This is a genomic window from Bradyrhizobium sp. Ses1, assembly GCF_059512365.1.
This window is the reverse complement of record NZ_JCAMOQ010000004.1, coordinates 113,522-327,054: the sequence shown is the minus strand read 5'-3', so window position 1 is coordinate 327,054 and position 213,533 is coordinate 113,522. Positions and strand designations below refer to the sequence as shown.

General features: G+C 63.6%; 192 protein-coding genes, 2 tRNA genes, 1 other RNA gene and 1 riboswitch (1 of these 196 cut by a window edge). Of the genes, 103 read left to right on the top strand and 92 right to left on the bottom strand.

What is annotated here, in order from left to right; genetic code table 11:
• Positions 1-106 precede the first annotated feature (106 nt).
• The 3 genes from AC5ZG5_RS08310 to AC5ZG5_RS08300 are packed head-to-tail and all read left to right on the top strand — an operon-like array spanning position 107 to position 1,794.
• Positions 107-481, top strand: coding sequence for a helix-turn-helix transcriptional regulator (locus AC5ZG5_RS08310; protein ID WP_496165436.1), 375 nt, complete (start codon positions 107-109; stop codon positions 479-481).
• A 43-nt stretch (positions 482-524) separates the two neighbouring features.
• Positions 525-722, top strand: coding sequence for a KH domain-containing protein (locus AC5ZG5_RS08305; RefSeq protein WP_456646621.1), 198 nt, complete (start codon positions 525-527; stop codon positions 720-722).
• On the top strand, positions 709-1,794 hold the full coding sequence (locus AC5ZG5_RS08300; RefSeq protein ID WP_456646622.1) for a tyrosine-type recombinase/integrase: 1,086 nt from the start codon (positions 709-711) through the stop codon (positions 1,792-1,794). Before AC5ZG5_RS08305 ends, AC5ZG5_RS08300 begins: the two co-directional genes overlap by 14 nt.
• Positions 1,795-1,804: 10 nt before the next feature.
• On the opposite strand, the gene AC5ZG5_RS08295 is transcribed toward AC5ZG5_RS08300, so the two are convergent.
• Positions 1,805-1,881: transfer RNA gene (locus tag AC5ZG5_RS08295), tRNA-Arg, on the bottom strand.
• A 153-nt stretch (positions 1,882-2,034) separates the two neighbouring features.
• Entirely contained in the window at positions 2,035-3,513 is a 1,479-nt protein-coding gene (locus tag AC5ZG5_RS08290) for a sensor histidine kinase (RefSeq protein ID WP_130226089.1), read from the bottom strand.
• A gap of 372 nt (positions 3,514-3,885) precedes the next feature.
• Between AC5ZG5_RS08290 and rpmH the strand changes: the two genes are divergently transcribed.
• The 11 genes from rpmH to dapE all read left to right on the top strand — a co-directional run bounded on the left by rpmH (position 3,886) and on the right by dapE (position 14,090).
• Positions 3,886-4,020, top strand: a complete 135-nt coding sequence (gene rpmH, locus AC5ZG5_RS08285) for a 50S ribosomal protein L34 (protein ID WP_008542748.1) — start codon at positions 3,886-3,888, stop codon at positions 4,018-4,020.
• A 26-nt stretch (positions 4,021-4,046) separates the two neighbouring features.
• The gene (rnpA, locus tag AC5ZG5_RS08280; RefSeq protein ID WP_051397093.1) at positions 4,047-4,427 is read left to right on the top strand and encodes a ribonuclease P protein component; all 381 of its coding nucleotides are present in this window, start codon (positions 4,047-4,049) and stop codon (positions 4,425-4,427) included.
• A 19-nt stretch (positions 4,428-4,446) separates the two neighbouring features.
• Positions 4,447-6,294, top strand: coding sequence for a membrane protein insertase YidC (yidC, locus tag AC5ZG5_RS08275; RefSeq protein ID WP_456646623.1), 1,848 nt, complete (start codon positions 4,447-4,449; stop codon positions 6,292-6,294).
• A 140-nt stretch (positions 6,295-6,434) separates the two neighbouring features.
• The gene (gene yihA / locus AC5ZG5_RS08270; protein WP_456646624.1) at positions 6,435-7,088 is read left to right on the top strand and encodes a ribosome biogenesis GTP-binding protein YihA/YsxC; all 654 of its coding nucleotides are present in this window, start codon (positions 6,435-6,437) and stop codon (positions 7,086-7,088) included.
• A complete protein-coding gene (locus tag AC5ZG5_RS08265) occupies positions 7,085-7,456 on the top strand; it encodes a DUF423 domain-containing protein (protein ID WP_130226085.1) in 372 nt (123 codons plus the stop codon). The genes yihA and AC5ZG5_RS08265 overlap by 4 nt, the downstream gene beginning before the upstream one ends.
• Positions 7,457-7,669: 213 nt before the next feature.
• Positions 7,670-8,563 (top strand): acetylglutamate kinase, encoded by an 894-nt coding sequence (gene argB, locus AC5ZG5_RS08260; RefSeq protein WP_028167331.1) that lies wholly within the window; start codon positions 7,670-7,672, stop codon positions 8,561-8,563.
• A gap of 152 nt (positions 8,564-8,715) precedes the next feature.
• Positions 8,716-9,708, top strand: coding sequence for a DUF1036 domain-containing protein (locus AC5ZG5_RS08255; protein WP_456646638.1), 993 nt, complete (start codon positions 8,716-8,718; stop codon positions 9,706-9,708).
• Positions 9,709-9,871: 163 nt separating this feature from the next.
• Positions 9,872-10,570, top strand: coding sequence for a pyrimidine 5'-nucleotidase (locus AC5ZG5_RS08250; RefSeq protein ID WP_456646625.1), 699 nt, complete (start codon positions 9,872-9,874; stop codon positions 10,568-10,570).
• Positions 10,571-10,740: 170 nt separating this feature from the next.
• The gene (gene dapD, locus AC5ZG5_RS08245; RefSeq protein WP_456646626.1) at positions 10,741-11,586 is read left to right on the top strand and encodes a 2,3,4,5-tetrahydropyridine-2,6-dicarboxylate N-succinyltransferase; all 846 of its coding nucleotides are present in this window, start codon (positions 10,741-10,743) and stop codon (positions 11,584-11,586) included.
• A 51-nt stretch (positions 11,587-11,637) separates the two neighbouring features.
• Positions 11,638-12,846, top strand: a complete 1,209-nt coding sequence (locus AC5ZG5_RS08240) for an MFS transporter (RefSeq protein WP_456646627.1) — start codon at positions 11,638-11,640, stop codon at positions 12,844-12,846.
• Between the two features lie 89 nt (positions 12,847-12,935).
• Positions 12,936-14,090, top strand: coding sequence for a succinyl-diaminopimelate desuccinylase (gene dapE / locus AC5ZG5_RS08235; protein ID WP_130229720.1), 1,155 nt, complete (start codon positions 12,936-12,938; stop codon positions 14,088-14,090).
• Between the two features lie 229 nt (positions 14,091-14,319).
• Here the strand turns inward: dapE and AC5ZG5_RS08230 are convergent, their stop codons facing one another.
• From AC5ZG5_RS08230 to def, 4 genes are all read right to left on the bottom strand, one after another.
• Positions 14,320-14,655 carry a GIY-YIG nuclease family protein gene (locus tag AC5ZG5_RS08230; protein WP_456646628.1) on the bottom strand — a complete coding sequence of 112 codons (336 nt, stop codon included), beginning with the start codon at positions 14,653-14,655 and terminating at the stop codon, positions 14,320-14,322.
• A gap of 21 nt (positions 14,656-14,676) precedes the next feature.
• Positions 14,677-15,414, bottom strand: a complete 738-nt coding sequence (gene truA / locus AC5ZG5_RS08225; protein ID WP_456646629.1) for a tRNA pseudouridine(38-40) synthase TruA — start codon at positions 15,412-15,414, stop codon at positions 14,677-14,679.
• Positions 15,415-15,420: 6 nt separating this feature from the next.
• Positions 15,421-16,356, bottom strand: a complete 936-nt coding sequence (gene fmt / locus AC5ZG5_RS08220) for a methionyl-tRNA formyltransferase (RefSeq protein ID WP_456646630.1) — start codon at positions 16,354-16,356, stop codon at positions 15,421-15,423.
• A gap of 140 nt (positions 16,357-16,496) precedes the next feature.
• Positions 16,497-17,024, bottom strand: coding sequence for a peptide deformylase (def, locus tag AC5ZG5_RS08215; RefSeq protein ID WP_456646631.1), 528 nt, complete (start codon positions 17,022-17,024; stop codon positions 16,497-16,499).
• Positions 17,025-17,194: 170 nt separating this feature from the next.
• On the opposite strand from def, the gene AC5ZG5_RS08210 reads away from it, so the two are divergent.
• From AC5ZG5_RS08210 to AC5ZG5_RS08200, 3 genes are all read left to right on the top strand, one after another.
• Positions 17,195-18,403 carry a DNA recombination protein RmuC gene (locus AC5ZG5_RS08210; RefSeq protein ID WP_456646632.1) on the top strand — a complete coding sequence of 403 codons (1,209 nt, stop codon included), beginning with the start codon at positions 17,195-17,197 and terminating at the stop codon, positions 18,401-18,403.
• Between the two features lie 56 nt (positions 18,404-18,459).
• Positions 18,460-18,759: a GIY-YIG nuclease family protein gene (locus AC5ZG5_RS08205; protein WP_456646633.1), complete on the top strand. Its 300-nt coding sequence runs from the start codon at positions 18,460-18,462 to the stop codon at positions 18,757-18,759.
• 91 nt (positions 18,760-18,850) lie between these two features.
• Entirely contained in the window at positions 18,851-20,221 is a 1,371-nt protein-coding gene (locus AC5ZG5_RS08200; protein WP_456646634.1) for an AmpG family muropeptide MFS transporter, read from the top strand.
• Positions 20,222-20,373: 152 nt separating this feature from the next.
• Here AC5ZG5_RS08200 and AC5ZG5_RS08195 read toward each other — a convergent pair whose 3' ends face one another.
• The 5 genes from AC5ZG5_RS08195 to ffs form a co-directional block, all read right to left on the bottom strand.
• The gene (locus AC5ZG5_RS08195; RefSeq protein ID WP_208828078.1) at positions 20,374-20,808 is read right to left on the bottom strand and encodes a hypothetical protein; all 435 of its coding nucleotides are present in this window, start codon (positions 20,806-20,808) and stop codon (positions 20,374-20,376) included.
• Positions 20,809-20,832: 24 nt separating this feature from the next.
• Entirely contained in the window at positions 20,833-21,438 is a 606-nt protein-coding gene (gene recR, locus AC5ZG5_RS08190; protein ID WP_028169301.1) for a recombination mediator RecR, read from the bottom strand.
• Positions 21,439-21,759, bottom strand: coding sequence for a YbaB/EbfC family nucleoid-associated protein (locus tag AC5ZG5_RS08185; protein ID WP_028169302.1), 321 nt, complete (start codon positions 21,757-21,759; stop codon positions 21,439-21,441).
• A gap of 92 nt (positions 21,760-21,851) precedes the next feature.
• The gene (locus tag AC5ZG5_RS08180) at positions 21,852-23,669 is read right to left on the bottom strand and encodes a DNA polymerase III subunit gamma/tau (protein WP_456646635.1); all 1,818 of its coding nucleotides are present in this window, start codon (positions 23,667-23,669) and stop codon (positions 21,852-21,854) included.
• Positions 23,670-23,778: 109 nt separating this feature from the next.
• Positions 23,779-23,875: signal recognition particle sRNA small type (gene ffs / locus AC5ZG5_RS08175), an RNA gene on the bottom strand.
• Positions 23,876-24,067: 192 nt separating this feature from the next.
• Here ffs and AC5ZG5_RS08170 point away from each other — a divergent pair.
• From AC5ZG5_RS08170 to AC5ZG5_RS08160, 3 genes are all read left to right on the top strand, one after another.
• Positions 24,068-24,487, top strand: coding sequence for an HIT domain-containing protein (locus AC5ZG5_RS08170; protein WP_456646636.1), 420 nt, complete (start codon positions 24,068-24,070; stop codon positions 24,485-24,487).
• A gap of 7 nt (positions 24,488-24,494) precedes the next feature.
• The gene (gene nudC, locus AC5ZG5_RS08165; protein WP_456646637.1) at positions 24,495-25,445 is read left to right on the top strand and encodes an NAD(+) diphosphatase; all 951 of its coding nucleotides are present in this window, start codon (positions 24,495-24,497) and stop codon (positions 25,443-25,445) included.
• Positions 25,446-25,586: 141 nt separating this feature from the next.
• Positions 25,587-26,090, top strand: a complete 504-nt coding sequence (locus AC5ZG5_RS08160) for an Lrp/AsnC family transcriptional regulator (RefSeq protein ID WP_028169306.1) — start codon at positions 25,587-25,589, stop codon at positions 26,088-26,090.
• A 134-nt stretch (positions 26,091-26,224) separates the two neighbouring features.
• On the opposite strand, the gene AC5ZG5_RS08155 is transcribed toward AC5ZG5_RS08160, so the two are convergent.
• From AC5ZG5_RS08155 to AC5ZG5_RS08135, 5 genes are all read right to left on the bottom strand, one after another.
• Positions 26,225-27,724, bottom strand: coding sequence for a phosphomannomutase/phosphoglucomutase (locus tag AC5ZG5_RS08155; protein ID WP_496165437.1), 1,500 nt, complete (start codon positions 27,722-27,724; stop codon positions 26,225-26,227).
• 195 nt (positions 27,725-27,919) lie between these two features.
• Entirely contained in the window at positions 27,920-28,435 is a 516-nt protein-coding gene (locus AC5ZG5_RS08150) for a TIGR02281 family clan AA aspartic protease (RefSeq protein ID WP_130228542.1), read from the bottom strand.
• A complete protein-coding gene (locus AC5ZG5_RS08145) occupies positions 28,428-28,589 on the bottom strand; it encodes a hypothetical protein (protein WP_456641331.1) in 162 nt (53 codons plus the stop codon). The genes AC5ZG5_RS08150 and AC5ZG5_RS08145 overlap by 8 nt, the downstream gene beginning before the upstream one ends.
• Positions 28,590-28,653: 64 nt before the next feature.
• Positions 28,654-31,128 (bottom strand): ATP-dependent helicase HrpB, encoded by a 2,475-nt coding sequence (gene hrpB / locus AC5ZG5_RS08140; protein ID WP_456641332.1) that lies wholly within the window; start codon positions 31,126-31,128, stop codon positions 28,654-28,656.
• A gap of 120 nt (positions 31,129-31,248) precedes the next feature.
• Entirely contained in the window at positions 31,249-32,565 is a 1,317-nt protein-coding gene (locus tag AC5ZG5_RS08135) for a UDP-glucose dehydrogenase family protein (protein ID WP_456641333.1), read from the bottom strand.
• A gap of 179 nt (positions 32,566-32,744) precedes the next feature.
• Between AC5ZG5_RS08135 and AC5ZG5_RS08130 the strand changes: the two genes are divergently transcribed.
• From AC5ZG5_RS08130 to AC5ZG5_RS08120, 3 genes are all read left to right on the top strand, one after another.
• Entirely contained in the window at positions 32,745-33,809 is a 1,065-nt protein-coding gene (locus AC5ZG5_RS08130) for an acyltransferase family protein (RefSeq protein ID WP_456641334.1), read from the top strand.
• A gap of 107 nt (positions 33,810-33,916) precedes the next feature.
• Positions 33,917-36,958, top strand: coding sequence for a DNA polymerase I (gene polA, locus AC5ZG5_RS08125; protein ID WP_456641335.1), 3,042 nt, complete (start codon positions 33,917-33,919; stop codon positions 36,956-36,958).
• A 116-nt stretch (positions 36,959-37,074) separates the two neighbouring features.
• Positions 37,075-37,707: a LysE family translocator gene (locus AC5ZG5_RS08120; protein WP_456641336.1), complete on the top strand. Its 633-nt coding sequence runs from the start codon at positions 37,075-37,077 to the stop codon at positions 37,705-37,707.
• A 117-nt stretch (positions 37,708-37,824) separates the two neighbouring features.
• On the opposite strand, the gene AC5ZG5_RS08115 is transcribed toward AC5ZG5_RS08120, so the two are convergent.
• On the bottom strand, positions 37,825-38,451 hold the full coding sequence (locus AC5ZG5_RS08115; protein WP_208830523.1) for a glutathione S-transferase family protein: 627 nt from the start codon (positions 38,449-38,451) through the stop codon (positions 37,825-37,827).
• A 189-nt stretch (positions 38,452-38,640) separates the two neighbouring features.
• Between AC5ZG5_RS08115 and pyrE the strand changes: the two genes are divergently transcribed.
• Positions 38,641-39,204, top strand: a complete 564-nt coding sequence (gene pyrE / locus AC5ZG5_RS08110) for an orotate phosphoribosyltransferase (protein WP_028168036.1) — start codon at positions 38,641-38,643, stop codon at positions 39,202-39,204.
• Positions 39,205-39,468: 264 nt separating this feature from the next.
• Positions 39,469-40,272: a DUF2865 domain-containing protein gene (locus AC5ZG5_RS08105; protein ID WP_456641337.1), complete on the top strand. Its 804-nt coding sequence runs from the start codon at positions 39,469-39,471 to the stop codon at positions 40,270-40,272.
• An 80-nt stretch (positions 40,273-40,352) separates the two neighbouring features.
• Here the strand turns inward: AC5ZG5_RS08105 and AC5ZG5_RS08100 are convergent, their stop codons facing one another.
• On the bottom strand, positions 40,353-40,784 hold the full coding sequence (locus AC5ZG5_RS08100) for a hypothetical protein (protein ID WP_028168034.1): 432 nt from the start codon (positions 40,782-40,784) through the stop codon (positions 40,353-40,355).
• Positions 40,785-40,979: 195 nt separating this feature from the next.
• Between AC5ZG5_RS08100 and AC5ZG5_RS08095 the strand changes: the two genes are divergently transcribed.
• Positions 40,980-41,258 (top strand): GIY-YIG nuclease family protein, encoded by a 279-nt coding sequence (locus AC5ZG5_RS08095; RefSeq protein WP_456641503.1) that lies wholly within the window; start codon positions 40,980-40,982, stop codon positions 41,256-41,258.
• 47 nt (positions 41,259-41,305) lie between these two features.
• On the opposite strand, the gene AC5ZG5_RS08090 is transcribed toward AC5ZG5_RS08095, so the two are convergent.
• Positions 41,306-41,536 (bottom strand): hypothetical protein, encoded by a 231-nt coding sequence (locus tag AC5ZG5_RS08090; protein WP_028168032.1) that lies wholly within the window; start codon positions 41,534-41,536, stop codon positions 41,306-41,308.
• 282 nt (positions 41,537-41,818) lie between these two features.
• On the opposite strand from AC5ZG5_RS08090, the gene AC5ZG5_RS08085 reads away from it, so the two are divergent.
• The 3 genes from AC5ZG5_RS08085 (at position 41,819) to rocF (ending at position 46,378) form a co-directional block, all read left to right on the top strand.
• Positions 41,819-44,344, top strand: a complete 2,526-nt coding sequence (locus tag AC5ZG5_RS08085; RefSeq protein ID WP_496165435.1) for a glycogen/starch/alpha-glucan phosphorylase — start codon at positions 41,819-41,821, stop codon at positions 44,342-44,344.
• 184 nt (positions 44,345-44,528) lie between these two features.
• Positions 44,529-45,344, top strand: a complete 816-nt coding sequence (locus AC5ZG5_RS08080; protein ID WP_028168030.1) for an acyl-CoA thioesterase — start codon at positions 44,529-44,531, stop codon at positions 45,342-45,344.
• Between the two features lie 65 nt (positions 45,345-45,409).
• Positions 45,410-46,378: an arginase gene (rocF, locus tag AC5ZG5_RS08075; RefSeq protein WP_456641339.1), complete on the top strand. Its 969-nt coding sequence runs from the start codon at positions 45,410-45,412 to the stop codon at positions 46,376-46,378.
• A gap of 96 nt (positions 46,379-46,474) precedes the next feature.
• Here the strand turns inward: rocF and AC5ZG5_RS08070 are convergent, their stop codons facing one another.
• Both AC5ZG5_RS08070 and AC5ZG5_RS08065 read right to left on the bottom strand, forming a co-directional pair.
• On the bottom strand, positions 46,475-48,091 hold the full coding sequence (locus AC5ZG5_RS08070; protein ID WP_028168028.1) for a phosphoenolpyruvate carboxykinase: 1,617 nt from the start codon (positions 48,089-48,091) through the stop codon (positions 46,475-46,477).
• Between the two features lie 598 nt (positions 48,092-48,689).
• Entirely contained in the window at positions 48,690-49,424 is a 735-nt protein-coding gene (locus AC5ZG5_RS08065; RefSeq protein WP_456641340.1) for a HugZ family pyridoxamine 5'-phosphate oxidase, read from the bottom strand.
• 229 nt (positions 49,425-49,653) lie between these two features.
• Here AC5ZG5_RS08065 and AC5ZG5_RS08060 point away from each other — a divergent pair, with 229 nt between their 5' ends.
• The 6 genes from AC5ZG5_RS08060 to AC5ZG5_RS08035 all read left to right on the top strand — a co-directional run bounded on the left by AC5ZG5_RS08060 (position 49,654) and on the right by AC5ZG5_RS08035 (position 56,228).
• Positions 49,654-50,355, top strand: a complete 702-nt coding sequence (locus tag AC5ZG5_RS08060; protein ID WP_027579989.1) for a response regulator transcription factor — start codon at positions 49,654-49,656, stop codon at positions 50,353-50,355.
• Positions 50,356-50,469: 114 nt separating this feature from the next.
• Entirely contained in the window at positions 50,470-52,275 is a 1,806-nt protein-coding gene (locus AC5ZG5_RS08055) for a sensor histidine kinase (RefSeq protein WP_165435432.1), read from the top strand.
• Positions 52,272-52,787, top strand: coding sequence for an HPr kinase/phosphorylase (locus AC5ZG5_RS08050; RefSeq protein ID WP_456641341.1), 516 nt, complete (start codon positions 52,272-52,274; stop codon positions 52,785-52,787). The genes AC5ZG5_RS08055 and AC5ZG5_RS08050 overlap by 4 nt, the downstream gene beginning before the upstream one ends.
• Before the next feature lie 133 nt (positions 52,788-52,920).
• Positions 52,921-53,322 (top strand): PTS sugar transporter subunit IIA, encoded by a 402-nt coding sequence (locus AC5ZG5_RS08045; RefSeq protein ID WP_027579987.1) that lies wholly within the window; start codon positions 52,921-52,923, stop codon positions 53,320-53,322.
• Positions 53,319-53,645, top strand: coding sequence for an HPr family phosphocarrier protein (locus AC5ZG5_RS08040; protein WP_028168023.1), 327 nt, complete (start codon positions 53,319-53,321; stop codon positions 53,643-53,645). Before AC5ZG5_RS08045 ends, AC5ZG5_RS08040 begins: the two co-directional genes overlap by 4 nt.
• Before the next feature lie 513 nt (positions 53,646-54,158).
• Positions 54,159-56,228: a prolyl oligopeptidase family serine peptidase gene (locus AC5ZG5_RS08035; RefSeq protein WP_456641342.1), complete on the top strand. Its 2,070-nt coding sequence runs from the start codon at positions 54,159-54,161 to the stop codon at positions 56,226-56,228.
• Positions 56,229-56,357: 129 nt separating this feature from the next.
• Here the strand turns inward: AC5ZG5_RS08035 and AC5ZG5_RS08030 are convergent, their stop codons facing one another.
• From AC5ZG5_RS08030 to AC5ZG5_RS08015, 4 genes are all read right to left on the bottom strand, one after another.
• A complete protein-coding gene (locus tag AC5ZG5_RS08030) occupies positions 56,358-57,032 on the bottom strand; it encodes a DUF938 domain-containing protein (RefSeq protein ID WP_456641343.1) in 675 nt (224 codons plus the stop codon).
• A 479-nt stretch (positions 57,033-57,511) separates the two neighbouring features.
• Positions 57,512-58,342 carry an ABC transporter substrate-binding protein gene (locus AC5ZG5_RS08025; RefSeq protein WP_456641344.1) on the bottom strand — a complete coding sequence of 277 codons (831 nt, stop codon included), beginning with the start codon at positions 58,340-58,342 and terminating at the stop codon, positions 57,512-57,514.
• On the bottom strand, positions 58,342-59,115 hold the full coding sequence (locus tag AC5ZG5_RS08020) for an ABC transporter ATP-binding protein (protein WP_456641345.1): 774 nt from the start codon (positions 59,113-59,115) through the stop codon (positions 58,342-58,344). The genes AC5ZG5_RS08025 and AC5ZG5_RS08020 overlap by 1 nt, the downstream gene beginning before the upstream one ends.
• Complete coding sequence (locus AC5ZG5_RS08015) at positions 59,112-60,086, bottom strand: FecCD family ABC transporter permease (protein WP_433994562.1); 975 nt, start codon at positions 60,084-60,086, stop codon at positions 59,112-59,114. The genes AC5ZG5_RS08020 and AC5ZG5_RS08015 overlap by 4 nt, the downstream gene beginning before the upstream one ends.
• Before the next feature lie 182 nt (positions 60,087-60,268).
• Positions 60,269-60,466: riboswitch (cobalamin riboswitch) on the top strand.
• Between the two features lie 112 nt (positions 60,467-60,578).
• Between AC5ZG5_RS08015 and AC5ZG5_RS08010 the strand changes: the two genes are divergently transcribed.
• Both AC5ZG5_RS08010 and AC5ZG5_RS08005 read left to right on the top strand, forming a co-directional pair.
• Positions 60,579-62,843, top strand: coding sequence for a TonB-dependent receptor (locus AC5ZG5_RS08010; protein ID WP_456641346.1), 2,265 nt, complete (start codon positions 60,579-60,581; stop codon positions 62,841-62,843).
• 84 nt (positions 62,844-62,927) lie between these two features.
• Complete coding sequence (locus AC5ZG5_RS08005; protein ID WP_456641347.1) at positions 62,928-63,089, top strand: hypothetical protein; 162 nt, start codon at positions 62,928-62,930, stop codon at positions 63,087-63,089.
• Positions 63,090-63,202: 113 nt separating this feature from the next.
• Here AC5ZG5_RS08005 and AC5ZG5_RS08000 read toward each other — a convergent pair whose 3' ends face one another.
• A complete protein-coding gene (locus AC5ZG5_RS08000; protein ID WP_456641348.1) occupies positions 63,203-64,465 on the bottom strand; it encodes a hypothetical protein in 1,263 nt (420 codons plus the stop codon).
• 172 nt (positions 64,466-64,637) lie between these two features.
• Here AC5ZG5_RS08000 and AC5ZG5_RS07995 point away from each other — a divergent pair, with 172 nt between their 5' ends.
• The gene (locus tag AC5ZG5_RS07995) at positions 64,638-65,861 is read left to right on the top strand and encodes an MFS transporter (RefSeq protein WP_456641349.1); all 1,224 of its coding nucleotides are present in this window, start codon (positions 64,638-64,640) and stop codon (positions 65,859-65,861) included.
• A gap of 11 nt (positions 65,862-65,872) precedes the next feature.
• Here AC5ZG5_RS07995 and AC5ZG5_RS07990 read toward each other — a convergent pair whose 3' ends face one another.
• Complete coding sequence (locus AC5ZG5_RS07990) at positions 65,873-66,079, bottom strand: hypothetical protein (protein WP_456641350.1); 207 nt, start codon at positions 66,077-66,079, stop codon at positions 65,873-65,875.
• A gap of 170 nt (positions 66,080-66,249) precedes the next feature.
• On the opposite strand from AC5ZG5_RS07990, the gene AC5ZG5_RS07985 reads away from it, so the two are divergent.
• Together AC5ZG5_RS07985 and AC5ZG5_RS07980 are read left to right on the top strand one after the other, a co-directional pair.
• Positions 66,250-66,444, top strand: coding sequence for a hypothetical protein (locus AC5ZG5_RS07985; protein WP_028167238.1), 195 nt, complete (start codon positions 66,250-66,252; stop codon positions 66,442-66,444).
• Between the two features lie 130 nt (positions 66,445-66,574).
• Complete coding sequence (locus AC5ZG5_RS07980) at positions 66,575-68,293, top strand: N-acyl-D-amino-acid deacylase family protein (RefSeq protein WP_456641351.1); 1,719 nt, start codon at positions 66,575-66,577, stop codon at positions 68,291-68,293.
• 195 nt (positions 68,294-68,488) lie between these two features.
• Here the strand turns inward: AC5ZG5_RS07980 and AC5ZG5_RS07975 are convergent, their stop codons facing one another.
• Both AC5ZG5_RS07975 and AC5ZG5_RS07970 read right to left on the bottom strand, forming a co-directional pair.
• Positions 68,489-69,013 (bottom strand): DUF992 domain-containing protein, encoded by a 525-nt coding sequence (locus AC5ZG5_RS07975; RefSeq protein ID WP_456641352.1) that lies wholly within the window; start codon positions 69,011-69,013, stop codon positions 68,489-68,491.
• Between the two features lie 384 nt (positions 69,014-69,397).
• Positions 69,398-70,690 carry an MFS transporter gene (locus AC5ZG5_RS07970; RefSeq protein ID WP_456641353.1) on the bottom strand — a complete coding sequence of 431 codons (1,293 nt, stop codon included), beginning with the start codon at positions 70,688-70,690 and terminating at the stop codon, positions 69,398-69,400.
• Positions 70,691-70,835: 145 nt separating this feature from the next.
• Here AC5ZG5_RS07970 and AC5ZG5_RS07965 point away from each other — a divergent pair, with 145 nt between their 5' ends.
• Genes AC5ZG5_RS07965 through AC5ZG5_RS07955 form a run of 3 tightly spaced genes read left to right on the top strand, consistent with a single transcriptional unit; the run spans position 70,836 to position 75,041 of the window.
• Positions 70,836-71,510, top strand: a complete 675-nt coding sequence (locus tag AC5ZG5_RS07965; RefSeq protein WP_456641354.1) for an ABC transporter ATP-binding protein — start codon at positions 70,836-70,838, stop codon at positions 71,508-71,510.
• Entirely contained in the window at positions 71,507-73,969 is a 2,463-nt protein-coding gene (locus AC5ZG5_RS07960) for an ABC transporter permease (protein ID WP_456641355.1), read from the top strand. Before AC5ZG5_RS07965 ends, AC5ZG5_RS07960 begins: the two co-directional genes overlap by 4 nt.
• A complete protein-coding gene (locus AC5ZG5_RS07955) occupies positions 73,959-75,041 on the top strand; it encodes a lipocalin-like domain-containing protein (protein ID WP_456641356.1) in 1,083 nt (360 codons plus the stop codon). Before AC5ZG5_RS07960 ends, AC5ZG5_RS07955 begins: the two co-directional genes overlap by 11 nt.
• A gap of 286 nt (positions 75,042-75,327) precedes the next feature.
• On the opposite strand, the gene AC5ZG5_RS07950 is transcribed toward AC5ZG5_RS07955, so the two are convergent.
• The 3 genes from AC5ZG5_RS07950 to AC5ZG5_RS07940 all read right to left on the bottom strand — a co-directional run bounded on the left by AC5ZG5_RS07950 (position 75,328) and on the right by AC5ZG5_RS07940 (position 80,982).
• Positions 75,328-76,518: an ABC transporter substrate-binding protein gene (locus AC5ZG5_RS07950; protein ID WP_028167246.1), complete on the bottom strand. Its 1,191-nt coding sequence runs from the start codon at positions 76,516-76,518 to the stop codon at positions 75,328-75,330.
• Positions 76,519-76,693: 175 nt separating this feature from the next.
• Entirely contained in the window at positions 76,694-79,849 is a 3,156-nt protein-coding gene (locus tag AC5ZG5_RS07945; protein ID WP_456641357.1) for an efflux RND transporter permease subunit, read from the bottom strand.
• Entirely contained in the window at positions 79,846-80,982 is a 1,137-nt protein-coding gene (locus AC5ZG5_RS07940) for an efflux RND transporter periplasmic adaptor subunit (RefSeq protein ID WP_456641504.1), read from the bottom strand. Before AC5ZG5_RS07940 ends, AC5ZG5_RS07945 begins: the two co-directional genes overlap by 4 nt.
• 357 nt (positions 80,983-81,339) lie before the next feature.
• Between AC5ZG5_RS07940 and AC5ZG5_RS07935 the strand changes: the two genes are divergently transcribed.
• The 9 genes from AC5ZG5_RS07935 (at position 81,340) to AC5ZG5_RS07895 (ending at position 91,667) form a co-directional block, all read left to right on the top strand.
• Positions 81,340-82,494, top strand: a complete 1,155-nt coding sequence (locus AC5ZG5_RS07935; RefSeq protein WP_456641358.1) for an iron-containing alcohol dehydrogenase — start codon at positions 81,340-81,342, stop codon at positions 82,492-82,494.
• A gap of 16 nt (positions 82,495-82,510) precedes the next feature.
• Positions 82,511-84,061: an AMP-binding protein gene (locus AC5ZG5_RS07930; protein ID WP_456641359.1), complete on the top strand. Its 1,551-nt coding sequence runs from the start codon at positions 82,511-82,513 to the stop codon at positions 84,059-84,061.
• 124 nt (positions 84,062-84,185) lie between these two features.
• Positions 84,186-84,884, top strand: coding sequence for a DUF2270 domain-containing protein (locus tag AC5ZG5_RS07925; RefSeq protein ID WP_456641360.1), 699 nt, complete (start codon positions 84,186-84,188; stop codon positions 84,882-84,884).
• A 73-nt stretch (positions 84,885-84,957) separates the two neighbouring features.
• On the top strand, positions 84,958-85,845 hold the full coding sequence (locus tag AC5ZG5_RS07920) for a TauD/TfdA dioxygenase family protein (RefSeq protein ID WP_456641361.1): 888 nt from the start codon (positions 84,958-84,960) through the stop codon (positions 85,843-85,845).
• Between the two features lie 148 nt (positions 85,846-85,993).
• Positions 85,994-87,589, top strand: a complete 1,596-nt coding sequence (locus AC5ZG5_RS07915; RefSeq protein ID WP_456641362.1) for an ABC transporter substrate-binding protein — start codon at positions 85,994-85,996, stop codon at positions 87,587-87,589.
• 225 nt (positions 87,590-87,814) lie between these two features.
• On the top strand, positions 87,815-88,762 hold the full coding sequence (locus AC5ZG5_RS07910) for an ABC transporter permease (RefSeq protein WP_456641363.1): 948 nt from the start codon (positions 87,815-87,817) through the stop codon (positions 88,760-88,762).
• Between the two features lie 3 nt (positions 88,763-88,765).
• Entirely contained in the window at positions 88,766-89,659 is an 894-nt protein-coding gene (locus AC5ZG5_RS07905; RefSeq protein ID WP_028167254.1) for an ABC transporter permease, read from the top strand.
• Positions 89,659-90,672, top strand: a complete 1,014-nt coding sequence (locus AC5ZG5_RS07900; protein ID WP_456641364.1) for an ABC transporter ATP-binding protein — start codon at positions 89,659-89,661, stop codon at positions 90,670-90,672. Before AC5ZG5_RS07905 ends, AC5ZG5_RS07900 begins: the two co-directional genes overlap by 1 nt.
• A complete protein-coding gene (locus AC5ZG5_RS07895) occupies positions 90,669-91,667 on the top strand; it encodes an ABC transporter ATP-binding protein (protein ID WP_456641365.1) in 999 nt (332 codons plus the stop codon). The genes AC5ZG5_RS07900 and AC5ZG5_RS07895 overlap by 4 nt, the downstream gene beginning before the upstream one ends.
• A gap of 86 nt (positions 91,668-91,753) precedes the next feature.
• On the opposite strand, the gene AC5ZG5_RS07890 is transcribed toward AC5ZG5_RS07895, so the two are convergent.
• The 4 genes from AC5ZG5_RS07890 to AC5ZG5_RS07875 all read right to left on the bottom strand — a co-directional run bounded on the left by AC5ZG5_RS07890 (position 91,754) and on the right by AC5ZG5_RS07875 (position 98,118).
• Positions 91,754-93,706, bottom strand: coding sequence for an acetyl/propionyl/methylcrotonyl-CoA carboxylase subunit alpha (locus AC5ZG5_RS07890; protein ID WP_496165434.1), 1,953 nt, complete (start codon positions 93,704-93,706; stop codon positions 91,754-91,756).
• Positions 93,707-93,723: 17 nt separating this feature from the next.
• The gene (locus tag AC5ZG5_RS07885; protein WP_456641367.1) at positions 93,724-95,340 is read right to left on the bottom strand and encodes an acyl-CoA carboxylase subunit beta; all 1,617 of its coding nucleotides are present in this window, start codon (positions 95,338-95,340) and stop codon (positions 93,724-93,726) included.
• Between the two features lie 159 nt (positions 95,341-95,499).
• Positions 95,500-97,104 (bottom strand): AMP-binding protein, encoded by a 1,605-nt coding sequence (locus AC5ZG5_RS07880; RefSeq protein WP_456641368.1) that lies wholly within the window; start codon positions 97,102-97,104, stop codon positions 95,500-95,502.
• A 147-nt stretch (positions 97,105-97,251) separates the two neighbouring features.
• Entirely contained in the window at positions 97,252-98,118 is an 867-nt protein-coding gene (locus AC5ZG5_RS07875) for a beta-keto acid cleavage family enzyme (RefSeq protein WP_456641369.1), read from the bottom strand.
• Between the two features lie 197 nt (positions 98,119-98,315).
• Between AC5ZG5_RS07875 and AC5ZG5_RS07870 the strand changes: the two genes are divergently transcribed.
• A complete protein-coding gene (locus tag AC5ZG5_RS07870; protein WP_456641370.1) occupies positions 98,316-99,158 on the top strand; it encodes a universal stress protein in 843 nt (280 codons plus the stop codon).
• A 144-nt stretch (positions 99,159-99,302) separates the two neighbouring features.
• Here the strand turns inward: AC5ZG5_RS07870 and AC5ZG5_RS07865 are convergent, their stop codons facing one another.
• From AC5ZG5_RS07865 to AC5ZG5_RS07850, 4 genes are all read right to left on the bottom strand, one after another.
• Positions 99,303-100,109 (bottom strand): helix-turn-helix domain-containing protein, encoded by an 807-nt coding sequence (locus AC5ZG5_RS07865; RefSeq protein ID WP_130228109.1) that lies wholly within the window; start codon positions 100,107-100,109, stop codon positions 99,303-99,305.
• Between the two features lie 203 nt (positions 100,110-100,312).
• Complete coding sequence (locus AC5ZG5_RS07860) at positions 100,313-100,969, bottom strand: glutathione S-transferase family protein (RefSeq protein ID WP_456641371.1); 657 nt, start codon at positions 100,967-100,969, stop codon at positions 100,313-100,315.
• Positions 100,969-102,132, bottom strand: coding sequence for an acyl-CoA dehydrogenase family protein (locus tag AC5ZG5_RS07855; RefSeq protein WP_456641372.1), 1,164 nt, complete (start codon positions 102,130-102,132; stop codon positions 100,969-100,971). The genes AC5ZG5_RS07860 and AC5ZG5_RS07855 overlap by 1 nt, the downstream gene beginning before the upstream one ends.
• Positions 102,133-102,270: 138 nt before the next feature.
• Positions 102,271-103,407: an acyl-CoA dehydrogenase family protein gene (locus AC5ZG5_RS07850; RefSeq protein WP_456641373.1), complete on the bottom strand. Its 1,137-nt coding sequence runs from the start codon at positions 103,405-103,407 to the stop codon at positions 102,271-102,273.
• A gap of 209 nt (positions 103,408-103,616) precedes the next feature.
• Between AC5ZG5_RS07850 and AC5ZG5_RS07845 the strand changes: the two genes are divergently transcribed.
• From AC5ZG5_RS07845 to AC5ZG5_RS07835, 3 genes are all read left to right on the top strand, one after another.
• Positions 103,617-105,164, top strand: coding sequence for an acyl-CoA synthetase (locus AC5ZG5_RS07845; RefSeq protein WP_456641374.1), 1,548 nt, complete (start codon positions 103,617-103,619; stop codon positions 105,162-105,164).
• 172 nt (positions 105,165-105,336) lie between these two features.
• Positions 105,337-106,560, top strand: coding sequence for an ABC transporter substrate-binding protein (locus tag AC5ZG5_RS07840; RefSeq protein WP_456641375.1), 1,224 nt, complete (start codon positions 105,337-105,339; stop codon positions 106,558-106,560).
• A 253-nt stretch (positions 106,561-106,813) separates the two neighbouring features.
• A complete protein-coding gene (locus AC5ZG5_RS07835; protein WP_130228115.1) occupies positions 106,814-107,527 on the top strand; it encodes a DUF1614 domain-containing protein in 714 nt (237 codons plus the stop codon).
• Positions 107,528-107,534: 7 nt separating this feature from the next.
• On the opposite strand, the gene AC5ZG5_RS07830 is transcribed toward AC5ZG5_RS07835, so the two are convergent.
• Complete coding sequence (locus AC5ZG5_RS07830) at positions 107,535-108,296, bottom strand: helix-turn-helix domain-containing protein (RefSeq protein ID WP_456641505.1); 762 nt, start codon at positions 108,294-108,296, stop codon at positions 107,535-107,537.
• 237 nt (positions 108,297-108,533) lie between these two features.
• On the opposite strand from AC5ZG5_RS07830, the gene AC5ZG5_RS07825 reads away from it, so the two are divergent.
• The 3 genes from AC5ZG5_RS07825 to AC5ZG5_RS07815 all read left to right on the top strand — a co-directional run bounded on the left by AC5ZG5_RS07825 (position 108,534) and on the right by AC5ZG5_RS07815 (position 113,900).
• Positions 108,534-110,750 carry a marine proteobacterial sortase target protein gene (locus tag AC5ZG5_RS07825; RefSeq protein WP_456641506.1) on the top strand — a complete coding sequence of 739 codons (2,217 nt, stop codon included), beginning with the start codon at positions 108,534-108,536 and terminating at the stop codon, positions 110,748-110,750.
• A 189-nt stretch (positions 110,751-110,939) separates the two neighbouring features.
• On the top strand, positions 110,940-111,527 hold the full coding sequence (locus AC5ZG5_RS07820; protein ID WP_456641376.1) for a class GN sortase: 588 nt from the start codon (positions 110,940-110,942) through the stop codon (positions 111,525-111,527).
• A 150-nt stretch (positions 111,528-111,677) separates the two neighbouring features.
• Positions 111,678-113,900 (top strand): acetate--CoA ligase family protein, encoded by a 2,223-nt coding sequence (locus tag AC5ZG5_RS07815; RefSeq protein WP_456641377.1) that lies wholly within the window; start codon positions 111,678-111,680, stop codon positions 113,898-113,900.
• Between the two features lie 101 nt (positions 113,901-114,001).
• Here AC5ZG5_RS07815 and AC5ZG5_RS07810 read toward each other — a convergent pair whose 3' ends face one another.
• A complete protein-coding gene (locus AC5ZG5_RS07810; RefSeq protein WP_456641378.1) occupies positions 114,002-114,760 on the bottom strand; it encodes a S1 family peptidase in 759 nt (252 codons plus the stop codon).
• Between the two features lie 218 nt (positions 114,761-114,978).
• Here AC5ZG5_RS07810 and AC5ZG5_RS07805 point away from each other — a divergent pair, with 218 nt between their 5' ends.
• Positions 114,979-115,611 (top strand): HAD-IA family hydrolase, encoded by a 633-nt coding sequence (locus AC5ZG5_RS07805; protein ID WP_456641507.1) that lies wholly within the window; start codon positions 114,979-114,981, stop codon positions 115,609-115,611.
• Between the two features lie 190 nt (positions 115,612-115,801).
• Here the strand turns inward: AC5ZG5_RS07805 and AC5ZG5_RS07800 are convergent, their stop codons facing one another.
• Positions 115,802-116,668 (bottom strand): tripartite tricarboxylate transporter substrate binding protein, encoded by an 867-nt coding sequence (locus tag AC5ZG5_RS07800; RefSeq protein ID WP_456641379.1) that lies wholly within the window; start codon positions 116,666-116,668, stop codon positions 115,802-115,804.
• 397 nt (positions 116,669-117,065) lie between these two features.
• Here AC5ZG5_RS07800 and AC5ZG5_RS07795 point away from each other — a divergent pair, with 397 nt between their 5' ends.
• On the top strand, positions 117,066-117,401 hold the full coding sequence (locus AC5ZG5_RS07795; protein ID WP_456641380.1) for an alpha/beta hydrolase family protein: 336 nt from the start codon (positions 117,066-117,068) through the stop codon (positions 117,399-117,401).
• A 66-nt stretch (positions 117,402-117,467) separates the two neighbouring features.
• On the opposite strand, the gene AC5ZG5_RS07790 is transcribed toward AC5ZG5_RS07795, so the two are convergent.
• Entirely contained in the window at positions 117,468-117,941 is a 474-nt protein-coding gene (locus AC5ZG5_RS07790) for a hypothetical protein (protein ID WP_028168482.1), read from the bottom strand.
• A 47-nt stretch (positions 117,942-117,988) separates the two neighbouring features.
• Positions 117,989-119,755: a YbaL family putative K(+) efflux transporter gene (ybaL, locus tag AC5ZG5_RS07785; protein WP_456641381.1), complete on the bottom strand. Its 1,767-nt coding sequence runs from the start codon at positions 119,753-119,755 to the stop codon at positions 117,989-117,991.
• A 267-nt stretch (positions 119,756-120,022) separates the two neighbouring features.
• Between ybaL and AC5ZG5_RS07780 the strand changes: the two genes are divergently transcribed.
• Positions 120,023-120,700, top strand: coding sequence for an alpha/beta hydrolase family protein (locus AC5ZG5_RS07780; protein WP_456641382.1), 678 nt, complete (start codon positions 120,023-120,025; stop codon positions 120,698-120,700).
• A gap of 29 nt (positions 120,701-120,729) precedes the next feature.
• Here the strand turns inward: AC5ZG5_RS07780 and AC5ZG5_RS07775 are convergent, their stop codons facing one another.
• On the bottom strand, positions 120,730-121,392 hold the full coding sequence (locus AC5ZG5_RS07775) for a response regulator (protein WP_456641383.1): 663 nt from the start codon (positions 121,390-121,392) through the stop codon (positions 120,730-120,732).
• Positions 121,389-122,801: a HAMP domain-containing sensor histidine kinase gene (locus AC5ZG5_RS07770; protein ID WP_456641384.1), complete on the bottom strand. Its 1,413-nt coding sequence runs from the start codon at positions 122,799-122,801 to the stop codon at positions 121,389-121,391. Before AC5ZG5_RS07770 ends, AC5ZG5_RS07775 begins: the two co-directional genes overlap by 4 nt.
• Positions 122,802-123,014: 213 nt before the next feature.
• Here AC5ZG5_RS07770 and AC5ZG5_RS07765 point away from each other — a divergent pair, with 213 nt between their 5' ends.
• On the top strand, positions 123,015-123,992 hold the full coding sequence (locus AC5ZG5_RS07765; protein ID WP_456641385.1) for a DUF3280 domain-containing protein: 978 nt from the start codon (positions 123,015-123,017) through the stop codon (positions 123,990-123,992).
• Between the two features lie 77 nt (positions 123,993-124,069).
• On the opposite strand, the gene AC5ZG5_RS07760 is transcribed toward AC5ZG5_RS07765, so the two are convergent.
• Positions 124,070-124,363: a GYD domain-containing protein gene (locus AC5ZG5_RS07760; protein WP_028168477.1), complete on the bottom strand. Its 294-nt coding sequence runs from the start codon at positions 124,361-124,363 to the stop codon at positions 124,070-124,072.
• Between the two features lie 156 nt (positions 124,364-124,519).
• Between AC5ZG5_RS07760 and AC5ZG5_RS07755 the strand changes: the two genes are divergently transcribed.
• A complete protein-coding gene (locus AC5ZG5_RS07755; protein WP_456641386.1) occupies positions 124,520-125,257 on the top strand; it encodes an aspartate/glutamate racemase family protein in 738 nt (245 codons plus the stop codon).
• A 98-nt stretch (positions 125,258-125,355) separates the two neighbouring features.
• Here AC5ZG5_RS07755 and AC5ZG5_RS07750 read toward each other — a convergent pair whose 3' ends face one another.
• Positions 125,356-126,138, bottom strand: coding sequence for an SDR family oxidoreductase (locus tag AC5ZG5_RS07750; RefSeq protein ID WP_456641387.1), 783 nt, complete (start codon positions 126,136-126,138; stop codon positions 125,356-125,358).
• Between the two features lie 294 nt (positions 126,139-126,432).
• Between AC5ZG5_RS07750 and AC5ZG5_RS07745 the strand changes: the two genes are divergently transcribed.
• The 4 genes from AC5ZG5_RS07745 to AC5ZG5_RS07730 all read left to right on the top strand — a co-directional run bounded on the left by AC5ZG5_RS07745 (position 126,433) and on the right by AC5ZG5_RS07730 (position 130,165).
• The gene (locus AC5ZG5_RS07745; RefSeq protein ID WP_456641388.1) at positions 126,433-127,260 is read left to right on the top strand and encodes a phytanoyl-CoA dioxygenase family protein; all 828 of its coding nucleotides are present in this window, start codon (positions 126,433-126,435) and stop codon (positions 127,258-127,260) included.
• Between the two features lie 28 nt (positions 127,261-127,288).
• The gene (locus AC5ZG5_RS07740; protein WP_207231086.1) at positions 127,289-128,095 is read left to right on the top strand and encodes an acetoacetate decarboxylase family protein; all 807 of its coding nucleotides are present in this window, start codon (positions 127,289-127,291) and stop codon (positions 128,093-128,095) included.
• A gap of 85 nt (positions 128,096-128,180) precedes the next feature.
• Positions 128,181-129,422 carry an ABC transporter substrate-binding protein gene (locus AC5ZG5_RS07735; protein ID WP_409334827.1) on the top strand — a complete coding sequence of 414 codons (1,242 nt, stop codon included), beginning with the start codon at positions 128,181-128,183 and terminating at the stop codon, positions 129,420-129,422.
• Positions 129,419-130,165, top strand: coding sequence for an SDR family NAD(P)-dependent oxidoreductase (locus AC5ZG5_RS07730; protein WP_456641389.1), 747 nt, complete (start codon positions 129,419-129,421; stop codon positions 130,163-130,165). Before AC5ZG5_RS07735 ends, AC5ZG5_RS07730 begins: the two co-directional genes overlap by 4 nt.
• Positions 130,166-130,340: 175 nt before the next feature.
• On the opposite strand, the gene AC5ZG5_RS07725 is transcribed toward AC5ZG5_RS07730, so the two are convergent.
• From AC5ZG5_RS07725 to AC5ZG5_RS07675, 11 genes are all read right to left on the bottom strand, one after another.
• Entirely contained in the window at positions 130,341-131,111 is a 771-nt protein-coding gene (locus AC5ZG5_RS07725; protein WP_051397226.1) for an IclR family transcriptional regulator, read from the bottom strand.
• Positions 131,112-131,256: 145 nt separating this feature from the next.
• Positions 131,257-132,033 carry a maleate cis-trans isomerase family protein gene (locus AC5ZG5_RS07720; RefSeq protein ID WP_456641390.1) on the bottom strand — a complete coding sequence of 259 codons (777 nt, stop codon included), beginning with the start codon at positions 132,031-132,033 and terminating at the stop codon, positions 131,257-131,259.
• An 11-nt stretch (positions 132,034-132,044) separates the two neighbouring features.
• Positions 132,045-132,956 carry an ABC transporter substrate-binding protein gene (locus AC5ZG5_RS07715; RefSeq protein WP_456641391.1) on the bottom strand — a complete coding sequence of 304 codons (912 nt, stop codon included), beginning with the start codon at positions 132,954-132,956 and terminating at the stop codon, positions 132,045-132,047.
• Between the two features lie 11 nt (positions 132,957-132,967).
• The gene (locus AC5ZG5_RS07710) at positions 132,968-134,278 is read right to left on the bottom strand and encodes an MFS transporter (RefSeq protein WP_456641392.1); all 1,311 of its coding nucleotides are present in this window, start codon (positions 134,276-134,278) and stop codon (positions 132,968-132,970) included.
• A 174-nt stretch (positions 134,279-134,452) separates the two neighbouring features.
• The gene (locus AC5ZG5_RS07705; RefSeq protein ID WP_456641393.1) at positions 134,453-135,346 is read right to left on the bottom strand and encodes a LysR family transcriptional regulator; all 894 of its coding nucleotides are present in this window, start codon (positions 135,344-135,346) and stop codon (positions 134,453-134,455) included.
• Between the two features lie 99 nt (positions 135,347-135,445).
• Positions 135,446-135,661 (bottom strand): hypothetical protein, encoded by a 216-nt coding sequence (locus AC5ZG5_RS07700; RefSeq protein ID WP_456641394.1) that lies wholly within the window; start codon positions 135,659-135,661, stop codon positions 135,446-135,448.
• A gap of 72 nt (positions 135,662-135,733) precedes the next feature.
• The gene (locus tag AC5ZG5_RS07695) at positions 135,734-135,859 is read right to left on the bottom strand and encodes a hypothetical protein (protein WP_283807046.1); all 126 of its coding nucleotides are present in this window, start codon (positions 135,857-135,859) and stop codon (positions 135,734-135,736) included.
• 76 nt (positions 135,860-135,935) lie between these two features.
• Positions 135,936-136,547 (bottom strand): TorD/DmsD family molecular chaperone, encoded by a 612-nt coding sequence (locus AC5ZG5_RS07690; RefSeq protein ID WP_456641395.1) that lies wholly within the window; start codon positions 136,545-136,547, stop codon positions 135,936-135,938.
• A gap of 36 nt (positions 136,548-136,583) precedes the next feature.
• On the bottom strand, positions 136,584-137,225 hold the full coding sequence (locus tag AC5ZG5_RS07685; RefSeq protein ID WP_456641396.1) for a DUF3306 domain-containing protein: 642 nt from the start codon (positions 137,223-137,225) through the stop codon (positions 136,584-136,586).
• Between the two features lie 18 nt (positions 137,226-137,243).
• Positions 137,244-137,720, bottom strand: a complete 477-nt coding sequence (locus tag AC5ZG5_RS07680; protein ID WP_456641397.1) for a DUF3305 domain-containing protein — start codon at positions 137,718-137,720, stop codon at positions 137,244-137,246.
• Positions 137,717-138,730 (bottom strand): DUF6352 family protein, encoded by a 1,014-nt coding sequence (locus AC5ZG5_RS07675; protein ID WP_456641398.1) that lies wholly within the window; start codon positions 138,728-138,730, stop codon positions 137,717-137,719. Before AC5ZG5_RS07675 ends, AC5ZG5_RS07680 begins: the two co-directional genes overlap by 4 nt.
• Before the next feature lie 171 nt (positions 138,731-138,901).
• Here AC5ZG5_RS07675 and AC5ZG5_RS07670 point away from each other — a divergent pair, with 171 nt between their 5' ends.
• On the top strand, positions 138,902-140,893 hold the full coding sequence (locus AC5ZG5_RS07670; protein ID WP_456641399.1) for a 4Fe-4S binding protein: 1,992 nt from the start codon (positions 138,902-138,904) through the stop codon (positions 140,891-140,893).
• 10 nt (positions 140,894-140,903) lie between these two features.
• Here AC5ZG5_RS07670 and AC5ZG5_RS07665 read toward each other — a convergent pair whose 3' ends face one another.
• The 6 genes from AC5ZG5_RS07665 to AC5ZG5_RS07640 all read right to left on the bottom strand — a co-directional run bounded on the left by AC5ZG5_RS07665 (position 140,904) and on the right by AC5ZG5_RS07640 (position 148,135).
• On the bottom strand, positions 140,904-141,908 hold the full coding sequence (locus tag AC5ZG5_RS07665; RefSeq protein WP_456641400.1) for a formate dehydrogenase subunit gamma: 1,005 nt from the start codon (positions 141,906-141,908) through the stop codon (positions 140,904-140,906).
• A 55-nt stretch (positions 141,909-141,963) separates the two neighbouring features.
• Entirely contained in the window at positions 141,964-142,566 is a 603-nt protein-coding gene (fdh3B, locus tag AC5ZG5_RS07660; RefSeq protein ID WP_028164302.1) for a formate dehydrogenase FDH3 subunit beta, read from the bottom strand.
• Positions 142,567-142,578: 12 nt separating this feature from the next.
• Positions 142,579-145,530: a formate dehydrogenase subunit alpha gene (locus AC5ZG5_RS07655; protein ID WP_456641401.1), complete on the bottom strand. Its 2,952-nt coding sequence runs from the start codon at positions 145,528-145,530 to the stop codon at positions 142,579-142,581.
• Positions 145,531-145,542: 12 nt separating this feature from the next.
• Positions 145,543-145,731: a formate dehydrogenase gene (locus AC5ZG5_RS07650; RefSeq protein WP_456641402.1), complete on the bottom strand. Its 189-nt coding sequence runs from the start codon at positions 145,729-145,731 to the stop codon at positions 145,543-145,545.
• A gap of 289 nt (positions 145,732-146,020) precedes the next feature.
• Positions 146,021-147,187, bottom strand: coding sequence for a cytochrome P450 (locus AC5ZG5_RS07645; protein WP_456641403.1), 1,167 nt, complete (start codon positions 147,185-147,187; stop codon positions 146,021-146,023).
• A gap of 156 nt (positions 147,188-147,343) precedes the next feature.
• A complete protein-coding gene (locus AC5ZG5_RS07640; protein WP_456641404.1) occupies positions 147,344-148,135 on the bottom strand; it encodes a helix-turn-helix transcriptional regulator in 792 nt (263 codons plus the stop codon).
• 217 nt (positions 148,136-148,352) lie between these two features.
• Here AC5ZG5_RS07640 and AC5ZG5_RS07635 point away from each other — a divergent pair, with 217 nt between their 5' ends.
• The 3 genes from AC5ZG5_RS07635 to AC5ZG5_RS07625 are packed head-to-tail and all read left to right on the top strand — an operon-like array spanning position 148,353 to position 151,077.
• Positions 148,353-149,501 (top strand): ABC transporter substrate-binding protein, encoded by a 1,149-nt coding sequence (locus AC5ZG5_RS07635; protein ID WP_456641405.1) that lies wholly within the window; start codon positions 148,353-148,355, stop codon positions 149,499-149,501.
• A gap of 26 nt (positions 149,502-149,527) precedes the next feature.
• The gene (locus tag AC5ZG5_RS07630) at positions 149,528-150,742 is read left to right on the top strand and encodes a cytochrome P450 (protein ID WP_456641406.1); all 1,215 of its coding nucleotides are present in this window, start codon (positions 149,528-149,530) and stop codon (positions 150,740-150,742) included.
• Between the two features lie 11 nt (positions 150,743-150,753).
• Complete coding sequence (locus AC5ZG5_RS07625) at positions 150,754-151,077, top strand: 2Fe-2S iron-sulfur cluster-binding protein (RefSeq protein ID WP_456641407.1); 324 nt, start codon at positions 150,754-150,756, stop codon at positions 151,075-151,077.
• A 133-nt stretch (positions 151,078-151,210) separates the two neighbouring features.
• On the opposite strand, the gene AC5ZG5_RS07620 is transcribed toward AC5ZG5_RS07625, so the two are convergent.
• The 7 genes from AC5ZG5_RS07620 to AC5ZG5_RS07590 are packed head-to-tail and all read right to left on the bottom strand — an operon-like array spanning position 151,211 to position 157,826.
• Positions 151,211-152,791, bottom strand: coding sequence for a class I adenylate-forming enzyme family protein (locus tag AC5ZG5_RS07620; protein ID WP_456641408.1), 1,581 nt, complete (start codon positions 152,789-152,791; stop codon positions 151,211-151,213).
• A gap of 9 nt (positions 152,792-152,800) precedes the next feature.
• Positions 152,801-153,217 carry a Zn-ribbon domain-containing OB-fold protein gene (locus AC5ZG5_RS07615; RefSeq protein WP_130225963.1) on the bottom strand — a complete coding sequence of 139 codons (417 nt, stop codon included), beginning with the start codon at positions 153,215-153,217 and terminating at the stop codon, positions 152,801-152,803.
• Between the two features lie 2 nt (positions 153,218-153,219).
• On the bottom strand, positions 153,220-154,392 hold the full coding sequence (locus AC5ZG5_RS07610; protein WP_456641409.1) for a thiolase family protein: 1,173 nt from the start codon (positions 154,390-154,392) through the stop codon (positions 153,220-153,222).
• A 2-nt stretch (positions 154,393-154,394) separates the two neighbouring features.
• Positions 154,395-155,189, bottom strand: coding sequence for an enoyl-CoA hydratase/isomerase family protein (locus AC5ZG5_RS07605; RefSeq protein ID WP_028164292.1), 795 nt, complete (start codon positions 155,187-155,189; stop codon positions 154,395-154,397).
• A 17-nt stretch (positions 155,190-155,206) separates the two neighbouring features.
• Positions 155,207-155,968 carry an ABC transporter ATP-binding protein gene (locus tag AC5ZG5_RS07600; protein WP_456641410.1) on the bottom strand — a complete coding sequence of 254 codons (762 nt, stop codon included), beginning with the start codon at positions 155,966-155,968 and terminating at the stop codon, positions 155,207-155,209.
• The gene (locus AC5ZG5_RS07595) at positions 155,965-156,819 is read right to left on the bottom strand and encodes an ABC transporter permease (RefSeq protein ID WP_456641411.1); all 855 of its coding nucleotides are present in this window, start codon (positions 156,817-156,819) and stop codon (positions 155,965-155,967) included. The genes AC5ZG5_RS07600 and AC5ZG5_RS07595 overlap by 4 nt, the downstream gene beginning before the upstream one ends.
• A gap of 20 nt (positions 156,820-156,839) precedes the next feature.
• The gene (locus AC5ZG5_RS07590; protein WP_130225967.1) at positions 156,840-157,826 is read right to left on the bottom strand and encodes an ABC transporter substrate-binding protein; all 987 of its coding nucleotides are present in this window, start codon (positions 157,824-157,826) and stop codon (positions 156,840-156,842) included.
• A 185-nt stretch (positions 157,827-158,011) separates the two neighbouring features.
• On the opposite strand from AC5ZG5_RS07590, the gene AC5ZG5_RS07585 reads away from it, so the two are divergent.
• A complete protein-coding gene (locus AC5ZG5_RS07585; RefSeq protein ID WP_028164288.1) occupies positions 158,012-158,941 on the top strand; it encodes a LysR family transcriptional regulator in 930 nt (309 codons plus the stop codon).
• Positions 158,942-159,112: 171 nt separating this feature from the next.
• On the opposite strand, the gene AC5ZG5_RS07580 is transcribed toward AC5ZG5_RS07585, so the two are convergent.
• Positions 159,113-159,189, bottom strand: a tRNA-Arg gene (locus AC5ZG5_RS07580).
• Between the two features lie 299 nt (positions 159,190-159,488).
• Here AC5ZG5_RS07580 and AC5ZG5_RS07575 point away from each other — a divergent pair.
• A complete protein-coding gene (locus AC5ZG5_RS07575; protein WP_456641412.1) occupies positions 159,489-160,838 on the top strand; it encodes a protoglobin domain-containing protein in 1,350 nt (449 codons plus the stop codon).
• Between the two features lie 372 nt (positions 160,839-161,210).
• Positions 161,211-161,831, top strand: a complete 621-nt coding sequence (locus AC5ZG5_RS07570) for a hypothetical protein (protein WP_456641508.1) — start codon at positions 161,211-161,213, stop codon at positions 161,829-161,831.
• 104 nt (positions 161,832-161,935) lie between these two features.
• On the opposite strand, the gene AC5ZG5_RS07565 is transcribed toward AC5ZG5_RS07570, so the two are convergent.
• Both AC5ZG5_RS07565 and AC5ZG5_RS07560 read right to left on the bottom strand, forming a co-directional pair.
• The gene (locus AC5ZG5_RS07565) at positions 161,936-162,154 is read right to left on the bottom strand and encodes a hypothetical protein (RefSeq protein ID WP_456641413.1); all 219 of its coding nucleotides are present in this window, start codon (positions 162,152-162,154) and stop codon (positions 161,936-161,938) included.
• 60 nt (positions 162,155-162,214) lie between these two features.
• Entirely contained in the window at positions 162,215-163,219 is a 1,005-nt protein-coding gene (locus AC5ZG5_RS07560) for a 2-dehydropantoate 2-reductase (protein WP_456641414.1), read from the bottom strand.
• 146 nt (positions 163,220-163,365) lie between these two features.
• On the opposite strand from AC5ZG5_RS07560, the gene AC5ZG5_RS07555 reads away from it, so the two are divergent.
• Positions 163,366-163,971 carry a YidB family protein gene (locus AC5ZG5_RS07555; protein ID WP_028164283.1) on the top strand — a complete coding sequence of 202 codons (606 nt, stop codon included), beginning with the start codon at positions 163,366-163,368 and terminating at the stop codon, positions 163,969-163,971.
• A gap of 51 nt (positions 163,972-164,022) precedes the next feature.
• On the top strand, positions 164,023-164,301 hold the full coding sequence (locus AC5ZG5_RS07550) for a GlsB/YeaQ/YmgE family stress response membrane protein (RefSeq protein WP_028164282.1): 279 nt from the start codon (positions 164,023-164,025) through the stop codon (positions 164,299-164,301).
• Positions 164,302-164,406: 105 nt separating this feature from the next.
• Here the strand turns inward: AC5ZG5_RS07550 and AC5ZG5_RS07545 are convergent, their stop codons facing one another.
• On the bottom strand, positions 164,407-165,189 hold the full coding sequence (locus tag AC5ZG5_RS07545) for an SDR family NAD(P)-dependent oxidoreductase (RefSeq protein ID WP_456641415.1): 783 nt from the start codon (positions 165,187-165,189) through the stop codon (positions 164,407-164,409).
• A gap of 270 nt (positions 165,190-165,459) precedes the next feature.
• Here AC5ZG5_RS07545 and AC5ZG5_RS07540 point away from each other — a divergent pair, with 270 nt between their 5' ends.
• The 3 genes from AC5ZG5_RS07540 (at position 165,460) to AC5ZG5_RS07530 (ending at position 168,703) form a co-directional block, all read left to right on the top strand.
• The gene (locus AC5ZG5_RS07540; protein ID WP_456641416.1) at positions 165,460-166,524 is read left to right on the top strand and encodes an acyl-CoA dehydrogenase family protein; all 1,065 of its coding nucleotides are present in this window, start codon (positions 165,460-165,462) and stop codon (positions 166,522-166,524) included.
• A 15-nt stretch (positions 166,525-166,539) separates the two neighbouring features.
• Positions 166,540-167,700: an acyl-CoA dehydrogenase family protein gene (locus tag AC5ZG5_RS07535; protein ID WP_456641417.1), complete on the top strand. Its 1,161-nt coding sequence runs from the start codon at positions 166,540-166,542 to the stop codon at positions 167,698-167,700.
• 202 nt (positions 167,701-167,902) lie between these two features.
• Positions 167,903-168,703: an enoyl-CoA hydratase/isomerase family protein gene (locus AC5ZG5_RS07530; RefSeq protein WP_130225973.1), complete on the top strand. Its 801-nt coding sequence runs from the start codon at positions 167,903-167,905 to the stop codon at positions 168,701-168,703.
• 121 nt (positions 168,704-168,824) lie between these two features.
• Here the strand turns inward: AC5ZG5_RS07530 and AC5ZG5_RS07525 are convergent, their stop codons facing one another.
• The 3 genes from AC5ZG5_RS07525 to AC5ZG5_RS07515 form a co-directional block, all read right to left on the bottom strand.
• Positions 168,825-169,574: a VOC family protein gene (locus AC5ZG5_RS07525; RefSeq protein ID WP_456641418.1), complete on the bottom strand. Its 750-nt coding sequence runs from the start codon at positions 169,572-169,574 to the stop codon at positions 168,825-168,827.
• A 2-nt stretch (positions 169,575-169,576) separates the two neighbouring features.
• Positions 169,577-170,371 carry an enoyl-CoA hydratase gene (locus AC5ZG5_RS07520; RefSeq protein ID WP_456641419.1) on the bottom strand — a complete coding sequence of 265 codons (795 nt, stop codon included), beginning with the start codon at positions 170,369-170,371 and terminating at the stop codon, positions 169,577-169,579.
• 139 nt (positions 170,372-170,510) lie between these two features.
• A complete protein-coding gene (locus tag AC5ZG5_RS07515) occupies positions 170,511-171,719 on the bottom strand; it encodes an ABC transporter substrate-binding protein (protein ID WP_456641420.1) in 1,209 nt (402 codons plus the stop codon).
• A gap of 511 nt (positions 171,720-172,230) precedes the next feature.
• Between AC5ZG5_RS07515 and AC5ZG5_RS07510 the strand changes: the two genes are divergently transcribed.
• Positions 172,231-172,974: a hypothetical protein gene (locus tag AC5ZG5_RS07510; protein WP_051396755.1), complete on the top strand. Its 744-nt coding sequence runs from the start codon at positions 172,231-172,233 to the stop codon at positions 172,972-172,974.
• A 323-nt stretch (positions 172,975-173,297) separates the two neighbouring features.
• Positions 173,298-174,155: a LysM domain-containing protein gene (locus AC5ZG5_RS07505; protein WP_349645076.1), complete on the top strand. Its 858-nt coding sequence runs from the start codon at positions 173,298-173,300 to the stop codon at positions 174,153-174,155.
• A gap of 133 nt (positions 174,156-174,288) precedes the next feature.
• Here AC5ZG5_RS07505 and AC5ZG5_RS07500 read toward each other — a convergent pair whose 3' ends face one another.
• Genes AC5ZG5_RS07500 through AC5ZG5_RS07490 form a run of 3 tightly spaced genes read right to left on the bottom strand, consistent with a single transcriptional unit; the run spans position 174,289 to position 176,534 of the window.
• A complete protein-coding gene (locus AC5ZG5_RS07500; RefSeq protein WP_028164273.1) occupies positions 174,289-174,915 on the bottom strand; it encodes a methyltransferase family protein in 627 nt (208 codons plus the stop codon).
• A gap of 25 nt (positions 174,916-174,940) precedes the next feature.
• A complete protein-coding gene (locus tag AC5ZG5_RS07495; RefSeq protein ID WP_456641421.1) occupies positions 174,941-175,990 on the bottom strand; it encodes an NAD-dependent epimerase/dehydratase family protein in 1,050 nt (349 codons plus the stop codon).
• A gap of 25 nt (positions 175,991-176,015) precedes the next feature.
• The gene (locus AC5ZG5_RS07490; protein WP_130225979.1) at positions 176,016-176,534 is read right to left on the bottom strand and encodes an Mpo1 family 2-hydroxy fatty acid dioxygenase; all 519 of its coding nucleotides are present in this window, start codon (positions 176,532-176,534) and stop codon (positions 176,016-176,018) included.
• A gap of 211 nt (positions 176,535-176,745) precedes the next feature.
• On the opposite strand from AC5ZG5_RS07490, the gene AC5ZG5_RS07485 reads away from it, so the two are divergent.
• Positions 176,746-177,540: a thermonuclease family protein gene (locus AC5ZG5_RS07485; protein WP_456641422.1), complete on the top strand. Its 795-nt coding sequence runs from the start codon at positions 176,746-176,748 to the stop codon at positions 177,538-177,540.
• A 178-nt stretch (positions 177,541-177,718) separates the two neighbouring features.
• Positions 177,719-179,215 (top strand): M48 family metalloprotease, encoded by a 1,497-nt coding sequence (locus AC5ZG5_RS07480; RefSeq protein ID WP_456671158.1) that lies wholly within the window; start codon positions 177,719-177,721, stop codon positions 179,213-179,215.
• A 121-nt stretch (positions 179,216-179,336) separates the two neighbouring features.
• On the opposite strand, the gene AC5ZG5_RS07475 is transcribed toward AC5ZG5_RS07480, so the two are convergent.
• Positions 179,337-180,653, bottom strand: coding sequence for an MFS transporter (locus tag AC5ZG5_RS07475; RefSeq protein WP_456641424.1), 1,317 nt, complete (start codon positions 180,651-180,653; stop codon positions 179,337-179,339).
• A 186-nt stretch (positions 180,654-180,839) separates the two neighbouring features.
• Here AC5ZG5_RS07475 and cyoA point away from each other — a divergent pair, with 186 nt between their 5' ends.
• The 12 genes from cyoA to AC5ZG5_RS07415 all read left to right on the top strand — a co-directional run bounded on the left by cyoA (position 180,840) and on the right by AC5ZG5_RS07415 (position 196,117).
• Entirely contained in the window at positions 180,840-182,006 is a 1,167-nt protein-coding gene (gene cyoA / locus AC5ZG5_RS07470) for a ubiquinol oxidase subunit II (RefSeq protein WP_130225982.1), read from the top strand.
• Between the two features lie 10 nt (positions 182,007-182,016).
• Positions 182,017-184,026: a cytochrome o ubiquinol oxidase subunit I gene (gene cyoB, locus AC5ZG5_RS07465; protein WP_456641425.1), complete on the top strand. Its 2,010-nt coding sequence runs from the start codon at positions 182,017-182,019 to the stop codon at positions 184,024-184,026.
• Entirely contained in the window at positions 184,023-184,652 is a 630-nt protein-coding gene (gene cyoC, locus AC5ZG5_RS07460) for a cytochrome o ubiquinol oxidase subunit III (protein ID WP_130225984.1), read from the top strand. The genes cyoB and cyoC overlap by 4 nt, the downstream gene beginning before the upstream one ends.
• On the top strand, positions 184,649-185,044 hold the full coding sequence (cyoD, locus tag AC5ZG5_RS07455; protein WP_130225985.1) for a cytochrome o ubiquinol oxidase subunit IV: 396 nt from the start codon (positions 184,649-184,651) through the stop codon (positions 185,042-185,044). Before cyoC ends, cyoD begins: the two co-directional genes overlap by 4 nt.
• Complete coding sequence (locus AC5ZG5_RS07450; protein WP_456641426.1) at positions 185,041-185,865, top strand: SURF1 family protein; 825 nt, start codon at positions 185,041-185,043, stop codon at positions 185,863-185,865. Before cyoD ends, AC5ZG5_RS07450 begins: the two co-directional genes overlap by 4 nt.
• Before the next feature lie 25 nt (positions 185,866-185,890).
• The gene (locus tag AC5ZG5_RS07445) at positions 185,891-187,228 is read left to right on the top strand and encodes an ATP-binding protein (protein ID WP_456641427.1); all 1,338 of its coding nucleotides are present in this window, start codon (positions 185,891-185,893) and stop codon (positions 187,226-187,228) included.
• Complete coding sequence (locus AC5ZG5_RS07440; protein WP_028164262.1) at positions 187,218-187,751, top strand: response regulator transcription factor; 534 nt, start codon at positions 187,218-187,220, stop codon at positions 187,749-187,751. The genes AC5ZG5_RS07445 and AC5ZG5_RS07440 overlap by 11 nt, the downstream gene beginning before the upstream one ends.
• A gap of 147 nt (positions 187,752-187,898) precedes the next feature.
• Positions 187,899-190,946: a GAF domain-containing protein gene (locus AC5ZG5_RS07435; protein WP_456641428.1), complete on the top strand. Its 3,048-nt coding sequence runs from the start codon at positions 187,899-187,901 to the stop codon at positions 190,944-190,946.
• Between the two features lie 2 nt (positions 190,947-190,948).
• Positions 190,949-191,338 (top strand): response regulator, encoded by a 390-nt coding sequence (locus tag AC5ZG5_RS07430; RefSeq protein ID WP_028164261.1) that lies wholly within the window; start codon positions 190,949-190,951, stop codon positions 191,336-191,338.
• Positions 191,335-192,585, top strand: coding sequence for an adenylate/guanylate cyclase domain-containing protein (locus AC5ZG5_RS07425; protein ID WP_456641429.1), 1,251 nt, complete (start codon positions 191,335-191,337; stop codon positions 192,583-192,585). Before AC5ZG5_RS07430 ends, AC5ZG5_RS07425 begins: the two co-directional genes overlap by 4 nt.
• Before the next feature lie 169 nt (positions 192,586-192,754).
• A complete protein-coding gene (locus AC5ZG5_RS07420) occupies positions 192,755-194,383 on the top strand; it encodes a GMC family oxidoreductase (RefSeq protein WP_456641430.1) in 1,629 nt (542 codons plus the stop codon).
• A gap of 396 nt (positions 194,384-194,779) precedes the next feature.
• On the top strand, positions 194,780-196,117 hold the full coding sequence (locus tag AC5ZG5_RS07415) for an ABC transporter substrate-binding protein (RefSeq protein WP_456641431.1): 1,338 nt from the start codon (positions 194,780-194,782) through the stop codon (positions 196,115-196,117).
• 51 nt (positions 196,118-196,168) lie between these two features.
• Here the strand turns inward: AC5ZG5_RS07415 and AC5ZG5_RS07410 are convergent, their stop codons facing one another.
• The 3 genes from AC5ZG5_RS07410 to AC5ZG5_RS07400 all read right to left on the bottom strand — a co-directional run bounded on the left by AC5ZG5_RS07410 (position 196,169) and on the right by AC5ZG5_RS07400 (position 199,594).
• Positions 196,169-197,503 (bottom strand): TAXI family TRAP transporter solute-binding subunit, encoded by a 1,335-nt coding sequence (locus AC5ZG5_RS07410; RefSeq protein WP_456641432.1) that lies wholly within the window; start codon positions 197,501-197,503, stop codon positions 196,169-196,171.
• Positions 197,504-197,617: 114 nt separating this feature from the next.
• Positions 197,618-198,277, bottom strand: coding sequence for a hypothetical protein (locus AC5ZG5_RS07405; RefSeq protein WP_456641433.1), 660 nt, complete (start codon positions 198,275-198,277; stop codon positions 197,618-197,620).
• Positions 198,278-198,838: 561 nt separating this feature from the next.
• Positions 198,839-199,594 carry an outer membrane protein gene (locus AC5ZG5_RS07400; protein WP_456641434.1) on the bottom strand — a complete coding sequence of 252 codons (756 nt, stop codon included), beginning with the start codon at positions 199,592-199,594 and terminating at the stop codon, positions 198,839-198,841.
• A gap of 632 nt (positions 199,595-200,226) precedes the next feature.
• Here AC5ZG5_RS07400 and AC5ZG5_RS07395 point away from each other — a divergent pair.
• Positions 200,227-201,669, top strand: a complete 1,443-nt coding sequence (locus tag AC5ZG5_RS07395; protein ID WP_456641435.1) for an FAD-binding oxidoreductase — start codon at positions 200,227-200,229, stop codon at positions 201,667-201,669.
• A gap of 68 nt (positions 201,670-201,737) precedes the next feature.
• Here the strand turns inward: AC5ZG5_RS07395 and AC5ZG5_RS07390 are convergent, their stop codons facing one another.
• The 5 genes from AC5ZG5_RS07390 to AC5ZG5_RS07370 all read right to left on the bottom strand — a co-directional run bounded on the left by AC5ZG5_RS07390 (position 201,738) and on the right by AC5ZG5_RS07370 (position 208,395).
• Positions 201,738-202,523, bottom strand: a complete 786-nt coding sequence (locus AC5ZG5_RS07390; RefSeq protein WP_245287293.1) for a CarD family transcriptional regulator — start codon at positions 202,521-202,523, stop codon at positions 201,738-201,740.
• A gap of 404 nt (positions 202,524-202,927) precedes the next feature.
• Positions 202,928-203,266, bottom strand: a complete 339-nt coding sequence (fdxA, locus tag AC5ZG5_RS07385; protein ID WP_028164252.1) for a ferredoxin FdxA — start codon at positions 203,264-203,266, stop codon at positions 202,928-202,930.
• Positions 203,267-203,419: 153 nt separating this feature from the next.
• A complete protein-coding gene (locus AC5ZG5_RS07380; RefSeq protein ID WP_456641436.1) occupies positions 203,420-203,689 on the bottom strand; it encodes an RNA-binding S4 domain-containing protein in 270 nt (89 codons plus the stop codon).
• Positions 203,690-203,716: 27 nt separating this feature from the next.
• Positions 203,717-207,187, bottom strand: coding sequence for a helicase-related protein (locus AC5ZG5_RS07375; RefSeq protein WP_456641437.1), 3,471 nt, complete (start codon positions 207,185-207,187; stop codon positions 203,717-203,719).
• Between the two features lie 428 nt (positions 207,188-207,615).
• Positions 207,616-208,395, bottom strand: a complete 780-nt coding sequence (locus AC5ZG5_RS07370; RefSeq protein WP_456641509.1) for a DUF3108 domain-containing protein — start codon at positions 208,393-208,395, stop codon at positions 207,616-207,618.
• 438 nt (positions 208,396-208,833) lie between these two features.
• Here AC5ZG5_RS07370 and rpmB point away from each other — a divergent pair, with 438 nt between their 5' ends.
• From rpmB to AC5ZG5_RS07340, 6 genes are all read left to right on the top strand, one after another.
• A complete protein-coding gene (gene rpmB / locus AC5ZG5_RS07365; RefSeq protein ID WP_028164248.1) occupies positions 208,834-209,139 on the top strand; it encodes a 50S ribosomal protein L28 in 306 nt (101 codons plus the stop codon).
• Between the two features lie 240 nt (positions 209,140-209,379).
• The gene (locus AC5ZG5_RS07360; RefSeq protein ID WP_456641438.1) at positions 209,380-210,534 is read left to right on the top strand and encodes a DUF262 domain-containing protein; all 1,155 of its coding nucleotides are present in this window, start codon (positions 209,380-209,382) and stop codon (positions 210,532-210,534) included.
• A complete protein-coding gene (locus tag AC5ZG5_RS07355) occupies positions 210,531-210,983 on the top strand; it encodes an AAA family ATPase (RefSeq protein WP_456641439.1) in 453 nt (150 codons plus the stop codon). The genes AC5ZG5_RS07360 and AC5ZG5_RS07355 overlap by 4 nt, the downstream gene beginning before the upstream one ends.
• Positions 210,984-211,022: 39 nt before the next feature.
• Positions 211,023-211,700 carry an AAA family ATPase gene (locus AC5ZG5_RS07350; RefSeq protein ID WP_456641440.1) on the top strand — a complete coding sequence of 226 codons (678 nt, stop codon included), beginning with the start codon at positions 211,023-211,025 and terminating at the stop codon, positions 211,698-211,700.
• 4 nt (positions 211,701-211,704) lie between these two features.
• A complete protein-coding gene (locus tag AC5ZG5_RS07345) occupies positions 211,705-212,679 on the top strand; it encodes a hypothetical protein (protein WP_456641441.1) in 975 nt (324 codons plus the stop codon).
• 121 nt (positions 212,680-212,800) lie between these two features.
• Positions 212,801-213,533: the 5' portion of a T6SS phospholipase effector Tle1-like catalytic domain-containing protein gene (locus AC5ZG5_RS07340; protein WP_456641442.1), read on the top strand. Its footprint extends 551 nt past the window's final position; the window shows 733 of its 1,284 coding nt (coding positions 1-733); its start codon is at positions 212,801-212,803; its stop codon lies off the right edge, out of view.

Here is a 213,533-nt window from a genome sequence, read left to right as displayed (position 1 = left end):
AACTCGCCAGAAACTTCTTGGCTGCCGTCCACATCGCCGCAGTCGTCGCCTATTGGATCAATTGAGTCTGAACCCTAATATGGAATAACCGCTCACTTTCTGTGGAATGCTGATAGCGAATATCGCCAAATCAAAGCGAATAACGCTATCAACACGAAGCCAGTCAGTTGCCAAGTCCGGAAAACCGGACGGTCGGGTCCGAAAAAACATCGAAAATGTTCGCGATTTAATCGCGAGTATTGGGTTTTTAAGGAGTGTCCCGATGACTGAACTGCGAGGTCCCTTTTGCGAAAGGGACGAAGTCGACAGCCTAGTACCGCTGTGCGACCTGACGCGGCGGCGTCTTGAGAAGAAGGGCCGTTTTCCGAGGCGGATACGGATCACTTCGAAGAAGTGTGTACATCGCAGGACCGAAATTGAGGCGTGGATCGCGGATCCCGAAGGCTGGCGCCCGGCGGCCAAACCCGAGGTCGCGGCATGACGCGATTCGAGATTGCGCGCTGCGACCACCGCGAGGGCGAGTGATGTCACGCGCGAGCCGCTCCGCGACCATCCGCAAGGCCGAGATCGAACGTACCGTTAAGGGTGTGATCGCGACTGGCTTGTCCATCAGCCGGATTGAGGTCGAGGGCGGGAAGCTTGTTATCTACACCAGCGATGGCGGCGCGCATCAGGAAGAGAGCCCACTAGAGGCGTGGAGGCGAGCGAATGGTAAGGGCTAGGCTCCAGGGCATTAACACGGTGCGCAAGCGTCTCGCCGACGGCACGGTGCGCACCTACTACTACCACCGCGCCACCGGCCTGCCGTTGAGCGGCAATCCCGGCTCACCCGAGTTCATCAGGGACTATGCCGCGGCCGAGAAGACGATGCTCGATCGGAGGGCCGGCACCTTTGAGGGCCTGGTGCGCGATTACACGCTGTCGCCAGAGTTCGGGAAATTGGCCGACAGCACGCAAAAAGAATATCGGCGCATGCTCACCAAGGCCGAGGGGAAGTTCAGCAACTTGCCGCTCGCTGCGCTGGAGGATCCTCGCGTGCGGCAGGATTTCATGTCCTGGCGCGCCGACGTGGCCAAGGCTTCCGGCGAGCGCGAGGCCGACAACCGGCTGAGTGTGATTTCCGCCATGCTCTCCTGGGCGAAGGAAAACGGTCAGCTTTTCAGCAATCACCTCGCTGGCTTTCGGCGCCTGCATAGCGTTGACCGCTCCGACATGATCTGGCTGCCAGAACACATCAAGTCTTTCATGAATGCCGCACCCGTCGAGCTGCAGCGCGCGCTCATCCTCGCGCTTCACACTGGCCAGCGGCAAGGCGACCTGCTGCGCCTGACGTGGGGCAATTACGATGGCCTGCTGATCTCGCTGCGGCAGGGAAAGACGGGACGCAAGGTCGAGATACCCTGCACCAGAGCATTGAAGGCGATGCTGGATGGCCTCGGACGCGATTCGGCTGTGGTGCTGGCCACCAAGACCGGCCGTCCGTGGAAGCCACGCTACTTCAAGGCGCAGTGGGAGGCGGCATCAAAGGCGGCCGACATCACCGAGCTGCACTTCCATGACCTTCGCGGAACCGCCGTTACGATGCTGGCGGAGGCCGGGTGCACCACGCCGCAGATTGCTGCCATCACTGGCCACTCGCTCAAGACCGTGACGGCCATCCTCGACAAGTATCTTGCTCGCACACGCGTTCTGGCGGGTGAGGCAGTGACGTTGTTCCAGAACGCAAAGAGCACAAAGTTTGCAAACCGCCTGCAAACCAGAGCCCCAAAACCGACGAAGGGAAATCCTAAGTGATTGATAATGCTGGCGCGCCCGGAACGATTCGAACGTCCGACCCTCAGATTCGTAGTCTGATGCTCTATCCAGCTGAGCTACGGGCGCGTTTTCGCGTGAGGGGCTTTGAGAGCCCGGGGTCTGTCCGAGAGGCTCGGACGCACCAGCGAAAGAGCGCTCTAGCTACAGGCTCCGGGTCCGGTTGGCAAGGTCTGGAATAGCGGTTCTAGGGTTGATTTGCGCCGAAAGCGCTGCCCCGCCTCAGGCCCGTGCGCGCTCGGTGCGGACGATCTGGAGTTCCACCGGGCGGTCGGGGATGGCGATGCGGAAGGTGGCGCCGATGGTGCCTTCGACGAGGTTAATCTCGCCGTCATGGGCACGGATCAGCTCGGCGGCGATCGCGAGGCCGAGCCCGCTGCCGCCGGGGCGGCCGGACGTCTGGAACGCCTCGAACAGGTGATCGCGGGTCTTCTGGGGAACGCCGGGCCCGGTGTCGGAGACCTCGATGATCGCGACCGTCCCCTCGCGGCGGCCGGTGATGCGGATTTGCTGGGCGCCGCCGTCGGTCGCCGGACGGCTCTCCAACGCCTGCGCCGCGTTGCGCACGAGGTTGAGCAGCACCCGGAACAGCTGGTCCGGATCGGCATCGATCGCGAGCCCGCGCTCGATGGCGCTGATCCAGGTGATCGAGGCGTCCGAGGCAAGCCCTGCCGATTCGCGCACCTCGACGACGACGGGCTCGACCAGGATCATGCGGCGGTCGGGCGCGGCCTCTTGGGCGCGGCCGTAGGACAATGTCGACTGGCAGAAGGCGATGGCGCGTTCGAGTGAGCGCAACAGTTTCGGCGCGAAGCGCTGCACCCTGGGATCAGGGACGCTTGCGAGCTGATCGGACAGAAGCTGCGAGGAGGCAAGCAGGTTGCGCAGATCGTGATTGATCTTGGAGACGGCGAGCCCCAGCGCCGCCAGCCGGCTCTTCTGATGCAGCATCGAGACCAGGTCGCGCTGCATGTCGGAAAGCTCGCGCTCGGCGACGCCGATCTCGTCGCCGCGCTGGCTCGGGACGATGATCCGCGCCGAACTTTCGGGGTTTTCGTGGAAACCGATCAGGCTCGCGGTCAGCCGCCGCATCGGGCGCACGAACAAATAATGCAGGGCGAGATAGACCAGGCCCGCGGTGAGGCCCCCGATCAAGAGCGCGACGATCAAGACGTTGCGGGAGAAGCGGTACATCGCCTGCCGCAGCGGCTTCTCGTCGATCACGACCTCGATGAACTGCGCCTGGCCCGGCGCCGGCCCGACCACGCGGATGGTCTGGTCGCCGTGCTCCAGCATGATCTGGAACGCATCGACGATCGCCGACCATACCGACATCTCGCGCATGTCGACGTCATGGTCGATCGCAGCCGGCAGGTCGGCGCTGGCGAGCAGCCGCCGCTGCTGGCCCATCTTGATCGCCACCGCACGGGCGCCGATGCTGGTCAGGATCTGGCGCGCCAACGATTCCGGGACATAGCCGGACGGCGCGGCATCGAGCACCAGCGCCGCGGTGTTGGCAGCGGCCAGCCGGTCGTTCAGCCTGTTCATCCGGAAGTTGGCGATCGCGGGCACATAGATCAGCATCCCGGCGATCATCACCAGGGGGATCGTGAGCAGCAGAAGCTTGCCGGACAGGCCAAGCCGGTACACCGGCTGCGCCCGAGACTTCTCCGTCGTCGGCTGATCGTCGGTCACTGACACGATATAGGCCTTCTTTGGCGCATGTTCAGCATGCTGCCGTGCACCATCGCCGGTCAAATTACGGATCGCTAATGTAAGCCGGTTCCATGTGCCCCGGATGCAGCCGGCTAACGCCGGGCCACATAGACAACAACCCCACAGAATCAGGACTATTTCCGCGAATTACGACCTTTCGAAGAACCGCTTTTGCCGTGCTGGCCGACATTGACGAAAAGGAGGCGCTCCCGTATAAGCCGCGCAAATTGTCCGCGATGGCCCGGTTTTACCGGGGGCGGCTCATTTGGGGCCGCGAATGGCCCATTCTGGGCCAGCCAGCATCATCGGACCTATCTCAATTCATCGGCAGATTGCCTGTTCAGCGGAGAACGACCCGTGAAGCGGACTTATCAACCCAGCAAACTGGTGCGCAAGCGCCGCCACGGCTTCCGCGCCCGTCTCGCCACGGCCGGTGGCCGCAAGGTCCTCGCCGCGCGCCGCGCGCGTGGCCGCAAGCGTCTGAGCGCCTGAGCCCGGGCGTCTTCCGGAGATTCTAAATGGATCGGCTAAGGCAGCGGGCGGACTTCGTCGCCGTTGCCAATGGCGCGCGGGCGACCAGCCCGGCCTTTGTGCTGCAAGGCCGCGCCCGTGATGATGACGGCCCGATCCGCGTCGGCTTCACCGTCACCAAAAAGAACGGCACCGCTACCGAGCGCAACCGCATCCGGCGCAGGCTTCGCGCGCTGATACAGCGGCTCGACGTCATACCGATGCGGCCACATCATGATTATGTGTTAGTCGGCCGCCGGGATGCACTAACCCGCGACTTCGCGGCCATGCTCGACGACCTCCGCACAGCGCTCCGCCGCCTCGACCGGCAACCGGCCAAAAGCGGCCGCAGCCAGAATAATATAAAGAGCGGCGGCAACCGGAATTGAATGACGAGACCTTGAAGAGATGACCGACAACCGCAACACCATCATCGCCGTCATTCTATCCGGCCTGGTGCTGATCGCCTGGCAATATTTCTACAACGTGCCGCAGATGGAGAAGCAGCGCGCGCAGCAGCAGGCGCAGACTGAACTGCAGAAGCAGCAGACGCCGCCGGCGCAGCAGACAACCCCGGGCACCGCGCCGCAGCCGGGATCGGCGCCTTCGCCTTCGAGCGCGCAACCGGCCTCCGGCGCGCCGGTCGTCAGCCGCGAAGCCGCGATCGAGGCCAGCCCGCGCGTCAAGATCGACACGCCCACATTGTCAGGCAGCATCTCGCTGAAGGGCGCGCGTATCGACGATTTGTCGCTGGAGAAATTCCGCGACACCGTCGACCCGAAATCACCACCGATCGTGCTGTTCTCGCCGTCGCAGACCGCCGCACCCTATTACGCGGAATTCGGCTGGGTGCCGGCGACCGGCGCCACGGTGCGGATGCCTGACGCGACCACGGTGTGGCAGCAGGAGGGTTCCGGCGCGCTGACGCCGACTAATCCGGTCACGCTGAAATACGACAACGGCGAAGGCCTGACCTTCCGCCGCACGATTGCGATCGATGACCGCTATCTCTTCACCATCAAGGATGACGTCACCAATGCCGGCAGCGCCCCGGTCACGCTCTATCCCTACGCGCTGATCTCGCGCCACGGCACGCCGCAGGTTTCCGGCTATTACATCCTTCATGAAGGCCTGATCGGCTATCTCGGCGATCATGGCCTGCAGGAATTCGGCTACAAGAAGATCGACGACGCCAAGCGGGTGAACTTCAGCGCCACCGACGGCTGGCTCGGCATCACCGACAAATACTGGGCTTCCGCACTGCTGCCGGACACCTCGGCCAAGCTGCAGGCGAGCTTTTCCTCCGATCTGGTCAACAACAACAGAAGGTACCAGACCGATTATCTGCTGGAGCCGCAGACCGTCGCGGCCGGCGCCACCGTCACCGCCAATGCGCGGCTGTTCGCCGGCGCCAAGGAAGCCGGCGTCGTCGGCATCAACTTCCCGCTTGGGCCGGGCGGCTACAACCGGCAGCTCGGTCTCAATCATTTCGATCTGCTGATCGACTGGGGCTGGTTCTACTTCATCACCAAGCCGATGTTCCTGGCGCTCGACTGGTTCTACCGCCTGTTCGGCAATTTCGGCGTCTCGATCCTGCTGGTGACGGTGATCGTGAAGCTGTTGTTCTTCCCGCTCGCCAACAAGTCCTACGCCTCGATGGCGAAGATGAAGTCGATCCAGCCGCAGCTTGCCGCGCTGAAGGAGCGCTATCCGGACGACCGGGTGAAGCAGCAGCAGGAGATGATGGAGATCTACAAGAAGGAGAAGATCAACCCGATCGCGGGCTGTCTTCCTATCGCGCTGCAGATCCCGGTGTTCTTCTCGCTCTACAAGGTGCTGTTCGTCACCATCGAGATGCGGCACGCGCCGTTCTTCGGCTGGATCAAGGACCTGTCGGCGCCGGATCCCACCAACCTGTTCACCCTGTTCGGCCTGATCCCGTTCGACCCCACCACGATCCCGGTGTTCGGCCATTATCTCTGGCTCGGCATCTGGCCCATCATCATGGGCATCACGATGTGGTTCCAGATGAAGCTCAATCCGACGCCGCCGGATCCGACGCAGAAGATGATCTTCGACTGGATGCCCTTGATCTTCACCTTCATGCTAGCCGGTTTCCCGGCAGGCCTGGTGATCTACTGGGCCTGGAACAACCTGCTTTCGGTGGCGCAGCAGAGCTACATCATGCACCGGAACGGGGTGAAGGTAGAATTGTTCGACAATCTCAAGGCCACCTTCGCGAAGAAGGCGACATAGCGCCGTCATTGCGAGCCACCGGGTCGCGCGAACGCGCGCCCGATGACAGGCTCCGCGAAGCAATCCATGCCTCAGCAAGTGGCGCTATGGATTGCTTCGTCGCTTCGCTCCTCGCAATGACGGAATGAGATCTTTCCCACATGACCGCCGAAACCGATGCGGAGCTGATCGAAGCGGGGCGAAAACTGTTCGCCGGCGACTGGCACTTCATCTGGGCCGCGCCGTCGATCGAGACGCTGCCGCCTATGGCGGGGCTCGAGGTTGCCTTTGCCGGTCGCTCCAATGTCGGCAAGTCGAGCCTGATCAACGCGCTCACCGGCCGCAGCTCGCTCGCACGCACCTCGCACACACCCGGACGCACACAGGAACTGATCTTCTTCGAAGGCCCTGAGAAAGCGGGCTTCCGTTTGGTCGACATGCCCGGCTATGGCTATGCCTCCGCACCCAAAGCCAAGGTCGCGTCCTGGACCGCGCTGATCCATAAATTCCTGCAGGGCCGCGCCACTCTGGCGCGGGTCTATGTCCTGATCGATGCCCGCCATGGCATCAAGGATGTCGATCTCGATGTCCTGAAGACGCTCGACAAATCGGCCGTCAGCTACCAGGTGGTGCTGACCAAGGCGGACCAGGTGAAAGCCTCCGAACTCGCCGCCCGCATCGAAGAGACCGCGGCCGCGCTGGCGAAACACCCGGCCGCCTTTCCGGATGTCTTGGCGACCTCCTCGCGCACCGGCACCGGCATGCCGGAATTGCGTGCCGCGATGGTGCGCCTGCTCGAAGAGCGCCGCGGATGAACAGCCTGCATCGAATCCTGCTCGTCCTCGCCGGCATCATGGGCGCCTGCGGCGTGATGCTGGCGGCCGGATCCGCCCATCTCGCCGATGCGACGCGGCTTGCAGCCGCCTCGTCGATGCTGCTGTTTCATGCCAGTGCCGTGCTCGGGGCAATCGCCCTCGTCGGGCGCGGCCTGCTGAACCGCGCGATCGGGACTGTTTCAGCGATCGGCTTCGTCATCGCCGCGTCATTGTTCGCCGGCGATCTCTGCCTGCGCCAATATGCCGGTCACGGCCTGTTTCCAATGGCCGCGCCGACCGGCGGGACGCTGTTGATCGTGAGCTGGCTGGTGCTGGCGCTTGCGGCAGCATGGCCGCATCGGACTTAACCCTTCTCCCCTTGTGGGAGAAGGTGGCGTGGACGCAGTCCACGCCGGATGAGGGGTCTCTATCCGCGGAGACCCCTCACCCGGCTTCGATGCTTCCGCATCGAAGCCCCCCTCTCCCACAAGGGGAGAGGGTGAACAGCGCTTTGCGCCTCGCGCGCCAATCGGATAGAACCGCGCCCGACGCCGCTTTCTGGGAATAGCGAGACCCGCTCCATGACCGACACGAAGATCAGCCCGCTCGACCAGGCCCGCATCCTGTCCGAGGCGCTGCCGCATATGCAAGAATATGACGAGGAAACCATCGTCATCAAATATGGCGGCCATGCTATGGGCGCGGAGGACACCGCCAAGGCGTTTGCGCGCGACATCGTGCTCCTGGAGCAGACCGCGATCAATCCGGTAGTCGTGCATGGCGGCGGGCCGCAGATCGCGACCATGCTCAAGCGCCTCGGCATCCAGTCCGAGTTCGCGGCGGGCCTGCGCATCACCGATGCGGCGACGATCGAGATCGTCGAGATGGTGCTGGCCGGCTCCGTCAACAAGCAGCTCGTCGGCTATATTAACGAGGCCGGCGGCAAGGCGGTCGGCCTCTCCGGCAAGGACGGCAACATGGTGAAGGCGTCGAAGACGACGCGCACCATGATCGATCCGGGTTCCAACATCGAGAAGGCGATCGATCTCGGCTTTGTCGGCGAACCGGAGAAGGTCGACCTGACGCTGCTCAACCAGCTCATCGGCTATGAGCTGATCCCGGTGCTGGCGCCGCTGGCGACATCAAAGGACGGCCAGACGCTGAACATCAATGCCGACACCTTCGCCGGCGCTGTGGCCGGCGCCTTGAAGGCTAAGCGCCTGCTGCTGCTCACCGACGTGCCGGGCGTGCTCGACAAGTCCAAGAAGCTGATCCCGGAACTATCGGTAAAGGATGCGCGCAAATTGATCGCGGACGGCACCATTTCCGGCGGCATGATCCCGAAGGTCGAAACCTGCATCTACGCCCTGGAGCAGGGCGTGCAGGGCGTCGTCATCATCGACGGCAAGACGCAGCATGCGGTCTTGCTGGAGCTGTTCACCGATCAGGGGACCGGCACGCTGATCCATAAGTGACCAGGTCCTACTATTCACCGTCATGGCCGGGCTCGTCCCGGCCATCCACGTCTTTTCAGCAGCAACCGCGTGCGAAAGGCGTGGATGCCCAGGTCAAGCCCGGGCATGACGAGGCGAGGGTGAGGAGATCGCCCCGGTCCCTTCTAGCTCAAGTGCTGACGGCGGTGCCGGCCGCGGCGCTTTCGTTCTTGCTTTCCTCCGCGCCGGCGCGCGCCGACCTGAAACTCTGCAACCGCATGAGTTACGTGGTCGAAGCCGCGATCGGGATCGATGAGAAATCGGCGACCGCGACGCGCGGCTGGTTCCGCATCGATCCCGCCGCCTGCCGCGTCGTGGTGCAGGGCGCGCTTACCGCCGACCGCGTGCTTCTGAATGCGCGCGCGCTCGGCGTCTACGGCGCCTCGCCAATCCCGCAAAACGGCACCGACACGCTCTGCGTCGCGCAGGACAATTTTGTCATCGCCGCCGCCCGCCAGTGCCGCAGCGGCCAGACGCCGGCGCAATTCACGCAGATAACGCCGACCCAGTCCGAGGACGGCAACCTCGTCGCCTATCTTGCCGAAGGCTCCGAATATGACGAGGAGCAGGCGCGGCTTGCCGGCATCCAGCGTTTGCTCGTGATCGCCGGCTATGATGCCGCGCCGATCGACGGCGTCGACGGGCCGAAGACGCAAGGAGCGCTGTCGGCATTCCTCAAGAGCCGCGGCCTCTCCAGCGACGTCGTGCAATCGCCGAATTTCTTCACCACCATGATCGATGCCGTGCAGAAGCCATCCGCGACCGGACTGACCTGGTGCAACGACACACCGCACAAGGTCATGGCGGCGGTGGCGACCGACGACGGCAAGGCCGTCACCAGCCGCGGCTGGTATCGGATCGATCCCGGCAAGTGCCTGCATCCCGACGTCACCGGCCAGCCGAAGCAGATCTTCTCCTTCGCCGAAGCCGTCGATGCCGAGAACCGCACCATCCGCTTGAAGGACAAGCCGCTAAACTGGGGCGGCGCGACGCAGCTCTGCACCCGCGAGAGCAAGTTCGAGATCGCCGAGCAGGGCGATTGCGCCACCCGCGGGCTGGCCGCGGTAGGCTTTGCGCCGGTCGACATGACCAGCGGCGGCAAGACGCTGCGCTTTGCGATGCCGTGATAACATCAGCCGTCGTCCCGGCGAAGGCCGGGGCCCATAACCATAGGGTTTAGTGATATGCGAAGCTGTAACTGCTTGCTCGCGCCACAACACTTCCCTGTGGTTATGGGTCCCCGCGCCCCGGGCGCAATTGCGCCCTAGGCAGGGACGACGCGTTGAGAGAGTGGTGAAAATGTCCCGCGCCTTCGACCATATCGACACCTGGGTGTTCGACCTCGACAACACGCTGTATCCGCATCACGTCAACCTGTGGCAGCAGGTCGATGCGCGGATCGGCGAGTTCGTCAGCAACTGGCTGGGCGTCACGGCGGAAGAAGCCCGGCGCATCCAGAAGGACTATTATCTCCGCTACGGCACCACGATGCGCGGCATGATGACCGAGCACGGCGTCCGCGCCGACGACTACCTCGCTTATGTCCACCAGATCGATCACTCGCCGCTGGAGCCGAACCCGGCGATGGGCGCCGCGATTGCAAGGCTGCCCGGCCGCAAGCTGATCCTGACCAACGGCTCGACCGACCATGTCGGCGCGGTGCTCGCGCGTCTCGGCATCGGCGCACATTTCGAGGCGGTGTTCGACATCATCGCCGCCGAGCTTGAGCCGAAACCGGCGCCGCAGACCTATCAGCGCTTCCTGGCGCTGCACGACGTCGATCCCGCCAACGCCGCGATGTTCGAGGACCTCGCGCGCAACCTGGTCGTGCCGCATCAGCTCGGCATGACCACGGTGCTGGTGGTGCCCGACGGGACGCAGGAAGTCGTGCGCGAGGACTGGGAGCTCGAGGGCCGCGACGCCGCTCATGTCGACCATGTCACGGACGATCTGACGGGGTTTTTGCAGAGGCTACGCGCCACAGGCTGAAAATGTAGCCCGGATGGAGCGAAGCGCAATCCGGGGTTCTCGCAAGCGGAAACCAGTCCCGGATTGCGCTTCGCTCCATCTCGGCTACGGCAGAACCAGCCTTGACTCCGCCGCGCCAAATCCCGAAAAAGCTCCAAATACCCTCCCCGCCCGCCTCAAGGAATCGCCCGATGTCGCTGTCCGCCCTCGAGTCCATCGTCAACGCCGCGTTCGAAGCCCGCGACGGCATTTCGACCTCGACCACGGGCGAGGTGCGCGAGGCCGTGGATTACGCGCTCGAACTGCTCGACAAGGGCGAGACGCGCGTCGCCGAGCGCCAGACCAGCGGCAAATGGAAGGTCAACCAATGGCTGAAGAAGGCGGTGCTGCTGTCGTTCCGCCTCAACGACATGGGACAGATTCCCGGCGGTCCCGGCAAGGCGTCGTGGTGGGACAAGGTGCCCTCGAAATTCGATGGCTGGGGTGAGAACCGCTTTCGTGACGCCGGCTTTCGCGCGGTGCCGGGCGCGATCGTGCGCCGTTCCGCCTTCATCGCCCGCAACGTCGTGCTGATGCCCTCCTTCGTCAATCTCGGCGCCTATGTCGATGAAGCGACGATGGTCGACACCTGGTCGACCGTCGGCTCCTGCGCGCAGATCGGCAAGCGCGTGCACATCTCCGGCGGTGTCGGCATCGGCGGCGTGCTCGAGCCGCTGCAGGCCGAGCCCGTGATCATCGAGGACGATTGCTTCATCGGTGCCCGCAGCGAGGTCGCCGAAGGCGTGATCGTGCGCAAGGGCGCGGTGCTCTCGATGGGCGTGTTCCTCGGCGCGTCCACCAAGATCGTCGATCGCGAGACCGGCGAGACCTTTGTCGGCGAAGTGCCGGAATATGCCGTCGTCGTGCCCGGCACCTTGCCGCCCAAGCCGATGAAGAATGGACAGCCGGGCCCGGCCACCGCCTGCGCCGTCATCGTCAAGCGCGTCGACGAGCGCACCCGCGCCAAGACCAGCATCAACGAATTGCTGCGGGACTAAAGACGCAGCCAAGGTCGCCCATGGGGTATGATCGCTCGAAAGGTCATCCCTATGGCTGAGGCGAGCCCCCGACCAGCCCTTCGCGACATCCCGCCGGGTATCTGGGCGCTCGGTTTCGTCTCGATGCTGATGGATATCTCTTCGGAGATGATCCATGCATTGTTGCCGGTCTATCTGGTGACAGTGCTCGGCACCTCGATGGTCACCGTCGGCGTCATCGAAGGCATCGCCGAAGCGACGGCATCGATCACCAGGATATTTTCCGGCGCGCTGTCCGATTGGCTCGGCAAGCGAAAATGGCTGGCGGCGCTCGGCTATGGCCTTGCAGCGCTGACCAAGCCGATCTTTCCACTGGCGTCGACGGTCGGCTGGCTGATGGCCGCGCGCTTCATCGACCGGATCGGAAAAGGCATTCGCGGCGCTCCGCGCGACGCGCTGGTGGCGGACATTGCTCCAGCCCATCTGCGTGGCGCCAGCATTGGCCTGCGGCAATCGCTGGATACGGTCGGCGCCTTCATCGGACCATTGATCGCCATCGGCCTGATGTGGCTGACGTCAGACCATTTCAAAGCCGTGTTCTGGTTTGCAGTGATTCCTGGCTTGCTGTCGTTCGCACTTATCGCGTTTGCCGTGCGTGAACCCGCGCGGGCGAAAGGGTTGCGCGAGGTGCGCAATCCAATCAGCCTCAGCGAAATCAGAAATCTGGGCGCGGCCTATTGGTGGGTGGTGGCGATTGCGAGCGTGTTCACGCTGGCCCGCTTCAGCGAGGCGTTTCTGATCCTCCGCGCGCAGAATGTTGGCCTGCCGGTTACGCTCGCACCGGCCGTGCTGGTCCTGATGAATGTCGTCTATGCCGGCGCGGCATATCCGGCCGGCGTGGTGTCCGATCGCATGGACCGCACAACCGTGCTGGCGTTCGGCATCGTGCTTTTGATCGTCGCCGATCTTGCGCTCGCGCTGCTGCCCAGCATGACCGGTGCCGCGGTCGGCATCGCGCTGTGGGGACTGCACATGGGCTTCACGCAAGGACTGCTGGCGGCGCTTGTCGCGGATACCTCGCCCGCCGAGCTGCGCGGCACGGCTTACGGCTTCTTCAACCTGCTCTGCGGGATCGCAATGCTCGTGGCCAGCGTGATCGCAGGCGCATTGTGGGACAGTGCCGGACCGCAAGGCACCTTCTTCGCGGGTGCCGGCTTTGCGCTGCTTGCACTGGCAGGTCTGCTCACCGTGCGGGGCCGCGCCAAGGTCGCGGCAGGCTGATCGGCTGCGTCGCAGAGCCGCAACACGAAGTCGGGAGCATGCCGCGCAAGGCTGGCCCGCCGCCGCGGTGACGTGTTAAGTCCGGAAGCATGACCGATGCCATCTCCATCACGCGCGACCTTGTCCGCTGCCCTTCCGTCACGCCCGCCGACGCCGGTGCGCTCGGCGTGCTCGAGAACATCCTGAACGCCGCCGGCTTCGAGGTGCACCGCGTCACCTTCAGCGAGCCCGGCACCGCCGACATCGACAATCTCTATGCACGTATCGGCGATCAGGCGCCGCACATTACCTTTGCCGGCCATACCGATGTGGTGCCGCCGGGCGACGAGTCTGCCTGGACGCATGGCCCGTTCTCCGGCGAGGTGAAGGACGGCTTCCTCTATGGCCGCGGCGCCGTCGACATGAAGGGCGGCATCGCCTGCAGCGTCGCCGCGGCGCTCGAATATCTCAGGGACAATGGCGGCAGGCCAAGGGGTTCAATCTCATTCCTGATCACAGGCGACGAGGAGGACGTTTCCATCAACGGCACGATCAAGCTGTTGAAGTGGGCGGCCGAGCGCGGCGAAAAGTTCGATCATTGCGTGCTCGGCGAGCCATCCAATGTCGAGGTGCTCGGAGACACCATCAAGGTCGGCCGCCGTGGCTCGCAATCCGGCACGCTCCACGTCGAGGGCGTGCAGGGCCATGTCGCCTATCCGCACCGCGCCTCCAATCCGGTGCCGGACATCTCGAGGTTGATCGTGGCGCTGAGCGACGAGCCGCTTGATAACGGCAGCGCACAATTCCAGGCCTCCAACCTCGAATTCACCTCCGTCGACGTTGGCAATGCCGCGAGCAACGTCATCCCCGGCCAGGCGCGGGCGAAATTCAACATCCGCTATAACGACAATCACACCCAGGAGAGCCTGCGCAAGCTGGTGGAGGAACGCCTCGTCAAAGCCTGCGGCAACCGGATCCGCGCCCGCATCGTGTGGGAGCCATCGAACTCGAACGTGTTCGTCACCAAGCCCGGCCCGTTCACCGACCTTGCGGTGGCAGCGATCGAAGCAGTGACGGGACACAAGCCGGAGCTTTCGACCTCAGGCGGCACGTCGGATGCCCGCTTCATCTCGAGCTATTGCCCGGTGATCGAATTCGGCCTGGTCGGCCAGACCATGCACCAGATCAACGAACGCACGCCGGTCGCCGATCTGGAAAAGCTGACGCAAGTCTATCGCGGCGTGCTGGACAGGTATTTTGGGTAGCGCTGGGGCTTTCCTCGGCCTTAGCTCCCTAGTCCGCCGTCATGGCCGGGCTTGTCCCGGCCATCCACGCCTCTCCGTCTGGTAACCTCTCCATCGTCATGCCCGGCCTTGTGCCGGGCATCCACGCCCTTCTCCAGCCTCCCACAAAGAAAGACGTGGATGGCCGGGACAAGCCCGGCCATGACGCGGGTGGAAGCAGTTCACCAACAATGGGAAGCAACAAGCCCCGCTACTGGGTGATCGTCTCGTACAGATCATTCCACTCGGGATTGCCGGCCAGGATCAGCCTAACCTTCCACTTGCGCGGCCAGTGCTTCATATTGTGCTCGCGTTGGATGGCAGTTTGGATGTCTTCGTACCGTTCGAAATACACCAAGCGCTTCACCGAATATTTCTTGGTGAATCCAGGGACCAAGCCGTTTCGGTGCTCGTAGATGCGGCGAACGAGATCGTTCGTCACGCCGACATACAGGATGCCGTTCGCTGCACTTGCCAGAATGTAGACGTAGCCCCCACGCATGGTCGCATGTTGACGCACGTGGATGGCCGGGACAAGCCCGGCCATGACGGCGGAGTAGCGTCGGCCCTAATACTCCACCCGCACCAGATAGAGCCCCTCCGGCGGTGCCACCGGGCCGCAGGCGGCGCGGTTGCGGGCGGCGAGTGCTGCGGCGAGATCGTCGGCGGTCCAGCGGCCTTCGCCGACCCAGACCAGCGAGCCGACCATCGAGCGCACCTGGCTGTGCAGGAACGAGCGCGCCGAGGTGACGATGCTGACCGCATCGCCGCTGCGCGTAACGTCAAGCTGGTCGAGCGTTTTCACCGGCGATTTGGCCTGGCATTCGGTGTCGCGGAAGGTCGTGAAATCGTGCTTGCCGATAAGGCGCTGCGCGGCTTCATGCATCGCGTCGGTGTCGAGGCGGCGCGGCACGCGCCAGACGCGGCCGATGTCGAGCGCGAGGTTCGCGCGGGTGCTCCGGATACGATAAAGATAATGACGCTTCTTCGCGGAGAAGCGCGCCTCGAAATCATCCGGCACGATCTCGGCTGCGAGCACCGCAACCGGATGCGGGCGCAGATGCGCGTTGAGACCATCGCGCAGGCGGTCCGGCGGAAACGGCTTTGCGATGTCGCAATGGGCGACCTGTCCGAGCGCATGCACGCCGGCATCGGTGCGGCCGGAGCCATGGACGCGCACGTCCTCACCGCACATCGCCTTCACCGCGGCCTCCAGCGCGCCCTGCACTGTCGGCGCCGTCTCCTGGATTTGCCAGCCGGAGAACGGTGTGCCGTCATATTCGATGGTGAGCTTGTAGCGGGGCATGACGGCTTAAGTGAACCGCGCGCCGGCCTTCAGCGGCGTGCCGCGCAGGAAGTCGACCGACTTCATCCGTGCCTTGCCTTCGCGTTGCAGTTCGAGGACGCGGATGGCGCCCCCGCCGCAGGCGATCGCAAGGTTATCGTCCAGCACTGTGCCTGATGCGCCCGAGCCGTTCGCCAGTTCGCAGCGGAGAATCTTGATACGCACCGTTTCGCCATCGTGAGGCAATTCAGTCCAGGCGCCGGGAAATGGCGATAGGCCGTGAATGTGGCGCAGCACGGCTCGCGCCGCGCCATTCCAGTCGATCCGCGCTTCCGCCTTCTCGATCTTGGCGGCATAGGTGACGCCGTCCTCGCTCTGCCTGGTGAGTTGCAGCGCGCCGCGTTGCAGCGCGGCCATCGCCCGCACCATCAGGTCGGCACCGAGCGGCGCCAGCGCATCGTGCAGATCGGCCGCCGTCATCCGGTCGGTGATCGCAAGCCGCTCGGCCATCGCGACATCGCCGGTGTCGAGGCCGACATCCATCTTCATCACCATCACGCCGGTCTCGGCATCGCCGGCCATGATGGCGCGGTTGATCGGCGCAGCGCCGCGCCAGCGCGGCAGCAGCGAACCGTGCAGGTTGTAGCAGCCAAGCCTTGGCGCATCGAGGACCGCCTGCGGCAGGATCATGCCATAGGCAACCACGACGGCCGCATCGGCCTGATGCGCGCGAAATTCCTCCAGCGCTTCCGGTGTCTTCAACGTCTTCGGCGTCAGCACGGGAATGCCGAGCCGCCGCGCCTCCTGCTCAACCGGCGTCGGTTGCAGTTGCAGGCCGCGGCGCCCGCCCGGCTTCGGCGCACGGGTATAGACGGCAGCGATCTCGTGGCCGTAGCCGGCCAGCTCGAGCAGCGTCGGCACGGCGAAATTGGGCGTGCCCATGAAGATCAGGCGGAGAGTCATGGAGCGGGTTACCTTGGCTGAAGGTAAAAATACTCGTCATGGCCGGGCTTGTCCCGGCCATCCACGTCTTCGTGCTCGCGACGCGGAAGGACGTGGATGCCCGGCACAAGGCCGGGCATGACGGCGGAAATGGTGGCGCCTTACTCCACCGCGCGCTTGGCGGCCTTGGCGAACTTCTTCAGTACGCGGTCGCGTTTCAGCTTCGACAGATAGTCCACGAACAGGATGCCGTTCAAATGGTCGATCTCGTGCTGGATGCAGGTGGCGTAGAGGCCCTCGGCGTCCTCTTCATGCACCTTGCCGTCGATGTCGGTGAAGCGCACGCGCACCCGCGCCGGCCGCTCGACCTCCTCGTAATATTCGGGGATCGACAGGCAGCCCTCTTCGTAAACCGACGTCTCCTCGGACGCCGAGATGATCTCCGGGTTGATGAACACGCGCGGCTTCGGCGTGGTCTCGCCGTTCTCGTCCTTTTTCGCGAGATCCATGGTGACCAGCCGTAGCGGCTGCGCGACCTGGATCGCGGCCAGCCCGATGCCGGGCGCCTCGTACATGGTTTCGAACATGTCGTCGACCAGCTTGCGGATCTCAGGCGTGATCTTTTCGACGCGTTTGGAAACCAGCCGCAACTGCTTGTCCGGCAGGATGATGATTTCTCTCAAGGCCATGGCGGGCGATTTAAGCGCTTGATATGCCGCGGTCAATGCGATCCGGAACCGGTTAAGACGGCCTTAACCATGATTCTTCTGCTTTTCTTAACCACGAATCTTCACGGCTTGTTAACCATAAATGTTCCACTTTCGTTCGCAGTCGCCTGCGAATCGGCTATAGCGCTTGCATGAACGAGATTCTCTTCATAGTCGGCGACTGGCCGGTCCGCGTCGCGGACGCCTTGGTTGCGTTCGGCGTGCTCGTGCTCATCCTGCTCCTGACGATCGCCATCGTGATCGCGCGGTCCTCCCGGCGCGGCGCGGAACTGGCTGTCGCGCAGACCATCCGCGCCGATGAGCTGGAAGAGCGGCTGAGCGAGGTGCTGCGCGCCCAGAGCGAGGCGAGCGGCCGGGTCGATGCGATGACGCAGGCGCTCGCCGGCCGCCAGGCCGAGATGGCGCGCGCCGTCAATGAGCGGCTGGATTCGGTCACCCACCGCGTCGGCCAATCCATGGAACAGACCACGCGCCACACGATGGACAGCCTGCGCCATCTGCATGAACGGCTCGGCATCATCGACAACGCGCACAAAAACCTCACCGACCTGACGACGCAGGTGACGACGCTGCGCGACGTGCTCGCCAACAAGCAGTCGCGCGGTGCCTTCGGCCAGGCGCGGATGGAGGCGATCGTCCAGGACGGACTGCCGAAGGGCTCCTTCGAATTCCAGTTCACGCTCTCGAGCGGCAAGCGGCCGGACTGCGTGGTGTTCCTGCCGGACCAGCGCCCGCTCTGCATCGACGCGAAATTCCCGCTGGAGGCGATGACCGCGCTGCACGACGCACGCAGCGATGAGGAACGCAAGATTGCCAGCCAACGCTTGCGCAACGACGTGATGAAGCATGTCAGCGACATCGCGGAGAAATACCTGATCGCCGGCGAGACCCAGGACACCGCGCTGATGTTCGTGCCGTCGGAGTCGGTCTATGCCGAGATCCATGACGGCTTCGATGATGTGATCCAGAAGGCCTACCGCGCCCGCGTAGTGCTGGTGTCGCCGTCGCTATTGATGCTCGCGATCCAGGTGATGCAGCAGATCATGAAGGACGCACGGATGCGCGATGCAGCCGACCAGATCCGCACCGAGGTGATCAAGCTCGGCGACGATCTGTCGCGGCTGCGCGACCGCGTGCTCAAGCTGCAGAACCATTTCTCGCAGGTGAACGAGGACGTACGCCAGATCCTGATCTCTGCCGACAAGATCGAAAAGCGCGCCGGCCGGATCGAGGAACTCGATTTCAGCAAGTCAGACGCCCCGGTGGAACTGCCGCGGATCGTGCCGAGCGGCAGACCCGAATTGTTTCCTGCCCCGCCCAAGCTGCAGGCGGGGGAGTAGGCAACCATTGTCATCGCCCGGCTTGACCGGGCGATCCAGTATTCCAGAGACGGCAGTTGGGCACGCGCAGCTATTACGTCTATATTCTCGCAAGCCGCATCGGAGGCACGCTCTACATTGGCGTAACGAATGATCTCGTGCGCCGCATCGCCGAACATAAGCTGAAGATCGCTGAGGGCTTCACCAAGCGCTATGAGGTGAGCCGCCTAGTCTATTTTGAGGTCTTTGAGGAGATCGAGCATGCGATTCATCGGGAAAAGCGACTGAAGAAGTGGCCGCGGGCCTGGAAGATCTCATTGATCGAAAAAGGTAATCCGGATTGGATCGATCTCTATCCCGAGATTGCGGGAACTTAAGAGTAATTCGAATAGGTCTCTGGAATACTGGATCGCCCGGTCGAGCCGGGCGATGACAGTCTTTCTTGGCCGAATCTGCTAACAGGGCTCCATGACCGCGCCTGAAGCGACAGCCGCCGCGACCGAGAAAGCCGAGCCTGCCGCCACCTCCTGGCGCGACAGCCTTGCCGTCTATCTGCAGCCGCGCGTCCTGATCGTGCTGGTGCTGGGCTTCTCCTCCGGCCTGCCGCTAGCGCTGTCGGGCTCGACGCTGCAGGTGTGGATGCGCGAGGTCGGCGTCGATCTCGGCACCATCGGCCTACTGGCGCTGGTCGGCACGCCCTACACGCTGAAATTCCTCTGGGCGCCGCTGGTCGATGCGCTGCACGTGCCGTTCTTCACGCGACATTTCGGACGGCGCCGCGGCTGGCTGTTGTTCTCGCAGCTCCTGCTAATCACCACCATCCTGCTGCTCGCGATCGCCGATCCCGCGCGTTCACCCTGGTTCGCCGCCTTTGCCGCGCTCCTGGTCGCCACCACCTCCTCGACGCAGGACATCGTCGTCGATGCTTTTCGTGTCGAGAGCCTGCCCGAGAGCGAGCAGGCCGCCGGCATGGCGTCTTATGTCGCGGCCTATCGCATCGGCATGCTGGTCTCGACCGCCGGCGCGCTGTTCATGGTCAGCGGGTTCGAGGGCGCGGGCGTGGTGCGTTCGGCAGCATGGATGTGGGGCTATGTGGCAATGGCCGCCCTCGTCGTGATCGGGATGATCACCGCGCTGGTTGCGACCGAGCCGGCGCAGTCAAAGGACGCCGAAGCGGCCACAGCCGCGCAAACGGCGTTCTCGCGCGTGATCCAGGCGGCGGTCGGAGCGTTCTCCGAGTTCCTGAGCCGGCGCGATGCCATTGCAGCGCTTGCCTTCGTCGTGCTGTTCAAGTTCACCGACGCGTTCTCGGGCACGATGACGGCGCCGTTCGTGATCGACATCGGCTTCAGCAAGGTCGACTACGCCGCGATCGTCAAGGGCGTGGGACTGGCCGCCACCCTGATCGGCGGCTTTGCGGGCGGCTTCGTGGCGCGGCGCTATTCGCTGGCCACGAGCCTGTGGATCGGCGGGATCGTGCAGGCGCTCGCCAACCTCTCCTTCTCATGGCTCGCGCTGGTCGGCGTCAACCAGTGGGCGCTGGCGCTCGCAATCACCTGCGAGAACTTCACCAGCGCAATCGGCACCGTGATCTTCGTCGCCTATCTCTCGGCGCTGTGCCGCAATCCCCTGCACACGGCGACGCAATATGCCCTGCTGACGGCGCTTGCCGCGGTGGGGCGCACCTATCTGTCGTCAGGCGCGGGTTTCGTCGCCAAGGCGACAGGATGGCCCTTGTTCTTCGCGATCTGCGTGCTGGTCGCGATCCCGAGCCTGATCCTGCTCGCCTGGCTGCAGCGCCGCGGGCATTTCGATGAACTCGGGCCGGTGAAGGTTTGAACCCTCACTGTCGTCCCGGCCAAGCGAAGCGCGAGCCGGGATCCATAACCACAAGCCTCTGTGATAGGCAGAGCTGTAACCGCTTGTGCGCGCCACAACACCGTTCGGTGGTTATGGGTCCCTGCTTTCGCAGGGACGACGGCTGAGAGCGCTCAATGCTTCGTCACCACGCTCCATTTGGTGACGACAGCCTCGCTCATCTGCCCCGCTTCTTCCGCGCAGGCGACTTCGTCGACCTTCACCGAGATTTCCTTGCCGACAAAAGGCCTCAGTTGCGCGGCCTGCGCGTCATTGGCGGGGACAAGCTGGAACGTCTCAGGACCGGTCTCGAGATTGCATAGCCCGTTCGGCGGCGGCAGGCGGCGCGGTTCGCTGGTCAACTGATAGGTCGCGGTGCGCTTGCCGGCTTTCTTGATGTCGCGGACTCGCAGCGTGTTGAGCTCGCCCGACAGCACATCGCCAGCGTGGATTGGCTTGCCCGGCTTCGGCGAAGCCTCCGCCTCTTGGGCCAGCGCGGCGGGCGCGGTCAGCACCGCCCCCAGAATGACCGCAAAGCACAGGCGAATGCCGAATCGGTGGTTCGTCATCTCGTTCAGTTCCGTTGTGATTGGCTAGAAGAGCGTTCGCTGCCGCATGGCTGCGGATAGCGTACCTTCATCGAGGTAATCAAGCTCGCCGCCGACCGGCACGCCATGCGCCAGCCGTGTCACCCGCACATTGGCCTCTTGAAGCATATCGGTGATGTAATGCGCCGTGGTCTGGCCATCCACGGTTGCATTCAGTGCCAGGATGATCTCGCTCACCTGCGGATCATGCGCGCGCGCCACGAGCTGATCGATGGTGAGATCCTGCGGGCCGACGCCGTCGAGCGGCGACAGCGTCGCGCCGAGGACGTGATAGCGGCCATTGGTCGCGTTCGCCCGTTCCAGCGCCCAGAGATCGGCGACGTCGGCAACCACAACGATGATGGAAGGATCGCGACGTGGATCGGTGCAGACCGTGCAGGGATTCTGCGTGTCGATGTTGCCGCAGGTCTTGCAGACCTGGATCTTGTCGATCGCCACCTGCAGCGCCGCGGCGAGCGGTGTCATCAGGGCTTCGCGCTTCTTGATCAGGTGCAGCGCCGCGCGCCGCGCCGAGCGCGGCCCGAGGCCGGGTAGCCGCGCCAGAAGCTGGATCAGGCGCTCGATTTCAGGTCCGGCGACGCTTGCGGCCATTCAGGTGAGACCAAGTCCGGGCGGCAGGCCGAGCCCGCCGGTGAGCGCCTGCATCTTCTCCTGCACCGCGAGTTCCGCCTTGCGGCGCGCGTCGTTATGCGCGGTGACCAGGAGGTCCTCGAGGATCTCGCGTTCCTCCGGCTTGATCAGGGATGGATCAATCCTGACGCCCTTCACTTCCATCTTCGCGCTCATGCGCACGGCGACGAGGCCGCCGCCGGAAATGCCCTCGACCTCAACATTGCCCAGTTCTTCCTGCATCGCCTGCATCTTGGACTGGAGCTGCGCTGCCTGCTTCATCATGCCGAGAAAATCAGCCATCGGTGGTCCCTTCAATCTGTTCGCGCATGATCTTCGCGCCAACGCTGCGCGTTTGTCGCGAAGCAAAACCGGCCCCACTTTCGCGGATCATGTTAGTCGTCGCTGTCGCCGCTCTCGATGGGGTCTTCGCCGACAATATCGGTCTCCGCCGGCTCAGCGGCAAGCCTGCGCACCTCGACGACCTTGGCGCCGGGAAAGCGCGCCAGAACCTCCTTCACCCGCGGATCGGCTTCGGCCGCGCGCTCGCGCTGGCTTTTTTCGGCGAGATTTTGCGAGCGAATGGTCGGCTGCCCGGCTTCGTTGGAGACGATCACGGTCCAGCGACGGCCGGTCCATAGTTCCAATTTGCGCGAGAGATCGGTGACGAGACCGCGCGAGGCATGCGGCTCCAGCGCAATTTCGAGCCGCCCGTCCTCGATCCGTACCAGCCGGACATCCGCTTCAAGCGCGCCCTTGGTCATCAAATCGCGCTTCTCGCCGGCAAGCGCGACAAGCTGCATGAAGCTGGTGACGCGCAGTGCCGGCGCCGACCGCGTCTCGGGCACTGCTGCCTGCGGTCGCAGCGATGCCTCCGCGCCGGCCCGGGGCATTGCCGCGGGAGCGCGCACCGGCGACGAGGCAATCGAGGAAATGGGCGCCGATGGGGCAGCCCGCGACGCTGTCGCGCCGCCCGCGACCACCGGCGACGCGCCGCCGTTCTGTTCGATCATCCTGATCGCTTCGTCCGGCGTCGGCAGGTCGGCGACATAGGCGATCCGCACCAACACCATCTCGGCGGCGGCGGCCGGGCGGGTGGCGGTCTGCACCTCGGCGATGCCCTTGAGCAGCATCTGCCACATCCGGGACAGCACCCGCATCGACAGTTTGGCTGCAAACTCGCGGGCGCGCACGCGCTCGGTCTCGCCGAACGCCACGTTGTCGGCGGTAGCAGGCACGATCTTCACGCGGGTAACGAAATTGACGAATTCGGCGAGGTCGGACAGCACCACCACCGGATCGGCGCCGACATCGTATTGCGCGCGGAATTCGGTGAAGGCGGCCGCGATATCGCCGCGCGCCAGCGAATCGAACAGGTCGATCACCCGGGTGCGGTCGGCAAGGCCAAGCATCTGCCGCACTTCCTCAGCGCGCACGGTTCCGGCCGCATGCGCAATCGCCTGGTCGAACAGCGACAGCGAATCGCGCACCGAGCCCTCCGCGGCCCGCGCGATGATGCCAAGCGCTTCGGGCTCGACCTCGACGCCTTCCTTGGTCGCAATGTTACCGAGATGCTTCATCAGCACGTCGGCCTCGACCCGGCGCAGGTCGAAACGCTGGCAGCGCGAAAGCACCGTGACCGGGACTTTGCGGATTTCAGTGGTGGCGAAGACGAATTTGGCGTGCTCCGGCGGCTCTTCCAGCGTCTTCAGGAACGCGTTGAAGGCCGCGGTCGAGAGCATGTGGACTTCGTCGATGATGTAGACCTTGTAGCGCGCGCTCGCCGGCGCATAGCGCACGCTGTCATTGATCTGGCGGACATCGTCGACGCCGGTATGGGACGCGGCGTCCATCTCCAGCACGTCCATGTGCCGGCTTTCCATGATCGCCTGGCAGTGCAGGCCGAGCACGGGCATCTGGATGGTCGGCCCCTTCAGCGAGCCGTCGGGCAATTCATAGTTCAGCGCACGGGCGAGGATGCGGGCGGTGGTGGTCTTGCCGACCCCGCGCACCCCGGTCAGGATCCAGGCCTGAGGGATTCGTCCGGTCTCGAACGCGTTCGAGACCGTCCGCACCATGGCCTCCTGGCCGATCAGATCGTCAAAGCTTGAAGGGCGGTATTTGCGCGCCAGCACCCGGTAGGGCTTTGCCGCTTCGAAGCCGGCCTGGCCGGCGCCTTCAGCCTGATTCGGAGGAGCGCCAGCGTCGTTCATTGGTCGATCCGCAATTGAATGTCTCTCGGGCCGGCTTTGCGGAAAGGAGCGGAATCAAGCGCAAAACCGCGGAACAGCCCGCCTTCTGCATGATTCGCTCGAAAAACAGGTAGGAGACTGACGAGCGACCCGATCCGGACCTCGTTAGGGCTGCTTCCTTCCGGACCTGACCCGGTTGGCGAGTGGCTCGTCCACCGCCAATCTCCCGGTCCCTATTTGGGGCCAATAGGGCCGGAAAGCAAGCGTGGCCTGCGCGGAACGCACCGGGCTTGTGCCGGAGGCCAGAAAGGCTTTAGGTGCCGTCATGCCCGGGCTTGTCCCGGGCATCCACGTCTTCCTCTACGTTGTGACAAGACGTGGATGGCCGGAACAAGTCCGGCCATGACGGGGAAATATGCATGTCCGCCTCGACCTGGTCACTGCACGCACGCCTCAAGGAAGACACGATCGACATCGGCGATCTGCCGCTCTGCCGGGTGCTGGTCATCAAGGACGCCAATTACCCTTGGCTGTTGTTGGTGCCGCGCCGTGAGGGCGCGGTGGAGATCATCGACCTCGAGGAGGTCGAGCAGGCGCACCTCATGACCGAGATATCCCGCGTCGCGCGCGCCCTGAAGGACATCACCAAATGCGACAAGCTGAACATCGCCGCGCTCGGCAATGCGGTGCCGCAGCTTCATGTCCATATCATCGCGCGCCGTACCAGCGATGCCGCCTGGCCGCGCCCGGTATGGGGCGTGGTGCCGCCGCTGGCACATGATGCCGAAGAAGTGCAGAATTTCATCAGCGCGCTTCGCCGCAAGATCTGGTTGGGTTGAAGAATAGATGTCAGCATTCGATAATTTTCCGCTGGGGCAGCCGGCCTTCGTCACCAATGTTCTCGACCGCGCCGCGCATCTGCGCACCAATGAAGAGAAGCTGTTCGCGCTGGAAAGCCGCCGCGACGCGCGCGCTTACGTGATCTACCGCGACTCGCTGGTGGTGAAGCAGGAGGAAACCGGTCCGCGGGCACTGCTTTCGGTTGAGGAGGCGCTGAAATTCGGCGCCAATCCAGGCACGGTGTTTCTGGGCCTGCGCGATGGCGCGCCGGTATTCGGCATGGGCATTGCGCCGCAAGCAGCGGAAAAGCTGGTCGGCCGCAGCGACGTCGCCGTCACCGAGCTGCGCGGGATGGCGATGCAGGGCACGGTCCCGCCCGACCAGCTCTCGGCGATCGCGATGGCGAAATCCATGGTGACCTGGCACCAGCGCCACGGCTTTTGCGCCAATTGCGGTGCGCGCACCGCGATGAAGGAGGGCGGCTGGAAGCGCGTATGCCCGAGCTGCAAGGCCGAGCATTTTCCGCGCACCGACCCTGTCGTCATCATGCTCGTGACCCACGGCGACAGATGCTTGCTGGGCCGCCAGAAGCAATTCCCTCCGGGCATGTATTCCTGCCTTGCGGGTTTCGTCGAAGCCGCCGAGACCATCGAGGACGCGGTCCGGCGCGAGATCTTCGAGGAGTCGGGAATCCGCTGCACCGAGGTCAATTATTACATGACGCAGCCGTGGCCCTATCCGTCATCCCTGATGATCGGATGCACCGCGCGTGCAACCAACGAAGAAATCATCGTCGACCGCACCGAGCTCGAGGATGCGCGCTGGTTCGATCGCGCGGAGGCGACCTTGATGCTCAAGCGGCAGCATCCGGATGGCCTGGCCGGTCCACATCCCTTCGCCATTGCCCATCATTTGGTCGGACGTTGGCTGCATGGGAAAGACGCAGCGGGCGCATAGTGGCCCCGCAACGTCCTGAAGTTAAAGAGTTTTTGGGGCAGGACGAGAGCGGCCGCCCGGCCGAGAACAGCGAATAGGCTTGCCTTAGAAGATTTTTCTCTATATGAGGGATTTAGCTCCCTTATATGGAACTTTTTTCTCATGACCGACCTCGCCGTTCCGCTGCATGACGCCAACCGCCGGCTTGACGCCATTGACCGCAAAATCCTGACCGTGCTGCAGGAGGATGCCTCCCTGTCAGTCGCCGAGATCGGCGATCGGGTCGGCCTGTCCTCCACCCCCTGCTGGAAGCGCATCCAGCGGCTCGAGGCCGATGGCGTGATCCTGCGCCGGGTTGCCCTGGTCGACCAGAACAAGATCGGGCTCGGCATCACCGTGTTCGTGTCGGTCGAGAGCTCCGACCATTCCGAGGCCTGGCTGCGCAAATTCGCCGACGCGGTGAGCGCCATGCCTGAAGTGATGGAGTTCTACCGGATGGCCGGCGACGTCGACTACATGCTGCGCGTCGTGGTCGCGGACATGTCGAGCTATGACATCTTCTACAAGAAGCTGATCAGCGCGGTGCCGCTGAAGAACGTCACCTCGCGCTTTGCGATGGAGAAGATCAAGTCGGTGACCGCGCTGCCGGTGCCGGCGGCGGCGTAGAAGAGGATTGCCTCATTCGAGCCGCCGCGACAAGTCGTCATACGCGGGCTTGACCCGCGTATCCATCGATCTTCGCAAAGAGTTCCCTTCGGGATGGATTGCCGGGTCAAGCCCGGCAATGACGCGTTGAGGACTCAAATCTTCTGATTGTACTCGCCGACCTCGGGATGCGTGCGCAGCACGCTATCCACGGTCTCGAACATGTCGCGCATGCGCCGCTCGCTGACCGGGCTTTCGACCACCACCACCAGCTCCGGCTTGTTGGAGGAGGCGCGCACCAGGCCCCAGCTGCCGTCCTCCACCGTGACGCGCACGCCGTTGACGGTGACGAGATCGCGGATCGCCTGGCCGCCGATCTTGGCGCCCTGCTGTTGCAGACCCTCGAAGTGCTTCACCACGGCGTCGACCACGCCGTATTTGGCCTCGTCGGCGCAATGCGGTGACATCGTCGGCGACGACCAGGTCTTGGGCAGCGCGTCCTTCAGGTCGGCCATCGACTTGCCGGGCGCGCGGTCGAGCATCTCGCAGATCGCGATCGCCGAGACCAGGCCGTCGTCATAGCCGCGGCCGAACGGCGTATTGAAGAAGAAATGGCCGGACTTCTCGAAGCCGGCGAGCGCGCCAAGCTCGTTGGTGCGGCGCTTCATGTAGGAATGGCCGGTCTTCCAATACGCGGTCTTGGCGCCCTGGCTCGAGAGCACGGGATCGGTGATGAACAGCCCGGTCGACTTCACGTCGACCACGAACTGCGCGTCCTTGTGGATCGCCGACATGTCGCGCGCCAGCATCACGCCGACCTTGTCGGCGAAGATCTCCTCGCCGGTGTTGTCGACCACGCCGCAGCGGTCGCCGTCGCCGTCGAAGCCGAGGCCGACATCGGCCTTGTGCTGCAAGACCGCGTCGCGGATCGCGTGCAGCATCTCCATGTCTTCCGGGTTCGGATTGTATTTCGGAAAGGTGTGGTCGAGCTCGGTGTCGAGCGGGATCACCTCGCAGCCGATCGCCTCCAAGACCTGCGGCGCGAACGCGCCGGCGGTGCCATTGCCGCAGGCCGCCACCACCTTGAGCTTGCGCTTAAGCTTCGGCCGGCTGGTGAGGTCGGCGATGTAGCGCGCCGGGAAATTCTCGTGGAACTGGTAGCCGCCGCCGGCCTTGCTGGTGAAGCTGGCGCCGAGCACGATCTCCTTCAGCCGCGTCATCTCGTCGGGCCCGAAGGTCAGCGGGCGGCTCGCCCCCATCTTGACGCCGGTCCAGCCATTGTCGTTGTGGGAGGCGGTGACCATCGCGACGCAGGGCACGTCGAGATCGAACTGCGCGAAATAGGCCATCGGCGTCACCGCGAGCCCGATGTCGTGCACCTTGCAGCCCGCGGCCATCAACCCGGAGATCAACGCATATTTGATCGCGGCGGAATAGCCGCGGAAATCATGCCCGGTCACGATCTCCTGCTTGACCCCGAGTTCCGCAATCAGCGCGCCGAGCCCCATGCCCAGCGCCTGCACGCCCATCAGATTGATTTCCTTGCCGAACAGCCAGCGCGCGTCATATTCGCGAAACCCGGTCGGCTTCACCATCGGCTCGGATTCGAAGGCATAGGTGTTCGGGAGCAGAACGGGCTTGGGCTTTGGAAACATCTTGTAGCAGCCTCGCGAGAGCGTGATGGTCAATGCTGCAGCCAATAGCCAAAGGCGGACTGCGGCGAAAGGTGGGATCGGCTGCTATTGGCCGACAATTGCGGCGGATTTGTTGGCCGGGAAATGCCCACTCAGAAGGCATAAATCGCGTCAGCGATCAGTGGCGATTTCGATCGCGGTAGCAAGCAAGCTATCTTACTGCTCCAGCACGAGCCTGCCGTTGGCATATTCGAAGCGCTTCAGCTTGGACAGGAAGGACAGGCCGAGCAGGTTTTCGGAAAGCGCTTCGTCGGGCAGCACCATGGCGTCGACGTCGCGGACGATGAGGCCGCCGAGATCGATCATGGCGAGGCGGGCGCGCGCGGCCTTGATGGTGCCGTTGGCGGTGGTGACGGTGGCGGTGTAGTCGCCGCGCGACGGGCGCAGGCCGAAGCGCGCGGCGGATTTCTCATTGAGCGCAACAAGCGAGGCGCCGGTGTCGACCATGAAGTCGATGCGCTGGCCGTCGATGCGGCCGTCCGTCGCAAAGTGTCCGCGGGGGTCGCGAGGAATGCTCAGCGTGCGGCCGCCGCCCTGCGCCACAGTCTGAACGGGGATACTCTTCGAAGCGGTCGTGGCGGACGCGGAGGCCGGCGTCATCTTGTCCGCCATCTGCGCCATGAAGCTGCCGAGGCCGACCAGGATGGCGGCAAGGATCATTATGTTACGCATGACGCCACGCAGATTTCCAGGAACTGGCCGATTTCACCACGCCGTCCGCCGTCTCGCGACCGGCAGCGGCGATGGAGCCTGCCATTTTCGCGAAAATGATGAGTGAAGCGTTAACGGCGACGCCGTCATACGCGGGCTTGACCCGCGTATCCATCGATCTTCAGAAAAGCTTCATGGGATGGATTGCCGAGTCAAGCCCGGCAATGACGAAGCGAGGACTACGTCCCGCGCGGCTTGGCGCGGCGCGTCGGCACGGCATTGGCAGGGTCCTCCGGCCATGGGTGCTTCGGGTAGCGCCCGCGTAGATCGGCACGCACGGCACTGTAGCTGCCGCGCCAGAAGCCTGGCAGATCCCGCGTCACCTGCACCGGGCGCTGCGCCGGTGACAGCAATTCCAGCACCAGCGGCACGGCGCCCTTCGCGATGGACGGATGGACGTTGAGCCCGAACAATTCCTGCAGCCGGACCGCGATGGTCGGGCCCTGCTCGGCCTCGTAGTCGATCGCAAGCTGGCTGCCCGTCGGCGCCTCGAAATGGGTCGGCGCCTCCTGCTCCAGCCGGGCACGTAGATTCCAGGGCAACAGCGCCATCAGCGCATCCGAGAGATCGCCGGCCGACAACTCCTTGAGCGAGGTCTTGTCGTAAAGCGCAGGCACCAGCCAGGTCTCGCGCTCCCGCGCCAGCGCCTCATCCGACAGATCCGGCCAGCTATCGCCTTCGGCCTTGCGCAGGAACATCACGCGGTCGCGCCATTGCTTGGCGTGCTTTGACCACGGCAACTTGTCGAGGCCTGCAGCGATCAAGCCATCTGCGAGCACGCGTGCAGTCTCCGCCGACGGGGACAGCGCCACCGGCGCTTCCGACAGCGTGATCGCATGCAGCGTGCGCCTGCGCCGCGCGCGCAGCGCCATCGCACTTCGGTCGAACGAAATATCTTCCGTAGTCTCGATCTCACCTGCGAAACGCAGCTCGATCTCTTCCAGAGTGATCGGCGCCGCCAGCAGGATCCGGCCGCTCGCCGCGGTGCCGGTCAACTCTCCGACTGCGATATAGGATGAACGCGCAAGTGAGGACGTCTGCTCGACGCTGGCGCCGCGGCCGTTGGCGAGCACAAAGCTGCCATTGCCGCGGTTGCGCGCGACGCGATCGGGAAAGGCGAAGGCCAGCATCGTGCCGGTGGAGAGCTCGCCTATGGCCTCGGACGCTTTCGACGACGTCACCTGCGAAGCCCAGCGCTGCGCGAGGCTGCGCGCGCTCGAGGCCCGCTGCGAGCGATCGCGACGAAACTGATCGAGCCTGACATCAAGATCGACACTGTCGCCGCCGAGCCCGCGCTCGGTGAGCACCGCTGCGATCTCCGCGGCTCCTGCCGCCGCGCCAAACCGCGCCGAATCCACGATCATGCGGGCGAGCCGCGGCGGCAGCGCCAGCGCACGCAGGCTGTTGCCTTCCGCCGTGATCCGGCCGTCGACATCGAGCGCGCCGAGTTCGCGCAGCAGCACGCTTGCTTCGTTCCAGGCCGGCAGCGGCGGCGGATCGAGGAACGCAAGGCCGGACGCATCGCTGACACCCCATTGCGCGAGGTCGAGCACCAGCGAGGACAGGTCGGCGGACAGGATCTCGGGCTGGGTGTAGGGCGCGAGCGAGGCGGTCTGCGGCTCGTCCCACAGCCGGTAGCAGACACCGGGCTCGGTACGGCCGGCGCGGCCGCGGCGCTGATCGACCGCGGCACGCGAAGCGCGCACGGTCTCGAGGCGCGTCAAGGCGATGTCGGGCTCGTAGCGCGGAACGCGCGACATGCCGGAATCCACGACAATGCGCACACCCTCGATGGTCAGCGAGGTCTCGGCGATCGAGGTCGCCAGCACCACCTTGCGGTGACCCTTGGGTGCCGGCGCGATGGCGCGGTCCTGAACGCTGGCATCGAGCGCGCCGAACAGCGGCACGATCTCGATCGCAGCGTCGCGGATGCGTTCTTCGAGAAAATTCTGCGTGCGTCGGATTTCGGCAGCGCCCGGCAGGAACGCGAGCACCGAGCCGGGGTCGGCGCGAAGCGCTATTGAGATCGCCTCCGCCATCTGCCGCTCCAGCGGAACGTCCATCTTGCGACCCAGATAACGCGTCTCCACTGGAAAGGCGCGGCCTTCACTCTCAACAACAGGTGCATCGCCCAGCAGTTTGGCGACACGTGCGCCGTCGAGCGTTGCCGACATCACGAGCAGGCGAAGATCCTCGCGCAAGCCCTGCTGCGCGTCGCGCGCCAGCGCGAGTCCCAGATCGGCATCGAGCGAGCGCTCATGAAATTCGTCGAACAGGACTGCGGCAATGCCTGTGAGTTCGGGATCGCCGAGGATCTGGCGCGAGAAGATGCCTTCGGTGACGACCTCGATGCGGGTGGCGCGCGACACTTTCGAGCCGAAGCGAACGCGATACCCGACGGTTTCGCCAACCCGCTCGCCAAGCGTCCGCGCCATACGCTCGGCGCTGGCGCGCGCCGCGATCCGCCGCGGCTCCAACACGATGATCTTCTTGCCGTTGGTCCAGGGCTCGTCGAGCAGCGCCAGCGGCACCCGCGTGGTCTTGCCGGCGCCGGGCGGCGCGACGAGCACGGCCGTATTCTTCGCCGCAAGCGTCGCCGCGAGCTCGCCGAGCGCTGCGTCAATGGGAAGTGGAGTGTCGAAATGACGGGGCACGGCCTCACCACGTCGTCATGCCCGGGCTTGTCCCGGGCATCCACGTCTCTCTTGCCGAAAAGGAGAAAACAGAACGTGGATGGCCGGGACAAGCCCGGCCATGACGAAAAGTAATAATCGTCAAACCGGCGGTTCGGCTGCGCGGCCAACGCTCTCATAGCTGAAGCCGTGCGCGGCCATATCCTCGGGGCGGTAGATGTTGCGGAGATCGACCACGACCGGCTGCCGCAACAGGTTCTTCAGCCGCTCAAGGTCAAGCGTGCGGTATTGTACCCACTCGGTGACGACGACCATGGCGTCGGCGCCGGTCACGCATTCATAGGGATCATCGCAATACTCGATATCCGGCAGCTCCTTGCGCGCCTGCTCAATGCCGACAGGATCATGCGCCCGCACTTTTGCGCCCATGTCCAACAGGCCGGTGACGATCGGGATCGAGGGTGCCTCCCGCATGTCGTCGGTCTCCGGCTTGAAGGTGAGACCGAGCACGGCGACCGTCTTGCCGCGCAAATTGCCCGCGAGGCCCGCAACCTTGCGCGCCATCGCGCGCTTGCGGTTGTCGTTGACGCCGAGCACGGCCTCCACGATGCGCAAATTCACGTCATGGTCCTGCGCGATCTTGATCAGCGCGCGGGTGTCCTTGGGGAAGCAGGAGCCGCCGAAACCGGGGCCGGCATGCAGGAACTTGGAGCCGATGCGGTTGTCGAGCCCGATGCCGCGCGCGACTTCCTGGACGTCGGCGCCGACCTTTTCGGAGAGATCGGCGATCTCGTTGATGAAGGTGATCTTGGTCGCCAGGAATGCGTTGGCGGCGTATTTGATCAGCTCCGCCGTGCGCCGCGCCGTATACATCAGCGGCGCCTGGTTGAGCGACAGCGGCCGGTAGACATCGCCGAGCACTTTCCGCGCGCGCTCATCTGATGTGCCGACCACGATGCGGTCCGGGAATTTGAAGTCGCGGATCGCGGCGCCCTCGCGCAGGAATTCCGGATTCGAGGCGACCGCGACGTCGACGGCCGGGTTGGCTTCGCGGATCAGGCGCTCGACCTCGTCGCCGGTGCCGACCGGCACGGTCGATTTGGTCACCACCACCGTGAAGCCTTTGAGCGCACCGGCGATCTCGCGGGCGGCGGCATAGACGTAAGAGAGGTCGGCATGGCCGTCGCCACGGCGCGACGGCGTACCGACGGCGATGAATACCGCGTCAGCGTCGGCGACCGGGTCCTTCAGATCGGTGGTGAAGTCGAGCCGCCTCGCCTTCACATTGGCCGCGACCAGAGCGTCCAGCCCCGGCTCGAAGATCGGGATTTCGCCGCGGCGCAGGGCGTTGATCTTCTCGACATCCTTGTCCACGCAGGTGACGTGGTGTCCGAAATCCGCAAAACACGCGCCAGAGACCAGTCCCACATAACCCGTGCCAATCATGGCGATGCGCATGAAACCACCCGCTTGCTATCGTTAACGATTCCGCAACTCCGGCCAGCGTCTTAGAACATTTGCCGGCCCGGAGGAAACGGCAAAAAGCAGGCACGAGCGGCATGTCATTTGTATGAATAAAGGCGATAGCAACCGATCCGGCCGAAGATGCGCCAAATGCGCGCCGAAACAGGACAGTCATGACCGCAAACGGGACAACCTCCGCGAGCCTGCGTTCCGCCACCTCGCCGGACGGGCGCATCGATTGGGTGGACTACGCCAAGGGCATCTGCATCGTCATGGTCGTGATGATGCACTCGGTCCTGGGCGTGGAAGCCGCCGCCGGCGAGACCGGTTTCATGCACGCGTTTGTCATGTTCGCGAAACCATTCCGGATGCCGGATTTTTTCCTGATTTCAGGCCTGTTCCTCTCGCTCGTGATCGACCGTGACTGGCGCACCTATCTCGACCGCAAGGTCGTCCACTTCGCCTATTTCTACGTGCTCTGGGTGACGATCCAGTTTGCGTTCAAGGCGCCGGCCTTTGCCGCCGAAACGAGCTGGAGCCATACCGGCTACCTCTATCTCGAATCCTTCATCGAACCTTTCGGCACGCTGTGGTTCATCTATCTGCTGCCGATCTTCTTCGTCGTCACAAAACTGACACGCAATCTGCCGCCGCTCGCGATTCTGGCGCTGGCCGCCGGACTCGAGATGGCGCATGTGGTGACCGGCTGGACCGTGATCGACGAATTCTGCGCGCGCTTCGTCTATTTCTATGCCGGCTATCTCCTTGCGCCCACCGTCTTCAAGCTGTCGAACCGTGCACGCTCCGCGCCGACATTGGCGCTGATCGGGCTCGCGCTGTGGGTGCTGGTCAATGGCACCCTGGTGATCGCGGGGGTGAGCGAATGGCCGCTCGTCTCGCTGGTACTGGGATTTGCGGGCGCCTTTGCCATCGTCGTCACCGGGACGCTGCTGGCACGGATGAAGTGGCTCACGGCCTTGCGCTTTTGCGGCGAGCATTCGATCGTGATCTATCTCGCCTTCTTCCTGCCGATGGTGATCGCACGGGTCGGCCTGTTGCGCAGCGGCGCGATCCACGACATCGGTCTGATCTCGCTGCTCGTCACCATCACCGGTCTCGTCGGCGCACTGGTGATCTGGCGCGTGGCACTCGCACTCCGCGCCAACTTCCTGTTCGAGCGCCCCGCCGCGTTCTGGATCGCGCCGAAGAAAGCGGCAGTATTGCAGGCGGCCGAATAATTTGGTCGTCGTCCCAGGCTTGACCCCGGGACGACGAAGGTGTGCGGTTCGCCAAAATTCCGCACCTCAAGGCTGTCATTTGCTGCAAAAATCCCTAAATTTCGGCCATGCCGAAATCAGCCTCCAAGACCTCAGCCAAGACAGAACCCAAAGCCGCCCCCAAGCCCGTTGCCGCCAAGGCTCCGGCCAAGGGCCACCATGTGTTCCTGGTCGACGGTTCCTCCTACATCTTCCGCGCCTACCACGCCCTGCCACCGCTGAACCGCAAGTCCGACGGACTGCAGGTCAATGCCGTGCTCGGCTTCTGCAACATGCTGTGGAAGCTCCTGCGCGAGATGCCCGAGGACAATCGGCCGACCCATCTCGCCATCGTCTTCGACAAGTCCGAGATCACCTTCCGCAACAAGATTTATCCCGACTACAAGGCGCACCGGCCGCCGGCGCCCGATGACCTGATCCCGCAATTCGCGCTGATCCGCGAGGCGGTCCGGGCCTTCGACCTGCCCTGCCTGGAGCAGGTCGGCTATGAGGCCGACGACCTCATCGCGACCTATGTCCGGCTCGCCTGCGAGCGCGGCGCGAGCGCGACGATCGTGTCCTCCGACAAGGACCTGATGCAACTCGTCACCGACTGCGTCAGCATGTACGACACCATGAAGGATCGCCGCATCGGCATTCCCGAAGTGATCGAGAAGTTCGGCGTGCCGCCGGAGAAAGTGGTCGAGGTACAGGCCCTGGCCGGCGATTCCACTGATAACGTGCCCGGCGTGCCCGGCATCGGCGTCAAGACCGCGGCGCAGCTCATCACCGAATATGGCGATCTCGAATCCCTGCTGAGCCGCGCCGGCGAGATCAAGCAGCCGAAGCGTCGCGAGGCGCTGGTCGAAAATGCCGAGAAGGCGCGCATCTCGCGCCAGCTTGTGCTGCTCGACGACAAGGTCGAGCTCGAGGTGCCGCTCGACGACCTCGCCGTGCATGAGCCGGATCCGCGCCGGCTGATCGCGTTCCTGAAGGCGATGGAGTTTTCGACTCTAACCCGCCGCGTCGCCGAATATTCGCAGATCGACCCATCCGATATCGAGCCCGATCCCGGCAACAAGAGCGGCGCGAGCGTGTTCTCGCCGCTGCCTCCTTCCGACGTCGAGCCCGCGCCGGGTCCCGGCGGGCCCACGCAGGGCGCGCCTGCCGCCAAAGAGCGTAACAAGCCTGCGGGCAAGGAAGACAAGGCCTCAAGCCTCAAGGGCACGCCGATCGCGCTCGCCGAAGCGCGCGCGGAGGCGGCGCGCAGGACGAAAATCGATCGCAGCAAATACCTGACGATCAAGAGCCTCGATCAGCTCAGCGCCTTCATCGCGCGGATCCATGATACCGGCCATGTCGCGGTCCAGGCGAAGGCGAATTCGATCGATCCGATGCAGGCGGAGATTTCCGGCATTGCGCTCGCACTCGGCCCCGACGATGCCGCCTATATCCCGCTCGCCCACAAGCAGGCGGGCGGAGGCAGCGGGCTGTTCGACGCGGGATTGGCGCCGGACCAGATCAAGTTCGAGCAGGCGATCGAAGCCTTGCGGCCGATCCTGGAATCGCAGGGCATCCTGAAGATCGGCTTCGACGTCAAGTTCAACGCGGTGATGCTGGCGCAAGCCGGCATCACGCTGCGCAACTTTGACGATGCGCAGTTGATCTCCTACGTGCTCGACGCCGGACGCGGATCACATGCGCTGGAATCGCTGGCCGAGCGTTGGCTCGGGCATGCGGTGCTCGCCGAGAACGGGCTGACCGGTAGCGGCAAGAACAGACTGACGTTTGACCAGGTTGCGATCGACAAGGCGACCGAGCACTGCGCCGAGGGCGCCGACGTGATCCTGCGGCTGTGGCGCGTATTGAAGCCCCGCCTGGTCGCGGAGCGGATGGCGAGCGTCTACGAGACGCTGGAGCGGCCGCTGGTCTCCGTGCTGGCGCGGATGGAGCGGCGCGGCATCTCGATCGACCGCCAGGTGCTGTCGCGGCTGTCAGGCGATTTCGCCCAGACCGCGGCGCGCGTCGAGGCGGAGGTCCAGGAGATCGCCGGGGAGCCGATCAATGTCGGCAGCCCCAAGCAGATCGGCGACATCCTGTTCGGCAAGATGGGATTGCCCGGCGGCACGAAGACCAAGACCGGCGCGTGGTCGACGACCGCGCAGGTGCTGGACGACCTCGCCGAGCAGGGCCACGAATTCCCGAAGAAGATCCTGGAATGGCGGCAGGTCTCGAAGCTGAAATCGACCTATACCGACGCGCTGCCGACCTACGTCAATCCGCAGACCCATCGCGTCCACACCACCTACGCGCTGGCTGCGACCACCACGGGGCGGCTGTCGTCGAACGAGCCGAACCTGCAGAACATCCCTGTGCGCACCGAGGACGGCAGGAAGATCCGCCGCGCCTTTGTCGCGACGCCCGGGCACAAGCTGGTATCGGCGGATTATTCGCAGATCGAGCTGCGGCTGCTCGCGGAGATTGCCGACATCCCCGTGCTGAAGCAGGCGTTCCGCGACGGCCTCGACATTCATGCCATGACGGCGTCCGAGATGTTCGGCGTGCCGATCAAGGACATGCCGAGCGAAGTGCGCCGCCGCGCCAAGGCGATTAATTTCGGCATCATCTACGGCATCTCGGCGTTCGGCCTCGCCAACCAGCTCGGCATCGCGCGTGAAGAGGCTTCCGCCTACATCAGGAAGTATTTCGAGCGCTTCCCGGGCATCCGCGCCTATATGGACGAGACCAAGGATTTCTGCCGCCGCAACGGCTATGTCACCACGCTGTTCGGCCGCAAATGCTACTACCCCGACATCAAGGCCAGCAACGCCTCGGTCCGCGCCTTCAACGAGCGCGCCGCGATCAACGCCCGCCTGCAGGGCTCGGCCGCCGACATCATCCGCCGCGCTATGACCCGCATCGAGGGCGCGCTCGCCGAGAAGAAGCTATCCGCGCAGATGCTGTTGCAGGTGCATGACGAACTGATCTTCGAGGTCCCCGACGAGGAGGTCGCGGCAACCCTGCCGGTCGTGCAGCATGTAATGCAGGACGCGCCCTTCCCGGCCGTGATCCTGTCGCTGCCGCTGCAGGTCGACGCCCGCGCCGCCAACAATTGGGACGAGGCGCATTGAGCTCTCTCTGTCGTCGCCCAGACGGACGACGACAGCAAAAATGCACTCGGAGCAATTGCGCAATGGAATCGCGGCACGACGCGCGTTAGAAACGTGCATCCTCCCGCGAGTTCCTGATGCCTCACACCTCCGCCTTGCTCGGTTTTGCGCTGCTCTCGCTCGGCATGGTGCTAACGCCGGGGCCGAACATGATCTACCTGATCTCGCGCTCGATCACGCAGGGGCCGGCAGCCGGGATCGTGTCGCTCGGCGGGGTGGCACTCGGCTTCGTGTTCTACATGCTATCAGCGGCGTTCGGCATCACCGCGCTGTTGTTCGCGATCCCCTACGCCTATGACGCGCTGCGCTTTGCCGGCGCGGCCTATCTGTTGTGGCTGGCGTGGCAGGCGCTGAAACCCGGCGGACGTTCGCCGTTCCAGGTGAAGAAGCTCCAGGTCGACAGCCCCCGGAAGCTGTTCGCGATGGGATTTGTCACCAACCTGCTGAATCCCAAGATCGCGATGCTCTATCTGGCGCTGCTGCCGCAGTTCATCGATCCCACGGGCAGCGTGCTGACGCAGTCGCTCGCGCTCGGCGCGATCCAGATCGCGATCAGCGTCAGCGTCAACGCGATAATCGCGCTCGCTGCCGGTTCGATCGCGCTGTTCCTCGGCACGCGGCCGGCTTGGCTGCTGCTGCAGCGCTGGCTGATGGGCACGGTGCTGGCTGGGCTTGCGATGAAGATGGCGTTCGAGGCGAGGAGAGCGTGAGTCCTCGCTCGTCATGCGCGGGCTTGACCCGCGCATCCATCTTCTGCGGAAGCAGATACCAAAGAGCGATTTTGCGAAGGAGATGGATTGCCGGGTCAAGCCCGGCAATGACGAAGATCAATCCAGCTTCGCTTCCATGCCGCGCTTCACGCCGGGACGGGCCATCAGCTTGTTGTACCAGCGCTCGACATTGGGGAAATCGCCGAGATTGACCTTGTGCCGCGGGTGGCGCCAGGCCCAGCCGAGGATGGCGAAATCGGCGACCGACAGATCGCCGGCGACGAAGTCGCGGCCTTCGAGCCGGCGGTTCAGCACGCCGTAGAGGCGGAGTGTCTCGGTCATGAAGCGCTTCAGGCCGTAGGCGCGGTCCTGCTCGTTCTCGAGCGCGATGAAATGGTGCACCTGGCCCGGCATCGGACCAAAGCCGCCCATCTGCCACATCAGCCATTCATAGACCGGGATGCGCTCGATCAAAGGCTTGGGCAGGAACTTTCCGGTTTTCTCGCCGAGATAGAGCAGGATCGCGCCCGATTCGAATACGCTGACCCGCTTGCCGCCGGGGCCGTCCGGGTCGACGATTGCGGGAATCTTGTTGTTCGGGCTGATTTCGAGGAAGCTTGGCGCCATCTGCTCGCCCTTGGTGATGTTCACCGGGAACACTTGGTAGGGCAGCCCCATCTCCTCCAGCGCAACCGAGATTTTGCGGCCATTCGGCGTGTTCCAGGTGTGCAGCTCGATGGTCATTTTCGCTTCCCCCACAATCGTTTGACGCTTCCCTAGCGCGGAACCGGACGCGGTTACAACGGCCCTTTACGAATATCGATCCGCGCCCCGTGTGACGCGGGCGTTGTTGACGGGGAGCTTTCGGCGCTGGAATCTCGCCACGACCGCCGATAGATTGCGCGCCACCGTAAACGACCCGGAAAGCCGCCTTTGTCCAAATCAGCCGCCCGCGCCCGCCTCGCCGAGATCATCCGTAAGCGCTCTTTCGGGCGCGGCGAGATCACGCTGGCCTCGGGCCGCAAGAGCGATTTCTATTTCAACCTCAAGCCAACGATGCTGGATCCCGAGGGCGCCGCATTGCTTGCCGAGCTCACTTATGAAGCGCTGAAAGACGACAATCTTGATTTCGTCGGCGGCCTCGAGATGGGTGCCGTGCCGCTCGCGGGCGCGATCGCGCAGCTCTCCTGGATCAAGGGACATCCGATCGCGGCCTTCTTCGTGCGCAAGAAGCCGAAGGAGCATGGTGCGAAGCTAGCGGTCGAGGGACTTGCCAAAGGCGAGACGCTGCAGGGCAAGCGCATCGTGATCGTCGAGGACGTCACCACCACCGGCGGCTCGGCGATGAAGGCGGTGGAAGCCGTGCGCGAGGCCGGCGGCGAGGTCGCGCTGGTCTTCACCATGGTCGACCGCGAGGAAGGCGCAACAGAAACGTTCGCGGAAGCCGGCCTTCCGTTCCGCTCGTTGTACAAAGCGGGCGAGTTCCTCAAGAGCTAGAGCATGATCCGGAAAAGTGGGAACCGGTTTTCCCTCACGACAAACGCGAAGCGTTTGCGCGGAAGAGCATGCTCAAACAAAGAGACGAGATGATGATCCGTTAAACGGATCATAATCGAGTGTTGCCTCATCGGCACACCGCGCCAGAATACGCCCATCTCCTTAGTTCTTCCGCAATCAACTGCTCGTTTACCATCCGACACTAGGGTGAATCGCGCGGAGACGACGTCTCGGCACTGTTGGCTCTGTCGGGTGGAGTTGGCGTTGCGTAGAGGGTTTGCTGATCGGCGCGTGCGGCGCCATCTGACGCTAGTTGCCGCCGCCCTTGCGGGCGCGATGACGCTCGCGCCTGCGCATGTCTCGGCGGAAAACCTGCTCGATTTCCTCTTTGGCGGCTTGCAGAGGCAGCAGGCCCATCAGGGCCAGTCGCAACCCGGTTTGTTCGATCCGTTCGGCCTCAACCAGCAGCAGCCGCAGCAAGCCGCACCGGCGGCCCGCGTTGCCGGTTCCGGCCCTGCGTTTTGTGTCAGAAGCTGCGACGGCAAATATTTCCCGCTGACCTTGCGCGGCAGCGCGACGCCGGTTCAGCTCTGCCAGGCGTTCTGTCCAGCGACAGCCACCAAGGTTTTCTACGGCGGCAGCATCGACTACGCGACCTCCTCAATCGGCGAACGCTATGCCGACAGCGAGAACGCCTTCGCCTACCGCAAGTCGCTGCGCGCGGACTGCACCTGCAATGGCCGCGATCCCGCCGGCCTTGCGCCCGTTGACCTCACCCTCGATAGCTCGCTTCGCGCCGGCGACGTGGTCGCCACCACCGATGGCCTGGTTGCATATACCGGCGTCCGGGTCGGCAACAACCAGAGCGCCGACTTCACGCCGGTCGCATCCTACCCCGGTCTCACCGCCGAACTCCGTGCCCGGCTCGGCGAGATGAAGGTCGCGCCGGTCGCGGCCGAGACGGTCGGCGAAGCGCCGCAGCCGGACACGAGCCATGACCCCGCGGCACCGGTCTCCGTCGTGCCGAAATCGGCCGCGCCGAAGGCGAAGCGGGCGGAGGTCAATTAGCGACTTAAGCTGTCATTCCGGGGCGATGCGAAGCATCGCCCCGGAATGACAGCGTGGATACTTAGCAAAGAAGGCAAACTTTACCGCCCGACAATCACCCCGATCACATTCGGGGCGGCGAGATATTTCTCCTCGATTGTCGCGCGCGCTGCGGCACGGTTTTCCGGCGTCAGCAATCCGCGCTTTTCGGCGAGGATCATCCAGCAATAGCCCCACCAGTCCGTCAGCATGCCCTGGTCCTCGACCAGGTCATAGCCCTGCTCGGCGGCGAAGATGCGCGCATGCGCTTCATCGAGCGAATCGAGCCAGGCGTGATCCGCAGGTGAGAACAAGTCGTCGCTGATGTCGTCGATGGTGTAGCCCCAGATCGACATGCAGACCGCGTTGAACTCGCGGTCGATCTGGTCGTCATCGACCCATTGGCGGCGGGACGCCTGATGCAGGCGCGACAGCGAGCGCGCAAAGTCGGCGATGCGGGTGAGCGCGAATTGATCGAAGGCAATAGTGGACATGTAGTCCTCGCGGGAACGGACTGGCCATAGATGTTGTGTCGGCGATGCCGCCGAATCAGAATGATATCAAATACTTGCTAAAATGTTCTTAATTTGTTCTGATGCTCCTCCGTCGTCGTCCCGGCGAAGGCCGGGACCCATAACCACCAGTGTTCGATTGTGGGTAGGTCGAGCCGATACATGACCGCTGTCAGGATCTATTACGTTTACATTCTCGCCAGCCGCCGCCATGGGACGCTTTATATCGGCGTTTGCAACAACCTGCACGGTCGTCTCACGCTGCATCGTGCCGGACGGGGATCGGAGTTCGTCAAGAAGTACAGCGTAACGCGTCTCGTCTACATGGAAACGTACGCTTCACCGCAGGAAGCGATCACGCGCGAAAAGCAGTTGAAGACTTGGCGGCGTGATTGGAAGATTCGGTTGATTGAAGAAAACAATCTCGATTGGGCTGATCTATCGCACCTGCTCTGAGCCCTGTGGCTATGGGTCCCGACCTTCCCGGGACGACGAAGACAACCTCACATCGCCGACAGCATCTTGTCGCCACAATAGTTCGCGTAAAAGCTGCCGCCGCATTGCCGCTTGATGGCGACGCAACGGGCGGCTGGAGTTGCGTTTGGTGGCATGCTGAAGCCGCAGGTCAAGCCGTCGGCGCTGCGCCCGGGCCTGCCGGCGGCGAAAGCGGCACTGGTGACGGTGATGCAGACGATGAACAGCACAGCGGCTGCGATCTCGATCAGCAGTCTCATGGGTGTCCCTCTCGATGACGGTGGTTGTGCCGCCTAATATGTAACCATACCACCGAAGCGCGTCGCCTTGAGGTCGCAAAATCGGCCCGGTCCTTGCATAAAATCATACCAGCGCGGTGCACAACAACCGGCTGGGCGGTTCCGATTGAAGTGCAAGACGCGTATCATTCGTTGTCCGGAGCGTGATCCGAAAAGATTATGCTCAAACAGAAAGATTAGATCATGATCCAATTTCGTCTCATCGGATCATGATCGAGTCCCCAAAGTTCAGGATTTGCCGCGTTGCAAGAACAGTCTTTCTCAGGAAGCTATCCGGCGCTCAATCAGCCGATCGATGAATTGGCGCTGGCAGAGATCAAGGGCGCGATCCTCGCCAAGCTGAGGCTGGAGATCGGCAAGGACGCCAGCGTGGCGACCAAGCGCGACTGGTACAAAGCGGCGGCGCTCGCGCTGCGCGACCGCATCACGCATCGCTGGCTCACGGCGGAAAAAGAGAGCTACGACGCCGGTGCCAAGCGGGTTTATTACCTTTCGCTGGAATTTCTGATCGGCCGCCTGTTCACCGACGCGCTCAACAATATGGGCCTCTTGCCTGTGTTCGAGGGAGCACTCGGCGATCTCGGCGTCGGCCTCGATGAATTGCGCAGATGCGAGCCCGACGCAGCGCTCGGCAATGGCGGCCTCGGGCGGCTCGCCGCCTGCTTCATGGAGAGCATGGCGACGCTGACGATCCCCGCCATCGGCTACGGCATCCGTTACGATTTCGGCCTGTTCCGCCAAATCATCAATCACGGCTGGCAGCAGGAATATCCGGATGAGTGGCTGGGCTTCGGCAATCCCTGGGAATTCCAGCGTCCGGAAGTCGTCTACAACATCCATTTCGGCGGCACCGTCGAGCATGTCGACGAAGGCGGCCGTGACCGCGCCATCTGGCACCCGGCGGAAACCGTGGAGGCGATGGCCTACGACACCCCGATCGTCGGCTGGCGCGGCCAGCGCGTCAACGCGCTGCGACTGTGGTCCGCGCACGCGCCGGATCCGCTGAAGCTCGACGTCTTCAACACCGGCGATTATGTCTCAGCCAGCGCCGAGCAGGCGCGCGCCGAGGCGATCTGCAAATTCCTTTATCCGAACGACGAAAGCGCCGCGGGGCGCGAACTGCGCCTGCGCCAGGAATACTTCTTCGTCTCGGCCTCGCTGCAGGACCTGGTGAAGCGGCACCTTTCGGCCGACGGCCAGCTCCGCAGCCTTGCGATGAAAGCGGCCGTGCAGCTCAACGACACCCATCCGAGCCTCGCCGTCACCGAGCTGATGCGGATCCTGGTCGACCTGCACCATTTCCGCTGGGACGAGGCGTGGAAGATCACTGTCGCGACGCTGTCCTACACCAACCACACGCTGCTGCCGGAGGCGCTGGAGACCTGGCCGGTCGAGCTGTTCGAGCGGCTATTGCCGCGGCATCTCGAGATCATCTATCGCATCAACGTGCAGCATCTGGCGCTCGCCGAAGAGCGCTGCCCAGGCGACATCGAATTCCGCGCCTCGGTGTCGCTGATCGACGAGAAATCGGGCCGCCGAGTGCGGATGGGACAGCTCGCCTTTGTCGGCTCGCACCGCATCAACGGCGTCTCGGCGATGCATTCCGATCTGATGAAGGAGACCGTGTTCCACGATCTCCACCATCTCTATCCCACGCGCATCACGAACAAGACCAACGGCATCACGTTCCGCCGCTGGCTGATGCTGGCCAATCCGAGACTCACGGGCCTGATCCGCGACGTCTGCGGCGAAGCCGTGCTCGACGATTTCTCGCTGTTCGAGCGGCTCGAGTCCCATGCCAGCGACAACGCGTTCCAGCAACAGTTCCGCGAGGTCAAGCGCCACAACAAGGTGCTGCTGGCGCGGCTGATGGCCGAGCGCAACCACATCAAGGTCGACCCATCGGCGCTGTTCGATGTGCAGATCAAGCGCATCCATGAATACAAGCGGCAACTCCTGAACATCCTGGAAGCGGTCGCGCTGTACCAGGCGATCAAGGATGAGCCGCAGCGCGACTGGAAGCCGCGCGTAAAAATCTTCGCCGGCAAGGCGGCGGCGAGCTACCGCTACGCCAAGCTGATCATCAAGCTGATCAACGACGTCGCCGAAGTCGTCAACAACGATCCCGCGATCGATGGCCGGCTGAAGATCGCCTTCCTCGCCGACTACAATGTCAGCCTGGCCGAGGTGATCATCCCGGCCGCCGACCTGTCCGAGCAGATCTCGACCGCCGGCATGGAAGCCTCCGGCACCGGCAACATGAAGCTCGCGCTCAACGGCGCGCTGACCATCGGCACGCTCGACGGTGCCAATATCGAGATTCGCGACCATGTCGGCGCCGAGAATATCGCGATCTTCGGCATGGAAGCCGGCGACGTCATGGTCCGCCGCAAGCAAGGGCTCGATGCCAGCGACCTGATCGGCAGCTCGCCGCGGCTGGCGCGTGCGATCACCGCAATCGAGAGCGGCGCGTTCTCGCCCGGCGATCCCGCCCGCTTCGCCTCGATCGGCCATGCGCTGCGCTATCTCGACCATTACATGGTCAGCGCCGACTTCGATTCCTACTACGACACCCAGCGCGCCATCGATGCGCGCTGGCAGGTGGTGCCGGCGTGGACCCGGGCCTCGATCCTCAACGTGGCGCGGATGCCGTGGTTCTCCTCCGACCGCACCATCCGCGAATACGCCGAAGAGATCTGGAACGTGCCCGTGAAGCCGCCGACGCCGCGCCTGCTGAAGGAGCAGGCGCAGTGGGGAGCCAAGCGCTAATCCCACGCGGCGGAAATCGATTACCTCCGACATCATTGAATTCTGCCGAGCAGTCGCGATACTGCGTCCTCGTCATTGCGAGGAGCGTAAGCGACGAAGCAATCCATGCCTCCACAAGCGGCGAAATGGATTGCTTCGCTTCGCTCGCAATGACGGAGCAATTTCGCAACACCGGAACAATTTCATGCTCACCAGGACCCCGCATTTGTTCGACGATGCCACCGCGGTTACTGCCGGCGACAGCCGCTGGCAGGGCAGGACCAGCGACGACTACTGGGCATTTGTCGGCCCGTTCGGCGGGGCCACCGCTGCAACCATCCTGCGGGCACTGATCGACCATCCGCAACGTGCCGGCGATCCGCTTGCGCTCACCGTCAATTATTGCGCGCCGGTTGCGCAAGGCGCCTTTGACCTCGATGTCCGCCTGGTGAAGGCCAATCGTTCGAGCCAGCACTGGTCCGTGGAGATGACGCAGGACGGCGGCGAGGTCGCGACGCTCGCAACCGCCGTGTTCGCCGAACGCCGCCCGTCCTGGTCGCACCAGCAGGTGAAGTTTCCGGACGCAACACCGTTCGAACAGACCCTGCCCTATCCCAAGACCGCGGCAGCGTGGGTCAAGCAATATGACTTCCGCTTCGTCGAAGGCGAGCCGAAATTCGGCACGCCATCGAGCGCGGCGCCCGAAACCTATTCCAAGCTCTGGATCGGTGACCGCGCGCCGCGCAAGATCGATGCGCTCTCGCTGATCGCGATGTCGGACGCATTCTTTGGCCGCGTCTTCCACGCCAAGCGGGAACTGGTGCCGTTCGGTACGGTGTCGCTGACGACCTATTTCCACATCGACGCCGCCGATCTTGCCGCCGAGAACATCACCCGCGTGCTGGCGGCTGCCGATGCCAAGATCTTCCACAAGAGCTATGGCGACCAGAACGGCGAACTGTGGTCACCCTCCGGCCGCCTGCTCGCAACCACGACGCAGATCGCCTATTTCAAGGCGTGATCGGGAAGGCGTAGGGTGGGCACGCTTCGCTTTGCCCACCCCACGATTTGAGAGAGCGCCGCCGCATGCCCGAAGCTGACAATTCAAAGCCATCGCACATCGCGCTCCTCGGAGTGCCCATCGAGATCGGCGCCGCGCAGGCCGGCACGCTGATGGGTCCAGCAGCACTGCGCACCGCCGGGATCGCGCGCGTGCTGGAGCAATTGGAGCTTCGCGTCGACGACCACGGTGATCTCTCAATCCCCGCGGTGGTCTCGGACGGGCCGGTGCCGGCGAATACGAAATTCTATGATGAGGTGAAAACCTGGATTCGCCTGACATCCGAGCGCGCCTACTGGCTGGCGCAATCCGGCGCGGTGCCGATCTTCATGGGCGGCGATCATTCGCTCTCGATGGGATCGATCAATGGCGTTGCGCGCTTCTGGCAGGAGAAGGGCCGGCCGCTGTTCGCACTGTGGGTCGACGCGCATGCCGACTACAACACGCCCGACACGACGATCACCGGCAACATGCACGGCATGTCGGCCGCTTTCCTCTGCGGCGAGCCCGGGCTCGACAACCTGCTCGGCGGCCTGCCGCGCGCCTCGATTACACCTGATCAGCTCGACCTGATCGGCACCCGCTCTGTCGACCCGCTGGAGCGCAAGCTATTGCGCGAGCGGAGCGTCGCCATCGCCGACATGCGCGCCATCGACGAATTCGGCGTCGCCGTGCTGATCCGCCGCGTGATCGATCGCGTCAAGGCGAGGAACGGCGTGCTGCATGTCTCGTTCGACGTCGACTTCCTCGATCCTTCGGTTGCGCCCGGCGTCGGCACCACGGTGCCGGGCGGCGCGACCTACCGCGAAGCGCACCTGATCATGGAGCTGTTGCACGATTCCGGACTGGTGCGCTCGGTCGACATCGTCGAGCTCAACCCCTTCCTCGACGAGCGCGGCCGTACCGCACGGGTCGTGGTCGAACTGATCGGCAGCCTGTTCGGCCTGCAGATCACCGACCGCCCGACACCGACCAATGCGGTGCTGCCGGATTGACATGGCGAATAGCGAATAGGCTGCGCCGCAGACATGTTCCGGAGTAGAAAAGGGCGACCGCGGGGTCGCCCTTTTCATTGGCGGAAATATGCGAGGCTATTCGGCCGCGAGCTTCACGTCCGGCGCGGCGGCGCGGACTTCGGCGTCGACCTTGCTCTCGAACTTGGCGAAGTTCTTCTGGAACATGCCGACCAATGCGCGGGCGGTCTTGTCGAACTCGGCCTTGTCCTTCCAGGTGTTCACCGGATTAAGGATCTCGCTCGGCACGCCCGGCAGCGCGGTCGGCACCGCAAAGCCGAAATATTCGTCGGTGCGGAATTCGACATTGCGCAAGCTGCCATCGAGCGCCGCGGTGAGCAGCGCGCGCGTGACCTTGATCGGCATGCGCGAGCCTACGCCATACTTGCCGCCGGTCCAGCCGGTGTTGACCAGCCAGCAATCGACATTATGCTGGGCGATCAGGTCGCGCAGCATGTTGCCATAGACGGAAGGATCGAGCGGCAGGAACGGCGAGCCGAAGCAGGTGGAGAATTCCGGCTGCGGCTCGGAGCCGAGGCCGCGCTCGGTGCCGGCGACCTTCGCGGTGTAGCCGGACAGGAAGTGATACATCGCCTGCGCCGGCGAAAGCTTCGCGATCGGCGGCAGCACGCCGAAGGCATCGGCCGCCAGCATCACCACATTCTTCGGATGCGGCGCGCGGCCACTGCGCGAGGCGTTGGGAATGAAGTCGAGCGGATAGGCGGAACGGGTGTTCTCGGTCTTGGAGCCATCGTCGAAATCGACGACGCGGGTATCCTCGTCAAGCACGCAGTTCTCGAGCACGGCGCCAAAACGTGTGCTCGCAGCATAGATCTGAGGCTCGGCTTCCTGCGAGAGCTTGATGCACTTGGCGTAGCACCCGCCTTCGAAATTGAAGATGCCGTTCGGGCCCCAGCCGTGCTCGTCGTCGCCGATCAGCGTGCGGTTGGGATCGGCCGACAGCGTCGTCTTGCCGGTGCCGGAGAGGCCGAAGAAAATCGCGCTGTCGCCCTTCGACCCGACATTGGCCGAGCAGTGCATCGGCATCACGTCGCGCGCGGGCAGATAATAGTTGAGCGTGGTGAAGACCGACTTCTTCATCTCGCCGGCATAATAAGACCCGCCGATCAGGACGATCTTGCGGGCGAAATCGATCGCGACGACATTCTCCGAGCGCACGCCGTGACGTTTGGGATCGGCGCGGAAGCTCGGCATGTCGATGATGGTGAGTTCGGGCACGAAGCTCGAAAGCTCGATCGCCTCGGGCCGGATCAGCAGCGTGCGGATGAACAGCGAATGCCAAGCGAGCTCGGTGAACACGCGCGTCTTGATCCGATAGGTCGGATCGGCGCCGCCATAGAGATCCTGCGCGAACAGTGCCTTGCCTTCGGCGTGCTTGAGGAAATCCTGATAGAGCGCTTCGAACTGCTCTGATGTGATCGACTGGTTGCCCGCCCACCACATGCTCTTGTCGGTGGTCGCATCGCGAACTGTGAACTTGTCCTTCGGGCTGCGGCCGGTGAATTCGCCGGTGTCCGCGCAAAGCGCACCATCGGCTGAGAGCACGGCCTCGCCTGCCGCAAGCGAATATTGATAGAGCTGCGGCGCGTGAAGATTCCAATGCACGCGTTTGAGATTTTTTAAGCCGAATTTGTCGGCGCCAAAGGCACCGTTGTACACGCCCGTGTTTTGCACGAAGAACCTCCTCGAACCCGCGTTTCCCATTGCGCGAATGTCGCTAAACGCGCTCAGTCGCGGTGACCTTTCCAACAACAAATATAGCCCGAAGGCCCCGGTCCAGCGACCTCATAATGGGGCAATGCGAGCTTGCCAAGCTAGTCCCCGAATTTTGGTTTATTCCAAGGCATCCCTTCCACGTGGTTCAAGCACTTGCTGCAGCGCAAGGCGGCTTTTCTGCCCGTGGATCGCGCGACGATCCGCCGCGATCAATGCCGGGGCCGACGTCTTTGCGATGCACAATTGGTGCCATCGGACGCGCGGCGTCGTTCTCAATCAACGCACAGACTACCCGATATGCAGTTTGGGCGATGAGACATCGGCTTTGTCGCCGGCAATGCCGTTGCACTTGGATCGCACGATCCAATCGGCAATGAGAGCTCATTGCACAGCCTCGCTCGACGTCAGCAAGCCACCATCGAATTCGACGGCCGTTAAGAATGCGCAGCGCGCGTAAACGTTCCGCACCGTCGCGCATAACATGCATGATGCGAAGCGCGTTGACGGCCGCATTCTCCCCAATATGCATACGATTGCGACACCGCGCCGTTCGCACCTATCCCGTTGCGCGCGCCTCACTGGCGAGTCGAACCAACATCTTGCGCAGCTCCGCAGCGTTGCGCACGCGCTCTGGAAATTCCAGCCGCAGCGTCCGCTTGCCCGCCTGCATGTCCATGCCCTCGGGGTCGCAGCCAATGCAGCGCCAATCGGCGCTTTCGGCTCCGAGCAGCCGGGTCGCATAAAGGTGCATGGCGTCGCGGTGAGCCTCGTTCATGTGCTCGACGGCCTCCGCTTCAGCCTCCAGCCACCCGTCCGTCCCAGCCAGATCGGTCAGGAACTGTTCTGGCCTCAGATCGACGATCCGGCCGAAGCCGGCGACGAGGTGGATGGCGGAGGGGATGATCCGGAAGAAGGAGAAATCCTTAAATTCCACAAAGGCTTCCGCGGACGGATGGGCGGCGAGGTAGCGGCGGCGCAGGAGGCTCGCGGCCTCGCCTTCCGTCTGTTCCGCCCGGCCGGCCAGCATGATCCGGGACCCTTCCAGCGGGTCGCCTTCGGCCCGCTCGTCCAGCATCAGCGACACCCTGACGTCGGCGAGCAAGTTCCTGGTATGGACCGCGAGGCGGGAGAGCAGCAGTATCGGGGAACCGTCCGGATGGCTCGCGACATTGACCAGGGAACAATAGGGATCGCCGGTTTCCGGCATCAGCGTTGCCAAAGCCCCTTGCCGGCTCCTCCGGAGCAGGGAACGGGCCAGCCTGGCGGGGTCAAACTCAGCGGTCGGTTGCATCGAAATTACCTAGTAATTGCCTGGCCATGTGGTTGCACTTCGGGGCTTTTTTCGGGTAAACGGGCACTAGACGGGTCGGACGCGTTCGCGGGGGGCGAGGCGTTTGGCGGAACTCGGTCACACTTCAGCCCACCTTGCGTTGCTCGCTGACCGAGTCCGAAGCCCAATTATGCGGCGCATCACCGGAATGCTCGCCGTTTCAGCCAACTGGAAAACTGAAAGCAGGCTCATGCCCACAATCGCCCTGGTCGACGACGACCGCAACATTCTCACCTCTGTCTCGATCGCGTTGGAAGCCGAAGGCTACCGCATCATGACATACACGGATGGTGCGTCCGCGCTCGACGGCTTCCGCACCTCGCCACCGGATCTGGCGATCCTCGACATCAAGATGCCGCGCATGGACGGCATGGAGACGCTGCGGCGACTCAGACAAAAGTCCGACCTGCCTGTAATCTTCCTGACTTCCAAGGATGAAGAGATCGACGAATTGTTCGGCCTCAAAATGGGCGCCGACGATTTCATCCGCAAGCCGTTCTCGCAGCGCCTTTTGGTCGAGCGCGTGAAGGCCGTGCTGCGCCGCGGCCAGCCCAAGGATCCGACCGCAGCCCCGAAGGAGCCGGATACGCGCGCGCTCGATCGCGGCCTGCTCAGGATGGATCCGGAGCGCCACACCTGCACCTGGAAGAACGAGCCGGTGACGCTGACGGTCACCGAATTCTTGATCCTTCAGGCACTGGCGACGCGGCCCGGCGTGGTGAAGAGCCGCAATGCGCTGATGGACGCCGCCTATGACGACCAAGTCTATGTCGACGATCGTACCATCGACAGCCACATCAAGCGGCTGCGCAAGAAGTTCAAGGTGGTCGACGAGGATTTCGAGATGATCGAAACCTTGTACGGCGTGGGGTATCGCTTCAAGGAAGCCTGATCCGCGGCGAAAGCTCCGCTTTGTTAACTGACACGGTCCGCACCTATGGGGTAGGGTGCGGGCCCAATAGCGTGCATGGTAACACCCCTCGTCAACGAACCGGCAGTTCTGCCTGTGCTTGATCGAACGCAGCCCGACCCGGCCCAAACCGTCGAGGACGCCCAGGCGCTCCTCGAGCAGGAGCAGTTTGCCGACAAGGCGACGACGAAGCGCTGGCGGCCGCTGGACTGGCTGAGTCGCGCCGGACAGTTCTTCTTCGCGCTGTCCTTCTCGAGCCTGACCCGCCGCATCGTCTCGCTGAATCTCGCGGGCCTGGTCGCCCTCGTCGCCAGCATCCTGTACCTGTCGCAATTCCGCGCCGGCCTGATCGATGCGCGTGCCCAGAGCCTTCTGGTGCAGGCCGAGATCATCGCCGGCGCCATCGCGGCTTCCGCTACCGTCGAGACCAACACCATCACCATCGATCCGGAGCGGCTGCTCGACCTCAAGCCCGGCGAAAGCTACGGCGTGCCGGACGAATATTCCGACTTCCCGATCAATCCCGAACGCGTCGCGCCCGTGCTGCGGCGGCTGATCTCGCCGACCAAGACGCGCGCCCGCATTTTCGATCGCGAGGGCGGATTGATCCTCGACAGCCGCAGCCTTTACGGCAAGGGCGACGTGTTCAGGATCGAGCTGCCGCCGCCGAACGCGGAGAAGCCGGGGTTCGCCGAACGGACCACGATCGCGATCCGCACCTGGCTGAACCGCGGCGATCTGCCGCTCTATCGCGAGCTCGGCCCGGAGAACGGCACCGGCTACCAGGAGGTCGCGCAATCCCTGAACGGTCAGAAGAGCAGCATGGTGCGCGTCAACGATCGCGGCGAGGTGATCGTCTCGGTCGCCGTCCCCGTGCAGCGCTTCCGCGCCGTGCATGGCGCCTTGATGCTCTCCACCCAGGGCGACGACATCGACCAGATGGTGACCGCCGAGCGGCTCGCGATCCTCAAGGTTGGCGGCGTTGCCGCGGCCGTGATGATCGTGCTGTCGCTCCTGCTTGCGAGCACCATTGCCGGCCCGGTGCGGCGGCTTGCCGACGGCGCTGAAAGCGTCCGCCGCCGCATCCAGACCCGCGTCCAGATTCCCGATTTCAGCCGCCGCCGCGACGAGATCGGCCATCTCTCCGGCGCGCTGCGCGACATGACCAACGCGCTCTACAGCCGGATCGAGGCGATCGAGATGTTCGCCGCCGACGTCGCTCACGAGCTGAAGAACCCGCTGACGTCGCTGCGTTCGGCGGTGGAGACGCTGCCCTTGGCGCGCACCGAAAGCAGCCGCGGCCGCCTGCTCGCCGTGATCGAGCACGACGTCAAGCGGCTCGACCGGCTGATCTCCGACATCTCGGATGCGAGCCGGCTCGATGCCGAGCTGCAGCGCCAGGACATGGCGCCGGTCGATCTGCGCCGCCTGCTGACGACGCTGACCTCGGTCGCCAACGAGACCAAGCTCGGCCACGACGTCGCGGTCGAAGCCCGCTTCGAGGGCCGCGGGCCGACGGACTCCTTCGCGGTGCCCGGCCACGATTCGCGGCTCGGACAGGTGATCTCCAACCTGCTCTCCAACGCACAGTCGTTCTCGCAACCGGGCGACAAGGTGCGCATCGTCTGCCGCCGCGTGCGCTCGGAGATCGAGATCGTGGTCGACGACGACGGCCCCGGCATCGGCGAGGACGCGCTGGAGCGCATCTTCGAGCGCTTCTACACCGACCGTCCGCACCAGGGCTTCGGCCAGAATTCCGGACTGGGGCTGTCGATCTCCAAGCAGATCATCGAGGCGCATAACGGACGCATCTGGGCCGAGAACCGATCCGGTCCCGCCGATGCCGACGGCAAGCCGACGGTCGCTGGCGCGCGCTTCGTGGTCAGGCTGCCGGCGCCATGAGCGCCAGCGTGCATGCATCCGCGGTGCTGGTGGGACAACGCGCGGTGCTGATCCGCGGCCCGTCCGGCTCCGGCAAGTCGCGCCTCGCCTTCGATCTGATCCTCGCCGGCCGTTCTGGACAGCTCCCGCCGGCCGTTCTGGTGGGCGATGACCGTGTCCATCTCGACACAGCCGGCAAAGAATTGCTGGTCCGGCCAGCCCTCGAATTGGCCGGGCTGATCGAGATTCGCGGGCTCGGCATCCGCCGCCTTGAGTACACACATGAGGCGATCGTGGGGCTGGTAGTCGATCTCGCCGCCGGCGATGCCGAGCGCCTGCCGCCGCCGGAAGCGCTGCAGACCGAGATAAATGGTGTTTTGTTACCGCGAATCCCCGTCGGTGAGGGCATTTCACCCCTGCTACTGGTTGTCGCAGCGTTGACGACAACTGAAAGTTCATGTTCCCGTAATCTAGCGGATGATTGCTTGGGGCGGATTGGTAACCATATCAGCCGCAATATGGCCACTGAATAGACCGGTGCAGACCCGTATTTCTCCGCCCCCAAATTCCGGGAGATTGCCAAGATGCCCTCTTGCGCGGGGCCTCTGGATGGTCAAAGTGGCGCGTTCGTGCGGTGCACCAAGAAGCACCCGCGAGGAGTTTCCGATGATTGGTCTAGTGCTTGTGACCCACGGGCGCCTTGCCGACGAGTTCAAGGCAGCGCTCGAACACGTAATGGGCCCACAGAAACAAATTGAAGCAATTACGATCGGAGCCGAAGACGACGCCGATCTATGTCGCAGCGACATCATCGAGGCGGTCAACCGCGTCGATAGTGGCGACGGCGTTGCTATCCTCACCGACATGTTCGGCGGCACGCCGTCGAACCTCGCGATCTCCTGCATGAGCCGGCCCAAGGTCGAAGTGCTCGCAGGCATCAATCTTCCGATGCTGGTGAAGCTCGCGAAGGTGCGCGAAGAGCGGTCGCTGCCGGACGCGATCGCGATGGCCCAGGAAGCGGGCCGCAAATACGTCACCATCGCCAGCCGCGTCCTTGCCGGCAAATGAGCGCCGAGGGCTCGGGCGAAAACGAAGTCGGCCCGACGGTTCCTGCGGGCGCGATCTCCCGTGAACTTCTGATCGTCAACAAGCGCGGCCTGCACGCGCGCGCTTCCGCCAAGTTCGTGCAGATGGTCGAGCGCTTCGAGGCCGAGGTCTGGGTGACGCGCGGCAGCGAGACCGTCGGCGGCACCTCGATCATGGGCCTGATGATGCTCGCCGCCGGCCCCGGCACCTCAGTCATCGTCTCCGCCACCGGCCCCGAAGCCGAAGCCGCTCTCGACGCGATTGCCGAACTCGTCGCCAGCAAGTTCAACGAAGAAGGCATTTGAGGGCCGGCCCCATGCCTGCTCATTGCGGGCCATTGCTCTCTCCCCCGTCATTGCGAGCGTAGCGAAGCAATCCATCTCGCTGCTTGCGGAAGCATGGATTGCTTCGTCGCTTGCGCTCCTCGCAATGACGGGCGGAGCGTTTCCGATTCAATTGTCAAACAGCCCTTCCGCCGTCATGCCCGGGCTTGTCCCGGGCATCCAGGTCCTTTGCCTCCGTGCACGAGGAGAGAACGTGGATGGCCGGGTCAAGCCCGGCCATGACGGAGGAGAGGATTGCGCAATGTGTCCTCCCGTCATTCCGGGGCGATGCGGAGCATCGAGCCCGGAATCCATCCAACCCCAGAGCATGCGGCGAAATGGATTCTCTGATGTGCAATTGCACATCATAGTTCTCGCTTCGCGAGCCCCGGAATGACGGCGGCGGTGTTTGGGGTGAGCGAATAGCACCCATTGGACAGCGCAGGTGCGAGTGCCTACATCGATAGCTCTATGTCCGCCCTTGGAGTTCTCGCGATGACCATCGACGACAGGCCTACGATCGCTGCGCCCGATGACGATCCCTATCTTTGGCTGGAGGAGATCGAGGGCGCGCGGGCGCTGGAATTCGTGGAGGGGCAGAGCCGGCTCACGCTGGAAAAATTTGCCGGCGCGTCATTTGCCGCCGATCGCGACACACTTGCCGCGATCTTCGACCGGCCGGACAACATTCCCTATGTCACCAGGCGCGGCGGGCTGCTCTACAATCTCTGGAAGGATGCGCAGAATCCACGCGGCCTGTGGCGGCGCACGACGCTCGACGAATTCCGTAAATCAGATCCCGACTGGGAAATCCTGCTGGACGTCGACCAGCTTGCCGCCGACGAAGGCGAGGATTGGCTTCTGAACTGGACGTCGATGCGGCCGGGAAACGATCGGCGCGCGATGCTCAGCTTGTCACGCGGCGGCAGCGATGCGGTGACGCTGCGCGAGTTCGACATGGAGGCGAAGCGCTTCGTCGCCGACGGCTTCGTGCTGCCCGAGGCCAAGGGCGGCGTCGATTGGGTCGACGACGACACGCTGCTGCTGTCGAGCGCCTATGGCGAGGGCATGGCGACCACGTCAGGCTATGCCCGGACTGTCAGGCTGTGGCGCCGGGGCGAAGTCGTGGAGCGTGCGCCGGTGGTGTTCGACGTGCCGGCCGACCATATGAGCGCATCCGCTCAGGTCGACGATTCCGGACCGGTGCCACGGGTGTGGTTCGTCGATCGGCTCGATTTCTTCAACCTGAATGCCTGGCTCGGCGACGAGAGGGCCGCGAAGACGAAGCTCGATCTGCCCACCAGCATCTGGCTGCTCGCCGATCAGGACTGGTTCGTCGTCAAGCTGCGCGAGCCGTGGACGGTCGGTGGCAAGACCTATGCGCCCGATACCGTGCTCGGCGTGTCGTTGTCGGCCTTCCTCGTGGGCAGCCGCGATTTCACCGTCATGTTCCAGCCGGAGCCGCGGCGAGCGCTGCAAGGCTTCTTCTGGACCGCGGGCCGGCTGGTGCTGTCGATCCTCGACGAGCTGCGGCCGGTGCACGAGATCTGCACGCCATCGGCCGGCGGCTGGACGCGCGCGCGGCTCGAAGGGCTGCCCGGGATCGGCGTCGTCGATGTCTGGCGCCTCGACAGCCATGTTTCCGAAAGCAAGGGCGACCTGTTCGCCAATGTGCAGGACCCGCTGACGCCATCTTCGCTGATGCTGATGGAGAAGGTCGGGGCGCCCACGGTGCTGAAGCAGGCACCGAGGACGTTCAGCGCGGATGGACTCGTGGTGACCCAGCACGAGGCGATCTCCGTCGATGGCGAACGCATCCCTTATGTGCAGACCGGCCCGGCCACGGAGACCGGCGATGCGCCGGTCCATCTGACCGCCTATGGCGGCTTTGGTCTGGCGATGAAGCCATATTACAACCCGGCGCTCGGCAAGCTGTGGCTGGAGCGCGGCGGCACCATCGTGGAGGCCAATATCCGCGGCGGCGGCGAGTTCGGCACAAGCTGGCACGACGCCGGCCGCTACGCAGGCAAGCGGTTGGCGCATGACGACTTTGCCGCCGTCGCCGCCGATCTGGTGAAGCGCGGCGTCACGCGGCCCGGGCGGATCGCGGCCGAGGGCGGATCGAACGGCGGCATCCTGATCACCAACATGCTGGTGCGCTACCCCGAACGCTTCGGCGCGCTGTTCTGCACCATCCCGCTGATCGACATGCGCCGCTACACCAAGCTGCTCGCCGGCGCGAGCTGGATCGCCGAATATGGCGATCCCGACAAACCTGAAGAATGGGCGTGGCTGCAGACCTACTCCGCCTATCACATGGCGACGCCCGGCCAAAAATATCCACCGATCCTGATCGCGACCACGCGCCGCGACGACCGCGTGCATCCCGGCCACGCCCGCAAGATGACTGCCAAGCTGCAGGCAATGGGATATGAAGCCCATCTCTACGAGCCCGCGGCAGGCGGCCACGGCTATGGCAAGGACAACAAGGAACGCGCCGCCTTCATGGCGCTGGGGCTTGGGTTCCTGAGGGAGAAGATCGGGTGGGTGGATGGTGAGGCGTGAGCGCCTCACTCACCGCCGTCATTCCGGGGCGCGCATCAGCGCGAGCCCGGAATCCATTCCTCCGCTTGCGCATGCGGCCTAATGGATTCCGGGTTCACGCTTCGCGTGCCCCGGAATGACGAACGGGAATCAGCCGCGCGCGAAGGCCAAGATCATGTTGTTCGCGGGCATTTCAATAGTCGCGCCCAGTGACAGGCCGACGCGCGCCGCCAGCTTCTCGACGTCGGCGATGTCGCGCACGCCCCAATCGGGATCCTGATTGCGCAAGGACGTGTCGAACACGGCATTGCTGAGCGCGGTGTGCTTGCCGTCGCGCTTGAAGGGGCCGTAGAGGAACAGCCGGCCGTCGTCGCGCAGGCGGCGTGCGGCGCCTTCGAACAGGCCCTCGGTGACGGACCAGGGCGCGATGTGGATCACATTGGCGCAGAACACCGCGAGCAGCTTTGGCAGCTCGCCGTCCTCAGGCGCAGCACCGGGCCAGGCCGGATCGGAGAGATCGATCCGCAGCGGCGGACGGATATTCGGAAGGGCGGAATGCGCGCGCCAGGCCGCGATGCTCTTCAAATGGGCGTCGTTGAGATCGCTCGGCCACCAGGTGATATCGGAGGTCTGTCCAGCGAAATACACGACGTGCTGGCCGGTGCCGCTGCCGGCCTCCAGCACGTCGCCGGAACGCCCTGCGAGGAATTTTTCCAGCACCGCCCAGATCGGCTGATGGTTGCGATGAAAGGCCGCCGCATCGAGCCGGCCGTCGGCCTCGACCCGCCCGCCGTCTTTGCCGAATTCAACCACGAACTCTGCCACGATGCTCTCCTGTTCCTATCGTACATAACGCAACACCGTAGCGATCCTGCTATTCCGTGCGCGTCGTCGCAATGCGCGATTTGAGCGCGGCTCCGTCATAATGGTTACGTCGGTAGCGTGGATGAAGCGCAGCGAAATCCGGGCGGGCGCCCCCATCTCTCCGCTCGTCATTCCGGGATGCGCCGAAGGCGCAGGCCCGGAATCCATTGCGCCCCATGCGCCCCTGGAGAAATGGATTCCGGGTTCTCGCTTACGCGAGCCCCGGAATGACGAGGGAGAGTCCGTAGCCCGGATGAAGCGAAGCGTAATCCGGGAACAGCGGCGGCCTCCATCTCTCCGCTCGTCATTCCGGGATGCGCCGAAGGCGCAGGCTATGATGTGCAATTGCACATCAGAGAATCCATTGCGCCGCATGCGCAAGCGGAAGAATGGATTCCGGGTTCTCGCTCCGCGAGCCCCGGAATGACGGGGCGATGAAGCTATCGTGCCACGCGTTGCAATTCCTTCGTCAGCACATCCAGCGCATCGGCGAGCATCACGCCGCCGCAGACGGTGAGACGTTCGGGAAGCACGATGCGCCTCGCTGGCGGGTAGAAGTGCTCCAGCGCCGGATGCAGCAGGAAGGCGCGACCGTTGTCTTCGGCGCGGTCGCCGGCCTCCGACACCAGGATGAAATCCGGCCTCAGTTGCACGAGCGCCTCCAGCGAGGCGTAGCCGCCGGCAGCGACGCCGAGGTCGCCGGCGGGATTGAGCAGGCCGGCTTCGGTCAGAAGCGAGGAGACCAGACTGTCGCTGCCGGATACCCAGCCGCGGCGCGCCAGCGGCAGCACGCGATAGTGCTTGCCGGTCGCGGCCTGGCGCGCTCGGGCGATCGCGGCATCTAATCTTGCAATCGCGACCTTCGCGCGGTCCGGATGCTGCACGATCTCGCCCATCTCGCGGATCTGGTCCTTCACCTCGTCCAGCGTGCGCGGCACGCTGAACTCGACGAGATGGAGGCCGTTTGCCTTCAGAAGCTCGCGCGTTGCGCGCTTGTCGAACAGGCTGGCGACGACGATGTCGGGCTTGAGCACCAGCACGTCCTCCGCGCCGCCGGAAAGGATCGGGAAACGGCGCGCCTGATCGGCGGCAAAGGATTGCCAGGCCTCGCGGGAGTAGCGGCTGAGGCCCAGGATCTGCTGGGGATCGGCGAGCGAGAGCAGCAATTGATCGCTGCAGACATTCATCGAGACGATCCGCGGCGGGCTCGCCGCATGCGCGACAGTGGTGGACAAGACGAGCGCTGCAAGGCATGCCGCGAGCCGGCCCATCAGATCTCCGCCCAGGGCACGATCACCGTCTCGCGCTGATGCTCGGCGCGGAAGGCGCTGACGCGGAACACATCGGCCATGACCGTTTCCGAGAGCGCATCCGCCGGCGCGCCCTGCGATGCGAGGCGGCCCTGCGCCAGCACCAGCGCATGGTCGGCAAAGCGCGCGGCAAGGCCAAGGTCGTGCGTCACCACGATCACCAGCACGCCCTGATCGGCTGCGGCACGCAAACCCTTCATGACGTCGATCTGGTGGCGCGGATCGAGCGAGGCGGTCGGCTCGTCCGCCAGGATGATCGGCGCCTCCACCGCGAACACGCGCGCCAGCGCAACGCGGCTGCGCTCGCCGCCGGAAAGATCGGTGACACGCCGCTCCGCGAACTCCATGACATCGGCCGCCTGCATCGCCCGCACCACCGCCTCAGTGTCGCGCGGGGACAGCCGCGCCGGATCGGTCGCGCCATGCGGATAGCGGCCGAGCGCGACGATGTCGCGCGCCGGCAGCGGCCAATGCACCATGTGCCCTTGCGGAAGATAGCCGAAGCGCTTGGCCCGTTCGCGCAGCGGCAGCGCGGCAAGCGCCTCGCCTCCCACCTTGATGACGCCGTCGGAGGGAATGAGGCCGGCGAGCGCGCGCAGCAGCGTGGTTTTGCCGGCGCCGTTCGGACCGACCAGCGCGACGAGATGACCGGAGGCGAGTTGCAGCGACACATCGTTGAGCACGCGGCGGCCGGCGAGCACGACGTTGAGGTGTTCTACAACAAGCGCCGTCATGCGACGCCTCCGCCGAGCGCGCGACGCTCGCGCATGATGAGATAGAGGAAGAACGGCACGCCGATGATCGAGGTCAACACGCCCACCTTGATGTCCGACGTCGACGGGATGATGCGCACCGCGATGTCGGCCGCGAGCAACAGCGCCGAGCCGGCAAGCGCGCTCGGCACCAACAGCCGCGCCGGATCGTGGCCGATGACGGGCCGCATCAGATGCGGCGCGACCAGGCCGATGAAGCCGATGGTGCCGGTGACCGCCACCGCGCCACCAACGCCAAGCGCAACGCCTGCGATCACGAACAGGCGCAGGCGGCCGACATCGACGCCGAGGCTTTGCGCGGTCTCTTCGCCGAGCGTGAGCGCGCGGAAGGCGCTGGCTTGCGACAGCAGGATGGCCGCGCCGGCGACGATGAACGGCAGCGCCAGCGCGACATGCTGGAAGCTGCGGTCCTCCAGCGAGCCGAGCAGCCAGAACGCGATCTCGAGCGCCAGGAACGGATTGCTCGCGAGGTTCATCACCAGCGCCGTCGCAGCGCCCGCAAGGCTCGAGATCGCAAGCCCGGCGAGGATCAGGATCAAGAGGCCCGCATTGCGGCCTGCGATCGCGAGCAGCACGAAGACCGAGCCGAATGCGGCGATGATGGCGGCGACCGGCAGCGCATAGGAGCGGACGTCAGCCAACCCCAGCGCGATCACCAGCACCGCACCGAACGCCGCCGATTGCGGCGCGCCGAACAGCGAGGGCGAGGCTAAGGGATTGCGCAACAGGCCTTGCAGCGCCGCGCCTGACAGACCGAGGATGGCGCCGATCGCAAACGCCAGGATGGTGCGCGGCAGGCGAATCTCGCGCACGATCACCTGCGTGACATCGCTGCCGCCACCGAACAGCGCCTCGATCACCGTCAGCGGCGACAGCCGCACCGGGCCGGTGCCGAGCGAGATCAGCATCAGCAAGGCAACCAACGCAATCATTGCAACGGTCGCCCCCAACCGCCGCCGCGCGGCCAGACCCGCCGCTATCGTGAAATCCTGTGCACTCATCGCGCCCTGCTTCTTGCAGCGAATTCGGTGGCAGACAAGCGACACCGGAACAAAAAAACGTATGGGAGCCAGGGAGCCGCAGTTTCGCCGGGATTGACTCACGTGCCGCCGAAATCCTAGATGGCCCTGACGGTTCCTATCGGGATCAAAAGGGAATGCGGTACCGGGAAACTTCCCGTAAAGCCGCGGCTGCCCCCGCAACTGTATGCGGTGAATCCTTCGTCATATGCCACTGGGAGTCTCGGTCCTGGGAAGGCGACGAAGGGTAACGACCCGCGAGCCAGGAGACCTGCCGTCATACGTGGTCACACGCGACGATGTCGGTCGGGGAGTACAGGCATTTGCTTCACCTGAAGCGCGAAACGCGATGGTGAGCCTTGGTTCGCTGTGACGTGCCACTGACGTCATACCGAGGTCTCGCCGATGTTCTCTGCTACCACAGTCACCAAGCAACGCCGCGCGCTGCTGCTCGCGTCGAGCATGCTGGCGCCCGCTTTGTATGTTTCCGCCGCGCAGGCGCAGGAAGCGCCCTCCGAGCAATTGCCGCCGGTCGAGGTCAGGGCGCCCGGCGACCACAACCGCACCCGTGCCAAGCCCGCTTCCGACGGCACTCCAGGTCCCCGGCGGCCCGCGCCGGGCCAGGTGCCGACCAACGCGCAGCCGGCCGGCGGCGCGGGCGCTGGCGGCGCCGCCGCTGGCGGAGCTTCATCCGGTGGCGGTGGCGGCGGCCCGCAATTTGCCGGCATTGTCGGGACGTCCTCGACCGTGATCACCGCCGACGACATCGCGCATTCGCCGACCCAGGTTCTGGCCGAGATCATCGCGCAGGCCCCCGGCGTGCAGCTTCAATCGCTCTATGGCGGCGTGAACGGCGCCAAGACCTCGGTCGACCTGCGCGGCTTCGGCGCGTTCGCCACCGCCAACACGCTGTTCCTGCTCAACGGGCGACGGCTCAACGACATCGACATGGCGCAGGTGGATCTATCGACCATCCCGCTCGATTCGATCGAGCGCATCGAGATCACCCGCGGCAACAGCGGCGCCGTGCTCTACGGCGACAATGCGATAGGCGGCGTGATCAACATCGTCACCAAGACCGGTGTCGGCGGCCCGCCGGTCTCGATCCGCGGCGAAGCCGGCTATGGCTCCTTCAACCAGCGCATGGCCGCGATCTCGACCGCGATGAATTCGGGACCATGGTCGGCGTCGTTCTACGGCAACGGCATCAAGTCCGACGGCTACCGCGTGAACAATGCGCTCGACCAGCGCAACGGCGTCGGCAATCTCAACTACACGACGCCGGACCTGAAAGCCTTCCTGACGGTGACCGGCGACGACCAGAAGCTGGGCTTTCCCGGCGGCAGGCTGGTCGATCCTTCGATCGGCGTCAATCAGCTCGTCACCGATCGCAAGGGCGCCGCCACGCCGTTCGACTATGGCAACCAGCAGGGCGCGAGCGCGACGGCGGGCTTCACCAAGACGCTCCTGAACGGTGTCGACCTGATCGTCGATGGCGGCTACCGCCAGAAGGACACGCAAGGCGCGTTCTTCGGCACCTCGCCATTCATCAGCGCGGCATCCACCTACAATGACGCCGCGTTGCAGACCTGGTCGATCACGCCGCGGCTGAGCATCAACAATTCGATCTTCGGGATTCCCTCGTCGATCCTGACCGGCATCGACTATTACGATGCAACGTTCCACCAGCAGCGCGGCGCGTTCCGGGGCGTGCCGCCGATCCATACCTACGACCTGTCGCAGCAGTCGCTCGCCGGCTATTGGCAGCACACGGTTGGCCTCTTGCCCACCACCGATTTCTCCTATGGCGCGCGGGTGCAGAACACCTGGCTCAGCGCGCGCGATCGCTACGATCCGAACGCGCCGTTCGCCTTCGACGCGCAGGCGACGCCGCTCGACCAGAGCGAGACCAATTACGCGCTGCATGTCGGCGTCGAGCATCGCTTCACCGAAATGTTCTCGGTGTTCGCCCGCGCCGCGCACGCGTTTCGCACGCCCGATGTCGACGAGCGCACGTCCACCGGACCCGCGTTCGATGCGGACTTCAACCCGTTGCCGCAGAATTTCCAGTTGAAGACGCAGACCTCGCACGACGTCGAAGCCGGCTTCCGCGTCAAGACGGGCCGCTTCCAGGTGCAAACCAGCATCTACAACATGGACCTCGAGAACGAGATCCATTTCAATCCGGTGCTGTTCTACAACATCAACCTCGATCCGACCCGGCGTTATGGCTCCGAGACGCAGGCCTCGCTGCGCGTCAGCGATACCGTGTCGCTGCGCGGCGGCATGGCTTACACGCGCGCCGTGTTCCGCGAGGGACAGTTCGCGGGCAACGATGTGCCGCTGGTGTCGCGCTACACCGGCAATCTCGGCGTGACCTGGAATATCTGGGACAACTATCTCGTGTTCGATGCCACGCTGCGCGCCTGGAGCTCGCGCGTCATGGACAACGACCAGGCCAATACGCAAACGCGCATTCCGGGCGATGCGACGATCGACCTCAAGCTCAGCGGCGCCTATGAGCATTTCTTCTGGTCGGTCAGCGTCAACAACGTCCTGAATGCGCTCTATTACGACTACGCCATCGCCTCGAACTTCACGCCCGGCCGCTTCAGCGCCTATCCGCTGCCGGGTCGGACTTTCCTGGTGAAGGCCGGCGCCACGTTCTGAAGCGATCGGCCGGTCCGCGAGCCACGCGCGGACCGGCTTGTTCCGCCCGAATCAGCCATTATGTCGTGATGGCGGGAGATCGACATGGGCGGGATCGGGAAGAGAAGCCAACCTCCGAAGCAGGAAGGCGGCAAGCCAAAGCCGCCGCCTCCACCTGCGCGTCACGACGAGGACGACGACTACGAAGACGGCGACATCGCCACACCGAAGCGCGATCGCTACGGCCCCGACGACGCGCCGTTGTGAGACGCTTCGCGTCATTGCGAGCGCGGAATTGTAGGGTGGGCAAAGGAGCGCAGCGACGTGCCCACCATCAGGCACTCCGCTCGCAATGGTGGGCACGCTTCGCTTTGCCCACCCTACGACGGCTGATGCAGTCCCGCGAAATCGTCGCGCTCGATCTTGCGGATGCTCTTCACATCGAGCAGATGCGCGCCGAAGCCGCCGCGGGCGACCGTCTTTGCCAGTTTCGGCGAGACCAGAGTGAGGCCGACCGTCATCGTCAGCGGCACGGCGCTGAGCCAGTCGAGCCGCACCGGCGTCAGCTCCTCGGTGCTGGCGTTGTAGGGCCCCGAGGTCTTCAAGAGATCGCCGCACTCGACCAGAATGTCGCGCCTGGTGCCGCCGCGGGAGGCGTGGCCGAGCAGCGCCTGCATCGCCAAATGCGTCCGCACGCCGGCGCGACTCTCAGGCAAGGGTTGTGGCGTCTCGCCGAGCGATACGCGCAGCAGGAGATCGACCAGATCGGCGCCGGCGCGGAAGGCATTGAGCGGCTCGACCAGGCGCGGATTGCAGTCGATCAGGAGCGGCACGGGGCTGTCGATCGGCATCACGTAGTCGACCGACAGCGCGCCGTGCCAAGCCAGCGCTCCCCCGATCGCTTCCAGATAGGCGCGCACCTGCGGACGGCTGACGCTTTCCTTGATCGCCTCACCGCCGCCGACACCGGGCGCGATCTGCCGATAGGCGTGGAAGCCGACCAGCTTCCCAAAGCAAAACACCGACTGCGCCTTCTCCGTCGTGCCGGTGACGAGATCCTGCATCAGAACCTCATCGGCAAAGGCGTCGCTGGCGCCGAGCTCGTACAGCGCGATGTTGAAATCGGCTTCGTCGCGCACGAACCAGATGCCGCGACTCGCGGTGCCGACCGAGGTCTTGATCACGGAAGGAAAGCGGATGGCGTCGCGCAGCTCGCTCTCCGACGTCACGATCCGAGTCGGCGGCTGCGGCAGGCCCAATTGGCCAAGCAGACGGCTGAAGCCGGCCTTGCCGTGCACCATCCGGTAGCTGCCAAACCGCGGCAGCGCCAGGCCGACGCGGCCCTTCAGCCGCGCCTCGGCGCGCGCGAACAGAAAGCCCTGCTCATGGGTCGGCAGCAGCACGTCGAACGGCGCCTCCAGCAGTCGCTCGATGAAGCCGAGGAATCCCTCGGGATCGTGGCGCAACCCCGGGCAGCGATGGAATTTGCGCACGAAGCGCGAATAGCGCGACAGGCACCAGGGCGAGGGATCGCAGACTTCGACGTGGTGCCCGGCAAGGCCGAGGATCGTGATCGCCTCGCGCGCCGAGGTGCTCGCCCCCTCAGGGATCAGGACTCGCAGCTTTGTTGCCGGATCGGTCATGCCAGATCATTGCTGCAATGCGAGTTGCTTGTCTTGCCGCTTTAATGCCGCATGTCGCTCGGTCGCGGTTCGCCGGGGCAGCCATGCAGTGGCCTTCATGGACAAATAACGCTCAGCCGATATTTTCGAGACAAGCCCCGCCGGGCGTCACATTTAGGGGCTTCTCACTGATATGGCTGATGTTCTCGCCGCACCGCAGCAATTGAAGACCGACAGCGCGGTGCGCACGCTGACGGGGATTTCGATCGCCCATTGGGTCAGCCATTTCCATATCTTCGTGCTGCCGATGCTGTTCCCGTTCCTGAAAGAGCGGCTCGGTGTCGGCTATATCGAGCTCGGCTTCGCGCTGACCGTATTCGCGCTGGTCTCCGGCCTGACGCAGGCGCCGATCGGCTATCTCGCTGACCATATCGGCGCGCGCAAAATTCTCCTGATCGGTCTCTGCCTCGGCGGCCTTGCCCTGATCGGGCTCGGTGCGCATTTGAGCTATCCGGCGCTGATCGCAAGCGCGATCGCGCTCGGGCTCGCCAACAGCGTCTATCACCCTGCCAACTACGCGATCCTGTCGGCGCATATGGACGAGGCGCGGATGGGCCGGGCGTTCTCGGTCCATACCTTTGCCGGCTTCCTCGGCGGCGCGGTGGCGCCGGCGATCATGGCGGCGCTGGTCGCGGCAATCGGCGGGCTCGGCGCGCTGATGGTGGCCGGCGCTATCGGCCCGCTGGTGGCGCTATTGCTCGTCGTCATGGGCATCCCCGACGCGGGCGCCGCGAAGGACAGGCCCGAGGGCAGTGAGAAGGTGAAAACCAGCGTGATGACGCCGGCGATCATGGTGCTGACCGTGTTCTTCACGCTGCTCAGCCTGTCGAGCGCGGGGATCAATAATTTCGGCGTGGTGGCGCTGATGGGCGGCTATGGGGTGTCGTTCTCGTCGGCCAATATCGCGCTGACCGCGTTCCTCGGCGCCAGCGCGGCGGGCGTGCTCGCCGGAGGCTATCTCGCCGACCGCACCCACCGTCATAGCCAGGTGGCGGCGGCCTGCTTTGCGGTCAATGCCGCGATCGTGCTGCTGATAGCGCTGGTCAACCTGCCATCGGCAGTGCTGACCGCAGCGCTTGGCCTGGCCGGCTTCCTCGGCGGCGTGATCACGCCCTCGCGGGACATGCTGGTGCGCAACGCGGCGCCTCCCGGTGCGGCTGGCCGCGCCTTCGGCATCGTCTCCACCGGTTTCAACTTCGGCGGCATCGCAAGCCCGCTGCTGTTCGGCTGGATCATGGACCACAATCTGCCGCATTGGGTGTTCGGCGCGTCCGCCGCGTTCATGGTGCTGACGGTGCTGCTCGCGCTCGTCACCGACCGCAAGCCGCAGGGATCGGAAGCGCGCGCCGCGGCCTGACGACCTATTTTTCAGGTGTCCTCGCGAGCGATTGCTTCCAGACGATCCGCGCAATCGTTCAGGCCGACATAACAGGCGATACCGAGAAAGATGATCTGAAGCGCGCGAACGCTCCGGTCTCGACGTGTCGGCACGCGCGTGGCGCCGATAGCGTGATCGCCGGCCTCGGCTGGCTGCATGGAAAGCGCGCGCTCGTTGGCTATGGTGGTCGCGGTCACGAGAGATCTCCGCAGTGATACCAAGAGACTCTGCGGTGCGCCTGTTACGGTCCGATCACTGCCTCGAACTAAATGCTTACGGCTGTAACCGATCGCGATAATCTGACAGCGAGGCGAGCCAACGCGGCTTGATGCGATCCTGAGCTGGCAACAGAAGAGGAGACATCTCAATGCAGGAGTACGATCTTTACATTAATCCGCAGAAGCCGACGTTAGGCCTCTATGTGCGCAAAGGGGCCGGTCTTCCTGATCTGGCCGATCCCAAGCAATGGGCGTTTGACGGCACGGCGGCACAAGCCGAATTGCCGCCAGACCTTGTGAAAAGGATCGAAACCAACGGTCACGCTTTCCGCGACATGGATTAGGCTTTGACGTCACCGCATATTTCCAGGTTGCGGCGCCATAGCGCATTGCAGAGCCCCACCACTGCCGGTTGACAGCCTCGGAGGGCGATCCATGATGCGCGGCAACAACAACAAATCGGGATGAAGCGCCATGACCTCAGCGCCTGATATCGTGATCCGCGGCGGCACCATTGTGGACGGCAGCGGCGGGGACCTCTATGAAGCCGATGTGGCGATCACGGACGGCAAGATCACCGAGGTCGGCAAGGTCGCGAGCAAAGGCAAGGAGGAGATCGACGCCCGCGGCAAGCTGGTGGCGCCAGGCTTCGTCGATGTTCACACCCACTATGATGGCCAGGTGACCTGGAGCCAGGACATCACGCCCTCCTCGCAGAACGGCGTCACCACGGCGATCATGGGCAATTGCGGCGTCGGCTTTGCGCCGTGCCGGCCCAGCGACCACACCAGGCTGATCCAGCTCATGGAAGGCGTCGAGGACATTCCCGAGCCGGTCCTGAGCGCCGGCATTCCCTGGGAATGGGAGAGCTTTCCCGACTACATGAACTGGCTGTCGAAGCGCAGCTTCGACGTCGACATCGGCGCGCAACTGCCGCATGCGGCGCTGCGTGTCTATGTGATGGGCGAACGCGGCGCGCGGCGCGATCCTTCCACGGTGGAGGATAACAGGCAGATGGCGGCGCTGGCGGGCGACGCGGTACGCGCCGGCGCACTCGGCTTCTCCACCTCGCGCACCCTCAACCACCGCACCTCGACCGGCGACTTCACGCCGACCTTGAAGGCGGGCGAGGACGAATTGACCGCGATCGCGGGCGCGATGCATGGCGTCGGCCGCAGCGTGCTGCAATTCGTGCTCGATCTCTCCACCGTCCACGAAGACCTGCCGATGATGCTGCGCGTGGCGGAGAACACGAAATGCCCGATCTCGTTCTCGATCACCCAGAACGACAAGTCGCCGCGGCGCTGGCGCCAGACGCTCGACACCATCAACGAGGCAAGCCGCCGCGGGCTGTCGATCACCGCGCAGATCGCCGCGCGTCCGGTCGGGCTGATGCTCGGGCTTGAATTGTCGCGCAACCCGTTCCAGACCCATGCGAGCTACCGGGCGATCGCGCACCTGCCGCTCAAGGAGCGGGTGGCGCGGTTGCGCCAACCTGAAGTGCGCGCCGCGATCCTCGCCGAGAATGCGACCGACACCGACGATCCGCTGTTCTTCCGGCCGAACTACGACAAGATGTATCTGCTCGGAAATCCGCCCGACTACGAGCAGCCGCCGGAGAACACGCTGGGCGCGCAGGCGCGCCGGCTCGGCAAACGCCCGGAAGAACTCGCCTATGACGCGATGCTGACCGACGAGGGCCGCGGCATGCTCTACGTGCCGTTCCTCAACTATTCCGATGGCAATCTCGACGCGACCCGCGAGATGCTGCTGGACCCGAATTCGGTGCCCGGCCTCTCCGACGGCGGCGCGCATTGCGGCATCATCTGCGATGCCTCTTTCCCGACTTATCTGCTGACCCACTGGACCCGCGACCGCACCCGCGGCGAGAAGCTCTCGATCCCCTTCGTGATCGCGGTGCAATCACGCAAGACCGCGCTCTCGGTCGGCCTCGCCGATCGCGGCCTGATCGCGCCGGGCTACAAGGCCGACGTCAACGTGATCGATTACGACCGGCTGCATCTGCATCCGCCAAAGGTCCATTACGATCTCCCCGTCGGCGGCCGCCGATTGTTGCAGCAGGTCGACGGCTATGACGCGACGATCGTCTCGGGCGTAGTGACGCAGCGCGGCGGCGCGGCCACCGGCGCAAGGCCAGGTCGGCTTATTCGCGGTACGCAGGCGATGCATTAGGTGCGTAGCGGCGTAGAGTGGGCAAGGAGCGCAGCGACGTGCCCACCATCACGCGCCGTGCTCGCAATGGTGGGCACGCTTTCGCTGTTCGAGCTACGGCGGACAAGTCGCTTTGCCCACCCTACAAGGACGAAATGGTGCTTACCCGATCAGGCACACTGCCGCAGAACTTTGGCAGCGCCGATTATGGTTGGCTCATGAGGGTCTTCGACGTGCGGGCGGCGCGGCCGGCCGTAGCTCCATGTTGGATATACCTGCTGCGACATTCAGGCCGGTCTGCGCCTCGACCGACACCGGCTGCAAGCTGACAGTGCGGTCTGAACCTCCGACCAGGACGTTGGCCCCCAGTCCGACACCAATCGTACCGTCGACGGTGGCGCCACCATAGCTTCCTGCCAGCGCTCCCCGGCGCAGCGTGGTCGGCGCAAAGACGGCCCACGCAAGTTGACCGCCGGACGTTGCACCGATGTCCAGCCCAAACGTGCTGATAGTGCCCTGATAGGCGTCACGCGTCCTGCCTCGTGCAGATGCATAGATGCAGCTCAGTTGCTGCTGTCCCCCGATAACCATGCCGACGCTAGGGGCGATATTGCAGGAAAGCGTTCCGACCCTCACTCGCCCCGGCTGCTGAGCCGTAGCCGGAACGACTGCCAACCCCAGTGCCAAGGCTCCCCCGATTGCAAGGCCATTCAGCGTTCTGAATATCACTTTCTTGTTCACTGCGACACTCCATCTGACATTTCAACGCTCGCTTGTAACTCGGGGAAACCTCGGCAGACATCCACAATCGGGTGATGATGCTGACTTTGCCTTCGCTGTTCGAGTTACGGCGGACAAGTCGCTTTGCCTGCCCCACGAAAACGGCGCGAAGAAAGCGCGAGAACGGCGCTGCGCGCTCCCGCCTCCCCCTTGTGGGAGAGGCCGTATCGCATGCAGCGAAGCGGAATGCGATGCGGGTGAGGGGTGCGGCCTATCGAGGGACCACGACTCGTGGAGGCATACCCCTCACCCGGATTTCCCGCTTACGCGCGAAATCCGGCCTCTCCCACAAGGGGAGAGGCGGTTCGAGTGTGCGGATGCTGTGTTAGCCTCACTACACCGAAACTATGTCGGCGATACCGCGCTCTTCAATTCGCTTGATGGCACCACTTCGCCGCGCAGCCTTGCGCGTTCGGTGTTGGGCCAGAGCAAGAGCACGCCGAGCAATCCGGATGTGATCATGATCGCGGCGTTGATGGTGAAGCCGGTCATGTAGCCGTCGAACAGATTCCCCGCGTGCTGGATCACGCTGCCCATGACCGCCGGCGCCACGATGCCGGCAAGCGTGTAGAGCGCGCCATAGATCGAGATCACGGCGCCGCGCTGCGACACCGGGGTGAACTCGCCGATCATCGGCGCACAGACCACATAGATCGACCCGCAGAGGCCGGAGCCGAAGACGAGCAGCGCGATCGTCATTCCGCCCGGCGCGACGTGGGGCATGATGGCCATGATGATGCCGCCGACGATCAGCGGCACCGAGCCGAGCACGCCGCGCGCGCCGCGGGTGGTGAAACCGCGCGCCAGCAACGACTGCGAAACCCAGCCCGTGAGCATGACGACGACGGCGCCGAACACCCATGGCAGGATCGAAACGAAGCCGGCCTGATGCTGCGAATAGCCTAGTCCCTTGACGATGAAGGGCGTGAACCAGGTGAGCCCAAGCGATAGCGCCCAGTACGCGCCGAAGGTGGCGGCAACGCAGCCGACGAAGGTCCGCGAGGTGAGAAGCCGCGAATAGGGAATGCGCTGCTCGCTGGCCGCCGTCGCCGCGCTCTCCACCAGCGGGCCTTCCTTGCCGAGGATCGCCCACGCCACCACCCACATCAGCCCGACGATCCCGAGGGCGCCGAACGCATAGTGCCAGTCGTGATTGACGATGATCCAGTTCAGCGCCGGGACGGCCAGGATCACGCCGAACGCCGAGCCCTGCGACAGGATCGCAATCGGCAAGGTTCGCTTCTCGTCGGGGAACCATTTGAAGATGGCATGCGCCGCCACCGACGCCGCGGGCCCCTCACCCGCACCGAGGATGATGCGGCAGATCAGAAGCGTGGCGAAGCCGACGGTGCCGACCATCGGGAACTGCGCCAGCGCCCAGATCAGCGCCAGCACCAGCAGCACCCAGCGGGTCTCGACGCGGTTGACGATGAAGCCGACCACGATGGCCGAGATCGAGAACAGGAAGAAGAAGGAGGAGCCGAGCAGGCCGAACTGCTCCGGATCGAGTTTCAGTTCGGTCATGATCGGCACGCCGGCGAGGCCGACCACGATCTTATCCGCGAAGTTCACCAGCATGAACAGGAACAGGAGGAAGGTGATCTTCCAGGCGCCTTTCGGCGTCGGCTGTGCGGTCATGCTTGGTTCTCCCCGTGGTTTTCTTGCTTGCTCGGCTCGGTTGTTCGGCTCTGTCGGCCAGGTTGTGCCCGATGCTAGCCTTGGGTTTCCTGACAAGGCAACCGCGGATTTTGACCTGCCGGCCCTGCCGTGGCATCGACAGCGCATGCCAAGTGGAAATCGTCCCGTGCTCGAGGTCACCGGCCTGAGGAAAAGCTATCGTTCGGCCGGCGAGGACATCGCGGTGCTGCGCGGCGTCAACCTTGCGGTTGCCGCGGGCGAAAGCGTGGCGCTGACCGGCGAATCCGGCAGCGGCAAGAGCACGCTGTTACACCTGATCGCCGGGCTCGATGCGGCCGATGGCGGCGAGATCGTTCTCGACGGCGTCAGCCTTTCCAACCTCGGCGAGGCCGGTCGTGCTGCACTGCGTCGCGACCGGCTGGGATTGGTGTTCCAGCAATTCAACCTGATCCCGAGCCTGACGGTTTCGGACAATCTTACCTTTCAGTCGCGGATCGCCGGACGGCATGATCCGAAATGGCACGACGAACTGGTGCAGCGGCTTGGACTGGCGGAGCTCTTGAAGCGATATCCGGAGCAATTGTCCGGCGGCCAGCAGCAGCGCGTCGCGATCGGCCGCGCGCTGGCGCCCAAGCCGCTGCTGCTGCTCGCAGACGAGCCGACCGGCAATCTCGACGAAGAGACCGCCGACGAGGTGCTGGCGCTGGCGCGCGATCTGGTGGCGCGGACCGGCTGCGGCTTCCTGATGGTGACACATAGCGCGCGGCTCGCAGCATTGCTCGACCGCCAGGTCAATTTGCATGCGGGGGTGATCGCATGAGCCGGGCGCTGTGGACGCTGGCAGTTCTGCTCAGCCATTGGCATCGGCATCCGATGCAGCTTGCGACGCTGCTGATCGGATTGATCTCCGCGACCGCGCTGTGGAGCGGCGTGCAGGCGCTGAACCAGCAGGCGCGCAACGCCTATGATCGGGCGGCGGCGACCTTCGGCGGCACCCGCACCGCGATGCTCGTCAGTCACGACAGCACCAGTTTTCCGCAGCACCTCTTCGTCGATCTGCGCCGCGCCGGCTGGCCGGTCTCGCCCGTGGTCGAGGGGCGCCTGCAGATCGGCGGACGACCATTCCGGCTGCTCGGCATCGAGCCGGTGACGCTGCCGGGCGAAGTCAGCACTGCGCCCGTGATCGGCCGGACCGATCTGCAGTCCTTTGTCACGCCGCCCGGTGAAATGCTGGTGGCGCCGGAGACGCTGGCAGACCTTGGCCTCAAAGAGGGCGAGCGGCCATCGTCGAATGGCGGCGTGCTGCTGCCGCCACTCCGCGTGCAGGCGCAGCTCGTGCCCGGCGTGCTCGTCGTCGATATCGGGATCGCGCAGCAGATCCTGAAGATGCCGGATCAAACCTCGCGCGTGCTGATCGGCAAATCCAGCGCCAGGCGCGCGCCGCTCGAAAGCATCGCAGGCGACCGGCTGCGCCTGGTCGAGCCCAACGCGGAAACCGATCTCGAGCGCCTCACCGACAGCTTCCATCTCAACCTGACCGCGTTCGGGCTGTTGTCGTTCTTCGTTGGCCTCTTCATCGTCAACTCCGCGATCGGGCTTGCCTTCGAGCAGCGGCTGCCGATGCTGCGCACCTTGCGCGCCTGCGGCGTGTCGGCGCGGATGCTGAACAGCGTGCTGGTAGCCGAGCTGGTATCGCTCGCGCTGGTCGCGGGCCTGGTGGGACTGATGTGCGGGTATGTCATCGCCGCCGCGCTGCTACCCGACGTCGCGGCCTCGTTGCGCGGGCTGTATGGCGCGCAGATTCCGGGACAACTGACATTGAAGGGCGAGTGGTGGCTCGCCGGCATCGCGATCAGCATCCTCGGCGCGCTGGCGGCCGCCGCCGCGAGCCTTGCCAAGGCGATCCGCATGCCGGTGCTATCATCGGCGCAGCCGCAGGCCTGGCAGCAGGCGCAGCGGCGCTGGCTGGTGTTTCAGAGCGCTGCCGCGCTTGCCGCCTTTGCCGTGGCCGGCGGCTTTCTCTGGTTCGGCGATTCCCTGCTCTCGGGCTTTGCCGTGCTCGCCGCGCTGATGCTCGGCGCCGCGCTGATCCTGCCGATGATTCTGGAGATCGCACTTGCGCTCGGCCAACGCAGCGCCGGGCGGCCGGTCAGTATCTGGTTCTGGGCCGACAGCCGCCAGCAGCTCTCGGGATTGTCACTGGCGCTGATGGCGCTGTTGCTTGCGCTCGCAGTCAATGTCGGCGTCGGTACCATGGTGGAGAGTTTCAGCCGCACTTTCCTGGTCTGGCTCGACGGACGGCTCGCTGCCGATGTCTATGTCAACGCGGCCAGTGATGCGCAGGCAAGTGAGATCAAGACCTGGCTGCGCGGGCGGAGCGAGGTGCAGGCGATCCTGCCCGGCGGCCGCGCGGATGCGCAGCTTGCGGGCATGCCGATCGAGGTGCTCGGCCTGCCCGATCAGGCCACCTTTCGCGACAACTGGCCGCTGCTGGAGTCGCGATCGGATGGATGGGACCGCCTGCGCGCCGGCGACACCTGCTTTGCCAGCGAGCAATTGTCGCGGCGGCTGAAGTTTGCGATCGGCGACCGGATCGAGGTGCCCGCGCCGGGCGGCAACTGGCCGCTGGAGATCGTCGGCATCTATGCCGACTACGGCAATCCCAAGGGCCAGGTGGCGGTGAACTTTGCCGCGCTGACGCGGCACTTTCCGGAAGTGCCGCAGACACGGTTCGGCCTCCGCGTCCCACCGCCCGCCGTGCCCGCGCTGATTGCCGAGCTGCAGCAGAAGTTCGGCCTCGATGACCGCAGCGTCGCTGATCAGACGACGGTGAAGGCGGAGTCGAAACGCATCTTCAACCGCACCTTCTCGGTTACGTCAGCACTCAACACCTTCACGCTCGGCGTCGCCGGCGTCGCGCTGCTCACGAGCCTCCTGACGCTGGCGAATTCCCGCCTACCGCAACTTGCGCCGCTGTGGGCGATCGGGCTGACGCGCGAGAGGCTCGCGCGGATCGAATTGCTGAAGACAATGGCGGTGGCGCTGATCACCTCGCTGTTTGCGCTGCCGCTCGGCCTTCTGGTGGCGTGGTGCCTGCTCGCGGTCGTGAATGTGAAAGCTTTCGGCTGGCGGTTGCCGTTCCAGGTGTTCCCGTTGCAACTGGTGGAACTGCTCGGCGTTGCCCTGGCGGCGGCGCTGTTGGCTGCGCTATTGCCTGTCATCCGGCTGGCGCGGATGCAGCCTGCGAGCCTGATACGGATCTTTGTCAATGAACGCTAACCCGATCTCGCGCCGCGCGTTCATGGGCGGCGCGCTTGCAGTTGGCGTCGTAAGCCAGGCGCATGCGCAAGGCTTTGCGGGGCTTGGCGAGACCGCCGACGGGTTCGCGCCGGTCGTGCCTGGAAAGCGTTTCGTCTTTCCTCTCGATCACGGCCCGCATCCGGAATTCCGCATCGAGTGGTGGTATGTGACCGCGAACCTCGTTGATCCGGCTGGCACGGCCCATGGCGTGCAATGGACGCTGTTCCGGCAGGCGATGCGCGCCGGCGCGCAGCTCGAAGGCTGGGCCAACCAGCAAATCTGGATGGGACATGCCGCGGTCACGCGCGCCGACACGCATCGTTACTCCGAGACATTTGCGCGGGGCGGCGTCGGACAGGCCGGCGTCGAGACGAGTCCGTTTGTCGGCTGGATCGATGGCTGGGAGATGCGTGGGCTCGACGGCTTCAATGCGGACAAAGTGGCGCCGCTGAAACTCAGCGCGACGGGCGCGGATTTCAGTTACGAGCTCCGGCTCGATGCGGAGCGGGCGCTGGTGCTGCAGGGCGACCGCGGCTACAGCAGGAAGTCCGATCGCGGACAGGCCTCCTATTACTACAGCCAGCCCTTCTTCAAGGCGGCCGGCCGCATCGTCATCGACGACAAGCCTGTCGACGTCACCGGGCAGGCCTGGATGGACCGCGAATGGAGCAGCCAGCCGCTCGCGTCCGACCAGACCGGCTGGGACTGGTTCTCGCTGCATCTGCCCAACGACGAAAAGCTGATGCTCTACCGGCTGCGCCAGAAGGACGGCAAGAGCAACCTGTTCGGCAACTGGATCGAACCGGACGGCCGTTCCAGCGAGATCGCTTCAAGCGATAACAGCATCATGCCGATCGCCTCCACCGAGATCGGCGGCCGCAAGGTGCCGACGGCATGGCGTATCGAAATTCCTGCGCGCGGGGTCAAGATCGAAACCAGGCCGCTCAACGCGCGAAGCTGGATGGGAACGGGTTTTTCCTACTGGGAGGGCCCGATCAGCTTTGCCGGCAGCCATGCCGGCGTCGGCTATCTCGAACTGACCGGCTATTGAATTCGCCGCGGTGAGCGTCAACAGCGCCTCAAACTCCGCCGTCGTCCCGGGCTTGACCCGGGATCCATAACCACAGGCGTTCATAGTGTGCTCCGCTGCAACGGCTTGTGCACGCCACCACGACCGCCTGTGGTTATGGGTCCCCGCCTTCGCGGGGACGACACCGGTGATTGGTTTGCCAGCTTGCGCAGGGTGGGCAAAGCGCAGCGTGCCCACCATCACGAGCGGAGTGCTTGAAGGTGGGCACGCTGCGCTTTGCCCACCCTACAAGTCTGTTAGCTAAGGATCATTTCGTCAGCGGGCAGCCGCTTTCCTTGGCGGTGAAGAAGGCCTTGTCGCCGGGCACCACGGCGAGCTGCTTGTAATAGTCCCACGGCTTCTTCGATTCCGAGGGCTTCTTGACCTCGAACAGGTAGAGGTCGTGCACCATGCGGCCGTTCTCCTGCACCTTGCCCTTCGCGAAGGCGTCGTCGACCGGCAGCTCCTTCAGCTTTTTCGCCACCTTATCGCTGTCCTTGGTTCCGGCGGCCTTCACGGCCTTCAGATAGGACAGCGTCGCCGAATAGGTGCCGGCGTGGATCATGCTCGGCATGTGGCCGGTGCGCTTGATGAAGCGTTCGCTGAAGGCGCGCGAGGCGTCGTCGTGGTCCCAGTAAAACCCTTCGGTGAGCACAAGACCCTGCGCGGCTTCCAGCCCGAGCCCGTGGACCTCGGACAGCGTCATCAGCAGGCCAGCAAGCTTCTGCCCGCTCTTGACGATGCCGAACTCGGCCGCCTGCTTGATCGAGTTGGTGGTGTCGAGGCCGGCATTGGCAAGGCCTACGATCTTCGCCTTCGAGCTCTGCGCCTGCAGCAGGAAGGACGAGAAATCCGACGAGTTCAGGGGCACGCGCACCGAGCCCAGCACCTTGCCGCCCTTTTCCTTGACGATGTCGCTGGTGTCCTTTTCCAGCGCGTAGCCGAAGGCGTAGTCGGCAGTCAGGAAAAACCAGGTATCGCCGCCCGCCTGCACCAGCGCGCCGCCGGTGCCCACCGCCAGGGCGCGGGTGTCATAGGCCCAGTGGAAACCGTAGGGCGTGCAGGCATCGCCTGTGATGCGGGAGGTCGCCGCGCCAACGACGATGTCGATCTTCTTCTTCTCGTTGGAGAGTTCCTGGACCGCGAGCGCCACCGAAGAGGTGGTCAGCTCGGTGATCATGTCGACGCCTTCGGTATCGTACCAGCGCCGCGCGATCGCAGAGGCGAGATCGGGCTTGTTCTGGTGATCGGCGGTGACGAGCTCGATCTTGTGCCCCAGCACCTCGCCGCCGAAATCTTCGATGGCCATCCTGGCGGCCTCGAGCGAATACTTGCCGCCGTAATCGGCATAGACGCCGGACTGGTCGTTCAGGATGCCGATCTTGACGCCCTGGGCAAAACTCGGAGTTGACAGCAAAAGGCCGCCAAGGGCGACGGCGGCGAGCAATCCCGATTTCATAAATGATCTCCCTGCAGTTTCTGTTCGGAATATCAGCGAATGATATTTTATAACCCTGCGGCTGCCCATCACTTTCGGCTCAGCCATTAGTGGGGCTTGCGCCTGTCTCTCTTCTCGTCATTCCGGGGCGCGCGACAGCGCGAGCCCGGAATGACGGCGGAGCTGGACGCGGCGCTCAAGCTTCCACCGGCTTCTTCGGATGCCTGGGATCGGCGAGTCCGCGCACCACCATGTAGAAGATCGGCGTGAAGATCAGGCCGAACAGGGTGACGCCGAGCATGCCGAAGAACACGGCGACCCCGACCGCCTGGCGCATCTCCGAGCCCGAGCCGGTCGAGACCACCAATGGCAGCACGCCGAGGATGAAGGCGAACGACGTCATCAGGATCGGCCGCAGCCGCAGGCGGCAGGCCTCGATCACCGCCTCCAGCCGCGGCTTGCCCTCGGCCTCGATGTCGCGCGCGAACTCGACGATCAGGATCGCGTTCTTGGCGGCGAGGCCGACCAGCACGACGAAACCGATCTGGGTCAGGATGTTGACGTCCTGTCCCATGATGCGCACGCCGATGGTCGCGGCCAGCAGGCACATCGGCACGATCAGGATCACCGCGAACGGCAGGCTCCAGCTGCCATATTGCGCGGCGAGCACGAGATAGACGAACAGCACGCAGATCGGGAACACGTAGAGCCCGGCATTGCCGCCGGTGATTTGCTGATACGACAGGTCGGTCCACTCGAACGCAAAACCGCTCGGCAGCGTTGCATCGGCGAGCTGTTTGATGGTGTCGAGTGCGGTCTGCGAACTCGTGCCGGGTGCCGGCTCGCCCTGCAGCTCGGATGCCGAATAGAGGTTGTAGCGCGCGACGCGGTCGGGCCCGGAGACGTCGCGGAATTCGACCACGCTGCCGAGCAGCACCATGTCGCCCGCGGCATTGCGTGTCCGCAGCCGCGCGAGATCGGAGGTTTCCTTGCGGAACGGCAGGTCAGCCTGCGCGGTGACGTGATAGGTGCGGCCGAACAGGTTGAAGTCGTTGACGTAGGTCGAGCCGAAATAGGTCTGGATGGTGTCGTTGATGCTTGCGATCGGCACGCCGAGCTTCTGCGCCTTGATGCGGTCAATGTCGACGAACACTTGCGGCGTATTCGCGGTGAACGGCGAGAACACCGAGGTGAGATATGGCGACTTGCGCGCGGCAGCGACAAGCTCGTCGGTCGCGGCGGCCAGCAGCTCGGGGCCGCGGCCCTGGCGATCCTGGATACGGATGGTGAAGCCGCCGCCGGTGCCGATACCCGGCACCGCAGGCGGCGGGATCACGATGATGAAGGCCCCCTGGATCACAGACAGGCGCTTGCGCAGCTCGGCCGTGATCGCGGTCGCCGACAACCCTTTCTTCTGGCGCGCCTCCGGCTCATCGAACACGGGGAACAGCGCCGCGGCATTGCCCGACTGCGTGCGCGTTGCGCCCGAGAAGCCGGCAAAGGCCGCGACGCGCACGATGCCCGGCGTGTCGAGCGCGATCCGCTCGATCTCGCGCACCACCGCCGTGGTGCGAGCCAGCGATGCCGCCCCCGGCAATTGCACCGACACGATGATGTAGCCGCGATCCTGCGCCGGGATGAAGCCCTGCGCCGTGGTCGCGAGCAACCAGCCGGCGCTGCCGATCAGCGCGACATAGATCAGCAGCATCACCGCCGTATGGCGGATCACGAAGTCGGCCGCTGCGGCATAGCCATGCGACAGCCGGTCGAACAGGCGGTTGAAGACGGCCGTGAACTTCTCCCAGCCACGGGCAATGATATTCCAGCGCGCCGCCGGCCGCTTCTCCTCATGCGGCACCAGGATCAGCGAGGCCAGCGCCGGCGACAGCGTCAGCGAGCAGAAGCAGGAGATCGCGGTTGCGACCGCGATGGTGACGGCGAATTGCTGGAAGAACTGGCCCGAGATGCCGCCGAGGAATGCGGTCGGCACGAACACCGCACACAGCACCAGCGCGATCGAGACCAGCGCTCCGCCGACCTCCTCCATCGTCTTGAGCGCGGCATCGCGCCGGCTCATTCCGTGCTCGAGATGCCGCTCGACATTCTCGACCACCACGATGGCGTCGTCGACCACGATGCCGACCGCCAGCACCAGGCCGAACAGCGTCAGATTGTTGATCGAGAAGCCGAGCGCAGCCATCACCGCGAAGGTGCCGACCAGCGACACCGGGATTGCGATGATCGGAATGATCGCCGGCCGCCACCCCTGCAGGAACACCAGCACCACGATGACGACGAGCAGCATCGCCTCGTAGATGGTCTTGATCAGCTCGTGGATGGATTGTGCGATGAATTCGGTCGGGTTGTAGCCGATATTGTAGTCGAGCCCTTTCGGGAAGCTCGCCTTGAGCTTGACCATCGTATCGGAGATTTCCTTGGCGGTGGCGAGCGCGTTCGAGCCGGGCCGCTGCGTCACCAGCATGCCGACCGCCGATTTCTTGAGCAGGAAGCTGTTGGTGCTATAGGACAGCGCGCCAAGTTCGACCCGGGCAACGTCGCGCAGGCGCACGGTGCGGCCGTCGGCGCCGGCCCTGACCACGATATCCTCGAACTGCCTGGGATCCTTGAGACGGCCGGTAAAGACAAGGTTGGGCTGGAACGCGCGATCCGCAATCGGCGGCTCCGCGATCTGTCCGCCCGCGATCTGCAGGTTCTGCGCGCGGATCGCCGCCAGCACCTCGGTCGAGGTCAAGCCGAGATTGGCGAGGCGGTCGGGATCCAGCCACAGCCGCATCGAGTAATCGCGCGCGCCGAAGATCTGGATGTCGCCGACGCCGTCGAGCCGGAGCAACTGGTCGCGGACCTGCAGCAGCGCGTAGTTGGAGATGTAGAGCTGGTCGAAGCTGTCATCGGGCGACAGCATGAATACGACCATCAGGATATCAGGGCTATTCTTGCGCGTGGTCACGCCGTTGCGCTGCACCTCTTCGGGCAGCCGCGGCTGCGCGATCGCGACGCGGTTCTGCACCAGCACCTGGGCGGTGTCGAGGTTGGTGCCAAGCTTGAAGGTGACGGTAATGGTGAGCTGGCCGTTCGAGGTGGCCTGGCTGTAGAGATACAGCATGTCCTCGACGCCGTTGATCTCCTGCTCGATCGGGGCAGCGACGGTGTCGGAGACGGTCTGCGCGGAGGCGCCGGGATAATTGGTGGTGACTACCACGGTGGGTGGCACCACTTGCGGATATTCCGAGACCGGCAGGGTGGTGTAGGCGATCGCGCCGACGATCAGGAGCACGATCGACAGCACCATCGCCAGGATGGGCTGGTTGATGGAAAGCCGCCCGAGGTTCATGATTTGCCACCGCTCGCGGCTTGTGCGGGATGCGGGCTCACCTTGGCGCCGACGCGAGCGCGCTGCAGGCCATCGACGATCACACGGTCGTCCGCCTTGAGGCCTTCGCGGACCACGCGCAGACCTTCGTCGAGCGGGCCGAGCGTCACGGGCTTTGCCTCCACCGTGTCGTCGTCCTTGACCACGAACACGATCTTGCGCGACTGGTCGGTGGCGACAGCCGTGTCGGGCACGAGCAGCGCCTCATAAGGCGAGCTGCCGATGATCCGCACGCGGCCGAACTGTCCGGGCAGGATCGAGAGATCCTTGTTCGGAATCACCGCGCGGCTGCGCAGGGTGGCGGTCGAGACATCCAGCCGGTTGTCGAGGAAATCCATCTTGCCTTCGTGCGAGGGCCTGGTTTCGCCGGTCAGCGTCACCTGGACCGGATTGGGCGTATCGCGCGAACTCGGCCGTTTGCCCTCGAACCAGAGCCGGTTGTTCCGCAGATAGGTCGCCTCGTCGACGTCGAAATAGATGTAGATCGGGTCGAGCGACACGATCGAGGTGAGCAGGGTCGCGCCGCCCTCGCTGCCCTGCACAAGATTGCCGACGCTGACGAGATGGCGGCTGACGCGGCCGGTGAGCGGCGCCAGCACATGGGTGAATTCGATGTTGAGCTGGGCTGCCTTGAGCGCGCCCTCGGCCTGCGTCTCGGCGGCATGGGCTGCCTGCAAGGCCTGACGGCGCTGGTCGACGACCTGTTCGGAGACTGCACTGGTCTGAACCAGGTTCAGGCCGCGGTCGAGCTCGCGCTTGGCGAGCTCTGCCTTGGCACGCGCGTCCGCAAGTTGTCCCTCGGCCTGCTTGGCGACGGCCTCGAACGGGCGCGGGTCGATCACGTAAAGCAGGTCGCCGGCGCGGACGATGGCGCCATCGCGAAACTCGACGCTGGTGACGAAGCCGCCGACGCGGGCGCGAACCTGGACCTCCTCGATCGCTTCGAACCGCCCGGTGAATTCGTCCCAATCCGTGACCGTGCGCTTGGTCGGCTGCGCCACCGTGACCGCAGGGGCCGGCGCCGCCGCCTGTGGCTGCTGCTTGTCGCCACAGCCCGACAATGCCAAGGCAGACGTTGCCAAGGCAATGAGCAAGCCAAGCGCGCTGACGCCGCGCCGTGAGTTGGCCGTGAGGTTCCCCGTCCTGTCGGTCGCGCCCAAGTCGATCTCCCCCTGAACAGCACAGCCGGTGCGCCCCATGCGCTCCTCGGATGCGCACCTTACACGCAGCGGAGGTCAAAGATGTGACCGGAAGCCAGTCTGTTCAAGAGAGGGACGGGATCAAGCAAAATCATTGTCCATTTTTCGAGGCCGCACGCCGACGCAAGCGGCGTTCGCCTCCGCAAAGCTCGACTCCGGAGACGCCGATGGCGCATCTAAGGGCATGACGAGCCGTTCCGGCTCCGTTAGATTGTCGTCAAAGAAAATAAATCTTTCAGGGAGGGTCGGCTCGTGCACCGAGGACGTGTCGTATTTGGCGCAATGGAGGAGGTCGTGTTCGGCCGCCAGGCGGCTGAGGCGATCGTCGAGCAGGTGGCGCGTGTGGCCGCGCAGCGCGCCTTCCTGATGGTCAGCGGAACGCTCAACCGCACGACCGACGAAATCGAGCGAATCCGCGCCGCGCTGGGCGCAGCCTGCGCCGGCACCTTCGATGCGATGCCGCCGCATACGCCGCGCTCCGCCGTGGTCGCGGCAGCCGAGCAGGCGCGCGCCGCGAAAGCCGACCTTATCGTCACGATCGGCGGCGGCTCGATCACCGACGGCGCCAAGGCGGTGCAGCTATGCCTCGCCAACGACATCCGCAAGGCCGACTACATCGACAAAGTCCGCACCAGCCACGGCGTAACGCCTCAAATCAATGCACCCATCGTACGCCAGATCAGCGTGCCGACGACGATCGCAGGCGGCGAGTTCACCGCGATCGCCGGCGTCACCAACGAGAAGAAACGGGTCAAGGAGCTGCTGACCCATCCCCTGGTGATGCCGCGCGCCGTCATCCTCGATCCCTGGCTTTCGCTGCATACGCCGGAATGGCTGTGGCTTTCGACCGGCATCCGCGCGGTCGATCATTGCGTCGAGGGCATCTGCTCGAATGAATCGCACCCTTATGCCGATGCACAGGCGCTGAAGGGACTGTCGATGCTGGCGCAAGCCCTGCCGCAGGTCAAAGCCGATGCAACCGACATCGACGCGCGGCTGGACTGCCAGATCGGCACCTGGCTGTCGACGGGGCCGCTCGCCTCCGGCGTGCCGATGGGCGCGAGCCATGGCATCGGCTATGTGCTCGGCGCCGAATTCGACGTGCCGCACGGCTACACCTCCTGCGTGATGCTGCCGGCGGCGATGCGCTGGAATAAGTCCGCCAATGCGGAGCGGCAGGCGCAGGTCGCCGCCGCCATGGGCCATCCCGGTCAGGACGCCGGCGACGTGCTCGACAACTTCATCCGCGGACTGGGCCTGCCGCGCAGCCTTCAGGACGTGCGGATCGGCCCCGAACATTTCGACCATATCGCGGCGCAGGCGATGAAGACGCCGTGGGTTCCGCGCAATCCGCGCGCTATCGCAGGGCCCGAGCAGGTCCGCGAGATTCTTCTGCTGGCAGCATGAGGGACATTTTCCACTGATGTATACCGGAAAGCACGCTTATCTGCGCCCGTTGCAACCGGCCTTCATCATGGCTGCGACGGGCGAGACCGTCACCTATCGCGAGCTCGAGGTGCGCAGCAACCGCCTGGCGCACCTGTTTCGAAAATGCGGCCTGAAGCGGCTGGAGCACTATGCGATCTTCATGGAGAACAACAATCGCTATCTGGAGGCCTGCGGCGCCGGCGAGCGCTCCGGCCTCTATTTCACCTGCGTGAATTCCTATCTGACCCCAAGCGAGCTCGCCTACATCCTCACCAACAGCCAGTCGCGCATCCTGATCACGTCGAGGGCAAAACTCGACGTCGCGCGCGAGGCGCTGAAGGAATGTCCGCAGGTCGAGCTCTGCATCGTCGCCGACGGCGAGGGCGAAAGCGATCGCATCGTCGGGCTACAGCAGGTGACTGCGGGCCTTCCTGCGACGCCGATCGAGGATGAAGCGATCGGCACCGCGATGCTCTATTCGTCCGGCACCACAGGTCGGCCCAAAGGCATCCTGCGGCCGCTGCCGGAGCAAGCGCCGTCACAGCAACTGCCGCTGTTCGATTTCCTGCAGAAACTCTGGCACTACCGCGAGGGGATGATCTATCTATCGCCCGCGCCGCTCTATCATTCGGCGCCGCAGGCGGCCGTCAATCTCACCATCCGCGTCGGCGGCACCGTCGTTATCATGGAGAGCTTCGATCCCGAGCGTTATCTGCAGCTCGTCGAGCAATGGGGCATCACGCACAGCCAGCTCGTGCCGACGATGTTCTCGCGAATGCTGAAGCTGCCGGAGGAGGTGCGCAAACGCTACGACCTGTCGTCGCTTGAGATCGCGATCCACGCCGCCGCCCCCTGCCCAGCGCTCGTGAAGGAGGACATCATCAACTGGTGGGGGCCGATCATCCACGAATATTACGGCGCGACCGAGGGTCTCGGCTTCACCGCCTGCAATACCGAGGAGTGGCTGTCCCATCGCGGCACTGTCGGCAAGGTGCTGCTCGGCGACCTGCATATCCTCGACGAGAACATGCAGCCGAGCCCCAAGGGGACGCCGGGCACGGTGTGGTTCAAGACCGCCTCGGCCTTTGAATATTTCAACGATCCCGCCAGGACGCGTGAGGCACGCTCGGCGGACGGCAGCATGAGCACGGTCGGCGACGTCGGCTATGTCGACGATGACGGCTATCTCTATCTCACCGACCGTTCGACCTTCATGATCATCTCCGGCGGAGTGAACATCTATCCGCAGGAGTGCGAAAACCTCTTGATCACCCATCCCACGGTCGCGGACGCCGCCGTGTTCGGCGTGCCCAACGCCGATCTCGGCGAGGAGGTGAAAGCGGTGGTGCAGCCGATGCATGACGTGGTGCCGGGACCCGATCTTGCCGAGGAATTGATCGCGTTCTGCGCGCAATCGCTGTCGCGCCAGAAAGTGCCGCGCTCGATCGATTTCGAGGCGGAACTGCCGCGGCTGCCGACCGGCAAGCTCTACAAACGCCTGTTGCGCGACCGCTATTGGGGCAACAAGACCTCGCGCATCGTGTGAGCTGGCCATCTGCGCTCGCGCTGCGACGAAGGCGTGGACGTGTGCGCCGAGGCTGGACTCGCTCGGTGGGGCGTGTCTGCGCTATAGTGCCTGCCCGTCTGCCAGCTTCGTCGGGAGGCACGCCATGGCATTGCCCGAGCCACGCGAGCCCACGCCGCTATCGGCCCCAAGGCTCGAATTCACTGCCGCAGAGATTGGCGCCCTCGCCCACCTCTATCGCGGCGAGGTTTACCGAAGCACAGTCTGGCGCACGCGCCTCGACAGTTCGACCAACTGGGCGGTGGTCACAACGGGCATTGCCTTGTCGGCCACCTACAGCAGCGCCGACGCGTCGCCTTTGCCGATGGTCCTCGTCGGCCTGCTTGTCACCGTGTTCCTGCTGTTCGAGGCCCGGCGCTACCGCTACTTCAATGTCTGGCGCGCCCGCGCGCGCCTGCTCGAGACCGATTTTTACGCGCCGATGATCCGCGGCGAACGGCTTGACCCGAATTCGACCTGGACCGAGCTGCTCGCCAATGATTATCGCAATCCGAGCTATCACATCAGCTATGCGCGCGCGATCGGCCGAAGGCTGCGCCGCACCTATGGCTGGATCTTCGCCATCCAGGCCATCGCCTATTACGGCAAGCTCGCGATCCATCCGGCGCCGCTGACCACCCTTGCCGAAGTTTGGGAGCGAGCCGCGATCGGCCCCATTCCGGGGATCCTGGTCGTTCTTGCGGGAGTCCTCTTTCATGCAAGCTGGGCGATTTTCGCGCTTGTCACGTATCGAGTCGAAACCACCAGCCGACGCGAGCGGCAGAGCCTCATCGCGATGGGTTGATACGTCGCCGCGTTGCCCGGCTGCAGCTTTTGCCCTAAGTCTTGAGCAACAAAAAGGCTAGGGAGGATGGCCGATGGACGTGGTCCGGGTTGGTCCGGGATTCGCTGCGGAAATTCGCGGTGTGACGCTGGGCGATGTCGCCAGAAGCAAGGCCGCTTATGCTGCAGTGCGTGCAGCATTTGAAGCGCACTCGGTCCTGGTGTTTCGCGACCAGGACGTGTCAGACGAAAAGCAATTGGCGTTCTCGCGCCGTTTCGGCCCGCCGGAAGTGACAAAGGTCGGTTCCATGGGAACGGGATCGCATTTCGTGATCCTCACGACCATCGGTCCCGACGGCAACGTGGTGCCACCCGATCATCGCCAGGCGCTGCGCAGCAAGGCCAACCAGCTCTGGCACACCGATTCCTCCTTCAAGCGCGTGCCGGCGCTGACCTCGATCCTGTCGGCACGAGTGATTCCCGATCATGGCGGCGAGACCGAATTCGTCTCCACCCGCCTTGCGTTCGAACTGCTGGACGAGGGACTCGCAAAGCAGCTCGAAAACTCCTTCGCCTGGCATTCCTACGCGCATTCGCGCGACCAGATCGCGCCCGGCCTTGCAACGCCTGAGGAGATGGCGGTGCTGCCGCCGGTGTGCTGGCGCATGGTGTGGCGCAACCCCGCCAACGGCCGCGGCGCACTCTATCTCGCATCGCACGCCTATGCGATCGAAGGCATGGCGCCTGCTGCGGGCAAGAAGCTGATCGATGAACTGATGGCGGCAGCCACCGTGCCGGGAACGACCTACTTGCACAAATGGCGGCAGGGCGATGTCGTGATGTGGGACAACCGCGCCACCATGCATCGCGGGCGGCCGTGGCCGGCGCATGAGCCGCGGCTGATGATCCGCACCACGATCTCGGCGACAGAGGCCGACGGTCTCGCCGGCATGGGCCTGCCCTCGCCACAAGCGGCAGAATAGCGGCCCGCATTGCAGCGCCTAATGTCGCAGGCTCGGCATTTCATCCGAATTGCCGATCCTCATGCATACGACGCTGGTTGCTCAGACCTCACACCATGGTATCCTCCATGCCAAATCGGCCATAGAGACCGAACGTCGGGAGGAAATGATGCGGAGCGTGCGAGCGCTGGCCGTGGCAGCGCTGTGTTGGCTTGCGGCTTGCGATGTTTCGCTGGCGGAGACACCGAAGTCCGGCGGCATTCTCAGGATGTATCACCGCGACAGTCCAGGCAGCGCCTCGATCCACGAAGGCGCAAGCTATTCGTTCAACGTTCCCTTCATGCCGATCTTCAATAACCTGGTGATCTTCAACCAGCATATTCCGCAGAACAGCGTCGATACGATCGTGCCGGAACTCGCGGAGAGCTGGGCCTGGAGCGATGACAAGAAGAAATTGACGTTCAAGCTTCGCAACGGCGTCAAATGGCATGACGGCAAGCCGTTCACCTCGGCCGATGTCAAATGCACCTTCGACCTGTTGATGGGCAAGTCGCAACAGAAGTTCCGCCAGAACCCGCGGAAATCCTGGTACGATCAGGTCAATGACGTCACCATCAATGGCGATTACGAGGCCTCATTCAACCTGAAGCGGCCGCAGCCCGCGCTATTGTCGCTGCTCGCCTCCGGCTATAGCCCGATCTATCCCTGCCATGTCTCGCCGGCGGAAATGCGCACCAAGCCGATCGGCACGGGTCCGTTCAAGTTCGTCGAGTTCAAGGCCAACGAGTCGATCAAGCTGACGAAGAACCCGGACTACTTCAGGAAGGGCCTGCCCTATCTCGACGGCATTGAATTCACCATTGTGCCGAACCGCTCGACGGCGATCCTTGGCTTCGTCTCCGGCAAGTTCGACATGACGTTCCCGACTGAAGTATCGATCCCGCTCTTGAAGGATGTCAAATCGCAGGCGCCCAATGCGATCTGCGTGGTGGAACCGAGCAACGTTGCCACCAACATCATCATCAATTCGTCGGCGCCGCCGTTCGACAATCTCGACATCCGCCGCGCGCTGGCGCTGGCCCTTGACCGCAAGGCGTTCATCTCGATCCTGTTCGAGGGACAGGCTGACATCGGCGGCACCATGCAGCCCGCGCCGGCGGGATTGTGGGCGATGCCGAAGGAGATGCTGGAGACGATCCCGGGCTATGGGCCCGACGTCAACGCCAACCGCGAGCATGCGCGCAAGTTGATGCAGAAGGCGGGCTACGGCCCCGACAAGCATCTGCAGATCAAGGTTTCGACTCGCAACATCCCGATCTACCGCGACCCCGCCATCATCCTGATCGACCAGCTCAAGACCATCTATATCGACGCCGAGCTCGATGTCGTCGACACCGCGCAATGGTTCCCGAAGGTCGCGCGCAAGGACTATTCGCTGGGCCTGAACCTCACCGGCAACGCGGTCGACGAGCCCGACCAGTCGTTCTACGAGAACTATTCCTGCGACTCCGAACGGAACTACACCAACTACTGCAATCGCGAGATCGAAAAGCTGTTCGACCAGCAGTCGGCCGAGACCGATCCCGAGAAGCGCAAGAAGCTGGTGTGGGAGATCGACAAGAAACTGCAGGAAGACGTGGCGCGGCCCATCATCCTGCACAGCCGCACCGGAACCTGCTGGCAACCTTACGTCAAGAACGTGACGGTCATGTCCAACAGCTCCTACAACGGCTACCGTTACGAAGACGTCTGGATGGACAAGTAGCGTCCGCGAGGTGACGAGATGGGATCGAGTCAGCCTCCGCCTCGGGAGTCCCCACCTCTCCCAAAGGGAGAGGTCGCGCTGAAGGCGCGGGTGAGGGGTTACGCCCTATCGAGGGCGCCGCGGCCCCTCACCCGGCGCGCTGCGCCGACCTCTCCCCGCTGGGGGGAGGTAGTAACCGCGACCGTCCTGCTGTAGCGGCGCAGAGGACAAGAGGAGAGCGGCCAGGTGCTAGCCTATATCGTCCGGCGCCTCTTCCTGATGCTCGTGACCCTGTTCGGGATATCGGTCATCATCTTCGTGCTGCTGCGCATCGTGCCCGGCAACATCGTCGACATCCTGTTCGACGCCGCCGGCTATGTCGATCCCGCCGACAAGGCCAATCTGGAGAAGGAACTCGGCCTCAGCGACCCGATCGTGCTGCAATATCTCAAGTGGATCGGTGGCCTGCTGCACGGCGATCTCGGCTATTCCTATGTCTCGGAAAAGCCGGCGCTGCAGGAGATCCTGCCGCGAATCCCGATCACCGCGAGGCTCGCCGCGCTGGCGCTGTTGTTCTCGGCCTCGATCGGCATTCCCTTGGGTGTACTGAGCGCGGTGCATCAGGGCACGCGGCTCGACTATGCCTTGCGCGTGGTCAGCCTGAGCGGGCTGTCGCTGCCGTCATTCTGGCTCGGACTGCTGATCCTGATGGCGTCAGTGTCGATGCTCGGCTGGATGCCGATCTACAACCCGAACCCGCAGACCTGGGCCGAGGCGTTCGCGATCTACTGCATTCCGGCGATGGCGGTCGGCTTCCGCAGCGCGGCACTGACCATGCGCATCACCCGCTCCTCGATGCTGGAGATCCTGCGGCAGGACTATATCCGCACCGCCCGCGCCAAGGGCGCATCGGACGCCTCCGTCAACTATCACCACGCGCTGAAGAACGCGGTGCTGCCTGTGATCACCGTAATCGGCATCGAGGCGGCGTTTTTGATCGGCGGATTGATCGTCACCGAGACGGTGTTCAACATCCCCGGCGTCGCGCGTTTCCTGGTCGAGGCGCTGCGCTGGCGCGATTATCCGATCGTGCAGAACCTCGTGATGTTCATCGCCGTCGTCGTGGTCGTCGTCAACTTCACGGTCGACATGCTCTACGCCGCGATCGACCCGCGCATTCGCTACGGAGACTAGCTCTTGGCTGTCATCAACTTCGATGCCGAACTGAAGCGTGCCGGTGCTGACGCCACCCACGGCTGGCGACGGCTGACGTTCCTTGCGCAGCGTTACCTGCTCGGCACGATCGGCCTCGTCATCATGGTGCTGTTCGTCGCGATGGCGCTCTCGGCCGACCTGATCAGCCGTTACGATCCGCTTGCCGTCGATTCGGCGCACCGCCTGGCCGCGCCCAATGCGCTGCACTGGTTCGGAACCGATTCGTTCGGCCGAGACGTCTGGAGCCGCATCATCCATGGCGCACGCATCTCGCTCGCGGTCGGTCTCGGCTCGACCGCGCTCGGCGCGTCGATCGGCGTCATCGTCGGGCTCGCCTCCGGCTATCTCTCCGGCTGGGTCGATCTGTTGTTCCAGCGCATCACCGACATCCTGCAGTCGCTGCCGCTGTTGGTGCTGGCGCTGGTGATGACGGCCGCGCTCGGCCCGTCGCTGCCGAACGTCATCATCGCGATCGCGATCCCCTTGATCCCGACGGTGGCGCGCGTGATCCGCGCCAACACGTTGGCGCTGCGCGAACTGCCGTTCGTGGAGGCAGCGAAATCGATCGGCATGAGCGAGATGCGGATCGCGTTCCGCCACGTGCTGCCGAACACGCTGGCCCCCCTGATCGTGCTCGCGACCGCGCAGCTCGGCTCCACCATCCTGACGGAGGCATCCTTGTCGTTTCTTGGCCTTGGCATACCCGAACCCTATCCGTCCTGGGGCCGCATGCTTTCGGAATCGGCCGCCGAATATGTGCGCGTCGCGCCGTGGCTCGTGATCTTTCCGGGGATCGCGATCAGCCTCGCGGTGTTCGGCACCAATCTGTTCGGCGACGCCCTGCGCGATATCCTCGATCCAAGGCAGCGCGGTTGATGAGCGGAGCAGGCAAGGCAGAAGCGGTGCTCGAGGTGAAGAACCTGAAAACGGTGTTCTTCACCAATTCGGGATTGTTCAAGGCGGTCGACGATGTCTCCTTCAGCGTCCGCCGCGGCGAGACGCTGGCGATCGTCGGCGAATCCGGCTGCGGCAAGAGCGTGACCGCGCTCTCGGTGATGCGGCTGGTGCCGGACCCGCCCGGCAAGATCGTTGGCGGCGAGATCGTGCTCGAAGGCAAAGACCTGCTCGCGCTCGATGACGAAGCGATGCGCAGGATCCGCGGCAATCGCATCTCCATGATCTTCCAGGAGCCGATGACCTCGCTCAATCCGGTGATGCGGATCGGCGACCAGATCACGGAAGCTTTGCGCCTGCACCAGGAGATCAGCGGCAAGGAGGCCTGGAAGCAGGCGGTCGACATGCTGCGCCTCGTTCGCATCCCCGAGCCGGAGCGGCGCGCGCAGGAATATCCGCACCAGCTTTCGGGCGGCATGCGCCAGCGCGCAATGATCGCGATGGCGCTTGCCTGCCGGCCGGCGCTGTTGATCGCGGACGAGCCGACTACGGCGCTCGACGTCACGATCCAGGCGCAAATCCTGGCGCTGATGGTCGATCTGCAGAAGAAGCTCGGCACCGGGCTGATCCTGATCACGCATGATCTCGGCGTGGTCGCGCAGACGGCGCAGCGCGTGATCGTGATGTATGCCGGCAGGAAGGTCGAGGAAGCCAGCGTCGAGGCACTGTTCGAGAATCCGCTGCACCCCTATACGCGCGGCCTGATGGCCTCGATCCCGGCCGTGCCGTCGCTCGACGCAAAAGCCGATGTGCGGCTGGTCGAAATCCCCGGCATGGTGCCGTCGCTGACGAAGCTGCCGACGGGCTGCGCGTTCGCGCCGCGCTGCCGGTTCGCGATCCCGCGCTGCCGGGAGGAATATCCGCCGCTCGGCGATTTCGGCGGCAGGCACCTTGCCGCCTGCTGGCGCGCGGGCGAGATGGCGGAGGCCTCATGACCGAAGCGCGCCCGCTGCTGGAGGTCACCGACCTCGTGAAGCACTATCCGGTGCGCGGCGGCGTGCTGCGCCGGCAGGTCGGCACTGTGCATGCGGTCGATGGTGTCAGCTTTTCACTGGCTCCCGGCGAGACGCTGGGGCTGGTCGGCGAATCCGGCTGCGGCAAGTCGACGGTGGCGCGCAGCGTGCTGCGATTGGTCGAGCCATCGAGCGGCGAGATCCGGCTGAACGGCGAGGCGATCACGCATCTGAGCAAAGCGGAGCTGCGTGCCCACCGCCGCTCGATGCAGATCGTGTTCCAGGATCCGTTTGCCTCGCTCAACCCGCGCATGACCGCGGGCGACATCGTCGGCGAACCCCTAAGCGTGCACGGACTGGCCTCGGGCGAGCGCAAGCAGGAGCGCGTCGCCGAACTGTTCCAGCAGGTCGGCCTGCGGCCCGACCAGATGAAGAACTATCCGCACCAATTCTCCGGCGGCCAGCGCCAGCGCATCTGCATCGCCCGCGCGCTATCGCTCGGGCCAAGCCTGATCGTCTGCGACGAGCCGGTCTCCGCGCTCGACGTCTCGATCCAGGCGCAGGTGATCAATCTGCTGATCGACCTGCAGCGGCAGCGCAACTTCTCCTATCTGTTCATCGCGCACGACCTCGCCGTCGTCGCCCATATCAGCCACCGCGTCGCCGTGATGTATCTCGGCCGCATCGTCGAGATCGCAGACAAGGCCGAACTGTTCGCCAACCCGCGCCATCCCTACACACAGGCATTGCTGGCGTCAGTGCCGGTGGCCAATCCGCGGGTGAAGCGACTGACGCCCTTGGTCGAAGGCGACGTGCCGAGCCCGATCAACCCGCCTAGCGGCTGCGCGTTTCATACAAGGTGCCGCTACGCGATGGATCGCTGCAAGCTGGAGCGCCCGCCGCTGGTGGAAGCTGGCGCAAGACATCAGGTGGCATGCTGGCTGAATGAGGGAACGGGGCGCGCCAACGCGCCGTAGGATGGGCAAAGCGCAGCGCGCCCACCATCAAGTGTCGTGCTCGTGATGGTGGGCACGCCGCGCTTTGCCCACCCTACGCGTTGAGGCTAAGCCGCCGCCTCGATCTCGACGACAATCCTGCCCGTCGTCACCTGTTCGCCCTCGGCAACGTCGATGGCCGACACCGTACCGGCGACACTAGCGGTGTGCACGTGCTCCATCTTCATCGCTTCCAAAGTCATCACGGGCTGGCCGGCGGCAACCTGCTCGCCCGGCTTGACCAGCACCGCGACGACGCGGCCGTTCATGGCGGCGCGGACCTTGCCGTCGCTATTGGCGCCCGAGGCGGCCTCGGGCGGCGCCAGCGTCAGATCGCGGACCGAGAGTGTGACGTCGTGATTGAGGATGTAGAGACGATCGCCGTCGCGCAGGAATTTCGCGCGGGCCATGAGGCTGTTGGTGCGATAGCGGATCGCGTCCAGACCGAGTTCATCGATCTCGAAGCGATGCTTGTGTCCCGCGACATCGGCGACGTAAGAGCCGTCGCGCTCGCGCACGATCTCGACCTCGCGGAGGCCGCGACCGAGATCGATGCGCAATCCGAGCGGGAACGTCGCAGCGAGCGAGCGGCCGCTCCGCCACGACGGCGCGTGCGGATTGGTGACGTAGAGCAGCAGCGCCGCGAGCGCCGCATCCGCGCTCCCGTCGGCGCGCGGCGCCAGCAGTTCGCTCCGATGCGCTGAGATGAACGACGTCGTTGCCTCGCCCCTGCCGAAGGCTGGATGGCGCAGGCAGGAGATCAGAAAGCCCTGGTTGGTGGTGACGCCGAAGGCTTCGACCTGCTCCAGCGCAACGATCAGTTTGCTGCGGGCTTCGCGCCGGTCGGCGCCATGGCTGATGATCTTGGCGATCATGGAGTCATAAAACGGCGGGATCTCAGAACCTGACTGCAGCGCATGCTCGACGCGGACGCCTTCCGGCATCTGCCAGCGCGCCATCCTGCCGGATTGCGGCACGAAGTCATGGTCCGCGTCCTCCGAGCACAGCCGCACCTCGATCGCGTGGCCGGAGAATGTGATGTCCTCCTGCTTCCCGCCGAGCGACTCGCCGCGGGCGACGCGCAACTGCAGCTCGACCAGATCGAGCCCGGTGATTGCCTCGGTGACGGGATGCTCGACCTGCAGGCGCGTGTTCATCTCCATGAAATAGAAGTCGCCGTTGCCGTCGAGCAAAAATTCCAGCGTGCCGGCGCCCTCGTAGCGAAGCGCCTTCACCGCCTGGACCGCGACGGCGCCCATCCGCGCCCGCAACTCGGGCGACACCGCCGGAGACGGCGCCTCCTCGATCAGCTTCTGGTGCCGGCGCTGCACCGAGCAGTCGCGCTCGCCGAGATGGATCGCGTTGCCATGGCGGTCGCCGAACACCTGGATCTCGATGTGGCGGGGATCGACGATCGCGCGCTCCAGGATAACCGTCGCATCGCCGAAGGCCCCGAGCGCCTCCGAGCGCGCGCTGCGCAGCGCATCCGGGAACGACGCGGCGTCTGTGACCAGCCGCATGCCGCGCCCGCCGCCGCCAGCGACCGCCTTGATCATCACGGGAAAGCCGATCCGCCGCGCTTCCGCCAGCATGATCTCGTCGCTCTGGTCGGCACCTTGGTAGCCAGGCACGCAGGGCACACCGGCCTTTTGCATGATCTCCTTGGCGCCCGCCTTGTTGCCCATCGCCCGGATCGCTTCCGGCGACGGGCCGATGAAGACGAGGCCGGCGTCGCGGCAGGCCTGCGCGAACTCGTCATTCTCGGCGAGGAAGCCGTAGCCGGGATGCACGGCGCCGGCGCCGCCGGCTTTGGCGGCGGCGATGATCGCATCGATGTTAAGATAGGATTGCGACGGCAGCGCCTCGCCAATGCGCACCGCGTGATCGGCCTCGCGCACATGCAGCGCATCGCGGTCGGCATCGGAATAAACGGCGACGACGCCGTAGCCGAGTCGGCGCGCGGTGCGCATGATCCGCAGCGCGATCTCGCCGCGATTGGCAATCAGGACCCGATAGAACATCCCGCCCCCTTCACGACTCATGGCCGCGCCACCGAGAACTGCATGCGCTGAGGATTGCGGGCTTCCGCCTCGCGACATATCGCAAGCACCTCGCTGAGGACGCTGCGGGTGTCGCGCGGATCGATCACGCCGTCGTCGAGTACGCGCGCGCTGGTGGAGAACACGTCCATCTGGCCGTCGAACACGCCGATGATCTCGGCTTTCATCGCGTCCAGCTTCTCCTTCGGGACCGGCTTGCCGCGCCGTGCGGCAGCCGCTTCGGTGACGATCGCCATGGTCTCGGCCGCCTGCTCGCCGCCCATCACGGCGGTCTTGGCATTGGGCCAGGAGAAGCAGAAGCGCGGATGGAAGCCGCGGCCGCACATGCCGTAATTGCCGGCACCGAACGAGGCGCCGCAATAGATCGTGATCTGCGGTACCGTCGCCGAGGTCACCGCCTGGATCATCTTGGAGCCGTGCTTGATCATGCCGGCTTCCTCATAGGCCTTGCCGACCATGTAGCCGGTGGTGTTGTTCAGATAGAGCAGCGGCGTGCGCGACTGGCAGCAGGCCTGGATGAAGTGCGTCGCCTTGTTGGCGCCGGCGGGATCGAGCGGGCCGTTGTTAGTGATGATGCCGATTGCCTGCCCTTCGATGCGGGCATGGCCGCAGATCGTGGCGGGACCATAATTGGCGCCGAACTCGGTGAAATCGGAATCGTCGATGAAGCGCGCGATCGCCTGGCGCATGTCGACGGGGCGCTTGTGGTCCATCGGCATGATGCCGAGCAATTCTTCCGCACCATAGCGCGGCGGCTTGAACGACGCGCTCGCGGGCTTGCCCCGGTCCCATTCGAGACTTGCCATGATGTCGCGCGCGATCCGGATGGCGTCGCGGTCGTCCTCGGCGAGGTAATCGCCGAGACCGGAGATCGAGGTGTGCATCTCGGCGCCGCCGAGTTCCTCCTCGGTCGCGATCTCGCCGGTAGCGGCTTTGAGCAGCGGTGGACCGGCGAGGAAGGCGCGGGTGCGGCCGCGCACCATCACGATGTAATCGGATAATCCTGTCTGATAGGCGCCGCCGGCGGTGGACGAGCCATGCGTCACCGTGACCACCGGCAAGCCGGCTGCCGAGAGCCGCGCCAGGTTGCGAAAGATGTTGCCGCCCCTGACAAAATCCTCGACGCGGTAGCGCAACAGATTGGCGCCGGCGCTCTCGACCAGCTGCACATAAGGCAGCTTGTTCTCGAGTGCCAGTTGCTGCACCCGCAGCGTCTTGTCGAGGCCATAGGGCTGCAGCGCGCCGGCATCGATGCCGGCATCATTGGCGCTGACCATGCAGCGGATGCCGGAGACGAAGCCGATGCCGGCGATCAGCCCGCCGCCAGGCACGCTTTTCTCCGCATCCGCGACGTCGAACATGTAGCCGGCGAGCGTCGACAGTTCGAGGAAGGGCGAGCCCGGATCGAGCACCAGCGCCGCCCGTTCGCGCGGCAGGAGCTGGCCGCGTTTGTGGAAGCGGTCCTTTGCGGCGGCGGATGCCGCGCGGGTGCGCTCTTCCAGCGCCCGCATCCGGGAGATCAGCGCCAGCATGCCGTCGCGATTGGCCTGGAAGGCGGCGCTGGAGGGCGAGATGGTATTTTCGATGATGGCCATAGCTCAGCCTATTCCGTCATTCCGGGGCGTCCGAAGGACGAGCTATGATGTGCAATTGCACATCAGAGAATCCATCGGGCCGCGGACGCTCATGGAGAAATGGATTCTGGGCTCGCGCTGCGCGCGCCCCCGGAATGACAGGGGTGTTCTTGGTAAGCATCATGCGCTTTTCGCTTCCGAGAAATACTCACTATACGCCTGCCGCAGTTCGACCTTGCGCAGCTTGCCGGTTGCCGTCATCGGCATTTCGTCGAGGATACGCACCAGCTTCGGCACCTGGAAGCCACCGAGATGCTTTCGGCAATGCTCGATGATGTCAGCTTCGCCAGCCGCAGCATTCGGCTTCAGCTTGACGAAGGCGGAGACGGCTTCGCCCCATTGCGGGTGCGGCAGGCCGACCACCGCGGCGTTCTGCACCGCGGGGTGTGCGAGCAGCGTCTCCTCGATCTTCACGGAAGCCACGTTCTCGCCGCCGGACTTGATCATGTCCTTCTTGCGATCGAGGAACAGCACCTCGCCATTGTCGTCGATCAGCGCGAGGTCGCCGGTGTGGTGCCAGCCGAACTTGCGCGCCTCTTCGGTCGCCTTCGGGTCCTTGTAATAGCCCATCATTACATTCGGCCCGCGATGCACGAGCTCGCCGATCTCGCCGCGCGGCAAGAGATTGCCGTTGTCGTCCATGATCGCGGTCTCGTTAACAACAAGCGATTCGCCCCAGTAATTGCCGAAGCGATTGAGCTGCACTTCGGGCCGCGACATCGTGGTCGCCGGATACATCTCGGTCTGGCCGCTGGAGAGCACGAAGTTTGGACACAGGTCGGCGATGGCGCGTTCGAGCAGCGGCTTGCCCATCGGTGCCATGGTGTAGATGCAGCAGCGCAAGCCCGAAAGATCGAATTCCCGCCGCCGCGGATGGTCGAGGATCGCCTGATACATCAGCGACAGCCCGACAAAGACGGTGAGCTTGTCGCGGACGATCGCCTCCATGCAGACGACAGGATCAAAGCCGCGCATCAGCGCCATGCGGCCGCCGACCGAGAGATAGCTGAGCAGCAGCACATGGCCGGCACAATGGAACAGCGGGAATTGTCCAGTGATGCCGTCATCGCGGGAGAGCTGCATCTCGATGCAATTGCTCATCACGGCCATTACCACGGCGAGGTGGCAGTGCATCGCGCCCTTCGGCCGCGACGTCGTGCCGGAGGTGTAGATGATCATGGCGAGATCGCGGTCGTTGATCTCGATCTCGGGTTCGATGTCGGATTGACCCTTAATGAGATCGTTGAAATTCTCAAGGCCGGTTGCCGCGACTTTTCCGGCAAGATCGATCGCGACCATCCCGATGCCGCGCTGTTCCAGCGTCGCGCGCCGGTCCGCTTGCGCATGCAGATTGTCGTCGATCAGCGCGAAGCGGACCTCGGCATGGCCGAGGATGTAATCCATATCGGCAGGCCCGAGCATGGTGTTGATCGGGACCCAGACGAGGCCCGCGCGGTGAATGCCGAACAGCGCTTTGACGAATTCGACCGAGTTGTTGCAGATGGTCGAGATTTTCTCGCCCGGCTTCAGGCCGCGCTGCACCAGGTAGTTGGCGAAGCGATTGGCGTCGCGTTCGAGCTCGGTGAAGGTGACGCGCCGCGCGCCGTCGGTGAGCGCGACGCGATCAGGAAAGCGCCGCGCCGCGCGCTTGAGCAGATCGCCGATCGCCACCCGGCCGATCTGTCCCGGACCCGACACGCCGCCGGTTGCTGCGAGATTGTCCATTGATTTGATTCCCTCCCCTCCACCCGCCGTCGTCATTCCGGGGCGCGCGTAGCGCGAGCCCGGAATCCATTTCGCCACAGGTCCATGCGGCCCGATGGATTCCGGGCTCATCGCTTCGCGATGCCCCGGAATGACAGCGGAGCAGCCCTAGTGCCTCACCCCGAACATCTGCCGCGCTTCGGCGGGGCTGGCGATCTCGCGGCCAGCTCTGCGCGCGCAGGCGGCGATCGCCTCGATCAACTGGCCGTTGGAGGTCACCTTCGTGCCATCAGCCAGATAGAAGGTGTCCTCCAACCCGGTGCGCAAGTGCCCGCCGAGATCGGCGGCGCGCTGGTGCAATGGCCAGATTTCGGCGCGGCCGATCGCGGTGACCTGCCAATGCGCGTCCGGCGCCTTCAGCTTGAGCAGGATCGGCAGCAATTCCGGATCGGCCGGCATGCCCGAGGCAACGCCCATCACGAAATTATATTCGAGCGGGCCGGAATACATGCCGGTCTGCCGGTACATGCCGACGCAGCGCACGATGCCGACGTCGAAACATTCGAATTCGGGAATCGTGCCGGCGTCCTTCATCACGTCGAGATAATCCTGCACCTTCTCAACCGCGTTATCGAACAGCATCGGCGGCCAGGCCCAAGTGTTGTCGGCCTTGACCTTCAGATAATTCAGCGAGCCGGCATTGCAGGCGGCGATCTCGGGCCTGGTTTCACGGACGCAATCGAGCGCGCCCTGATAGTTCGGGCCGGAGGTGCCCGTGGTGTGATTGATGATGACGCCAGGGCAGGCCTCGCGGATCGCCTGCTGGATCTCCTTGCTGACGCCGACCTCCCAGGACGGCAGATGGCCCTTGCCAGGTGCCTGCTGGCGCAGATGGATATGCATGATGCTGGCGCCGGCGTTGAAGGCCGCCTTGGCCTCTCGCGCCATCTGTTCCGGCGTCACCGGCACGTTGTGCTGTTTTGGATCGGTCAGCACGCCGTTCAGCGCGCAGGTGATAACGGCCTTGTCGCTCATGCATCCAGTCCAAGGTGTTTGAATGGCTCAGTTTTTTGCATGATGCGGGATTTGGCCGGGGGCCTCTTGCGTTGACTGGCTATTGCCGCGGCGGCAGGCCGGTCGCCGTGGCAATAGCGCGCATGGAGGTTTGCTCTGAATCAAACCCGGACGCCGCGACGGGGCTATGAGTTTCCCCAGATTCTGGGAGACACGACATGGCCTACAAAGACCTCCTCTTGACGCTCGCGAGCTACCCCGAAACGACGCCGCCGGCGGCGATCGATCTTGCGACCGATTTCGCCGCCGCCGTCGGTGCCAAGATTTCCGCGATCGCCTGCGAGATCCGCGTCGCCGTGCCCGGCAGCTTCCTGAGCCCAGCGCTGCTCGACGTTCCCGGAATCGCCGCGACCGATGAAAAGAAATCACGCTTTCAGGCCGAGGCCGCGCTCGCAGCGTTCCAGGCCGCCGCGGAAAAGCGCGGCGTCTTCGAGGAGCGCATCCTGGAACGCTGCCTGACCTCCGAGCAGCGCGAGCTATTGGTCGAGTATGCGCGGCTTCGCGACCTCACCATCATTCCGGTCCAGGACAATGCCCTGTTCGGCGCCTGGAATGCCGAGCCGATCATTTTCGAATCCGGACGCCCCGTCCTGCTGCTGCCGCAAACCAGCCGCAAGCCGTTCATCCTGAATACGGCAACGGTGGCCTGGGATTTCAGCCGTCCGGCCGCACGCGCAGTCGCGGATGCGCTGCCGCTGCTCAAGCAGGCCAAGCGCGTCCACATCGTGACGGTGACCAATGAGAAGCGCATCGACACCAAGCGGTCCGGGCCGGAACTTGCCAAGCATCTCGCCCGTCACGGCGTCGAGGTGATCCTCGACACCGTCGATGCCGCGGGCCGCTCGGTCGCGCACGCGCTGGAGGCTGCGCTGACGAGCCATGACAGCGACCTTTTGGTCATGGGCGCGTTCGGCCATTCCCGCTTCCGCCAATTCGTGCTCGGCGGCGCCACGCTCAGCATGATGTCACACCCGCCGCTGCCCGTGCTGCTGTCGCACTGATGGCGGAAGGCGGCCAGCGACCGGCTGGACCCAGGAGTGAATTGTAGACGCTCTCTCCGTCATGGCCGGGCTTGTCCCGGCCATCCACGTGCCGGCGACACCAAAGGAAGACGTGGATGCCCGGGACGAGCCCGGGCATGACGATTAGGGGACCACCGCTTCCGTGAACGATCCGCTGCTGCGATAGATCGCGAGATCGCGCGAGCCGGAGAAGATCGCGCGCGGCTTCAGGCCGTAGAAGCGGCGGATCGAGTGGCTGAAATGGGTCGAGTCGGGATAGCCGATGTCCTGCGCCAGATGCGCCAGGTTGATGTCCTGGTTGGCGAAATGCAACAGATGCCGCGCCCGCTTCCAGGCACGGAAGGAGCGGAACGAGATCCCGGTCTCCTCCTTGAACAGATGCAGGAAGCGCGAGGGCGACAGCGCGGCATCCGCCGCGCAATCCGCCGCCGTCACCGGCTCGCCGGAGAATTTGCCGATGCGCATGATGGCCCGCACCACGCGCGGATCGAGCACACGCTGCGGCAGCCCCTCTCCGAAGCACATGATGTCGAACTCGGCGTTCGAGAGGTTGTCGCTATATTGCCGACGTCCGAGCGCGGCATAGGCGGCGCGGATGCGGTCGGCGAAGATTTGGCTTTCCGAGCCCGTCAACAGCCTTGAGAACGACTCGAGCGCGCCGACGCGAACGCTCTCAGGCTCGATGGCGACGCAGATCGCCGAGCGATAGTCGCTCGCGATGGTATGGCGCAGGTTCGGCATGGTCACGACGAGATCACCATAGGACTCGCGGCCATCGCTGGTCGCAAGGTGCAGGCGGCCTTTGATCGCGACATAGACATGGAATGCGCCCGGACAGCGCTCGCGCGGGCGGCCGAGCAGTCCGGCGTAAAACACGCGCTCCGGCGTGATCAGCATCAGATGGCCTACTTCGCGGGCCTGGTCGTCCATGGTGGTTCCTCCTCGCACGGCTCTTCCCGGCCGTTGCGGCGCCACCATAGCCGAAATCTGGCTGAAGTCACCGTTACAATTGGGGCGAGGAAACGGCTCTCTCCGTCATTGCGAGCGAAGCGAAGCAATCCATGCCACCACGAGTGGAGAAATGGATTGCTTCGTCGCTGTCGCTCCTCGCAGTGACGGCCGGGGCGGGCGCTTTACCCACGCACCCGCGGCGCGACGTTTTGCTCCACGCCGGCCTTGCGTTCCGCCGCGACGGCCCGCTGGTATGCCTCGCGCTGCTGCAGCCGCGCCCAATAGGCTGCGACATTGGGACCGAAATCCTTGGCGAGCCCGATATTGTCGGCGAGCCGGAGTGCGTAGCCGATGGCGATGTCGGCGGCGGTGAAGCGGCCGGCGCACAACGTCTCGGCCTTGCCGGTCGCGGCCTCCACCGTCCGCAGACGGCCGAAGAACCATTTGGCGTAGTCGCCGGCCACTTGCGGATTGCGCCGCTCCTCCGGCTCGAGCTGGGCGTAACGCAGCACCAGAGTCTGCGGAAAGGTTAGCGTCGCATCGGAAAAATACATCCAGTTGAGGAAGGCACCGTAGGCGGGCTCGTCGGTTCCGACGATCAGCGGTGTCGGGCCATATTTGGTACCAAGGTAATGGCAGATGCCTGAAGACTCCGTCATCCGCGTCTCGCCATCGATCAGCAAGGGAATCGTGCCGAGCGGGTTGAGCGCCAGATAGTCCTTCGCGAACACCCGTGGCGGAAACGGCAGCATCTTGAGCTCGTAGGCCAATCCCATTTCCTCGAGCATCCAGAGCGGCCGGAACGAACGCGCGCCGTCGCAGTGATAGAGCGTGACCATCAGGCGTTTCCCTTCACGCTGGGTAATGTGCCCATCATCTTGCATAACACCATCAGCATGACTTCGTCAGCGCCACCGCCGATCGAGGTCAGGCGGCTGTCGCGATAGGCGCGGCTGACCGGGGTTTCGTTCATGAAACCCATCCCGCCCCAATATTGCAGACAGGCGTCGGTGAGTTCACGGCCGAGCCGGCCGGCTTTCAGCTTCGCCATGGTGGCGAGACGGGTGACGTCCTCGCCCGCGACCAGCGCTTCGCCGGCACGATAGATCAGCGAGCGCAACAGCTCGACCTCGGTCTGCATCTCCGCGAGCTTGAAGTGCACCACCTGGTTGTCGAGGATCGAGCCGCCGAACGCTTTGCGGCCCCGGGTATATTCGATCGTCTCGTTGATGATGAATTCATGCGCCTTCAGGCAGGCGGCGGCGCCCCACAGACGCTCCTCCTGGAACTGGATCATCTGGTAAGTGAAGCCCTTGCCCTCCTCGCCGATCCGGTTGCGCTTGGGCACCCGGACATTGTCGAAGAAGATCTGCGCGGTGTCGGAGGAGCGCATGCCCATCTTGTCGAGCTTTCGCGCGATGGTGACGCCCTTGCTCTTCATCGGCACGCAGATCAGCGACTTGTTGCGATGGACCTGGCCATCGCTGGTATTGGCGAGCAGGCAGATCCAATCGGCCTGCGTGCCATTGGTGATCCACATCTTGCCGCCATTGATGACGTAGTCGTCGCCATCGGAGCGCGCATTGGTCTTGATCGAGGCGACATCGGAACCGGCGCCGGGCTCGGAGACGCCGATGCAGGCGACTTGATCGCCCGCGATCGCCGGCACCAGGAACTCGCGCCGCACCTCGTCGGAGCCGAACCGCGCCAGCGCGGGCGTGGCCATATCCGTCTGCACCCCGATCGCCATCGGTACCCCGCCGCATCTGATGGCCCCTAACTCTTCAGCCATCATCAGCGCATAGCTGTAATCGAGCCCCTGGCCGCCGAATTCGATGGGCTTGTTGAGGCCGAGGAAGCCGAGACTGCCGAGCTTCTTGAACAGCTCATGCGCCGGGAAGATCCCGGCGTCCTCCCATTCGTCGACATAGGGATTGATCTCGGCCGCGATGAATTTCTGCAAGGCGCGGCGGGGTTCGTCGTGGTCGGCGGTGAAGATCATCTGTTCAGACTCCGATCGGCGTTCTTGGTCGCTCGTCATGGCCGGGCTTGTCCCGGCCATCCACGCCTATCCGATCACGCCGGAGCAAAGACGTGGATGCCCGGGACAAGCCCGGGCATGACGGTGGTGTAGTCTTTCTCACAATCCCATCTGCCGGCTGGCGAGGTCCTTCATGATTTCCTCGGTGCCGCCGCCGATGGCGTTGACCTTGACCTCCCGGTAGATCCGCTCGACCTTGACGCCGCGCATGAAACCGGCGCCGCCGAAGATCTGCACCGCCTCGGAGGCGCAGAATGCCATGGTCTGGGTCGCCTGGTTCTTCATCATGCAGATCTCGGCGACCGGGCTTTCGCCGTGCTCCAGCCGCCAGGCCAGCATTTCCAGCATCGCCTGCGACGCTGCGACCTTCTGCGCCATGTCGACGATCTTGTGCCGGATCACCTGGTGCTGGGCGATCGGCTTGCCGAAGGTCTTGCGCTCCTTGGCATAGGCGATCGCCTCCTCGAGGCAGACACGGGCGTAGGCCGTGCAGCTTGCCGCCATGCCCATGCGCTCGCTGTTGAAATTCTGCATGATGATCTTGAAGCCCTGGCCTTCCTCGCCGATCAGGTTCTCGGCCGGCACCCGGCACGCGTCGAAATGCAGCGTCGCCGTATCGGAGGCCCACCAGCCCATCTTCTTCAATTTGGTCCGCGACAGGCCGGGCGTATCACCCTCGATCAGCAGCAGGCTGACGCCACTGCGCCCCTCGCCGCCGGTACGCACGGCGACCGTGAGATAATCCGCACGTACGCCCGAGGTGATGAACGTCTTCTCGCCGCTGACGATGTAATGATCGCCGTCGCGGCGCGCCTTGGTGCGCAAGTTCGCGACATCGGAGCCGCCGCTCGGCTCGGTGATCGCGAGCGCGGAAATCTTCTCGCCCCGCAGCACTTCCGGCAGCACACGCGCCCTGACCTCGGGACGGGCAGCGCGCGCGATCGGCGGCGAACCGATGGTGTGGCTCATCAGGCTCGCACTGATGCCGCCGGCGCCGGCCCGCGCCAGTTCCTGCGAGGCCACGATCTTCATGAACTGGTCGGCGGGAATGCCGCCATATTCCTCCGGGAAGCCCAGCCCGAGCAGACCGATCTCGGAAGCCTTGCGATAGAGCTCGCGCGGAAACTCGCCCGCTTCGTCCCACTCGTGGGCGTAAGGCTCGATCTCCTTCTGCACGAAACGGCGCACCGCCTCGCGAAAGGCCTCGTGCTCGCTGGTGTAGAATGGGCTCGCCATCCCTCTGCTCCGTCGATTCCTGTGTCCGGAACGATGTCCGGAAATCGCCGCGCCAACTTGCGTCAAGTGGCTGCCGGCGGCGAATGGACGCCGATCCTACCCTCGGTCCAGCCACTAAACGCAAGACAGATTCCAGCCCCGGCCCGTCCACTGGTCCCCCTGCGGATCATGATCAGGCGGCGCCAGACCGCCCACCGTGGGAGGGACATTTGCCGGTTCGTTACTACGACTGGATCGCTCATCATGGCCGGCGGACACCTGACAAGGTCGCGATGGTCGACCTCGGCAGCGACCGACGCTTCACCTATGCGCAATCCGATGCGCGGATCTCGAGGCTGGCTGCGCATCTGCGCGATCAGCTGAAGGTCGGGCGCGGCGACCGGGTCGCGGTGCTGGCGCTGAACACATCAGACACGCTGGAAGTGCAGTTCGCCTGCGGGCGGCTGGGCGCCGTGTTCCTGCCGCTCAATACCCGCCTCACGGTGCCGGAACTGCAGTTCATCGTCGGCGACGCCTCGCCGAAAGTCATGATCCATGATGGCGATCTCGCGGAAACCGCGCTCAGCGTCGCCAGGCTCTGCAACGTGCCATCGGCCCTGCTGCTCGGCCCTGATGGCTCCTATGAAGCCGGCATCGCAGCGGCACAGCCGATCGAGACGTTCGAGAATGTCACGCTCGATGACATCTCGACCATCATGTACACCTCGGGCACGACAGGGCAGCCGAAGGGCGCGATCATCACCCACGGCATGACGTTCTTCAATTGCGTCAATCTCGGCGGCCTCGCCTACATCTCGCCATCCTCGGTGTTCCTCTGCGTGCTGCCGCTGTTCCACACCGGCGGGCTCAATTGCTACACCAACCCGGTGCTGCATGCCGGCGGCACCGTCTTGATCATGCGCGCCTTCGATCCTGGCGAAGCCTTGCGGCTGATCAGCGATCCCACTGAGCGCATCAACGCCTTCTTCGGTGTGCCCGCGATCTACCAGTTCATGGCGCAGCATCCGTCGTTTGCGAGCGCCGATTTCGGTCGGCTGATCATCGGCGGCGTCGGCGGCGCACCGATGCCGGTGCCGCTCTTGAAGGTATGGGAAGCGCGCGGCGTGGCGCTGCAGCAGGGCTATGGCATGACCGAGACCTCGCCCGCGGTGATGGCGCTCGACCGCGAGGATGCCGCGCGCAAGGCGGGCTCCGCCGGCAAGCCGGTGCTACACACGGAAGTGCGGATCGTGCGTCCCGATGGCACCGACGCTGCCGTGGGCGAACTCGGCGAGCTCTGGGTCAGGGGGCCGAACATCACGCCGGGATACTGGAACCGGCCCGACGCCAACGCCTCCTCCTTCACCGACGGCTGGCTGCATACGGGCGATGCGACGCGCGTCGACGAGGAGGGCTTCTACTACATCGTCGACCGCTGGAAGGACATGTACATCTCCGGCGGCGAGAACGTCTATCCGGCCGAAGTCGAGAACGTGCTGCACCAGATTCCGGCGCTCGCCGAGGCCGCGGTGATCGGCATTCCCGATGAGCAATGGGGTGAGGTCGGCATGGCGATCGTCGCAGTGAAGCCGGGGCAGACGCTGACGCCGGCGGATATCCACGCCCATTGCACGGCCAATCTGGCGCGCTTCAAATGCCCGCGCATCATCGAATTCGTCGAGGCACTGCCGCGCAATGCGACCGGCAAGATCCACAAGCCGACGCTGCGCAAGCAATTCGCCGAGCAGAAGCCGACCGATCTGGCGCAAGCTTCGTGACATCGAGCATGATCTCCGCGCAAACGCTTCGCGTTTGTCGCGAGGGAAAACCGGTATCCACTTTTCCGGATCATGCTCTAGCGCGCCAACAGGTTTCGCCGCCGCCTGCCGGGACCGGTGGCGATTTTCGTGCGTTCGTCCCCAACCACAAAAAGCCCGAGGAAATTGCTTTATGCAGAACAAGAAAATCGCTTTGCTTGCTGCCGTCGCGGCCTTCTCCCTGCTCTCGACCCAAGCCGCATTCGCGCAAAAGAAATACGACACCGGCGCCTCCGACACCGAAATCAAGATCGGCAATGTCGAAGCCTATAGCGGCCCGGCTTCGGCCTACGGCATCATCGGCAAGACCGAGGAAGCCTATTTCAAGATGATCAACGACCAGGGCGGCGTGAACGGTCGCAAGATCAACTGGATCTCCTACGACGACGGCTATTCGCCGCCGAAGTCGGTGGAGCAGGTCCGCAAATTGATCGAAGGCGACGAGGTGTTTTTGGTATTCAACGCGCTGGGCACGCCGACCCAGACCGCGGTGCAGAAATATCACAACGCCAAGAAGGTGCCGCAGCTCTTCCTCGCCACCGGCGCCAGCAAGTGGAACGATCCGAAGGATTTTCCATGGACCATGGGCTTCCAGCCCAGCTACCGGGTCGAAGCAAGGATCTTCGCGAAATACATTCTCAAGAACAAGCCCGATGCCAAGGTCGCGATTTTCTATGCCAATGACGATTTCGGCAAAGACTATCTTGCTGGAATCAAGGAGATCTTCGCCGACAAAGCCGCAAAACTCATCGTGGCCGAGGAGAGTTACGAGACCACCGAGCCCTCGATCGATTCCCACATCGTCAAGCTGAAGGGCACCGGCGCCGACATCTTCGTCAACATCGCGACGCCGAAATTCGCAGCACAAGCGATCAAGAAGATCGCCGAACTGGACTGGAAGCCGATGCACCTGATGACCGACGTCTCGATCTCGATCGGCGCTGTCATGAAGCCGGCCGGTCTCGATGCATCCGAAGGCGTGCTGTCGGCGGGCTATCTCAAGGATGCGTCCGACCCGCAATGGAAGGACGATGAGGGCATGAAGAAGTTCATGGCGTTCATCGATAAATACATGCCGGGCGCCAACGTCACCGACACCAACACCGTTTATGGCTACGCCGCGGCGCAAACACTGGTGCAGGTGCTGAAACAGTGCGGCGACAATCTCACCCGCGAAAATGTGATGAAGCAGGCCGCCAGCCTGAAGGATTTCGCACCGGATACGCTGATCCCCGGCATCAAGATCAACACCGGCCCGAATGACTTCGCCCCCATCGAGCAGCTCAAGATGATGCGGTTCACCAAGGGGCAGTGGGAATTGTTCGGCGACATCATCAGCGCCGAGACGGGTGGTTAGTCGTGAATCGATGGCGTCAGTCCTCCCTCTCCCCGTTCTTACGGGGAGAGGGTCGGGGTGAGGGGCGCCTCTCTCCGCGAGCACGCTAACAGATGAGTTCGCGGAGGCTCCCCCTCACCCGAAATTCAAGCTGCGCTTGAATTTCGACCTCCCCCCGCAAGCGGGCGAGGTGGGCCGGAGTGCGTGTCGTCCTTGAGATCGTGCGGACGGCTCCCCACTTGAACGAGTGGCCCAACAAAGCGAGCCGCCGATCGTGGAAAGCCAGATGCATTATCTGCCGATGACACCGGGATCGTTCTCGATCCTGGTGTTCCTGGCCCTGGTGCTGGTGATCCTGATCCAGCTCCGTATTCTCCGCTATGCCTATCTGAGCCTCGGTGTCAGTCCAGGAGCTGCGTTCCTTTTGCTGTTCGGCTCGCTGATCGGCAGCTATGTCAATATTCCGATCACGGAATTGTCGGGACCGCCGGTGAGATCCGGCGAGATCGTCGACTTCTTCGGCATGCGTTATGTCGTGCCGCTGGTGACCGCGCCCAGCACGATCCTGGCCGTGAATGTCGGCGGCGCGGTGATTCCGACATTCATGTCGATCTACCTGGTCGTCAGATACGAGCTCTGGGTCAGGGCCGCGATCGGCACCGCCATCATCGCCTTCATCGTCCATTGGCTGGCGACGCCGGTGCCGGGCATCGGCATCGCGGTGCCGGTGTTCGTGCCCGTTGTCAGCGTCGCGATCATCGCGCTCCTGCTCTCGCGTATCTATGCCGCGCCGCTCGCCTATATCGCAGGTTCAGTCGGAACGCTGATCGGCGCCGATATCCTCAACCTGGACAAGATCGGCAGCCTGGGCGCGCCCATCGCCTCGATCGGCGGCGCCGGCACGTTTGATGGCGTGTTCCTGACCGGCATCCTCGCGGTGTTGCTCGCCGCCATCGTTTCACCCTCGCCCCTGCACCGCACTTCGTAGCGCGTCGCTAACCCGGCAGGAAGATCGCGAACGGTTCGTCGACGGTGCGGCGCAGATGCTCGCGATAGAGCGCGTAGTTCTCGTCATCGGGCGACACCCGCCCGACCGAGGGATTGGCGATACTCCTGATCGGCACGAATGCGATCGGAGCTGCGATCGGCGTCAACAGCGAGCCGCGGCCGGCGAGCAGGGTGGTGATGATGCCGTACATCTCGCCGGTGTTACGCGGCCTGGACACCGTGATCAGGCGATGCTGGCCGTGCCGGTTGGTGACGAGATAGACGAAGCCGGACTGGTTGGGGACGGCGACTTCGCCGAACTGGGTGTAGGCGGCATCCAGCCGCTCGCCCTCGCGAAAAATCAGCGACGAGACGGCGTCATCCCAGGCGATCTCGGTGCGATAGGCGTAGACCGCGTCCTTGGCCCCGAACGAGGGCCGGACGGTGAGATAGGTGCCCTCGATCCACTGCACCGCCCGCCGCGAATAGGCCCCCAGCCCGTCGGGCGCGACTTCGCCATTGGCCACCGGCGGCGCCGGCACGGGCTGGACCTTGCGCAAGGAGACGCCGAGTGCCTGTTCGAGCCGCACCGTGGTCTGCAGCGTGAACGGGCGGCGCCCGCCCAGCACCTTTTCCAGCGTCGACAGGCTGAGCTTGGCCTGCTCGGCCAGCGCCTGCCGCGAGATGCGCCGGCGCGCCAATTCCTCGCGGATCAGCTCCGCGATCTGCCGACTTTGTTCCTCGGAAAGCTGCTTGTCCGGCGTCGGCATCGTCACCCCATGCTGATTCACGCCAACTCTACCAGACCGTACATTTCAGCACAAAACCGCACAAAGCCGCCGACGGCGCGGCGTACGGCGCCTGCCCGCGGCTGAACAATGCCGATCATTCTGCTCGCGCCTCGACGCACTTTCCCGAAGATTTTGCGTATCCAAGACGTCCCTCGGGAGAAGGAAATGACGACGTGCGATTGTATCGCGACCGGCCGCCCGCGCCTGTCGCGCAGGATGCGAATAGCGCTGTTCTCTCTGGCGGAAGGCATTGCCGCGCTCATGATCGGGTTCGCAGCACTCTTTGTGAACTTCGCGCCCGCCCGGTCGGCAGAGATCAAACCACCGGCAGCGTACATCAAGCCGGGCGATGCCCGTTCCGGGTCGCTGCTGCTGAAGACCGACGAGGGTTATGACGACGCCGTCAGGCTCGGCACGGATGTCGACCTCACGGTGTCGGGCCCCACCATCCGCGCCCGCGTCACGCAAATTTTCCGCAACCCAACCAAGGACTGGGTCGAAGCGGTCTACGTCTATCCGCTACCGGCGGGCGGCGCAGTCGACACGCTGAAGATGGTGGTCGGCGATCGCATCGTGGTCGGCGACATCAAGGAGCGCCGCCAAGCGCGCGTGATCTATGAGCAGGCCAAACGGAACGGCCAGAAGGCCGCGCTGACCGAACAGGAGCGGCCGAACATCTTCACCAACTCGGTCGCCAATATCGGCCCGGGCGAGACCGTGCTGGTGCAGATCGAATATCAGGAGCCGGTGCAGCAGTCCGGCAACGAATTCTCGCTGCGCGTGCCGATGGTGGTGGCACCACGCTACAATCCCGCGCCGATCGTGCAGAGCGTCGACCTTCGCCCCGATGGCGGCGGCTGGGGTGCAACGAAGTCCGATCCCGTTCCCGATCGCGACCGCATCACGCCGACGGTGCTCGACCCGGCCAAGCATGCGCCCGTCAATCCGACCAACATCACCGTTCGCCTGCAGGCTGGCTTTCCGCTCGGCGAGGTGAAAAGCCATCATCACATCGTGAAGATCGAAGACGTCGACGATGCGACGCGGGTCATCAAGCTCGCCGAGGGGCTCGTGCCGGCGGACCGCGATTTCGAACTGACCTGGAAGCCTGCCGCCGAAAAGGCGCCATCAGTCGGCCTGTTCCGCGAGCATGTCGGCGACGCCGACTATCTGCTCGCTTTCGTCACCCCGCCTGCCGTCATTGAGGCCGAGCAGAAGCCGCGACCGCGCGAAGTGATCTTCGTCATCGACAATTCCGGCTCGATGGGCGGCACCTCGATCGTGCAGGCAAAAGCGAGCCTGATTTACGCGCTCGGACGGCTGCAGCCGAACGACCGCTTCAACGTGATCCGTTTCGACGACACCATGGACGCGCTGTTTCCATCAGCGGTGCCGGCCGACAGCGAGCATCTCGGCCGCGCCACCGCCTTCGTGAGCGCGCTGCGGGCCAATGGTGGCACGGAAATGGTGCCGGCGATGCGGGCGGCGCTGACAGACCGTTCGGATGGTGATTCCGATCATGTCCGCCAGGTCGTGTTCCTGACCGACGGCGCTGTTGGCAACGAGCAGCAATTGTTCGAGACGATCACGGCGATGCGCGGCCGCTCGCGTATCTTCATGGTTGGCATCGGCTCGGCGCCCAACACCTATCTGATGACGCGCGCCGCCGAGCTTGGCCGCGGCGCCTTTACCCATATCGGCTCCACCGACCAGGTCGAGGAGCGCATGCGCGCGCTGTTCGCCAAGCTCGAGAATCCCGCGGTGACCAATCTTTCGGCCAAATTCTCCGAGGCGCATGCCGAGGTCACGCCGGCGATCCTTCCCGACCTCTATCGCGGCGAGCCGCTGGTGCTGGCGGCTAGGCTCGACAAGCTCGCAGGCTCGGTCGAGATCAAGGGCCGCATCGGCGATCGCCCTTGGCTCGTGACGCTGCCGCTGGCGAACGCCGCCGAAGGCAAGGGCCTGTCGAAGCTGTGGGCGCGGCGCAAGATCGACGATGCCGAGGTTGCGCGCACCACGCGGCAGGCGAGTCCTGACGATGTCGACAAGACCATCCTCGCACTGGCGCTCGAGCATCAGCTCGTGACCCGGCTCACCAGCCTGGTTGCGGTCGACAAGACTCCGAGCCGGCCCGATGGCGAGCCGCTGAAAGTGAGCGAATTGCCGCTCAACCTGCCCGCCGGCTGGGATTTCGCAAAGGTCTTCGGTGATGGCCCGCAATTGCCGGTGGCACCGATCGAGCGGCGCGCGGAAGGCGATGGCCGGGCGCAGCTCGCCGCCCTGAAACGCCCGGCCGTGGTGCAGGCGCCCGACACGGTCAAGCTGCCGAAGACCGCGACCGACGCCGAACTGAAGATGATCGCGGGCGCGATCCTGCTCACGCTCAGCCTGCTCCTGTTCGCATTCATCCGGCGTCAGAACTTCGCCCACTGATGCCGAATGAACAGAGGAGGCGTCCCCACCTCCTCTTGGCGCGCGCGGCCTCCCGTCCCGAAGGCCGCGCGCGGGACTTTATCCACACTCGTCATTGCGAGCGCAGCGAAGCAATCCATGCCACCACTTGCGGAGAGATGGATTGCTTCGTCGCTGCGCTCCTCGCAATGACGACGGAGTATCGGTCAAATGTCGCGTTTCCTTGCCCCCTTCCTCCTCGCCCTTCCCGGCCTTATCCTGTTCGGCCAGGGCGCCTACATCCACGCCAAAGCCCTCCTCGCTCAGGTCCTGCTCGAACGCGCCTTGACCAAAACCATCGCGACCGGGCATCCGACGAAACCATGGTCATGGGCCGATACCTGGCCGGTCGCACGCATCGAGGTGAAGCGGCTCGATGCCAGCACTATCGTGCTCGCGGGCTCGAGCGGTCAGGCGCTCGCCTTCGGCCCGGGCCATGTCGAACTCACACCCGACGCCGGCGAACGCGGCGTTGCCGTCTACTCCGCGCATCGCGACACCCATTTCCGCTTCCTGAAAGATGTCGTCATCGGGGACGCGATCGATATCACCCGCAGCGACGGCAAGACCTTCCGCTATCGCGCCGACAGAAGCTCCGTGGTGCGCTTCGATGCCTCCGGCATCGATCCGCTCTCGAACGGATACGAGCTGGTGCTCTCGACCTGTTGGCCATTCGACGCGCTGACATCGGGGCCGGAACGCTATCTCCTGCACGCGACGATGATCGAATCCCACTCCTCGCGGATGACAACACCGTGAATATTGTCCGCGCGGTGGGATATCGCATCAAAGCGTAGCGGCATGCAGCCAAGGTGAGTTGCCACGCCGCGCAGGGCTCAATAGAAATAGCAAAAAAACATGGCGCACAGTGTTCGCTGCAGCGCCACAGGAAACGACAAGGCAGAGTCCATGGAAGCTCAATTCAGCCCCGCGTCTGCTCCGACTGAGAAATGGTCGCCGTCGCGTGATGCCAGCGACGTGGTCAAGCAGATCCATGCGATGCTGCACCCGCGCAACATCGTGCTGGTCGGCGCCACCGACAAGCCCGGCAATTACGCCGAGCGGATCTGGAACAACCTGATCAAATACGGATACCGCGGCGGGCTCTATCCGGTTAACGCCAAGCGCGAGACGATCTGGGGCGTCACCTGCTACAAGGATTTCGCGAGCCTCCCCGACAAGCCAGATCATGTGCTGGTGCTGGTGCCGGCGCGCTTTGCGGTGCAGGTGATCCGCGATGCAGCTGCCGCCGGCGCGCGTTCGGCGACCATCGTCACCTCCGGCTTCAGCGAGTTGCAGGACGAAGAAAGCCAGCGCCTCGCGGTGGACTTGAAGCAGGCGGTGCACGAGACCGGGCTTGCCGTGACCGGACCAAATTGTCTTGGGAACCTGAGCGCCGGCGAAAACCTCTTCACCAATATCGACGACCGCATCGTCACGATGGAAGCCGGGCCGGTGGCGATCGCCGGCCAATCCGGCGCGATCGTGATGGCGATCCGCCAGACGTTGGAGGATCGTGGCGTCGGTGTCGGCTACATGGTGACGACCGGCAACGAGAGCGGGCTGACCACGCCCGACCTGATGACCTATTTCGCCACTGACCCGAGCATCCGCGTCATCGTGGTGTACCTGGAGGGCGTGCGGAACACGAAGGCGTTCCGCGATGCCTGCAAGGCCGCGCGTGCCGCCGGCAAGCCGGTGATCGCGCTCAAGCTCGGCGCCTCCGAGGGTGGCCGCGCCGCGGCGATGGCGCATACCGGCGCGCTCGCCGGCTCGATCGAAACCTTTGACGCGATCTCGACCCGCGAAGGCGTGATCCGCGTCCGTGGCCTCGATGAATTGATCGAGACCACCGAATGCTTCGTGCATGCCGACCTGCCGAAGGGCAACCGGCTCGCCGCGGTATCGCTGTCCGGCGGCAAGCGCGGACTGCTGATCGATGCGTTCTATGCGGCCGGATTGAACTTCGCGCCGCTCAGCCCGAACGCGACCGAGCAACTCGCCAAGATGCTCGGTCCCGGCAGCATTGTCGGCAATCCGCTGGACGCCGGCTTTGCCGCCGTGGTCGATCCCTCCGTCTACATGAAGTCGATCAAGATCATGATCGATGACCCTGATACCGACATTGTCATCATCGACGCCGAACTGCCGAAGGCGCCGCATGAATTGCGTGAACGCAATCTTCGCATCGTCAACGAGATGGCTGCCAAGGCGGGCAAGCCCGTGATCTATATCAGCGCGATGTCGATCGGCTTCACCGAACATACCAAGGCTCTGCGCAAGACGCTGCAGAGCGTCGCCGTGCTGCAGGGGCTCGACCGCGCGGTCGGCGCGATCAAGTCGCTGATCGAATACGCGCAGCTTCGCAAGGAAGTACCTGATATCGTCTCGAGCTCGTCAGCATCCGCGCGCGCGATGCTGGAGAAGGCGCTGAACGGCGCCAACGGCACGGCTGCGCTCGACGAGGTCGCGTCGAAGAAGCTGCTCAAGGCGTACGGCATTCCGATCTCGAAGGAGGAGATCGCGCAGACGGCAACTGAAGCTGCGACGATCGCCAGGAAGATCGGCTTCCCTGTGGTCGCCAAGGTGGTCAGCCCTGATATCCTGCACAAGTCCGATATCGGCGGCGTGGTGCTGAACCTCAACAGCGCGACCGAGGTGAAGAAGGCGTTCAACGACATCACGGCGCGGGTCAGGAAGCTGAAGAACAAGCCGAAGCTCGAGGGCATCCTGATCGCGCAGCAGGTCAAGGCCGATCTAGAACTCGTGGTCGGCGCCTCACTCGACGCCGAGATGGGCCCCGTGGTGCTGTTCGGCACCGGCGGCGTCGATATCGAACTAATGAAGGACGTCGCGCTGGCCGGCGCGCCGCTCGACGCGGAAGAAGCAAAACAGCTCATCGCGAAGACAAAAGCCGGCATCAAGCTGAAGGGCTATCGCGGCAGGCCGGCACTGCACGAAGCCTCCGCCGTGAAGGCGCTGGTCGGGCTCTCCAACCTGATCGCGGATGCCGGCAACCGCATCGCTTCGATCGATATCAATCCGTTCCTGATCAACACGAAGCTGGGCGTTGCGGTGGATGCGCTGATCGTGCTGAACAACGCCGCCGCGACCAAGGCGGCGGGGCATTGATCTCTTCTCGTCATGCGCGGGCTTGACCCGCGCATCCATCGAGAAATGAGTGTTGTGGGAAGGATGGATTGCCGGGTCAAGCCCGGCAATGACGCCAGGAGCTAGAACCCCGCGCCCCACTGCCTTGCGGTCTGCAAGATCCAGTCGCGATACAGCGTCAGTGGCGTGACGCCGGTGATGCCGCCGCAGCCGGCGGCATTGTTCGGTCCGGTCGACCAGCTGATGACGCCGATGATCGCAGGCCCGGTCTGCTTGTCCTCGAACACCGGGCCGCCGGAATCGCCGGTGCAGGCCCCCAGCCCGTCGCGCGCACCCTTGGCGAGCGGATCAACCAGGCGGATCTGCAGCGTGCCCGGCTGGCCGGTCGCGATCAGGCCGGCGACGCGGACCATGCCGCCGCTTTTGCCATCGCCGCGCACGGTGACGCCGATCCCTGCGATGGTGAAGCGGCTGCCGACGACAACCGGAATGTTCGGCGCACCGAGTGCCGCGGGCGCCTTGCCGGCGGCCGGCGCGGCAAGCTGCAGCAGCGCCACGTCGGCCGTGGCACGATGGGACGTCATGGCGTCCATCCTGAATGCGGGATGGATCGCGATGCTCTTCACATCCTTCAATTGCGGCTGCCGGTCCGGGCCATATTCGACGATCTTGTAGTCCGCGCCGGGCTGCACGCAATGCGCCGCCGTCAGCACCACCTTCGGTGCGATCAGCGCGCCGGTGCAGAAATTGCCGCGCGAGCCGACGATGGTGATGACGGAGCGGCCGACGCCTTCGGCAGACGGCACGCCGCCGCCGACAATGGCGGAGGCCGGCGTGGAGGCGAGCAGCGCGAGCGCTGCAAATGTCGCGATTGCTTTCATGAGCACAGCAATAGCTTGCGTCGCGCGCATCGCCAAGCCGGCGGATTCAGGCGAAAGCGTTTTCGAACGAAGTGGATACCGGTTCGCGTGAAGAAAACGCGTCAAAACAAGAATCTAGAGCTTCGGTTCTGATTCAGTCAGAACCGAATATGCTCTGGCTCCGTAAATCGATCCGTGTTAGCGGCTCGGTCAACACACATAACGACAGGCAGCAGGAAATGATCGAGGCAGTGATCTGGGATTTCGGCGGCGTCTTGACCACCTCGCCGTTCGAGGCATTCACCCGGTTCGAGACCGAACGCGGCCTGCCCGCCGACATCGTCCGCCGCACCAACGCCGCCAACCACCTCGAAAACGCCTGGGCGAAATTCGAGCGCGCCGAGATCGATATCGAAACCTTCGATATGCTGTTCGCCGCCGAATCGCTGGCGCTCGGCGCCGAGGTGCGCGGCAGGGACGTGCTGCCGCTGCTGCAGGGCGACCTACGCCCTGAAATGGTAGAAGCGCTGAAGCGCATCAATGCCAAATTCAAGACCGACTGCATCACCAACAATCTGCCGGCGAACGCGATCGGAAGCAGAAGCGGCCGCACACTCTATGTCGCCGAGGTGATGGCGCTGTTCGATCACGTGATCGAATCCGCCAAGATCGGCCTGCGCAAGCCCGATCCGCGCATCTACAAGCTGATGGTAGAAACGCTGAAGGTCGATCCGAGCAATTGCGTCTATCTCGACGATCTCGGCGTCAACCTGAAGCCCGCGCGCGAAATGGGCATGACCACAATCAAGGTGGTCAGCGCGGACCAGGCGATTTCCGAGCTTGAGGCGGCAACCGGGCTGGTATTGCGCTAGGCACGGACTTCTCCCTCTCCCCGCTCCGTTCTTACGGGGGAGGGTTGGGGTGAAAGGCAGCCTGCGCAAACACCGTGACAGATGGACTCGCGGAGAGTTCCCTCACCCGAAATTCAAGCTGCGCTTGAATGTCGACCGCTCCCCGCAAGCGGAGCGAGGTGAGACCGAGCGCGCTTGCAGCGCCAACGAGTCATTCGGCCTTGATCTTGGCGGTGCGGATGATGTTGCCCCAGCGTTCGGTCTCAGACTTGATGAAGGCGCGGAAATCCTCGGGCGAACCGCCTTTGACCACGGCGCCCATCTCGCGAAGGCTGTCCTTCACCTTCTGATCGGCGAGCGCGAGATCGATTTCCTTGTTCAGCCGCGACACGATCTCCTTGGGCGTGCCGGCCGGAACCAGGAAGCCCCACCAGACGGTGGCCTCGACACCGGGGAAACCGGCCTCAGTGACCGTCGGGACATCCGGCAACAGCACCAGTCGCTCGCGCGAGCTGACGGCGACGGGACGGAACTGGTTGGCGCGGATCTGCGGCATGCCCTGCACGGGATCGACGAACATGAAGGAGACGCGGCCGGCTATGATGTCGACCACCACCTGCGCGCCGCCCTTGTACGGCACATGCAGCGCCTGGATGCCGGTCACCTGCTTGAAGATCTCCGCCGCAAGATGGCCCGAGGTGCCGGTGCCGGCGGAGGCAAAGGTGAGCTTGTCCGGCGTCGCCTTGGCCATGTCGACGAGGTCCTTGACCGTCTTGACCACGAATTGCGGCTGCACCACCAGGATCAACGGCGAATAGCCGACCAGGGCGACCGGCTCCAGGTCCTTCTCCGCGTTGAACGGCAGCCTGTCGAACAATGCCTCATTGGTCGCGAGGTTGTTGGCTGCGATCAAGACGTTGTAGCCGTCGGGATCGGACTTGGCGACGAAGCCGGTCGCGATATTGCCGCTGGCGCCGGGCCGGTTCTCGATCACGATCGGCTGGCCGAGCTGCGGGCCGGCCTGCTGCATCACGGTGCGCGCGACGATATCGACTGCGCCGCCCGCCGAGAACGGCACAGCGACATGGATCGGGCGCTCGGGATACCGGCAGCAAAAGCCATCCTGGGTAGGCCAGGCAATAGCGTAGCGCCGGCAAGCAGCGACAGGATGGTGCGTCGGTTGATAAAACCGGCAAGACTGCGCCCGACACGCTGCCCGCTTTCATCTCCGCCGGTCATGAGCCGGCCTGGGCGATCTTCCGCTTCGGCACCGAATATCCAAAAGTGTTTCCCGGGCTGCAGTTTCCGCTGGCGGCGCAGGACGAGTTCTGGAAGCAGATGGTGCCGGACTGGCACTATTCGATGACGCCGCCGGTCCCGACCGTGAGGCGCTGTCCGAACTGTCCGAGCGACTCGGCAAGACGGTACTCATCAGCCATTCGCAATCCGGCATCTTCCCGTTCCAGACGGCGGCGATGAGTCCGAAGGGAATAACTGCCATCATCTCGATCGAGCCGGGAGCCTGTCCGGGCGGCGACTTCGATATGAAGGCGCTCAAGCAGATTCCGACGCTGGTCCTGTTCGGAGACTTCGTCAGCCAGTCGGAGGTGTGGAGCAAGCGGCTGGAAGGCTGCAGAAGTTTCGTGCAGGCCGCCAAGGCCGCCGGCATCGACGCTGCAGTCGTCGCCCTGCCGGACATCGGCATTCACGGCAACTCCCACATGCTGATGCAGGATAAGAACAATCTGCAGGTCGCCGACTGGCTGATCGATTGGCTCGCGACGCACGTCGAGAAGCGCGCCGCGAAATGACGCTCGCTTTAGAGGAGAAAGGACATCGCCTTTTCCCCGCGCAAAGTGGCGTAAGGCTCGGCGCGGCTATGCCAGTTGCTGCGGGCCTAGGCTGCCGAGCCACATGCGGGCCGAGTGGATGTTGTGAAAGTCCTTGATCGCAATTTCCCGAGCCAGCTTCGAATGGATGCTTCCGATCGAGACCTTGCCGAAGAATGTCAGCGACACGGCAGTGGCAACGGCCTTGAGACCCGCCGCGCGTGCCCGCGGCAGCCAATTTTCCACGATCCACTTCTGATCTTCCGCGTGGACGATCGGCAGGTCCGAATCATCGCCCAGGATCCTGTCGGCGGCATGCTGCGTGAGCATGCCAAGGATGATCTCATGAACGAAGCGAAGCTGGGCGCTGGTCGCGTATTTCCGCCACACCACTGCAATGCAGGGTATGCTTTCGTCATATGAGAGCGAACAGATCGGGTTGTCGTGCGGACTGTTCAACAAGTGGATCCCATCGATGGATTCGGTTTCGATGATCCGCTTCAGCTCCGCCAGCGCGCCCATTCTGTCCCTCTTCTGTCGGCTGCGTTTCCACGCGAGACAGCGGCATACTAGCGATCTGCCGGGGCATTTGGAACACCGTGCAGAGCGATCATGGTTGCGGCGTGCTGCGGTTCCATCTGCCGCATGTCGGGCACACGCTGCAGGCTTTCGATCATCGCCCGTGCGATCTCGCGCTCGCCCATGATGACGGTATCGGCGCCCAGTCGCTTGAGATGATCGACCTCGGCATCCGAATGGGCGCGGGCGATGATCCGGATTTGTGGATTGGCGACGCGCGCCTGCTGAACGATCTGTCCGGCTTCGAACGCTTCGGGAATCGCGACCACCAGATATCGGGCGGCGGACGGATTGGCGGCGGCGAGCACGTCGGCGCGGACCGCATTGCCCATGATCGCCTCGATATTGTTCTGCTTGAGCCCGGCGACGACCGCATCGGCATCTTCGATGACGAGGAACGGCTGGCCCGCCTCCTTCATGGCACTGCCGACGATGTTCCCGACCCTGCCGTAGCCGACCAGGATCGCGTGATCGGTCAGGCTCGTGACCGGGATCGGTTCGCGGGCGGCAGGAGCGGCTGTCTCCCCCGATGACCGGTCCCGATCATGGCGCGCTATCAGCCAGTCCACGCCTGCGAAGATCAGCGGATTGAGCATGATCGAGAGGATCGCTCCGGCCAGGATCAGGTCGCGACCTTCCTTGGGAAGCAGATTGGTTACAACGCCGATCTCCGCCAGAATGAACGAGAACTCACCGATCTGGGCAAGACTGGCCGAGATCGTCAACGCCGTAGAGACCGGGTGCCGGAACGCCAGCACGATCAGGAAGGCTGCTACCGACTTGCCGATCGTGATGATGAAGAGCGTGGCGATCAGCGGCCACGGCTCGCGGATTACGCTCATCGGATCGAACAGCATGCCGACGGAAACGAAGAACAGCACCGCAAAAGCGTCCCGCAGCGGCAGCGACTCCTGCGCGGCGCGCTGGCTGAGTGGGGATTCCGTCAGCATCATCCCGGCGAAGAAGGCGCCGAGCGCGAGCGAAACGTCGAACAGCTTGGTCGCACCGAATGCAACGCCGAGCGCGATCGCCAGCACGGCGAGCCGGAACAGCTCGCGGGAGCCGGTGTGCGCAACATAGTGGAGGATCCAGGGGATGAGCCTGCGCCCCACCACCAGCATCAGGGCGATGAACAGGCCGACCTTGGCGACTGTGAGCAACAATGTGCCCGTGAGTCCAAGACCAAGGCGCGCCGCGAGCGGACCGGCGGTCTGCGCATCGCCGTTGCCACCGAGCACGCTCGCAAGTGCCGGCAGCAGCACGAGCGCGAGCACCATCGCCAGATCTTCGACAATGAGCCAGCCGACGGCGATCTTGCCACGATCGGTATCCATCAATCGCCGCTCCTGCATCGCGCGAAGCAGCACGACGGTGCTGGCGACCGACAATGCCAGCCCGAACACGAGGCCCGCTCCAACTGACCATTCCATGGCCAGGGCGAGTCCGAGCCCCATCAGCGTCGCGACGGCGATCTGGACGACGGCACCGGGCAGCGCGATGGCGCGGACAGACAGGAGATCGTTGAGAGAGAAGTGCAGGCCCACCCCGAACATCAGCAGGATGATGCCTAGTTCCGCCAGCTCCGTTGCCAGCGACTGGTCCGCCACGAAGCCGGGCGTAAAGGGGCCGGCCGCAACTCCCGCGAGCAGATAGCCAACCAATGGTGGAAGTCGGAACCGCTGGGCGAGGGCACCGAACACAAAAGCGAGCCCAAGCCCTGCGACAATCGTCGCGATAAGTGGCGTATCATGCAGCATTTTCGGCTTTTCGCACAATCTGCCGCCGATGTCTCGCGAACCATTTGTGGCGGCGTGTCGCACTCGCTGCTTGCGCTGATTGGCCCCGTAGCCCGGGTGGAGCGCAGCGCAACCCGGGACTGCTCGTATCCGCCGTCATTGCGAGCGAAGCGAAGCAATCCATCTATCCCTGTGCGGCGCCATGGATTGCTTCGCTTCGCTCGCAATGACGAGGAGGCAACAATCCCGGGTTACGCTGACGCTCCACCCGGGCTACATACCACCCCGATGGAAACCCATGCGCAGTCCCTCAGAATCGAAGTCGAACATGCCGGCGCGGTCTCGGCGCTGCTGCTTCGTCCGCCGCAGGCGCGCGCCACTTACGTGTTTGCCCACGGTGCCGGTGCCGGCATGACGCATGCCTCGATGGAGGCGATTGCCGCAGGCCTTGCCGCGCGCGGCATCGCGACGTTGCGTTACCAGTTCCCCTACATGGAGAAAGGCAGCAAGCGCCCCGATCCGCCCGCGATTGCGCATGCCACCGTGCGCGCCGCGGTGGCGGAAGCTGCAGAGCGGTGCGCCGGGCTGCCGATCTTTGCCGGCGGTAAATCCTTCGGCGGACGGATGACCTCGCAGGCTCAGGCAATCAAGCCGCTTGCCGGCGTGCGCGGCCTGATGTTTCTCGCCTTCCCGCTGCATACAGCCGGAAAGCCATCAACCGAGCGGGCAAAGCATCTCGCGGATATCAAAATCCCGATGCTGTTCCTGCAGGGCACGCGCGATGCGTTGGCGGAATTGAAGCTGCTCGAGCCGGTGGTCAAGGAGCTCGGATCATTGGCGACGCTGCATCTGGTGAAGGAAGCCGATCATTCCTTCCATGTGCTGGTCCGTTCAGGCCGCAACGACCGCGAGGTGATGGACGAGGTGCTCGATGCATTCGCAGCGTGGGTGGATTCGGTCCTTTGAAGGCGCCTTCCGTTCAGTGAGCGCTCCCCTCACGCCTCTCCCAGATCGATCTGCGTCAATATCCCCTGCCGCAGCGCCAGCCGTACCAGTTCGATATCCGAGCCGACGCCGAGCTTGTCCTTGATGAGGGAGTGCAGGTTCGCCACCGTCTTGGGACTGATGTGAAGCGCCTCGGCGATTTCCTCGGTCGTCCTCTCGGCCAGCAGCATGCGCAGCACTTCGAATTCGCGCGCGGAGAGAACATCCGCGGCAGCGGCTTCGCCAGCAAGCCGGCTGAGCGCCAGCTCATGATCGATATCAGGACTGATGGCGATCTTTCCGGCCAGAACGTCCATCACGGCGTGCACCAGCGTCTCGGGCGGGCTTGTCTTGGTGACATAGCCGCTGGCGCCGGCACGGATCGCCTGCACCGCGAAGGCCGCGTTCTGGTGCATCGTGAACACGAGGATCCTGGCGCGCTTGTCCCATTGCCGGATGCGCCTGATCGCCTCGATGCCGCCGATGCCGGGCATGCTCAGATCCATGATGACCAGGTCGGGCAGGGTGGCCTTGAACAACCGATAGGCCTCGGCGCCATCGGAGGCTTCGGCAACGACGCGCAATCCCGGCTGCTTCTGCAGCACCGAGCGATAGCCCTCGCGAACGACGGCGTGATCGTCGACCAGCATGATGGCGTGGCCGCCGCCATTCATGCCGCACGCTCCAGGCTGGCGCCATGCTGTCCGGACGGCGCGACGGGAATAACGACGCGCAAGGCGGAGCCGCCGTTTTGCCCGGCTTCAAAGCTCAGGCACCCTCCGAGGGCGGCGACGCGCTCGCGCATCCCGAGCAAACCCATTCCGGATTTGACGGCGGGATCGCCGAGCCGGCCATCATCCTCGATGTCGAGCTCGATTGTGGCGCCCTCATTCGAGGGAGCCTCCGCCTCACGCATGCTCAGTCGTAGCATGACCCGCGTCGCGCCCGCATGCTTGGCCGCGTTGGTGAGCGCTTCCTGCACGATGCGGTAGAGATTGGCGCTGACCGCCGCAGGCGTATTCTCCAACCGACCGAAAAAAATGATTTCGAAGCGGGGCTGTCCCCGGCTGCGCCCGTTCCAGCCGGCGACCAGACCTTCCAGGCTTGCCGCCAGTCCAAGTTCCTCGACGTCGGGCGGACGCAATCTGAACAGCGCGCCGCGCAGGGTCTCCATCATGTCGGTCGCAATGCGCGCAATGCCGTCGCATTCGGCGAGCATGGCGGGACAATCCTGTCCCGCGGTATGGCGGGCCGATGCCGCCAGCGCGCGGATCGCGGCGAGCGACTGCCCGAATTCATCGTGCAGCTCCCGCGCAAGATGTCGGCGCTCCTCGTCCTGCAGCGCGATCAGCCTGCGGGTCAATTCGCTGCGCTCGGACAGCGCCGTGCCGAGGCTCTCCGCGAGGTGATTGAACACGTCGCGGATGGTCGAAAGCTCGGCAAGATCGAACGGCGGCAGGCGCGCGGTGAGGTCGCCTGCGGCGATCCGCTCGAGACCGCTCCGGATCAACCGCGTCGGACGCAGCGCGCGTGCAAGGGCCGCATAGACCAGCGCGCACAATAACGGCAGCGCGAGCGCGAGCACGGTCATCAGACGGCCCGCTTCGTGCCAGGCCCCGGCCGTGAGCACGGCCGGATCGACCCAGACGACGGCCTCGCCGATGATGGCGCCGCGAGACATCACGGGCCGCGTGGCCTCTCGGCCGGGATCGAACAGGCTGCGATAGAACGCCGCGAATATTTGTGGCGGAGCGCTGTCCTCGTTCGGCGCGCCGCCGCAGAAGCGCTGCCGGATATCGCCATCGCTGGCGCGAAACGCAAGACAGAGACCGGGCGTTATGACCGCCGTCGCGACATTGTCGAGGTCGGGAAATTCGGGCCGCGGATTGTTCACCCACTGGATCTTGTTTTGCTGCAGCTCCAGCGTCTTTGCAGCGACTTCGGCGATCGCATTGGTCCTGGCGCGCACGGACCTATCGGCGTCGATGAGGAAATAGGCCGAGATGGCCGCAAAGCAGAGGGCAGATACGGCCGCAACGCGCAGCATCAACCGTACCTTCAGATCGCTCCTGTGGTCCCACATCTTGCGGATCCCCCTCGCGCGGACAATTTTGGACTCCCGCTCTACGAGCGGGACCCATACATTTAACGGCAGAATGCAAGCGGCGGAAAGCGCTGCTCGCAACCGAGAATGACGTCGTGAAGTTTTCCCGGCTACCGTCGGGAGGTCTCAGCTTCAGCGGCAGGCCTGGTCGGCATAGCCTGGACGCCCGCATGATCACTGAAAGGTCCGCCGATGCGCCGATCCCGTCTTGGTTTGCTCACCGTTGCCGTGCTTGGGCTCTTGCTGGGCTTCGGTTCCGCCAATGCCGATACCGGAGCGCCCGCAGCCCGGACTCTGGGCGTCACGATTGAAGACTTCGGCTATCTCGACACCTCGGGCGAGCCTATCGATCAGACCGCCGCCCATCAAAAGCGCCTGCAGGCGTTCATGGCCGCGCTGAGACGCGACGTCGAGGCGGACGGACACTACCGCCTCGTTCCGCCCTCGACGGACGATCGGGCGACGTCCGCCGAGCGCATGCAAGCCGCCGCGCAAGGCGGCGCCAACGTCCTGATCACAGGCGCGGTGCAGAAGATGAGCACCCTGGTCCAGTTCGCAAGCGCTGCGGTCATCGACGTCGGCGCCAACCGTATCCTGTTCGAAAGGCGCTACACGTTTCGGGGCGACAATGACGAGGCGTGGGATCGCGCCGAGACCTTCCTGTCCCGCGACATTCGTGCGGCACTTGCGGCGCAGCTAGCAGCTTCTGCGGCAATTGCGTCTGCGCCTATCGCGCTTGCGGTGTTCGACTTCGAGCTGGAAGATACCACTGCCGCCGCTCAGGCAAGCGGCGTCGCGGCTTCGGATGCGGCACAATTGGCCGATGCCACCAATGGCGTTCGCGAACTGCTCGCGCAATCGGGCAGTTACCGGGTGATCGAGACCAGCGGCACGAACGCGGAAGCGGTCAAGACGCATACGCTGCGCGACTGCGGCGGCTGCGAAGTCGGCATCGCCCTGAAACTCGGCGCGGATCAATCGCTGATCGGCGTGGTGCGGCGGCTCAGCCGCACCGAATACACGATCGGATTTCAAGTCCGCGACATCAGGACCGGCGCCGTCGTTTCGCGGGCCGACAGCGGGCTTCGCATGGGCGCCGACTATTCGTGGCGGCGGGGCGCCGTGCGCCTGGTCAAGGATCACCTGCTCGAGAGGCAGGCTCAGCAGTAAGCGGCTGCACACGACCCGCCACCTCGGAGCGCCGGCCGGCGGCGGCCCGAACAACCACGTTGGCAACAGCAGTGATGTCAGAGCATGTTGCCGATGATCTTCGTCATCTCGGCCGCCGAATACGCCCGCAGCGTCTCGCTGCGAACATTGCCGAGGGCGCCGAGGCTGAGACTGAGCGACATGGCGGACGACTCATCCGGCGCCTCGAGGAAGGTCACGACGTCATATCGCCCCTGGGTCCAGCAGATCTCCTTCACCGTCACGCCGAACGTCTTCGCCATTTCCTTGAAAGCTTCCGCTCGCTTCGGAGAGTCCTTGGCGTTGCGGATTCCCTGATCGGTGAACTTCGCCAACACGACATAAGTTACCATGGCCGTCCTCCCTAGGTTAGGACCCTGTGCAACTTGGCATAAGGAAGTCGCGCTGAGCATGCCACAGCGGCCCGCAAGCGGCCACAGGCTCCTTGAGGAAGGTCATGGGACGTGACCAATTTTGCCAGGCGGCTTCAACTTGGCTACGATGACGCCATGGCACCGACAAGAATCCTGATCGTCAATCCCAACACCACCGTCACGATGACCGAGACCATCGCCGCCGCGGCGCGCGCGGTGGCATCTCCCGGCACTGAGATTGCTGCCGTGACCTCGGCGATCGGGCCGGTCTCGATCGAAGGATATTACGACGAGGCCTTCGCGGTCCCCGGCCTGATCCAGGCGCTACTCGGCGCGCAGCACGCTGATGCCGGCATCATCGCCTGCTTCGACGACACCGGATTGGATGCGGCGCGATCGGCGGCGCCATTCCCGGTGGTCGGCATTTGCGAGGCGGCGCTGGTCACCGCCGGCCAACTCGCAAAGCGCATCGCGATCGTCACCACGCTGCCGCGCTCGGTCGTGCCGCTGCAAGAGCTAGTGCGTCGCTATGGATTTGCCGAACGGGTCTCGGTGACAGCATGCAACGTCGGGGTGCTCGATCTGGAAAAACCGGGCTCGGGCGCGGAGGAAAAGCTTCGCGCTGAGATCGAGCAGGCGCTGGACCGCGGCGCGGAGGCGATCGTGCTGGGCTGCGCAGGCATGGCCGATCTTGCGGCCGCACTGTCGCAGAAATTCGGCGTCCCCGTCATCGATGGCGTCGCCGCCGCGGTAAAGCAGGCCGAGGCGCTGGTCGGCCTCAGGCTCACGACCTCGCGCCGCGGCGCCTACGCGCTTCCAGCCGCGAAGGGCTACGCGGGCCTACTCAAACAATTCGCGCCGAAGGGTGTGTGAGCCCGTCATTGCGAGGAGCGACAGCGACGAAGCAATCCATATCTCCGCAAGCGGCACCATGGATTGCTTCGCTTCGCTCGCAATGACGGAAAGAGTGTCTACGCTGACGACGGCGCGCCGTAGATCCGGTCGCGCAAGCGGCGCATGCCGGCGAGCCAGCGGTCACGATTGGACGCTTTTCGCTGTATGTACTCCTGCACCTGCGGGTGCGAGAGGATCAGGAAGCGTTCTTCCGCCATCGCCTCGATCACGATGCGCGCGACTTCGGCCGGCTGCATGACGCCATCGACCCGCGCCGCGCTCGGGCCCGGCGTGGTCATGCCCGTCTGCACCGATTGCGGGCACAGCACGGAGACGCGGATGCCGCGGTCGCTATACTGGATGGCAAGATGCTCGGCGAGCGCGACCGCGGCGTTCTTGGTCACGCCATACGACATCGAGTTCAGCGACGCCAAGAGACCCGCGGCGGACGCCGTGTTGAGGAGATAGCCGGAGCCGCGCGCGAGCATGCCGGGCACCAGCGCCCGCGCCGCGAACACGTGGCTCATCACGTGCACGCGCCAGCTCACATCCCAGTCGGCATCGGAGGCGGTCTCCTGTCCCTTGCGCGACAGCCCGGCATTGGAGAAGAAGATGTCGACCGGGCCATATTTGGCTTCCGCCGCCGCGACCAGCGCCTTGATGTCCTCTTCCAGCCCGACATCGGCGGTCACCGCCAGCCCGTCGATATCGCCGGCGACGCTCGCGAGCCGCTCGCGCGTGGTCTTGAGATCGGCGACGACAACGCCGCGGGCCCCAGCCTCGGCATAGGCCCGCGCCACGGCCTCGCCGATACCGCCAGCCGCTCCGGTCACGACGCAGACCTTGTCTTTCACATGCACGACGGAGCACTCCCTTTTCGGTTTGACTCCATCTTTTCGCCACCTAGCGGGGCTGGCAACCGCTTTCTGGATGGCGCTTCTAGCGCTTCGGTTCTGATGGAATCAGAACCGAAGCTCTAGATTCTTGTTTTGACGCGTTTTCTTCACGCGAACCGGTGCCCACTTCGCTCGAAAACACTCTAGTCCCGATTCGGACGCAATCGGGACCCGCGGAACCGCACATCCATGGCTTGACTCGGGTTTGATCTGATTTCATATATGCAAATAAGAATACATATATGAAATGAGGAAACCATGGCCGTCCTGCCCGAAGCTGCCATCAACCACTACCGCGAGCACGGCTACTACGCGCCGATCAGGGTCATGTCGGCGGGCGAGGTCGAAGGCATTCGCACGAAACTGGAGGCGCATGAGGCCGCGTACGGCCTGCTCAAAGGATCGATGCGCCACAAGAGCCATCTGCTGTTCACTTGGCTTGATGGCCTGATCCGCCATCCGGCCATTCTCGATGCAGTCGAAAGCGTAATCGGCCCCGACATCCTCTGCTGGAGTTCCACCTTCTTCATCAAGGAGGCCCGCGATCCCGGCTTCGTCTCCTGGCATCAGGACTCGACCTATTGGGGGCTCGACCCCGCCGATATCGTCACCGCGTGGGTCGCGCTGTCCGAAAGCGCTGCCGAGAATGGCGCCATGCGCGTCATTCCCGATACCCAGACGCTGGAGCAGGTCGCCCACCGCGACACCTTTGCGACCGACAACCTGCTGACGCGCGGACAGGAGATCGCGGTCGACGTCGATGAGAGCAAGGCGGTGATGCTGCAGCTTCAGCCCGGCGAGATGTCGCTGCATCACGTCCGCCTGATCCATGGCAGCGACCCGAACCCATCGGGCAAGCGCCGGATCGGCTTTGCCATCCGCTATCTGCCGACCCATGTGCGGCAGGTGGTGGGAACGAACGACAGCGCCACGCTGGTGCGTGGCGTCGACCGCTACAGCAACTTCGCGCCGGAATATGCTCCGGAGAGCGACCTGTCCGAGGCCGCGATAGCCTTCCACGCCCACGTCATGGGCGACCAGCAGAAGGTCTTGATGCGGAACACGCAAGCGAGCGCCATGCGATGAGCATGCAGCCGATGGAGAGCAAGCCCAGATGACCGACCTGATTACCGATCCCAACGATCCCCGGCGCCGTATGTTCGGCGATTACCGGTTGAAGCCGAACAGCGGGGTCAATCCACCCTACTCGCCGGCCTATCCCGTGGAGTGGGGCTGCACGTTGCGGACGGTCGAGATCATGACGCGCGTCGCGCCGGGCAAGGTGGCGAGCCTGCTTGCGGATACCCCGTTCGAGATCGCGAGCGACCGCGTCGCCTTCCGTTTCATGGTGTCGCCGGGCCATTCGCTGGCGGTGCATGCCGGGCAGATGTTCGATCTGATGATCACCGTTCCCGTGCGCTACAAGGGCCTGTTCACCGAGACGCATATCTTCATGTATTGCAGCGACCCGATGGGGATCTGCGCCGGCCGTGAGGTCTTCGGCTACACCAAGAAGGATGCGCACTACACCTTCAATGAGCAGCCGGACGGCTCGATCAACGGATCGGTCAGGCGGCGCGGCATTGCGCTGGCGGACTTTTCCTTCACGCCCGATCCGAAGGCGCCGGTCGTCCGCATCGTCGACGGCAACGAGCTGCCCGCCGGCGAAATCCATGTCCGCCGCCTGCCGCATCCGGAGCGCCTGGAGACGGCCTATGCCGACATCGCTTATCGCCGCACGCCGCTGAAATATTCCGCGCCGCTGCCCGGCCGCGCCTCGATGACGCTGCACGCGAGCGAATACGACCCGATCGCGGATCTCAAGCCGGAAATCCTGGGCGCGCAATTCATGGTGTCCGAGGTCTATGGCGGCGGTTTCGAGGTCGAAGACCGGCGGCTGATCGAGCGCCTGATTCCGTAAACGACAACATCGACCCGCGCGCCAAGCACGCGCGGGCGCAACCATCCGTGCGAGAGCGCGGACCATACAAGGGAGGGTTTTGGATATGATAAAGTCTATTTCATTGAACCGGCGCCGGCTGATGGCCGGCCTTGGCGGCATGGCATTGGGCCTTGCCAGCTTCGGCGTAGAGGCACAGGAGCCCGGGCCGCTTCGGCTCGGCGTGCTTACGGATATGTCGAGCCTCTATGCCGATGTCACCGGACCCGGATCGCTGCTGGCGGCGAAGATGGCGGTGGAGGATTTTCAGGCCTCGCCGCACAAGATGACCAGGCCGATCGAAGTCATTAGCGGCGACCACATGAACAAGGCCGATCTCGCCGCCAACATCGCGCGCGAATGGATCGACCGCAACAAGGTCGATGCCATCATCGACGCGCCGAATTCCTCGGTGGCGCTCGCGGTGCGCAACGTCGTGCAGCAGAACAACAAGACGCTCCTGGTGTCGGGCGCGTCCTCGTCCGATCTCACCGGCAAATCATGCTCGCCAAATCTTGTGCACTGGACCTACGACACCTACGCGCTGTCGTCCGGCGCCGCGCGGGCGGTCGTTGGCAGCGGTGGCAAGACCTGGTTCACGCTGACCGCCGATTACGCGTTCGGGCACGCGATGGAGGCGGACATCAAGAACGTCGTGCAGAAACTCGGCGGCAATGTCGTCGGCGGCGTGCGCACGCCGATCAACAGCCAGGATTTCTCCTCCTTCCTCTTGCAGGCGCAGAGCTCGAAGGCAGAGGTCATCGCCCTGATCAATGCCGGCGGCGACACCATCAATTCGATCAAGCAATCGGTCGAGTTCGGCATCCCGCAGGGCGGCCAGCGCGTGGTCGCGACCGTGCTCTATCTCAGTGACGTGCATTCGCTGGGGCTGAAGACGGCGCAGGGCCTGCAGTTCACCGAATCCTTCTACTGGGATCTCAACGACGATACCCGCGCCTGGGCCAAGCGCTTCGCGCCGCGCAACGGCGACCGCTATCCGACCGCGCTGCAAGCCGGTGTCTATGCCGCCACGCTGCACTACCTCAAGGCCGTCGACGCGCTTGGTGCGTCCAGCGACGGCAAGGCAGTTGTGCAGGAGATGAAGAAGCTGCCGACCGACGATCCCCTGTTCGGCAAGGGCAGCGTTCGCGCCGATGGCCGCAAGCTGCACAACATGTATCTGTTCGAGGTCAAGAAGCCGGAAGAGTCCAAGTATCCCTGGGACTATTACAAGCTGATCAAGACCATTCCGCCGAGCGAAGCGTGGCGGCCGCTGGAGGAAGGCGGCTGTGACTTCCTGAAATCATGAAGGGCGACGTAGCGCTCGTCACCGGTGGTGGTGGCGACATCGGGCGGGCGATCGCGGTCGCGCTGGCCCGAACCGCCCCGGCCGTCGCGATCGTCGATATCGATGAGGCGGCGGCCGCGGCGACGGCGCGCCTGGTTGAAGCGGCCGGCGCCAAGGCGCTGGCCGTCCGCGCCGACGTCTCCAGCGCGCCGGAGACGTTGGCGTTTATCGAAACGATCGAGCAGAAGCTGGGTCCGATCGGCATCTTCGCCAACAATGCCGGGATCGAGGGCGTGGTCGCACCGCTGCACGAATACCCTGACGATACGTTCGACCGGCTGATGCAGGTCAATGTCAAGGGCATCTTCCTCGGTCTCAAATACGTGCTGGCGAGGATGAGGCCGCGCGGCCGGGGCGCGATCGTCAACACCGCCTCGACCTCGGCGATCCGTGGCCGTGCGGGGCTCGCCGGCTACGTGGCCTCCAAGCATGCGGTGCTCGGCCTGACCCGCACCGCGGCGCTGGAGGTGACAGGAACGAAGATCAGGGTCAACGCGATCCTGCCGGGGCCGATCGAGTCGCGGATGATCCAGGAGCTCGAGGACCAGGCGCGCGAGCGGTCCGTCACGCCACGCCGCAGCGGTGGTGCGCCGTACGGGAAGCCGGAGAATATCGCCGATGTCGTCGCGTTTCTTGCCTCCGACGCCGCCGTGCATGTCAACGGCGCCGCCTGGGTCGTCGATGGCGGCATGACGGTAGGTTAGAGACGCTCCCTTCACCTCTCCCGCTTGCGGGAGAGGCCGGATCGCATCGTCAGATGCGATCCGGGTGAGGGCTCTGTCCACACGAAGAGTCTCGCCTCGCGGAGACACCCCCACCCCGGCCCTCCCCCGCAAGCGGGAGAGGGAGCACACCTCCACCGTGCCTGCCACTCGACTTCTAAGGCACGCCGCCGATCTTCTCCGACACGATCTTCGCGGCGGCGCGCAACTCGGTGGCGATGGTGGCGGCTTCGCCGGCGGAGATGCGGCCCTCTCGCACCAAGGGCACGGTCAGCGCAGCGACCGCGCGGCCCGACGCTTCCACGATCGGGCAGCTATAGGCGAGGATACGCGTATAGCCGTCGTCGTTGGAGAAATTGCCGCCCTCCGCCGAGATTCGGTCGAGCGCCGCGAGCGCCTTCTTGCCGCTGATGCGATCATTGGCAGCGATGACTTCCGCAAGCTCCTCGCGCCGGCCTTCGAGCTGGAACGCCGCCAGCACCTTCGCCGACGCGTATTGCTGGGTCAGCGGAAACACGGCGCCGACCTTGACCGACCAGCCCATCAGCCATTCCGGCTCGATCCGCGCGATCACCATGAACTGCTCGCCGTGCAGCACGGTGAGATGGCAGGACAACCGCACCCGGCCGGCAAGCTGCTCCATCACGGGCAGCGCGGCCTTCAATAGCCGCTCCGCCGGCGGGAATTGCGAGGCGATCCGGAACAGTTTCAGCGTCAGCGTGTATTCACCCGTCGCCGGATCGCGCGTGACATAGCCGCGGCGCTCCAGCGCCACCAGCATGCGGAAGATCTCGCCGACGGAGCGGCCGACCCGCTCGGCCAACTGCTTCTGGCTGAGACCGCGCGCCTCAGCCGACAGCGCTTCCAGAAGATCCAGCCCCTTTTCAAGGGCGGGAGCGCCCGGTTGCACATTCTTCGTCTTCTTCATCCGTGAAGCCTTGGGACATGCCAGCACATCATCTCCCTGCCGCAGGCGGCAGGGAACGAAGCCTGGATGTACCTGATCACCCGCGCGACGAAAAGTTATCTGCGCGGCTGGTCCACGTGGGCCACCTCCACGCCTGTGAATTGCCTTAACGATTCGCGGCGATTGGCTTCCGCTCTGCGCCCCTTACGACCCGGCCGGTCGAAAACAGGCAACCATAGTCCGCGACATCGCGGTCGATGCCGTTCGACCTCATGAGGTGCCACACCATGCTCTGATTGCTCGTGAGCACGGGGACTCCTGAGACCCTCTCGAGCTCGGCAATCGCCGGCGCCGACTTGATGGCCGTGCAACTGATCAGGCAGGCATCCGCGCGCGGATCGATCGCGCCCTTGGCCCAGTCGAGGATCGCCTCGGGGCTGAGGCCCGCCATTTCCGAATTGGTGTTGATCCCGAGATTGGCGCCGCCCGCGACCTGGAAACCGCTGGCTTCCAGGAACGCGATCTCGCGCGCGTGCACCTCATCGATATAGGGCGTCAGCAGCGAGACCCGCCTCGCGTTCAGGCGCGTCAATCCCGCCAGGATCGCATCCGCCGTGGTGAAGCAGCGGATGCCGAAGGCCGACTGGATGCGCTCACGGATTCCGCCGGCGAGCTCCGGCGCGAAGGTCGAGACCGCCGTACAATGGAATACGATGACATCGACCTCGGCGTCCGCCAGCAGCTCAGAGGCGGCCTCAAGCCGATCGAGCATGCGCATCAGCTCCGGCTTCGAGCTGCCGCGCAACGCCAGCCGTGTCACCAGCATGGAGACTTGCCGCGGCAGCATGGCGCGGATCTCCGGCTCGGCCACCGAATTCCCGGATGGAATGAGCAGCCCGGCGCGAAGCCGGCTGCCGTAGTCGATATCAGATAAGGTCGACATGGTCGTGACCGTCAGGCCGCCGCGACGTCGTGCTGCGCGGCGTGCAGATAGCTGCGGTTGATGTAGTCGGCGGCTTGCGACTTGACGCGGTTGGGCACCGCGCGGATCAAGGAGCTGATCTCGATCAGCGCCTGCACCGCGGCGTCGTTCGCATCTCCATCGCGGGGGAAAATCTCATCCCTGGTGTATTCGTCCCAGGCGCGCTCGGCATAGCGCTGCGCGATCCCGGTTTCGGCGATCGCGATCGGGCTAACGCCGGCACGGTTGGCAAAGAACCACTCATGCGCCCGCACGAAGGCCCGCATGAAGCGGTGCAGCGCGTCCGTATTCGCCTTTGCCCAGCGGCTGTCGACGTTCAGCGAGGTGAACTGGAAATACGGCACCTCCTGCCGCGGCTCGCACAGGCTGGGATAGCCTTGGTCGATCGCCATGTAATTCAGCGGCGCGCCCTGCAGGCCGGCATCGATCTCGCCGGACTGCAGCATCTGCCAGCGCGTCAGGATCGGGCCGACCGCACGGATCTTGTAATCGCGCGGGTATTCGAGGCCGCGTGCGGCGAGCAGCTTCATGACGAGCGACGAGCTGCCCGCCTCGATCGAGGAGACGCCGACGGTCTTGCCGCGCAGATCCTCCGCCGTCCTGATGTTCTTGCCGGTGATGAAGGAGAACGGCAGCCGATTGACATTGCCGCCGACGATTTCGAGGAAGCCGCCGGCCTCGCTGTCGAGGATCACGTGCTCGGTGATCCCGTAGCCGAGCTCGGCGCGGCCATCACGAATGCGATTCGTCACCTCGTCGACGCCCTCATAAAGCTCGATCGCGACATCGAGCCCTTCATCTGCGAACATGCCGCGGTGCTTGGCGATCCAGACCGGCATGTTGAAGTAGTTCCGCGAGACCGCGGTGAATGTCAGCTTCTTCATGATTTGCTCCCTTAGACGGCCGAAGCCGCGCGGTCCTGCAGTCTCGCTTCCGACGCGGCTGAAAGCCGGATCGGCGTCCGCGCCCCCGAGGTGATCACCACGGCACCGCCGAGCAGCAGCACGCCCGCAATCAGGAACGCGCCGGAATAACCGCCGGTGGTCGCGACCACATAGCCAGTGACGATCGGCGCGGCCGTGCCGAACAGATTGCCGCCCATGATCAAGAGACTGGTAGCGGCGCCGTTGTAGCGGCCGTCAGTCATCAGGTCGGCGGTCAGCGCAATGTTCATCGCCATCGCGGTGGCCACGCAGGCAAGCGAAATGCTGATCAGCATCGTAATGACCCAGATCGAATCGACCAGCGGAGCTGCGAGGATCACTGACGACAGCAGCAGCATCGCCGCAATCAGCTTGCGCCGGTCGGCATTCCCTCGACCTGATTTCTTCAAGAGGCTGTCGCTGAACCAGCCGAGGCCAAGGCCGAGGATCGCGGCCACGCCATAGGGAATGGCGGAGAACAGGCTCGACTTGAGCACATCCATGCCACGCGTGGCGGCGAGATAGCTCGGCAGCCAGGTCATGAAGAGATAGAGCGTATACCCGGCGCAGCCTTGCGTGAGCGCCAGCGCCCACATCGAGGGGCTGCTCAGAAGTCCTTTCAGCGCGGCCGACTGATTTAACTCGCCGGCCCCCCGTGCGGCGATGGCGCCTCGGTTCTTCAGGATGAAATCGCGCTCTTGTGCGCTGAGCCACGACGCACGTTCCGGCTGGCGATACAGCGCGAACCAGAGCAGCGCGAGCACGACGCCGGCAGCGCCGGTGATGTAGAACGACTCGCGCCAGCCGAACGCGACGATCAGCGAGCCGACCACGACCGAGCCGACGCAAAGCCCGGCATGCGCGCCGCAATTGAGGAATGCCGAGGCGATGCCACGCTCGCCCTCGGGCGCCCATTCGCGGATGATCTTGCCGCCGGCGGGATAGCTTGCGGATTCGCCGACGCCGAGCACCAGGCGCGAGGCGAACAGCGAGGAGTAGGTCGTCGCAAGGCCGGTCCAGATGCCGGCCAGCGACCACAATCCGAGCGTCGTATAGGTGACGGCGCGGCCACCATACCGATCGGCGAGCAAGCCCATCGGGATCAGGCAGATCAGATAGGTCCAGAGAAAGGCGGAGAAGATGTAGCCCATGTCGATCGGCGTCAGACCGTAGGTCTCCGAGATCGACTTGGCCGCGACCGAGAGATTAACCCGGTCGAGATAGTTGATGAACATCAGCACGAACAGGCCGATGTAGACAAGATATCGCTTCTGAAGGGCCACCCGCGTTTCTCCCGCCGTCTCTTGTGTTGTTGTCGGCCCACGATGTCACAAACCGGTCAGATAAATAAAACTCATAATTTTCATGTTGAATATGAGCTGAATTCATACAGAAGGCGCCCAGGATGGACGCTGCGCCCCCTCTCCCGCAAGCGGGAGAGGTGAGGGCGTGCCGCGCTAGAACTGCGTCGCGATCAGCGCGCGGAACCAGGTCTGGCCAGGATCGAGCGCGAAGCGCGGATGCCATTCGAGGTCGATCGCGAAGGTGACGTCATCAAGCGGAAAGCGGACCGCGACGCAGGGCAGCGGCGTCTCCCGGTCGCGTGCCCATCGCGCCGGTATGGCGGCGACGAGATCGCTGTTGGCCACGATATGGCGCGCATCCCGCCAGCTCGGCACATTGAACACGATCTGGCGATAGAGCCCGCGGATGCGCAGCGCATCATCGATCACATTGGTGCCGATGGTGCCGGCGACCTTGACATGCGAGAGCGAGGCGTAGAACGGCAGCGTCATCTTGCTGCGACGCGCCGGATTGGTCTTCCGCATCAGCACCACGAAGCGTTCGTCGAGCACGCGCAGTCGCTCGCGCCGGCCTTCCGGATTTCCCGACGAGGCAAGCCGGACGTGAATTTCGTCGCCGACGATCTCGTCCTCGCGCGGATCGCCGGTGAAATGCGCCGCATTGATGCGGATGCCGGGCGCCTCCTTGCGCAGGATCGGACACAAGCGCTGCAGCAGGTGGCCCGATACATATTCGGAGATCCGCAGCGTGAAGGTTCGCTCCGCGGTCGCGGGATCGAAGCTTGCGGATTTGTCGATAGTCCGCTCGATCTGCTCCAGCGCCGCATGCGTCGCATTGGCGAGTTCGAGCGCGCGCAGCGTCGGCTCCATCCCGTCGGGGGAGCGGACAAACAGCTCATCATTGAAGGTGCCGCGAAGCCGCCGCAGCGCGTGGCTCATCGCCGACTGCGTCAATCCCATGCGCCGCGCAGCCTTGGAAACACCGCGCTCGGCGACGAGGGCCTCGAGCATGACAAGCAGATTGAGATCGATGGTTCGGGGGCGCATGGCGGGCCGGCAATGGACGGAGACATTCTCCGCCTAGCCCTATCATGGGCCGGTCCCGTTTCTCAAACCGGCCGTCCAAGCCCGGACTATCGCGTCAGCCTATCTCGTCGGTGTCGGATAGACCAGCGATTGATCCTCGATCTCCTGAGCAGGCAATTTCTCGACGCCGGCCATCGTGTGCAATTGCGCCAGCGGCGGCATGGCCGCGGAGGTCAATTCAACCGGATGCGAATGCGCTCGCCAAAACAGGGTTCCAACAACAATTACAACGGCAATGGCGAAGACTGAAATCATTGAGCGGATCATATGAGGCATCTCCCTCTCCACTCAATTGAGTCCGTACGATCAGCTTAAGGTTTCGAGACCCACGCCGATGTGAATGCGGCGCTAAACCCTGGCGCTCGGCAAGGCAAAGGCCGAGGTCGCCGATTCCTGGACGAAATTGTCGAGAATCACCGCCGCTCCAACCGCGGCAACGACCGCAAACAGGCAGGCCAGGACGAACGCGCGCATCGTGTTTCTCCTCTTCACGTCATTTTGTACCACAGTTCCGCAGCGAATGAGTCTCAGCCGGAGGCAAAAGCGGCGTTCAGGCCGAAAGCGCGAACGCCTCGGCTTCGATGTCGATGAAGGTGCGCCCGAGCGCGCCAACCGATGCATAGAAATCAGCCGATTTTGCCCGTTCCAGGTCGATGAAGAAGCGCCTGATCCAGGGCGAAAGATGCCGCTCGAAGAAGTCGCGGTCGGCACCATTGGGCGCCGCGATGCTGCCGCCAGCCAGACCCGCCATAATCTCGCAGAGGAATCCGGCGTGATCCTCCGGCTCCGTCCGTTCCGGCGCCTTTTCGATGCCGAGACTATCGAGCGTTTCCCGCACCCGAACGAGCGGCCGCCCGTACAATGTCTCGGCAAGATAATGCGACGAATAGGGCAGCAGCGCTCCGTCCCCCAGGCCAGCAAACAGCGCAAAGAACTCACGCGACGCGCGCTCTTGATCGGTCCGCCCCGCCGCTTCGGCCAGCGCGATATGCACTATTCCGATCGGGCTGGCATCGCCACGCAGGCCGGCGAGACGGGAAAGAAGCTGCCCGTCCGGGCTGCGCGTCAGCAAGGTCGCCAATAGCGCGTATTCCTGCGCCCGAGCGCGATCGATCTCGTCGACAATGCGCGGTGCAGTGCCCTTTGAAATTGAATCCGTCATGGTTCGATCCAAAAAGACATGCCGCCCTGTCGATCGCTATTGCGGCAATGCGCTGCCATGACGCCGCTTTCGGGGAGATTCTAGCGCTTGCTCGCGAGGGGCTTGCTCGCCTTGCGAGCCAAGGTCCTGCATTTCATTCGATTGTGCAGCGTCAGCTAGCGACGGTCCCTCTGTCGCGGGCGGAGGATCGAGAACGGGTTCGGCGGAATTAGCCGCCGCGGGCCGAACCGTATCGGCGGGCGACGTCATGTCCGAGAGCGTATCCGGAATCTGCTCCAGCCGCCGCGAGACCTGCGCGAGAAGGTCAGTGGCGTTTTCCGTCGGACCGAGCGGGCCGAACCCCGGAATTGCGGTCGGGTCGTTGAAATCCCACTGGTTCTCCGCGATGCCGATGAAGTCGCGAATAGCGGGATCGCTAGTCCAGGCCCGGCGCAATGCCGCGCGGGTCAATTCGGCCGGCACGCCGGCGCGCAGGAACGCGGTAATGTCGGTATTGGCAACAATCGATTCGATTGACGGCAGGCTGGCGAGGTCGAACGGCTCATCGCCCGCCGCGTCGGCTGCAGGCGGCGCGGCTGCTTCTTGATTGTCCGTCGAAGCGGCCTCCGTATCTGGGCGCTCTTTTGCGGCCTGCTTCAGCCGCGCCCAGCGAAGGAAAACATTGTGCTCTTCAGCCACGGTGCACTCTCTCTTGTCCTAAGTCAGCGGCCCCTGCCGGTCGCGCTGCCGCTTGATGAAGGGGCGCTCGACATGATGCCGGGCGACAAATCGTTCGATGATCTCGGCAATGCCGGCGGGCATCGGTACCGCCTCGACGAGATTGCTGCCGGCGTCGGTGAACGCCTCGCCCTCGGCCGGATCCGCGGTGACGGCAAGCAGTTCGTAAGGCGGCTCGGAGCCGGTCGGACGCAGATTGACCCACAGGGTGGGCGAGCCGGATGCAAGATTGTCGCGATAGTTGCCGGTCTCGGTGCGGTGCAGTTCGATCACCGCCTCGCCGGCATAGAACAACGTCACCTCTCCTTGCCTATCGAGCGGCGTCCACGGCGCCGCCGAGGGGCTTCCCACGAGGACCGAAACCGGTCGCCACAGGACGTCGGCCCAGGCGCTCCTGCCCTTGCGCCGTTCGACCACAACGCCAACGGAAATGCGCTCCAGCGCCGTCGATATCAATTGACTGCCTCCGCGTTCGCAATCGGCAAGCCGGTGATGAGGTTTTGCGGCTTCAGCCGCAACGCCCCATCGGTGGTCATGGCGAGCAGCAAATAAACCGGCTCGCCCCTGACCTTTTCGATCATATAGGCGGGATCGCGGAACGTCAGCCGGAACAGGCCGATCAACTGAGCGCGTACGCCGTCATCGAGATCGTCGCCATGCCAGATCGCGTCGCCGATGCGAGTGGCGTCGGAGCTCAGTCCGACATACCAGTTCCATGATGCCTCGCGCAGTTCCGCCACAGGCTCGACCTTGACCTCGACCGCCAGCAGATGCGCAAGCCAACGGGCGATCACATCGCCGAGCGCGGCCATCCCCCGCCCACTGGCGGCGAGGTCGAGCGCCATGTCGAACCGGTCGCTGCGCGCCCAATAGCCGCCCGCCGTGGACTCCTTCAGCACGTCGACCTCAGTGGCCTCGGGCAGCCCGAGCAGCGCCATCAGCGGCGACGCTGAATGCCGGCCGGTTAGCGAGCCCCGTTCCTCGTCAATGGCGAGAACCGAGGCTCCTTCGATCATGAGCTTCTGCGGCCGGAAGAACAGTTCGGCGGCGCGCAGGATGAAAGCATCGGGGCAATCATCCAGCGCGTTGCGCAGGACCAGTTGCACCAGTTGGCCGATGAAGAGCTGGGGAAAGGCGATGTTGCGCCTGATGATCGCCAGATAAGCGGCCTCGAGGCTCCCGTGCTTTACCAGGTGATCGCGCCAGGCGATCATCATCTGCCAGTTCTCGCGCGCATCAGCGTCGGCGATCGCATCGACTTGTGCGGCCGAGATCGGCAGCCGCGGGTGACTCAGCAGCACGCGGTGCAGTTCCTGCTCCGCCGCGCAGGCCTCCGGTGGCGGCATCAGTTCGGGCCGCGCCAGATAGGCTTTCAGGAAGTCGTCGGTGACCAGCAGCCGGCCGCTCTTGTCGCGGTCGAGCAGATGATGGCCGCAAGCCAGCCAGAAATCGCGCGGCGCACTCATCCGATGCTCCCTGCAAGTCGCTATGCCGCCATCGTATTTTGCCTGAGAGGCAGTATATACTTTGCACATCTTCCCGGCCAGTTTCGCCGGCTGTACCGTATGGCTACACGGGTTCGTGACCGCATGTCTGAGACCGAGAGGCGTGTTTTCATCTGTTCGTGCGAGGGCACGATGTCGCTCGACGGCGATGCAATCAGCCGCGGCTGTCGTCACTCGCCGATGACGGCAGCGCAACTCTGTCGCGCCGAGATTGATCGCTTCCGAGCCATCGCCGCCGAAGACGGCCCGCTCACGGTCGCCTGTACCCAGGAAGCGGCGTTGTTCTCCGACGTGGCCGAAGAAAGTGGCCGCACACAATCCATACAATTCGCCAACATCCGCGAAACCGCCGGCTGGTCCGGCGATGCCGACCGCGCGGGGCCGAAAATGGCGGCGCTGCTTGCGGCGGCGGCCGAGACTGCACCGCCGGCACCATCGCTCGAACTCGAAAGCGGCGGCGTCATCCTGATCTGCGGCCGCGATGAGAGCGCAATCGAGGCTGGCAATCTGCTCAAGGACCATCTCGACGTCACCGTGCTGATCGAGCCGCCCGCTGCCATCGCGCCACCGCGCAAGGACGAATTCCCGGTAGCGAAGGGAAAGGTGACCGCGGCACGCGGCCATCTTGGCGCCTTTGAGGTCGTGGTCGACGATTTCGCGGAACGCGCACCCTCCTCCCGCGACACGCTGCTGTTCGGCCCTTCGCGCAACAATGCGCGATCGAACTGCGATATCATCCTCGACCTGACCGGCGGCGTGTCCTTGTTCCCGGCCGCGGAATTGCGCGACGGCTATCTGCGCGCCGATCCCGCTTCCCCCGCGGCGATGCTGCAGGCCGTGCTCAAGGCGCGCGATCTCGTCGGCACGTTCGAGAAGCCGCGCTACGTCACGTTCGACGCCAAGCTGTGCGCGCATTCGCGCTCGGGGCGCGTCGGTTGCACCCGTTGTCTCGATCTCTGTCCCGCAGGCGCGATCACGCCGGCCGGCGATCATGTCGCGATCGATGCGAATATCTGCGCGGGCTGCGGCCAGTGCGCGGCGGCCTGCCCGACCGGCGCCGCCTCCTACGCGCTGCCGCCGGAAGACGCGCTGATGCGCAAATTGCGCGCGCTGCTGATCGCCTATCGCGAAGCCGGCGGCGAGCAGGCGATCGTGCTGGTGCATGACGACGCACATGGTGCGCCGCTGATCGACGCGCTGGCGCGGTTCGGCGATGGATTGCCGGCCAACGTGTTGCCGTTCGCGGTCAACGAGGTCACGCAGTTCGGGCTCGAGAGCATCGCCGCCGCCTTCGCCTATGGCGCGTCTGCGATGCGTTTCCTGCTGCGGGCAAAACCGCGCCATGACGTTGCGGGCCTGACGCGGACAATGGCGATCGCCGATCCGGTCCTGGCTGGACTCGGCTTTGGCGGAAAGCGGATCGCCACCATCGAGACAGACGATCCGGACACGCTGCTCGAGACGTTGCGCGCGATCCCGTCATTGCCGCCGGCGCCGCGCCCGGCGAGTTTCCGGGCCACGGGAAAGAAACGCGACGTGCTGCGTTTTGCGCTCGGCGAATTGCATCGCGCGGCGCCAGCGCCTGCCGACATCATCCCGCTGCCCGCGGGCGCACCGTTCGGTGCGGTGGAAGTCAATGCAACCGGCTGCACGCTGTGCCTGTCCTGCGTATCGGCCTGCCCGACCAGCGCCTTGCGCGACGATCCCGAGCGGCCGCTGCTGCGTTTCGTGGAGGACGCCTGCGTCCAGTGCGGCCTATGCAAGTCGACCTGTCCGGAGAACGTGATCACGCTGGTGCCGCGGCTCGATTTCGGCGCGGCAAGAGCCCCTGCCCGCATCCTCAAGGAAGAAGAGCCGTTCTGCTGCATCCGCTGCGGCAAGCCGTTCGGCGTCAAGAGCACGATCGAGCGCGTGGCCGCCAAGCTCGAAGGCAAGCACTGGATGTACAAGGGCTCACCGCGCAAGCTCGACGTCATCAAGATGTGCGACGATTGCCGCGTCAACTTCGTCGCCGAGCAGGGCTTTGAATCCTACGGCGTGGCGAGCCCGACCGTCCGCACCACCGACGACTATCTGCGCGAGCGCGACGACGCGCCACCGCCTCGCCGCGGCAGTCACGATTGAAAATGAGCAGCTATTCCGCCGGCGTCGCCGTGGGTTCGGCGCGCCCTTCCCCCGCAAGCTTCTTGGCGAGCCATTGGTCGTGATGTTCCTTGGCCCAGTTGAGGTCGACCTCGCCGGTGCCCATCGCCTCGAAGGCACCTTCCATCCCGACCGTGCCGATGTAGATGTGGCCGAGGATCAGGGCGATGAACAGAATGGCCGTCACGGCGTGCACCACCTGTGCGAGCTGCATGCCGAGGATATCGGTCCCATAGAACGGAAACAGCAGCAGGAATCCCGACGCTGACACGGCAATGCCGGCCGCGATCGACAGCCAGAACACCAATTTCTCGCCGAAATTGAAGCGGCCCGCCGGCGCATGTCTGTTCTTGATGAAGCCCCCGCCCTGCTTGAGCCAGTCGATATCCACCTTCTCCAGGAGATTGTCCCTGAAGAAGATCACCATGATCAGGAGAAGGCCCGCCACGAAGGCAAAGCTCGTGAAGTTGTGGATGTACTTCGCGACCTCCGAGATGGCGGCGAACATATCCGGCCCAACGAGCGGCAGCAGCAGAGCCTTGCCGAACGTGATGTTCAATCCGGTCAGTCCGAGGATGACAAAGGAGGCCGCCGTCAGCCAATGCGCGAAGCGCTCGAACGCCTCGAAGCGGACCACTTTCTGCCCCGAGCGCCCGGCTGAGATCGGGAGCCGTCCGAGGATCAGATAGGCGATCGCCAGCAGCAGGACCGTGCCAAGGATCACAATCGCACCGCCCCAGCGCAGCAGGACCTGGTGGAAATATTCCCAGGTCCGGCCCGCCGGCTGGATCAGTACGCTGGCCCTGGTGTCGGGAATGTCGATGCGGCCGGTGATGCGCGGCATCTGCTGCAGCAATTCGTGCTGGCTGGTGACGCTTGCGGTCGGATTGGGTGCGCCATCGGGACCGCGCTCTTGTGCGAACACGGGCGCCGCCGCTGACATCGCAAGCAGCGCCAGGACGAAGGTCGCCAGACGAAAGCGTGCGAGAAACGTCATGACCGTTACCCTGTTCTCATCCCGCGCCCATCGCGGGCCGCATGAGCCTGTCCGCTCAGACCCCGACGTCCTCGTGGTACGCCGTGGTCCAGCCCCAGGCACCGGAACCATAGCCGCGCTTGCGCACCCGCTCGCCATAGATCTGAGCGATGATGTCGCCATCGCCGGCGAGCAGCGACTTGGTCGAGCACATCTCCGCGCACATCGGCAATTTGCCCTCGCCGAACCGGTTCGAGCCGTATTTGGCGAATTCCGCCGCGCTCCCTGGTGCCTCTGGTCCGCCGCCGCCGGCGCAATAGGTGCATTTGTCCATCTTGCCGCGGGTACCGAAATTGCCGACTTGCGGATATTGCGGCGCGCCAAACGGGCAGGCGTAGAAGCAATAGCCGCAACCGATGCACTGATCCTTGTTGTGCAAGACAACGCCGTCCTCGGTCGGGAAGATGCAGTTCACCGGACAGACCGACGCGCAAGGCGGGTCCGTGCAATGCATGCAGGCCATCGAGACCGAACGCTCGCCCGGCTTGCCGTCATTGATGGTGACGACGCGGCGGCGGTTGATGCCCCAGGGCACCTCGTTCTCGTTCTTGCACGCGGTGACACAGGCGTTGCAGTCGATGCAGCGGTCCGCGTCACAAAGGAATTTCATGCGTGCCATCGTCTCTTCCCCTTACGCGGCCCTGATCTGGCAAAGCGTCGCCTTCGGCTCCTGCATGCCGGTTGCTGGGTCGTAGCCATAGGTCGTCAGAGTATTCACGCTTTCGCCAAGCACGATCGGATCGGCGCCCTTCGGATATCTGGCGCGGAGGTCCTCGCCCTCGAAAAAGCCGGCGAAATGGAACGGCATCCAGGCGACGCCCTTGCCGACTCGCTCGGTGACCATCGCCTTGACGTGGGTCCGCGAACTGTTCTCGGCGCCCGTCACCCACACCCAGCCGCCGTCCTTGATGCCGCGCTCGGCGGCGTCGGCCGGGTTGATCTCGACGTACATGAACTGCTTCAGCTCGGCGAGCCACTTGTTGGAGCGCGTCTCCTCGCCGCCGCCTTCATATTCCACCAGCCGGCCCGAGCTCAGGATCAGCGGGAACTGTTTTGAGATGCCGCGATCGACGGCCGCCTTCTGCACCGAGAAGCCGATATTCGGCATGCGGAACTGCTTGGCGTCTGGCAAGGTCGGATAGTCAGCGACGAGGTCCGGACGCGGCGTATAGATCGGCTCGCGATAGACCGGAATCGGATCGGGCAGATTCCAGGCGATCATGCGCGCCTTGCCGTTGCCGTAAGGCGAGCAGCCGTGCTCGATCGCGACCCGCTGGATGCCGCCGGACAGATCCAGCGACCAGGACACCTTGTCAGGGTCGGCCGAATTGACGCGCTGGATGATCTCCATCTCCTGCGGCGTCAGCTCGTTGTCCCAGCCGAGCTTTTTCAGCACGCCCAGCGTGAACTCGGGATAACCGTCCCTGATTGCGGAGCCGACCGAATAGGAGCCCTCGGCGAGAAGATTCTCATGAACCTCCCGCTCGACCTCCTGCCCGTTCTCCATCACCTTGCGCTTGACGACGCGCTCGACGCCGAACCGGGCGCGGAAGGTGCCGCCGCCGTCCTTCACCGAAAGATTGGTGTTGTAGAGGATCGGCGTGCCGGGATGCTTGAACTCCGGCGTGCCCCAGCACGGCCATGGCAGACCGTAATAGTCGCCGCCGACTTCCGGATCATCCTTCGGTGCCCGCAGCGTGACCAGGTCGAACTTATGCTGGTTCCTCATATGCGCCTTCAGCCGCTCCGGCGACTGCCCGCAATAGCCGGTCGACCAGCCGCCGCGGTTGATCTCGCGCAGGATGTCCTCCGCCGACACCGAGCCGTTCTCGACCTTGATGTTCTTGAACATCGGGTCGGCAAAGCCGAGCTTCTTGGCGAGCATATACATCACGTCGTAGTCGTTCTTGGATTCGAAGACCGGCTCGACAATCTTCTCGCCCCATTGCAGCGAGCGGTTGGAGGCGGTGCGCGAGCCGTCCATCTCGAAGCTGGTACAGGCCGGCAGCAGATAGGTGCCGTTCTTGCGCTCGGAGACCACCGACCACGCCGTCGGATAGGGATCGCAGACCACCAGGAGTTCGAGCTTCTCGATGCCGCGCACCGCTTCCGGCATCCGGGTGATAGTATTGACGCCATGCCCCATGACGAACATGGCCTGCACCGGATTAGGCTGGTTGATCTGGTCCTTCGGCAGCAAGGTCGCGTCGAACCAGCGCGTGCTTGGAATGCCCGGCGTTTCCATCAACTGCTTGCTCGGGAAGCGCGACTTCATCCACTCGTACTCGACTTCCCACACCCGGCACCAGTGCCGCCAGGCCTCCTCGGCGAGACCGTAATAGAGCGGCAGGGTCGTGACATCGAGCCCGAGATCGGTCGCGCCCTGCACGTTGGTGTGGCCGCGGAAGATGTTGGCGCCGCCGCCGGCCATGCCGACATTGCCAGTGGCGAGCAGCAACAGGCAACTGGCGCGGACATTGGCGGTTCCGGTGGCGAACTGGGTCTGGCCCATCGCCCAGATCAGCGTCGCCGGCTTCTGCTTGGCGAACACTTCGGCAATATGCTTGACCTGCGCCTCCGGCAGGCCGGTGACGCGCTCGACTTCCTTCGGATTCCACTTCGCCGCCGCCTTGCGGATATCATCCACGCCGTAGACGCGCTGGCTGATGAATTCCTTGTCCTCCCAGCCATTCTCGAAAATGTGCCACAGCATGCCATAGATGGTGGCGATGTGGGTACCCGGCCGCACCCGGACATATTCGGTCGCATGCGCCGCGGTCCGCGTCATCCTTGGATCGACCACGATCATGTTGGCGCGGTTGAGCTCCTTGCCCTCGAGGATGTGCTGCAGCGAGACCGGATGCGCCTCCGCCGGATTTCCGCCCATCAGCAGGATGGTCCGGGAGTTACGGATGTCGTTGTAGCTGTTGGTCATCGCGCCGTAGCCCCAGGTATTGGCTACGCCGGTGACCGTCGTCGAATGGCAGATGCGGGCCTGATGGTCGGAATTGTTGGTACCCCAGAACGCCGCAAACTTGCGGTTAAGATAGGCGGCCTCGTTGGTGAACTTGGCCGAGCCGAGCCAATAGACCGAATCGGGACCCGCCTTCTGGCGGATCTCCATCAGCTTGTCGCCGATCTCGCTGATCGCGGTCTCCCAGGAGATCCGCGTCCACCGGCCGTTGACGAGCTTGACGGGATAGCGCAGGCGGCGCTCGCTCAGGACGTCGTCGCGGACCGCGGCGCCCTTGCAGCAATGCGAGCCGCGATTGATCGGGCTGTCATAGTCCGGCTCCTGGCCGATCCACACGCCATTGGCGACCTTGGCGATGACAGAGCAGCCGACCGAACAGTGGGTGCAGACATTCTTGCGGGTCGCGACGGGTGCACCGGGAGGAGCCGGCGGGCCGGCCTCCACCTTGCGCACGCCATTCAGCGTGAATTCGCCGAGCGCCGCCAGCGTGCCGGCAGCGATGCCCGAACGCTTCAGAAAAGTACGGCGATCCAATCCGCTGCCTGGCCTGTCTCCGGCGAGGACAGGCTTTGCACTTCCCTGGCGACGATCCGCCTTCCTGATCAGCACGAACGCCTCCCTCTATCGAGCGCCGGGATAGCTGTTGACGCGGTAGAAGTCTCGAACCTCGGCGGAATTTGGCTGATAGCGCGCTCTGCGCTTGTCCTTCAGATTGACCGATTGGGCGGGCACCTGCCGCGGCAGCAATGCGCCGACGGCGGCCACGCTGCTGCCGGCGATGGTCAGACGAAGCAAATCACGCCGAGGCATTTTTCGCTTAGGATTTTCCTTCTCAGGATTTTCCTTCATCGCGGCGCGCTCCTAAACCAGGTTCGCTACTCGTTAGCGTACTCCGCGCGATGCCGGACTTCAATTGTCGGTCACCCCGCACTGCAGCAACCGTTATCGAGATTTCCGGTGCGGTTTACTAGGAGCGACTTTTCAAATTCGCACGATCGCATGGCACCCACGTGCCGCGACAGCCGGCCGCAGCCGCTCGGAAAAACCTGGACGTGCTGTTCTGTGAGGATAAGCGGCGAACGCGAATTTTCTGGGCCGCCTAACCCCACGCGACAGGCAAATTAAGCAGTCCGCGAAACGCCCAGCCACCGATCCGCACAGGTTCGCTCTCAACAATGCGCAGGTTCTTCAGCCTGGCGAAGACGGCCGGGAGCGCAACATCGGCAACCATGGCGCGCGAGGCCCAGGCGCCGGCGCAGAAATGCGGCCCGGCGCCGAACGCGATGCTCTTGCTGGTATCGCGCTCAAGGTCGAACTCATCAGCGCGTTCGAAATGCTTTTCGTCGCGGTTTGCCGAGCCGAACATCAGGAACACCCGCTCCTCGGGCTCAAAGGCAACGTCACGGATTTTCCACGGCTTGGCGATGCGGCGCGGCGACATGCCGATCGGCGAAATCCAGCGGGCATATTCCTCGAATGCCTGCATCCAGGGAATCTTGCCTTCCATGACCGATCTCAGTTGATCGGGGTGCGTCAGCAGCGCCCACGCGGTGCCTGCGATCGCATCCCGCGGTTCGTTTTGACCGCCGCTGATCGAAAGCTTGATGTTGGCGCGCACGCTCTCCATCGGCATGCCGGATGCGAGCATCACGCCCAGCAGGCTTTGATCGGGCTTCTTGCTGAGCACCGGCAGCATGTCGTTGATGGCCGCATCAATGCCCGACGTCGCGGCATGACAGCGCGCCTCGACGGCGAGATCTCCAATGTAGTTGGCGATGCCGTCGATCATCCCTTGCGACCACGCGTTCATGTCCTGAAAGCGCATGTTGGTCAGCCCGGTGATCGATTTCAAACACTCCGCCGAGAACGGCAGCGCGAAATCGCGCACGAAATCGCATGCGCCCGCAGGCTCGAGTTCGCCGATGATGCGGTCGGCATGGGCCTGGAATTGCGCCGTCCAGTGAGATTTGACGGTCTTCGGAGATACTGCAGGAAAGATCGCCTTCCGCTCCGACAGGTGCGCCTCGCCGTCCTTGCGCATCATGTTGTGGCCCATCAGCGTATTCATCAGGCCTGCGGGCTGGTGCGATGAGAAGACGTCGATCTGCTTCTCCGAGACGAAGATGTCGTCGCGACTGCAGAGCAGCGTGCTGCCGAGCTGCGGCACGAACGCGATGGGAGCATCGCGGCGCAACTTGGCAAGCGTCGGATAGGGATCGCTCCAGAATGCCGCGACGTCGATATCGATACGAGGCGCAGTGCTCACGGTTTGGCCCTCCCTGTATTCCTCAAGGGTACCGAGGAGCAGAAAGGACGTCTGTCCCGTTGGACAGGGACAGGAAGTGGCGCTGCCTCTCTGCACCTCTCCCCTAGGGAGAGGTGCACTTGCGGCCAGACCGGTTCAATCGAGTGACGTCGCGCCCTAATGCGCAGAGCGGGGAAGCGCCATCAGGCGCAGTGCGATGGCGAACAGTTCGTTTTGCGAGGAGATGCCAAGCTTCTCGTAAGCTCGCTTGCGATAGGTGAAGGTCGAGTGCAGGCTGATCCCGAGATCCGCCGCGATCGCCTCGGACCCATAGCCTGATAGGATCCGCAGGCAGACGTCCTTTTCCCGGCCGGTCAGCTTGAGGAACGGCTCGCGGGTCGAAAACAGCGTCTGCAGTTTTGTCGGAGCTTCTGCTGCAACCTCCTCCTGGCAGTGACGCGCCACGATCGCGGTGATGGCTGGCGCCATGTTGCAGAGACGTGCGGCTTCGCTCCGCGTAAACCGGCCTTGCTCAGTGGTCCGGTAGAAATTCACATAAAAGCAGGCACTGTCGACCCAGATCGCCGCAGCGATCTTGTCGACGATCTCCGCATCCTCAAAAAATATCTTTCGATAGCCATCGCTGTACATGCGGCGGGAGAAGCTCGGCAGGACGACCGGGCGAGGCGCCGCCCGTTGGTGCAGGATCGTCTCCCGGTTCGGATCGGCTAGATGAAAATGCTCGGAATACGCGGCGCCGAGGTCCGACCCGATGGCGATGTGCCCGATTCCCAGCGCACAACGCGCCGTCCGCTCCGCCTCGAAGGCAAACACCATGCAATGGCCGACGCCACCCACGGCCCGAACCGTGTCCATCAGGACCTGCGAGAACGACGGGCGACCGATGGCAAGCACCATCGGCGCAAGGACGCCTGACGAATCTCCCGGTTCCACCGCCGCTGACCCCATCGCTTCCTCCGAATTTTTCTTCAAGCCTATCAGCAACATCCGCAAGTTTGAAGCGGTCTCATGCGGCATCCCGCCCCCTTTTGAGCCGGCATGTGTCACCAATAAAGGGGACAGACGCGCGCTGCGAGACAAGCGATAATTGCAAAGCGCTGACGTGCCTGACGTCCTCGGCGTATCTGCGCACCTTGAAAAAAGAATTCTTGCGGGAGGGACTACAATGAGGCTGGGCCTTGCCGGGCTTTGGATCTTCGTGACCGCGGTTCTCTGCGCCGTGGACGCAAAGGCGGACATCAAGGTGGGGATCGTCGTCTCCGCGTCCGGACCGGGCTCGGCGCTCGGGCAACCGCAGATGCGAACGGTGGCGGCGCTACCGAAGGAGATCGGCGGCGAAAAGATCGTCTACATCCCGCTCGACGATGAGTCAGATCCCACCAAGGGCGTCCAGAACGCGCGCCGCCTGGTGATTCAGGACGGCGTCGACATCCTGATCGGATCGTCGCTGACGCCAGTGACGATGCCGATGCTCGACATCGCCATGGAATCGAAGACCCCGATCATCTCGCTGGCGGCCGCGACCGCCATCGTCCAGCCGATGGACGACCGCCGGAAATGGGCGTTCAAGGTCGTGCCGAACGATGACCTAATGGCAGCCGCCATTCTCAAACATATCGCGAAGTCGGGGATCAAGACGCTCGGCTATATCGGCGTTTCGGATGGATATGGCGAGGGCTATTACAAGGAAGTCAGCCGGCTCGCGCCGACGCTTGGCCTGACGGTGACGACGCATGAGGTTTACGCACGCGCCGATACCAGCGTGACCGGTCAGGCCTTGAAGGTGATGGCGACCGATCCGGAGGCAGTGTTCGTCGCATCCGCTGGCACGCCAGCCGTATTGCCCCAGCAGGCCCTTCGCGAACGCGGCTATGCCGGCAAGATTTTCCAGACCCACGGCGTCGCGACGGAAGAGTTCATCAAGCTCGGCGGCGCCAATGTCGAAGGCGCCGTGTTCACCGGCGAAGCGTTCACCATCGCTGAGGATCTCCCGGCGAACGATCCGTTCCGGCTGGTGCGAGAGGAGCTCGTCACTGCGTACGAAAAGGCGAATGGCCAGAAGCCGAACATCTTCGCCGCGCATTTGTGGGATGCCGTCGCGCTGTTCAAAAGGGCGGCGGCAAGCGCGTTGAAGACCGCCAAGCCGGGTACGCCAGAATTCCGGGCTGCACTGCGGGATGAACTCGAACGCGGCAAGGACGTCTATTTGAACAACGGCCTCTCCACCATGAGTCCGACCGACCACAACGGCTACGATGAACGTTCCGCCTTTCTCATCAAGGTGGAAGGTGGAAAATTCCGGCTGATGCGATAGGGCAGGCAAGACGAGGGACGACTTGAATGAGTGCACTCGGCTCCTCTTCCAGGACCAGCGCCGTTCCGCATCTGGACGTTGATCCCTTCGCGATCGCGTTCTTCGCCGATCCTTTCCCGACCCATGAGGTGCTGCGGGAAGCAGGGCCGGTGGTGTATCTCGACAAATGGAATGTCTACGGCGTGGCACGCTACGCCGAAGTCCATGCGATGCTGAACGATCCCCTCACCTTCTGCTCCAGCCGCGGCGTTGGCTTGAGCGATTTCAAGAAGGAGAAGCCCTGGCGGCCGCCGAGCCTGATCCTCGAGGCCGATCCGCCCGCCCATACCCGCACGCGCGCCGTGCTCAGCGGCGTGCTGTCGCCGAGCGTCATGAAGCAAGTGCGCGACGGCTTCGCTAAGGCGGCCGAAGCAAGGGTCGACGCGCTATTGAACAAGCGCAGCTTCGATGCGATCGAGGATCTTGCGGAAGCCTATCCGCTCTCGGTGTTCCCGGATGCGCTCGGACTGAGGGCCGAGGGCCGCGAGCATCTGCTCCCCTATGCCAGCCTGGTGTTCAACGCGTTCGGTCCGCCGAACCAGTTGCGGCAGGAGGCGATCGAGCGTTCGGCGCCGCACCAGGCCTATATTGCCGAGCAATGCCAGCGCGAGAACCTCGCACCCGGCGGCTTTGGCGCCTGTATCCACGCGCGCGTCGATGAAGGCGAGATCACCGCCACCGAGGCGCCGCTCCTGGTACGCTCGCTGCTGTCGGCCGGTCTCGATACGACCGTCAACGGCCTCGGTGCAGCCATCTATTGCCTGGCGCGCTTTCCGGATCAATGGCAGCTCTTGCGCGACAATCCGGCGCTGGCGCGCAATGCCTTCGAGGAGGCGGTGCGTTTCGAAAGCCCGGTCCAGACCTTCTTCCGCACCACGACGAGGGAGGTCGAACTCGGTGGCGCGCCGGTCGGCGACGGCGAGAAAGTCCTGATGTTCCTCGGCGCGGCCAACCGCGATCCGCGGCGTTGGGACAAGCCCGACAGCTACGACATCAACCGACGCACCAGCGGCCATGTCGGCTTCGGCTCGGGCATCCATATGTGCGTAGGCCAGCTCGTTGCGCGGCTCGAAGGCGAGGTGATGCTGTCGGCGTTGGCGCGCCGCGTCGCCAAAATCGAGATCACGGGGGAGCCGAAGCGGCGCTTCAACAACACGCTGCGCGGGCTCGACAGCCTGCCGGTTACGATCACTCCGGCCTGACGAGAGGTGCGATGACTGCGATCACCTTCATTCATCCCAATGGCCGAAGCGATCGAGTCGAGACCAGCGACGGCGAGAGCGCCATGCAGGCCGCGACCCGTCACGGGCTGGATGGCATCCTGGCCGAATGCGGCGGCAACGCCATGTGCGCCACCTGCCATGTCTATGTCGACGATGGCTGGCTGGCGCGCCTCCCGCCGATTGGCGACGAGGAAGACGCCCTGCTCGACGGCACGGCCTGCGACCGCCTACCGAGCAGCCGCCTGTCCTGCCAGATCAGGATCACGCCCGACCTCGACGGGCTCGTGCTGCGCCTGCCGGAACGGCAGGTCTGAGCAACGATCGGCTGCGAAGACATGACCGGGGAGAGGATGATGAAGCGGCTGGCTGGACCCTTGTGTTACTCGGAAACCTGACGGCGGGCGCAGCGAGCGCCGAGATCTCCGACAACATCGTGTCGCATCGGTCTCATCCTTGCTGGATGCAATCGGAACTAGGCGCTCTGTTCCAGCCCCCCGGCTTGCCCACCAGTTCGACCGCTTGAGCCCTCAAGTCTCGCTTGAGGACCTTGCCGAGCGAATTCCGCGGTAGCGCATCGACGATGAAGACGTATTTGGGCTTTTTGTATCCGGCGACCAGATTGCGAACGTGTTCGACAATCGACGACGGAGTCGGACCCGTCCCCTCGCATCGTTCGATGAATGCCGCGACGGCTTCGCCGAAGATGGCATCGGGTACCCCGACGACAGCCGCATCCGACACGTCCGGATTCTGGAGCAGAGCCTGCTCGACCTCTTTGGTATAGATGTTGAACCCTCCGCTCAACACCATGTCCTTCTTGCGGTCGACGATGTAGAGGTAGCCGTCCTCATCCGCCTTCGCGACGTCGCCGGTGTGGATCCAGCCGTCCTTGATGGTTTTCGCCGTATCTTCGGGGCGGTTGTAGTAGCCCCGCATGACCGAATATCTCCCAGGTTCGCCTACGCGGACGAGAAGCTCGCCGGGCTCGCCGGTCTTGACCTCGATGCCGGCGTCGTCGACGATGCGGACCTCGACGCCAGGCGTGGGGCGACCGATCGAAGCGGCATGGTCGAATTGCTCCTCATGGGACAGGGAGGTCACACCACCGACCTCCGTCATCGCGAAGAACGACACGAGACGAACCTGCGGGAGCAACGCGAGGAACTGGCGTTTCAGCTCGACAGGGAATGCCTCGCCCGTGACGACAATGCGCCTGAGGGACGCGCAGCGACCGGGATCGTGCTTTATCTCCGGAAGCAGCATCCTGCATACGGTCGGGACCATACCGACCACGCTAACTTTCTCCCTGGCAATCGTGTCCACCGCCTCGCGAGAATCGAACTTCTTCATCACCACGAGGGTGCCGCCAAGCGTCAGCGAATTGGCAAGCCGGGCGAAACCGGTTCGATGGGCAAGCGGAGTTGTAACCAGATAGACGTCGTCGCTCGATATTCTCCATTCGATCGCATTGACGAAACAATGCTGAACGACGACGTTCGAATGCGTGATGATCGCACCTTTTGGTGTGCCCGTTGTACCAGAGGTGTACATGATGATCGCATCATCGCAGCCGATCGGGAGGGATGGCGCCGGTGTCGGTTCCGACTTCCGCAGTTCGGCATACTCGACGGCACCTACGCAATTCGTTCCCGTCGTTATCCGGACGGCATCCGGATTCGCCTGCAATACTTTGTTTATCGCAGCGCCGTCGCCTTCGAACACGATGGCGGCGGGCCTGCTGTCGGAACATATATGCAGAAGTTCGTTCGACGTGAGACGGGTCGTTACGGGGACAACGATTGCGCCCAGCGAGAATGCGGCGAAGAAGAGCTCGACGACCTCCACACCGTTGGATAGAAATACGACGATACGGTCGCCTGGACCGATACCGTTCTCCCTGAGCCCGTTTGCGACGCTGCGGATTCTCCGATCGAGCTCGCGGTAGCTGAGCCTTTCCGATCCGCAGACCAATGCGACCTTGCTCGCATGACGCACCGCCTGCGCACGGAGGATGGTTTCCAGGCGCATGTCCGCTCCTTAAACGACGTCGAAGGCCGGGTATCGAACGTCGTCGGAAATCCGATCCCAAGCGACTTCGACGCGCTGACCGATGGCGACTGTATTGGGATCCCTGTTCAGGATGTTGCCGAGGATCCGTACGCCCTCGTCGAGCTCAACCGTCGCGACGGAAAGAGGAAGGCGCCCCTCCAGACCGGGACCGGGCACGCGAATGACGGTGCACGCGTAGATCGTACCCTTGCCCGACACTTCACGCCATTCGAGATTCCGGCTGCCCGTGAAAATGCTCACCGGGCGCGGATAGTGCTGAAACCGCCCGGTGTCCTTGCAATACTGCAGCATCAGCTTGCCGGCCTTCGCCCCCTCCCAGAAGGGCTTGGTATCAACGTAGATCGACGGTTTCGGGACGGGACGTCCGGTTTTTTCGTCAGCCATCTTCATGCCTCCAGAATCATCGCGGCGCTGGTACCCCAGTTGCGCGCGTAGGGAATTACGCCGATACCCGTCACGAGTGCGTTCTTCGGATCCGGTACTTGCCGACCCTCGCCCTCGCCGAACATTTGACGTACCGCTTCGGCCAGGTTGAGGCCGCCGCTGGCCAATCCCGGCTGCCCCGCGGAGATTTGGCCTCCGCCGGTGTTAAGAGGCAGGGTCCCCTTGTGGGAAAGATCGGTGTCGAGGGTGAACTCGCTGCCCTGCCCTCGTTTGCAGAAGCCGAAATCCTCGAACTTCATCATGACCGCGATCGTGAAATCGTCGTAGGGCTGGAACATCCGGATGTCTTTCGGAGCGAGCCCCGATTGTCCGTACACGATCGGCGCGATTTTCGAGAACCCTGTCTCTGTTATATCCGCGAGCGGATCGCTTCCGTTGAAGTTCGTCACCTCGGCATATGCTGTCGGATAGACCATCTTCGTGATTCCGAGCTCCCGCGCCTTCTTCTCGGTCGTCACGAGGAAGGCGTTCGCGCCATCGCAGAACATGACGCAATCGAGGAGGCGAAGCGGATCCGCGATGACGCGCGACTTCTCGTAGTCGGCCATCGTGATCGGTGTCTTGAACTTCGTGTACGCGTTGTCGTTATGCAGCGCGTGCTCGCGTTGCGTGATGGCGATCTTTCCCAGTGCCTCGGGCTTGATCCCAAACTGATGGTTGTATCGGCTCATGAGAAGCCCGAACGTCGCAGGAGGACCTTGAACGCCGGGCGGGTCCTGAAATTCGGAACGATAAGCTCCGTAGTTCGCCCGCCAGGCGGTGCTCGGCGCGTCCGCCGACAGGACGACGGCCACCTCGCAGTACCCATCGCGAATGGCCGATGCGGCACGAGCCACGCCGCCGGTAGCGGAACACCCTCCGGTCCCTCCGTAGTTGAGCCACGTCGGCGTGATGCCGAGGGCTTCGGTCATGTAGACGGCGAAGAACGGATTCGGACATTCGCTTAGCGGAGCTGTCACTGAGAGGCCGTCGATCGCGTCCTTCGGAATGCCGGTAGCCGCAAGCAATTTTGCCAGCGCCTCACCTCCTAGATCGAATGCGCTTCGACCGCTCTTGAAGTCGATTGCGGTCTCGGAATAGCCGGCGATTACGATATCACGCTTCTTTCCTGACATGGTCACTCTCCGCGGAATTCGGGGGACCGCTTCTCCCGGAAGGCCTTCAGGCCTTCGTCGCGATCCTTTGTGAAATACAGAAGAAAGGATGCGTCGCCCTCGGCGTCGAAGCCGTCGGCAAGCGACATGTCCACACCGCGGTCAATAACGGCCTTCGTCATCATGACCGGAATAGGCGCGTTCTCGCTGATGCTCTTGGCGATCTCCCTGGCCTTGTCGAGCGCCTTGCCCTGATCGGTTACATGGCTGACGATCCGATAGCGCTCGGCCTCTGCCGCGGAGATCCGTCGACCGGTCCACATCAACTCCTTCGCGAGAGGCTTTCCGATCAGTCGGGGTAGGGTTTGGGTGCCGCCGCCGCCTGGCATCATCCCGAGCTTGATCTCCGGCAGGCCGAATTTCGCGCTTGCGCCCGCGACGATGATGTCTCCGACGAGGGCCAGTTCGAGACCTCCTCCCAAAGCGAATCCCTCGATTGCGGTGATCAGAGGCTTGGTGAAGCCGCCGATATCCTTGAACAGCCGGTTCACCTTCCGCGCTCGCTTCCGAAAACGGTAGAAGTCGAAATAGCCGTTCTCCGTGATCTGGAATTCGCTGGTGTCGATGCCGGTGCAGAAGGCCTTGTCACTGCCGAGAAGGATAACTGCCCTCACGTCCCTCTGGTGCTCGACTTCATTGAGAATTCCGAGGATTTCCTCAGCGGTCTGCTCGCGAAGTGAGTTCAGCTTTTCCGGTCGGTTGATCGTGATTTCGACCCAGCCCTTTTCCCGGTTCAGGATCACGTCCTGGTAGCTCATTCTTGGTCTCCGATGGTTCAATGGTCGGTTGATCGTTCCGCGCCCATCGCGGACGCTATCTGAGCGTGCAGATCGGCCATCGCGCGCGAGCTCGACCTGGCCTGATCGTCTATGCGCACCTCTAGAGCCACTCTGGCGGGTGGGCTGAGTACGAGCGCGCGATCGGCCATCTCGAGCGCGTCATCGATCCTGTGCGTGATGAGTAGACAGGTCTTGCGCAATTCCCTTGCAATTTGCAGGAAGTCGCCGCGAAGGGTTTTGGAGGTAACGTGATCGAGCTGACTGAAGGACTCGTCCAGGAATATGATCTCGGGATCTATCGCGAGCGCTCTGGCAAGCGATACGCGCTGGCGCATGCCGCCGGAAAGCTCGTGAACATACTTGTTGTCCGCCCCGTCCAGACGCACTCGTCCCAGCCATTCCCGCGCGCTTCTTCTGGCTTCATTCTTGGGTCTTCCCAGGATAAGCAATCCTAGTTCGACGTTTTCCAGAGCCGTGCGCCAGGGCAAGAGACGGTCGGTTTGAAAGCTGACGGAAAGACGCCCTTTCAGCGCCTTGAAGGATGCGTAGGGATCGAACCCCGCCACTCTGATCTGTCCTTTGTTCGGACAGGTCGTTCCCATGATGAGATTCAACACCGTGCTCTTTCCTGCGCCTGTCTGCCCAAGAAGAACGACGATTTCTCCTCGCCTGACGTTCAGAGACAGGTTGTCGACGGCGAGGTAGCTTCCGAAAGTCTTTGACACTTCGCGCAGTTCGATGATGTTTTCTTCGGTCATCTTACGGTCGCCTCCGCGCGCCACTTCAGGAATAGCTTTTCCAAGCCATTCACGAATGCCTGCAGCGCCACATTGAGGATTACGAGGAAGAAGGTCCACGCCAGGACCTGGTCGATCCGAAACGTCGATTGAGCAAGATTCATCCGCGCGCCTATGCCGATCGCCGATGCTACGAGCTCCGCGAATATCACCATTCGTATCGCGTATCCGATGACGGATTTGGTCGTCAGGAAAACGTAGGCAACGATGTGCGGCAGAATGAGATAGCGGAGCACCTGCCACCGCGAGGGCCGAAAGCTCTCGATCATATCGACGAGCTCCTTGGGTAGCGCTCGCACCCCTTCGTAGACGTTGAGTGCATAGAATGGCAGCAAGATAACCAGCAGGATGAAGAATATTCGTGCCTCTGGGTTCTTGAACCAGAACACGGCGATCAACATCCAGGAAAGCGCGGGAATGCCGGTATCGATGACGACAACAGCTTTGAGATAGGCCCGCAAATGAGTGAACATTCCCATCGCAAGTCCGATGAGAACGCCTACCGTCATTGCGATCGTAACCGAAATAGCGAGGCGGACGAGTGTTGCCGCCACATGGTATGGTTCGGTGAAGAACAGTTCGCGCGCGGCATTCCAGATGGCGACCGGCGAAGGCATTATGTAGTCCGGAACGAAACGGCTGGTTACTTCCATTGCCGCAAGAAGCAGGACGACCACGACGACGGTTGCGACGATATCCCGTCGACTTTCGGCGTTGGGCCAAGCCCCGGCAAAACCGGCAAGCGGCTTGGCGATCTTGGCTGCATCTCCAGATTGAATTCGCGATTGCCCGGCGGCGGCTGAGATAGACATCTGCTTTTCCGGCATGTGCGTCAAACGGCGAAGAAGTTTTCGTCGATCGGCTTGCTCAACAGGCCGTTGCTGGCGAGAAAATCGCTTGCGATCATGACGGCCGACCTGGAAAGCTCGTCGCTCATGGGGCGATAGCCGAACTCCAGTCGGCGAGAACTCATCGCCTCCTTCAGGACATCGATCTGAATTCCGGTTTTGCTGCCGAAGAGATCGGCCGCCTTCGTCGTGTCGGCGTTGATTCCCGCGAGGCAGTCCTCGAACATCTTGCTGATCTTCGCAGCTATCCCGGGATTGGCGTCAGCCAGTTCTTTCCGGATCGCGACGCCGAAGTAAGGTAGTTCAATGCCCCCGGATATCTTCTTGTACACATCGCCGGCCTTCAGGAGCACGCGCAAGTCGGGCTTCCTTATCAGGCCGGTCGTGATGTTGGGCTCCCATGATATGGCGGCATCGGCACGATCGGCCATAAGTAACGATACGGACGCGGCCGGATTGTCGACGTTCTGAATCGTCGCGTCCTTTTCCATATCGAAGCCGAACGCCACCTTTATCAATGCTCTCACGATTCGGTAGGTGCCTGTCGACTGTAACGCCGCGATCGTCCTGCCCTTCAGTTTGGAGACGTCCTCGACGCCGCCCTTCGGCGCGAGCATTGCGATCATGTTCGCATCGGTGATCGAACAGACGTACTTGAGAGGGACGCCCGCCTGATAACGGGCAGCGAAGGTGTCCCAGCTTCCGATGCAGATGTCGTAATTTCCCGCAGTGAAGTCGTTGTAGTAGGTCGAAACGGCCGTATACGGCGAGGGATCGGGGAGAATGATTCCGTTCTTGCGCCCGAGATGATTGGCGAGAATGTATTGGACGGGCAGCACCGTAAATCCGGGTTGCAGCGATGCCCAGCGGACATTGATGTCCGAGGCTGCGAGCGCATTGCGGATAATCGCCGGTGCGGAAACCGAGGCCACCGACAACGCGAGCAGTTTCCGCCTGGTCAACTGGATCATTCGTTCCTCCCCGTACCGCGCTCGCGTTCATTCTTTTCCGGCCTCGACGCCAAGGGGCGTGAGGAGAAAAGTCCGCAATTCCGCTGTTGAAAGAAGCCTAAACTTGCCAAAGTCGGAACGATAGCGCATTTTCGCCTCCCCTTCGTTCCATAAATGGGACAAGTAGAGCGAGCCCGGAGGTCGGCGTGGCAAGAAAATTGGATCTGAACGCGCTGCTTCTGTTTTTTGAGGTCGTCAATGCAAGGAGCATTAGCGGCGCGTCGAAGAAGTTGGACATCCCCAAATCCACCATCAGCCGCAAGCTGATGTTCCTGGAGGACCAACTGAGCGCCGTGCTCTTCAAGAAAGGCGGCCGCAAACTTTCCCTGACCGACATCGGACAAGCCCTGTACGAGCACTGCGAACGGATCGCCGCCGAGATCGACGAGGCAGGACTGGGTACTGCCCGGATGCAAACGGAATTGCGTGGAATGCTGCGCGTCAGCATGCCTGTAGACTTTGGAACGGGATGGCTAAGCAGCGCGATTGCCGCATTCGCCGTAAACTATCCCGACATACATCTGGCTATCGATACGAACAGCCGCTGGGTCGATGTTTCGGTCGAATCTTACGACGTCGCCGTGCAATTGGGGACGTTGCCGGAAGCCCACGGGGGCGTGCGCCATCTCGCGAGCATAACTCGAGGCGTATATGCCAGCCCGGCATTCCTCGAACGTAGGGGCGTACCATCGAGTGTCGACGACTTCGAACATTTCGACTGCGTCGTAACCGAGCATCAACGCGCCGAAGGGGTCTGGACTTTCCGGAGCAGCCTCGGCGTCAAGGTGATCGACGTCGTGGGACGCATATCGGTAAATCACATCGGCGTTGCGCGAGAACTCGTAATCGGCGGCGTGGGACTGGGTATTCTGCCGAACATCATGTGTCAGAACGACATAAGAGCGAAGAGACTCGTGCGAGTTCTTACCGATTGGGAGAGCCCGTCGCTGCAAGTTAGCGCGACCTTCCTGGGGAAGCGAAAGGAATCCAGACGATTACGGGCTTTCCTGGATTTCATGGAAACCAAGCTCAAGATCGAGGGTGATTCCGTTTCGTCCAGAACCGGCACGCTCTAAGTCGGCGACGACGGTAATGCCAGGAGTGGACACGGATCCGATCACCGCGCGATCACTCCGCAATTCTGGTACACATGCTTGATCTCGATGAGTGCCCGTCAATGGCCTCGGAACGACGCGCGTACGTCGAGGAAGCCGCAGTCTTTATCGGATTTCCTGCATCGGCAAGAATGGCGATCCCGGGAAGACTCGAACTTCCGACCTACGGTTTAGGAAACCGCCGCTCTATCCGGCTGAGCTACGGGACCGCGAACCCCTCTCTCGGAGTTTCGGCACCTCATAGCAGACTGAAAGGCCGATCGCCAGACTCCGCAGCGGTCGGCGCCGCTCGCGGATGATCCGCGTGAGACAGGGTTCCGGCGCGCTGTCGGCGCCTGGGCGAAGGGCTGCTTCCGCGAATACGCGCACGCCAGATGTGAACAACAAGTTAACCGGCTGACAAGCCTTGGTTGAGCCAGATCAAGGTCATCGGCCGCGAATCACGTGAAAATCCAGAGCGGCCGCTTTCGGCCGTCCCACCTCACTCTTTCCCCATCCGGAGCACTCTGTGAACAGCGCCGGCAGCCTTGCCACCCGTCTCGCCTTCCATCGCATCGACCGGAAGACCACTGCGCTGTTGCGCGAGGCGCGCAGCCTCGTCATCGATGCGCTGCCCGGGATCCTTGACCGCTTCTACGATCACGTCAGTCGCTTCGCAGAGACCGCGCGCTTCTTCCGCAGCCGCGAGCACATGATGCATGCCAAGCAGATGCAGATGAAGCACTGGTCCATCATCCTGGAGGGGCGCTTTGACGCCGACTACGAAGCATCCGTGACGCGGATCGGCGAGATTCACAACAAGCTCGGGCTCGAGCCGGGTTGGTACATCGGTGGCTACAATGCGCTGTTGTCGGATCTCGTGAGCGAGGTCGCGATCCGCATGCCGACGCGCATGCTGAGTCGCGGCTCGGCGGCGAGGCAGGCCGCGATGCAGCGCGCGATCGTCAACGCGGCGCTGCTCGACATGGATATTGCGCTCGCCGTCTACACCGAGGCCGAACGCCGCGACCGGCGCCAGACGCTGGACCGACTGGCGACGGATTTCGAGAGCGCGATCGGCGGTGTCGTCGACATCGTCGCCTCCGCATCCACCGAGTTGCAGGCGTCGGCGCAATCGCTGCAAGGCGCGACCGATCGCACCTCGGCGAAGTCCGGCCTGGTTACGGTCGCTTCGCGCGAGGCGACCACGAATGTCAACGCAGTCGCCGCCGCGGTCGAGCAACTCACCGGTTCGACCCGCGAGATCGGCGAACGCGTCACCGATTCGGCCCGGATCGCGACGGAGGCGACCGCGGCAATCAATGCCGCCGGCGACAAGATGCAGAAACTCTCGGCCGCCGCGCAGCAGATCGGCACCATCGTCGGTCTCATCACCGACATTGCCGGCCAGACCAACCTGCTCGCGCTCAACGCCACCATCGAGGCGGCGCGTGCCGGCGACGCCGGGCGCGGCTTTGCCGTGGTCGCGCAGGAGGTCAAGTCGCTTGCCGAGCAGACCACCAAGGCGACCGCCGACATCGCCGCGCAGATCGGCGACATGCAGCAATCGACCACGGAGGCGACCAGCGCCATCGGTGATATCGTCGGCGTGATCCGCTCGATGGGCGAAGTGTCGAGCGCAATCGCCTCCGCCGTCGAGCAGCAGGACGCCGCCACCAGCGAGATCTCGCGCAACATCCAGCAGGCGGCGGTCGGTACCAGGGACGTGTCTGAGAACATCGCGGATGTCATGCATGCCGCCAAGGAGAGCGGCGGCAGCGCATCGAACGTGCTTGATGCGGCGGGCGAATTGTCGCGGCAATCGGAGCTGCTGCGCAATGAAGTGTCAAAATTCCTCGCGACCGTGAAGGCCGCCTGAGAACGTTCCGAGCTGACGCCGCTGTGATTCCGCATCCTGGCCGGGCAAAGGCGGTGGCGGCCGGGCGGGGTAAGCGGCTTCCTCGTCGCGGTCGTGTGGGTTCCATCCGGAGCCAAGCCCGCTATGTAAATCGAGGCGGCAGCCTCGCCTGCGACGAACGCCACCAGCTTGCATGCTGTCCTTCGCCTTGAAATTCCTAGAAAATTTTAGTCGAAGCCAGACGTGACCAGATGCGCTATGAGACCTCGCCCACACCCTGTGGACGCACGGTTCCACCGTGACAAGCGCCATCAAAATGACGACAATCCGCCCAACTCTCTCGCCCGTCCGAATCTGGCTGGGAATGCCTCTGTGATCGCCTCGCGTTTGCTAATGCTCAGTGTTGCCGCCGCCGGTGCAGCCGTGCTTGCGCCCGCGCGCGTCGACGCGCAATGGTGGCGCGGCACGCCGAGGGATTTCGAGGAATGCGCCGACGTCGCCGAGAAGGCAAAGACCAAGGAAGACAAGACCTCGCAGCTTGGCGACTGCAACGCGAAATTCGCCGGCCGCCGCAAGCCCGGCGGCGGCTACACTTATTATGACTTCCTGCAGGACCGCTCATTCGACATCTCCGGCCCCAACCCGACGCCGGAGGAGCAGAAGAAGATCGACCAGGAATATGCCCGCTATCTGGAAAAGCAGCGCCGCGAGAGCATGACCGCGGCGCTCGCCTTGAAGCAGCAGCAGCAGCAGGAAGCGCAAGTGCAATTGCCGCCAATGCAACCGCCCCCGCAGCCGGACGTGCAGAAGGTGACATTGCGGACCGACACGGTGCGGGTGCCAGTGCCGGTGGCAAGCCCGGTCAAGCGGGCCGAGCGCATCAGAGCCGCCAAATGCGCCAAGGACTCGTTTTCCTGCGACTGGCCGCGGGTCTCCGCGAGCTGGAACGAGTTCAAGAAGATTTTCGCCCCGCAGCCGCCGGCGCCGCCCGCCAAGGCGAAGCAGCGGAGCTGACCCTTTCGGAATCGCAGCCCGGGTGAAGCGCAGCGTAACCCGGGGCCGCCCCCTAAGGCAAAGATCCCGGGTTGCGCTTCGCTCCACCCGGGCTACGAGGTGCCTTAGCGCAGATGCGTGCGCTTGGCGCGGTGCGGCACGACCCGCTTGGCCGCAGGCGCAATCGGATCCAAGGCCGGCGCCCGCGATGCCGCGCGGCTCTCCTGCAATCGTGCGTCATAGCCCGGCGAAGGGACGACCGTCGGCGGCGCGGCATGGGACGCCGCGACTGAACCTAGAGTCAGGGTCACAACCGACCACACTGCGGTGGCGATCCGTCTCATCGATCCTCCTCCATCATGTCCCCATTGGAATTCGTGCGGGGCCGGCGCCTTTTCAAGGCATCAGCCTCGGATTTGCTCGACCGTCAATCCGGGCGAGCCCTTGCCCGCCGCCTCGGCCTGCTTGACCAGTTCGACGATACGCCGCGACAGCGGCGCCTTCAGGCCGCGCCGGTCGGCGATATCTGTGATGACGCCCTGTAGATAATCGATCTCGGTGCGTCGCCCGCGCTTGAGATCTTCCCACATTGAGGAGCGCGCCTGCGGATCGATCTTCATGGTACGCCCGAGCAGCGCCTCGAAGATCGCATCCGGCAGCCGCAACAGCGGCGGTATTAGCCCGGCCGGAATCGGCGTCGGCGACACCGGTCTAATGCCTTCCGCCTTGATCGCCGCGAGCCCCTCCGCCATCTGGTCGGCGAACAGCTTTCGCCAGTTGCGCTGTGCGAGCTGCCGCCGCAGCGGGATGTCGGACAGCGCATTCAGCGCGTTGTTGAGATTGACGATCAGCTTGCCCCACTGCACGCCGTCGATATTGTCCGTCGCGCGCATCGCAAGGCCCGGCACCGATAATTGCTGCGCCGTGCCCGCCGCATCCCGTTCGACGACGATTGCGCCCGATGTCGAGCGGTGAAACCTGCCCTCGCCGAGACCGACCACGTTGAACGGCACCATCCCGCCCAGCACCTTTCGACCGGCTAGGCGCTGGCGCAACAGGCCGACATTGCCGACGCCGTTCTGCAGGCTGACGATGACTGCATCGTCAGGCGCGTGCCTCGCAATGAGGTCAGCCATACCAGCGGTATCCGCGCTCTTGACCGTGACCAGCACCGTGCCGGCGTCGGCAAAAATGGAGGGATCGTCGGACAGCGTGATCTCGTTCGCAGCAAGCCTTTGCTCTGACCCGTCGAAGCCGGTCAGCAGCAGCCCGTTACCCCTGATTTCATCGACCACGCGCGGCCGCGCCAACAGCGCCACCTTGCGGCCGGCAGCAGCCAGCATGCCGCCGACAAAACAGCCGATGCTGCCGGCGCCGGCGATCCCGATCGGTCGATCCAAAGCATTCATCCGCCGTTCAACCCCACGACCATAATCGATAGCAGAGTTGGTATTTTGTGCCTACCGAACCGGAGCCGCAGCCTGCGGCCGTGCCTTGTAACCGTCATGGGCGGCCGTTATGTTTTCGGCGCGGGGCAGATACGCGGGAGAAGACGATGGGTTTACTCGACGTACTCAACGGCATGCAGAATGGCCCGCGCGGGCCCAGCACGCCGAGCGCCGAATCCGACAAGGGCGGCATGTCGCCAATGACCATGGCCATCCTGGCACTGCTGGCCTGGAAGGCGGTCAGGCATTTCACCAATCAGCCCGGCGAGGCCCCACGGCAGGCGCCGGCGCCAACGCCAACTCAGACACCCGCTCCTCCGCCCGGCAACGTCGTCGCAGCAAACGTGCCCGGCGGTGCGGCGGGCGGCGGATTGAGCGATCTGCTCAAGGGCGGCCTTGGCGGACTGCTCGCCGGTGGTGCTGCCGGCACCGTCCTGAGCGGCGGGCTCGGCGATCTCCTGAAACAACTGCAGGATAACGGCCTCGGCGACCAGGCCAATTCCTGGGTCAGCAACGGCCCAAACAAGCAGGTCGCGCCGGGCGATCTCGCCAACGCGCTGGGTGCCGACCAGATCGACCAGATCTCCGCGCAAAGCGGCCTATCGCGCGACGACCTGCTCAGTGGCTTGAGCCAGTTTTTGCCTGACGCGGTCAATCACCTGACGCCGGACGGGCGACTGCCGAGCGACGAGGAAATGTCGCGGCGGGTTTGATTGCGGCCGCGGACAAAGGCTGATTTCTCGTTTCAGGAAAGGACGACCGCCATGAGCGGCATTCTTTGGATCATCATCGTCGGCTTCATCGCAGGCCTGATCGCGCGCTTCCTCTCACCCGGACCGAACAACCCGAGCGGGTTCATCCTGACGACGGTGCTCGGGATCGCCGGCGCGTTTCTCGCGACCTGGGTCGGACAGGCCATCGGCCATTACAGCCCCGATCAAGGTGCCGGCTTCATCACCGCCACCATCGGCGCGGTGGTCGTACTGTTCATCTGGAACCGGCTGGTGGCGAGCGGCGTCATTCCCGATCCCGGCAGGCGGTAGCGGCGCGATTGTCATTCCGGGATGGTCCGAAGGACCAGACCCGGAATCTCGAGATTCCGGGCTCGATGCTTCGCATCGCCCCGGAATGACGAGCCAGAGTTGGCTTCACGAAATCAGATGCATTCCCGCATCCATGCGCACGCATTCGCCGGTCATGTTGCTCGAGGCCGGCGTCGCCAGGAAGCAGACGAGCTGCGCGATATCTTGCGCCGTTGAAGCCACCTTCAGCGGCACCCTCGCCACGACAGCATCGCGCACCTGCTTGGCGCCGGCTTCGCCGCGGCCCTTGGTGAACCAGGGCGTGTCGATATAGCCGGGGCATACCGTGTTGACGCGAATGAGCGGCGCGAGCGCACGCGAGAGCGACAGCGTCATGGTGTTGAGCGCGCCCTTGCTGGCGGCATAGGCGATCGAGGAGCCGACGCCGGAAATACCCGCAACCGACGAGACATTCACAACCGCCGAGGCGCGCCCCGACGCGTTCGCGCCGGCTTCAAGCAGCGGTCGGGTCGCGCGTACCATCTGGAACGGCCCGATGGTGTTCACCGCGTAGATGCGTTGGAAATCTTCCGCCGAGAGCCCGTCGAGATTGTCGTGCGCGACATGCTTGGTGGTGCCGGCATTGTTGATCAGTGCATCCAGCCTGCCCCAGGATGCCGCCGCTGCGGCGATCTTCCGACAATCCTCGTCGCGCGACACGTCGCCCTGCACCACCACGACCTCGGCGCCGGCGCTGCGGCAAAGATCGGCGGTCTCTTCGGCTTCGTTCTTGCTGTTGGAATAGTTGACGACGACGCGTCCACCGCCCTTTGCCAGGATCTGCGCGGTCGCGGCCCCGAGGCCGGACGCAGAGCCCGTTACGATCGCATACAAACCATCCTTCGACATTCGCACTCCACTCCCTCTTTAGCTTTTGCGCTCAAAACGTTCCCGCGCTGGCATACCATATCGCGCGGCCAAGGCGACAAGCCAGAACTCCGTTGCGTGGAATTTCTCCTTCCGCACCATGGCTCGCATGCCGCGGCCGCAGGCGGCCCTGCGGACAGCGCTTGTCAGGGCTATGGCTTTTCCCCATCATAAAGCGCAAGAACGAAATGCACTTGGCGCGACCGTTTGGCGCGTCCGAGACGTGCCAAATTCCATAGCTTGAGGAACGCCGTGGCGGAGAGTGAGAATATCGTCGTCGAGACCGCAGAGAAAATCTTTGCCGATCTCGCCGACGCCCAGACCATCAACAGTGACGCGACGGGAAGCTGGAAAGCGCCGCTGTGGCAGGCGCTGAGCGAGGCCGGCCTGCCGCTCGCCTGGGTGCCGGACGATCTCGGCGGTTCCGGCGCGAGTCTGGCCGAAGGCTTTGGCGTGCTCAACGCCGCGGGCCGGTTTGCAATCGCGGTGCCGCTCGCCGAGACCATGCTTGCGGGCTGGCTGCTCGCGCAAGCGAAGACCGCTTCTCCCGACGGCGAGATGACGGTGGTTCCCGCGAGCCCGAAGGACCGCATCACGCTCAATGCCGATGGCAGCCTGTCCGGCCGCGCCCGCGGCGTGCCCTTTGCCAAAGCGGCAAAGCATTTCGCAGTGCTGGCGCATGGCAACGGCGGCATCTCGATCGCATTGGTCGATGCCGCGAAAGGCCGGATCGAGGCCGGCATCAATGTCGGCTACGACAATTCGGACACTGTGACGCTGGACAAGGTCGAGCCAATCACGATCAAGCCGGCGCCGAAGGGCTTTGACCAGACCACGCTGATGCTGATGGGCGGCGTGGTCCGCAGCCTCCAGATCGCGGGCGCGCTGGAATCGATGCTCGACATTTCCGTGCGCTACTCCAACGAACGTGTCGCCTTCGAGAAGAAGATCTCGAAATTCCAAGCGGTGCAGCACAATCTCGCACGCCTCGCCGGCGAATCCGCCGCCGCGCTTGCGGCCGCGACCTCTGCCGCCGACGCCGTTGCGAATGCGACCTCTTTCGACGACGCAGTGTACCTCGAAGCAGCGTCCGCCAAGATCCGCTGCGCGGAGGCGGCCGAGAAAGGCGGCGCCATCGCACACCAGGTGCACGGCGCGATCGGCTTCACCATGGAGCATATCCTGCATCGCTATTCGCTGCGTGCGCTGGCCTGGCGCGACGATTTCGGCTCGGAAAGCCATTGGGCGGTTGAGCTCGGCAAGCGTGTCGCCGCCAGAGGCGCCGACGAATTGTGGCCGCTGGTGGCCTCGCGCTGATTTACGGAAAGAGCCATGACTGCAGCCCTACGTTTCGATCCGATCCGTCTGCCGCCCGAATGCGAGCAATTACGCAAAGAGGTGCGCGCCTTCCTTGCCGAGGAGATCGCCGCCGGCACCTTTGATCCGAACAAGCCCAACCGCGAAGATACCGACGCGCCGGAATTCTCGCGCCGGGTCGGCGCCAAGGGCTGGCTCGGCATGACTTGGCCGAAGAAATATGGCGGCCAGGAGCGCTCGTTCCTTGAACGTTATGTGGTCACCGAGGAGATGCGGGTCGCCAACGCGCCGACGCGACGCTTCTTCGTCGCCGACCGCCAGAGCGGGCCGGTCCTCTTGAAGTACGCGCCCGAGCATATCAAGATGGACATCCTGCCCCGCATCTGCCGCGGCGAACTCTGTTTTGCGATCGGCATGAGCGAGCCGAATTCCGGCTCGGATTTGTTCGCGGCGAAGACGCGCGCGACCAAGACCGACGGCGGCTACCTCATCAACGGCAGCAAGATCTGGACCTCCTCGGCGCATATCGCCGACTACATGATCGCGATCTTCCGCACTTCGCCGCCGACGAAAGAAAACCGTCGCCATGGCCTGACCCAGTTCCTGGTCAAGATGAAACAGCCGGGCATTAAGGTGAATCCCATTGGCCAGATCACGGGGCAATTCGAGTTCAACGAAGTCGTCTTCACCGACTATTTCGTGCCCGACGATCACGTGCTCGGTGAGATCGATGGCGCCTGGAAGCAGGCGACGTCAGAGCTCGCCTATGAGCGCAGTGGCCCCGAGCGCTTCCTTGAGACCTATTACGTGCTGACCGAGCTGGTGCGCGCCGTCGGCGACAAGCCTGATACGCGCAGCGCCGAAGGCATCGGCCGCCTGGTGGCGCAGCTTCACACCATGCGCCGCATGTCGGTCTCGGTCGCCGGCATGCTGCAAGCCGGCAAGGAGCCGGTCGTGGAGGCCTCCATCGTCAAGGACATCGGCACGGTATGGGAGCAGCAATTGCCGCATCGCGTGCGCGACCTCGCCGCCTTCGTCGAGGAGACCGCCTCCAACCGCGAGACGCTGGAGAAGCAACTCGAATTCGCGCTTCGGACGGCGCCGAAACTGACGATCCAGGGCGGCACCACGGAAGTGCTCCGCGGCATCATCGCCCGCGGGCTTGGGTTACGCTGACGCCAATGAGTCCGACGATCGACCCGCGCGCAAACTCGACCTCTCCCAGAGGGAGAGGTCGGCGCGAAGCGCCGGGTGAGGGGTTGCGGTCTCAAGATAGAGCAGAACCCCTCACCCGATTCGCTGGCGCAAATCGACCTCTCCCCTTGGGAGAGGTGGCACCTTCCGCGCCGAAACATTGAAGCATTGCTGGAGACCACAGATGAGCAAATATACCGATATCGGCGTCGAGAAGCAGGGCCACGTCGGCCTGATCGAAATCCGCAGACCGCCGCTGAACTTCTTCGACGTCGCGCTGATCAACCAGATCGCGGACGCGCTGGAGGAATTCGACCGCGACATCGAGATCCGCGCAAGCGTGCTGGCTGCGCAAGGCAAGGCGTTCTGCGCCGGCGCCAATTTCAACGATCCGGCGCGGCAGGAGCAGGAAGAGCGCGCAGCCTCCGATCCGGCCGCCAATCTGCCGATCAACCATCTCTATGTGCAGGCGGTGCGCATCTTCCGCAACAAGAAGCCGATCGTCGCCGCTGTCCATGGCGCCGCCATCGGCGGCGGACTTGGCCTTGCCGTCTCCGCGGATTTCCGAGTCACCTGCCCCGAGGCGCGCTTCTCGGCAAACTTCACCAAGCTCGGCTTCCATCCCGGCTTCGGATTGACATTCACGCTGCCCGAACTGATCGGCAAGAACAACGCGGAATTGATGTTCTACACCAGCCGCCGCGTCACCGGCGAGGAGGCCTATCGCTGGGGACTCGCCAACGTGCTGGTGCCGCAAGATCAGGTGCGCGCCGAGGCGCTGAAGCTCGCGCAGGAGATCGCCGAGTGCTCCCCGCTCGGCCTCATCTCCACCCGCGCCACCATGCGCAGCGACTTCGCCGACCGCGTGCTCGCCGCCACCAACCATGAGCTGATCGAGCAGACCAGGCTGCGCGCCACGGAAGATTTCAAGGAAGGCGTGAAAGCCAGCGCCGAGCGCCGCGTTGCGAATTTCAAGGGGCGATAGTACGGCGGCTACTCGCCGTCATGGCCGGGCTTGTCCCGGCCATCCACGCGCATCCCCTCGCGCGGAGCCGAAGAACGTGGATGCCCGGGACAAGCCCGGGCATGACGGTGAAGCGCGTGGCTCAGGCGGCGAGCCGGAACGTGACGCCACCCAACGAGAACTCGTCGCCGGTCACCGCAAGTCCCTTTTTCCTTGCAGCATCGCGCACCCTCGCCGCGTCCGCCACCTTGAACGTCAGCGCGCTCATGATCTCGCTTTCGCCGTTGACGAAGCGGAAGGTACAATTCGGCAATCGTAGCTCGGTCCCGCTGACCGGCACCTCAAGGATCCGCCCCCAATGCGCCGCGAGCACTTGCGGCTCCGGGCTCTGCATCTCGACTTCGGTCAGCGCCTGCGTCACATCCTTTCGGATGTGCTTCTGCCACTCCGGCCCGGCCGGCGGATAAGGCCCCAGGACATCGTCGCTGCCATCGGTGTGGTTGAACTCGATGAAGGCGGCGCGGCAGTCGCGCGGGTGGAGTTGCACGCCGTGATAGGGCGCGTGCGTGATCACGTTCGCGGTGCGCACGCCGATGGCGTTGGCATGCGCGCCGCGCGCGTCGGGATCGTCGCAGCAGAAAATCGCCATATAGCCGCCGCCGCCGCTGGTCTTCTCAATGAAGCGGCCTGCCGCCGTGCCCGGCTTAAACGGTGCCACCAATTCGAGCAGGATGGTGTCAACCGGCAGCAGCGCGTTCTCCAGGCCATATTTCGCGACATTGCCGTCGCGATAGCAGACGCTCAGGCCCATGATGTCGGCGATAGCTGAAATCACGGGCTCGAGTTCTGGCGCCACCAGACAAATCTGGCGCAGCCTGAGGTAGCCAGCCATCCCTACTCGCCCTTGAAGACGGGCTTGCGCTTCTCGACGAACGCCTTGGCCGCTTCCTTGTGGTCGGCTGTCTCGCCGCAGCGGGTGTGATGGATGGCTTCGCCGTCGAAGCAATCCTCGAGCGACAGATGCTCTGCATTGTTGATGTTGCGCTTGATGAAGCCGAGCGCGATCGACGGTCCCTGTGCCAGCGACATCGCAAGCTCGCGCGAGGCGGCGTCAATCTGCGCATCCGGCACCACCTTGGTCACGACGCCAAGCGCATGCGCCTCCTGCGCGGTGAGGACCGGCGAGGTCAGATACAGCTCGCGCGCCTTCGCGCTGCCGAGGAGTTGGGTCAGGAAATAGGTCCCGCCATAGTCGCCGGAGAAGCCGACCTTGGCGAAGGCGGTCGTGATCTTGCAGGACTCGCTCGCCACCCGCAGGTCGCAGGACAGCGCGATCGAGAGCCCGGCGCCAGCTGCAGCGCCGTCGAGCTGCGCCACCACCGGCTTTGCCATCTGGTGCAGGATCCGCGAGACCTCCATGCCGCGACGTAAGTTGGTAAGTTTGGCCTCGAACGGCAGCGGCGCCCGCCCTTCCGCCATCGACTTCACGTCGCCGCCGACGCAGAAGGTGCCGCCGGCGCCCTTGATCAGCACCGCGCGCACCTCGTGATCCTCGGCCGCCCGCCGCGCCGCCTCGACCAGGCCGCGCGTCATGTCCGGGTTCAGCGCATTGCGCCGCTCCGGACGGTTCATGGTGATGGTGAGCAGGCCGTTGTCGAGGCTTTGCAGGACGATGCTGTTTTCAGTCATGGGTTTGGCTTTCTTGGTTGTTGTTAGTTAGATCCATCCACCGTCATTGCGAGCGGAGCGAAGCAATTCATCTCGCCGCTTGCGGAGCCATGGATTGCTTCGTCGCTATCGCTCCTCGCAATGACGGCCACGCTTCGCGTCACTTCTTCACCAGCGGGCAGCGCGAATTTTCCAGCGGCTGGAACGCCTCGTTGCCGGAAACGGTCGCGAGCAGCTTGTAGTCGTCCCAGCGTTCCTTGGACTCGGACGGCTTCTTCACCTCGAACAGATACATGTCGTGCACCATGCGGCCGTCCTCGCGGATCCTGCCGTTCTTGGCGAACATGTCGTTGATCGGGGTCTCCTTCATCACCTTCATCACAGCCGCGGCATCCGTGGTGCCCGCGGCCTTCACCGCCTTCAGGTAATGCGTGACGGACGAATAGACGCCAGCCTGCGCCGAGGTCGGCACGCGCTTGGTGCGCTCCATGAAGCGCTTGGTGAATGCGCGGGTGTCGTCGTTCAGGTCCCAGTAGAAGGCTTCGGCGAGCAACAGCCCCTGCGCGGTGTCGAGCCCGACGCTGTCGATGTCGGTGACGAAGGCGAGCAACGGGGAGAGTTTCTGGCCGCTCTTGGTCAGACCGAATTCGGCCGCCTGCTTGATCGCGTTGATGGTGTCGCCGCCGGCATTGGCAAGCCCGATCACCTTCGCCTTCGAGGCCTGCGCCTGCAGCAGGAAGGACGAGAAGTCCGACGTATTCAGCGGATGGCGCACACTGCCCAGCACCTTGCCGCCAGTCTTGACCACGACATTGGTGGTGTCCTTCTCGAGATCCTGCCCGAAGGCGTAGTCGGCGGTCAGGAAGAACCAGGTGTCGAGGCCGGATTTGACCGCCGCGAGACCCGTCACATTGGCCTGCGCGAAGGTGTCGAACACATAGTGCACGGTATAGGGGCCGCAGGCCTCGTTGGAGAGGCGGATCGAGCCGGGGCCGTTGAAGATGATGATCTTGCCCCGCGCCTTGGCGATCTCGCCCGCGGCGAGCGCGGTGGCGGAAGCCGCGACGTCGAAGATCATCTCGACGCCCTGGTTGTCGAGCATATCGCGCGCGATGTTCGCGGCGAGGTCGGCCTTGTTGAGATGATCGCCGACCACGACCTCGACCTTGCGGTCCAAGACCTCACCGCCGAAATCCTCCACCGCCATCTTGGCGGCGGTTTCGCTGCCGGGGCCGGTGATGTCGGCGTAGAGGCTCGACATGTCGAGGATGCCGCCGATCTTGAGCGGCGGCGGTTTGCCCTGCGCCAGCACCGCAGTGGCCGAGACCGCCAGCATGCAGGCGAATGCGCCCGACAGAATCCGTTTCATGAAGTCCTCCCGGTTCGTCAGCCACATTGACTGCGGTCTACCATTTTGCAGCGCGATCATGCCGCATGAGATTGGTGGCAGCAAGTCGCGGCAATGCATGAATCCGCCTGTGGTTTTCCGTTAAGCGGAATGGTCTTCGGGGTCGTCAGCTCGATACAATATGTCGGCGTTCATCGAAGTTTGTGGTCGAACGAAACAGCGCTTTGATCACGGGTCTCGCCCCGAGCAGCGACTTGCAATTGAGCTTACAGGCGCAGGCGCGTCCGGACATGCGGCAATCAAAAGCGCGTGCCTCGCTGCTGATTTCGATTGCCTCCCGGTGGCCGCCATTTTCTCGCCTAGTTCCCACGCCCCTAGCTCCCGACAGAGATTAACGAATCCCTGACTCCGTGTTGCTCGCGAGACACGCCGCCTCAGTAAAGCCACGCCGCGCGTACCGCTTTTGTTGCGGTTGCGAGGGGGCTGGGGGTACGGTCGTCGCCAATATTCGGTAGCCCTTCGAGGAGGAGCCATGAACGCATATCGCGGCCACACCGGACTGGTCGGCCGGCACTTGTTTCCGCGGCTGCGCGCCGTCGCGACCGCGCTGTTGCTGCTGCTTCCGGTCGTCGCAAGCCCGGCACAGGCTGCGCCGGAATCGGCCGCCGCTCGCGCCTCCACCGCCCACGTCTTTCTGCTCCGCGGGGTCCTGAACATCTTCTCGCTGGGACTGGACGAGATTGCCGCGAAACTAGAGGCGCAGGGCATGCGCGTGACGATCAGCAATTACGTGTTCTGGTCATCGCTCGCCAACGAGGCCGCAGCCGAATACCGCAGCGGCAAGATCAAAACCGTCATCCTGGTCGGTCACTCCTCGGGCGCGACCTCCCTGCCGGATATGGTCGCGAGGCTGGACCAGCTCGGCGTTCCTGTGAAGCTTGCCATCGGGCTCGACTCGGTGTTCCACACCAGCCTTTCGGGACGGGTCGGACGATACATCAATTTCTACGTCGCCAACGGCGCCGGCACTCCGGTCGAAAGAGCCAGGGGATTCCAGGGTACGCTTGACAACGTCAATGTCCAGAGCGTGCCGGGCGTCGGGCACCTGACGATCGAAAAGAGCCAGATCATGCAGCAGAAGGTGATCAGCGAGATCGACGCTGTCGTCTTCGGCCGGCCAAGCCCGGCATCGCCGACGAAGCGGCGGCAGCCGAGTGAGGCAAGCGCCGCCGTACCACCACGGGCGGCCGCCAGCGCGGCTGCGGTCCGTAACTGATCCCGGGCCTGTCGAATTGCGGCGCGCACGTTGCGCCGCAATTCTTGCCAATTCCTGCGCGATAGTTCATCTCAAACGCGGGCAAGTGGCCAGCCGGCAATCGGGCGCCGGCGTATCTGCGCGCCGAAACCACAGGCGGAAGGCGCATGATCAATCCGAAACCGCTAATGGCCATTGTGTTTCGGGCAATGCTTGTCGCCTGCATCTGGCCGGCCGGTTGCCATTTCGCGCTCGCGGCTCCGGCCGCAAAGCAGGCCAATACCGCTGCCACGGTGGCCGCATTACCGCCCCCTGCCGCCGAACAACCCGCTCCGACGCCACGGGTGCGCGCCTATCTGTTTCGCGGCGCCATGGGCCCGATTTTTTCGCGCGGCATGGATCAGCTGACCAGCCGCCTCCAGGAGGTCGGCGTCGAGGCCGACGTTAACGAGTTTACCATCTGCCGGCTCATCGCCGCCAAGGCGATCCGCGAATACAAAAAGGATCCTCTTCCGATCGTCCTGATTGGGCACTCGATGGGCGGACTTTGCTCCGTGATATTCGCCGAAGTCCTTCAGGAGGAGAACATCCCGGTCAGCCTGATCGTCGCCATCGATCCGGCGCACGCAACGGGGAAAGTGCCGCTCAATGTCGAGCGCTTCATCAATATCTTCATGTCCGACAGCGTGTTGGGGGGCGGCGATGTCGTCGCCGAGTCGGGCTATCAAGGCCACTATGCGAGCTTCGACCTGAAGGACCACAAGGAAGTCACCCACATCAACATCGACAAGATGGACACCATCCACGACCAGTTGGTGAACGCGGTCGTGCAACTCGGGACGACACCGATGCAGATCAAAGGCGAGACTGCACCGCTGCGCTACGTCGTTCCGCAAGATGCGCCGCTCGAGCTGTGGGACAGCGGCATTCCGCAATACGCCCGCGCAGGCGACACCTTGCAGGGTCTGGCCACAGTGAACCACGTCCCGCTGTGGTCGCTCATCCAGGCCAATCAGCTCTCCGACAATGCCCCACTGACCGCCGGCCAGCGCGTCGTCATCCCGCGCCACCTGATGCCAGTCTCGCAGCAGCCCGCAACAACGGCGACGGCCGCGGAGCCGGCAAAGCGACCGGCAAGTCCCACTCCCCGCCCTTCGCGGGGCCAGGCTTCGGGCGAGAAGTCGTCTCCGCGACCACGGTGATAGATGTCTGCACGTAGCCCGGGTTGGAGCGGAACGCGCAACCCGGGACATCTGCGTCAGCCTTTACGAGCGGCCGCTGGCGCTTCACTCGGGCTACGGCGCCATTCTGATTTAAGCAGAAACCGTGCTGCGGCTAACCGGCCGGCATGAACGGGATCAGCATCGGAACGCGCCGGCGATACGCTCCATATTCCTCCGCGCCGAGTTCGGCGCTGAGGAATACCTCCTCCATGCGGGCCTTCTGCGCCATACCGAGCGAGATCAGCACTGCCCCGAGGATCGCCGTCACCGTCCCGACGGCAATGCCGGTGACCAGCATTCCCGCGATCAGGCCGGTGTAGATCGGATGGCGCACGAGGCCATACGGCCCGGTGTCAATGACGTGGTGCCCTTCCTTGTGCGTGATCGCGTTCGACCAGAACCGTCCGAGATGGATTCGCGCCCACCAGGTGAAGGAGATTCCGGCCAGCGTCAGGACCGCCATTACGTAGATGCCGAAGCTGCCGAACTGCCACAACGGCTTTTCCCCCAGCACCTGTCCGGTCCATGGCAGGAACAGGATCGCGCCGACGAGGATCGGAATGCGGTACCTCAGCGAGTCCGAGGTCATGACGTGTTTCTTGGTCTGGCCGGACCAGACCGATGCCGCCACCCAGCTCATGACCCATAGAATCCAGATGATGGCGAGCAACTGGGTGGGCCAGGTGGCGGTCCACCCGCTCCAGACAAACGCGAACCATTGACCAGGGTCTTGCGACATATTGCAACCGTATCAGGCGATTGGATCAGACGCCAAACCGGCGCGTGGTATTGAACGACTGGGCGCCCGGGCTCGACGCCGGTTCCCATTCCGCCTGATTGTGACCGGAGCCAAGCAGATGCGCAATGGTTTCGCGAAGCACCGGCTCGACCGGCCCGGGCGCGTAGCCGAGTTCGCGCTGCGCCTTTTCGATCGACAGCGCCTCTGCCCGCCGCGCGATCCGCACCCCTTCGGCCGTGCCCGACGGCGGCCGGTGGGTTACGCGATCGGCAACGAACTCCAGGATGCCCGCGGTGATCTCGGCAAGGCGGCCATTGATCGCAAGGCGCGGCGTGCGCCGGCCCCTGACATGCGCCATGATCCGCAGCACCTGCTTCAGCGCGATGCCTTCGCCGCCGAGAATGTAGCGATGTCCGAACTGCCCGCGTTGCATGGCGAGGATCAGCCCTGCCGCGACATCGCGCACGTCGACCAGGTTCACGACGAAATCCAGATAGAGCTGCACGCGCTGGCTCAGGAAGAGCCGGAGCATTTCCGTCGGCGGCGTGAAATTGTGGTCGTGGGTCCCGATCGGCATCGTGGGACAGCCGATGACGACAGGATATCCCGCTGCCGCCTGCTGCATCGCATAGCGTTCGGCGAGCATTTTCGAGCGCGTATAGGGCCCCGGCATGTCGTCGGGCAATAGCGCGTCGTCGGCGAGGCGATCGTCCGATCGCAAGGCGCGGAACAGGATTGATTCGGTGGAGCAGTGCAGGAGCCGCTTCACGCCGCGCTTGCACGCGGTCCCGATCACGACCTCGGTGCCGCCACAGTTGACATCGTGGAAATCGGCTTTCCGCGGCAGCCACATCCCGGGCAACCCGGCAAGGTGATACACCTCGTCGACGCCGTCGATGGCGCTGTCTACGAGGTCGCGGTCAAGCACCGATCCCTTGACATACTCGACCTTCGGCAACGCCCGCGACGGCGGCTGCAGATCGAGCACACGCACGTCGCTGCCTTGCGCGACGAGCGCCGAGACCAGGTGCTTGCCAATGAAGCCGTTACCGCCTGTAACTAGGATTCGTGTCATGCGGTGGGATGCAGTACGGCTGGAGCTACTGGGAATACGACAGGGAATCTTGCGGAGGCTGGATAATACGCGCGAGATCGTGCCGAAAGCCCAGCGCGATGAATAATTTCGCCATCACGAACATCGGTCCGAGCAGCAGATGGGCGGGGTGGTCGGCCATCGAGGGTTTCCTGCGTTCGAACACCTGGTGCCCGATGATCTGCGAGGCGACTCCCACGACAAGGAGGACCGCCGTAAGCGACCACAAGCCGGTGATGGTCACATGACTGACAATCCAGGCGGCCAGTGACAGCAGAGCGACAGCCCCGCAAAAGATTCCCGCACCAAGCGCAAGATCGAGCAAGAACCAGTAGAACAGGACCGGCAGCACGGCGAGCACGGCCGCGCTGACCTCAACTCCGAACAGAGTGAAGGACAACAGGCTGAGGGGGAGAATGGCCGCCAGGAACAGGAACACGATGCCGAACACATGCATCACGCAATTCCAGGGGTCACGATGATATTCAACGTAATCGGTCAACTGCCGCCGAAAAAACGAGTTCATGCAGCACTTATCTTTCCTGTTGTGCCCGGACGCACGGCAAGACTGCTTGCGCGAAATCCAGCGCTCCGGCTTCATTGCTGGTCCCCGCCGATGGGGTGCTACTTATGCTCGCAATCGGCCTCAAGTCAAAATGCCCCGGGGATAGTGTCGGACGGAGACCGACGTCGTTACGGAAAATCATGTCCTAATTCAGTCGGCTAGCAGCGGCGTCATGACACGGGGCCACAAAGTGACAGCGCATCACGCGAAATTTTGTGCACAAATGTTGCTGTTGTGCCTCATGCCTCCGGTGATAGCCGATTCGGCCCGCGCGGCGGGATGCGCTTTCGAAGCCCAGGGCGAGGGCCGGGTCGTGTCCGTGACCGGCGGGCGCAGCTTTCGTCTCGACGACGGCCGCGAGATCCGCCTCGCCGGCATCGAGATTGCGGACCGGCAGAAAGGGGCCGCAGCCCTGTCGGCGCTGGTGATGGGACGCGACATCTCGCTGCAGGGCGAGGACGACGCGCCGGACCGCTATGGACGCCAGGCGGCGTTCGTCTTTGTCTCGGGCTCCGACGCGGCCGTGCAAAGCGAGCTATTGAAGCAGGGCCAGGCGATGGTATCGCCTGATGTCTCGAATCGGGATTGCGCCACCCTGTTGCTTGCCGCCGAGGCCGAGGCGAGGCAGGCCAAAAGGGGAACGTGGGCCGACGCCTCGGCCATAAAAAACGCGGAAAGTCCGGGCGATATTTTGGCGGGGATCGGGCGTTTTGCGGTGGTCGAGGGGAAGGTCTTGTCCGTCCGTCAGGCGGGAGCAACCACCTACCTCAACTTTGGCCGGAACTGGACACGGGACTTTGCTGTGACTATTCCAAGGCGCATGATCCCCGCGCTCGAGGCGGCTGGGTTTGCGCCTAAGTCACTGGAAAATCGACGGATTCGCATCCGCGGCTGGATCGAAGCGCGCAACGGGCCACGGATCGAACTGCTCCGGGTGGGGCAATTAGAAGTGCTCGGCGGGAACTAAGGGCATGAAAAGGGGAAGCGGCTCTCCGAAAAGGTCGTGCTCAAGCAAACAGATGAGAGCATGATCCGGGAAGCTCGTTCTTCCGAGAGATCATGCGTAAACAGGGCGCAAACAGGGATGGGGTCGTGATCCGGCGGGTCGGACCATGATATCTTCCGGCAGCTTGAGAGTAGCTGGCGTGATTGAGGGTGTGGGACGGCGGGACAGGACGGGCCGCGGCCTTTCGGCTGCGCTGGCGCTTTTGTGCGCGGCGACCCTGCTGTCCGCCTGCGGCAATCTCGGCGCCGGCCGGTTCGAAACCGCAGCACCGGTCGCGGCGCCCCAAGCGGCAAAACCGAAGCCCACGGTCGCGCAGACGCCGGCGAGCGAGCGCGAGCACGAGCGGATCCTTGCCACCTATGGCGGCGCCTATGACGACCCGAAGCTGGAAGGCCTGATCAGCAAGACCGTCGATCGGCTGGTCGCCGCGTCCGACCGTCCCGACCAGGGATACAAGGTGACGATCCTCAATTCCGGCGCGGTGAACGCTTTCGCACTGCCGACCGGCCAGCTCTATGTCACGCGCGGCCTGATCGCACTCGCCAGCGACACCTCGGAGTTGTCGTCCGTGCTGAGCCACGAGATGGCGCACGTACTCGCAAAGCACGCCTCCATCCGCGAAGACCAGGCACGGCAGGCGGCGGTGGTGACGCGCGTCGTCACGGACATGAGCAATGATCCCGATCTCACTGCGCTCGCTTTGGCCAAGACCAAGCTCACGATGGCGAGCTTCTCGCGCCAGCAGGAATTCGAGGCCGACGGCATCGGCGTCGGCATCGCCGCGCGCGCGCATTTCGACCCCTATGGTGCCTCGCGCTTCCTCACGGCGATGGAGCGCAATGCGGCGCTGAAGGTCGGCAAGACCTCGTTCGATCCGCGCGCGCAGGACTTCCTGTCCTCGCATCCGGCAACGCCCGAACGCATTTCCAATGCGCAGGCCGCAGCGCGGCAATATGCGGCGCCTGAAGGTGCCGAGCGCGACCGCGAGACCTATCTCGCCGCGATCGACAACATCGTCTATGGCGAAGACCCGAGCGAGGGTTTCGTCCGCGGCCGCCGCTTTCTGCACCCCAAGCTCGGGTTCACCTTCCAGGCCCCGGAGAACTTCACGCTCGACAACACCGCGCAGGCGGTGATCGGCGTTCGCGAAGGCGGCGCGCAGGCGATGCGGTTCGATGTGGTGCGGGTGCCGGCGGAACAGTCGCTCGGCGACTATCTCAACTCCGGCTGGATGGAAGGCGTCGACAAGGCTTCCACAGAGGATATCACCGTCAACGGCTTCCCGGCGGCGTCCGCCACCGCGCGGGGCGACCAATGGCAGTTCAAAGTCTACGCACTGCGCTTCGGCAGCGACGTCTATCGCTTCATCTTCGCGGCCAAGCAGAAGACCACCGAGAGCGAGCGCAATGCGCGCGAGACCGTCAATTCGTTCCGCCGCCTGACGCTCGAGGAAATCCAGGCCGCGCGTCCGCTGCGCATCAAGGTCATCAATGTGCAGCCCGGCGACACCGTGGAATCGCTCTCGCACCGCATGAGCGGCGTCGACCACCCGACCGAGCGCTTCCGCGTCCTCAACGGGCTGGACGCCCACGCCCAGGTCAAACCCCGCGATCGCGTGAAGATCGTGGTGGAGTAACGTAGCGTTTTCGAGCGAAGTGGATTACCGGTTCGCGCGAGGAAAACGCGTCAAAACAAGAATCTGGAGCTTCGGTTCTGATTCAATCAGAACCGAAGCTCTAGTCTTTCTCCGTTCGCCGCTACTCGATGATGTTTTCGCGCAGCCCGCTCAGCCAGAGCGCCAGCAGCGTCCACACCGCGCCGGACAAGAGATAGGCGCCGGCGGAGATCAGGCCGAAATGGGTCGCCAGCAAGAGTGCGGCGAGCGGCGCAAACCCGGCCCCGAACAACCAGGCGAGGTCCGAGGTCAGCGCCGAGGCGGTGTAGCGGTACATCGGCGCGAAGCTGGAGGCGATCGCTCCCGAAGACTGGCCGAACGACAGGCCCAGCAGAATGAAGCCCAGCACCATATAGATGGTTTCACCGACGGCGCCGGCATCGAGCAGTTGCGGAGCGAAGCCGCTATAGACGGCGATCGCGATCGCCGACGCGGTCAGCAGTAATTTTCGCCCGACGCGATCGGCGATCACTCCCGAAGCCACGATCGCCACCACGCCGAACGCGGCGCCGATCATCTCGATGATGAGAAACCGCACCGGGCTTTCTCGGGTGAACAGGAACACCCAGGAGAGCGGAAACACCGTGACCATGTGGAACAGCGCAAAGCTCGCCAGCGGCGCGAAGGCGCCGAGCAGGATGTTGCGCCCCTCGTCACGAACCGTATCGACGATGCGAGCCGGCTGCAGCTCGCGGCTTTCGAATGCCGAATCATATTCCGGAGTCGCCACCATGCGCAGCCGTGCGAACAGGGCGACCACGTTGATCGCGAACGCGACGAAGAACGGGTAGCGCCAGCCCCAGTCGAAGAAATCCTCCGCGGACAGGTTGCCGGCGAAGAACGCGAACAGGGCGCTTGCCACGATCAGTCCGAGCGGCGCGCCGAGCTGCGGCACCATGGCGTACCAGCCGCGGTGATGTCGCGGCGCGTTGATCGCCAGCAGCGAGGCAAGGCCGTCCCAGGCCCCGCCCCAGGCCAGGCCCTGGGCGGCACGCGCCAGCGCCAGCAGCCAGATCGCGACGACGCCTATCGTCTCATAGCCGGGCAGGAAGGCGAGCGCCACCGTCGCCGTGCCCAGAAGGAACAGCGCGATAATCAGCTTCGCGCTCTTACCGTAATGGCGGTCGATCGTCATGAAGATGACGGTCCCGAGCGGACGCGCCACGAAGGCCAGCGCGAAGATGCCGAAAGAATAAAGTGTCCCGGTCAGCTCGTTCGCGAATGGGAACACCAGGCGCGGAAACACGATCACGGATGCGATCGCATAGACGAAGAAATCGAAGAATTCGGACGTGCGGCCGATGATGACGCCGATGGCGATCTCCCCCGGGCGCGCCGGTTCGTGACCTGCCGTCATCGGGTGGCCGTGAGCCATTGCTGGGGCCTGTGTCATCGCCATCGCGCCTTATGCCTTATTCCGTTCTTGATTGAGACGGCCACCATCCGGTCTTGCCGCTAGCGGCCTCAAAGGCGCTGTTTGGGCCGCTATTGCGCACTGCAACATTGGACAAATTGTCCAATGTCCTCTTTGTTGCATCGCAGCTACCCCCTGTTTCACATAGGAAATTTCCAACAAGGTTCCACCGTGCGTGTCTTGAGGATTCTGGCGTTGCTGCCGCTCGCAGCCGCTCTTTCAGGTTGCGATTTTGTCGTACTCGCCCCGGCCGGCGACGTGGCCGTGCAGCAGCGCGACCTGGTCGTGATCTCCACCGTTCTGATGCTCTTGATCGTCCTGCCGGTGATGGCGCTGACCGCGCTGTTCGCCTGGCGCTACCGGGCGTCGAACACATCAGCCCGCTATGAGCCCGAATGGGACCATTCCACCCAGCTCGAACTCGTCATCTGGTCGGCGCCGCTCCTGATCATCGTCTGCCTGGGCGCCTTGACTTGGATGGCCACCCACCTGCTCGACCCCTACCGCGCGCTTGGCCGCATTGACGCCGACCGCCCGATCGAGGCCCAAGACAAGCCGCTCAATGTCGAGGTGGTCGCGCTCGACTGGAAATGGCTGTTCATCTATCCGGAGTACGGCGTCGCCACCGTCAACGAGCTTGCAGCTCCCGTCGATCGCCCGATTCGTTTCCGAATCACGGCCTCCTCCGTGATGAACTCCTTCTACATTCCGGCGCTGGCCGGTCAGGTCTACGCCATGCCGGGCATGGAGACGAAGCTGCACGCCGTGACCAACAAGCCCGGCGTCTACAAGGGTTTCTCCGCCAATTACAGCGGCGCCGGCTTCTCCGGGATGTACTTCGCGTTCCACAGCCTGACGACGGCCGAATTCGACAAGTGGATCACGAACGTCAAGGCAAGCGGCGACATGCTCGGCCGCAACGAATACCTCGTGCTCGAACGCCCGAGCGCCAACGAGCCGGTCCGCCGCTACGGCTCCGTCGATAGCGACCTGTTCAAGGCGATCGTCAACATGTGCGTCGAGCCCGGCAAGATGTGCGCCAGCGAGATGATGGCGATCGATGCCAAGGGTGGGCTTGGTCGCGAAGGACTGAACAACACGCTGCCGCTGACTTACGACAAATATGCCCGGCGCGGCGCGGTGTTCGGGCCCGAACCGACCTACGTGGCGGGCATCTGCTCGGTCGACGAACTCAAGGGGCAATCCGAGCCGGAGAGCACCGTCCCGTTCGACACGACACCGCTGCGCGGGGCCGGCCTCAAGCGTCCGCTGTTCTCGCCCGCCAATCCATCCTCGAGTTCCCTTCTTCTCGGACCGCGTCCGAAATCAGACTCCTAAAGAGCGCCGCATGTTCGATACTTCCTCCCTCGCCAAAGCGATTTTCGGCCGCCTGACACTGGAATCGCTGCCGCTGCATGAGCCGATCGTCGTCGGCACCTTCGTCGTCGTGGCGCTGGGTGGCGTCGCCCTGCTCGGCGCCGTCACCTATTTCCGGCTATGGGGCTATCTGTGGCGCGAGTGGTTCACCACCGTCGACCACAAGCGCATCGGCATCATGTACATGATCCTCGGCATTGTGATGCTGCTGCGCGGCTTTGCCGACGCCATCATGATGCGCCTGCAGCAGGCGATCGCCTTTGGCGGCTCCGAAGGTTATCTCAACGCCCACCACTACGATCAGATCTTCACCGCGCATGGCGTGATCATGATCTTCTTCGTCGCCATGCCGCTGGTCACCGGGCTGATGAACTACGTCGTCCCGCTGCAGATCGGCGCGCGCGACGTGTCGTTCCCCTTCCTCAACAATTTCAGCTTCTGGATGACGGTCGGCGGCGCGGTGCTGGTGATGATTTCGCTGTTCGTCGGTGAATTCGCGCGCACCGGCTGGCTCGCTTATCCGCCGCTGTCGAATATCGGCTACAGTCCTGACGTCGGTGTCGATTACTACATCTGGGGGCTGCAGGTGGCCGGCGTCGGCACGACGCTATCAGGCATCAACCTGATCTGTACCATCGTCAAGCTGCGCGCGCCCGGCATGACGATGATGAGGATGCCGGTCTTCACCTGGACCTCGCTGTGCACCAACGTCCTCATCGTCGCCTCCTTCCCGGTGCTGACGGCAGTTTTGGCGCTACTGTCGCTCGATCGCTACATCGGCACCAACTTCTTCACGAACGACTTCGGCGGCAGCCCGATGATGTACGTGAACCTGATCTGGATCTGGGGCCACCCCGAGGTCTACATCCTGGTGCTGCCGGCGTTCGGCATATTCTCCGAGGTGACCTCGACCTTCTCGGGCAAGCGCCTGTTCGGCTACACCTCGATGGTCTACGCCACCGTCGTCATTACGATCCTGTCCTATCTGGTCTGGCTGCATCACTTCTTCACGATGGGCTCGGGCGCCAGCGTGAATTCCTTCTTCGGCATCACCACCATGATCATCTCGATCCCGACGGGAGCGAAGATGTTCAACTGGCTGTTCACGATGTATCGCGGCCGCATCCGCTTCGAATTGCCGATGATGTGGACGGTCGCGTTCATGTTCACCTTCGTGATTGGCGGCATGACGGGCGTGCTGCTGGCGGTGCCGCCGGCGGACTTCGTCCTGCACAACAGCCTGTTCCTGATCGCCCATTTCCACAACGTGATCATCGGCGGCGTGGTGTTCGGCGCGTTTGCCGGCATCGCCTACTGGTTTCCGAAGGCCTTCGGCTTCAGGCTCGATCCATTCTGGGGCAAGCTGTCGTTCTGGTTCTGGGTGGTGGGCTTCTACTTCGCCTTCATGCCGCTCTACGTGCTCGGCCTGATGGGCGTCACACGCCGCCTGCGGGTGTTCGACGACCCAAGCCTGCAGATCTGGTTCATCATCGCCGGCATTGGTGCATTCTTGATCTTCCTCGGCATCATCTCCTTCCTGGTTCAGATCGCAGTCAGCGTGCTCAAGCGCGAAGCGCTGAAGGACGTGACCGGCGACCCCTGGAATGCACGCACCCTGGAATGGGCGACCTCGTCGCCGCCGCCGGCCTACAACTTCGCCTTCACCCCCGTCGTTCACGACAACGACGCCTGGTGGGACATGAAGCGCCGCGGTTATCGGCGTCCGCTCACCGGGTTCAAGCCGATCCACATGCCGAGCAACACCGGCACGGGTGTCATCCTCGCCGCGCTGGCCACGGCGATGGGGTTCGGCCTGATCTGGTACATGTGGTGGCTGGCGACCGTGAGTTTCATCGGCCTGCTCGCGGTCGCGATCGGCCACACCTTCAACTATCACCGCGACTATCACATTCCGGCCGATGAGGTCGTCCGGGTGGAAGATGCGCGCACGCACCTGCTTGCCGCTGGAGCCAAGTCATGACACTCGCCGTCGTCCCTCCACAAAATTCCGAACCGGTCTTCTACGTCGTCGACGAGCACGAGCATCCGGAAGGCGCGAGCACCATGCTCGGCTTCTGGATCTACCTGATGAGCGACTGTCTCATCTTCGCGATGCTGTTCGCGACCTTTGGCGTGCTCGGCGGCAACTACGCGGCAGGCCCGGCGCCCAAGGATCTATTCGACCTGCCGCTGGTGGCGGTCAACACCTCGATGCTGCTGCTGTCGTCGATCACCTATGGTTTCGCGATGCTGGCGATGGAGAAGTCGCGCGTCGGCGCGATGCAGGCCTGGCTCGTGATAACCGGGCTGTTCGGCCTGGCATTCATCAGCATCGAACTGTTCGAGTTTGCCCACATGATCCACGAGGGCGCGACGCCACAGCGCAGCGCCTTCCTGTCGTCCTTCTTCACGCTGGTCGGCACCCACGGCCTGCACGTCACCTTCGGCCTGGTTTGGCTGGTGACGCTGATGGTGCAGGTCGCGCGCTACGGCCTGATCGAGGCCAACCGCAGGCGTCTGATGTGCCTCAGCATGTTCTGGCACTTCCTCGACGTGGTCTGGATCGGCGTGTTCACCTTTGTCTACCTGATGGGAATGCTCCGATGAAAGCCGATACTCACTCCCTGCAACCCGCTCACGACGCACACCCTGCAGACGGACATGGCGAGCACCATGCCGGCGGCTCGCGCGAAAGCTACCTGATCGGCTTCGGCCTCTCCGTCATCCTCACCGCGATCCCGTTCTGGCTGGTGATGAGCGGCGTGCTCGGAGACAAGCAGCTCACCGGGCTTGCGATCACGGCGCTGGCGGCGATCCAGATCGTGGTCCACATGGTCTATTTCCTGCACATGAACACCCGCTCCGAGGGCGGCTGGACCATGATGGCGCTGATCTTCACCATCATCATGGTGGTGATCGGACTGACCGGAACGCTCTGGGTCATGCATCACCTCAACGTCAACATGATGCCCGGGCATGACATGAGCACCATGCAGTGACGGCGCGCCCATCTGCCCTCTCGCTGCTGCTGGTCGCCCTTGCGGCGCTGGGCGTGGTCGCGCTGACCGCGCTCGGCGTGTGGCAGCTTGAGCGCAGGACATGGAAGCTGGCACTGATCGACCGGGTCGAGCAGCGCCAGCATGCAGCCCCTCAGCCGATCCCCGCGCCCTCGTCGTGGCACGCGATTACCGCGTCGAGCGACGAATACCGGCGGGTAACCGTCAGCGGCCACTTCCTGCATGAGCGCGAGACGCTGGTGGCGGCGGTGACCGACTATGGCCGCGGCTTCTGGGTCCTGACGCCGCTGCAGACGACGGACGGCGTCACGGTCCTGGTCAATCGCGGCTTTGTTCCCCCGGAGCGGCGGGAGCCCTCAACACGGCGCGAGGGAAACCCGCCCGGAATAGTGAGCGTTACCGGCCTGCTGCGGATCACCGAGCCAGAGGGCGGCTTCCTGCGCAGCAACGACCCGGCGGCAAACCGCTGGTATTCCCGCGACGTCGCAGCGATCGCCGCGGCGCGTGGACAGTCGCAGGTCGCACCGTTCTTCGTCGATGCGGACGCGACCCCGAACGGCGGCGGCTATCCGATCGGCGGGCTGACCGTCGTCAGGTTCCCAAACAACCATCTGATTTACGCGCTGACATGGTTCGCCATGGCCATTATGCTGGCGGCCGCACTCCTGCGCGCTTTGCGCGTCAGGGACCATGTCCGCGACTTCGATGCGCGGCGCGATGCCGTGCGGAGCCTGGTGGCCGCCGCACGCAATTTATCTCGCAAGACGGGCCCAGATGCTCGAGCGCATATCGGATCAGCATGACCACGGGAAAACGGCGGGCGAGGCCATGACGGAGCCGGCGAAGGCCGGCGCCGGCACAGCCCCGGTCGCGCTGGATGCGCCAAAATCGACCGACGACACCACCAACCGCAAGAACATGGCGCTGCTGATCCAGCTCCGCTGGACCGCGGTGATCGGCCAAATCGTGACGATCGCGTTCGTCGATCAATGGCTTGGCATCGCCCTGCCGATCCTGCCGATGGCCGGCGTGATCGCAGCCCTCGTGGCGCTCAACCTGTTGAGCCTGGTCTGGGTGCGCTACCGGGCGGAGATCAACAATCGCGAACTCCTGCTCGCGCTGATGCTCGACGTCGCTGCATTGACCTGCCAGCTCTATTTGAGCGGCGGGGCGACCAATCCGTTCACATCGCTCTACCTTCTGCAGGTGACGCTCGGCGCGGTCCTGCTCGATGCGCGCTCGACCTGGTCGCTGGTCGGGCTGGCTTGTTTGAGCTTCGCCGGGCTGACCGTCGCCTATCGCCCGCTCGGGCTGCCGCAGTACGGCTTCAGCGATCCGTTCAGCCTTCATGTCGCCGGCATGTTCATCGGCTTTGCGCTCAATGCCGTCCTGCTCGTGGTGTTCGTGACGCGCATCAACCACAACCTGCGGAAACGCGATGCCAATTTGGCCGCGCTGCGCCAGCATGCCGCCGAGCAGGATCACATCGTTCGCATGGGCCTGCTCGCGTCCGGGGCGGCCCATGAGCTCGGCACTCCGCTGGCGTCGCTGTCGGTGATCCTGAGCGACTGGCGCCGCATGCCAGCCCTCACATCGAATCCGGAGCTCTCGGACGATCTGTTCGAGATGGAGACGTCGCTGCAACGGTGCAAGTCGATCGTCACGGGTATTCTCGTCTCGGCCGGCGAGGCGCGCGGCGAAGAATCGTCGCCGACGACTGTAACTGCATTTCTCGCGGCGCTGGTCCAGGAGTGGCGCACGACGCGCCCGTCGGCTACGCTGTACTTCCGGAACGAGTTCGGCACCGACCTGCCCGTTGTCTCCGAGGTCGCGCTCAAACAGGCGATCTTCAACGTGCTCGACAATTCCGCAGAAGTCTCGCGCGACTGGATCGAGCTCGCGGCCGAGCGCGCCGACGACCGGCTTATGCTGTCGGTCACCGATCGCGGACCGGGCTTTGCGCCGGAAATGCTGGCGCAGTTGGGCAAGCCCTACCAATCGAGCAAGGGCCGCCCGGGAAGCGGCCTCGGCCTGTTCCTGGTCGTCAATGTCGTGCGCAAGCTCGGCGGGGTCGTGACGGCGCGAAACAATGCAGAGGGAGGTGCAACCATCAGCCTCGAACTGCCCCTGGCAACGCTTGCGATCGGAGGCAGCCTTGACGGATGAACGGCTGCTTTTGATCGTGGAAGACGAAGAAGGTTTTGCCCGCACCCTCAAACGTTCGTTCGAGCGGCGCGACTATCAGGTCGTCGTGGCGGCCTCGCTCGACGAGGCCCGGAAAGTGCTTGAAGAGAAAACCCCCGGCTATGCCGTGGTGGATCTCAAGCTGGGCGGCGCCTCGGGGCTGGCCTGCGTGGAAGCGCTGCATGCGCACGATCCCGAGATGCTGATCGTCGTGCTGACCGGATTTGCCAGCATCGCCACCGCGGTGGAAGCCATCAAGCTCGGCGCCTGCCATTATCTCGCCAAGCCCTCGAACACAGACGATATCGAAGCCGCCTTCCGCAAGGCGGAGGGCAACGCCGATATCGAGGTGGCCGCGCGTCCCACCTCGATCAAGACCCTGGAATGGGAACGCATTCACCAGACCCTGATCGAAGCCGATTTCAACATCTCCGAGGCCGCAAGGCGGCTCGGCATGCACCGCCGGACTTTGGCCCGAAAGCTGGAAAAACGCCAGGTGAAGTGACCGGAGCGTTTTCGAGCGCAGATGCCGGCAGCTTGCGGGCACTGGCCCCCGGCCGGGCGGAATGTGATAATGCGGCAAATAGGCAGGCCGGCCTCCGTCGGCCGCGCAGTGCGCCTGCTCGCGCAGCGACGCCGAACCGGATCACGAATGACCGCGCTTTCCCAGGACATCGCCGCCGAGCTGAGGCGCAGGATCGACGAGCTCGAGCAGCAATTGCGATCCGGTGCCGCGGAGAATGCACGCCTGCAAAGCGAGCTTGCGGTTGCGCGTGATCGCCAGAGCGCGGGCGCGGCGATCCTGCGCACCATCGCAGCCTCCCCGTCCGATGCCCGGCCGGTGTTCGAGGCCATCGCGTCCAGCTCCAAGCGCCTGCTCGGCGCCTTCTCCGCGACCGTGCTCCAATTCGTCGGCGATGAACTTCATCTGGTGGCGTTCACGCCGACCAGCCTGGAGGCGGACGAGGGACTGAAGTCATCATTCCCGCGACAGATCGCAGACTTTCCGACCTTTGCCCTGGTTCGCGATGGCAAGACGGTTCAGTTTCCGGACAGCGAGGCCGACGACGTCCCGCAACTGAACAAGGAGCTGGCAAGGCTGCGCGGTTTCCGCAGCGTCCTGTTCATGCCGCTGATGAACAGGGGAACGCCCGTCGGCATGATCAGCGTCACACGTGCCGAGCCTGGCGCGTTTGCCGCTGACCACGTGCAGTTGCTGCAGACCTTCGCCGATCAGGCCGCGATCGCGATCGAGAACGCGCGTCTGTTCAACGAGACGCGGGAAGCGCTGGAGCGGCAGACCGCCACCGCCGATATCCTGAATGTGATGGCAGGTTCGCCGTCCGACGTGCAGCCGGTGTTCGAGGCCATCGCAGCCAACGCCAACCGGCTGATCGGCGGCTTTTCCACCGCGGTGCTTCGCTATGCGGGCGGCGCCGCCCATCTGGCGGCCTTCACCCCGACCGATCCTGCCGGTGACCTTGCGCTGCAGGCGGCGTTTCCAATGCCCTTCGCTCAATTCCCGCCCTACCAGCTCGTGGCTGATGGTACGGCCGCGCAACTGCCCGATACCGAGCTCGAACCGGCCGCACGGGATATCGCGCGTGCGCGCGGCTATCGCAGCATGTTGTTCGCCCCGCTGGTCAGCGAGGGCGAGGTCATCGGCATCATCATCACCACGCGCCGGGCGACCGGCGCGTTCGGCGAGCACCAGGTCCGGCTGTTGCAGACTTTCGCCGACCAGGCCGTGATCGCGATCAAGAACGTCGGCCTGTTCAACGCGACAAGAGAAGCGCTGGAGCGACAGACGGCGACCGCTGAAATTCTCAACGTCATCGCGAGCTCGCCAACCGACGTACAGCCGGTATTCGACGCCATCGCCGAAAGTGCGAAGCGGCTGCTCGGCGGCCAGACGGCGCTCGTCACGCGCGTTGTGGATGACATGCTTCATCTGGCAGCCCACACGGCGGGAAGCGAAGCCGGGGACAGGGAGATAGAGAATTCGTTCCCTGCCCCGCTGACGTCCCCGGGGATTCACAGCCGGGTCGCACAGAGTTCAACCATCGCATTTCGCACCGATATCGAAACCGAACCCGATGTCTCCCAGGCCGTCAAGGAGATGGCGCGCGCCAGAGGATATCGAAGCATCATCGTCGTGCCGATGCTGCGCGAAGGCGTTGCGATCGGTACGATCGGTGTTTCGCGTTCCGAAGCGGGCACGTTCGCCGACAACCAGATCGCCCTGCTCAGGACGTTTGCCGATCAGGCCGTGATCGCCATCGAAAACACGCGGCTGTTCAACGAAGTGCAGGCCAAGACCCGCGATCTGCAGGAAGCCCTCACCTATCAAACCGGCAGCGCCAACATCCTGAAAGTGATTGCGTCCTCGCCGACAGATGTCGGACCGGCATTGAAGGCAATCGTCGACAGCGCCTGCGAGCTTTGCGATGCCTATGACGCCGCCGTGGCGCTAAAGGACGGCAACGATCTGCGATTCAGCGCTCATCACGGGCCTATTCCCATTCCCCTTGAGAAATGGCCGATCAATCGCAACTGGACTGCGGGCCGCGCCTTTGTCGACCAGACCCCTGTGCATGTCGCCGATCTCCGTGACGAGCAAACTGACTTTCCGGAAGGCCGCGAGCTTGCGCTTCAAATGGGACACCGCACCATCTTGAGCGTGCCGCTGCTGCGGGAAAACGAGAGCATCGGCGCGATCGTGCTTCGCCGCAACGAGGTGCACCCGTTTACCGACAAGCAGATTGCACTTTTGCAGACTTTCGCCGATCAGGCCGTGATCGCAATCGGCAATGTGCGGCTGTTCGAGCAGGTGCAGGCCCGCACCAGGGAACTTGCAAAGTCCCTCGACGATCTGCGCGCCGCGCAGGATCGCCTGATCCAGACCGAAAAGCTCGCCTCCCTTGGTCAGCTCACGGCCGGCATCGCGCACGAGATCAAGAATCCGCTCAACTTCGTCAACAATTTTGCCGCACTTTCCGCGGAACTGACGGGCGAGCTGAGCGATTTGCTGGCATCAGCGTCACTCGCCGACAGCGTCCGCGACGAGGTCGATGAGCTGAGCGGCCTCCTGAAGGGCAATCTGCAAAAAATCGTGCAGCACGGCAAACGCGCCGATTCCATCGTCAAGAACATGCTCCTACATTCGCGGGAGGGCGGCGGTGAGCACCGGCCGACCGACGTGAACGCGCTTGTGGAGGAGAGTCTCAACCTCGCTTATCACGGCGCGCGCGCCGAGAAGCCGCGGTTCAACGTGACCCTCAGGTGCGACCTCGACCCGGATGCCGGCACGGCCGAGGTGTTCCCGCAGGAGATCACGCGTGTGCTGTTGAACCTGATTTCGAACGGCTTTTATGCGGTCGCCAAGCGGAGCAGCGAAAATGGTCCAGGATTTGAACCGGAGGTCAGCGCCAGCACACTCAGCCGTGGCGAATACGTCGAAATCCGGATCCGCGACAACGGCGTCGGCATTCCGCCCGAGGTAAAGGAGAAGATGTTCAACCCGTTCTTCACGACCAAGCCGGCAGGGGAAGGTACCGGCCTCGGACTTTCCATGAGCCATGACATCATCGTCAAGCAGCATGGCGGCATGATCAATGTCGAGACCGAACCCGGCGCGTTTACCGAGTTCACCATCCTGCTGCCGCGCAGAAGTAATTTTTCGGATAGTAACAGAGGTTAGCCGTGAGTGTGATGGTCCTGGTGGTGGATGACGAGCCCGATGTGGAGGCCTTGTTCCGCCAGCAATTTCGCCGCGATCTTCGCGCCCAGCGCTTTGTGATGGATTTTGCCGGGACGGCGTCGGAGGCCCTGACCCGCATATCCGACGTCGGCGAGCACTCGCTGATCCTGATCTTCTCCGACATCAACATGCCCGGGATGAGCGGGCTCGAGATGCTGCCGGAGGTCCGCGCCCGGCGGCCTGACGTTCCCGTGATCATGATTACGGCCTACGGAGACGCCGCGACGCGCAAGAAGGCGCTGGAGCGAGGCGCGGACGACCTCTTGACCAAGCCGATCGACTTCAGCCAAGTCCGCCAGGAGATCGACGCGAGGCTGGAACGATCCGCATGACCGCCACTATTCTCGTAGTCGACGACGAGCCGGATCTGGAGGCGCTCGTGCTCCAGAAATTCCGCCGGCAGATCCGCGACGGACTGGTGAGCTTCGTCTTCGCGCGTGACGGCCTTGAAGCCCTTCAGTCGATCGAGCAACATCCCCATGTCGATCTTGTCGTCTCCGACATCAACATGCCGCGCATGGATGGCCTATCACTGCTGGCAAAACTGCAGGAGGCAGAGGACAAGAAGTCGACCATCATCGTCTCGGCCTATGGCGACATGAGCAACATCCGCACCGCGATGAATCGCGGCGCATTCGACTTCATCACCAAGCCCATCGATTTCGCCGACCTGGAGATGACGATCGACAAGACGATGCGTCACATCGAAGTCCTGCGCGAGGCACGCCGCCGCCAGATGGAAGCGGAGCGCGCCCACGCCTCGCTGTCGCGCTATTTCTCGCCCGAGCTCGCCAAGCGCCTTGCCGCCGGGGACGACGGCAACGACATGGAGGTGCGCTGGCGCGAGGTCGCCGTGATCTTCACCGATATCACGGGCTTTACCTCGCTGGTCGAGACGGCCGTGCCCGAGGTGCTGGCGGAACTGCTCAACGAGTATGTCGGCGGCCTGACGGATGTCGTCTTCGCTCACGAGGGAACGGTGGCGAAAGTGATCGGTGATGCCATCCAGGTGCTGTTCAATGCGCCCGGCGACCAGCCCGACTATGCGACCCGCGCCATCGCCTGCGCGCAGGCGCTCGATGAATGGGCGGAGGCGTTTCGCGGGCGTTGGAAAGAGAGAGGCGTGAATTTCGGCGCCACACGGATCGGCGTGCACGCCGGCCCGGCGCTGGTCGGCAATTTCGGCGGCAACCGCTTCTTCGATTACACGGCCTATGGCGACACGATCAACACCGCCGCCAGGCTGGAAGCCGCGAACAAGGCGCTGGGCACGCGGATCTGCGTCAGTGACGCGGTCGCAAACGCGGCACAGGACTTCAAGGGACGACCGATCGGCGATCTTGTCCTGCGCGGACGCAGCGAGCCTTTGCGCGCCCACGAGCCTTTATCGGCAGCAAGATTCGATGCGCCGGCCACGACGCAATATGCGACCGCCTTTGCCAAGCTTGAGTCGGGTGACGCCGCGGCCATGCCGGCTTTCGCCGCACTGGTCGGAACGCATGCCGACGATCCGCTCGCCAGCTATCATTTGCGGCGGCTGCTCAACGGCGCCAAAGGCATCCGCATCGAGCTCGCCTGACCGGGCGCACGTTTCCGTTACAGATGAAACATATTAATGGTCGGACATCGGCATCGAACGCTGCGGTGTCGGGCTTGTTGGCTCTTCTTGATTGATTACTTCTAACGCCAGGGCCATTGCGCTGCTTGGTGCAGGCGCCCTCTGAGCGCAGTCCTGGAGCGTCGAAAAATTGAAACGACGATCGTACGATTATATCGTTGTTGGAGCAGGCTCCGCGGGCTGTGTCCTGGCGAGCCGTCTCTCCGAGGATGCCAATTCAACTGTTCTCTTGCTCGAGGCAGGTGGATACGACCGAAATCCGCTGGTCCGCATTCCGATCGGACTAGGAAAGCTTCATGAGTATGGGATCTACGATTGGGGCCTGATGGCTGAGCCTGATGCCGGTCTCAATGGCCGCGTGATTCCCGCAAAGCGCGGGAAAGTGTTGGGCGGATCTCACTCGATCAACGTGATGGCATTCACGCGCGGCGATCGTGCCGACTATGGCGGCTGGGCTCGCGCGGGCGCCCGAGGATGGTCCTACAGCGATGTTCTCCCTTACTTCAAACGTTGTGAAACGTGGCAGGAAGGAGGAAGCGTATTGCGCGGCGGATCGGGGCCGATACACGTCGAGTTCTCGCGCTCAGTCGATCCGCTGTTCGACGCCTGGCTCGCCGCTGCGCGCGACCTCGGCTTCACATTCACGAACGACTTCAATGGAGAAACGCACGAGGGGTTCGGGATAATCCAAAATACCACCTGGAAAGGCCGTCGAGAGACGACAGCCTCAGCCTACCTTCGATCCGCGCTGAAGCGCGCAAATCTGGTACTTCATACCAGAGCGCAAGCGACTCAAATCGTTTTTGAGGGTACCCGAGCGGTGGGAGTACGGTACGTCAGCGGTGGGCGAAGCGCCTACGTGATGGCGAATCGAGAGGTCATACTGTGTGCGGGCGCGTATCACACGCCACATTTGCTCATGTTGTCGGGTATCGGGCCGACGAAGCATCTCGCCTCTCTTGGGATCGAAACACTTATCGATCTGCCGGTAGGCCAGAATTTGCAAGATCACCTTGCTGCATGGTTCAACTGGAGCCGCCCCACGCCGGGTGCCTTCCACAGGACGATGCGCCTTGACCGAATTTCGTTAGCCCTGGTCCGAGCTTATCTGTTTGGGACCGGACCTGGGACAATGCTTCCGAGGTATCTCTTCGGGTTCGTCAAGACCGATCCTTCGCTCGAGGCGCCGGACATCGAATTCATGTTTCGGGGAACGGCCGCTCAGCCCTACGTTTGGTTCCCAGGGATTCGTCCGGCTTTTGAAGACGGCTTTGCGATCCGTCCAACATTGCTTCATCCAAAAAGTCGCGGGGAGATCTCGTTGAGATCGACGAACCCGCTTGATGCACCGAGAATCCGCAACGGATTCCTCGAGCACCCGGATGACCTTGCGACGTTGCTGCGTGGAGCAAAAATCGGTCTCGAATTGGCCGCTCACCCGGCGGTTGCCTCGCTGGCAGGAAAATCAGCCGGACCTTCGCGCGTCCAATCGGACGGCGATATTGAACAGTGGATTCGAAGCACGGCGATCACCGCAAACCATCCGTGCGGCACTTGCGGAATCGGGAGTGTCGTGGACAGCCAGCTTTCAGTCCTTGGCGCGACCTCGCTTCGGATCGTCGACGCGTCAGTCATGCCAACAATCGTATCTGGGCACATAAATGCATGTGTTCTCATGATCGCCGAGAAGGCCTCTGATCTGATCCGCGGCCAACAGGGACAGGTCCTGGAAAGGCATGGCTTGACCTCGGCACAATAGTGGCCCGGGCGCCACCGCCATGGCAACGCGCCCTCGTTATCTCGACTGGCCGGCGAGCGACCGTTCCTCCATCGCGACCAGGCAGAACGCAGCGCAGCCCAATCGGAGCAATGAGTCGTTCGCTTCTTGGTTCTGAAGCGATCCGATGACGGATAGAAACGTTGGGACAGGGTGGCTGTCGGATTATACCGCTTGCTCCAATACAACTTTAGGCATTGAATTTCACACAATAATGCGCTGCTGCCGCGAGTCGTTTAGCGATGCAGTGTTTCGATCAATCAATTCTACTCAATCTCACGCGAAGCAAGTCACCATAGGCTTGCGCGCTCGCTTTTCCGCGCACTGCGCCGAAGCCCACGAAAAACAAAACACCAATTGGCCATCATGGAGGGAACAATGTCACGAAAGCTTTCGCGACGACAATTTGTAAGTGCGACTGCCATGTCGTCCGCAGCGCTGATCACGGCGCCATATGTGCGCGGCGCTTGCGCCGCTGGCAAACTGTCGATGGGTTTTTGGGACCACTGGGTGCCGGGCGCCAACAAGACCTTGACCGATCTCGTCAATGAATGGGCTGCGAAGGAAAAGGTCGAGGCTCAGATCGACTACATCACCAGCCAGGGCAACAAGATCCTCCTGACCGTCTCCGCCGAAGCGCAAGCCAAATCCGGACACGATATCCTGGTCATGGCCACGTGGTTGCCGCATGCGAATGCCGAACTGCTCGAGCCCGTCAACGACATCATGGCGCCGATCATCCAGCAGAACGGCGCGGTCAACTACACAGTCGAATATCTCGGCCAGGCAGGTGGCAAGTGGCTCGCCGTTCCCTCGTGCGTCGGCAGCCAGATCAAGGGTCCCTGCTCGCGTATCGACCTGATGAAGAAATACGCCAATATCGACGTGCAGGAGATGTATCCGGCCGGCAGCCCGCCGAAAGCGGACAACTGGACCATGGATACGTTCCTTAGGGCTGCCGAGGCCTGCCAGAAAGGCGGCTTCCCTTTCGGCATCGGTGTCGGCGAGACCGCTGACAGCACTGATACCGCCGGCGCGATCTTCCAGTCGTTCGGCGCAGAACTCGTCGACGCCAAAGGCAACCTGACTGTCAGGACCGACGCCGTCCGGCAGGCGCTGGATTTCTACAAGAAGCTGATCGCCTTCCTGCCATCAGACGTCGCGGCATGGGACGACGCCTCCAACAACAAATGGCTGATTTCCGGCAGGGGCGCGCTGATCATGAACCCGCCGAGCGCCTGGGCAGTCGCCAAGCGCGACGCTCCGCAAGTTGCCCAGCAATGCTGGACCCACGGCTTTCCGGCCGGCCCAAGAGGTCGCTTCGCGCCCTACGTGCCCTTCTTCTGGGCCATATGGCAATTCTCCAGGAACAAGGCGGCAGCCAAGAGCCTGCTTGCGCATCTCTCGCAGCCGTCATCGATTGAGAAGCTGGTGGTCGCCAGCGGCGGCTATGATCTGCCGGCCTACCAGAACCTCACGACACTGGAGGTTTGGGCGGAAGCGGAGCCGCCAAAGGGCACGCTCTATCACTATCCGAACCCCTATAACCATCAGAAGCTGTCAGTTGCGGCCTCGCCAGCACCGCCCAAAGTCGCGCAGCAGATCTACTCGCAAGCGACGCTGACCAAGATGTGCCTGCGCCACTCGCAGGGTGAAGCAATGGAGAGGACCCTCGGATGGGCGGAAGCCGAGTGCGAAGGTTTCATGAGGAGCTGAAGACACGCACGCAATCCATGGCGACGAACTCAGGCGCGATTGCTAATAGCCTCACGACGTGGTTTTCAACTTGGTCTGTTGGCCTGCTATGGCTAGCACTGCCTTTCGATCATGGATGAGATTCTCAAGCCGATGGGCGGCGACATTGAGCGTAGCGGCATCAAGGGCGCCTTCGTCGTCGGTCCCCGCTCTGGCACGCTGCGCACGCAAAACTTCGTCGATTTGATTTTCAATCTCGAACAGCTCCGATTCCGTTTCAGCCTTTCTGATCCTTTGTCCCAGCGCGTATAGCGAATCCAGCGCAGCTTCTTTGGTCTCGAGTTCGCCGGATCTGAGAAATTTCCAGGCCGCTGCCAATATTGAGGCAAGCGCGCCCAATGCCATTGGCGTGAGAAAAATCGCGTTGCTCCACTTGTCCAGGAAGCTTTGCTGGGTGCCGTTGTAGAACTCCGCGGCGCCTGGATGAACCGGAAGATAGGCGCCGGGGTCGGTATCGGGTGCCTTCATCTGCGCCAGGATCGGCAGTTCGCCCGACAGGTCTCGGCGCGCGCTCGTAAAGGCTTGCGTGAAATCAGCAACCAGATCGTTATCAAGGGACTTCTTGGCAACCAGGTAGAACGAAACTTTCAGCGTCGTGACATCATCTGCCGGGATCGGAGGGGAGCCTCGCAACGTACCCTTGGGGATGTCGAAGCTCTCGTACGCGCGCTCCTTCTCGGCTATGGCTCCCGCAGCATCGATCGGGATCAGGACCGGGGCGGCTTTCCCGCTCTGGGAGAAGAGTCCCCGCACCAGCGACAAATACTTCTCGGTCATGGGCATCACGAAAAGGACGACCCGCACCTCCTTGCTATCGACCGCCCGGCGCGTGTCGGCCGGCGCAAGGTTCTTGAACACGACATTGGCGCGATCAAGGGCGTATTCCTTGGTCAGCACGCTGACGATCTTCTGATTGGTCTCGCCTCCAACCACCCCCACAGTAACGCGCTTGAGGCCGCTCATGTCGGTGATCGACGATCCCGGTGGCGCGACCAGCAACACCACCGCTTGAGCGAGGACGACGATAGCTTGCGCCTGCGACAGGTCGCCGACGTCGCCGCGGACCACCGCCAGATCGGTCTTGCCCGCGGCAAACTCGTTGGCGGACTCGAGTGCGCCAGTGGTTTCAACCACCTTGAGCCGGACCGGCGCGTTCACCTCGGTGAGGCGGCTCGCCAGCGCGGATACGACTCTTGGCGCCTCGCCGTCCAAGGATCCGACCGCGATCGACAGCGTGACCGGCCGGACATACCAGCGATACGCGAATAGACTTGCCCCCGCGGCCAGGGCAACCAGCCCGGCCACCATAGCGACGCGCAACCAGATCGGCAGCTTGATTGCGTCCATGCCTATTCTCGACAAATGATCATCCGCCGAACCTGCCTCTCCCCCTGCGCGAACCTCGAAAACCAAGTCATTAAGGACACCGCCACTACGACTGTTCTGCGTGACCCGCCTCCGCTAATCCGTTGTCGAATGGCTGGCTGCTTTCGGAGCCGATTGTTTCAGGTTCGAAGCTGCTTTTGTTTGATTGGTGCTGCAGTTTTCTGGCGAGTTCTTTTCTCCCACTATGCCCTCAAAAGGATCGCGAACGATCGCCTTCAGCGCCAACAGGTCATCCTCATTCAGAAAAGAGATCTTTCCTGCGGGCGTCGTCACCATTCTTCCAATCGTTGAGAGGGGAATGCCGAGTTTCGCCGACAACCTGGCCAGGTAAATGGTATCGCGGATCGTTTTGACATCTTCTCCGCCATGGCCGTTTGAAACCGAGTGAACTCCGATCGTTGCGCTCTCCGATACGTAGCGCTTCCGGCTCGCCAAGAAAATGAACGCACATGCCGAGTCGCACTCTCCCGAAACGTACGTCGTCAACCGCTTCTGACGCGTGAAGATTGCGATCTGGAATCCTTCATCGAGTTTTCCACCTTTCGAGCTGAGATCGATGCCGAGAACTCGCCGCTGGGCACTGAAATGAGATCTAAATCGTATGTAGTCGCCCTCTTCGATATCGCCCCGCAGCCTCAAGACATCTCCGGAGCAACCCGCCACGCGCGAAATCTCCATGCTCGCGCAATCCGCCGACAGGAAAATGGCTGAGAGTGTGAGTAGCGTCCTGATCACTCATCTCTCCCCAATCAGAAGCGCAACGGAATGGCTCTTGCTCCTAATTCAATGATCGGTCATCCGGCTGACATTGACTTAGGTCAAGGCAGGGCGAGCGAGCACAATTCCCGCTCGCAGTCGGCTGAAGCAAACGTGTCAAGGACGGCGACGCTCTATGTGGGCTTAAGGGGCTGGTTAGCGCCGCCTCTTGCGGAGTGAATGTGACCGGGCCTCAACGCCTGCGCCGGCGTTGCAACCGACAAGACGAAGCCGGCGACAGCAATCCTCCGGGAGGAGGCCGCAAGCGCTCAAGAAAGCAGAAGCGACCTTGACGGATGTGCAATGGAATTGCGCGAACAAACGTGATCACTAGAGCATGATCCGGAAAAGTGGACACCGGTTTTCCGAAAAGATCATGCTCAAACAAAGGGCTAGAGCGGGATGACGATTCGAAGAGAAGTCATCACGCTCTAGGACAGCACGAATGACCGATTGCCGCAGGCCAGGACGATCGGGCCCGCTCAACAAAAAGCCCCGGACGATGCCGGGGCTTGAAGTTTGCTGGAGATTGACAGTCGATCAGTAAGGGGCAGGCGATGCATAACCGCCCCAGTTGAAGTGATAGTTCACGCGCACCGTGACCATGTCCACGTCCTGGCTGATCCGATTGAGCGCACCGGCAACGATGGGATTGACCACCGAGAACGAATTGTTCGCATTGCCCATGAACAGGTGGTCGTACTCGACACCGACCGACCAGTTCGGTGCGAAGCCGTACTCGTATCCGACACCCACGCTACCGCCCCAGCGGGTCGAACTGAACGAGGCCAGACTACTGCCTGTAAGCGTATCGAGAACGCTGAAGCTGTTGCTCGTCACCGCTGCGCCACCCTTGAAGTACAGCAGCGACGTGTTCCAGGCATAGCCGATCTGACCGGTGAAAAGACCAATGCCGTCCGTTTTCACGCGCGTCGAGAAAAATGGATCGATGAGGCTGGCGCGCGTGTTCTGGAGATCGGCCCAATCCCCCTGGGCTTCCAGGCCGGCCACCCAGCCGCCGCCAAACTGCCAGCGATACCCGATCTGACCGCCGACCAGACCGCCGGACCGCTCACGACACCCGTCGCTGAAGACTCCACCGAACGCGTCGATAAAGTTCCAGCAATTGCGGCTCTGGCCCCAGCCGCCATTGGCGCCGACGTAGAAGCCGGTCCAATTGTAGACCGGCGGAAGCGGCGGCGGTGGCGGCGCCTTGACCGCCATATCAGCGGCCAGCGCCGGCGCGGTCGCGCCGAGTGCAATCAAACCAACAGTGCCCAGCAAAAATTTCTTCATATCGTTCCCCCTCTTCGGCGTCGCCTAAGGATCGGACGACCGATGGACTTGTTGCGGCGATTAACGTCTGCATTCCAATTCCACCCGCGAGCATAGATCATTTCACCCGCGAAACTTGTGCTAGTACGGCAACACTCGGATTTTGTTTCGGGAATAAGTGGCAGCCACTCTGACACTTCGAATTATGCGCTTTGTGCCATCGCCGCCGCGTTTCTGCGGCGGCTTCAGGATCACTCGGCATCCCTGTCGCAGAACGCAGGCGTGGACATCGGGAAAAAGCTGACCCCGTTATCGATAGAGAAGAGGGCACAATGAAGCTGGTCGAGGCCAAGCGATTGCTGCTCGTTGCGACGGCGCAGCTTGCTTGACGCGGGCTCGGCCCTACAGCGTCTCCAGCACCGTCGACGTTCGCTAAAAGCCCCGCCACATTCTGTCGTTGAACCATTCTTTGACCGGGTTGGACTAACGTCCAGGCGGAAATTCTCCGTTCGCTATATCGAACGGACGGCAAAAGACTTTTTTTGCGCTACCTCGGCTGTGAATGACAGCCGTCGACGGCGCCCGCCTCTTTATTGCTCGGCCAGAAAATGCTGGCCCGAAAAACAGTCACCGCTAGTTACGGAGGAGATGCCATGACGGAGATCCGGCTGGCCTCGCTGCAGGGCGGGGCGATTACGTTTGCAAGCGATGCGATCGATGCCTTTCGGCAAACATTGCGGGGCGATGTCTGCCTGCCCAACGAGCCGGGCTATGACGAGGCACGCACAATCTGGAATGCGATGATCGACCGCCACCCGGGCGCGGTCGTACGCTGCAAAGGAGCTGCAGACATCATGCGCGCCGTGGGGTTTGCGCGCGACCACGGAGTCCTGCTCGCCGTGCGTGGTGGTGGCCACAACATCGCGGGCAATGCTGTTTGTGAAGGCGGGCTGCTGATCGATCTTTCGCTGATGCGTTCGGTGCGGATCGATCCGCGTAACCGCACCGCGCGCGTGGAGCCGGGCGCAACGCTTGGCGAATTCGACAAGGAGGCGCAGGCTTTCGGCCTTGCCACGCCCCTCGGCATCAACTCGACGACTGGCGTTGCGGGATTGACGCTGGGCGGCGGCTTCGGCTGGCTCAGCCGCAAATTGGGGCTTGCCGCTGATAACCTCATCTCGGCCGACGTGGTGACGGCCGATGGCGGACTCGTGCGAGCGAGCGAGGCCGAGGACGCTGACCTGCTCTGGGCGCTGCGCGGAGGCGGCGCCAATTTCGGCGTCGTGAGCTCGTTCGAGTTTCGCCTGCATCCGGTCGGCCCAATGGTGCTCTCTGGACTCATCATCCATCCCTTCGCTCGGGCGAACGAGCTTCTTGCGGGCTATCGCGACATCGCCGCCAAAGCGCCGGACGAACTCACGATCTGGGTGGTGCTCCGGCAGGCGCCGCCGCTGCCATTCTTGCCTGTCGAAATGCACGGCAAGGAAATCGTCGCGTTCGCCGTCTGCTACACGGGTGGCGAGGACGAGGGTAACCGCGCCCTGGAACCGTTGCGCGCGCTTGGGGAGCCGGTTGCCGACGTGATCGGCATGCAGCCTTTCGCAAGCTGGCAGAGCGCGTTCGACCCGTTGCTCACGCCCGGAGCCTACAATTACTGGAAGTCGCACAATTTCGCCGAGCTCGGCGACGGCCTGCTCGACGCCCTAGTAAGCCATACGAAGAGCTTGCCGACCGGTGAGAGCGAAATTTTCATTGGTCAGCTTGGCGGCGCCACCAGCCGCGTGGCTGTCGACGCGACGGCGTTCCCCCACCGCGACGCCAGATTTGTCATGAACGTCCATACGCGGTGGCGCGACCGCGGCGACGAGCAACGCTCGATTAGCTGGGCGCGCAGGTTGTTTGCTGAGACTGCGCCGTACGCAACCGGCGGCGTCTACGTCAACTTCATGCCGGAGGATGAGAGCGATCGCGTGTCCGGCGCCTACGGCCCGAACTACGCTCGTCTCGCGGCGCTCAAGGCCCAGTACGATCCCGGCAACCTGTTCAGGCTAAATCAAAATGTTCTTCCGGCCGCCGCGCAGCGACCGGCCGCCTGACAAGGACGCAAAAACAAGAAGCCCGGCCGCTCGGCCGGGCTTTTCGTTGCAAATCTTGGGCTGGCTGCTTACGCCGCCTCGTCGGCCACGGTGGCGTCGTCGCTGTCGCCGTCGAGATCGTCGGCGTCGCCTTCACCGTCGCCGTCCTCGGCGCCGGCTTCGGCCTTGGCTGCGCCACGGCGCGGGCTCTTGGCGAGCTGGCTCTCGATTTCCTTGATCGCTTCGGTCTCGGTCGAGTGCTGCACGACCGCGATCTCGCGCGACAGCCGGTCGAGCGCCGCTTCATAGAGCTGGCGTTCGGAGTAGGACTGCTCGGGCTGCGATTCCGAACGATAGAGGTCGCGCACCACTTCCGCGATCGCGACGATATCGCCCGAATTGATCTTGGCTTCGTATTCCTGCGCCCGGCGCGACCACATCGTGCGCTTGACGCGGGCACGGCCCTTCAGCGTCTCCAGCGCCTTTTTGACCAGAGCCGGGTCGGACAATTTGCGCATGCCGACATTGGCGACCTTCGCGGTTGGGACGCGAAGCGTCATCTTGTCCTTCATGAAGCTGATGACAAACAGTTCCAGCTTGGCGCCCGCAATCTCCTGCTCCTCGATCGCGAGGATCTGGCCGACGCCGTGAGCCGGATAGACCACGAATTCGTTGGCCTTGAATCCCTGACGCTGGGTCACGACCTTCTTCGGCTCCTCGACGCGCGGGGCCGCGGCAACCGGCTTCGCAGCCGGCTTGACGGCGGCCTTCGGCGCAGGAGCTGCAGCCTTGGGAGCAGTCTTGGCGGCGACTTTCGAAGCAACGGTCTTCTGGGCTGTCGCTTTCGCGGCAGTTTTGGCAGTCTTTTCTGGCATCACGCTTCTTTTGTTCTTCGAGGACTTTGTAGCCGCAGCCTTACGGGCTTCCTTCACGGACGCCCTGGCACGACCCTTGACTGCGCTGCGGGCAACTGCAGCGGCTTTCTTTGACGATTTGGAAGCACTCTTTTTACGCGTTTTCTGTGACACAGCCTGCGCGCGGAAACTGCCACGCCCCTGTTCGGTGTTTTTGCGGAAACGAACGGGGCCAAAGATCAGGATGGCCGGGTTCGGCTCTGACAATGTGCCCAATATAGCACATTTTCCGCAAAAATCAATGATTTAGGGCCGAATCCCGTCGCCTGCCGGGGCTGACGGTCATAACTCTGTCAACAGGGTTAAACGACGGCGTGCTTCTCCGCCTGAAAACGGTCTCGATCCGGCCAGGGACAGCGCGCGAATCAGTCGCCGGTTCCGGGGTTGGCAGAGAAATATTTCTCGAACTTGCCTTCCTGCCCGTCGAACTCCTTGGCGTCAGGGGGCGAGTCCTTCTTCTGGGTGATGTTTGGCCAGCTCTTGGCGTATTCGCTGTTGACCTCGAGCCACTTCTCCAGGCCCGGCTCGGTATCCGGTTTGATCGCATCCGCCGGGCATTCTGGTTCGCAGACGCCGCAATCGATGCATTCCTCGGGATGGATGACCAGCATGTTCTCGCCCTCGTAGAAACAATCGACGGGGCAGACCTCGACGCAATCGGTATATTTGCACTTGATGCAGTTTTCAGTGACGACGTAGGTCATCCAGGACTCCGAACCAAAGACTCCGAAAGCGGATTCATTCTTTGAAAGGCTTGCGTTTCAAAAATTGCGTAGCGCAGGAGAACCGCTGCTGCAAGATAAGCAAGCCGGTTTTCGGCGCCGTCTTTCGCGCAACTGATTGCCTGCCCGAGATAATCACTCGGGGCGGCTCTGCAAATCCTCGTACAGCACCCGCGCTGCCGTCGCGTCGCCCCGCCGCTCGGAGAAGCCGATCACCTTCAGCACGCGCACGCTGCGATCGAGCGCGATGGTCAGCACGTCGCCCGATTTGACCGCGTGCCCGGGCGCGCTTTCGCGCACGCCGTTGATGCGGACATGGCCGGCCTCGACCAGCGCGGCGGCGCTGGTGCGCGCCTTCACCACCCGCGCGTGCCACAGCCATTTATCGAGACGCTGGCGCTCCAATCGGCCTCATTCCTGGGTTGGCGCGGCTCAATCCTTGCGGTTACCGGCGAGCTGCTCCTTCAACGCCGCGAGTTTTGCGAACGGCGAATTCGGATCGATCGCGCGTTCGCGTTCGCGCGGCGCCGAACTCGCATATTGGCGGAGCGCCGGGCCGCTCTCGCGCCCCTTGTCGCGGCCGCCTTTGTCGCGGAAATCACGGCCGCCGCGCTCGCGGTCGCTACGGTCGCGATCCTTGCGGTCGCCGGAGAATTTATCGCGGCGGCGATCATTGTCGCGGTCGCGGCCCTTGCCCTCGACGCGCTCGCGGCGCCCGCCTTTGTCCTCACGCGGGGCGCCATTGCTGGCGGCCGCAGCTCCCACGGGCGCATCCTCGCGCGGTTTGCGGAATTCGTGATGGCGGCGACCACGGCGCTGCTGGTCGCGCTGGGCGCCATCGGCACCTTCACCCGCTGCGGCGGCGCCCTGTGCGCCATCGCGCGGCTGATGGCGGTGGCGGCTGCGGTCATGGCGCGGGCGACGCTCCTCGGAGCGGCCGCCGGGGCGCCAGACTTCGACCAGTTGCGGCTCGGCCGGGGTCTCGGCTGCGGCTGGCTCGGTAACGGCGTCGGCTGGTGCAGCTTCTTCGGTGCTGGCTGCAGCCTCGGCTGTTGCCTCCGTCGGCGCGGGCTCCTCCGGCGCATCGGCCGCGACTTCTGCGGGAGCTGCCGCCTCCGGCTGCACTTCGGCAACGGGCGCCTCGATCGCCTCGGGCTCCGCCTGCGTTACAGCCATCGGCTCCCGCTGCGCCTCAGTCACCTCCGGTTCCGGCTGCGCTTCCGCGACGGGCTCTGCGGCGGCGGCCGCTGGTTCCTCGCTCGGCGCAGGCGCCAGGGTCACTTCGGGCAACAGCGCCGCGGATGGGCTGGCCTCAGCGGACGCGGGCAGCTCGGCGGCCACTTCTTCCGCCGGTGCCCCCGCAGTGGCCTCGGCGGTCGCTTCCACCGCCGGCGTCTCGGCGGACACTGTCTCGACCACTTCCACCGGCTTCGGCGGCGGGGGCGGGCGGCGCTCCATGCGATAGCCGAGCGCGCGCAGGACCGAGGCGAAATCCTCGCCGGCCGAGCCGGTGAGCGAGGTCATCGCCTGCGTCACCACGAAGCCGCGGCCGTCGAACGCGCCCGCAGGCTTCTCGCCCGGCGCGCCCTCGCGCCAGGCCAGTGCAGGACGGATCAGATCCGCCAGCCGCTCCAGGATGTCGACGCGCACTGCCCGCTCGCCGCACTGCTTGTAGCCGAGCACGCGATAGGCATCGCGCGGCAGCCCCTTGTCGATCGGGAATGAGGTCCGCCCGCTCGACGCCAGATGCTGCACGTTCGACAGCGCCGACAGATCGACATTGTCCTGCTTCTCGGCCCAGAGCAGCGAGGCCAGCGCCCGCGCCGCCGGCTTGAGGAGCTGCGGGAAGTAGATGTGATAGGCGCCGAAGCGGACGCCGTATTTGCGCAAGGTCGCGCGCGAGGGCTGGTCGAGATCCTTCATCTCGGACGCGATCTTGGTCCGCTCCAGCACGCCGAGAGCTTCCACCAGTTGGAACGCGATGCCGCGCGCAATCCCCTGCAGGTCCTCTGCCTTCGACAGGTCGAACAGCGGCCCGAGCAATTTCGTAATATGCGTCTTGAGCCAGAGATCGAGCCGGTTCTGCACGGCCTCGCGCGGCGCGCCGGTCAGCCGCTCGTCGGAGATGATGCGGAGGCGCGGATGCAGCGCGTCGTCGGCCGCGGCGAGTTTGGCCACCGCATCGCCGGTCCAGCGGATAGTACCGTCGGAGGTTAGCACGAAGGTTTCGTCCGGCGCGGCGCTCAGTTTCTCGGCCCGCGTATCGATCTCGCGCGCCAGCACCTGCTGGGCTGCGGCCTGCAGCGCCTTGGCATCTGAGCCCGCTTCCGCCGCGTCAGGCGCAAAAGTGAATCCGTCGAGCCGGCCGATCACATGCCCCTCGACGATGACTTCGCCGGTCTTGCCGATTTCAGTATTCAAAACAGAGTTCTCCCGCAGGCGGCGCATCAATACACTGGTACGCCGATCAACGAAACGCTCCGTGAGCCGTTCATGCAGCGCATCGGACAATTTATTTTCGAGCTCGCGCGTGATCCCCTGCCAATGTTCGGGATCGGACAGCCAGTCCGGCCGGTTCGCCACAAAGGTCCAGGTGCGCACCTGAGCGATCCGGCCCGACAGCGTGTCGATATCGCCGTCGACGCGGTCGGCCTGATCGACCTGGGCAGCAAACCATGCATCGGGAATACGCCCCTTTTGTATCAGGAAGCCGTAAACCGTGGTCACAAGCTCGGCATGGGCCGCGGGCGATAGCTTTCGGTAATCGGGTATCTGGCAAGTGTCCCATAGCCGCTCGACGGCGACAGCGCCATGCGCCATGTCGCGCACCTCGGCATCGCGCGCGGCGTGGTCGAGCACGCGCATGTCTTCCGCGATCGGCGCCCTCGTCAGCACTTCATGCGACGGCGGCAGCGACAACGAGACCTGCAAGCTGCCGAGCGAGGAGAAATCCAGCTTCGAGTTGCGCCATTGCAGCATTTTCACGCTGTCAAACGTGTGGTTCTGCAGCGCGTTCACCAGTTCCGGCTCGAACGGCGCGCAGCGCCCTGTGGTGCCGAAGGTACCATTGCGCGTCGCGCGGCCGGCTCTGCCTGCGATCTGCGCAAACTCGGCCGGTGTCAGGCGGCGGAACTGATAGCCATCATATTTGCGGTCGGAGGCGAAGGCGACGTGATCGACGTCGAGGTTCAGCCCCATGCCGACGGCGTCGGTGGCGACGAGATAATCCACGTCGCCGTTCTGGAACATCGCCACTTGCGCATTGCGTGTGCGCGGCGAGAGCGAGCCGAGCACGACCGCTGCGCCGCCATGCTGGCGGCGGATCAATTCGGCGATCGCATAGACCTCGTCCGCCGAGAACGCGACGATCGCGGTGCGCCGCGGCTGCCGCGTGATCTTGCGGTCGCCGGCGAATTCGAGCGTCGAGAGCCTGGGCCTTGTGATGATGGAGGCGCCGGGCAACAGCCGCTCGATGATGGGACGCATCGTCGCAGCCCCGAGCAGCAGCGTCTCGTCGCGCCCGCGCCGATTGAGGATACGGTCGGTGAAGACATGCCCGCGCTCGAGATCGGCCGCGATCTGGATCTCGTCGACGGCAAGGAACGAGACATCGAGATCGCGCGGCATCGCCTCGACGGTCGAGACCCAGAAGCGCGGCGACTTCGGCTTGATCTTCTCCTCGCCGGTGATCAGCGCGACGCTCTCAGGCCCAGCGCGATCGGCGATCTTGTTGTAGACCTCACGCGCCAAGAGCCGCAGCGGCAGCCCGATCAGCCCGGACGAATGCCCAAGCATGCGCTCGATGGCCAGATGCGTCTTGCCGGTATTGGTCGGCCCGAGCACGGCCGTGACGCCGGCGCCGGGCGCGCGCTCATGGGCGAAGGGAGGAGAGGAAAGAGCCATGATTTCGAGGTGCTTTTCTTGATGCTTTTCTTGGAGATGAAAGAAAGCGCGACTAGGAAAATTGTCTCAGATTGCTACACGGCGGATGCCGCCGCTTAAGCTTCGGAACGAGTTGAGAACGAATCGCGGCCGAATCGCTGACTCCACCTGTGTTCTCCTCCGTTCACCGCAACATCTCGTGTCGGCATTTCAGTTCCAGCACCAAATCGGGTTTAGCAGCGATCACGATGACAGCGAAATTGTTAAAGCCGGAGTCGAATCAGAAGCGGCAAAGAGTCAACAGGATTCGACGATCTGCCCGGCTCGTCATGCCCGGGCTTGACCCGGGCATCCATCGAGAGAAGGGCTCTTCGTAAGATGGATTGCCGGGTCAAGCCCGGCAATGACGAGCGGAGCACTCGGTCCATCTCCTTGCGACCAGCCCCGCCCTACTGCGTCTTCGCCACCCGCGGTGGCATGGCAGACGTCACGAACGACGTCGCCTCCAGCATGGCGAGCCCGAACGGCGTCGGGATCTTGACGCGGAACGGGATCAGGATGCGCGTGCCCGCGATCGGCACGAAGGTGATCTCCATGTTGCGCGCCTCGGCGAGGTACTTGATCACCGGACGGTCGGGGATATAGCCCGCGATCGGCGTGAAATAGATCGCGCAGACCAGCGCCGGGCCCTGATAGCCCTTCTCCGCCTTGACCATCTCCACGCGCTTGAAATCGAGCTTCAAATCGTAGCGCAGCCGGCCGTCGAATATGCCCGCGCTCGTACGGCAGCTATCCGGGCTCATCAGCTCGCCCGTGCCCGGCACCCGGAGCAGCGAGCCGGTCATCGGATCGAACACGTTCTTCTTGTGGCCCTCGGTGACCGGGATGCGGTTCGGATCGACCGGCGGTTCCGGCTCGATCACAGTTTCCTTGATGCTGCCGCCACTGAGCGCCATCCGAATGATCTCGGATTTCTTGTAGCTGTTGTAGTTGACGGTATAGCCCGCCGCCACCAGCGCGCCATTGACCACGCGCCCCTGGGATCCGCCCACCCCGCCGGCGCCAGCAAATGCCTTGAGCAGCCCGGAGGTGCCGCCCTGCGCGATCGCGGAAAAGGTGTCGTCGCCGATCTCGATGGTCCAGCTTCCCTTGCCGACGGCAATACCGGCCAGCGAGGCCTCATACTGCGCATCCAGCCGGCCCTGCGCGAGCGCGCCCTCCGGCAACATCAGGAACAGCGCGCCGGCGCACAACAGCCAGGATTCCCTCACTGAGGGCAGAAAACTGCTGAAAATGCTCACAAACTTAACGATCCTGTCGTCGGCGCCGAAAGATCATCTAGGGAGAAATGACCGGCAAGCAACGCGGGCGAATACGGAACCACTTACGGGTGTGAATACGCCCTTTATATGGTTTGTTAAACGGCTGAACGGCCTTGTGAACGTGCAGGTTTTGCGTGCCATAGGGTTTTACCGTTCGCGCGAAGAAAACGCCCCGAATCGAGGATTTCGGAACCAGGGAAAGCGGCTCCAAACCCGATAAAACCTTGACGCTTTGCAGCTCACCCCCTATACGTCCGCGGTTCCTGGAAAATGGACGTAGGTTTAGACCCCCGCCGCGCGCGGCGCGCGCTGTTGGTTTAGCGGGGATGGAAGAGGATTTGAACAATGTCGCGGCGCTGTGAACTGACGGCCAAGGGCCCGCAAGTGGGCCACAAGGTGAGCCACTCGAACATCAAGACCAAGCGGCGCTTCCTGCCGAACCTCTGCAATATTACCTTCCAGTCGGAATCGCTCGGCCGCAACATCCGCCTGCGCGTCTCCTCGAACGCGGTGAAGAGCGTCGACCACAACGGCGGCCTCGATGCGTTCCTCTTGAAGGCGAGCGCCGCAAACCTCTCGCCCCGCGCGCTGGACCTGAAGCGCCAGATCGAGAAGAAGCGGACAGCGGCTGCGGAGCAGAAGGCGAGCTGAGGCTCGCTGTATCAGAGTAGCGATTTGAGAATTTGAGCGGCCGGGTCGAAAGACCCGGCCGTTTTTGTTATGAAGGAACCCAACATTGCTCTTGGACCCCAAATAATCGGTAGGTGTATTTGGAAGTGGCCCTTGAAGCATTGCGCGCGCGAAGTGCTAACTCAACACTCCACCTAGTCCGCTCGGCTGCTTCCTGAGCGACGGCCTCCAAATCCTCCTCCGCTAATTACGGTGAACTGCATGTCGATCAGTGAGACCGCCAAAGACGAAACTCTCGAAGAGGCTGTCTCGGCCGCACTCGGCATTGAGGAGGAGAAGCTTGACCAAGGCTGGGTCATCGATAAGCCGTTTGACCCAGATAAGATCAAAGTCACAACCGAGAAGAAGACGATCGATTTGCTCGTTCGACGGATTGATCACAAGGAGATCGATCTAGCACCTGAGTTTCAAAGGCGAGCAAGAGTTTGGCACCCAAGAAGAAAAAGCCAACTTATTGAGTCGTTATTGCTGCGTATTCCGTTGCCAGTCTTCTATGTCGCAGCGAATCAACGCGACGACTGGTCCGTCGTTGACGGCTTACAGCGTCTTACAACCATCTACGACTTTATGAAAGACGAGTTTGTTCTTTCTGGCCTAGAGTATCTCGGTGCTTTAGAGGGCCTCACGTTTAGCGAACTGGATCGCGCCATGCAGCGGCGCATCGAAGAAACAGAACTGGTCATTAACGTCATCCAACCGGGCACTCCCGAAGAGGTGATGATAAACATTTTCAAACGCATCAACACGGGCGGCGTACCCCTAAACGGTCAGGAAATTCGTAATGCTCTGAACAAAGGACCCGCACGCGAATTTCTGCGGACTTTGGTTGAGACGAACGAATTCCAGTCGGCAACAGACCACAGAGTTCGAGACGAGCGGATGGACGCCCAGGAGATGGTCTTACGCTTCCTTGCCTTTACGATCGTCCCATGGAAGGACTACCGAATAAATGACTTGGATGCATTTCTGAACGAGACGATGCGCAAGCTCAACGAAATGTCTTCGGGAGAGCGCCGGAAGCTGGAAACAGAATTCAAGCGTGCGATGGAGGCAGCAAGCGACATTTTTGGCAATAACGCGTTTCGTAAGCCGCGCATCTTAGGCGATGGTCGAAATCCAGTCAGCAAACCGCTTTTCGAAAGCTGGAGTGTCAATCTTGCTGCATTGAACGATGACTTGTTGAGCAGACTAATCAGTCGCAAAAAAAGTTTGGTCGACCGCTTTCATGCTCTGGTGCGAGACGACCCTGAATTTGTAATCTCAATTTCCTACTCCACTGGCGTTCCTAAACGGGTTGAAAAGCGCTTTGGGACAATTCACGATCTAGTGCGGGGCGAGCTGCTGGAGGCTTCATGATCAAAGAACTCGCGCTCACAAACTTTAAGTGCTTTGCGAATCAAAAAATACCAATGGGGTCATTGACGCTTCTTTCCGGCCTAAACGGCATGGGAAAGAGCAGCGTTATTCAAAGTTTGCTCGTGCTCCGACAGTCGTTTCAGAGCGGCATATTGGCTCGGGGCGCACTCCTGACTTCGGGTCCGCTAGTCGACCTTGGATCCGTTTCTGACGTCTTGTTCGAACGAGCGAAAGAAGACTCTTTAGCGATCGAGCTCCTCTTCGATAAACCGAAATTTGCGTTCTCCCCAAAGACGTACGCCTCTTTCTCATTTTCTGTTATTTCGGGAGACAGGCTGCTCGGTGAACAAGCCAACATTGAAGCAGCGATCGACAGGGTAAAGGCGCAACCGAACCAATCGATTTTTTCAGACAATCTTCGGCAGGAGCATATTGGAAATTTTCAGTAGTTGGGTGCCGAAAGGAATGGACCAAGAAAATTCTCGCCGATGCTGCATTCCAAGACTTCATCGCTAGAGCTCGGCTCGCGCGGTGAATACACCCTACACATGCTCGAAATGTTTCAGGATTCGATCCTTATAGCTCCCGATGACCCTCGGTCAAAGTCGGGCTTTGGAGAACGCCTGAGAGACCAAATTGAAGTTTGGCTCGGTGAGATTAGTCCAGGCGTAAATCTCGCTATCAAGGCAATCCCAGATGCGGATCTCGTCGTAAGTGGCTTTTCGTTTGGCGGCTCGGGTCAACTGAGGAGCCGTGAGTATCGCGCCACCAACGTGGGATTTGGCCTTTCGTACGTCTTGCCAGTCCTAGTTGCGCTGCTCGCAACTGCGCCAAAAGGAATTGTTTTAATCGAGAATCCCGAAGCTCACCTCCACCCGCATGGGCAAACCAAGCTGGGGGAGCTATGCGCACGAGCAGCAGCGGCCGGACTACAAGTGATCATTGAAACACACTCTGATCACGTCTTAGACGGCGCGCGAATTGCCGTGCGCGACGGTCTGCTCGAAGCACAAAGAGCAACGTTTCACTATTTTAAGAGAACCGATGGTGAGATCGAAATAACGAGTCCCACCATCGATAAGGACGGAAAGCTTAGTGACTGGCCCTCGGGATTCTTTGATCAAGGACGCCGCAACACCGCACGATTGCTAAAGCCAAAGAACTAATACAATGGGTGATTACGTATTAAATTCAGCTTGTCTATCTCCAAGCTATTCGAGTCAAGCAGAGGCGTCAGTTCACATAACTCAATTGCTTGAGGGGCTTGCCGCAGTTGATGACAACAGCGATCGCTTGCCCGTCTTAAGATTGCCGTCGGATCCTTGGGGCATTATTCTTTTCAAAGACGCTCAGAGCGGCACGGAAGTCTCGTTGGGAGAGCTAGCGCATAGCCTCTATTTCGACGTCAATACTCGAGATCACGCGGCTTATTTTGATCAACTCGCTCGCACGATCCCAACGGATCAAGGCCTCGATGAGGAAATCATTGAAGAGTTGCTTCGTCTAGAGCCGGACAAGCCAGTCCCCAATCTCGAACATACATTCAAAAGCGTCCAAGCGGCAGGTCTTGACGCAACATTGTGCGCACTAACGGGTTCGTTGTTGCTCAGTTTGCTGCGAGATCAACTGTGGAACTTTAGCCGCATGGGATTTCTCGCGGAAGAAATCGAATACGCCTTCGATCATATAGCAAATGTCGGCCACTCAAATGAGATCTTGGCCCGAAGATTAGCGGTTACAAGAGAAGACTTAACTCTGAGGAATTTCTGGGCGAACAAAGAAGCGGCGTTCCCCCACCTCATTTTTGGCGCAGATGTAGAGAGCCAACTTAAGAACTTCGATAGCAGATATATACCTCTGCTATTTAGGCGTTTGGCGGAATTGAATGAGAAAAGCCGCATTTGGTCACAGACTGGACACCTTCCTACGACGCCGCCCGCGATAACACCCGAATCCAAGGCGACTATGTCGCAATTTGGCGACAACCGAAGGTTCTCGGATAGCAATGGAAATCCTCAGACATTTGAGGATCACGTGTGGGTCGAATCCACAAACAGAGTACATATCCTTCTACACGACGACAGTAGGCGTATTGAAATCGGGTATGTAGGGCATCATCTCCCAACCGCGACGCAACCCACTTAGTCCGGAGCATTGCTCGTTTGGTTATTGAGGACCAGTAGGTCCGGTAGCCCAGACTGGAGAACGTGCTGCAACAAAAATTCGTTCTCTGCTATACTCGCCGAGGTAGCAGGGAGGGGCCGCCATGCGGAACATCGTGATTTGCTGCGATGGGACGGGGAACGAGATCAACGAGAACATCTCCAACGTCCTGAAGCTCTATCGTTGCCTGCGCAAGACGGAGAAGACACAGCCGCGGCAGTTCGTCTATTACGATCCAGGCGTCGGCACGCTCGCGCGGCCGGATCCGTGGCGGAAGCTGAAGCAGGATTTCATTGCGATCCTTGGGCTCACCACCGGCTATGGGCTCGATGACAATGTGCTCGCGGCCTATGAATTCCTGGTGCAGCATTACCAGGATGGCGATGCGATCTATCTGTTCGGCTTCTCGCGCGGCGCCTATACCGTGCGGGTGCTGGCGGGGCTGATCCACAAGATCGGGCTGATCTCGCCGGAGCAGGTCAACCTCGCCGGCAGCGGGCTCACCGCCTACAAGCAGTTCTCGGATAGCCACAAGACTGGCGCGGACGCCAGCCTGCGGGCGCTGCCGCCGCCAAGCGACGAGTTCGGGCCGCTGCCGAAGGACCGCTACGACAACGCGGCGCAGTTCGCGCGCATCCTCTCGGTGCGCTGGCCGACCATCCGCTTCGTCGGCGTCTGGGATACGGTCGCCAGCATCTTCGTGCCGCGGCCGGACCGGTTCTATTGGCCGAGCCTGGAAGAGCTCGCCTTCACGATGCACAATCCGAGCATCCGCACCTTCCGCCAGGCGATCTCGATCGACGAGCGGCGCTGCATGTTCCGCCTGAAGAAGTATG

What these genes read in the sequence shown, in the direction of transcription:
- AC5ZG5_RS08310 (WP_496165436.1), top strand. Translation starts at nt 107, where the DNA reads ATGCTGATAGCGAATATCGCCAAATCAAAGCGAATAACGCTATCAACA.
- AC5ZG5_RS08305 (WP_456646621.1), top strand. Translation starts at nt 525, where the DNA reads ATGTCACGCGCGAGCCGCTCCGCGACCATCCGCAAGGCCGAGATCGAA.
- AC5ZG5_RS08300 (WP_456646622.1), top strand. Translation starts at nt 709, where the DNA reads ATGGTAAGGGCTAGGCTCCAGGGCATTAACACGGTGCGCAAGCGTCTC.
- rnpA (WP_051397093.1), top strand. Translation starts at nt 4,047, where the DNA reads ATGGATCGGCTAAGGCAGCGGGCGGACTTCGTCGCCGTTGCCAATGGC.
- yidC (WP_456646623.1), top strand. Translation starts at nt 4,447, where the DNA reads ATGACCGACAACCGCAACACCATCATCGCCGTCATTCTATCCGGCCTG.
- yihA (WP_456646624.1), top strand. Translation starts at nt 6,435, where the DNA reads ATGACCGCCGAAACCGATGCGGAGCTGATCGAAGCGGGGCGAAAACTG.
- AC5ZG5_RS08265 (WP_130226085.1), top strand. Translation starts at nt 7,085, where the DNA reads ATGAACAGCCTGCATCGAATCCTGCTCGTCCTCGCCGGCATCATGGGC.
- argB (WP_028167331.1), top strand. Translation starts at nt 7,670, where the DNA reads ATGACCGACACGAAGATCAGCCCGCTCGACCAGGCCCGCATCCTGTCC.
- dapD (WP_456646626.1), top strand. Translation starts at nt 10,741, where the DNA reads ATGTCGCTGTCCGCCCTCGAGTCCATCGTCAACGCCGCGTTCGAAGCC.
- AC5ZG5_RS08240 (WP_456646627.1), top strand. Translation starts at nt 11,638, where the DNA reads ATGGCTGAGGCGAGCCCCCGACCAGCCCTTCGCGACATCCCGCCGGGT.
- dapE (WP_130229720.1), top strand. Translation starts at nt 12,936, where the DNA reads ATGACCGATGCCATCTCCATCACGCGCGACCTTGTCCGCTGCCCTTCC.
- AC5ZG5_RS08230 (WP_456646628.1), bottom strand. Translation starts at nt 14,655, where the DNA reads ATGGCCGGGCTTGTCCCGGCCATCCACGTGCGTCAACATGCGACCATG.
- truA (WP_456646629.1), bottom strand. Translation starts at nt 15,414, where the DNA reads ATGCCCCGCTACAAGCTCACCATCGAATATGACGGCACACCGTTCTCC.
- fmt (WP_456646630.1), bottom strand. Translation starts at nt 16,356, where the DNA reads ATGACTCTCCGCCTGATCTTCATGGGCACGCCCAATTTCGCCGTGCCG.
- def (WP_456646631.1), bottom strand. Translation starts at nt 17,024, where the DNA reads ATGGCCTTGAGAGAAATCATCATCCTGCCGGACAAGCAGTTGCGGCTG.
- AC5ZG5_RS08210 (WP_456646632.1), top strand. Translation starts at nt 17,195, where the DNA reads ATGAACGAGATTCTCTTCATAGTCGGCGACTGGCCGGTCCGCGTCGCG.
- AC5ZG5_RS08200 (WP_456646634.1), top strand. Translation starts at nt 18,851, where the DNA reads ATGACCGCGCCTGAAGCGACAGCCGCCGCGACCGAGAAAGCCGAGCCT.
- AC5ZG5_RS08195 (WP_208828078.1), bottom strand. Translation starts at nt 20,808, where the DNA reads ATGACGAACCACCGATTCGGCATTCGCCTGTGCTTTGCGGTCATTCTG.
- recR (WP_028169301.1), bottom strand. Translation starts at nt 21,438, where the DNA reads ATGGCCGCAAGCGTCGCCGGACCTGAAATCGAGCGCCTGATCCAGCTT.
- AC5ZG5_RS08185 (WP_028169302.1), bottom strand. Translation starts at nt 21,759, where the DNA reads ATGGCTGATTTTCTCGGCATGATGAAGCAGGCAGCGCAGCTCCAGTCC.
- AC5ZG5_RS08180 (WP_456646635.1), bottom strand. Translation starts at nt 23,669, where the DNA reads ATGAACGACGCTGGCGCTCCTCCGAATCAGGCTGAAGGCGCCGGCCAG.
- AC5ZG5_RS08170 (WP_456646636.1), top strand. Translation starts at nt 24,068, where the DNA reads ATGTCCGCCTCGACCTGGTCACTGCACGCACGCCTCAAGGAAGACACG.
- nudC (WP_456646637.1), top strand. Translation starts at nt 24,495, where the DNA reads ATGTCAGCATTCGATAATTTTCCGCTGGGGCAGCCGGCCTTCGTCACC.
- AC5ZG5_RS08160 (WP_028169306.1), top strand. Translation starts at nt 25,587, where the DNA reads ATGACCGACCTCGCCGTTCCGCTGCATGACGCCAACCGCCGGCTTGAC.
- AC5ZG5_RS08155 (WP_496165437.1), bottom strand. Translation starts at nt 27,724, where the DNA reads ATGTTTCCAAAGCCCAAGCCCGTTCTGCTCCCGAACACCTATGCCTTC.
- AC5ZG5_RS08150 (WP_130228542.1), bottom strand. Translation starts at nt 28,435, where the DNA reads ATGCGTAACATAATGATCCTTGCCGCCATCCTGGTCGGCCTCGGCAGC.
- AC5ZG5_RS08145 (WP_456641331.1), bottom strand. Translation starts at nt 28,589, where the DNA reads ATGGATACGCGGGTCAAGCCCGCGTATGACGGCGTCGCCGTTAACGCT.
- AC5ZG5_RS08135 (WP_456641333.1), bottom strand. Translation starts at nt 32,565, where the DNA reads ATGCGCATCGCCATGATTGGCACGGGTTATGTGGGACTGGTCTCTGGC.
- AC5ZG5_RS08130 (WP_456641334.1), top strand. Translation starts at nt 32,745, where the DNA reads ATGACCGCAAACGGGACAACCTCCGCGAGCCTGCGTTCCGCCACCTCG.
- polA (WP_456641335.1), top strand. Translation starts at nt 33,917, where the DNA reads ATGCCGAAATCAGCCTCCAAGACCTCAGCCAAGACAGAACCCAAAGCC.
- AC5ZG5_RS08120 (WP_456641336.1), top strand. Translation starts at nt 37,075, where the DNA reads ATGCCTCACACCTCCGCCTTGCTCGGTTTTGCGCTGCTCTCGCTCGGC.
- AC5ZG5_RS08115 (WP_208830523.1), bottom strand. Translation starts at nt 38,451, where the DNA reads ATGACCATCGAGCTGCACACCTGGAACACGCCGAATGGCCGCAAAATC.
- AC5ZG5_RS08100 (WP_028168034.1), bottom strand. Translation starts at nt 40,784, where the DNA reads ATGTCCACTATTGCCTTCGATCAATTCGCGCTCACCCGCATCGCCGAC.
- AC5ZG5_RS08090 (WP_028168032.1), bottom strand. Translation starts at nt 41,536, where the DNA reads ATGAGACTGCTGATCGAGATCGCAGCCGCTGTGCTGTTCATCGTCTGC.
- AC5ZG5_RS08080 (WP_028168030.1), top strand. Translation starts at nt 44,529, where the DNA reads ATGCTCACCAGGACCCCGCATTTGTTCGACGATGCCACCGCGGTTACT.
- rocF (WP_456641339.1), top strand. Translation starts at nt 45,410, where the DNA reads ATGCCCGAAGCTGACAATTCAAAGCCATCGCACATCGCGCTCCTCGGA.
- AC5ZG5_RS08065 (WP_456641340.1), bottom strand. Translation starts at nt 49,424, where the DNA reads ATGCAACCGACCGCTGAGTTTGACCCCGCCAGGCTGGCCCGTTCCCTG.
- AC5ZG5_RS08060 (WP_027579989.1), top strand. Translation starts at nt 49,654, where the DNA reads ATGCCCACAATCGCCCTGGTCGACGACGACCGCAACATTCTCACCTCT.
- AC5ZG5_RS08050 (WP_456641341.1), top strand. Translation starts at nt 52,272, where the DNA reads ATGAGCGCCAGCGTGCATGCATCCGCGGTGCTGGTGGGACAACGCGCG.
- AC5ZG5_RS08045 (WP_027579987.1), top strand. Translation starts at nt 52,921, where the DNA reads ATGATTGGTCTAGTGCTTGTGACCCACGGGCGCCTTGCCGACGAGTTC.
- AC5ZG5_RS08040 (WP_028168023.1), top strand. Translation starts at nt 53,319, where the DNA reads ATGAGCGCCGAGGGCTCGGGCGAAAACGAAGTCGGCCCGACGGTTCCT.
- AC5ZG5_RS08035 (WP_456641342.1), top strand. Translation starts at nt 54,159, where the DNA reads ATGACCATCGACGACAGGCCTACGATCGCTGCGCCCGATGACGATCCC.
- AC5ZG5_RS08025 (WP_456641344.1), bottom strand. Translation starts at nt 58,342, where the DNA reads ATGGGCCGGCTCGCGGCATGCCTTGCAGCGCTCGTCTTGTCCACCACT.
- AC5ZG5_RS08020 (WP_456641345.1), bottom strand. Translation starts at nt 59,115, where the DNA reads ATGACGGCGCTTGTTGTAGAACACCTCAACGTCGTGCTCGCCGGCCGC.
- AC5ZG5_RS08015 (WP_433994562.1), bottom strand. Translation starts at nt 60,086, where the DNA reads ATGATTGCGTTGGTTGCCTTGCTGATGCTGATCTCGCTCGGCACCGGC.
- AC5ZG5_RS08010 (WP_456641346.1), top strand. Translation starts at nt 60,579, where the DNA reads ATGTTCTCTGCTACCACAGTCACCAAGCAACGCCGCGCGCTGCTGCTC.
- AC5ZG5_RS08005 (WP_456641347.1), top strand. Translation starts at nt 62,928, where the DNA reads ATGGGCGGGATCGGGAAGAGAAGCCAACCTCCGAAGCAGGAAGGCGGC.
- AC5ZG5_RS08000 (WP_456641348.1), bottom strand. Translation starts at nt 64,465, where the DNA reads ATGACCGATCCGGCAACAAAGCTGCGAGTCCTGATCCCTGAGGGGGCG.
- AC5ZG5_RS07995 (WP_456641349.1), top strand. Translation starts at nt 64,638, where the DNA reads ATGGCTGATGTTCTCGCCGCACCGCAGCAATTGAAGACCGACAGCGCG.
- AC5ZG5_RS07985 (WP_028167238.1), top strand. Translation starts at nt 66,250, where the DNA reads ATGCAGGAGTACGATCTTTACATTAATCCGCAGAAGCCGACGTTAGGC.
- AC5ZG5_RS07980 (WP_456641351.1), top strand. Translation starts at nt 66,575, where the DNA reads ATGACCTCAGCGCCTGATATCGTGATCCGCGGCGGCACCATTGTGGAC.
- AC5ZG5_RS07970 (WP_456641353.1), bottom strand. Translation starts at nt 70,690, where the DNA reads ATGACCGCACAGCCGACGCCGAAAGGCGCCTGGAAGATCACCTTCCTC.
- AC5ZG5_RS07965 (WP_456641354.1), top strand. Translation starts at nt 70,836, where the DNA reads ATGCCAAGTGGAAATCGTCCCGTGCTCGAGGTCACCGGCCTGAGGAAA.
- AC5ZG5_RS07960 (WP_456641355.1), top strand. Translation starts at nt 71,507, where the DNA reads ATGAGCCGGGCGCTGTGGACGCTGGCAGTTCTGCTCAGCCATTGGCAT.
- AC5ZG5_RS07955 (WP_456641356.1), top strand. Translation starts at nt 73,959, where the DNA reads ATGAACGCTAACCCGATCTCGCGCCGCGCGTTCATGGGCGGCGCGCTT.
- AC5ZG5_RS07950 (WP_028167246.1), bottom strand. Translation starts at nt 76,518, where the DNA reads ATGAAATCGGGATTGCTCGCCGCCGTCGCCCTTGGCGGCCTTTTGCTG.
- AC5ZG5_RS07945 (WP_456641357.1), bottom strand. Translation starts at nt 79,849, where the DNA reads ATGAACCTCGGGCGGCTTTCCATCAACCAGCCCATCCTGGCGATGGTG.
- AC5ZG5_RS07930 (WP_456641359.1), top strand. Translation starts at nt 82,511, where the DNA reads ATGTATACCGGAAAGCACGCTTATCTGCGCCCGTTGCAACCGGCCTTC.
- AC5ZG5_RS07925 (WP_456641360.1), top strand. Translation starts at nt 84,186, where the DNA reads ATGGCATTGCCCGAGCCACGCGAGCCCACGCCGCTATCGGCCCCAAGG.
- AC5ZG5_RS07920 (WP_456641361.1), top strand. Translation starts at nt 84,958, where the DNA reads ATGGACGTGGTCCGGGTTGGTCCGGGATTCGCTGCGGAAATTCGCGGT.
- AC5ZG5_RS07915 (WP_456641362.1), top strand. Translation starts at nt 85,994, where the DNA reads ATGCGGAGCGTGCGAGCGCTGGCCGTGGCAGCGCTGTGTTGGCTTGCG.
- AC5ZG5_RS07900 (WP_456641364.1), top strand. Translation starts at nt 89,659, where the DNA reads ATGAGCGGAGCAGGCAAGGCAGAAGCGGTGCTCGAGGTGAAGAACCTG.
- AC5ZG5_RS07895 (WP_456641365.1), top strand. Translation starts at nt 90,669, where the DNA reads ATGACCGAAGCGCGCCCGCTGCTGGAGGTCACCGACCTCGTGAAGCAC.
- AC5ZG5_RS07890 (WP_496165434.1), bottom strand. Translation starts at nt 93,706, where the DNA reads ATGTTCTATCGGGTCCTGATTGCCAATCGCGGCGAGATCGCGCTGCGG.
- AC5ZG5_RS07885 (WP_456641367.1), bottom strand. Translation starts at nt 95,340, where the DNA reads ATGGCCATCATCGAAAATACCATCTCGCCCTCCAGCGCCGCCTTCCAG.
- AC5ZG5_RS07880 (WP_456641368.1), bottom strand. Translation starts at nt 97,104, where the DNA reads ATGGACAATCTCGCAGCAACCGGCGGCGTGTCGGGTCCGGGACAGATC.
- AC5ZG5_RS07875 (WP_456641369.1), bottom strand. Translation starts at nt 98,118, where the DNA reads ATGAGCGACAAGGCCGTTATCACCTGCGCGCTGAACGGCGTGCTGACC.
- AC5ZG5_RS07870 (WP_456641370.1), top strand. Translation starts at nt 98,316, where the DNA reads ATGGCCTACAAAGACCTCCTCTTGACGCTCGCGAGCTACCCCGAAACG.
- AC5ZG5_RS07865 (WP_130228109.1), bottom strand. Translation starts at nt 100,109, where the DNA reads ATGGACGACCAGGCCCGCGAAGTAGGCCATCTGATGCTGATCACGCCG.
- AC5ZG5_RS07860 (WP_456641371.1), bottom strand. Translation starts at nt 100,969, where the DNA reads ATGGTCACGCTCTATCACTGCGACGGCGCGCGTTCGTTCCGGCCGCTC.
- AC5ZG5_RS07855 (WP_456641372.1), bottom strand. Translation starts at nt 102,132, where the DNA reads ATGATCTTCACCGCCGACCACGACGAACCCCGCCGCGCCTTGCAGAAA.
- AC5ZG5_RS07850 (WP_456641373.1), bottom strand. Translation starts at nt 103,407, where the DNA reads ATGGCGAGCCCATTCTACACCAGCGAGCACGAGGCCTTTCGCGAGGCG.
- AC5ZG5_RS07840 (WP_456641375.1), top strand. Translation starts at nt 105,337, where the DNA reads ATGCAGAACAAGAAAATCGCTTTGCTTGCTGCCGTCGCGGCCTTCTCC.
- AC5ZG5_RS07830 (WP_456641505.1), bottom strand. Translation starts at nt 108,296, where the DNA reads ATGCCGACGCCGGACAAGCAGCTTTCCGAGGAACAAAGTCGGCAGATC.
- AC5ZG5_RS07825 (WP_456641506.1), top strand. Translation starts at nt 108,534, where the DNA reads ATGCGAATAGCGCTGTTCTCTCTGGCGGAAGGCATTGCCGCGCTCATG.
- AC5ZG5_RS07820 (WP_456641376.1), top strand. Translation starts at nt 110,940, where the DNA reads ATGTCGCGTTTCCTTGCCCCCTTCCTCCTCGCCCTTCCCGGCCTTATC.
- AC5ZG5_RS07815 (WP_456641377.1), top strand. Translation starts at nt 111,678, where the DNA reads ATGGAAGCTCAATTCAGCCCCGCGTCTGCTCCGACTGAGAAATGGTCG.
- AC5ZG5_RS07810 (WP_456641378.1), bottom strand. Translation starts at nt 114,760, where the DNA reads ATGAAAGCAATCGCGACATTTGCAGCGCTCGCGCTGCTCGCCTCCACG.
- AC5ZG5_RS07805 (WP_456641507.1), top strand. Translation starts at nt 114,979, where the DNA reads ATGATCGAGGCAGTGATCTGGGATTTCGGCGGCGTCTTGACCACCTCG.
- AC5ZG5_RS07795 (WP_456641380.1), top strand. Translation starts at nt 117,066, where the DNA reads ATGAGTCCGAAGGGAATAACTGCCATCATCTCGATCGAGCCGGGAGCC.
- AC5ZG5_RS07790 (WP_028168482.1), bottom strand. Translation starts at nt 117,941, where the DNA reads ATGGGCGCGCTGGCGGAGCTGAAGCGGATCATCGAAACCGAATCCATC.
- ybaL (WP_456641381.1), bottom strand. Translation starts at nt 119,755, where the DNA reads ATGCTGCATGATACGCCACTTATCGCGACGATTGTCGCAGGGCTTGGG.
- AC5ZG5_RS07780 (WP_456641382.1), top strand. Translation starts at nt 120,023, where the DNA reads ATGGAAACCCATGCGCAGTCCCTCAGAATCGAAGTCGAACATGCCGGC.
- AC5ZG5_RS07775 (WP_456641383.1), bottom strand. Translation starts at nt 121,392, where the DNA reads ATGAATGGCGGCGGCCACGCCATCATGCTGGTCGACGATCACGCCGTC.
- AC5ZG5_RS07770 (WP_456641384.1), bottom strand. Translation starts at nt 122,801, where the DNA reads ATGTGGGACCACAGGAGCGATCTGAAGGTACGGTTGATGCTGCGCGTT.
- AC5ZG5_RS07765 (WP_456641385.1), top strand. Translation starts at nt 123,015, where the DNA reads ATGCGCCGATCCCGTCTTGGTTTGCTCACCGTTGCCGTGCTTGGGCTC.
- AC5ZG5_RS07760 (WP_028168477.1), bottom strand. Translation starts at nt 124,363, where the DNA reads ATGGTAACTTATGTCGTGTTGGCGAAGTTCACCGATCAGGGAATCCGC.
- AC5ZG5_RS07755 (WP_456641386.1), top strand. Translation starts at nt 124,520, where the DNA reads ATGGCACCGACAAGAATCCTGATCGTCAATCCCAACACCACCGTCACG.
- AC5ZG5_RS07745 (WP_456641388.1), top strand. Translation starts at nt 126,433, where the DNA reads ATGGCCGTCCTGCCCGAAGCTGCCATCAACCACTACCGCGAGCACGGC.
- AC5ZG5_RS07740 (WP_207231086.1), top strand. Translation starts at nt 127,289, where the DNA reads ATGACCGACCTGATTACCGATCCCAACGATCCCCGGCGCCGTATGTTC.
- AC5ZG5_RS07735 (WP_409334827.1), top strand. Translation starts at nt 128,181, where the DNA reads ATGATAAAGTCTATTTCATTGAACCGGCGCCGGCTGATGGCCGGCCTT.
- AC5ZG5_RS07730 (WP_456641389.1), top strand. Translation starts at nt 129,419, where the DNA reads ATGAAGGGCGACGTAGCGCTCGTCACCGGTGGTGGTGGCGACATCGGG.
- AC5ZG5_RS07725 (WP_051397226.1), bottom strand. Translation starts at nt 131,111, where the DNA reads ATGAAGAAGACGAAGAATGTGCAACCGGGCGCTCCCGCCCTTGAAAAG.
- AC5ZG5_RS07720 (WP_456641390.1), bottom strand. Translation starts at nt 132,033, where the DNA reads ATGTCGACCTTATCTGATATCGACTACGGCAGCCGGCTTCGCGCCGGG.
- AC5ZG5_RS07715 (WP_456641391.1), bottom strand. Translation starts at nt 132,956, where the DNA reads ATGAAGAAGCTGACATTCACCGCGGTCTCGCGGAACTACTTCAACATG.
- AC5ZG5_RS07705 (WP_456641393.1), bottom strand. Translation starts at nt 135,346, where the DNA reads ATGCGCCCCCGAACCATCGATCTCAATCTGCTTGTCATGCTCGAGGCC.
- AC5ZG5_RS07700 (WP_456641394.1), bottom strand. Translation starts at nt 135,661, where the DNA reads ATGCCTCATATGATCCGCTCAATGATTTCAGTCTTCGCCATTGCCGTT.
- AC5ZG5_RS07695 (WP_283807046.1), bottom strand. Translation starts at nt 135,859, where the DNA reads ATGCGCGCGTTCGTCCTGGCCTGCCTGTTTGCGGTCGTTGCCGCGGTT.
- AC5ZG5_RS07690 (WP_456641395.1), bottom strand. Translation starts at nt 136,547, where the DNA reads ATGACGGATTCAATTTCAAAGGGCACTGCACCGCGCATTGTCGACGAG.
- AC5ZG5_RS07675 (WP_456641398.1), bottom strand. Translation starts at nt 138,730, where the DNA reads ATGAGTGCGCCGCGCGATTTCTGGCTGGCTTGCGGCCATCATCTGCTC.
- AC5ZG5_RS07670 (WP_456641399.1), top strand. Translation starts at nt 138,902, where the DNA reads ATGTCGCTCGACGGCGATGCAATCAGCCGCGGCTGTCGTCACTCGCCG.
- AC5ZG5_RS07665 (WP_456641400.1), bottom strand. Translation starts at nt 141,908, where the DNA reads ATGACGTTTCTCGCACGCTTTCGTCTGGCGACCTTCGTCCTGGCGCTG.
- fdh3B (WP_028164302.1), bottom strand. Translation starts at nt 142,566, where the DNA reads ATGGCACGCATGAAATTCCTTTGTGACGCGGACCGCTGCATCGACTGC.
- AC5ZG5_RS07650 (WP_456641402.1), bottom strand. Translation starts at nt 145,731, where the DNA reads ATGCCTCGGCGTGATTTGCTTCGTCTGACCATCGCCGGCAGCAGCGTG.
- AC5ZG5_RS07640 (WP_456641404.1), bottom strand. Translation starts at nt 148,135, where the DNA reads ATGGGGTCAGCGGCGGTGGAACCGGGAGATTCGTCAGGCGTCCTTGCG.
- AC5ZG5_RS07635 (WP_456641405.1), top strand. Translation starts at nt 148,353, where the DNA reads ATGAGGCTGGGCCTTGCCGGGCTTTGGATCTTCGTGACCGCGGTTCTC.
- AC5ZG5_RS07630 (WP_456641406.1), top strand. Translation starts at nt 149,528, where the DNA reads ATGAGTGCACTCGGCTCCTCTTCCAGGACCAGCGCCGTTCCGCATCTG.
- AC5ZG5_RS07625 (WP_456641407.1), top strand. Translation starts at nt 150,754, where the DNA reads ATGACTGCGATCACCTTCATTCATCCCAATGGCCGAAGCGATCGAGTC.
- AC5ZG5_RS07620 (WP_456641408.1), bottom strand. Translation starts at nt 152,791, where the DNA reads ATGCGCCTGGAAACCATCCTCCGTGCGCAGGCGGTGCGTCATGCGAGC.
- AC5ZG5_RS07615 (WP_130225963.1), bottom strand. Translation starts at nt 153,217, where the DNA reads ATGGCTGACGAAAAAACCGGACGTCCCGTCCCGAAACCGTCGATCTAC.
- AC5ZG5_RS07610 (WP_456641409.1), bottom strand. Translation starts at nt 154,392, where the DNA reads ATGTCAGGAAAGAAGCGTGATATCGTAATCGCCGGCTATTCCGAGACC.
- AC5ZG5_RS07605 (WP_028164292.1), bottom strand. Translation starts at nt 155,189, where the DNA reads ATGAGCTACCAGGACGTGATCCTGAACCGGGAAAAGGGCTGGGTCGAA.
- AC5ZG5_RS07600 (WP_456641410.1), bottom strand. Translation starts at nt 155,968, where the DNA reads ATGACCGAAGAAAACATCATCGAACTGCGCGAAGTGTCAAAGACTTTC.
- AC5ZG5_RS07595 (WP_456641411.1), bottom strand. Translation starts at nt 156,819, where the DNA reads ATGTCTATCTCAGCCGCCGCCGGGCAATCGCGAATTCAATCTGGAGAT.
- AC5ZG5_RS07590 (WP_130225967.1), bottom strand. Translation starts at nt 157,826, where the DNA reads ATGATCCAGTTGACCAGGCGGAAACTGCTCGCGTTGTCGGTGGCCTCG.
- AC5ZG5_RS07570 (WP_456641508.1), top strand. Translation starts at nt 161,211, where the DNA reads ATGCTCAGTGTTGCCGCCGCCGGTGCAGCCGTGCTTGCGCCCGCGCGC.
- AC5ZG5_RS07565 (WP_456641413.1), bottom strand. Translation starts at nt 162,154, where the DNA reads ATGAGACGGATCGCCACCGCAGTGTGGTCGGTTGTGACCCTGACTCTA.
- AC5ZG5_RS07560 (WP_456641414.1), bottom strand. Translation starts at nt 163,219, where the DNA reads ATGAATGCTTTGGATCGACCGATCGGGATCGCCGGCGCCGGCAGCATC.
- AC5ZG5_RS07555 (WP_028164283.1), top strand. Translation starts at nt 163,366, where the DNA reads ATGGGTTTACTCGACGTACTCAACGGCATGCAGAATGGCCCGCGCGGG.
- AC5ZG5_RS07550 (WP_028164282.1), top strand. Translation starts at nt 164,023, where the DNA reads ATGAGCGGCATTCTTTGGATCATCATCGTCGGCTTCATCGCAGGCCTG.
- AC5ZG5_RS07545 (WP_456641415.1), bottom strand. Translation starts at nt 165,189, where the DNA reads ATGTCGAAGGATGGTTTGTATGCGATCGTAACGGGCTCTGCGTCCGGC.
- AC5ZG5_RS07535 (WP_456641417.1), top strand. Translation starts at nt 166,540, where the DNA reads ATGACTGCAGCCCTACGTTTCGATCCGATCCGTCTGCCGCCCGAATGC.
- AC5ZG5_RS07530 (WP_130225973.1), top strand. Translation starts at nt 167,903, where the DNA reads ATGAGCAAATATACCGATATCGGCGTCGAGAAGCAGGGCCACGTCGGC.
- AC5ZG5_RS07525 (WP_456641418.1), bottom strand. Translation starts at nt 169,574, where the DNA reads ATGGCTGGCTACCTCAGGCTGCGCCAGATTTGTCTGGTGGCGCCAGAA.
- AC5ZG5_RS07520 (WP_456641419.1), bottom strand. Translation starts at nt 170,371, where the DNA reads ATGACTGAAAACAGCATCGTCCTGCAAAGCCTCGACAACGGCCTGCTC.
- AC5ZG5_RS07515 (WP_456641420.1), bottom strand. Translation starts at nt 171,719, where the DNA reads ATGAAACGGATTCTGTCGGGCGCATTCGCCTGCATGCTGGCGGTCTCG.
- AC5ZG5_RS07510 (WP_051396755.1), top strand. Translation starts at nt 172,231, where the DNA reads ATGAACGCATATCGCGGCCACACCGGACTGGTCGGCCGGCACTTGTTT.
- AC5ZG5_RS07500 (WP_028164273.1), bottom strand. Translation starts at nt 174,915, where the DNA reads ATGTCGCAAGACCCTGGTCAATGGTTCGCGTTTGTCTGGAGCGGGTGG.
- AC5ZG5_RS07495 (WP_456641421.1), bottom strand. Translation starts at nt 175,990, where the DNA reads ATGACACGAATCCTAGTTACAGGCGGTAACGGCTTCATTGGCAAGCAC.
- AC5ZG5_RS07490 (WP_130225979.1), bottom strand. Translation starts at nt 176,534, where the DNA reads ATGAACTCGTTTTTTCGGCGGCAGTTGACCGATTACGTTGAATATCAT.
- AC5ZG5_RS07485 (WP_456641422.1), top strand. Translation starts at nt 176,746, where the DNA reads ATGACACGGGGCCACAAAGTGACAGCGCATCACGCGAAATTTTGTGCA.
- AC5ZG5_RS07475 (WP_456641424.1), bottom strand. Translation starts at nt 180,653, where the DNA reads ATGGCGATGACACAGGCCCCAGCAATGGCTCACGGCCACCCGATGACG.
- cyoB (WP_456641425.1), top strand. Translation starts at nt 182,017, where the DNA reads ATGTTCGATACTTCCTCCCTCGCCAAAGCGATTTTCGGCCGCCTGACA.
- cyoC (WP_130225984.1), top strand. Translation starts at nt 184,023, where the DNA reads ATGACACTCGCCGTCGTCCCTCCACAAAATTCCGAACCGGTCTTCTAC.
- cyoD (WP_130225985.1), top strand. Translation starts at nt 184,649, where the DNA reads ATGAAAGCCGATACTCACTCCCTGCAACCCGCTCACGACGCACACCCT.
- AC5ZG5_RS07445 (WP_456641427.1), top strand. Translation starts at nt 185,891, where the DNA reads ATGACGGAGCCGGCGAAGGCCGGCGCCGGCACAGCCCCGGTCGCGCTG.
- AC5ZG5_RS07435 (WP_456641428.1), top strand. Translation starts at nt 187,899, where the DNA reads ATGACCGCGCTTTCCCAGGACATCGCCGCCGAGCTGAGGCGCAGGATC.
- AC5ZG5_RS07425 (WP_456641429.1), top strand. Translation starts at nt 191,335, where the DNA reads ATGACCGCCACTATTCTCGTAGTCGACGACGAGCCGGATCTGGAGGCG.
- AC5ZG5_RS07415 (WP_456641431.1), top strand. Translation starts at nt 194,780, where the DNA reads ATGTCACGAAAGCTTTCGCGACGACAATTTGTAAGTGCGACTGCCATG.
- AC5ZG5_RS07410 (WP_456641432.1), bottom strand. Translation starts at nt 197,503, where the DNA reads ATGGACGCAATCAAGCTGCCGATCTGGTTGCGCGTCGCTATGGTGGCC.
- AC5ZG5_RS07400 (WP_456641434.1), bottom strand. Translation starts at nt 199,594, where the DNA reads ATGAAGAAATTTTTGCTGGGCACTGTTGGTTTGATTGCACTCGGCGCG.
- AC5ZG5_RS07395 (WP_456641435.1), top strand. Translation starts at nt 200,227, where the DNA reads ATGACGGAGATCCGGCTGGCCTCGCTGCAGGGCGGGGCGATTACGTTT.
- AC5ZG5_RS07390 (WP_245287293.1), bottom strand. Translation starts at nt 202,523, where the DNA reads ATGCCAGAAAAGACTGCCAAAACTGCCGCGAAAGCGACAGCCCAGAAG.
- fdxA (WP_028164252.1), bottom strand. Translation starts at nt 203,266, where the DNA reads ATGACCTACGTCGTCACTGAAAACTGCATCAAGTGCAAATATACCGAT.
- AC5ZG5_RS07375 (WP_456641437.1), bottom strand. Translation starts at nt 207,187, where the DNA reads ATGGCTCTTTCCTCTCCTCCCTTCGCCCATGAGCGCGCGCCCGGCGCC.
- AC5ZG5_RS07370 (WP_456641509.1), bottom strand. Translation starts at nt 208,395, where the DNA reads ATGTTGCCGGAGGGCGCGCTCGCGCAGGGCCGGCTGGATGCGCAGTAT.
- rpmB (WP_028164248.1), top strand. Translation starts at nt 208,834, where the DNA reads ATGTCGCGGCGCTGTGAACTGACGGCCAAGGGCCCGCAAGTGGGCCAC.
- AC5ZG5_RS07360 (WP_456641438.1), top strand. Translation starts at nt 209,380, where the DNA reads ATGTCGATCAGTGAGACCGCCAAAGACGAAACTCTCGAAGAGGCTGTC.
- AC5ZG5_RS07355 (WP_456641439.1), top strand. Translation starts at nt 210,531, where the DNA reads ATGATCAAAGAACTCGCGCTCACAAACTTTAAGTGCTTTGCGAATCAA.
- AC5ZG5_RS07350 (WP_456641440.1), top strand. Translation starts at nt 211,023, where the DNA reads ATGCTGCATTCCAAGACTTCATCGCTAGAGCTCGGCTCGCGCGGTGAA.
- AC5ZG5_RS07345 (WP_456641441.1), top strand. Translation starts at nt 211,705, where the DNA reads ATGGGTGATTACGTATTAAATTCAGCTTGTCTATCTCCAAGCTATTCG.